The sequence below is a fragment of the Thalassospira sp. MCCC 1A02491 genome (assembly GCF_001613785.1).
GTDB lineage: Bacteria > Pseudomonadota > Alphaproteobacteria > Rhodospirillales > Thalassospiraceae > Thalassospira > Thalassospira povalilytica.
Genome location: NZ_LPVX01000002.1, coordinates 1 through 185,941, shown reverse-complemented (window position 1 = coordinate 185,941; position 185,941 = coordinate 1). Strand labels below are relative to the sequence as shown.

Genomic DNA, 185,941 nt, shown 5'->3' with positions numbered 1-185,941 from the left:
TGATCGCTGCGGTCAGCGTGGTTTTACCGTGGTCAACGTGGCCGACGGTGCCAACGTTAACGTGCGGTTTTGTACGCTCAAACTTTTCCTTGGCCATTGCCCTCAGATCCTATATCCGAACCAAAAAAACACGTAGAAACCCACCGCACGAGCCGACGGGTTGCATCATAAAATTGGAGCGGGTGAAGGGAATCGAACCCTCGTCGTAAGCTTGGAAGGCTTCTGCTCTACCATTGAGCTACACCCGCATATTTTTATCTGCGAGCTCTCGCGAGGGCGAGAGAGTGGTGGAGGGGGCAGGATTCGAACCTGCGTAGACTAAGTCGGCGGATTTACAGTCCGCTGCATTTGACCGCTCTGCCACCCCTCCATCAGGGTCTTAACGCCGTCCGGGTTTTGAGCCCGGCCTCGTTGCGGCGAGGGAGGGAATACGGTGGAGGGGCATGTGTTGTCAACAGCAAAAAAAGCACGAAATCGTATTTCCTTTCCTATATGTTCCCCAAGCTCTGCTTTCAGAGTCAAACAAAGTGCATTCAGTTCCTTACGGCCCGGAGGTTTCCGCCATTATGTCGCGTCGCAACAAATCACGTTCAGGAAATCGTCATCAAGGTGACAGCGGGCAGGACAACCTCCCGCACAACGATGAAAACCGCGAAGGCAATTCGCGCCGTGGACGAAAGCGCGGCCGCGATGGCGGGTCATCGGGTGGAAATTCACGCCTGATTCTCTTCGGGCGTCACCCTGTGATGATGGCAATCGCCAATCCGCAACGCACGATTCACAAAATCTGGGCGACCGAAAATGTCCGCGATGAAATTGTCGCCGCCCTCGCTGAGGCCGATCGCAATGATGTTGCCGTCGATGCCGCCGGCCGTACCGACCTTGATGAAATGCTGCCACCGGGGACCGTTCACCAGGGCATGGCCATGCATTGTGCCCCCCTGCCCCAGATTTCAGTCGAAGAACTGATTGCCGATCACAGGGATTCGGAACAATGCACCGTGCTGGTTCTTGATCAGGTCACCGATCCGCACAATGTCGGCGCGATTCTGCGTAGTGCCGCGGCCTTTGGCGCATCGGCCGTGATTGTCCCGGACCGCCATGCACCGCCTGAAACCGGTGTTCTGGCCAAATCGGCAAGTGGCGCGCTTGAAACGGTTCCCTATATCCATGCAGGCAACCTTAATCAGACACTCGAAAAGCTTAAAGGTGCCCATTTCTGGCTGGCCGGTATGGATGGCTATGCCGAACAGACCCTGGCCGAAGCCAAATTGCATGGCCGTGTGGGGATCGTCATGGGATCGGAGGGCGAAGGCCTGCGTCGCCTGACCCGCGAAAGCTGTGATTTTCTGGTCAAGCTTCCGATGTCTGATCGCATCGAAAGCCTTAATGTGTCCAACGCCGCCGCGGTTGCGCTTTACGAGCTCTATCGCACCAAAAGCTGACCGCCCATCCACTTGCCATCCCAACGTACGGGGAATGCTGTTGTGCTCAAGCTGGACCACCTTACTGTGATCGCGCCGACCCTGGCGGAAGGAGTCGATCACGTTAAAAGCTGCCTTGATCTGGATATTCCGTTTGGAACCCGTCACGATTACATGGGCACGCACAATCATCGTGTTCAGCTGGGCGACAATGTCTATCTGGAAATCATCGCATCCGATCCGGTCGCCCATCGCCCGGATCGACCGCGATGGTTTGGCCTCGATAACCCGAAACAGGTCCGGGCCGATTGGGAAGCGGGCAAGCGCCTGCGTGACTGGGTTGCCAGCACCACCAGCATTGACAGTGTTCTTGCGCAATATGACGGCATTTTCGGCGAACGTGTTGACCTTCCGTTCGACAATCCGACGTTCAGTTTTGCCATCCCGGCAGACGGGTCGCTGCCGCTGGCCGGGGCCGTGCCGTCGCTTATTGATCACCGCAATGATCCGACCTCGATGGCCGAGATTCCCGACCTTGGCGCCAGACTGCAATCACTAACACTGGCGCACCCTGATCCGGATGCGATCAGAACACTTTATAACCGTCTTTCGATTGATCGTCCGCCTGCGGTCATCAAGGGGCCCGATCTTTGCTATCGGGCGCTGATAACCACCCCTGCCGGTCAGAAGGAACTGCGATAAACACGGGGTTCGCAGGGGCACGGAAACCATTTGTCAGTTTCGGCCTACAAGCACTTGATTTCCCCGGCGGCCCGGATTATGTTTCGCGCCGCTCACGCCGGCATAGCTATAATTGGTAGAGCAGCTGATTTGTAATCAGAAGGTTGGGAGTTCGAGTCTCTCTGCCGGCACCATTAAAAGAAACCCCGCAAGCACATGCTTACGGGGTTTTCTTTTGTCTGGGCGGTCCGGTTATTCCGGCAAGCCGTCAAGCCGCCCTATTTCGTGCAGATCATCATCCCAGCCAGCCTTGCTGCCCAGCATGATATGCGCATCAGGGCGCTTTATCACGTCACTATCAAGGCACCCCGCCGGCACGACAACCAGACGACCGCCAAACTGTTCGCGCGGCACCGCCGCACCGCATGTCTGACAGAATGATTTTTCGTGCCGTGTATCGGGCACAGTATAGGTCACAACCTTGTCCCTGCCAGAACGCCAATCGAGCTTTGCCTGCCGGGAAAACAAGTTCGCGGCATATGCCGATCCCGTGTCTTTGCGGCAATATTGGCAATGACACAAAAAGAAACTGTCAAAGCGACCGGTAACCTCGAATGTCACCGCCCCGCACTGGCAACTGCCGTGATGTTTCTCTGTCATCTGCTGATCCCTGAATGTCTGTTGCCCGCAATTTGTCCGCAAACAGTTCGGGCGGTGCATGATATCAATATACGCACCGCCCGTCGAAAGACCATTCTGTTCAGGATGCCGCGCTGTCAGCTATCCCGTCTGGATGACGCATAACGTTCCGATTCTTTATAATAATCATCGAACCCGATACGGTTGCGCAGATCGGCCCAGTTCATCAATTTTTCATCACGCGGCTGACCGGCCTTCATGGTTTGCAGGCATTCCACCATCGCCTTCATGGCGGCTGCCATCAGCGACAGCGGATAGGCCGCGATTTGATAGCCGATATCCTTGAGCTCTTCGGGCGACAGATCCGGGGTTTCACCACCTTCGACGATATTGGCCATTTTCGGCCCCGGCAGTTCGGCGCACAGGGTGCGCATTTCATCAACACTTTTGGGTGCTTCGACAAACAGGATATCTGCCCCCAGTTCCTTGAACTTCGCCGCACGGTCAATCGCCTCGGACAGGCCATGCTGATGACGGGCATCGGTGCGCGCCAGAATAAGAATATCGGCCCCGGCATCCCTGGCATCCACCGCCGCACGGATACGGTCAAAGGCCTCGTCGCGGCCGACAACTTCCTTGCCCTTGGTATGGCCACAGCGTTTGGGCGCCAATTGGTCTTCGATCATCACAGCCGCACAGCCCGCCTTGGCAAAGCCGGTCACTGTGCGTCTAACATTCATGGCATTGCCATAACCGGTATCGCCATCGCCAATCAGCGGGATCGAAATGGCATCGGTAATGTTGCGCGCCTGATCGAGGACCTCGCCATAGGACATCAGACCAAGATCGGGTTCGCCAATCCGGGCGGCCGATGTTGCGAATCCGGACATGAAGGTCAGGGCGAAGCCTTCCTGTTCGATCAGCTTGGCAGAAAGCGCATCAAAACAGCACGGCATGGTGATCAGATCGCCGGTGGCAAGCAGCGCACGCAATTGATCGGCAGGTGTCTTTATATGTGTCATCGGTCTTTACAGCTTGAATGGGATATAGAGTGCAAGGTCGTGCCAGACGTACAGAATAGCTGCTGTCACGAACATCAGGATCAGGAACGGTGCGACGCCACTTGCCACCTCGCCCAGCCGGGCCTTGGCCACCGACTGGATGACATAAAGGTTCAGCCCGACCGGCGGCGTAATCAGGGCACATTCAACCATGATCACCATATAGACCCCGAACCAGATCGGATCGAATCCAAGCGCAAGTGCAGCTGGCAGCAGAACCGGCGTCATGATCAGCACCATCGAAAGTGCTTCGAACACCAGCCCCATCACCAGCAGAACCGCTGTCACCACCAGAATGAAACCAAGGTCGGTATCGATTCCCTGGGTGATCATCATCGAGATGTCCTGGGGGATTCGGTAAAGCGTGATCGCCTTGCCAAAGATTTTGGCCCCGGCAATGATCAGAATGATCGCAACCGTGGTTGCCATGGAATCGAATACCGCCTTTTTAAGCGCATCCCATGTCAGAACCCGCATGATCGGGCCGGTAATGATCAGCGACGCGGCAAAGCCGATCGCTGCGGCCTCGGTCGGGGTAAAGGCCCCCGAATAGATCCCCGAAATAATCAGAACAGCAAGGATCACGGCAGGCAGCGCCTTGAGCGTGGCCCGACGGCGTTCAGCCCATCCCTGTTTGGGTTCGCGTTCCTGTCCGCCCATGCGGGCATAGACCATCGAAAACAGGATGAAGAAAACCAGAAGCGCGATCCCCGGACCGATCCCGGCAAGAAACAGCGAAATCACCGATTCTTCGGTCACAAAGCCGTAAATGATCATCGGGATCGATGGCGGGATCAGAATGCCCAATGTGCCGCCCGCCGCCAGAAGGCCATAGACGAATTTCTTGTTATAGCCGCGATTGATCATTTCCGGGATGGCGACCGTGCCGATGGTGGCTGCTGTTGCAACCGACGATCCGGAAATGGCGGCAAACACCCCGCATGACAGGATGGTTGCCACCGCAAGACCGCCCGGCCAATGCCCGACCCAGGCGCTGACCGCTGCAAACAGGTCATTGCCCACCCCGGCACGCAACAGGATATTCGACATCAAAAGAAACAGCGGCACCGCCAGAAGGATAAAGCCATCAAGCGTTGACAGAATCGCCTGTGGCGCCATCAAGGGCGAAAAACCGCCCAGCAACAGCATGGCAAGCCCGAGCCCGCCAAGTGCAAAGGCCACCGGAACACGCGCCAGCAACAGCGCAAACATCGCCGCAAGGGTCAGAAGAATGGTCATTCGTGTGCCCCTTTCGGAATATCCTTGCCGCGCAGAAGGCCGACGATTTCAATCACCGCCTGAATGGCCAGAAGCGCAAAGCCGATGGCAACGGGAAGTTCCGCCACCCAGGCCGGAAGATCAAGCATGGTGCCGCTGGTGCGCCCGCGCTCGAAGCTTTCATAAAAGATTTCCCAGCCCTTGTAGGTCACCATCACCGAAAAGGCGAAAATGCACGCCATCGCGGCAATTTCGATTCCGCGCTGGGCTGTGGGTGAAAACAGACGGGTGACCGCATCAACCGCAATATGGCGGCGCGCTGCCAGCGCCCAGGGCATGCCAAGCAACGCCCCCCAGATCAGGCAAAGCTGTGAAAGCTCAGCCGCCCAGATCGTCGGACGGATAAAGAAATAACGGGCAATAACTTCATAAGTCAGCATGCAGCCTGCCAACACGAACAGGATGGCGGCAGCCCATGCCAGAAAAAGCATAAAACGATCAAACATCGTAAAACAAATGCCGTTACCCGGGTGGCTGATCATGCGCGACCGTGAAACGGACATCTCCTGATCTCGATAAAGGGGCGGGAAATCATCATCAATTGCCGACCGGGTGACGGAAGCGCGAAACATGGATCGTCATGATCGGCGGCATGGCAAGTGATGACATGATCACATTCAAAAAGATCATCCGGTCCCGCACCGGAAATTGGGCGGGACCGGCTTTATGATCAGAACTTCTGCGCAGCTTCAAAGACCTGCTTGCCGAGATCACCGGTATGGGCAAGGAATGCCTCGTAAACCGGTTTCGCAGCTTCGCGCCATGCAGCCATTTCTTCCTCGGTCGGATGATAAATGGTCATGCCGTTGGCCTTGGCTTCGTCAAAGGCAGCAGCTTCGATTGCCGACATGCGATCACGCACATCGTTTTCGGCATTTACCGCCGCGGTCGAAATGATTTCGCGCTGTTCATCGGTCAGACCGTTCCAGAATTCGGTATTCACAACCACGATGAATTCGATATCGGCATCGTTGGTGGTGGTCACCGTGTCCATGACTTCCCAAAGCTGACGGGATTTGACGCCCGACATGCCGGTCATGCCGACATCAACCGTGCCACGCTGATAGGCGATATACTGCTCGGACCCGGAAATCAGGGTCGGTGCACCACCAGCCGCAGAGATGAAATCACCCTGGGTTTTCGAGAATACGCGAACTTTCTGACCTTTGAGGCCATCCGGACCTTTGATCGGGCCGCCATTCGACAGCATGATCGATCCGCCATATGCCTGCCACCACAGAACCGTGGCACCGGTATCGGCGATCGCCGCATCAAGCGGTGCGCGAACCGGGGAATCCGGGGCAACGGCCTTGCGGACCTTTTCTTCGGTATCGAGAAGGAACGGCTGATAGAACACGTCAACGGCCGGAACGTCACCGACATAACGGGTCAGCGATGCCACACCCATTTCGATCGCGCCAGAACCGACGGCTGCGGGGACTTCTTTATCTTTGTAAAGCTGGGCCGAGTCATAAATCTGAACTTCGATATCGCCGTTCGATTTTTCCTCGACCTCGTTCTTGAACATCAAAAGGTTCTGGCCAAGGTGGCTTTTCATCGGCAGCTGCAGCGAAATGCGCAGGGTCAGATCAGCCGCATGCACAGCACCGGAAAATCCGACGGCCGTCATCAGGGCCGCGGCGAGGGCAAATTTCTTCATAATGGACTTCCTCCAGGAACTTTTATTCTAATTCTTAATGCCGGACCGCAAAGATGCGCCTATTTTTTGGCGCGGTTCAACATGTTTCGCACGGTATGGGCGATCTATCAGAAAACCCTTAGTGCGGCGCACAACCTGCTGAAACCATGGAATAAAGGGAGTCCGGGCTGTTCCGGGCAGAAATTTCCGCAATGCAACAACACAATTCGCTCCGCACGGTCAGGACCGGCAGTCGAATGTGGCATGCCAGAATGTTTGTTTTGAATACAATTCAGAGAATCGCGCCCAGTTTCAAACGGCTAGGCAAGCTTCTATTTGCCCTGCTCACCCGGCCCGGGACGTTGATATTGGCAGGCGTTTATACATCACGGTTGTCGCACTGAGCTTTTCGGAAAACGGATCGCGGGCAAATTGCGGAATGACCCCGGCAGTTTCAAAGCCAAGCGATGCATAAAGTGTCTCGGCACTGTCACCGGTACGGGTATCAAGGGTCAGCAAACTGCGTCCCAATTCCCCTGCCCGCCTTTCGGCGGCCTGCATCAAAAGACGGGCAATGCCGCGTCGGCGACAATCGGGATGGACCATCAGTTTGCTGATATCTCCGCGATGGGCCTGATTGGGCATGGTATCGATATCAAGCTGCACCGTGCCAACCACCCGATCATCATCAAGGGCGACGAAAAGCGTTCTTTTGCCCCCGGCCACTGCCGGGATGATCCGGTCGCGCCAAAATGCCACCGCCTCGGATATCGGGAAAGGCTCGATAAAACCGATGCTGGCCCCGTCATGCACACAGGCATGCAGCATCGCGCCCAATGCCTCAAGACGATCGGCAAGCGCATCCGCATCAAGGGTGATGATGCGTGGTGGGGTAGTCCGGTTGGTCTGGCCCATGATCGCGATGCTTTCAGATTGGTTATTCGACAATAAACAGGTGATAGTGCGCCCCGGAGGTAGCCGGGGTTTCAAACACATTGCCGCCACGCAGCTGATAGCGCAGGCAATCCCCCGCCCCCAGTTCATGGCGCTTGCCATCCACCGTCAGGCTCAGCATGCCGTCAAGCATCACAAGATGATGTTCCAGCCCGTCGCGTGGCGATCCGCCATATTCAATCCGCGTGTCCGGATCAATTTCGACCTCCAGGACTTCACCCGCCAGATTGCGCGATGTTGGCGATACCAGACGGCGGCGATATCCGGTTTCCGGGTCGGTCCAGATTTCCTGATCCTGGCGTCTGACCAGTGGCGTGAAATCATCTTCGACCATCTGCATCAAACGCGACAACGTGACGCCAAAGGCAACGCACAGCTTGCTCAGAACACTGGCGGTCGGACTGACATCACCATTTTCAATGCGCGACAGACTGGCCCGACTGACCCCGCTGCGCTTTGCCAGTTCATCAAGCGACCAGCCGCGTTCCGAACGCAGCATGGCAAGACGTTCAGCTATTTTCTGATCAATCATGTCACTACATCTCAATTCCCAATTTTGGAATAATATCCCATTTATGAGAAATCGTGAAGCCAAATCAATCCACCCCGACCACGATCAAATCCGGGCACGCAAATTTGGATGCACGGCCTGTTTCGGAATTAGGCCTCAGTTAGATATAGTCCCCTTTTGATTAGAGCCCCTGCTTTACCCCCAACGGGATCAGACCGACCTGATCATCACCGAAGGTAAAAGCTCAGAGACTATTTTGGGGGTCCCAACGGAACGGGCTATACCCCATCAAGATCAAAACCGGCCCGGGTCCAGCTTTGGATGCCGCCCTTAAGGTTGCTGACCGCGCAATCGACGTGGGGCAGAATGGCATTGGCCGCGCCAAAGGATCGCTGTCCCACCGCACAGACAAACACCAGATCGGTGTCATTTTCATCGGTCAGGTCAACCAGTGCCGAAATGTCAAAATTTGATGTCGGCATATTGATCGCGGTTTCGATATGGCCGGTGGCGAATTCATCGGGTTCACGCACGTCGATGACAGTCACCGCGTCCTGGCCGATCAGAAGATCAAGCTCGTGGGGTTCGACAAATTTTACAGCACCATCGGTCATTTCATTCTTCCTGCTGGGCGGCGCGACCATAACCGCCGCCGGTTTCGCGATTGGTGCAGTGATAACGTCCGACCCGCCGACTGTGCAAACGCAAAATAATTTTGACAGGTCGGATCACGGGCAACTGCCTTGCCCTCAGCCCGTTCCGGTCACTCAACCGTGATCACCCGAATGGAAATTCTTTCGCCAATACCTGTATCTTACCTTGCGGAACAGGTCGCTGCTTCCCAAGTCATTTAATAGGACATTTTCCAGCGGCAACGATCCGGGTCATGGCGACAGGTCGACGCCCATTCAGGTCTGAAGTCTTTATCAAAGGGCTGCCGAAACGGGGCCGAAAGACAGCAACCCAAAGTAGCAAATATTAACTTGCGAACCGGCAAAGACAACAACTTCAAACTCTTGGCAACTTCTGCCGATTTTAACCAGAAGCTAAATAGTCTTCGTTAAAATATTTACCGTCTGGCAAATGAACTTTTGTACCATTTGCTGACGTATACAGAATCAGGCGGCCATCAACAGGTCTGCTGCAACGCAAAACAGGCAGGACAGGAAACGATCGTTCGATACCAAAGGGATAACGTTTGAAAGGAGACCGCGCCATGGCTGAAGACAAGGACATCTTCGAGCTGTATGCGGAAGGGTATGACGGAAAGCAAGAAACCGAACTGACCATCCGTGACTACCTTAATCTATGTCGCGAAGATCCAACGGCCTATGCCTCGGCCGCGGAACGCATGATCACGGCGATTGGCGAACCGGAACTGATCGATACATCGACCGATCCCCGCCTTGGCCGTATTTTCCTGAACCGAACCATCAAACGTTACCCTGCCTTTGCCGATTTCTTTGGCATGGAAGAAACCGTCGAACGCATTGTCGGCTTCTTCAAATATGCAGCCCAGGGGCTCGAGGAACGCAAACAGGTTCTATATCTGCTCGGCCCGGTTGGCGGTGGCAAAAGTTCGCTTGCCGAACGGCTCAAGGAACTGATGGAACGCGAACCGATCTATGTTCTGAAGGCCGGGGATGTGATCAGCCCGGTGTTTGAAAGCCCGCTTGGCCTGTTCAACCCGGCCAAAATGGGTGACGCCATCCAGGACAAATACGGCATTCCCAAACGTCGCCTGACCGGGCTTATGTCACCCTGGGCGGTCAAGCGTCTTGACGAATTTGGCGGCGATCTTTCCAAATTCTCGGTGGTCAAGCTGATCCCGTCGCGCCTGCGTCAGATCGCAATCGCCAAAACCGAACCGGGTGATGAAAACAATCAGGATATCTCGTCACTGGTCGGCAAGGTCGATATCCGCAAACTTGAATATTTCAGTCAGAACGACCCGGATGCCTATAGCTATTCCGGTGGTCTGAACCGCGCCAATCAGGGCTTGCTTGAATTTGTCGAAATGTTCAAGGCCCCGATCAAGATGCTGCATCCGCTTCTGACCGCAACCCAGGAAAGCAACTATATCGGCACGGAAAACCTTGGCGCCATCCCGTTCCAGGGCTTGATACTTGCCCATTCGAACGAAGCCGAATGGCAGACCTTCAAATCCAACAAGAACAACGAAGCCTTCATTGATCGTATCTCGGTGATCAAGGTCCCCTATTGCCTGCGGGTTACCGAAGAAACCATGATCTATGAAAAGCTGCTTCAGGGATCCGAACTTGAACAGGGTGCCTGCGCGCCCGGAACGCTCAAGATGCTGGCACAGTTTTCGGTCCTGTCGCGGTTGCAGGAACATGAAAACTCCAACCTTTATTCCAAGATGCGGGTTTATGACGGCGAGACATTGAAGGATGTCGACCCCAAAGCCAAATCCATGCAGGAATACCGCGATACCGCCGGTGTCGACGAAGGCATGGACGGCATTTCCACCCGGTTTGCCTTCAAGGTTCTGTCTGAAACCTTCAACCATGACACCCACGAAGTCGCCGCCGATCCGGTGCATCTGATGTATGTGCTTGAACAGGCGATCCGGCGTGAACAATATCCCGAAGAACGCGAAAAGGATTATATGGACTTCATCAAGTCCGAACTGGCCCCGCGTTATGCCGAATTTATCGGGGCGGAAATCCAGAAGGCCTATCTCGAAAGCTATTCCGATTACGGTCAGAACCTGTTTGATCGCTATGTGTCCTATGCCGATGCCTGGATCGAGGATCAGGACTTCAAGGACCCCGATACCGGACAGCTTCTTGATCGCAAGATCATTGATCAGGAACTTTCGAAAATCGAAAAACCGGCCGGCATCGCCAATCCCAAGGACTTCCGTAACGAGGTCGTCAAATTTGCCCTGCGCGCACGTGCCAATAACAAGGGCAAAAACCCGTCCTGGACGTCTTATGAGAAACTGCGTGATGTGATCGAAAAACGCATGTTCAGCCAGGTCGAAGACCTTCTGCCGGTGATTTCGTTCGGTTCGAAAAAAGACAGCGAAACCGAAAAGAAACATAACGAGTTCGTCAAACGCATGATCGATCGAAGCTATACCGAACGTCAGACCCGCCGTCTGGTCGAATGGTATATGCGCGTTAATAAGGCCGGCTAAGCCACGCCCTCGGCTTACCGACCCTGCCGGGCGGTTTCTCCCTTGTCCGCCCGGCTTTTATCCCGTCGCAGGATGGGCACCCGTTTGCCCATCCTGTCAAAGACCAAAGGCCCAAGCGACCTGCACATGACATGACGGCCCCTTATCCCGGCATGTCGGTCCAAGGATGTGAATGCCCATGCTGTATATCGTTGACCGCCGCAAGAACCCGACAGGCAAAAGTCTTGGCAACCGACAGCGTTTCATGCGCCGGGCCAAGGCCCAGATCAAAAAAGCCGTCGAAGACACCATCCGGTCGCGCGGCATCACCGATATCACCAGCGGCGATCAGATCACCATTCCCGGCAAGACATTGAAAGAACCCGGTTTCCACCATGCCGGACGGGGCGGCAACCGCAACTATGTCCTGCCCGGCAACAAGAAGTTCGTTCAGGGCGACCGCATCGCCCGCCCGCAAGGTGGTGACGCCGGGGCTGGCGGATCACAGGCAAGCCCCGATGGCGACGGCGAGGATGATTTCCAGTTCACCCTGACCCGTGATGAATTCCTTGATATCTTTTTCGAAGATCTCGAACTGCCCGACCTTTTGAAAAAAAGCCTGAAACAGACCACCGCGTTTCGCAATGCGCGTGCGGGCTTTTCGGTTGAAGGCACGCCCGCCAACCTGAGCCTTGTGCGCACCATGCGCAATTCACTGGCCCGGCGCATCGGCCTGAAACGGCCCAAAACCGCCGAAGTCCGCGAACTCGAAGAAAAGATCGCAGCCCTTCAGGCCAAGGCCGAAAAACGCCCCAATGGCAAACTGACCAAGGCCGACGAAGACAGCCTGCACGGATTGCTGGCCGACCTTGAAGAAGCCAAACGCCGCATGAAGGCGATCCCGTTCATTGATCCGATCGATACCCGCTATAACCAGTTCCAGCAAATCCCCGATCCCAACACCCAGGCGGTGATGTTCTGTCTGATGGATGTATCGGGATCGATGTCCGAACAGATGAAGGAACTGGCCAAGCGGTTCTTCATGTTGCTGCATCTGTTTTTGCATCGTCGCTACGAACATGTCGAAGTGGTGTTCATCCGTCACACGTCACGCGCCGCCGAAGTTGATGAAGAAACCTTTTTCTATTCGCGCGAAACCGGCGGCACCATTGTTTCCACCGCCCTTGAGGAAATGAAAAAGGTGCTCAAGGACCGCTATCCCACCGATCAGTGGAACATCTATGCCGCACAGGCATCCGATGGCGACAACTATTCCAATGACGGCGCCAAATGCACCAGCCTGCTGGCCGAAGACCTTTTGCCGAAATGCCAGTATTACGCCTATATCGAAATCACCGATGAGCGCGAGGCCGAGATTTTCGCCGCTGCCGAAGGCGAAACCGCCCTGTGGAAGGCCTATGCCCCGCTGGCATCGCACAATCCGCGCTTTGCCCTTAAACGGGTAACAAAGGCCGCCGATATCTTCCCGGTATTCCGGGAACTCTTTGCCAAAAACCGCACGGAGGCACGGCTATGAGCACCAAAACCAGATCCTCCGAAACGGATAATCGCAAACTGCTTTTCACCAGTGCCGACTGGGATTTCGAAACGCTGAAGGCGACCTATGACGCGATTGAAGACATCGCGATCAATGAACTCAAACTTGATGTCTATCCCAACCAGGTCGAAGTCATCACCTCCGAACAGATGCTTGATGCCTATTCATCGATCGGCATGCCCTTGATGTATCACCACTGGTCGTTCGGCAAACGCTTCGTGCGCGACGATGTCATGTATCGCAAAGGCTATCAGGGGCTGGCCTATGAAATCGTGATCAATTCGAACCCCTGCATTTCCTATGTGATGGAAGAAAACACCATCGTCATGCAGGCGCTGGTCATGGCCCATGCCGCGTTCGGGCATAACCATTTTTTCAAAAACAACTATCTGTTCAAACAATGGACCGATGCCGAAGGCATTCTGGATTACCTGCAATTCGCCAAGGGCTATATCGCCAAATGCGAAGACCGGTACGGCTTTGATGCGGTTGAACGCGTACTTGATGCCGCCCATGCCCTGATGGAACAGGGGGTTAACCGTTATTCCCATCCGGAAAAGCCCAATCTTGCGGTCGAACTGGAACGTGAACGCGAACGGGCCAAATACGAAGACGAAACCTATAACGATCTATGGCGCACCCTGCCCCAGCCCGATCAGGGCGATCAGGATATGGACGAGCTCAAACGCAAAATGCGGATCGAGGAACGCCGCGCCCAATTCGGCCTTCCGGAAGAAAACCTGCTTTATTTCCTGGAAAAAAATGCACCGTCGCTTCAGGCATGGGAACGGGAAATCCTGCGGATTGTGCGCAATATCGGTCAGTATTTCTATCCCCAGAAACAGACCAAAATGATGAATGAAGGCTGTGCGTGCTATGTGCATTACGCCATCATGAACAGCCTGTATGACAGGGGCCTGATTTCAGAAGGTGCTATGATGGAATTCATCGATTACCATTCGCGCGTCGTGTTTCAGGCCGAATATGATGATCCGCGCTATTCCGGGTTCAATCCCTATGCGCTGGGCTTTGCCATGATGCAGGATATCCACCGCATCTGTATCGATCCGACCGACGAGGACCGCAAATGGTTCCCCGATATCGCCGGGAAGAATGAGCCGGTGGAAACGCTCAAGGAAGCCTGGGCACATTACCGCGATGAAAGCTTCATCCTGCAATTCCTGTCGCCCAAACTGATGCGCGACATGCGGATGTTCATGATCGATGATCAAAGCACATCCCCGCATCTCGAAGTCGCGGCCATTCATGATGATAACGGCTATCGCAAGGTCCGCCGGTCACTGGCCCGGATGCATGATATTTCGGTGCGTGAACCCGACATGCAGGTGGTCGATGTCGATATCCGCGGTAATCGCCAGCTTTATGTCCAGCATACCGAACATGAAGGCATCCGCCTTGAAAAAGCCGAAGCCCAGATGACGCTTGGCTATATCGGGCAATTGTGGGGATATGGCGTGACACTTCAGGCGGTTGATTATGAAACCGGCGAAATCCTTCATGAAATGAATTACACGCCCGAAGATCTGGCGACTTCCTGATCTTGTGACCGACGGTCTATGCCCCGCCGCCCAACTGGGCCGCCCAACTGGTTTCAAGCCCGCCTAATAGCCTTCCCAATAGCTGTTGGCCACCGCATGGGTTTGCGACGACATATAGGGATTTGGGATGCGAAATACCTTGCGCTTGCTGTCACGGATCAGGCGCAATGACCGGGCAATTCCCGGATCGGAATAGAAATTGCGCATGAAGGCCCCGTTCTCATAGGCCGCCTGCAACCCTTCTGTGATGATTGCATGGCGGGCCCGGTCATCGGCCCGCACATAGAAAAAGAAATCCAGCGGATAGATCAGAAGGATATTCTGATCAACAACCAGGTCCATCCCCGCATCAAGGGCCAGACCGATTTCGGCATGAACTTCATGGGCCCCGCGATTCAAAAGATCGAACCGCCCGTGATCAAGCATCCGCCACAGATTTTCATATGTCGCCTTTTCCACACAAAATCCGTTGGTTTCAAGGATTCTGGTATCCAGCCAGTCCGCGCCCGACCCGATACAATGACCTTTCAGATCATCCAGCGTCTCGACTTCATTAAGCGCCTGGGCCATATCGGGCCGGGTCACAAAAACCCGATGCCCCAGAATACCGCGGGTCAGTGGCACATAGACCTGGGAAAAATCCTGCTCGAATTCGGGGCGATAGCCCGCAAACATCACATCGATCTGGCCATCTTCCATTTGCTGCATGATGCGTTTGGCCGTCGCCCCGTCAAAGGCGATATATTCGACCTGATGGTCCCCGCCCGCATGATCAAGGGCAAGTTCAAGCAACTTGTACTGATAGGAAAAAGGCCCGCTTTTCGGGTCACCGACAAGTGCGATGCGGAATGTCTCGGCCTGCGACGGCTTTGAAATTGCAATGCCAATAACAAACAATCCCAGCGCCGGGACAATCAACCATTTGCAAAATTTAAGCACGCCGTTCCTCAAACCCGGAAACATGAACAACATCTACCTCTGGTAGATTGGGATCACACCCCATCAATTAAAGTCCCGACCGGTCGCACAGTCTTATGTTTTGGGCATATGTTTTGGCCCGACAACACCGCGGCCCAGGGCACGGATCGCCGCAACTCCATTCGCAGATTTTTTGTTTCGACTGTGCAATTTTTCTATTTGGATCAATTGGTAAATTCTAATTGGATCAAATTTCACCTAGTAACGTCGATTTTGGTCCTTTCGCGCGGAATGATTTTCCTATTTGCATATTTGTCTTCGACAGGCCCGGCCCCGTCCGTCACGCTTCTTTTGGCTGAAATCGGTAATTCAAAGCGGTCGCCTGTCGCCGGATCACAGTGGTCTGCTTCACAGTCGGTCGGTCATTTCCATCCTGAAATGAGTACCGGTATCGAGTTTTCGCTTGACCGATTGTTATGTTATATCATAACAACATCGGGTCATCGAAATCTTCCCCACTCCAGACCGGATCGGTTACATGCCTGACTTCTCCCCTGTTTTTCGCCGCGCGTTTTTTGCCGCGTCCCTTGCCACCTTGCCGCTGATTGCCATCCCGGCCGGGTCGGCATCGGCCCACGGTGATGATGCCCCCAAGGTTGTCACATCCATCAAGCCGATCCATTCGATCGCCAGTGCCATCATGAAGGATATCGGCGAACCGGCCTTGCTGGTTGACGGGGCATCTTCCCCGCATGCCTATTCCCTGCGCCCCAGCGAAGCACGTGCGCTTAGCGAGGCCGATCTGGTTGTTTATGTTTCCCATTCACTGGAAGGTTTCCTGCAAAAGCCGTTGCAGACACTTTCCAAATCCAGCCATCAACTTGAACTGGTCGCCGTCGAAGGCATGGCGCTTCGTAAAATGCGCGATGGTGGCGCATGGGAAGCCCACCAGCATGGCGATCACGATGAAGATCATGCCGAACATGATGACCATGACGAACATGATGATCACGCGCACGGCGACCATGATGACCACAATGAGCATGCTCATGATGACCATGCCCATGATGATCATGACAAAGACCATCATCATGACGACGCCAAAGAAGCAGATGATCACGACCACGATCACGCCGCGGACGCCCATGACAGTGACGAAGATCACCATCACGAACATGGCGGCATTGATCCGCATATCTGGATGGATCCGGCCAATGGCGCAAGCATTGCCATCGCAATCACCGATGAACTGGTCGAAATCGACCCGGAACACGCCGATGCCTATCGCGACAATCTGAAAACGTTACTTGCCAGCCTGACCAGTCTTGGCAATGATCTGCGCCAGAAGGTCGCCCCGATTCAGGGCAAACCCTATGTCGTTTTCCATGATGCCTATCAGTATCTGGAAGCCGGATTTGGTTTGACAGCGGTTGGGTCGATCACCGTGTCCCCCGACCAGAAGCCCGGAGCCAAGCGCCTCCATGAGATCGAAGACAAAATTCGCGATACCGGTGCCGTTTGCATCTTTGCCGAACCGCAATTCCGTCCGGCAGTTGTTCAGGCTGTTGTGTCAGATACCGGCATCCGTACCGGAACGCTTGACCCGCTGGGTGCCGATCTCAAAGCGGGGCCGGACACCTATCAGCAAATCCTTGCACAGAATGTTGACGCCCTTGTCGATTGCCTCGGACAGGGTTCGTAAAACCGTTATGACTGCCCTGGTTGCCGGCACCTCGTTGCTGGCAACCGGTCAGGCGGCGTTGGCGCATCCCCATGTATGGATTGATGCCAGCGCCGAATTTGTGTTTGAAAATGACCGGATTACCGGAATTCGTGTGCACTGGCTGTTTGACGATCTGTTCAGCATGACGCTGATTGATGAATTCGACCATAACCATGACACCCGGTTCTTTGGCGACGAAAACACCAATCTGCGCGACAATGCCTTTGCTGCCCTTGCCGAAGTTTCCTGGCTGACCCATCTGCGCCGCAACGAAGAACTTCTTGCCTTTGCCGGTGCGACCGATTTCAAGGCCGACATTACCGATGACCGGCGTGTGACATATGATTTCACGCTGACCCTTGACCAGCCGCTTGACCCCAAAAAGGACAAAATCAGCCTGTCTGTCTATGACGCCGAATATTACATCGATGTCGCTTTCACACAGGTTGATCCCGTACTGTTTGTCGGCACCAAGAACCTGTCCTGCCATTTCGAGATGAGCGAAGATGAAAAGAACCGCATCTATTTTGACCTTGTCGCACCGGTCCGCGCCGATCTTGTTTGCGCAGGCAAGGTGGCGGATGGCGGCAGTTCTGGCGGCCTTGCTCCTGGTGATTTCGTTCGCGTCGAGTAATCCGGCAGCCGCCCAATCATCAAACCTTCTGGGCCGCGGTGCGTCGGACAGTACCGACACCGCCCCGACCGCACCGTCCGCACCATCCCGGGCAGAAGACAGCATGATCACCCTGCCCGGCTGGTTGTCAGACATTGTCGGTCAAACCGTCATTATCCAGACCAAACTGAACCGCGAAATCACCGCCACCCTGCGCGAAGCCAAATCCGGTGACAGTTTCTGGCCCGGACTGATGATCATTGCCCTGTCTTTTGCCTATGGCGTTTTTCATGCGGCAGGCCCCGGTCATGGCAAAATGATCACCACCACCTATTTCCTGTCGCGCGATGCCGGCTGGAAACAGGGTGTCGCCATGGGCAGCCTGATCGCAGCCGTCCAGGCCGTCTCGGCGATCATTCTTGTCGGGTCGCTTACGCTTGTTCTCAATCTTGGCCCGGCAGCCATTACCCGCAACGGACTGGTGATGGAGGCCGTGTCATATGCCCTGATCGCCCTTTTGGGCGGGCTGATGTGCCTGCGCATTCTTCAGGGCCGGGATGATTGCTGTGACCATGGCGGGCACACGCATCAACATCACGACCATAATCACAACCACGATCATCATCACCACCATGATGACACCCACTCCCACCATGCCTGTGACCATACCCATCACGTGCATCACGCCCACACCGGCCATACCGATCACCACAGTCACGGGCATGACGGGTACGAGCATGACGAACACAGACATGACGACAGCCATCAACACACACATGACCATGCACATGCGCATCAAAACGCCCCTGCTCCGACGGCGCAAACACGCTGGCAGATGATTGCAAGTGGCGTGGTTGTCGGGCTGCGTCCCTGTACGGGTTCGATTCTGGTGCTGCTCTTTACCCTTGCCAACGGCATGTTTCTGATTGGCATCGGGGCTGCCTTTGCCATGGCTGCCGGGGTGGCATTGACCATCAGCCTGATCGGGCTTGCCGCAATCGGCATTCGCACCGGCACCCGGCATCTGTTTGATCTGTCCGACAGCACATCGGGGATCGTGCGGCGTGGTGTCGACTTTGCCGGTGCCGCGACCATTACCCTTTTCGGGGTCATGCTGTTGCTGGCATCAGCCCGCCAGATGGGATGGCTTTGACCCGCCTTGCCTTCTGCTGATCGGTCTTGCTGCGGTTCGACCTTTGCCTGCTGGGGTTTGAACGTTCAGGATTTGAATTGGGCCGGGATGCTTTCCGTTGCCTTGATCAGGGCATCCATCACCATGCGGACCCCGGGTGACCGGCGCATATCGGGATGGACCACCAGCCAGACCGGCTTGCTGACCTCGCCCAGTTTGTCATCGAAAACCAGTTCCAGACGATCATCAAGATCGGCCATATAGCGCGGCAACAATCCCAGCCCATGCCCGGCGGCAACAAAGGCCAGAACCGTCTGGCTGTCATCGGCCTTGACCCGCATCGGCAATTCCTGTTCCAGCGTTTCCCAGACCCAGCCTTGCTGGTAATCGCCAAATGTGTTGCGCCCGTCCGCACAAAATTCCCAATCCTTGCGCGGGACCCGGTCGGTATAACCCTTGGCGGCATAGACCGCAAACCGCAGATTGGTCAGCTTGCGCACGATCAGGCCGCTTTGATCCGGGGTTGCCATGCGCACCGCCACATCCGCCTCGCGGCGGGCAAGATTGGCGATGACGCTTGATCCCAAAATCTCGTATTCCAGATTTTTCTGGTCACGCAGCAGCTCGGCCAATCGCGGCGCAAACAGCAAACGTCCGGCGGCGGGCGGGACCGCAATGCGCACAACGCCGTGTGCGGTTTCATCGCCACGGGCCTGACGTTCAAACGCCAGAACATCTTCTTCAATCCGGCCGGCCACCGGCACCAGATTCTCGCCCGCTTCGGTCAATTTCCAGCCGGTCGCCAGACGATCAAACAGATGTGCGCCAAGATCGGCTTCCAGCGCCTCGATCCGCCGGGCAACGGTGGTGTGATCCTTTCCCAACCGGCGTGCTGCCCCGGAAAGGGTGCCGGCCTGTGCCACCGCGACAAAAAACCGCAAATCATTCCAGTTCATTGATCCCCCCTGTCTTGCCATTCTCTTGCCATTCTCTTGCCATTGTCTTGCCATTGCCTTTGCCAGTGCCAGTGCCATCGCCTTCGACCGCCATCACCAGCAGCCCAATAGTCAGGCAAGCCCATGCCGTCGCTCCCAAAACCGAGCTGCCCTGATAACCTGACCACGTGACGTGACACAAAGTGACACGACGTCACCTGAGCTGCTCTGACCGGCACCAATCAGGCCAGCCTCGATGACCCGATCAAACTTTCCAGCACCAAGTCGAACCGACCCTCACCTGTGCCAAACCGCCATATCCGAACGGAGCAGCCCCCTTCGCGATGATGATCACCGGCGCGCAGCTTATTCACTTTGCTCTATTGCCTGACGGCCGATGGCTCAACTGCGCAATATTGCACAACTATAGCGCATTTTATCGGAGTTCCTTGGCATTTCTGCGCATGGCAATGTTGGCCCATCACAACAGCCCCCACGATCAAGGAGCATCAAAATGGCTATCCATAACCAGATCGATTGCAATCCCGTCGTCGGTTGCGTTTCGGCAAAAAGCCTGCCGGTGATGGCTGCGTCACGCCAGACCACCCCGCCCTCACGCCCCAGCATTTCCAAGGGTGTTAGCGCTATCATCACGGCAATTATTGGAACTCTGGCGGCATCCTATAAGCGGTATCAAAGTCGCGTTGCCCTGACCCGTCTCAGCGACACCCAATTGCGCGACATCGGTCTTGAACGGTCCGACGATGGCCGGATCAACCGGCGGTCCGCATAACCAGATCAAAGCGGCCAAGGGTCCGACCTGCGGCAATCGACACGCTTTGATGCCGGCCACAGAACCGATAGGGGTATCGGCTTTGGGGCAAATGCCTCCCTCAGGGCATGGAAAAGGCCTCCGCCAGTCGGAGGCCTTTGTCTTTGACGTTGTAACTGTTGCAGGGCCCATACCAAAACGCGCGATCCCCAAACGCCCGCCGCAAGTTCCGAACTCGGAACTCAGACCTTTCAGCTCGGAACGCTGAACCACGAAGTCCCAACTCGCAACTCCGATGCCGAAGAAAGACGACGGGCTCGGTGGCGGTTTTAAATCTGGAATTCCTCGGCGATTTCATCTGCGGCCTTGATCAGCGCATCCATCACCAGCCGCACCCCGGGGGAACGGCGCATGTCGGGATGGACGACCAGCCAGCCGGTTTCACGACCATGCCCGTCGGTATCGGCATGGATCAGTTCCAGCCGGTCATCCTTGTCGCCCAGATAGCGGGGCAGAACGCCAACCCCGTGGCCGGCTGCGATGAACTGGCGAACCGTTTCGGTATCATCGGCACGGAAACGGCAGGGCAATTCCCGCCCCAGAACCGTGCGCACCCATTCCTTTTTCGAGGCCCCATAGGCCGTATCTTCATAGCCGCAGAATTCCCAATCGGGTTCCGGCACCTGGTCACGATATCCCGCCGCCCCATACAGCCCGACGCCAAGTTCCAAAAGCTTGCGCGTGATCAGGCCGGGTTCACGCGGGGTCACCATACGCACGGCAATATCGGCTTCGCGCCGTGCCAGATTGACCACATTCGCCGCCCCGATGATTTCAAATTCAAGCCCCTTATGCGCGGTCAACAGCCGCGCCAGCCGCGGCGCGAACAGCACACGCCCGGCAACCGGCGGCACGGAAATCCGCACCACCCCGTGGGCGGCTTCATCGCCCTTGGCCTGACGTTCGAAACTCAGCGCTTCCTGTTCGACCCGTTCGGCAACCGGCACAAGGTTCTGCCCCGCCGTGGTCAATTGCCAGCCGCGCGGCAGACGATCAAACAGCTTGGTCCCGACATCGCTTTCAAGGGATTCGATACGGCGCGCAACGGTTGTGTGTTCCTTGCGCAGCCGTCTGGCCGCCCCGGAGAGGCTGCCTTCCTCGGCCAGAACAAGAAAATAGCGTAAGTCGTTCCAGTTCATCCCTGCACCCTGTCGGTCGCGATCCATATCATTCTGGTTATTTTTGCACATTAAATCTGCGAAACAACCGAATTCCTGTTTTATTTTGCATATGGGACGATCAAACCATCAACAAGACAACTCAACCAGAGATATCAGGAGGCCGATATGGCGCACCAGATTTCGACCCAAAAACCATTTGATGTCGCGACCGATCCCTTTGCCAAACGCATGCCGTTTGGTGCCCTGATCGACAGGATCGTCAATTATTCGATCGAAGCCCGCAAACGCAAGAACCAGCGCGAAGTGCTCAGCACGCTTAGCGACGCGCAACTTGAAGATGTCGGTCTGCAACGGAAATTTGATGGCGAACGCTGGTATGTCGAACGGATCACCGATCGTCCGTTCCCGAACCGGAACCAACCGCAAAGCCGCTAATCCCCCGCGCGCCCACCACCGCACAATGTTTGCCCCACAAACGCAAAAAGGGACCCTGGCGGGTCCCTTTTTATTTGTATGATGATTTGATTGTCGTCAGCCGCGAAGGGCGTTGACCCGATCGGTTGCTTCCTGGGCCAGCTTGGTAATCCGGTCCCAGTCACCAGCCTTGACCGCATCCTTGGGAGCCACCCAGGACCCGCCGACCGTGATAATATTAGGCAGCGCCAAATAATCGGCGAGATTATTAAGCGAAACCCCACCCGTCGGGCAGAATTTGACCTGGGGCAGCGGACCCGAAATTGCCTTGAGCATCGAAACACCGCCCTGCTGTTCTGCCGGGAAGAATTTCAACGTGTCATAGCCATGATCAAGCAGGTTCATGATTTCGGACGGCGTACCAGCCCCCGGAAGCAACGGGCATCCGGTATCGGCCGCTGCCTTGAGCAAGCCTTCACTATGGCCTGGCGACACGGCAAAGGCACAGCCGATTTCAGCCATATGTTCCATCTGTTTGGCATTGATCACGGTGCCAGCACCGGTGATGGCGTCGGGGACTTCGGCGATGATGCGCTTGATGCTTTCTTCGGCGGCATCGGACCGCAGGGTAATTTCAAGCACCGGCAAACCACCGGCAACCAGTGCCTTGGCCAAAGGAACGGCGTCGTTGGCGTCTTCAATCACCAGAACCGGCACAACCGGGGCTTTGGACAGAATTTCACGCGATGAAAGGCTCATAAATATTCCTCCTGTTTCCTGATCAGGCCGTCAAAATCTTGGCACAGCCAACCAGGGCCGGGTATTTCGCCGTCATCAGACGTACCGGCACATCATTCATCAAATCACGGAAGCGGCCCTTGGCGATCATGCGCTCTTTCAGGCCGCTTTGTTTCATGTAATCGGCAATACGCGGACCAATGCCGCCACCAATAAAGACCCCGTCAAAGGCGCCGAGTGTCAGAACCAGATCACCGGCAACCCCGCCCATAAACAGGCAGAAGCGTTCAAGCACCTTGAGACACAAGGCATCCCCGTCCTTAAGTGCGCCATCGACAACTTCGGCTGCTGTTTTGGGGGTTACTGCAATACCGTCAATCGCTGCCAGCGCCCGATACAGGTTTTCAATCCCCATGCCTGACAGGATACGCTCGGCCGAAACACGGCCCAGTTCACCGGTCAGGAATTTGACGATCTCGTAGTCAAGATCATCCACCGCAGGCAGGGATACATGCCCGCCTTCGCCCTGGATCGGCAACCAGTGGCCTTCGTGGGGCAACAGACCCGAGACACCCAAACCGGTGCCCGCCCCGATCACCGCCAATGGCAGCCCCGGACGGCCCGGCCCGTCAAACAGCGTAATCAGGTCTTCCGGCCCAAGATAGGGCACCGACATGGCAAGACCGGTGAAATCATTGACCACGACAAGACGGTCAAGATTGAACTCGGCCTTAAGCGCCTCCTTGGAGAATACCCACGGATTATTGGTGAACTTGATGGTATCGGCCATGGCCGGACATGCCACGGCCACCGCGAACTCACGCAAGTCCGAACAGTCGGTCCTGACCATAAAGTCCCGCATGGCATCGCCGATGGTCGCATATTCGCGCACCGGCAATGTCATCGGCGTATGGGGATTGCCCGCATCGTCAAGCCAGGCAAAGCGGGCATTGGTCCCGCCAATATCACCAACCAGCTGCATTACGCGACTTCTGCCTCCCCCGGGAAGGCAGCACTGGCACCCAATTCTGCCAGACCAACATGTTCACGGAACACACCAAACATTTCACGGCCAAAGCCGTCCTGATGTTCGGCCTTGTTGTCAAAGGTCGCAAAGTCGCGTTTGGCCAGTTCGGCATCAGAGACATTCAGGATCAATTCGCCGGTTTCGGCATCCAGACGAACGATATCGCCGTCTTTGACCTTGGCAATCGGGCCGTTCATCATGCCTTCCGGCGTGACGTGGATCGCAGCCGGGACCTTGCCCGATGCACCCGACATGCGGCCATCGGTAACAAGGGCAACCTTGTAACCAAGATCCTGAAGCACGCCCAGCGGCGGGGTCAGTTTATGCAGTTCCGGCATGCCGTTGGCTTTCGGCCCCTGGAACCGCACAACACAGACAACGTCACGATGCAGTTTGCCTTCCTTGAAGGCATCCATCATGGCTTCTTGCGATGTAAACACCGCTGCCGGGGCTTCGATCACGCGGTTTTCCGGCTTGACCGCCGAAACCTTGATCACCGCACGGCCAAGATTGCCCGACAGCATGCGCAGACCGCCATCGGCACTGAATGCCTTTTCGGTCGGACGCAGGATTTCTTCATCATGGCTGTTGGCCGGCGCATCACGCCAGGCAAGCTTGCCATTATCAAGATACGGCTCGGTGCCATAGGCCGCCATGCCCCCGGTATGGATGGTTTCCAGATCCGGATGCAGGATGCCGTTTTTCAGAAGATCGGAAATGACAAAGCCCATGCCGCCAGCAGCATGGAAATGGTTCACATCGGCCTGGCCGTTCGGATAAACACGGCACAGCAGCGGCACGACACGCGACAGTTCGTCAAAGTCATCCCAGCGCAGTTCGATCCCGGCGGCACGTGCCATGGCCGGAAGATGCAGGGTATGGTTGGTCGAACCACCGGTCGCCAGAAGACCGACGATACCGTTCACAAAGGCCTTTTCATCAAGGATCTTGCCAATCGGGCGATAGTCATTGCCAAGCTTGGTGATGGCAAGTGCACGGCGCGCGGCTTCTTCGGTCAGGGCATCACGCAGTTCGGTATTCGGATTGACAAACGCCGCACCGGGAAGATGCAGCCCCATGACTTCCATCAGCATCTGGTTGGAGTTCGCCGTTCCATAGAAAGTACAGGTACCCGGGCTGTGATAGGACGCGGTTTCGGCTTCCAGCAGTTCCTTGCGGCCAACCTTGCCCTGGGCATAAAGCTGACGAATGCGGGCCTTTTCATTGTTGGGCAATCCCGATGGCATCGGACCAGCCGGAACGAATACCGCCGGAATATGACCATAGGAAAGTGCCCCCATGACAAGACCGGGAACGATCTTGTCACAGACACCAAGATAAAGCGCGCCGTCAAACACATCATGCGACAGCGAAACTGCCGTCGACATCGCGATGACATCGCGCGAGAACAGGCTGAGCTCCATGCCCGGGCGGCCCTGGGTCACGCCATCGCACATGGCGGGGACACCACCGGCAACCTGTGCGGTTGCCCCGGCTTCGAACACGGCCTTTTTGATCAGGTCGGGATAGACGCCAAGCGGCTGATGGGCCGAAAGCATATCGTTATAGGATGTAACGATGCCAAGGTTTGCGCCCTCGTCCCCGTTGATGCGGGCCTTTTCAGCCGCACCACAGCCCGCCGATGCGTGGGCAAGGTTGCCACAGGACAGGGAAGATCGATGCGGACGATCAGACGCAGCAGCCTCGATCTTGGCAAGATAGGCTTCGCGGGTTGGTTTTGAACGCTCGATAATGCGTTTTGTAATCTGTTCTATTTCACGTTTCATGGGGTTCAGCCTTTCGGGTTCTCGGCGCTCCACCACAGATCGACGGGGACGTCAGTCTGTTGCAAAATTGCGCGAACCGGCATTTCTTCAATATCGGTGCCGTTTTTCGCGGTTTCAAAGGTCGACCATTTGGATTGTCCGGTAATATGGATCCCAATATACCGGGCGTTGAGAATGGCAGGTAACGTCATGCTGATGCGCGGGACCGGGGATACGGTCGGGCGTGCAGCGGCGACGACCTCGCCATGTTCGGGATAAAGCCCTTTGCGCAGGGCTTCGGGGGTTGAGGACGGGAAAAGTGATGCGGTATGGCCGTCATCCCCCATCCCCAAAAAGACAATATCAAGCGGCCAGTGCAGTTCGGTTCGCAAACGCGCACTGACGGTGGCAACCGCGTCTTCGGGGCTGCTATCGGATGTTTTAAGCGACACAAAGCGGGCATTCTGTGCTTCGTTGATGAACAGATTGTCGCGCACCAGCTTTTCATTGGACTGATCATCATCAAGCCCGACCCAGCGATCATCGCCAAGGGTGACAGTTACCTTTGACCAGTCCAGACGGACGGTCGACAGGGTCTGGAAAAGCGGTTTGGGAAACCGGCCACCGGCAACAGCAATGCTGGCATGGCCGCGGGTCGCGATGGCAAATTCCAGTCGTTCGACGGTTTCCTTGACCAATGCCGCGAGCATGTCATCGCCGCTTTTGAAAATGCGTTCGTTAATCATGTTTTCTTCCCGAATTGGGGTCATGCTGAATATGTGGTGCCCCGGCCTTTTGGCCAGGGCCGCACCATCCTAGAACCCGGCTTCTTCGTTCCAGGTCCGTCCATCACGTTCGATCAGCGCAATGGCCGCAGACGGGCCCCACGTTCCAGAAGTGTAGCCTTTGGGCGTGATATGATTGTTTTTCCAGGCTTCCTGGATCGCATCGACCCATTGCCATGCAATATCCTGTTCATCGCGACGTACGAACAGCGTGTTATTGCCATCAATCGCATCAAGCAAAAGACGTTCATAGGCGTCGGGACTACGGCCCCCGAATGCCTCGGCAAAGGACAGGTTCAGGGCTGTCGGACGCAACCGGACAAGCCCCGGCCCCGGGTTCTTGTTGTTCAGAACCAGATGAATGCCGTCGTCAGGCTGCAACCGCAGAACCAGCTTGTTGGCCTGATAGTTGGTCATGGATTTGGCCAGCGGGAAAATCTGATGCGGGACGTCGCGGAACTGGATCACGATTTCCGAATGACGTTTGGGCAACCGTTTGCCCGTGCGCAGATAGAACGGAACACCCGCCCAGCGCCAGTTGTTCAACTCGGCCCGGATGGCAACAAAGGTTTCGGTCGTGCTGTCGACATTGGCACCTTCTTCTTCAAGGTAGCCCGGCACTTCCTTGCCGCCCACCGCGCCCTTGCGGTACTGGCCGCGTACGGTGGAACTGTCGATATTGCTGTCATTGATCGGTTGCAGCGCCTTAAGAACTTTTACCTTCTCGTCACGCACCGCGTCCTGATCAAGAACATAGGGCGGTTCCATGGCGACCAGGCACAGCAACTGCAACATATGGTTCTGAACCATGTCGCGCATCGCACCGGCATCATCATAATAGGACCAGCGCCCTTCGACCCCGACTTCCTCGCCGACAGTGATCTGTACGTGGTCAATATGCGCACTGTTCCAGAGCGGTTCGAACATCGCATTGGCAAAGCGCAGGATCATAAGGTTCTGCACCGTTTCCTTGCCAAGATAGTGGTCGATACGGAAAATCTGGTTTTCCTCGAACACTTCGCCGATCTGGCCGTTGATTTCACGGCAGCTTTCAAGATCGTGGCCCAGCGGCTTTTCAAGCACGACGCGGGAATTGGGCGTTACCAGCCCGACCTTTTTGAGGTTAAAGGCCATGTCGGCAAACAGGGACGGACTGGTCGAGAAATAATAGACGCGATCACGATCGGGCTGATCGGAAAGCTTTTCATACAGGACTTTGAACCCGGCCTCGTCGCCGGCGGAAACCTGCACATAAGCGATGCGGCTTGCGAATTTTTTCCAGATTTCGGCGTCGAATTCGCCCTTGGGGATGAATTTTTGCCCGGCTTCTTCCAGCTTGGAGCGGAATTCCTCGTCGCTATGTTCGCTGCGCGAAGCGCCAAAGATGCGGGTTTCATCGTCGAAACGCCCGGTACGTTCCATTTCATAAAGTGCGGGGAACAGTTTCCGTAACGCCAAATCTCCGGTCCCACCGAAAATCACGATATCAGCGATACGATGCTTAAGCCTTTGTTTCATTCTGCCCTTAGCCTTCCAACGTTTCCTTCCTGTCGCCAAGGTGGGACCCCGGATCAATCGATCCTGGCAGGCGACGGGAACACGGCATTTTTACCGTGATAACACCACCGGCATTCCCGATGGTGCTTGTGCATTTGCTGGCAAAACCATTCTGACGGGTGCCCAAATGGTTCAAAGCCGGCTTGTTTATCATGACCAGACAACACGCATTTCTGCGATTTTGAACACCTGCCAGCGGGATTTGGTCATGGCAGTATTCTGTTATCTGACCAATTGTACCGATTCAAACAGCAATGCTGTGTCCTGATCAACAGTGCTGCGCCAGACCGGTCGCAAAGCGCACTGTTACACGATCTCAGGGGGTAAGACCACTGCGATCAAGCGCGAAATGGACCGTTTTACCGGAATCCGGTTTAACCGTAACAATTTGTTGCGAAACATGCTACGGATCTCCCGTCATCAATGACGAGTGACACAACCTTACTGCACAGTAGCAAAAGAAGAAAAACAACTTTTAAAGTCAGAAAAACAAACCGGCTTTCTGAGCGGCCTACCAACTGATCAAACGACGGCAACGACAGCCCAAATCGCGAACCCCCATGACAGTAGCAAGCAACCGGCTGCAACAAATTTCAATCTGTTATTGAGCCAGTAATACCGCTCGACGCGCTCTTCGTATTTCAAGGCTGACGGCGCAGAGGTATTGACCAAATCGAAGTATTTTTTTGCAGCTTTCGGATCAGCATAAATTTGACGTTCCATGACGATTTGGCACATCCATCGGCACGCTAGAAAACAAGCCCCACCAATGCCCGCCAATACGATTGCAAAGCTGAACACGCACGAGATTTCAGGCGTCACCAACTTCTGTGCTGCGGCGTTAGCAAGTAAACCGAGCGTGGCACCCGATGCAATAATGCCAACCCCCAGGAACTTCATATATTGTTCCCATAAAAAACACAGCTTACTCGAATAAAACTCGACTTGAGCTTCTGTCAGCTCACCTTCATCGCCCATATCCCCTCTCCGATTGATGTCGCCGTTGAGTATTCCGTTAAGAGTATGCGCAAAGACGAAAAAAATGAACAGTGAAGGGGGCCGAGTCATCCCATGGGTGCTATTTACAAAAAATCGCCACCGCATTGTCAAGACTCGCGCAAAAGCACCATTTTCTGCGGCTTTCATTCCACCTGACGGCCTGAAATAATGCTGAATGTTCTCATTTTCCGATCAAAATGAGAACATCCGAGGACACCATATATTTATTTAAAAACAATGACTTAATTAAATGCCCCGGATTTTGTTCCAATTTTGTTCTTGCGAGAACAAAATCAGAACAGTATGGTTTCTTCAGACAGATCGAGGAGGACATACCATGCACAAACTGATCGAAAACCCGACCCGCCTGAACGAGCTTTGCAGCACTGTTGCGATTGTCGGCAGTACAGGTTTCTTCCTGTTTGTGATCGCCCTGGGCATGGCACAAAGCCTTCGTGGTCTTGTCTGAAACGTTCCGCAACGTTTCTTGTGAATTCGAATTGAAATCTGTGAGGCCCGGACTTTAAGCCACCATTGCTTTTGTCCATCACGGGCATCTGGCCGGCAGGCAACCCCGCACCCATACCCTGTCCCGCCTGTCGGCCAGAGCTTCCCCAATGCCCGACTTCCCTTTTGGGCCTTATGACGACTGAAAATATACTCCGCACGACTTGGCGCTGCTATTCCCCGATAGCAGCGCCTTTTCTTTATGCGTACAGCTGGATCAACCAACCGTCGCACATTGTGCCAAAGGATGGCGCACCAGATTTTGGGCGAGTCCGCTTTTCTGATCGTTTTTGCGGCCCGCCCAGCGGAGGGCAATCATTTCAGGCTTAAAACACTTATTGCATTGCAACAGTTTACGCTGCGTTGCAAAATTTCACTCGACAGGCTGGCAAAATTTCGTTTGAATCAACAAAGAAAACGATAATTTGGAATTTCATCATACTTTATGGCTATTGCAAGTAAGCTGAACTGTCGTAGGCTTTGACGCAATAACAGGATTTCTGATCACATCTTCACGACCCGATGGTTGTGGATCAAAACGGCATCAATCAATCCCGAGCCCGGATCAGAACCCGAATACCAAGTCGTATCGCACAGCCAGACGCCCATACGACCATAAACAGGATGAAATGCCGTAACCAGTTGGTGATACAGGCCCGAAGGCCGGTCACCCGGGAGTGAGAGTAAATGCTGTATCACCTTTATGAATTGCAGCACGCCACAATAAGCCCGCTTCGCATGGCTGCTGATGCCAGCAAAAAGTGGCTGCGCAATCCGGCCAATCCGCTGTCCTATACCCATCAGGGTCGGGCAGCAGCGGCCGCATGTGACGTGTTCACCCATTTTACCCACCGTTACGGCAAACCGGAATTCGGGCTTGAAACCACGACCATTGACGGCGAAACCGTGCCGATCACCGAAGAAATCGTTCATAGCGAGGCCTTTTGTGATCTGTTGCATTTCAAGCGCGAAACCGATCACTTGAAAACCCAGCCCGATGATCCGCGTGTGCTGCTTGTCGCACCGCTGTCGGGGCATTTTTCAACGCTTCTGCGCGGCACGGTCGAGGCATTGCTGCCCGATCACGATGTTTACATCACCGACTGGATTGATGCGCGCACCGTTCCGGTTCATCAGGGGCATTTCGACCTTGATAGCTATATCGATTACCTGATGCGGTTCCTGCGCAAGCTTGGCCCCAACACCCACATGATTGCTGTGTGTCAGCCATCCGTGCCGGTGGTCGCCGCCGCATCCCTGATGGCAGCCGGCAACGAGAAATGCCAGCCGGCCTCGATGACCCTGATGGGCGGACCGATCGATACGCGTGAAAACCCGACCGAGGTCAACAATTTCGCAAAACAGCACAGCCTTGACTGGTTTGAACGCCATGTCCTGTCGCATGTGCCCCTGCCCCATGCCGGTGTGATGCGCCGGGTTTATCCGGGCTTCATGCAGCTTGCCGGTTTCATGAGCATGAACTGGGACCGCCATGTATCGGCCCATCATGACATGTTCCTGCATCTGGTCGAAGGTGACGGCGAAAGCGCCGAAGCCAAGCGATCCTTCTATCAGGAATATCTGGCGGTCATGGATATGACGGCCGAGTTTTATCTTCAGACCCTTAAGGTCGTGTTCCATGAACACAGCCTGCCCGAAGGCACCATGCGCTGGCAGGGTGTGCCGGTTGATCCGTCTGCCATCACCAAGACCGCCCTTTTGACGGTCGAAGGCGAACGCGATGATATTACCGGCATGGGTCAGACCCGGGCTGCGCACAAGCTGTGCAGCAACCTGCCCGACAATATGCGCATGCATCATCTGCAACAGGGTGTTGGCCATTACGGCGTGTTTAACGGCCGTCGCTGGCGCGAACAGATCAGCCCGCGGATCAAGGATTTCATCCGCCGCCACGATCACGAAGGCAAAGGCGCCCGCAGCGCCCCGAATATCGCGCGCATCAACGCCGCCGAATAATCGGACCCGACCGAAACATTGCCAAAGCCGCCAGCCCCGTGCCGGCGGCTTTTTGGTTTTGCCCCCCCGACACTCATCAATCCTGAACTGCACGGCCTTCACCGCCGTAAAACATCACGCAACCACCCACGCAAAGCACAATCCAGGGGACGCAGATGTCAGGCATTGAAACACCGCACTTCAAAAGCATCCCGACCGGTCAGATCGCGATTGTCATCGGTGCAACCGGCGGCATTGGGGCCGCCTTTGCAACCCATCTGCACTCATCAGGGCATTTTGCCAAGGTGCTGACCTATGGACGCAAAACCCGTCCGTCACTTGATTTCGACATCCCCGAAAGCATCGATGCCTGTGCACGGGATGCCCGCATGCAGGCCGATGCACATGGATGTGACATTGCCCTGATCATTGATGCGACCGGTTATCTGCATGATGAAAGCTTTCAGCCGGAAAAGTCCCTCCGTCAGATTGACGCGGCCTATATGACCAAACAGTTCCGGATCAATGCGATTGGCCCGGCATTGCTGATGAAGCATTTTTGTCCGTTGCTGCCGCGCAAGGGCAAGGCCGTCTTTGCGACCCTGTCGGCCAAGGTCGGCAGTATCGGTGATAACCGGATGGGGGGATGGTACGGATATCGTGCCGCCAAGGCGGCATTGAACCAGTTGGTCAAAACCGCATCGATTGAACTTGCCCGCAACAAGCCCGATGCCATTTGCGTTTCCCTGCATCCGGGAACGGTCGATACCGGCCTTTCCGGCCCGTTTGCCAAATCGGGCCTTGATGTGCAAAGCCCCGAACAGGCCACAGCCAGGATGCTTGCGGTGATTGACGGCCTGACACCCCGACAATCCGGCGGGTTCTTTGCCTATGACAGCCAGGAATTGCCCTGGTAATTCCTGGTAATTGCCCTGGCAAAGGTGTCGTTCCGTCAAAAACAGGCCGGTCAGTCAAACAGGCCGGTCAGTAACCCGTGCTGAAGCAGGATGATTGTTTTGGCATCGCGAATGCGGCCATCGCTTATCATCGATGCGATATCGTCAAAGGCGATTTCAAGAACGTGGATATCCTCGCCTTCTTCGTGCAGGCCTCCGCCATCGCCTTCGCGGTGATCACGGCGGACTTCGGCGACAAAAAGATGCAGCCGTTCCGTGACCGAGCCCGGGCTCATGAAAAGATCAAAGACCTTTTGCGGTTTGCCGATGCGATAGCCTGTTTCTTCCTCGACCTCGGCAATCACGGCTGCTGCCGGATCACGATCATCAAGCAGACCGGCAGGAACTTCGATCAGCATGCCGTCGGGGTTGCCATTGACAAAGGATGGCAGGCGGAACTGCCGGGTCAGGATCACCGTCCGGTCGGCCCGGTTATAAAGCAGAATGCCCGCCCCGTTTCCGCGTTCATAGGCCTCGCGGGTTTGATGTTGCCAAGATCCGTCCGACCGTTTCAGATCAAAACTGACACGATAAAGGTGATACCAGTTGTCAGACAGGCATTCGATATCGTCTATGCGGATATTGGCAAGATCGGGAATGGACCAGCCTTTTGGAAGATCGACCATTGGACACCCGCCTTTGTTCAGCGTTTGAGAAATGCAGACAAGGTCAGCAATACGGCTTCGGGCTTTTCGGCATGTACCCAGTGCCCGGCACCCTTGATGCTGGTGAAGGCCGCCTTGGGAAACAGTGATTTGATGTGGTCGCGATCACGGGAATCGACATAATGCGAATTTGCCCCGGAAATAAACAGAACATCCCCGTCATAGGATCCGCTGACATCCGACTGTGGCCAGCCGGTAATGTCATCAAGATGGGCCGCCATGGCGTCAATATTGACCTGCCAGGACATTTTGCCGCTGTCCTTGTCTGTTGTGACATTCTGGGCCAGGAACTGACGCACGCCTTTTTCCGAAACCCCGGATGACAGTGCATCTTCAACTTCGGCGCGGCGGGTGACCTTATCGAAATCGACCCCCCGCATCGCCGTGATATAACCGGTATAGTCATGATCATAGGCCACCGGCGCGATATCAACGATCACCAGATCGGCAACCAGTCCGGCATTGGCCGACAATGCCAGCACCATTGATGCCTTGCCCCCCATCGAATGCCCGATAAGATGAACCGGCTTATCGGAAACGGACCCGATCAGTTCGGCAAGATCGGCCGCCATCGCGCCATAGGTCATATCCATATCCCAGCCCGACCGGCCGTGATTGCGCAAATCCGCCGTGACCACATGGTATTTTTCCGCCAGCCGACGGGCAATCGCGGTCCAGTTCCGGGCCTGACCAAACAGACCATGGACAATGACAATCGTACCGTTGTCGCGATTTTCTTCGCCAAAGGCGTAATGGGCGAGCTTCATAAAACCAACTTTCCGGGATCGGGAATGGGACAGCAATCCCCCCCTTAATAACCGTCTGTCGGGCCAAGGTGAAGCATACAAACAAAAACACCCCCGCATGGGAGGATTGCGGAGGTGTTTTTAAGGGTGCTGATCATGTCAGCACCGGAATTCTTGGTACTGGCGATATTATGCGCCAGCCGGTACGCCACCGTGCGGCTTGCGGTTGGCACCGAACAGTGCGCCAACTTTGCGAACCAGAGCAGCAAACATGTTGCGCATTGCAACAGCACGGAGACGTTCTGCTTCGCGCTGCAGGGCAACCAGGTCATAATCACGATACATTTTCATGTCCGTTTCCTTTCAAAAGCATCCCGCGCTTGTCGCGTCTGGGTTTTGCGTTGTGTTCTCTGAAAACGGGTTTACGCCTGTTTTTGCATTCCCACGAGAAGAGTTTTCTCACTCCACCCATGCACACAGCGCATACCGTGAAACATTTCCGCCATAATCTTATCATGCGCAGAACGCATGATCGTATCATGACAAATAACGTGCTCGTTTTGCTGGATTTTCTGCCCCGCCGACCGGCCCGATGCCCGCGCATTCCACTAATATAAAGGGGTTCGAGGCATCGCAGCCCGTCGATTTACGCCATTGCCGCAGAAAAAACAGCTATGATTGATGCTTTGCACTGCATGGATTTTTGCCAAACACGGCAAATTCAAACCGGTTTTTCCGCGGAATCCGACTCATCAATTTTGCATAGCTTTGTCAGGATCGCAGGACGGCAATAGCAACAGGCAGAATGATCGCTTTGCGATCCGCCCATTTCAACCGGCCGGAACCGCATTTGACCGCATCCCCTTTCCCGGTTCAGTCCCGTGACTGAACCGGCTCGAGCGGGGCCGTTACTGCCCGCCAATCGCGTAATTGAGGTATTTGGGTTCAAGATATTCCTCAAGCCCCCAATGACCACCTTCGCGCCCCTGCCCGCTTTCCTTCACGCCACCAAACGGTGCGCCTTCGTGGCTGGTGGTGCCGTCATTGATCCCGACCACACCGGTTTCCAGATTGTCGGCAATGCGCTGAATACGGCCGATATCGCGACTATACAGATAGGATGACAGACCGGTGCGCACCCGGTTGGCAAGTTCGATCACCTCATCCTCGGTCGCAAAACGATAAACCGGTGCTACCGGGGCAAACAGTTCCTCGTTAAAGCAGTCGGCATCATGGGGCACATCGGTCATGACCAGCGGGCGGACAAAATGTCCGCCCTTGGGCCGTTCGGCCCCATAGACCAGCGTGGCACCGGCCTTGCGCGCATTTTCAACAAGACGTTCGACCTTTGCCACCGCCTGCCGATTGATCAGCGGACCGATTTCGGTCCCCGGGACAAAGCCGTTGCCGATGGTCTGGGCATTGCTTGCGGCAATGAATTTTTCGACAAACGCATCATAGACCCCGCCCTGAACAAAAATGCGGTTGGCACAGACGCAGGTCTGACCGCTGTTGCGGAATTTGGAAATCATCGCCCCGGCAACAGCCGCATCAAGATCGGCATCATCCATCACGATGAAGGGCGCATTGCCACCCAGCTCAAGCGACAGCTTTTTCACAGTGGGTGCGCATTGCGCCATCAACCGTTTTCCGACCTCGGTCGAGCCAGTAAAGGACAGCATGCGAACGCGTTCATCCCCCGTCAGGGCCTCGCCGATCGGCTGGGGCTGACCGGTAACCACATTGAACACACCGGCCGGGAACCCGGCCTGTTCGGCAAGCTTGGCCGCGGCCAGCGCCGAAAGCGGCGTATCTTCGGCCGGTTTGACAACAACCGTACAGCCCGCCGCCAATGCCGGGGCGCATTTGCGCACCACCATGGTCAGCGGGAAGTTCCAGGGCGTGATTGCCGCAACGACCCCCACCGGGTATTTTTGCACGACAACGCGACGATCGCGCTGGGTGGCGGGCATGGTCTGACCATAGGCGCGCTTGGCTTCTTCGCCGTACCATTCGGCATAGGCAATCGCCCCGATGACTTCGCGCAAGGCCTGATCATAGGGCTTGCCCTGTTCAAGGGTGATCAGTGCCGCAAGGTCTTCCTGATGGGTTTCAAGCAGATCGCGCCAGCGCCGCAGGATGGCGGCACGGTCTTTTGCCAGTGTGCGGGACCAGCCGGGAAAGGCATCATGGGCGGCATCAATCGCGCGCCTTGCCTCGGATGTGCGCATGAACGGAACGGCACCGATCACATCCCCGCGGGCCGGATCAATCACATCAAGAGTCTCGCGGCTGTCGGCATCCTGCCAAAGACCGTTGATATAGGCATGCCTCAGATCCCATTCACGGATCATGTTGCGGGCACGCGCACGTCCTTCGCGAATGGCTTGGTCATCAGAATTCGAAACAGTTTGCGGGGTGGCAGACGACATAACGGGGCAGTTCCTTTGACGCGAGATACGAAAAAACTGATCTACTCACGCGCTTGTGATTCCGGTTTTCGGGGCGCAACTGGGACAATCGGTCCTGACCCTAATCCGAGCGACGGGCAGGAAGCAACAAGATGCTTCTTATACAGATAAGAATCAAACGCCCGCTTGGCGATCAGAGAGACCCCGCAAAATACAACAGAGAGAAGCCATGAAGCACCTTGTGACTGCAGGACTGTTCAGCGCCATGATTGCCGCAGGCAGCATGATGCCGATCAACGCCTTTGCCGACGAGACAATGGACAATGCCACGGTTCAGAACCGCCAGATGCTGATGGATGGTATCGGCGGGGCGATGGGGACCCTTGGCTGTTACCTTAAGGGAGACTGCAACCTTCCTGATCCGGTATTGCGCAATCTGGCAAATGGCATCGCCTTTGCCGCAGACGCCGCCCCGGCAGCTTTTGAACCCAAAACAATGGATGCAACCGTCAAAACCACGGCAACCGACAAAGTCTGGTCGGATTGGGATGACTTTGCCGGACGGTTTCCGGAACTGAAAGAAGCAGCATTGGCAATGGCCGCCGCAGCCGGTGACAAATCGGCCATGGGGGCCGCGATGGGCAATCTCGGCAAGTCGTGCAAAGGCTGTCACGAGACCTATCGGTCGAAATAACCTAACCAACGAAATTGCAAACACTGGCCCGTCCCTACCCCTGGATGGGCGCCCCCGGTCCGGTTTTCACCCCACATGCTGTCAGCGCAGCACACCGGAAAATTCAGGCCGGGGGCATTTTCCCCTTGGCACGGCGGATCAGATGATGATCCGCCGGCCGTTTATCCGCACGCGACTATCCGCGCGCAACCGTCACCATCGCCCAGACAATGACGGCACATACTGCGAGAATGGCAATCCCGGCAATTGGCGAGGCAAAGCGGATCTGCGCGAAGCGGGCCGCAAGTTCGGCCGGAACCGTCCGGGCCCCGGTAATCATTGCACCGATCAGATTTTCGCGTTTGACCACAAGATAAAACAGGGCTGCAAAAACATGCAGCCCGACCATCGCATAGATCAGATTGATGTTGGTGTGATGGATCCAGTTCATCGTGCTGGCAAGATCGGAACTGACATGGGCAACAAGCGGACCATCAAAGAACAGGAAGGTATCTTCGCTCGCAAACAGGCCACTTACCGCCTGCACCGCGACAAGAACCAGCAACACCATCACCATCCAGCCGCCGGCCGGATTATGCCCGGCATAGGTCAGATCCGCCATTGATCCCCGGGGGATCCGCAGCGCATAGCCAATGACCTTTTTCGGGCCTTTGATAAAGGATGCAAAGCGCGCGTTCGAACTGCCGACAAAGCCCCAGATGATGCGAAACAGCACAAGGGCCAATACGGTGTAACCGGCAATGGCGTGAATATCGATCATCAGTTCCCGGTTGGTCCACCATGCCGTGACAATGGCCGCAACCAGCGACCAGTGAAACAGGCGTACCGGGAAGTCCCAAAGTTTGACTTTCTTTTCATCCGGCTTTTCATCCGACATCTGATTGCTCATCAGGTCCTCTCCTGGCGGGACGGTTGGTCATGAACACTATAGTGATAATGACCTGTATTGCGCCGATGAACAGATCAAATTGCGGTTACCACATTCAAAAAACGTGAAAATTTGGCAACAAAACCATTCTCTAATTGAAAATCATTATCACAAGCAGTATCACTTAAACGGAAGCATAGGGATCAGGGTGACTATCGGGGAGCAAATTTCTTCATTTGCGCAAGATGTTTTGCCGCTCTGATCCGCGGGGCATTGCCCTTGGCTCACTTTCAGGGATAGATGGGAACTCCTATGAAAATCGCAAAAATTCTCGGGACGGCCGCATTGGTGTCGACCCTTGGTGTGCAGGCATATGCCGCACCGGGCGCCAAAGACGTTCTGACGACCTATGCCGACATCGCGCATGCCGGTTATGAAGATTCACTGATCACTGCCAAAGAACTTCAGGCTGCTATTGATGCACTGGTTGCACAGCCGTCGGCAGAGACCTTTGGTGCTGCGAAATCTGCCTGGTTGGCAGCACGCGCGCCTTATCAGCAGACCGAAGTATATCGCTTTGGCAATGCCATCGTTGATGACTGGGAAGGCAAAGTTAACGCATGGCCGCTTGACGAAGGCCTGATCGACTATGTCGAAACCGGTCTTTATGGCGAAGAAAGCGAAGAAAACCCGGCATACACCGCCAATGTGGTCGCCAACCCGACCCTGGTGATTTCCGGTGAAACCATTGACGCATCGACCATTGATGCTGCTTTGCTTGAGAGCCTGCATGAAATTGACGACGTTGAATCCAACGTTGCCACCGGCTACCACGCGATTGAATTCCTGCTTTGGGGGCAGGACCTGAATGGAACGGGTGCTGGTGCAGGTGCACGTGAATGGACCGACTATGCGGCTGGCGATGCATGCACCAACGGCAATTGCGACCGTCGTGGTGCGTATCTCAAGGCGGCTGGCGATCTTCTGGTATCCGACCTTGAATGGATCACGGCACAGTGGGCCGAAGGCGGCGAAGCACGCGAAACCGTTCTTGAAGGTGATGGCGTTCCGGGTCTGACCGCAATCGTCACCGGCATGGGTTCGCTGTCCTATGGCGAACTGGGCGGCGAACGCACCAAGCTTGGCCTGCTGCTTCATGATCCGGAAGAAGAACATGATTGCTTCTCCGACAACACCCATAACAGCCACTACTATGACGCGCTGGGCATCCAGAACGTTTATCTTGGCCGTTACACCCGTGTTGACGGTTCGGTCGTTGAAGGCCCGTCGCTTTCCGATCTGGTTGCGGCAAAAGACGCAGCCCTTGATACCGAACTGCGTGGCAAGCTTGCAACGTCGGTTCTGGCTGGCAAGGCAATGGTTACCCGCGCACAGGGCGGCGAACATTTCGACCAGCTGATTGCCATGGGCAATGACGAAGGCAACGCTGTTGTCCAGACCTTTGTCGATGCCCTGGTTGACCAGACCAAATCGATCGAGCAGATCATTGCCGCTGTCGGCATTGACGGCATCGAGTTCGAAGGCTCCGACAGCCTCGACAATCCGTCTGCAGTCAACTAAGCCTTTTTACGGCACCTGCCTTGAAGGCATTGAACGGCGGGGGATGTGTCTCCCGCCGTTTTGCTTTTTATAATAATGACAAGAACCGAACCCGCCATGAAACGTCCCGCTTATGCCCTGCGCTATATTCTGTCATCCGGTCTTGTAATGGCCAGTTTGATGGCACCGTTGATCCCTGCCCGTGCCGACGATCTGTCTGCATCGGCCCTGCCCGGCGGGGACGCTACATGGCCCAACGCAGATGGCCGGAATGTTTTCACCCATTATTCGGCCAATATGACCTTTGAAAAGCGGCTTGATTTCAAGCTTGGCGAGGCCCTTTTTCAAAGGCTTTGGGTGACCGCCCCGACCCGGACAAAAACCGCCGATGGGCTTGGCCCGCTGTTTAATTCGCGTGCGTGCAGCGGATGCCATATCCGCAATGGTCGCGGCCATCCGGTTGATGAAAATGCCCCGGGTGACGGCGCGACTTCGATGTTGCTGCGCCTGTCGATCCCGCCGCAAACCGCCGATCAGTTGCGCGACCATCTGGATGGCAAGATCGCAACCATTCCCGATCCGGTTTATGGCGGGCAGTTTCAGGACTTTTCAATCCCGGGCATCAAGGCCGAAGGCCGGGTGAAGGTTACCTACCAGACCAAAGATGTCAGCCTGGCCGGGGGTGAAGTCGTCACCCTGCAAAAACCCGATTACCAGATGACCGAACTGGCCTATGGCCCGCTTCATCCCGATGTGATGGTTTCTCCGCGCCTCGCACCGCCGATGATCGGTCTTGGCCTGCTTGAAGCCATCCCCGACGATGTGTTGCTGGCGGCGGCTGATCCCCAGGATCGTGACGGCGATGGCATTTCGGGCCGGGTCAATCATGTCTGGGATATTGCCCGCGGACAGTTGGCAATTGGTCGATTTGGCTGGAAGGCCGGGATGCCGACACTTGATCAGCAAAACCAGAATGCCTTTCAGTTTGATATCGGTCTGTCGACCCCGCTTTATCCCAACGGATCGGGCGATTGCACCGAAACACAGAAAAACTGCCTGACCGCGCCGGATGGCAATGACCCGGAATTCGAAAATCTCGAAGCCCATTCGCAGGTCACCGATCTTGTTTTGTATTATACGCGCAACATCGCCCCGCCTGCGCGCCCGGATGCCCATGATGCCGATGTCGTTGCCGGGCAGCAGATTTTTGCTTCAATCGGTTGCGCATCCTGCCATACGCCGCGCTATCAATTGCCCGAACGCCCCGACATGGCCGAGCAATCCGGACAGGTGATCTGGCCCTATAGCGATCTGTTGCTGCATGACATGGGCGAAGGACTTGCCGATCATCGCCCCGAAGCACAGGCATCGGGACGCGAATGGCGCACCCCGCCGCTTTGGGGAATTGGACGGGCAAAACAGATTGATCCGCGCGCGCAATTCTTGCATGACGGGCGGGCACGTACCATTCTTGAAGCCGTACTTTGGCATGGTGGCGAAGCCGAAGCTGCGCGCAATTCTGTCACATTGCTGCCACCATCTGAGCGCAGGAAACTGCTTGCATTTCTCAAGTCACTTTGAGTCTGGCATGGGTTGCCCCGGCGCCAAGCCCTTCAGATCAAGTGAATATTCGGAAAAGACATATGCTCCTGAAATCATGTTCGCGTCTTATGCTTCTTTCAACCACCGCCGCAATTGCGATTGGTTTTGCAGCCCCGAACGCACATGCCGATATCCCGGATGAAAATTACCGGCCGGTTCTGAACCATCTTCTTAATGAAGTCATGCCGCCGAAACTTGATGACTTTCACAAAGCCAATGCGCAACTCAGCACGTCGATCACGGATTTCTGCGCTGATCCGGATGCCGATGACCTGAAAGATGTTCAGGAAGATTTCCATCAGGCAATGGATATCTGGCAGGAAATCCAGCCATGGCGCATGGGACCGATGGTTGCCAATGGCCGCGATCAGCATATCGAATATTGGCCAGACAAGCACGGCACCGCCGCCCGCCAGTTCCGGAAATTGCTGTTTAGCAAACCAGCAGGCTATACCGATCCCGAACAGCTGTCAGAAGCCAGTGCCGCCCTTCAGGGGTTCCCGGCACTTGAAGAAGTTCTGTTTGATCCCAAAAACACCGCCCATCTGACAAGCGGCGACGAAGACGGCGTGTACCTTTGCCAGTACGGGGCTGCCATTGCCACCAATCTTGAAACGATTGCTGGGGAATTGCGTGACGAATGGCCGGAATTTGCCGATGCCATGGCGACAGCCGGCCCCGACAACATGGATTACCCCACCGCCAAATTTGCCGCGACCGACCTTTATCGCGCCCTGCATGAAGGTATCCTGATCATATCGGCCCAGAAACTTGGCAAACCGCTTGGCGATAACAAGCAGGACGCCAAGGCCAGCCGCGCAGAAAGTGAAGTATCAAAACGGTCACTTCGCAACATCGCCCATAACCTGACCGGTCTGTTTGCGATCTATGATGGCAAATGGGGCGATGTCGGCAGCGAAGGAACCGGTCTGGCTGCCCTGATTGACAGCAGCCTTCTGGATCGTTCGTTCCAACTGAACTGGCAAACCGTGGTCGACACGCTTGATGGTCTTCCTGCCTCGGTCGAGGAACTTCTGGCCCGGCCTGACGGGTATGACAAGCTGGCGGAATTCAAATCCCAGATCGATTTTCTGACCACGCTTGTTGAAAACGATATTGGTGGCAATACCCAGCTTGGCGGCGGGTTCAATGCGCTTGACGGCGATTGAGCCCCCCTGACCGGACCTGAATACGGAGGATAAAGTGAGACATCAACGTCGCGAGTTTCTGAAACTCATGGGGGTTGGCGGGGCAATTACCCTGTTGCCGATTGATATCGCCCGTGCGGCCGGCGCGCCGGCACCCGAAGATCGCGCGGTCTATATCTCGGCCAGTGCCGGGGATGCCGATGATTATTATGTCAGCGCGTTCAACGCATCGGGCAAGATCCTGTTTGAACAGGCCCTGCCGGGACGCGGACATGATATCGGTCTCCGACCCAATCATGTTGATGTCGCAGCCGTTGAACGCCGCCCCGGCCTTTACGGACTGATCCTTGACCGTCATAGCGGCGATGTCCGTGCCAAACTGCATTGCCCGGAAGACCGCCGGTTTTATGGACATGCCATTTATTCCAATGACGGGCGGTTCCTTTATATCACCGAGAATGACTTTGATCATGCGCGCGGTGTTGTGTCGGTCTGGGATGCCGAGGATGGTTATCGCCGGGTCGCGGAATTTGACAGCTTTGGCACCGGGCCGCATGAATTGCACCTGATGCCCGGCGGCGAACAGCTGGTGATTGCCAATGGCGGGTTGCATACCCACCCGGATTTCGACGGGCGCACTGCCCTTAATATCGATTCGATGGAACCCAATCTGTCGATCATTGATCGACGGACCGGTAAACTGATCCATCAGGCGTCGCTGAAACATGACTGGCACCAGCTTTCCATCCGTCATCTTGATGTCGCAGCCAATGGTACCATTGCCGCCGGTTTCCAGTATCAGGGCGAGATCAATGATCAGGTGCCGCTTGTCGGCATCTGGCAACCGGGCAAGAAAATCCGCCCGATCGAGGCCCCCGACAATGTCCAGTACCGCATGCGCCAATATTGCGGATCGGTGCGCTTTGACGCATCGGGCCAGGTATTTGGCATTTCGTGCCCGCGCGGCGGGCTTGTGACATTTTGGGATGCAAAGACCAATGGATTCCTGACCCATATCGCGGCCCCGGACGGATGCGGACTTGCCGCAACCGATCGCCCGGGTGAATTCGTCGGCACCAGTGGCCTTGGCAATGGTTGGCGTCTTGATGCGATTCGCCGAAAACGCGTAGAACTTCCCGACGATTCTCATAAATCGCTGCATTGGGATAACCATTTGCGGCGTATTACAGCCTAAAGGCATCCCGAATGAATGTTGATAAAACCCGCACAAATGCTGCGGGTTTTATCGTTTTAGCCCCATAGAAACCGCAGAAAACCGGCAGATTAACCGACTGTTTTGGTCGGGCTATTTAAATAAGACAATTATCAACTAAAAATTTTACGCAAATGAGAACGATTTTCACTTGCGCAATGTTTTTCCCTCACCTATAACAGGTCTCGACACAGCCCGCGAATGCAACCCATTCGCATTTGTCCCCAAAACGGCTTGTCTCTCACCTACGGGTCCTCTCTCCCCGTAGGCCTCTCAAGGTGGAATAGCGGTGGTTATCGATGCGGGAAACGATAACCGCCGCTTTCTCTTTTCGGGACCTTTTTCCTATCGCGCGGTGCGCAGGGCGATCAGAAGACGCAGGCTGTTGATGGTCACAAGGACAGTCGCCCCTGTATCGGCAAGAACAGCCAGCCACAAGCCGGTCAAGCCGGTGATCGACGTCACCAGAAAGACGGCCTTGAGGCCAAGTGCAATCGTGATGTTTTCACGGATCACCCGACGCGCCGCACGCGACAGTTTGACCAAATTGACGACATCCCCAAGGCGATCCTTGACCGCGACCGCATCGGCGGCCTCAAGCGCGATATCGGTGCCGCCACCAATGGCAATACCGACATCTGCGGCCTTAAGAGCGGGCGCGTCATTAATGCCATCGCCAACCATTGCGACCGGGCCGGAACGTTTCGGATCATCCCGAAGGGCCGTCAGGGCATCAAGCTTGTCTTCGGGCATCAGTTCGGCGCGATAATCCATGCCAAGATCGGCTGCCATGCGTTTGGCCACACGGGTGGCGTCGCCTGTCAGCATCACCGGGGTAATGTTAAGCCTGTTAAGTTCAGCAAGGGCGGCCTTCGCATCGGCGCGCGCCACATCACGCAGCGCCAATGCACCGATGATTTGGTCGTTTTTAAGGATAACAACCGCAGTACTGCCGTCTTCTTCCTGTGCGGTCAGCCAGCCCGCCATATCGCCATTCGGTGTGATACCAAGCCGGTTGGCCGCACCCACCTGATAGGTCGCACCATCAATTTTGCCTTCGACACCGGCACCGGCGATGGTTTTGGCATCTTCGATCACCGGCAATTCAAGGTTCCGGTTTTCCGCCGCCGCCACAACGGCACGGGCCAACGGATGGGACGTCACGGTTTCAAGCGCCGCGGCAATGGTCAGAAGGCCGTTTTCGCCATAGCCATCCGTGGTTTTGATCGCGGCAACTTTCGGCCTTCCTTCGGTCAGGGTGCCGGTCTTGTCAAACGCCATGGTGCGTACCGCCCCGATCAGCTCCAATCCCGCACCGCCCTTGACCAGAAGGCCGATCCTGGTGGCACGTGCCAAGGCCGACGTCACAGCAGCCGGTGTTGAAATCACCAGCGCACAGGGGCAGCCGATCAGAAGCAATGCCAAGCCGCGATAGATCCATTCTTCCCAGCCCTGCCCGAACAGAACCGGCGGGATGATAACGGTCGCGGCGGCAAGCGCCATGATGATCGGTGTATAGATACGGGCAAATTTTGCCACAAACCGTTCGACCGGTGCCTTGTGCTTTTCGCTTTGTTCGACCAGCTCGATCACGCGATCAAGCATGGTCTGTCCGGCAGCACGGGTAACCGTGATCCGCACCGGGCTGTCCGTTACAATCGCACCGGCAAAGACGTCATCGCCCGTCTTGCAATAGACCGGAACAGATTCCCCTGTCAGATGGCTGTTATCAATATCAGCCGCCCCCGATTCAACCACACCATCGGCCGGGACCCGTTCCCCGGGGCGGACTTCAACAAGATCATTCAATGCAAGTTCCGTCGGTGAAACGGTCTGAACGCCATCGCCGGCTATGCGCCGCGCCTGTTCGGGGGCCAGCTTCATCAGGGCCTTGACCCCGCTTCGTGCGCGACCGGCGGCAACACCTTCAAGCCGTTCGCCAATCGCAAACAGCAGAACGACCGTACCGGCCTCAAGACTTTCGCCAATCGCCACCGCCCCGATGACGGCAACCGACATCAGAAGCTCGATCGAGAAAATCGCGCCGCTTTGCGCCAGTCGCATCGCTTTTTTCATCACCGGCACGGCCGCCAGAACCGATGCAACCGACATGGCATAAGCCCCGAATGACGGGATCATCACCCCCAGCAGACCGCCCAGTGCCAGACAAATGGCCGCAAAGGCAATTTCATCATTTTCAGACGACCAGGGTACAAACCGCCGTTTGATACCGGTACCGGTACCGGCATCAGTATCAACATCCGCAACTTTTGCGGTTGCGTGGTGACTGTGACTGGCCGAATTGGGGGCGCCATCCTGGCCACATGCATCGCCGGCGCAACAGGATGTATTGCGCGGGGCGCCCGCCATACCGGGTGCCGTTTTCTCGCGGGCCGGATAGCCCAGCTTGTTCAGTAACGAAGTAACCGCAGCGCGATCAGATTGGCGATCATCATCTAGGCCAAGAGTAACGGTTTCGCGCATCATCGAGACATCGACACAGGACACGCCATCCATTTTGCCAAGGGCGGTTTCGATCTTGGCAACACAGGATCCGCAATCCATGCCCGACACCTGCCAATGGTAATGGCGTTTCGCATCGGCCTGACGGGCAAGAATATCCCGCAAGGTGGCGTCTTCATCGGCACTGATCGGTGATGATGTTGATATCCCCTGCCCGTCCCCGGAAATACCACGCCCCGGAATGGCCCGCGAAAGAACATCAATCAATGATGCGCGGCACTGCGCACAGTCACCAATTGCCGGAAGGTCTTCCCATTTTGCGACGAAGGACATTCATCACCTCATAAAATCAAATTTTCATTCATATATTATATTCAAACTATGCTTCATATATTTATCTGTCAAGAACATTCAAATACGGATTTGAATGTTTGGAAATGCCATGCGTGACCGGCTAGTCACCTGCCCGGCAATCATCCCTCAAGCAGCTGAATCAAAACAAAATCAGATCAGTCGTGCGTCACATGTGCAAAGACATCACGCACCACGCGCGAAATATGTTCGTCATCGATCTGATAGAAAATATGCCGGCCGCGGCGCTCGGATGCCAGAATCCGCTGATCGCGCAAATGGCGCAAATGATGGCTGCAAAGCGATTGCGACATGTTGGTTGCATTGGCCAGCTCACTGACGGTCTGCGGGCGCTCCATACACCGCAAAACCAGCTGCAACCGCCCGGCATCCCCCAAAAGCGAAAAGATCTTTGCCGCGGCCTCGATATGGGGCAGTGACAGGTTCGCACCCACAGCACGTGACGCATCGCGCGTGACGGCTTCACCCTGTTCGGTGCTCAGACCAAGACGGGCTGCCGTATCGCATTCCTGGCAATCTGTTTCGGTTGGCGACGTCATGACCTTACTGACCGGGGCTTTGCCAACTGGGGATTTGGCGATCGGGGATTTGGTTTTGCTTTCTGACATGCCCCTATTTTCCATGACAGCCGATCCAAGGCAAGGGGAACTGAATCCAAACACCGTGATACGATCCACGACACTGCCGATTTCCAATTGTCCCGGCCCCTGCCCGATTGAAAAAATCACAAGGGAACGCTCGACACCGCAAGTCCGATACCCGCGACCTCCGCCGATACCGCACCGCGATCGGTCAATTTCGCATTGACTCTTTTCGATAATTTATTCATGTTTTACATTAATTATATAAATCGATTCGTGAACATCCTCTGACAGGAGCCCCACCATGGCCACCCCATCCACGTCACATGCCATGAAGCCCGATACCCTTAAAAATGTTCGCAGGCTCAGCACCCTGCTTTATTGGGGATGTGCGGTTGCGATCGTTCTTCAGTTTCTTGCCATTCCAATGGTCTGGTATCTGCCGGGATGGGTCGAAGCCAGCACCAGCCAGATGACGGTCAGCCTTGCAGAATTGCACGCGCTTTCGGGGTGGCAGAAATATGCCACCATGCTGGTGATGATGATCCCGTCATTGATCATGGCCTATGGGCTGCTTCACCTGCGCAAGATGTTCGGGGCCTTTGCCCATAACGCGATTTTTCAGCCTGAAACGATCCGTCATCTTAAACTGTTTGGCGTCGCGCTTCTGGTGCAAACACTGGCCAAGCCGCTGGCCGGGGCTGTGACATCAGTATTGGCGACCTTCCACCGCCCGGCCGGTGAACGGATGCTGTCCATTGGTCTTGGCAATGCCGAAGCCAGCACGCTTTTCCTTGGTGCGCTGATTATCGTGATTGCCTGGGTGCTTGGCGAAGCGGCCCGGATTGATGATGAAAACCGGAGCTTCGTCTGATGGGGATTGTTGTCCGACTTGACGTGATGCTCGCCACCCGCAAAATGAAATCCAAGGATCTCGCCGCCCGGATCGGAATCAGCGAACAGAACCTGTCGCTTTTGAAATCGGGCAAGGTGCGCGGCGTACGCTTTGAAACCCTGGCTGCGATCTGCAAGGAACTAGACTGCCAGCCCGGTGATCTGCTGGAATTTGTTGCAGATGACTGACTTCCGGCGCCAGACCATTTGATCCGGAATGCATGCAATCAACGTAAAGCCAACATTCTCATAACTTTACGGGTGCCCTGTGACATACGAGCTTTTCATTCTGCTGTTAAATGCCCTGCTGTGCCTGGCCTTTCCGTGGGCCTACAATTACGCCTATGCCAAACAACCCGGTGTTGGCGGCAAACGGCTGATGGGCAATCGTGACGGCCTTCCGGAACGTGTGGGCATGGCCGCACGCGGATTGCGCGCACATCAGAACCATCTGGAAAACCTCGTACCGTTTGCAATCATCACCCTTGTCGCACAGGCAACCGGCGTTTCGAATACGATCACCATCGCCTGTGCGACTGTATTTCTTCTTGCCCGCCTTGCGCATGGCGGGTTGTATCTTTCCGGGATCGAACATATCGGCCCGGTAAAAGGTGTGCGGTCCATTGCCTATTTCGTCAGCCTGTTTGCCATGCTGGTCTATGCCGCACAGCTATTTCTCCATGCCTGACACAATACCGGGTTCCACCCGAAACGATGCGGCACTTGCCGCAACGTGATTGTTTTGCCTAAATGAAGCCAATAAAGCGATGACACCATCGTAAAAAACACAAATGCTTCAGGAGAGGACGGAACAGATGACACAAAAGATCGCCTTGGTCACAGGGGCTGCGCGCGGGATCGGACTTGCCACCAGCAAACTGTTCATCGAACAGGGCTGGAAAGTGGCAATGATTGATCGTGACGGGGATGAACTGACGCGAGCTGCAAGCGCGATGACGGATGGCAAGGCATTCATCTTTGATGTTTCCGTCCCCCAACAGGTCGATCAGATGATTGACGGTGTTCTTTCGGAATTCGGCCGGATCGATGCAGTGGTCAACAATGCCGGGGTCGCCGATTTCCTTCCGGTCGAAGAAACCAGCTTTGCCGCCTGGCGCCGGATCATGGAAACCAACCTTGATGGTGTATTCCTGGTGTCGCAGGCGGCCATTCCGGCGCTAAAGGAAACCAAGGGTGCTATTGTCAATATCGGCTCGATCTCGGGCCTGCGCGCATCGACCCTTAGGGTGGCCTATGGCACGTCAAAGGCCGCCGTCATTCACATGACCAAACAACAGGCCGCCGAACTTGGCGAATACGGCATTCGCGCCAATTGCGTCTGCCCCGGCCCGGTAAAAACCAAACTTGCAATGGCAGTCCATTCAACCGACATCATATCAGCCTACCTTGATGCGATGCCGCTTGGCCGATATGGCACGGAAAATGAAATCGCCGAAGTCATCCATTTCCTGTGCTCGGACAAGGCAAGTTTCGTCACCGGTCAAATCGTCGCCGCAGACGGCGGGTTTGAAACAACCGGCGTTGGCCTGCCAGCGCTGCGCCGAAAGTAAAGGCAATGACCCCATGCGCCCGCTTCGCCTGATCATCGCATTGACCGCCACATTGGCCCTGTCGTCTTGCCTAACCTTCAACTGGCAACGCAGCGTCCAGCAGGTCTTGTCAAATGCGTGCAATTCCACAGGCGATTGCGGATCGGATGGGCCAGAAAATCAATAGCCGGTTACGTATCCGCGCAATAAGCACGGGCAAATAGCTGCATGATTTCCTGGATATAGGGTTTCTTGGGGTGCCGGTTATCGTCGTCAAACGGGTCCGGATATACTTCCTTGACCAGTTCATATGACGGAAAATAATAAACCCGGTCGTGTTTTTCCCCCATCAGGTCGTCAAGCGCGATGCGCAAAATCGACTTTGATACCGTGTTTGCCGAAATGCAGTTTATATCTCGAAACGTCGCCATCAGTGGAATGGGCGAAAGCGTGAAGATGATGTTGCAATCCGGAATATAGCGATCTCGCAATTCGACAATCTTTTCCAGATTTTCGCGGTTTTCCTCGACCGTTGTTAATCTGAATCCGTGTCTTTCATTGTCGAAGTTTTCTGCGGGCACTGTGCGCCAGAATGCCCGTCCGGAAACCTTGTCAAACCAGACTTCGGAAAGGCCAACTGTAATGATCAATGTTTCCGTTTTCATCAGAAGCGTTTTTGTCGCGTCCCGGACATCATCATCAGGCAGAACAATTTCCTTGTTCTCGCCAAACCATAACCCTTCTTCCAGGCTTCGATTTTCAAACGCCCATTCAAGCTGTTCGCGAATGGCAAAGGTATTTACCAGCCCTTCTCCGAAACGGATGATATGCGAGTTGAGATTGAGCTTTTTTCCAAGGACATTGTAGCCATTATCAAGCAGCCACTTTGAAATGTTTTGTGCAAAGCAACTGCCAAAGGCTGTCACAACAGTCGATTTATCAATGAACGGGGCCGGTGGCTCATACCCCTTGATGATGAATCTTCTGAACGCGCTACTTGACTGCAACATCTTTTTGGACGGAATGAAATTGGTCGACTCCCCCCGATACCAGCTCCCATTGAATGTCTGGATATCTTCATCAGACTTGATTCTGACAGGCTTTTCACGCGTCGCATGAAATGAGAAATCGTCATCCGTCATATGTCGTCTCGCATTCTGACATAACTTGAAAGCAACCAGTCCTTGCAAGGATCGGCGCAGGGCCTGAGGTCAGGGTGCAAGTTTTTAACAACAAGGTACAGTATATTTTTCTCCCACACGTCCTGGTGAGTGGAACGACATTCAAAAACAAAACGGCGCGCCCAATGGACGCGCCGTTTGTTGTTTCCGATCTCGGAAAACTTATTCCCACTCGATGGTTCCCGGTGGTTTGGATGTGAAGTCATAGGTGACACGGTTGATGCCGTTGACTTCATTGATGATGCGGTTGGCGATGCGGCCAAGCAGTTCAGGCGGGAACGCATAGAAGTCCGCGGTCATGCCATCGGTCGAGGTAACAGCACGAAGGGCACAGGCATAGTCATAAGTACGACCATCGCCCATCACGCCAACGGTACGGACCGGCAGCAGAACGGCGAATGCCTGCCAGATCGCGTCATAAAGGCCGGCATTGCGGATTTCTTCGAGATAGATCGCATCGGCCTTGCGCAGGATATCAAGCTTTTCGCGCGTGATCGGCTGGCCCGGAATACGGATCGCAAGACCCGGTCCAGGGAACGGATGACGCCCGACAAAGCTGTCCGGCAGGCCCAATTCACGCCCAAGGTCACGAACTTCGTCCTTGAACAGTTCACGAAGCGGCTCAACCAGCTTCATGTTCATGCGTTCAGGAAGACCGCCAACGTTATGGTGCGACTTGATGGTGACGGACGGGCCGCCGGTGAAGGACACGCTTTCGATCACGTCCGGATACAGCGTCCCCTGTGCGAGGAAATCCGCACCGCCGATTTTCTTGGCTTCTTCTTCGAAGGTTTCGATGAAGAGACGACCGATGGTTTTGCGTTTTACTTCCGGATCGGTTTCGCCTTCGATCGCACCGATAAAGGTTTCGGACGCATCAACATGGACCAGCGGGATGTTGTAATGGTCACGGAACAGGGAAACGACCTGATCGGCCTCGCCCGCGCGCATGAAACCGTGATCGACAAACACGCAGGTCAGCTGATCGCCGATCGCTTCGTGGATCAGAACCGCAGTGACCGAGCTGTCAACACCGCCCGACAGACCACAGATAACCTTGCCATCGCCGACCTGTTTGCGGATCTTGTCGATCGCATCGTCCTTATAGGCATTCATCGTCCAGTCGCCAGAGCAACCGGCAACACCATGCGTAAAGTTCTTAAGGAGCTGTGCGCCATGCGGGGTATGGACCACTTCCGGGTGGAACTGAACCGCATAGAATTTCTTTTCGTCATTGGCGATGGCGGCGAACGGTGCGCCTTCGGATTTGCCAACAACGCGGAAACCGTCGGGAAGTGCATCAACGCGGTCGCCGTGGCTCATCCAGACCTGTTCGCGTGCCCCTGCGGCCCAAACGCCGGTAAACAGCGCGCAATCTTCGATCACGTCAACAAAGGCGCGACCGAATTCACGATGATCGGATGTCGCGACCTTGCCGCCAAGCTGGTTGACCATGGTCTGCTGACCATAGCAGATGCCCAGAACCGGAACGCCGAGTTCAAACACCTTTGCCGGTGCCGACGGGGCCTTGTCCCAATGGACAGACGCCGGGCCACCCGAAAGGATCACGGCCTTCGGGGCATATTCATCAAGGAACGCATCCGAGATGTTATTAAAAGGGTGGATCTCGCTATAGACACCGCTTTCACGCACGCGACGTGCAATCAGCTGGGTAACCTGGGATCCGAAATCAATAATCAGCACGCGATCAGTCATCGGGCCGTATCTCCGTCGAAGATGGGGTTGCGCCGTACATACGCCAAACCATCGTGATGGGCAACCCGGCGCAGGCGGTCCCCCAACGATGCATTCAAAAAACTTGTGCCCTGTTGCCGGGCCGGCACGGAGAATTGCGGCGTTTTTGCGCACATCATCCCCCGAAAATTACACAATTGGTCCCTTTTTCCTTCGCAATGGTCGCGCAGTATTCCAATCAACGGAACGCGGGAAACAACGCGTCCGAGCATGAGCAACGCATTTTTGATCGAAGCAAGGGACACGTAATCATGAGCACTTCCAAAGGTAGCAAAATCGCACTCGCCGTCGCTGGTCTTATTCTGGTTGCCGGTACTGCAACCGCAATCGCGATGACCCAGAAAGATGGCGGTTCCGCCCTGCCGATCTTCGGTACGGAAGAAACCGCCCCGGCTGAAAAATCCGAAACCATTGCACCGGCTGCGCCGAGTGCCGAAATCGGCGAAAGCCTGAAGACCGGCCCGGATGCAGAGGATGATGTTATTCCCGGTATGAACAATCTCGAAAATTCGGAAGGTTCGGACAGCAATGGTCCGGTCTATGACATTCCGGCCGAGAAAACCGAATAACCTGCTCTGAGCAACAAACGGGCTGACGCCCGCGACACCGTGGGACCGGCAATCTGCAGAAGAGCCACTTAACGCAATATTGCGTTCACGGTAAAACAAAACTGGCCCTGCGAGTATTCCTCGCAGGGCCTTTTTTTGTGCAGACGGACTAAGGCTGATGACGGGCCGGGTGCCATATGTCATCACCGGTCGGTCCATTATTTTACCTTGCCTTTGGCGGTCCGTTCGAACACCGCAACAAAGAACCCGTCGGTGCCATGGACATTCGGCGACAGACGCAACCAGGGCTTATCCTTGCCGCCCGGAACCGGAACGGATTTCGGCGCATCGGGCCAGATTTCATTGATCGGCACCGGTTTGAAATCCTTGCGATCGCGCATGAAGGTTTCAATCAGGCGTTCGTTTTCTTCGGGCATGATCGAACAGGTCGCATAAATCAGGCGCCCGCCCTTGGTGACCTTTGCCGCACCAGCTTTAAGGATCTTGCTTTGCTGCGCCATCAGGGTACGTAGGTCACGCTGACCAATACGCCAGCGCAAAGCCGGATTGCGGCGCAAGGTCCCAAGCCCCGAACAGGGCACATCAAGCAACACACGGTCAAAGAAGCCCGATTTGTTGCGCAGCCAGCTGTCGCGTTCATCGGCAATGATGCGCTGCTGGATGCAATCACCTGCACCGGCGCGACGTGCACGTTTGCGCGAATTGTCCAGACGACCACCATGGGTATCACAGGCAAGGATACGTCCCTTGCCGCGCATGTCAGCCGCAATACCAAGGGTCTTGCCGCCACCGCCAGCACACATATCAAGGATGGTCATGCCCGGCTTGGCATCGACCAGCTTGACGCAAATCTGCGATGCTTCGTCCTGGATTTCGATCAGGCCATCCTTATAGGCCGCAGTAACTAGCATATTGAGACCCAGCGGCAAACGCAGGCCGTTGGGTGCAAACGGGGTGCGTTCAATATCCTTGATGCCATCGGCTTTCAGCGACTTGATCGCGTCTTCGACAGTTCCGCGCAGGCGGTTGACACGCAGATCAAGCTTGGCCGGCTGATTATAGGCCGCCATTTCGGCAGACAGGTTTTCATGGTGAAGCTTCATCAGCTCCGCATACAGCCATTTCGGCAACTCGGTTTTGACCGCGCCGGGCTGGGCATCATGATCAAGGGTCTTGTCGGCCAGCTTGTTGATCAGGTGCTTTTCATTGGGATGAAGCGTTTCCGGGCAGAATTGTTCGCCGCTGAAACGGTCTTCGATATCGGCCTTTGACAGACCATCATGCAGAACCAGTTCGGCGATCATGCGTGCACGACCGTCCTGAAACTCATAGCCCATTTCCGCCAGCCACCAGCCCAGACGGGCCTGATGACGGATCAGGTTATAGAAACGTTCGCTGATTTCACGGCGATCGCCACCGCCGATGTAACGGCGTGATCCGAAATAGCCAGATACAACGCGGTCCGCGTCGTCTCGGGTATGGGTCCAGCCATCATAAAGTTCAATGACGGCTGCGATACGTGCACCGGGTTTCAAAGCGAATTTCCAACCTGTTTTGCGGGTGTTACTGCTGCTTCGGATATGGGAAGCGCAAACACCGCTTGCGATAAATACGATAAAAAAGACGATGACGGCAGGAAGACCTGCCGTCATCTGAAATACGGGGCTGCTGATAGCATGTCGTGCGCGGTTCGCCAACCGCTTCGAATGCAGGGCTGCTCAGCGAAATCGCGACAGCCAGATCAGCAACCTGATTGCTTAGCCGCCCGGACGATAGTTCGGAGCTTCGCGGGTGATGGTCACGTCATGGGCGTGGCTTTCGCGCAGGCCCGCATTGGTGATGCGAACGAACTCGGCACGTTCACGGAAATCGGCAAGGGTCGCCGAACCGGTATAGCCCATCGATGCCTTAAGACCGCCAACCAGCTGATGGATGATCTGGCCTGCCGGACCTTTGTAAGGAACGCGGCCTTCGATGCCTTCGGGAACCAGTTTCAGGTTGTCCTGGACGTCCTGCTGGAAATAACGGTCAGCCGAACCGCGTGCCATGGCACCGACCGAGCCCATCCCGCGATAGGATTTATAGGAACGGCCCTGATAAAGGATGACTTCGCCCGGTGCTTCGTCCGTACCGGCAAGCAGGGAACCAACCATGCAGGTGCTGGCGCCCGCGGCCATTGCCTTGGCAATGTCGCCCGAGAATTTGATACCACCATCGGCAATGATCGGCATATCAAGCTTGTGCGCCATTTCGGCACAATCAAGAACCGCGGTCAACTGCGGCACACCGACACCGGCAACAATACGGGTCGTACAGATCGACCCCGGTCCGATACCGACCTTGACCGCATCGGCACCGGCTTCTGCCAAGGCCTTGACGGCGGCTGCAGTTGCGACGTTACCGGCAATGATCTGGGTATCGCCGACTTTTGCCTTGATCTGTTCGACCGCCTTGATCACGCCAGCCGAATGGCCATGCGCGGTATCAATGACCAGAACGTCAACACCGGCTTCGATCAGTGCAGCAGCACGTTCAAAGCCCGCCTCGCCGACACCGGTTGCCGCAGCAACACGCAGACGACCGCTTTCATCCTTACAGGCATTCGGGTGCAACTTGGCTTTTTCGATGTCCTTGACCGTGATCAGGCCAGTGCAACGATACGCTTCGTCAACAACCAGAAGCTTTTCAATACGGTGCTGGTGCAGAAGCTTTTTGGCTTCGGTGGTATCGACATTTTCGGTCACCGTAACCAGACCTTCGTGGGTCATCAGTTCGGAAACCGGCTGTGCGCGGTTGGATGCAAAGCGGACATCGCGGTTGGTCAGAATACCGACCAGCTTGTTCGAGCCGCGTTCGACAACCGGAATACCCGAAATGTGGTTTACATCCATCAGATCAAGCGCATCGGCCAGCGTCTGGTCAGGATGAATGGTGATCGGGTTGACAACCATACCCGATTCGAACTTTTTCACGCGGCGAACTTCTTCGGCCTGCTGTGCGATATCGAGGTTCTTGTGAATGACCCCCATGCCGCCATGCTGTGCCATGACAATCGCCATTGCACTTTCGGTCACCGTATCCATAGCCGAGGAAAGCAGCGGGATTTTCAGGTCAATTTTCTTGGTAATGCGGGTGTTGGTCTGCACCTGAGCCGGCAGCACTTCGGATGCTGCGGGTTTGATCAATACGTCGTCAAACGTCAGGGCTTCTACAATGCGGGTCATCTGGCCACCTCGTTAATCTGAGTTGGCGCGGAATTTATACACGTTACGCCCCAAATGCCAAGTTTTCTGCGCCCATAACAGCCCTGTGATTTTATTGATGCTTTATTTTGCGCATTCCGTTAGAAACTGGTCGATGGGGCTTATGGCAGGCAACGCCGCGTAGACGTTGTCATCCCGCCAACCGTCAAAGCCGCCAAATCCCTGACATCAATGTTATGTGATCTGCGTGCGATGCCGTGCGCCAGATGGCGATTTTACGATCAGGCAACGTCTTGGGTACGGGTATCAAGAACCGTCCCGACAAAATGGCGAACATCACCATCAAGTGTTTCCGCACGTCCCAAAAGACTGGTTGCCTCGTCATGCAGGGCAAGCAGGACATCGCGCGACGCATGGGTGCCCGATGCGACTTCGGTTACGCTATCGACAATGTCGCGCATCAGTTTGACGGCCTGTTCGATACGGTTGCCGATTTCTGTCACCGCGGCGGTTTGTTCGCGGGTTGCCCCCGCCACAAGACGCGCACCATTGTCAATTTCGGCAATGGTTTCACTGATATCGCGCACTGAAATCACGGCTTCGCGGGTCATTTCCTGCATCTGACCGATTTCACGAATGACCTGTTCGGCGGCATGGGCGGTCTGGCTGGCAAGATTTTTGACCTCGGATGCGACAACGGAAAATCCCTTGCCGGCATCGCCTGCCCGCGCGGCTTCGATCGATGCATTCAGGGCCAGAAGATTTGTCTGATCCGCAACATCCGTGATCAGTTCAACCACCCCGGTGACCCTTACTGCCAGCGCATCAAGACGCCCCATATGTTCACCAGCCGACCGCGCACGTTCAACAGCGGTTTCTGACAGCGACGCTGATCCGTCAATCTGGCACCCGATCTGCTGGATGGATCCGCTGAATTGTTCGGTGGCGGTCGCAATTCCGTCAAGTGCGGCACTGCTTTCATCTGCGGCCCGGCGCATTTCCGCCGCCTGGATTGCAATTTTACCGACATTCTGCGACAGGAAGTCGGAATTGGTGGTCAGCTTGCGCGCACTATCAGACAAATCGCCGACAACAAGCTTGAGATCATCACCAATCTGCCCGGCACTGTTGCGAAATGTTCTGGTCTGCGCATCCATGACATCAAGTGCCTGATTGACCTTCTGGGCATATCCGACCAGATCACCGCGCAGCCCGCGTGGGATGATCTTGCGGAAATAATCCCCGCGCGATGCGCAATTCATCGCAGCAGCGGCTTCTTTGGTGAAGGCTTCTGTCAGGTCAAGCAACTGATTGACGGCATTTTGCATATTGGCAAGCTTGCCCCGGTGCAACCGGTTGGACACGCGCGCATCCATATTGCCATTGGCCGCCGCACGAACAATGTCGCACAGCTCATCAAGATATCGCTGCTGCCGGTAGATGGTCAGAAGCCCGGCAGCACAACAAACGCTGAGCACCCCGACAAGGCCTGCCACAACAAGGCCGATATGCGATGACCAGACAAATCCTGCAACAACAGCCAACAGGCCCAGACACCAGCCCCCGGCCAGTACCAGACGCAGGTTAGAGAGTGAAAACAAATTGATCATAATCGACGCCCGCATCCCCCAGAAGCTTCGTGACCATTGCCGTTCCGCGTGCCATGCCTTCTTTGCGATTGCGTTCTTTGGCTTCTTCTTCGCAAAGGGCGGCATAAAGCGGAATGACTTTTTCAATGGCATCACGACGCGGTACGCGACGATTTGAATGATATCCGATGATCTTGCCATCCGGGCCGAAAGTCGGCGTTACATTGGCCAGAACCCAGTAATGGTCACCGTTCGAGCAGCGATTGATGACATAGGCAAAAATTTCGCGACCGGCTTCGATGGTTTGCCATAACAGGGAAAACACACATCTTGGCATGCCGGGATGACGAATGATGCTGTGGGGTTGGCCAAGGATGTCGCGTTCACGGTATCCGGCCACCCGAAGGAACACATCATTTGCATATGTGATCCGACCTTTAAGATCGGTCTTTGAAACGATAATTTCGTGTTCGTCGAAATAGCGTTCGACGCCGGTCAAGAACAGATTGTCCTGCTTCATCAGTTACACCCCACAACAAAGGACCCACCCCAATCGGTCCATCTGCGCACACACATTTCGTCGCAGATTGAAGGGTAACTATATCCCGCAATGCCAATTACGGGGTTTGATGTAGCGCAAGGGAAAAGACGATTATTTGGCAGTGCCGGCCGTAACCTTTGCCACGACCGGCCCGATCATTATTCAACCGGCGACCAGCCGTCATCTTCACGCATTTCGGCGTTTTTGATGTCGTCTTCGGCATTATTCTGGCCACGGAACCCGGTGGCAATCAGATAGGCTTCCGGGCTTTCGGGGCGCGATGCCGGCGGCTTGGCGTGTTTGGTCACGCGGAAATTCTTCTTAACCCGGTCAAGCAAATCGTTTTCGGTACCGCCCTTGAACACCTTGGCAATGAAAATACCACCCGGCGCCAGGACCTCCTCGGCGAACAGCAAGGCATGTTCGACCAGGTCAATAATGCGGATATGGTCGGTTTGACGATGCCCGGTGGTTTCCGGCGACATGTCGGAAATTACCGCATCAACCGGGCCATCAAGGGCCTGCTTGATCATGTCGGGTGCCTTGGGATCAAGGAAGTCGGCCTGCAAACAGGTTGCGCCAGACAGACCTTCCCATTCCAGAATATCCAGACCGACGACCTGGCCCTTGCCATGTTTGGAGCCGACCATGTCAATCGCGACCTGCGTCCAGCCCCCCGGTGCAGCACCAAGGTCAACAATGCGCATACCCGGGCGCAGCAGATCGAACTGGTTGTTGATTTCAATCAGCTTGAAGGCCGCACGCGACCGGTAGCCCAGACGCTTTGCTTCCTGCACATAGGGATCATTGAGCTGACGATCGAGCCAACGCGTCGAAGACAGTTTGCGCCCCTTTGCACTTTTGACACGCGTGCGCAGGCCACGGCGTGCGCCGGTATCAATGGCTGCAATGGCTGAACCCTTGCGGCGGCGCTGCCCGCCTTTTCCGCTGCGATTTTCGCTCATGATCTTTCCTGAACTGAATTCTGTTTTGGCCAATGGCCCGTCGGGACGATGCGTCTACCGATCAGGATGAAGCCGGAATATGCGACACTGTATGACGGCGCGCGTCGCACGGGTCAATAGCATGACCGTCCGCACGCATCAAATCGACCAAAATACCTTCGCGCAGGCCCCGATCCGCGACCTTGAGCGTCGCCAAAGGCCAGATATCACGAATCGCTGCGAAAATCGCCGCCCCCGCATCCATCAGTTCGGCCCGCTGATTCCCGATACAGGGATGCCCCTTGCGCTTGTCTGATTCCATGCGCAACAGCAATTCGGTCACCCGTTCGGCATCGTCAAAACGCAGATCCGATCCGTCAACCTTGTGACGTTCATAGCGTTCAAGACCAAGCGCGATGCCACAGAAAGTCGTCACCGTACCGGATGTGCCGACCATCTGGACCTTGTCATCATCCAGCATATCGGTACAGCAATTGCGTTTGGCGAATTCTTCAAGACGTTCACGGATTTCGGTCCGCATTGCTTCGAACCGTTCGCGCCGTTCCTCGACCGAGGCATAGCGTTCGGTCAGGCACAAAACCCCGCATGGCATCGAAAGTGTTTCAATGCACTGGGTTTTGCCGGTTTTGTCGACCTTGATCCAGCAGATTTCCGTGCTGCCACCGCCAATATCAAACACCACCGCATAGGGGCGTTCATCCAGCAGCGCCGAGCAGGCCTGAAGCGCAAGGCGGCTTTCCTCGTCTGGATTGATGATATCAAGGGTGATGCCGGTTTCATCAAAGACACGGCGCACGAATTCTTCGCGGTTATTGGCCGTCCGGCAGGCTTCGGTCGCAACTGCGCGCAAACGTGCACCGGGATGGCGGCGCAATTTTTTGGCACAGACACGAAGGGCATCAATCGCGCGTTCCATTGCCGCTTCGCAAAGATATCCCTTTTCGCGGACACCTTCGCCCAAGCGCACGACGCGCGAAAAGGCATCAATAACCTTGAACCCGTCATTACATGGACGCGCCACCAGAAGCCGGCAGTTCGAACTGCCAAGGTCAATTGCGGCATAAAGCGGCACGGTGATGCAATCGACCATGCGCGCAGGTTTTTCACGGTCACCGGGCACATGCACAGCCTGCCCCGGCTGCGGCATTGCCGGTTTGTCAGGCACCTCAAGCACCGCATGGTCGCCCATTGCAGCGCCGCCTGCGGGGCTTTCTGCCCGGTGCGAGTTGCTATGGGGATTGACCTGCTTCACCTTTCGAAAACCTGCTTTCTGTTAATCGCACTGTCTGTATCGCGGATCATCAAGACATTTATATGACGATCCCGCGAATCAGCTATATGAGTGTAACGACAATCCCCGACAAGGCAAATCCCGTATGCAGTAATCGCATGGTTGAATAAATCGAAACAAAAAAGGGGTTGCCAAACCCGGGCGGGTTTTATACATAGCGCCCCACGCCACGATGCATCGCGTGTCGCGGCGGACCAAGTTTTGTTGGGGAATAGGTTAACGGTAGACCTACGGACTCTGACTCCGTCAGTCCTGGTTCGAATCCAGGTTCCCCAGCCAACTTTGCCGGACGTTGCAATGGCCCAACATTGCGCAAAACATGCGGTCCGGGGTATAAATAACGCACACCAAAGTACTGCTGGGGAATAGGTTAACGGTAGACCTACGGACTCTGACTCCGTCAGTCCTGGTTCGAATCCAGGTTCCCCAGCCACTTTGCCCGACCTTCCCGATTTCGACCTTTGTTCTTTGCTGTTCTGATCGGCGTCGATCAATCATCAATCCTGCGCGCACGCAAATTGCGCGTGATGGCAGCTTTGATATACATCTGTAATCTCGATCACGTTTTCAGGAGACAGGCGATGGATCAGGTCACGGGCGGCTGCCTTTGCGGCAAGGTCACGATCACGGCAACCGGTGCGCCGTACCGGGTCGGTTTGTGCCATTGCCTTGATTGCCGGAAACATCATGGCGCACTGTTTCATGCATCCGCGATCTTTCCCGAAAAGGCCGTGACCATTACCGGTGAAACCACATCATTCAATGGACGGCATTTTTGCCCGACCTGCGGATCATCGGTTTATGGCCGCACGGATGACGAGATCGAAGTCAATCTCGGCATTCTCGATGCCCCGGATCAATTCACCCCGAGTTACGAGCTCTGGACGATCCGGCGCGAAAGCTGGCTACCGGATTTTGCGCTTCGTCATTCTTATGAAAAAGATCGCCCGGAAACCGATCGCAACGAAGATTGATCCTGCCTGCCCGACTGGCACCAAACGGATCATCATGCAGATCGTCATGAACACAAATGACAGGGGGGCGATGACTGATCGGGTTTATTTTCGGCCACCTCGCCCGCATCGGACAAAACACTTGTCCCGGCATCGGTAATCAAAACATCGACGGGCACGTCATATTGGTGGGGTTTGATGTCATCAAGTCGGGTTGCCTCAAACCCGATCCCGACCACCAGTGGCTTGCGCGTCATTGCGGCCAGTGTGCGGTCAAAAAAACCGCCCCCATAGCCCAGCCTGTACCCTGCCCGATCAAAGCCGACCAGCGGGGCAAGCAACACATGCACCGGAATTTCGGGGGTATCTTGCGGTTCGGGTATGCGGGCAAAGCCCGGGGTCATTACGGTATCAGGCGTCCAGTCATGAAAAACCATCGGCATATCCCGGCCCGGAACAACAGGAAGGGCGGCGCGACCGCCTTCGGAAATATGGTCAGTTATCACCGCGCGCAGATCAACTTCATTCTGGATCGGCCAGTAAAATCCCACCGTGGCACCACGCCGCGCCGACAGGAAACTGTCAAAATGTGCGCGGATCTGATCGGACAGATTTTGATGGGTTACGCTGTCGAGTTCTGATCGCCAGCCCAACAGGATACGCCGGACGGTTTGCCGCCATTCAGACTGGCTTTGTTCATCGTCCGATCGTGGCGGGGTTGGCAAATTCAGGCTCATGGGCGCGATCACAGTTTGCGAATGGAACAGCAGATAGGATGTGCAGAGGACAGCAGTCACAAGCCTACAGCAAAACCCCATAAACGCATAACGCGCCGGGAACCCGGCGCGTTAACGGTTGTCAGCAAAAAAGCTGCAAGCCAGATAGAAATTTAGAGAATGGCGAGTTCTTCTGCCGACATGCGGCCATTGCGACCTTCAATCAGCTCAAACTGAATTTTCTGCCCTTCATCAAGTCCCTGCAGACCAGCACGCTGAACTGCGGTGATGTGCACGAATGCATCTTTTCCGCCTTCGTCAGGGGTGATGAAGCCATAACCCTTGGTCGCATTGAACCACTTAACCGTTCCGGTAGCCATATCCGTAGTCGTCCTTAGTTTAGTAGGCGCATCCCCGAAGTAAGGAGATGCAAGAAAACAGTCCCTGCAACACACCCATTAAGAGCATGATCACCATCAACCAGGAAGCAACCACGCGCATGAAAGATGCACTGCATCGTTTCAACAATTACGCGAAATTTGGGCTTAGTGCAATGGATTCATGTATGAAGTTCTTTTTTCGCCGTCTGATGTCATCGGTAAAATGCATGATTTCGTGCGGTTGAAAATCCCGCAAGGACACATCACCCCTAGATAAAACAATCTTCACGGCGAATTCTCGCAACGGTTCCAGATGCAAGAATGCAATTATATCATGAGGATATTTTTTTTCATCGAACCGCATATTCAATACAGGCAAATCAGATAGGCGACTGATCCTTGTGACTTTTCCCTGCGTACCGAATGCCGATCCGCCTTGGAACCCGCATGAATTCAAATTTCAGATCGGCACATCCTGTTGCGCCAAATGGCGGTTATCCGGACGCAATGAAATAAGCTGTTATGTCGCAGTAACTTATGGACCAGATGAAAAGAAATGTCTGATTTTGTCATTTTTTCGGGGACGGTTTCACGTGACATTGCCCCTGAATTGGTTTGATTATGGAACAATGAATCCAAAACGCATCAAATGGATGCGAATTCACAAGATCAATGCATCAGACCATAAGATGCAGCAAACGCGACCGGGACACCGAAAATACTTGAATGGGAACGACTTTCGGATCGGAATACAGTAAGTGACAGCGACAACCAAGATCGCAAACCCGCGTGACATTGCGCAAAACGCCATGGCGCTGATAAACGAGCTTAACCTGCAGCCGACACCTCAGGTTTATCACGTTTTTTACAGCTATTTGTCAGACGAGATTCCCGAACTCAGCCAGTTGGTAAAGGTCCTGATCCGCAACACGCAGGAACTGGACGAAGAAACCGTTTACCGGATTTACCACAAATATCTGGGCACCCACGCGGTCGAACAGCATATCAACCAGGGGGTCGAAGGCCTTCAGGCAGCGGTCGAACGCGTCGAGGAAGCCGTGCATTCGGTCATGCGCGACACCGAACAGTTCTGTGGCGAATTCGATACCGCATCCCAACGGCTTCTGGCCGATGACATCACCCTTGAAGATGCCCGTTCGGTCAGCCGCCAGTTGTCGGGCACATCGAACAAGGCCCGCGACTGTTACGGCACCTTCAATGGCAGCCTTGAAGAATATCACAAGGAAGTCCGCCGGGTCAGAACCGAACTGGAACTGGTGCGCCGTGACGCCCTGACCGATACGCTGACCGGCATTGCCAACCGCAAGAATTTTGACAGCTCGCTTCGCGAAGCCGTGACATCGACCATGGAAACCGGTGCGCCATTGACCTTGCTGATGATCGATATCGACCATTTCAAGGAATTCAACGACAATTTCGGGCACCGGGCCGGTGACGGGGTTCTCAAGGCGGTGTCGCGGGTACTGGTACGTTCGACCAAAGGCGCAGATACGGTGGCGCGATATGGCGGCGAAGAATTCGCGGTCATCTTGCCCGATACAACACGTGAAAACGCTGAAAAACTGGCAAACAAGCTGCGTGAAAACGTGTCAAACCAGCGGATTATAAACAAAAAAACAGGCAAAGATTTCGGTAAGTTAACCGTTTCTATTGGCTTGACGTCCTACCAACTAGGGGAGAATATACTTGAGTTTGTTGATCGCGCGGACAAGGCTCTTTATCTCGCAAAACAGGATGGTAGAAACACCTGTGTCCTGCAGTAGGTCATACGCATAAACAGGCACTAAACAAACGTTCCGGGTCATTAAATCTCTGACACAAGAGAAAACCGGGGCACATAATCAACAGGTAAAGATACCGAGCCAACACACGTGTCCTGACAGGCCAAAATCAGCAGGTTCGAGCCCTTATAATCGTCCCTGTTATGCACAACATACATGTGCAAAGGCTTTGCGGGGCGGAGCAACCATATGAAGACACCAAAGACCGAACGTAAGATCGAACTTGAACACAAGATTTTCAAAACGTTCGAAGAATGCCACTTTCAGAAGTCTGATATTTCAGACGAAGCTCTTTTTGTCCTTAAAATGGCAGAAGGATCTGTTGTGTCATTGCCGCTTAAGGCCATTTGCCGTGAATTCGATATCGATCCGGAATCCAAAGATGGCGATCTGATCAGCCTGATCGACAAGGCCCTGAATTTTATCAACGTGCTGCGCCCCGGCGACAATTTGCCGCTTGAGGTTCTGACCGGCGAAGCATCCTGGGAAGTCGACGAAGAACATCAGGCGATTGCCTATAACCGTATTACCATGCAGCTCGTCACCTGGATGTCCGGCAGTGAGGAACTCATTACCGATCCGGACGAATTGATGCAGATCGCCGAGGACCCCAACACCAAGAAAAAGATCAACCAGGCCTTTGACGAAGTTGCCGAAAAGCTTGGCCTTGGCAAGAACAACCGCGAGGAAGTCGTCAATCTGGTACATCAGGTCGCAGACGAGCTGTCCTATATCGAAACGCTGCGCGTGAAATACCGCAAGATCCTGATGGTTGATCGCAAGTTGCAGGAACTGCGCCGCATCTATGCCCATGAAAAAGGCGTTCTTGAAACCGTCACCCAGGCCATCCGCCTGCTTGATGATGCCAAGAAAAAGTTCGAAACGACATTTGACGAACTTGATGCCAATACCGGGGAAATCATGTCGGTGCTGCGCAACTTCACATCCCAGCGCCAATATATCCGCAGCAAACGTGATGACCTGCACAAACGCCTGCGCGCCTGGCAACCCCTGATCGAGCTGTGGGAAGACCTTCAGCTTGAACGTGGTCCGGCGGCAGTAAGGCTTGTCAAGGAAACCTATCAGTTCCTTGCCCCGCGCTTCATGAAGGTCAAGGAATGGCTTCTGATGACCAAGGTGCAGGATGGCGTAGCCGAACAGCACAGCTTCAAGAACGAAGATGAACGCATGGGTGCGCTCAAGGGCAAGATGATGCAGTGGTAACCCACCCCATCGGTTCGGATACACAAAAGGCGCGAAATCAAATTCGCGCCTTTTTTCCTGACTGCTGCCCGATGCGGCCAGATGAAGACCGACCTTTGGCGAAACGGTCAGTCCCCTGCCATGGTGATTTTCAGGGCAACGTGATCATCAATCACGGTAATCGATTTGGCCGCATGTGCGGGTACCGGCACCTTGCGATCAATGCAATAGGCGATCATCGCCGCGGCAAGCTGGGCACCGGATGTCGGGATGACGGTTTTCTGCCCCTCGTCCGAGGTGATGGTCATGCGGGCGACGACTTCTTTTGATCGTTCGATTTCAAAACTGCTGATCTGGCCCGGCGGCAGCGACTTTCCCGTGCGCCGACCATGCGCCACCAGCGCCTTGATCAGTTCGCCATCTTCAAAAACGATACAGCGTATCTCGCGCATGCCGCACATCCTGTAACAGTTGTTTGATTACATATGGTTACTGCAGAACCACAAAACAAACATTAACAGATACGATGCTGCGCCACGCACAGGGGCAAGCGCATTTGGCCCGCCCGTGATCGAAATCCGGCTTAGCTGCTGGCAAGCCAGATGCCGACACCGATCATCAGGGTTCCGGCCACCCGGTTCAGTACCCGTACATTGCCGCTTTTTTCAAGGAACCGGCGCAGCGACCGGCCACCGGTGGCATACAGCGTCATGCAAATCAGTTCGGTCACCAGAATGATCGCCACCAGAACCGAAAGTTGCGGCGCGATGGCATGTTCAAGACTGATAAATGGCGGCAGCAATGAAATCATGAAAGCCCAGCCTTTGGGATTGGCAATGGCGGTCACAAAGCCCTGCGCCATAAGGGCGGTTGCCTTTGCTGTCTTGACCCCGTCGACCTCGGCCGATAGTGCCATGCGCCCGCGTGAACGCCACATCTGAATGCCCAGCCAGGCCAGATACGCACCGCCGACATATTTGAAAACCGCAAAGACGGCCGGGTACTGCAACATCACGGTCGCAACACCAAGCGCGGATGCCACCACCACAATCCCGACGCCAACAAGTTCGCCCGCCATCATCCAAAGAGTACGGCGCAGACCGATGGTCATGCCAAGCGTCAGGGCAAGGGTCATGCACATGCCAGGCGTAATCGACACAAAAAAGGCCGTCGGGATAAAGGCCCCGATCAAGGATAGACTGACCATCAAAGGTTCCTGTGGCTTGGTGTGGTGCGCATTTCTGATCGCCATTTTTGGGGCATGGCAGGATCAGACAAAACCACTACCCGATAAGGCGATTTCCGACCAGCGTCTTTTTGGCATGGCTTCATTCCCGTCACAAAGCGCAATCAGGTTCCCTGAAATCTGTGCCGGAAAGCCTTTGGAACCGGGAAAATACAGCCTGCTTTGGCCCCCTGGCTTTTGCCGCCCCGCTAAATTCCACCCCAAAAAGAAGCCAAAAGGTACAAAAATTACTTGACCCCGGCGGGTCGTCCGACGAAATTGGGGACATCGCCAGCCAAGACTGGCACCCAAGCCAATTGATGAAGACCGATGACCGCAGACATTTGCAACATTGATGCATATGCCGATCGCGCCGAACCCGATGCTTCGGGCACCTTTGTGCTGTCTGCCCTAAACCTTCTACTCGGTCTTATTGGTCTTGCAGCCCTAGGCTCGCTACGACTTACGCGCCCCTGAGCGTAATATGACGGCCCGGATCACAGGACACATTGTCGATCCATTTGCCGCAGCTCAGGGGAATAAAGTCGCGCCAGACGGCCCGCACTCCTTCCAGACAGAATTTACATACCGGGCAAGGCCCGCTTGATCAGGAAACAATATAATGGCTAGTGCAAACGACAATCGCGTCATCATTTTCGACACCACCCTGCGTGACGGTGAACAGTCCCCGGGTGCGTCGATGACGCTTGATGAAAAGCTGCGCGTGGCGAATGCCTTGGCTGAGTTGAAGGTCGATGTGATCGAGGCCGGATTTGCCATCGCATCGAATGGTGACTTCCAGTCCGTCAACGAGATCGCCAAACAGATCAAAGGCCCGACCATCTGTTCGCTGGCCCGTGCGGCCAAGGGCGACATCGAACGCGCTGCCGAGGCGCTGGAACCCGCAGAAAACAAACGTATCCACACGTTCATTTCCACCAGCCCGCTGCATATGAAATACAAATTGCAGATGGAACCGGAACGCGTTCTGGAAAAGGTCATCGAAAGCGTGACCCTGGCGCGCAAATTCACCGATGACGTCGAATGGTCGGCAGAAGACGGTTCGCGTACCGAACATGACTTCCTGTGCCGTTGCGTCGAAGCTGCGATCAGTGCCGGTGCAACCACCATCAACATCCCGGACACGGTCGGTTACACCACCCCGACCGAATATGCCGATCTGATGACCATGCTGTTTAACCGGGTTCCGAATATCGACAAGGCGATCCTGTCGGTTCACTGCCATAACGATCTGGGCATGGCGGTTGCCAACTCGATCTCGGCGGTCAATGCCGGGGCCCGTCAGATCGAATGCACGATCAACGGTCTGGGTGAACGCGCAGGCAACGCCGCACTCGAAGAAATCGTTATGGCGATCAATACCCGTAACGACGCCTTCCCCTTCACCACCGGGATCGACAGCACCAAGATCATGAATGCATCGCGTCTGGTATCAGCGGTTTCCGGTTTCGTGGTTCAACCGAACAAGGCGATTGTTGGTGCCAACGCCTTCGCCCATGAAAGCGGCATCCATCAGGACGGCTTCCTGAAGAATTCCGAAACCTATGAAATCATGAAGCCGGAATCGATCGGCCTGAACAAATCAAGCCTGGTCATGGGCAAGCATTCCGGTCGCCATGCCTTCCGTGAAAAGCTCAAGGAGCTGGGCTTTGCCGATTTGGGCGACAACGCCATCGAAGATGCCTTTGCCCGCTTCAAGGATCTGGCGGACAAGAAAAAAGAAGTCTATGACGATGACATCGTCGCACTGGTCGATGACGGCATGCGCGACAACGAACATATCAAATTCGTTGGCCTGACCGTGACCTGTGGTTCCAAAGGTCCGCAGACTGCGGAACTGGAACTGAATGTCGATGGTGAAATCCGCACGGCCAAAACCACTGGTGACGGCCCGATTGACGCGACCTTCAACGCGATCAAGGAAATCTATCCGCATGACTGGCGCCTGAAACTCTATCAGGTTCACGCCGTAACCGAGGGCACCGACGCCCAGGGCACCGTCACCGTCAAGCTTGACGGCGAAGACCGCACGGTTGTCGGCAATGCATCCGATACCGATACGGTTGTTGCTTCCTGCATGGCCTATGTGACCGCCGTGAATAAACTGATCGAAAAAAGCAAGAAAACCGCCCCGGACGCCATGGCATCCTGATCGGCTTTATTGCCTGACAAGACACTGGGGGTGGCGTTTTCGCCGCCCCTTTTCTTTGCTGGTCACGAACGCCGGGTTGTCCCGGTTCATCGCGGTTTGCCATGTCTTGCGACATTGCATCCTGATCCGTTGGACCGGCATTGCCCCGGCCTGCTATTTTGCCCGCTGCCGCCATGTGGTATCCTTGATCCTGACCAGAAAGCCGGATCAGGTGATGGCATGTCGGGCACATTCAAACGATACGGGAACATCCTGTTACGGATCGCTGCTGTGATGGCGACCATGTCGATCTGTGTCACCACCATCAGCCAGGCTTCAAGTGACACAACAAACCATCAGCCACACACCGTTTTGGTTCCCGCCCTGCCCTATCCGCAAAGCGGACTGCGCAAGCGGTTATCGGATGCCGGGAAAACACTTCCCGCCATTGATAACAGCCTGCAGGCCGATATTCCGGGTATCTATTATGCCCCGCGTCAGATCGGCACGGACATTCCCGACGCAAACCGCCACCCAGCAATCGTAGCCCTTCCTGATTGCGATGATCACTTTCCGGAAGACTGGATCAATATCCTGCGCGATCTTGGCATCGGTGTTCTGGTGATATCACCAAACCGCGCCCATCCATCGCAGGCCTATTGCAGCGAAGGGTCGCTTGGAAACCCCAAACACGGTCTGACCTATTGGGCGTTTGATGGACTAAGCGCGCTTGATTATCTTGCAAAGCAGCCTGACATCGACCCGGATCGGATTGCCATTTTCGGGTATGGCTATGGTGGCGGTGCGGCCCAACTGGCGATTTATCGTGATGGTCATGCCAAACATTTTGCAGCACGGTTTCGCGCCCTGATCGGCTTGCGCCCGCAATGCATGTCGGAAATGAACAATTTTGCGCCAAGCCTTCTTATCGCGCTGCGCGGTGATCCGTTCAACCCGCCTGCCTGGTGCCAATGGCGGATGGATCGCGACCTGACACCTGCGCGTGCATTGGTCCGTTTCGAGCTGATCGGAAATGGTGAAACAGTTGAAAAACAAGCGACTCGTAAAGTGGTCACACCAGAAAAAAGCCCGGAGGTTGTCAGTATTGTGACAGAATTCCTGTCCCAATCCGGGGTAATCACCAAAAACAGAAAAAATTGAATTTATCCGCCAAGACCATATTCCTGATCATGTTTTTCCACCCTTATTTCAGGAAATTTACGCGCCTTAATTATTCCTCAATCCCCTGCGCAGATTATTCGTGCATCGGCTTGTTCCTTGCGCTATCAAAGCCGGTACATTCGCATTCAAGATTTTACTATTAACCGGGGCATAGGGCAGGAATGTTTTCCAAGCTTCTTGGGGTTTTATCCTCCGACATGGCGGTGGATTTGGGCACCGCGAACACACTGGTTTACGTTAAGGGGCGTGGCATCGTCCTCAACGAACCGTCCGTGGTGGCCATTACCGACGAAAAAGGCAAGAAACAGGTCCTTGCGGTTGGTGAAGAAGCCAAACAGATGCTCGGTCGTACCCCGGGGTACATTCAGGCGATCCGCCCGCTGCGTGACGGCGTTATTGCGGAATTCCATATCGCCGAAGAAATGATCAAGCACTTCATCCGCAAGGTTCACAACCGTCGCAACTTTGCCAGCCCGGAAGTCATCATTTGCGTACCGTCCGGGTCGACCGCAGTTGAACGCCGCGCCATTCAGGAAAGTGCTGAAAGTGCCGGCGCACGCAAGGTCTGGCTGATTGACGAACCGATGGCTGCGGCAATCGGTGCCGGTCTTCCGGTGACCGAGCCGACCGGCTCGATGGTTGTTGATATCGGCGGTGGCACCACCGAGGTTGCCGTTCTGTCGCTGGGCGGTATCGTCTATGCACGTTCGGTACGCGTTGGTGGCGACAAGATGGACGAAGCAATCATTGCTTACATCCGTCGCACCCATAACCTTCTGGTTGGCGAAAGCACTGCTGAGCGCATCAAGAAGGAAATCGGTTCGGCCTGTGCACCCGATGATGGTGATGGCGCAACGGTTGAAATCCGTGGCCGCGACCTGATGAACGGTGTTCCGAAGGAACTTCTGATTTCCGAACGCCAGATCGCAGAAAGCCTTGCAGAACCGGTTTCAGCCATTATCGAGGCTGTGAAGGTCGCACTTGAACAGACCCCGCCAGAACTGGCAGCAGATATCGTCGACAAGGGCATCGTCCTGACCGGCGGTGGCGCGATGCTTGGCAATCTTGATTATGTCCTGCGTCATGCAACCGGCCTTCCGGTTTCGATCGCTGACGATCCTCTTTCCTGTGTTGCGCTGGGTACCGGTCGCGCACTCGAAGAGAAAAAGATGCTGCGCAACGTTCTGCACACAGCATACTAAAATTTTGGCCTGAAATATCATCACCGGGTCGTATCCGTACTGGACGCGACTCGGTGATTTCGTTATGGTTGAATATCCCGTTGGGGATACAAGACGAACTTTTGGGAAATCGCGGGGAATACATTGGCACAGCATGGCGGTCCGCAGCAGCGAATCTTTTCGCCGTTACGCACGGCGCTTCACCGCTTCGCTTTCATATTGCTGATATTCACAGCTTTCGGGCTGATGCTTCTGGGGAAGGCCGATACGGTTCTGATTGAACGTATCCGTGCGGCATCTGCCGATCTTGTATCCCCGGTCATGAATGTTGTTTCCCGTCCGGCGGCCAGCATCAACGAGCTGACCGACAAGATTTACAACCTGGCCCATCTTTACGAAGAAAACGAACGCCTGCGCCGTGAAAACCAGCAATTGCTGGCCTGGCAGCAAGCCGCCCGTAATCTTTCGCATGAAAATGTGCGCCTGCGTGAACTTGCACATTACACCAATCCGCCTGCCCTGCATCTTGTGACATCGCGTGTCATCGCCGACATGGGCGGGGCCTATGCCCATAGTGTGATGATTTCGGCCGGTTCGCGTGACGGTGTCGCTAAGGGACAGGCCGTTATTTCCGACGAAGGTCTGGTTGGACGTGTCGCAGAAGCCGGTTATCAGGCATCGCGCGTTCTTCTGATCACCGACATCAATTCGCGCGTGCCGGTCATTGTCGAAAACTCCCGTGACCGCGCGTTCCTGTCTGGTGACAACACCAACCGTCCGCTTCTGACCTTCCTGACCGCCGATGCGGCCGTTGCACCGGGTGATCGCATTCTGACATCGGGCCATGGCGGCGCATTCCCGCCGGGCATTCCGATCGGTGTCGTGTCATCGGTATCGGAAAATGCCGTTCGTGTCGCCCCGCTGTTCCGTCGCCATCAGCTTGAATATCTGCGTGTTGCCGATTACGGCCTGCAAGGTATCCTGAGCGAAAAGCGCATCCGCGACAGCCAGGCACCGGTAAATACCAATGCCACCCAACTGTCGCCCGAAATTCCGGCCGGGGTTGGCGTGGTTCCCGCAGCACCGGCTGAACCCGCCCCGTCAGCACAGAAACCGCCGGCAGGGGAACTTCCGTGAAGCCCGGCGTCTGGCAACGACTGGACGTCATCGCACGTGGTCTTTTTCCGGCATTCAGCGTTTTCGTCCTTCTGCTGATCAACCTTTTGCCAATCAGTGTACCGTTGCTGTCCACGGCATCACCGGCGCTTGCCCTTATGGCGGTGTTTTACTGGTCGGTGAACCGGCCCGATCTTTTGACAGCGGTGGCCGCATTCCTGCTGGGCCTGCTTCAGGATCTTCTGATGGGGTTGCCGCTTGGCGTAAGCCCGCTGGTTTTGCTTCTGGTACAGACCGGCTCGGCAAGTCAGGGACGCTTTTTCCATAACAAGCCCTTCAGCGTCATGTGGTGGGGCTTTGCCCTGGTGGCGATCCCGGCCCTGCTGATCCAGTGGTTGCTGAGTTCCGCGCTGATTGGCGCATTGTTGCCGATCAAGGCAACCATGATCAGCTATGTGCTGACCGCTGTGCTGTTTCCGATTGTTGCCTGGGTTCTGGCGCGCGCGCAAAACAGCCTGCTGCGCTATGTTTAGGGCATCGGGTGTCCTTCGAAATTCCGTGCAAAATTGATGTTTTGGCAACGGCTATCGGATATGCTTGAACAAGATGATTTCCAAGCCCTTCCAACCGGGATAAAACGGGCAAAAATCAGCAGTTTTGCACTGCAACGGTTCGCCTAGAAAAGACAGGTATTCTTCGCCCATGTGGCATCGCGATTCAGACAGGTTCAGAATGTTCACCCGACGTGCCCTTATGCTGGGTGCTGGCAAGGGTGTTTTGCTGACGGGGCTGGCCGCAAGAATGTACTATCTTCAGGTCCTTGAAAGCGACCGCTACCGGACATTGGCTGATGAAAACCGCATTTCCCACCGGCTGTTGCCGCCGCCACGCGGGCTTGTGACCGACCGGTTCGGCGCACCGCTTGCCGTGAACCGGCAGAACTATCACATCATGATCGTCCGAGAACAGACGCCCGATGTGCGCCGCACGCTTGAAATCCTTGATCAGATTATTGAACTTGGCCCCGATACCATCGAACGGGTCGAACGCGATGTTTCGCGCCGCCGGTCCTTTGTGCCGGTGACTGTGCGCGACAATCTGACTTGGGATGAAGTTGCCCGTGTTGGCGTCAATGCGCCCGATCTTCCCGGACTGATCATTGATGCCGGGCGGTCACGCGACTATCCCGAAGGCCCGCATCTGGCCCACACGCTGGGCTATGTTGCTGCGGTTTCGGAAAAGGAACTTACCGGTGATCCGCTGCTTGAACTGCCGGGCTTTACCATTGGCAAAAGCGGCGTTGAAAAGGTCTATGACCTTGCCCTGCGTGGAACGGCGGGCACCAGTCAGGTCGAAGTCAACGCCCTTGGCCGTGTGATCCGCGAACTTGAACGCGAAGAAGGCGAAAGCGGCAATACGGTTGTCATGACGCTTGATCTTGAATTGCAGCGCTATGCCAATCAGCGCCTTTCGGATCAGGAAAGCGCATCGGCCGTTGTCATGGACATCCATAATGGCGAAGTCCTGGCCCTGGCATCTCATCCAAGCTACGACCCGAATGCCTTTACCAACGGCATTTCCCACAAGCTTTGGAACAGTCTGGTCAACAACACCTATGCGCCGCTGTCGAACAAGGCCGTGAACGGGACCTATGCGCCCGGGTCGACCTTCAAGATGTGTGTTGCCCTTGCCGGGCTTGAGGCCGGGATCATCACGCCCAATCAGAAATTCTTCTGCAGCGGCCATCTTGATCTTGGCAATGCCCGGTTCCATTGCTGGAAACGTGGTGGTCATGGCTGGATGAACATGCATGACTCGCTCAAGCATTCCTGCGACGTCTATTATTATGAAATCTCGCAAAAGATCGGCATCGACCGGATCGCCGCCATGGCTCACAAGCTTGGCCTGGGCGAAGAAACCGGTATTGACCTTCCCAATGAACGCAGCGGCCTGATCCCGACCAAGGACTGGAAGGAAATCCAGCTTGGCAAACGTTGGCAGGGTGGTGAAACCCTGATTGCCTCGATCGGTCAGGGATATGTTTTGGCCACCCCGCTTCAGCTTTGCACCATGACTGCACGTCTGGCATCGGGCAAGGCCGTGCGACCGCACCTGACACGCGATCATGTAACACCCGAAGGTGTCACCAGCCGCGAAGCAGAAGAATTCCCCGACCTTCAGGTCAGCCGTGTCAATCTGGCGCGTATTCGCGACGGCATGAACGGTGTGACCAACGAATTGCGCGGCACCGGCCATGGCGCCCGGATCAAGATCAAGGGCATGGAAATGGCGGGCAAAAGTGGCACCAGCCAGGTGCGCCGTATCACCATGCGCGAACGTCAGACCACGGGCGTTCTGGGCAATGATGAATTGCCATGGAAATATCGCGACCACGCATTGTTTGTGGCCTTCGCCCCGGTCGACAATCCGCGCTATGCCTGCACGGTGGTGGTTGAACATGGCGGTGGCGGATCCAGTGTCGCCGGCCCGATTGTCCGCGACCTTCTTTTGAAGGCACAGGAACTGCAATCCGCCCGTCAGGGAATATCGGCTGCCAACTTGCCCAACAGCGCCCAGCTGCGCCCAAGACCAGCCCAGAACAACCGTAATGAGGGCTGATCCATGGCCATGAGCAAATATCGCATTGGTGAAGATCCGGACTATGTGCCGATCGGACGGCGACTGTTGCTGTTGAACTGGACACTGGTTCTGTTGATCGCGGCATTGTCGGGGATCGGCTTTGCCATGCTTTATTCCGCAGCCAATGGATCGTTCCAGCCATGGGCCGAGCGCCAGATGATGCGTTTTGCGGTCGGGTCCGCCCTGATGATCGTGATTGCAGTAACCGATATTCGTGTCTGGCTGAAACTGGCCTATTTTTCCTATTTCGTTGCACTGGTTTTGCTGGTTGGCGTCGAAATCAAGGGTGATATCGGCATGGGTGCGCAACGCTGGATCAATCTTGGTTTCTTCCAGTTGCAACCATCGGAATTGATGAAGATCTCGCTGGTGCTGGCTTTGGCCCGGTATTTCCACGGTCTGACGGTCGAAGATTCCGGTCGGATTACCCTTTTGATCCCGCCACTTTTGATGGTGCTGGCCCCGGCGGCACTGGTGTTGCGCCAGCCTGACCTTGGAACGGCACTTTTGCTGATTGCCGGGGGTGGTGTGATTTTCTGGCTGGCCGGTGTCCGGATGTGGAAATTTGCCCTTATTCTTGGCAGTGCGCTTGCCGCGATTCCGATTGGCTGGCAGTTCCTGCGCGATTATCAGAAGAACCGCGTTCTGACGTTTCTTAATCCGGAAAATGATCCACTGGGTGCGGGCTATCACATTACCCAGTCAAAGATTGCACTGGGATCCGGCGGCCTGTTTGGCAAAGGCTTCATGCTGGGGTCGCAAAGCCACCTGAACTTCCTGCCTGAAAAGCAGACCGACTTTATCTTTACCATGCTGGGTGAGGAGTTCGGTCTTGTCGGTGGTCTGGCGCTGCTGGCTCTTTATGCGCTGGTCATTACCTATGGCTATGTGATTGCGCTGCGTTGTCGCAACCAGTTCGGGCGTCTGGTTGCGATCGGGGTGACATCGACCTTCTTCCTGTATGTCTTCATCAATATCGCGATGGTGATGGGGCTGATCCCGGTGGTCGGCGTGCCATTGCCACTGGTGTCGTATGGCGGCACCGTGATGATGACCATTCTGGTCAGTTTCGGACTGTTGATGAGTGTTTCAATCCACCGCGACATTCGCATATCCCGACAGGGGAATGACGACGGCCGGAACTAGACCGCCGCCCGTCAATGCCATCGACGTTCTGCGATCAGGTTTCGGAAACCGACAGGTTTGAATGTTCGGGGATTTGCTTGAAATCGCAGGGTTCACAACGATTTCGGCCATTTTCCTTGGCATCATACAGTGCACTGTCCGCCAGCGAGTACATCACAGCCGATATATCGCCGCTGTCCCAGCTTTTAAGCCCGTCGATATGCATGGTTGTTTCGTGATCAAGGTTGGCCATGCCGGCAGATGACGGAAGCCCCGCAATCCCGAAACTTGCCGTGAAGTGCAGATCATGGCCGCCAAACGCAACAACAGCCTTTTCAAAGGCCCCGCGCAGACGTTCTGCCAGCTTCATCGCCCCTTCGATTTCTTCACCGGGTAATAGAACAGCGAATTCTTCACCGCCCATTCGGGCCGGCAGATCAATGTCACGCAGGTTTGACTGCATTACTTTGGCCAGCTCGACCAGAACCGCATCACCGGCCTGATGCCCGTGTGTGTCGTTAAACGCCTTGAAGCGGTCAATATCGAGCAGAATGATCGAAACCGGCGTGTCGCGGCGACGCCAGACAGAAATCGCTTCTTCAAACCGCGCCAGATAGGACCGACGGTTTGGCAAACCGGTCAGCGGATCGGTCGAGGCCAGCACTTCGAGCTTTTTCATTGCCGCATTCAATTCTTCGGTTCGCGCAGCGACGCGGGCCTCAAGATTGACATTGGCATCAAGCAGTTCGTCGCGTGCCTTGCGCAGCTGCCCCAGTTGCCCGCGGATCATGCCAAACAGACCGACCGTGACAGACCCCAGCAACTGGATTTCATCATCATGCCGGTGATATGGCGGCATCTCCATCGGCTTGGACTCATCAGTCGGGTCGGATTTGACCAGATAGTTGCCAAGACGCACCAGCGGGCGCGAAAAGATATAATAGCTCAGGCCCGCAAAGACGATGGCCATCAATACTGCCAGTATCATGGTCGCAAGGAATGACCAGGACAGACGCGAAAACAGGGCGGTGACAAAAACCTGCGGGCTGAATTCAATGATCATTTCGCCCATGACGGTGGCGGGTTCGACATCAGGGTCGCGCACAGGCACGCTGATGGTTTGCAAACCGCCAAACAGTTTTTCGGCCCAATGACTGCTCGGAATTTCCCCCGCCGCGCGGCGTCTTTCATAGAAGACATCACCGTCGGATGTCATCAGTGTGACGCGCTGAATGGACCGCTGGCTCATCATGCCGCCAACCATCACATCGGCAAGGTCAAGGTCACGTTTCTGAAGTGCCTGCACAGCGACCGGCACGTTGGATGCGGTCACGCGCTGATTGCCCTGCTGATAGATCTCGGCAAGCCAGCGATAATCCTGATATCCGCGAAATGCAACGATCAGCAAACCAAGACCAACAGCAAGCAACAGGGAATATTTCAATTGCCGGGCGGCAATTGTACTTCCCAGTTTCAGGCTGGCCAGCGCATCGTTATCATCTTCGTCCGATTGCCTAGCCAAGCCTGCATTCCCTCACTTTTAAGTGGTCCTGATTTTTGGGCTTTCAGTTAATTATGTTCTTTGTCGTGCGACAAAAGCCCAAACCGATATTCTGCCCCCACGGGCGCGTTGACAAGACTAAACCGGGAAAAATCAACTTTATCCCAGTCGCGCGTGAACAATATGTCATTAAAGTCAGCCATATTTTCGCGCGTAACAGCTTCCATTCTAAACGTTATTTCGGGATGGTCTTTCAGAAATTCAACGCCATTGACGTAATCATGCAACAAAACCATCACCCAGGCACCGGCAAAAAAATGCCCGCCATGGGTCAACGTCATCTCGCCATCGGTTACGGCATCAAGGCCCTCTGTTGACCAGTTAAGGCCACCGACAAAAACATCCTTGCCCGGAACCCGACCAGCTTCTTTCAATGCGGCGATCGCGCCAAGGGCGATATTATCGTTTGCCGCCCATACCGCATCAATGCAGCCACCGCGCTTTATCCACGCCTCGGTCTGGCGGAATGCTTCGTCATATGACCAGTTCGCAACGATACGGCGCTGTTCGCGCAACACCGGATAACGGCTAAGTGCGTGATCAAGCCCCTTAAGGCGTTGCAAGGATGCCGGGGTGTTGCGGTCCCCGGCAATTGACAACAGACACAGTGTCTGGGGCATCGCGTCCCCTTGTGCCAGGCGCGCGCCATCAATCAGCGACTGGGCAATATCATAGCCCGCGCGTTCGTTATCGGGTGTCAGCGTCAGGATCCAGTTTTTGATATCCTTGCGCGGGGTGCCATAGGTGTATTTCTGTTCCTGGGTAAGATCATTCAGCAGCATGATCACCGGAATGCCGCGCTTTTCGGCTTCGAGAACGATGCGCGTTCCTTGCTGATGTTCATTGACCGCGATGATGTAATCGGGGGGTGGTTGCATGGCAAAGGCCTGCTCGGCACTTTCGACCATCATTTTCCAGTCACGATCACTGTCAAAAACCGTCAGCTCATAGCCGAACTGATCGGCTGCGGCCTGCATGGTGTCGCGAACATCTTTCCAGAACCCGCGATCACCATAGCCCGGATTGATAAAGGCCACACGAATGTGGTCGGACTGATCCCCATTTTGTTGTGCGTTTGTTTTTAATGGCGCTGCCACAACACACAATAAACCGACCCCAAGCAGAGCCCAAAACAACCTATGCACTTCTCATTCCCCGAAGAAACGCTGCCACAGCCAAAACCGTATTTCAGCAATCCATACGACCGGATAGTGAATTTCGCTTCAAAGGTCAAATGATCTGCGCGAATTTAATTTAGAATACCTATAATATTATGATGACTGCCACATCTTCCTGATCTGGCAGTCCATCCAAGTTGTTGTTTGCACATGACAAACCGTCAAAACGGTACTGTCGGCGGATAGATGAATAATCATCTTGTCCACCGCACGAAACAGGCTGAAACAGCCCGACAGTACGCGATTTAGACGTTAAAGGGCGGGACTCTTACGGGGAACCCGATTGTGCACGGCTAAGTGCACGGGCAAGTTCCTCGTTGGACATGTTGGCGCGATCTTCGATCCCTTGCTGCTGAGCAAGATGATAAAGATCATCCCGGCGCCATTTGTTGAAGTCCGGCTTTCGATAGGGACGAAACGTGGATGTTTCCCGTTCTGACTTCGAGAGTCTGTTAAAGCTCGCCACTCTTGCCTCCTTTATGGGACGGTCCAAGCGATCTCGGCACAGTGCTTTCCCCCCGAAACTGTAAAAGTGCCGTAACATTTCATGTAGGAGAGTTTGGAAGAATTTCTATTCCCCCTGCCCGGTTTTTCCCGGAAATGTGCGGCATACCCCTGATATGGAACGAAAAATAAGTATCGGGAACATCTCCACAATCACAATTTATCGCCACTTTGCTGTTGAAATGTCATTTCTGTTGGGAGGCCCTGAAATCTCTGATAGCATCGAACAAAACACTGATCAGGGATGTGTCATATGGCATTGCATTTTGAACGCCAGGAACTGGCAAACCGCCGCGCACGAACAATTGAAAAACTCGAAAAGGCCGGTCTCGACGGGCTGTTGATGTTCCGTCAGGAAAGCATGTTTTACCTGACCGGGTATGACACATTCGGCTATGTGTTTTTCCAGTGCCTGTATCTTGGTGTTGACGGTCGGGTTGCGCTAATTACGCGGGCACCTGATCTGCGACAGGCACAGCATACATCCGATATCGACGATATCCGCATCTGGGTCGATGGCCCTGACGTCAATCCGGCCTTCCAGTTGCGCGACATGCTGGCTGAATTCGGCTGTGGCGGCAAAACCCTTGGTGTCGAGTATGAGGCCTATGGCCTGACCGCGGCCAATGGCAAAAAGCTTGAAACCGCGCTGGACGGCTTTTGTACACTTCAAGATGCATCGGGACTGGTTTCCGAATTGCGCGTCGTCAAAAGCCCGGCCGAACTTGATTATATCCGCAAGGCAGCCGAACTGGCTGATGACGCATGGGATGCTGCGCTTGATACGGTTCATCCCGGCGCATTCGAAGGCGATATTCTGGCGGCGATGCAGGGCGCTATTTTCGCAGGCGGCGGGGATTATCCGGGCAATGAATTCATTATCGGTGCCGGGCGCGATGCCTTGTTGTGCCGGTATTTCACCGGACGCAAACATATCGCCCAGACCGACCAGATCACTTTGGAATGGGCGGGTGCCTATCGGCACTATCATGCGGCGATGATGCGCACCATCCCGGTTGGCAAAGCCCTGCCCCGTCATATTGAAATGCACAAGGTAGCAACCGATGCGCTGGTTGCCTGCCGCGAGGCGCTTCGCCCCGGTGAGCCGATCGGCAAGGTGTTTGATGCCTATGCCAAGGTCTGTGATCAGGCCGGAATGCGCGCCCACCGGCTCAATGCCTGTGGCTATTCGATGGGCACGACCTTTGCCCCGAACTGGATGGACTGGCCGATGTTCTATCACGGCAACCCGGTGATTGCCGAACCGGGCATGGTATACTTCCTGCACATGATCCTGATGGACAGCGAAAGCGGAATTGCCATGTGCCCGGGCCATTCGGTCATTGTCACCGAAACCGGCAATGACAGCGTATCGCGCCATGGCCTTGATCTGATCACGCGTTGATCATGAAAACAAAGGGCAACCTGTATCGGGTTGCCCTTTGCATTTTCTGTCCAGTCGCTATGCCGATCTGATATCGCTCTGACATTAGCGCCCACGCGCCATCTTTATCAGGCTGGGATCAGGCCTAGATCAGGCCAAGTTCGGCCTTCATGGCCACAACCGTGTCATCGGCCGTCTTGTCGAGTTCGGCAATCCTTGCATTGATCTCGTCGCCAAAGGCGCCGTCATATCCTTCAAGGCGGCGGGCTTCTTCGGCAAGTTTGGCTGCCGCCATATTTGCCGCCATCCCCTTGATGGTGTGGGCCGCTTCGTGCAGGGCTTTGCTGTCATGATTGCTTGCCGCACTCACCAGTCGCGCGCGTTCTTCCTGATAGGATGAGCTCAGCAACCCGACCAGCATCCCAAAATGTTCTGTGCCCAATGCTGAACTGACTTCTGCGAACCGGCTTTTATCGATCAGATCCATTCATGTATCTTTCGTCACAAGTCGTGGTTTCAGACCGTACACATCCCCGATATCCGGGACGCTACATTATTGATACTGCATCCGACCATGAACCGGATCACCGCCCATATCGATACCGCATCCCCGCGGCATCATGATGCATGTTCCAGCACCGCTTTCGCCCAGTTTACCGTGGCGTCGTCTATGGCCTGCATATGCCGGTATTTTTCGAACTGGCTCGCAATCAGCACAAGCCGTTTGTCAAAGGCCGGCGGACATTCAAGACTAAGAAGCTCCTCGGCAAGCGGGTCAAAGGCCGCATTCTGGAATTCCAGCGAAAGACTGATCCGTGGTTCGGTGGCATGTTTGCTGGCCCGACCACCCCAATGATACAAATCCTGCCGCCATCCCATCACCGCCCCGGGTTCGGCTGGTAACGCCCTGACATCCTGCAACAAAACGTCTTGCGGTTTCATTATCGGTGCACCATAACACCTTTCGAAACAACGCGGCAATACGTACATACAGCCGTTTTCCGGGCTTGCCTTGCTCAGTGGCACCCACAGTGAAAGACTGATCAGCATGTCATCGCCAATGACGCTTTCGCCCTGATAATCGCGATGGGGCGGCCAGCCGCGCCCGCCTTCGCCCGGATCAACATGCCAGGCCCAGAAATGCGGCAACAACGCAATCCGGTCGCCCAGAAAATGACTAAGCAACGGGCGCAGGCGCAAAAACACCTCCCATGCCTCGTCATACAGATAGATCAGCGCGGGCGACATGCCGTTGGCAACAAGGGTTTCGATCCCGTCACGCAATTTGGCAAGTTCGGCAACCGGCAGAACATTCTCGATCAGGAAATATCCCTCGTCCCAGAAACGGTCTGAAAGCACACCACCATCAAACCCGCCATCACGCACCCCGATTTCCTCGACCGCGTGACCGATTGGTGCGCCATCAGAAATCGACAATTGCGGATTAAGCTTTTGCCACTGTTCGGGCAGCATGGCGTTTTTCGGTGTGATCATCGACAAATGTCCGGTATTGAAGGTGGCCGGACGATACGCAGCACCCGCCCTATTGGCAAGTCCCCTTCGGCCATGGCAAAACGGTCTGTGGCACTGGTTTGCCGGTTCAAAAACGAGTTTGGCTCTTTCAATGGCACCCAACATGACATCATCCCGGACGCCCACGCCCATCAATCATGGTGGCGCCATTGATGCTGCTGCACGCAAATACGGCATTCCGGCCAAAGAATGGCTTGATCTGTCCACCGGGATCAATCCATGCCCCTATCAGGTTGATGACATCCCCGCCATTCAGTGGCAACGCCTGCCACTGGCATCCGAACTGGCAGCCCTTGGTGATGCCGCCTGTGCATATTACGGCATCCCCGATCCGGCTTACCTTGCCTGCGCACCGGGGACCCAGGCGCTGATCCAGACAATCCCGTTCTGGATCAGGGATCATGTCGAAGTGTCTGCCGTGCATATCATGGGGCCGACCTATGGCGAACATGCGCGTTGCTGGGACCGGGCCGGTCACATCTGCCATATCCATGAAACCGCGGCCGATGCGCGTCTTGATCATGCAAAACATCTGCTTTCATCGGCAGGTCCGGGCACCGTCATCATCATTGTCAATCCGAACAATCCCGATGGCGGTCTTATCCCGGTACAGGATATCTGCGAACTATCCCGGCTTGCGCAGCTGGCCGATAGCTGGCTGATCATTGATGAAGCCTTTATGGATTGTCAGCCCGAACAGTCGGTCTGCCCGATGATCTCTGATTTACCCCATACATTGGTGCTGCGTTCCTTTGGCAAGTTTTTCGGACTGGCCGGTATCCGGTTGGGGTGTGTTGTTATGGCCCCCGATCTGGTCACATCGCTAAGCGAACGCATTGGCCCATGGGCCATTCCCGGCCCGACAATGACAATTGCCACCCGGGCATTTGCCGATACAGACTGGCAGCAAGGAACCAGACAACGCCTGCATGCCGATGGTCTGCGACTGGATCGGGAAGTTACGACCAAAACGTCGTTTGCCCTTTGCGGGGCGTCCGATCTGTTTCGCTATTATGATGGCGGCGACTGTGCCGAACTGGCGGATCATCTGGCGCGGCGCGCCATTCTCGTCCGGCTGTTTGATCACGACCGCGCCAAGATCCGGTTTGGCTTTCCCGGTACGTCAGATGACTGGCAACGCCTGATCAGCGCACTTGACGACTGGCAGGATCGTTCATGACGGCAAAGCTTTGCGCCGCTTCTGACCTGTCGCGGTCGCAAATGTCTTACAGACCGTTTTCTTCCCAGGATTGTTTTTTACGGTAAATCGTTGATGGGCTGACGCCAAGCGCATCGGCGGCGCGCGGAATGGACCCGCCACAACGTTCGATGGCTTCTTCAATCGCCTGTTTTTCCACCTGCCAAAGCGGCCGGATTTCACCAAACCCCAGCCCCGGCGCGCCGAGACCTTGCGACGGCATGCTCATGCGGTCATTCGATGCACCGTTGGTGCCGACAAGCTGGCTGCTTTTGTCTGACTGGTGGTTTTCAACAACCTTGCGCATCTGGCGCGCCCCGGCCAGAAAGGCCAGCGCCTCGGGATCGCCTTCCCACAGCCGACCACTTCCCCCGGAATCACGCGAGACCACCGGATGGGGCGGCGGGGCTTCGATTGTCGCAGACCCGAAACGGTCATCCTCGGTCCCGCTATTGACCGGGCGCGGCACCATGGCAAGGGTGACTTCGGTACCGTTATTCAAAACAACGATATTTCGGATGATGTTTTGCAGCTGCCGGATATTTCCGGGCCAGGTATAGCGCGCAAACAGGGCGGATACTTCCGGACTGAACTGTTCGAAGTCACGGCCTTCTTCGCGGGTGTAGCGCTGAAGATAGAAATTGGCGATCTGAAGAATGTCGTTATCGCGATCACGCAAGGGTGGCATATGAAGCGGAATCACATGAAGACGGTAATAAAGATCTTCACGGAACCGCCCGGCACGCACTTCTTCAAGTGGATCACGGTTGGTCGCACAGACAAACCGCACATCGACCGTTTCAATCGAACTGCCACCGACTTTCTGGAATGTGCCGGTCTGGATGAAACGCAGAAGCTTGGTCTGAAGATCCAGATCCATCTCACAGATTTCATCCAGAAACAGTGTACCGCCTTCGGCCCGGTGTGCCGCACCTTCTCGGTCGGAAACCGCACCGGTAAAGGCCCCTTTGACGTGACCGAAAATCTCGCTTTCCATCAGGTCCTTGGGAATGGCACCACAGTTCAGCGGTATGAACGGTTCCTTGGAACGTTCTGATCGCCTGTGAATGGCTTCGGCAGCAAGTTCCTTGCCCGTACCCGATTCACCGGTAATGAACACGGTCGCGCGGCTTGGTGCGGCATTTTCAATGATGCGATAAATGTCGCGCATATTGTCCGACCCGCCGATGATGTCAAAATACATCTCGTCGGTGTCCGCCCCGGCAAGGTCCACATCAGGCCCATCTGGAATGGACGGCGCACCGGCCAATGCCTTGGTCACGGTTTCACGCAATTTGTCGGCAGTAAACGGCTTTAACAAAAAGTCCCATGCCCCTTCGCGCATGGCTTCGACCGCAACATTGACCGACCCGTGCGCGGTGATGACGACTATTTTGCAATCCGGGCAAATCTGGGCAGCACTGCGCAACACGTCACGCCCGTCCATGTCAGGCAGAACAAGATCAAGAACCAGAACATCGGGCGGGTTTTGACGCAATCGTTCAATCGCATCCGTGCCATTGACCACATGATCAACCAGATGACCATCCGCACGCAGGTAGTCTTGATACACACGCGCAAGCGACAATGTATCTTCCACAATTACAATGCGTGCCTGATCTGGCATTTTCGTGTTCATGTCCCGATATAGCCACTATGGCCCAACATACCGATAGAGCTGTGTTCGTCACAACTGCTAACATTCTTGCAGTGGCTTCCTAAAGCATACACAATCAGACTAAGGTTAAAAAAGGCATAGTTTTTACGCCGTTACCTGCCACCAGGAGTACCAATTTTGAACTACAAGACAGAAACCGCTAACGGGACCACAAAAGTTGAACTTAGTGGTCGTTTTACATTTGGTGACCATTCCAGTTTTCGCAAACTGATCGAAGAGATCCGCCCGCACGGCTCGGACACCTATGTCCTCGACGTTGCCGGTGTGGAATTCATCGATTCCGCAGGCCTTGGCATGCTGCTGCTTGCCCGTGACGAAGGCGAAAAGACCAACACATCCGTGGTCATTCGCGGCGCACAGGGACAGGTCAAGCGCATGCTTGAAGTCGCCCGCTTCGATACTTTGTTCAAATTGGAAGACTAAGATATGACTGCTGGCACAGAAAGCCGCACCGCCCATTCGGTCGCCATTGCGCAGTCGCTTGCCCAAAGCGACATTGATGCCCTCCTTGCCAGCAGTTCTCTCTGGGATGCCCCGGATCGTGTTTCAGTCAAAAGCGTTACGGGGCAAACACCCGAAGACTTTTCGCACAACAGGCGGTTTTCGGTGTGTTTCCTGCCATCCGGTGTCGGACGGGAATGGCTTGGCGGCCTGACCCGTCTGGACTGCGACACGTTTGTTGAATGTTCATCTGAAATCGATTTCGCCGATCTGGCACCGCTGATCCCGACAAATGGCGGGCGCAGCCATGCACTTTCGGTCTGTATGTCAACGCGCAGTGCCTATCACCTACCTGTCGCGCGCAAATTCGTGACCGCCCTGCGCCATCGTGGCCTGATCGCTGAAAAAATCGCGGCAACCGTTGAAATGGCGGTTCAGGAAGCCTTCGCCAATTCACTTATTCACGGCAATCTCGAACTCGATACCAGTGGCCATCTGTCGATGGACAGCTTCACCGAACTGGGTGAAGAAACCAAACGCCGGCTGGCGTCAAGCAAGCATGGCGCACGCGTCATTCTGTTGACCGCACGCCGCAAAAAGAACGGCCATATCGTGATTACCGTCAATGATCAGGGCAATGGCTTTACCCCGCCATCGGATTCCTGTTCAACCGCGGTGGCCGGGCGCAAAACAACATTTGGCCGCGGATTGCCGCTGATCAAAAGCCTGTGCCATTCCGTCAGCTTTTCGCGCAGCGGGCGCAGCATCGAGCTGCAATTCGATCAGGACAAGGCCGACCTTCTGACGACATCGGATATCTTTGTATCCGAACTGGACGGTAATAAAGACCAGGCCCCCGATACCGATATCCGCAACCCGCAAAATGCAACCATTCTGATTGCCGATGACACGATGTTGTCGCGCGAAATCATCGCGTCCTATCTGCGATCTGACGGGTTTACCAATCTGGTCTTTGCCAAGGACGGCGAAGATGCGCTTGATCAGGTCAAAATTCATAATCCCGACCTGATCATCCTTGATATCATCATGCCGAAACTTGATGGTTACGGGGTGTGCAAGGCCATCCGCGCCAATCCGGATTACGCCGAAACCCCGATCATCGCCCAGACCGCCCTTGAAGAAAACGAAGGCCGGACTAGGATATTCGATGATGGCGCGACCGACCTTATCCTCAAACCGCTTAACAAGGCGGAACTGATCGCGCGCACACGCATTCATCTTGAAAACCGGCTTCTGGTCAAACAGTTGCAAGCCTATCAGGAACGCACGCGTTCTGAACTGACCATGGCGCGTGACATGCAGGAAAACCTCAACCCCACCCCGGAAAACTACCGCGGTACCGGTATTGATTACGGGCTTCGGATCAGTGCGACTTTCCAGATGTCATCGGAACTTGGCGGCGATATGTGGGGATTGATGCCGATCGACGAACACCGGCTTGGTGTCTATATCGTCGATTTCGCCGGACATGGTCTTGGGGCCGCACTGAACACATTCCGGCTGCATTCCCTGATCTGGTCTGATCAGCTCCATGACCGGGAGCCGGGCGAATATCTTGAAAACCTGAACCGCCATCTCAAGGGGCTTTTGCCGATCGGGCAATATGCCACCATGCTCTATGGGATCATCGACCGGGTCGAAAGCAAGTTCACCTATGCCAGTGCGGCCTGCACATCCCCGGTTCTGGGCAACAGCCTGACCGGTCAGGCACGGTATCTGGACGGATCGGGTGTCCCGCTTGGCGTGGTGCGCAATGCACGTTACGAAACCCGCGAGGTGCCGTTTACCGGTGCCAATTTCCTGCTGCTTTACAGTGATGCGCTGATTGAAACCACACTTGATGACGGCCAGTTCCTGAGCGAGGAAAAGCTGCTGTCGATGCTGCGTGAAACCATCATTGAAAGTAAGTCGGAAATTGATCTGGCCGCCCAGATTGCCGATCAGTTCATGGACCGCGCCCCGGCTCAGCTTGCCGATGACTTTACCATCGTTTCGTTGCAATCAACGCCAATCCCCTGCGCCATTTGATGCAGGGGACATTCAGGCATCAGGAATGGTAACGCGCCCGACCAAGAGATGAATGGACCAGATCACCAAACGGTTCGGCGTCATTCCAGACAAACTGGCTGTGATCGACCATCGGTTGGGCCCGGTCCCGCATGACGATATCGCGTTTTTTGGCTTCGATGCGTCCGGCAATAACCGTGCGCACCAGATTGGCAAGCCCCTTGCGCGCTCCGGCATGATCGGGCTCAGCCGCAAGAACATTACCCAACTGATCCAAGGCCCGCATTTTATCCCGGCATCCCAGAAGATCGGCGGCCAATACCCGCAATTCACGGGCATCGGGACGCAAACTGATGGCGATTTCCAGATGTTCAAGCCCGGTATCGCGGCGGCCCGTCTGGATATAAACCCGGGTCAGTCCCAGATGCGTCGCGGCATCAAGATCATCAATCAGCAATGCCCGCCCGAACGCATTAAGTGCAAGCTCACCCAAACCAAGATCAAGCAGAACATGCCCCAAAACGCGCAGCCGCGCCGGTTGGCTTGGCAGACTGTCAATCAGTTGACGCAGACGCGTGCGGATCTCGGGGGCAAGGTCAATCTCCCCCGCGATTGCGATGTCAGATGTCTGCGAAATCTGTGTCTGAGACGACATTGCCAGATGCCCCGTTCTCGCCAAAAACCGGGAACCATCGTCACTTTGGCCTGATGGCAATGATCCCGTTCAGAACAGATTAACGTCATCTGGTTGCGGGAAGATTAACCGAGTCGCACCGATTGCACCGTTTGTTGTTTTTTTCTGACACAGGCAGGATATTCACGCCCGAAGCGCATCCGAAAGTGCGACCAACCGTGGTTCACGGTCCGGGCGGGCAAAGAAATAGCCCTGCATCAACCGCCCGCCAAGCGCCATGACCGCATCGCGCTGACTTTCGGTTTCAATACCTTCAAGCACGCAATCGATATCAAGATTGGCACACATATCGACAACGGTTTTAACGATACGGCGGCTGCGTTCGTTATTGGCAAGCGGCGTGATGAAGCTGCGATCGACCTTCAACGCGTCAAATTCCAGTTCATGCACATAGCGCAAACTGGAATAGCCGATCCCGAAATCATCCAGGGCGACACGTGCCCCATGCTGGCGCAAATAGCGGATGCTGGTGCGTGCCGCGGCGAAATCGCGCAGGAATGCGGTTTCGGTAACTTCAAAGGTCAGCCGTGCGGGATCGATATTCTTGTGCGTAATCTGTTCGATCAGCCATTCAACCGTATCGGACAAAACAATATCGCGGGCTGACAGATTGAATGACACCTGCACACTCCCCGGCCAACCCGCCATATCTTCAAGCAGCTTTTCAAACAACACACGGGTCAGGAAACTGACCTGGCCGGTCTTTTCGGCGACCGGGAAAAATGTTGCGGGCGAAACCCGGCCCATTGTTTCGCTGTCCCAGCGTGCCAGGGCCTCAATCGAATTGACCCGGCCGGTCTTGATGTTGAAGACCGGCTGATAATGAAGCGACAATTCCCGCGAAAGATCAGCCTTGCGCAGGGCCTGCTCGATCTGGGAATCATGACGGATCAATGTTTCATGGTGGGCTGCAAACAGCACCGGTTCGCCCGGGCAGTTTTTCTTGGCGTGATAAAGTGCAAAATCCGCACGTTCGAACAATCCGTTCGAATTGCGCGCCACACTTGGATATGTCGCAAAACCAAGGGATGCGGATACCTGAACCGTGATGTTGCTTGGAACAAATGGACGGTTCAGCGCCTTGCACAGCTCGCATCCGAGTTCGATCAGTTCGATGGCATCGCGGCCTTTGGTCAGAATGACGCCAAATTCATCACCGCCAAGGCGCGCCAGCAATGTTTCATCCCCAAGAATACGGCGCAACCGCATCCCGGCCTGAATAAGCAACTCATCACCGATCGGATGACCATGCACGTCATTGACCGGCTTGAAACCGTCCAGATCAATCATCGCAACGGCGAACTGGTCATTGGGACCGGCCTGCGCGACCGTTTGTTCGAGCATGGCAAAGAAGGCGCGGCGATTGGACAGGCCGGTCAATGCGTCAATCAGCGCAAGCGCCTCATTCTGGCGTGACAGCTCGATCGTTGTCTGGTGCTGATCTTCAAGATCAAGCTGGGTATCGATCAAACCGGCAAAGTTGGAATAAAAACTTCGGATGATCTGAATGATCATCACCGACACCAGCGCCATATTCACCGCAATCGCGACATAGACTTCATTGCCGCTCAGCCCGAAAAACATGACAAAGGTGCCAAGAACGATCACCACCACCAGCATCGCGGCAGGCGGGAAATTGACCAGACAAAAGATGCAGCCAACAACGGTGATCGAAATGAAATAGGCAACATGCCCCTTCTGATACGGGTCGCCATAGCCAAACATCGTGATCGCCCATGCCGTGAAAAGCACGGCGATCGCCGCCGCCAGAACCCGTATTTTGCGCAGATGCCCGATACAGACCGCAATGTCACTGACATCAAGCCCCGCCCGGCTCCATGAAATGGCGCGCAAAATGCACACCACCGCAAGAATGCCGATGGCATAAATCGTCAGCCAGTCGGGTGCGACCCCGTAATGGGTGTAGGCCAGCGCAACCGCATTGGCCAGCAGCAACATGTAAAGCACCGGTATCTGCCGCGACAGGGCCCTTACCTGTGCACGGATCAGTTCCGGTTTCTCTGTATGTATTCTGAAGATATCGGCAACACGTTGCCCAAACTCGCCGACTGCCACGGATCAGGAACCTAATACTTTCATTGTCGTAGCAAAATACTACACAGAATTTATATTAGATAACATACCTTGATCGCCAAACTCGCCAAAAGCGCGTATTTATTCCTCAAGTCACCACTTTAAGCGGTTTTGGCTGTACCACAAAAACTGCGCACCGACAGGCTCGCTAGGCGCCTTTTCCGGACGGCTTGACCGTTGCCTTGTTTGACGGATTGCGCTTTGCAGTCTTGCGCACTCTTTTGCCCCTGGCATCCTTGATCGCCCGGGCACGATGGGCCGCGCCAAGTGCCATATGGGCAAACGCCATCAGTTGATCGCCATCCTCGATCCATTCACCGGGCACTTCGAAATAGGACAGTGTCTGCGCACGTCCTGATGGCACAACAAACGGCGTCATGCCCATGTCATCATATGCCTTGCGGGTTTGTTCATCCCCCTTGAGATAGGCAACATCATCGGCAACGATGGCAAAAAACACCCCGTCGCAATAAAGGCCAAACCCGCGAAACATCCGTTTGATCCGGATCGCGCCCAAAGGCGCAAGGATTTCTGCAAATGTCAGAACAAATTCGTTATCGACCGATGCCATTAAGGATTTCGCCTTCAACACCTTCGGAAATCAGGTAATCGCGCAAAGAACGCCCCGGAACCGGGCGGTATTTGGCGGTTGAAATTTCCATGCCCCGGATACGGTCGGCCCGAAAGACGCGGAATGCTTCGCGCAATTCGCACCAGCACGCCAAAAGCCAGGTACTGCCAAAGAACAGCATTCCCAACGGCCAGACACGACGTTTGGTCTCGTCGCCCTTGGCATCGGTGTAATCAATATCAATCAGGTTGCGTTCCCGAATGGCCCGCCTCAGATCCGGCATCGAAATCGAAATCGGTTCCTGTGCAATTTCGGCAACGGCAATCGGCACCCCGCCAATCAGACCGCGCATTTTTTCCGGCAGGACAGCTTCGATCTTGGTCAGGGCATCCCCCGCCGCGCGGGCCATCTGCGGATCGGTCCAGCTTTGCACCATGCGGGCTGCAACCACCAGGGCCTCGATCTCGTCGGCATCAAACATCAATGGCGGCAAATCATACCCGTCACGCAGGATATAGCCGACACCGGCCTCGCCTTCGACCGGGACACCGGACGCGGCAAGGTCGCGAATATCGCGGTAAATCGTACGTTCGGAAACTTCGAGTTCCTCGGCCAAATCACATGCCCGGCACAATTTCCGGCGGCGCAAGATTTGAACAAGGCGAAATAATCGGTCGGCCCTTCTCATGATCGCTCCTTCGTCATCCTGCCCTGAAAATTATCATACCGCTCCTGACAGGCTCCTGTCAGGAGGGATGTGCAACCATTGAGAAATCGGGACAGGATCAAACGCCAATGTCAGGAGCATGACAATGAAAGTCACCAACTCATACCCCATCATCATCACCGACAAATTCACCCAAAGCCGTGCCTTTTACAAAAAGCTTGGCTTTACCCCCGTGTTTGATGGCGACTGGTATTGCCAGCTTGTCTGGTCGGATTTTCCGTCCGTTCAGCTTGGCCTGATGAAACCGGGCCACGAAACCCAGCCGGCCATATTCCATGCAGCCACCCTTGGCGAAGGCAGTGTGATGTGTCTTGAAGTCGAAGATGCGGGAACTGCCGCCAGCGAGTTGCGCGATGCCGGTTTCGAATTCGCCATGGATGTCCGTGACGAACCGTGGGGGCAACGTCATTTTGCCTTGCTTGATCCCAATGGCGTGCGCCTTGATATCGCAAGCCAGACCGGGCAAATCGCACCGGAATATGCCCATCACTTCCTTGATGATACCCAGGCCATTCTGGCCTGATCCCCCTTGCGCCAAACCGCACGACTTGAACGCCCCAATCAAACCGAACCGGCCCGCCAATCAATGGCGGGCCGGTATCATCAGATCAGTTTTCGGGCAAAATCCGATATCGCACCGGCCGCCTCGATAATGTTCTGGCTTTGCGTCCGGCCGGAACTTTTGCGCGGCTTGAAATCATGTTCGCCGTCTTCAACCCAATGCAGCGCGATCGTCTTTGACAAATCATATCCGGCGATCTCGTCGGGTTTGCCAAACGGATCGCGCGTTCCGTGACAAATCAATGCAGGCGTTCCAAGGCTGGCCAAATGCTCGGTCCGAAGGTTTTCGGGTTTGCCCGGCGGATGGAACGGATATCCAAGACATACAAGCCCCGCCACCCCAAGATCATCTGCCACCATGCTGGCCATGCGACCACCCATTGATTTACCACCAAGTATCAGATTTTCCGGCCCGCCAAGCTGTCGCACAACCTCGCCTAAAAACGGCAAAAGAACTGCGGCGCGATCGGGCCCGCGCTTTTTGCCATCCAACCGGCGCTTGGCCATATAGGGAAACTCGAACCGTGCCACCCGCAAACCGCCAGCAGCCAGTGCCCCCGCCATTTCATTCATGAACGGACTGTCCATCGGCGCCCCGGCACCATGTGCAAGCGTGATGGTCAAACCGGCCTTCTCATCCCCGTCAAACAGAAACGGGATCTCATACGTCGTCATCAGACAATCTCCAGACAGTCAATTGCAGACCAGATCAAGAACCACAGGGCTGCGATGTGTAACGCTACGTGCAGCTAATTACAGTTGCAGAGATTACCTCTTTTGCAAAAGCTCGATTCCCGAATGATTATAAGGTTATAATTGCCTGCCCCACCCGGTCGGCAAGCCCCTTGTGCCGATATCTGTCAGATCGCGCCACCCGCGATATGCCGATCCTTTTGTTTGCAAAGGCAATCATCGTGTCATCAGAACCGCAACAAACACCCGAAATACCATCAAAAGAACGTCTTGGCCGATTGCCCAAGCCGGTCCAGTGGATGGTGATGGTTTCGGTATCGCTGGTGTTTTCGGTGCTGCTTCATCGCTGGCATGTGCCTGCGGCGCTTTTGGTCGGGCCGATGATTATCGGTATTGTCATGGGAACCAATGGTGCCACCATCACACCGCCGAAATCCCTTTATCTCGGGGCGCAATCCGTGCTCGGCGTGATGATTGGCGGATCAATGACAATCGGCATCCTGACATCCTTTGTCCAGGACTGGCCGCTGATCATCGGGGTCACAACCATAACGCTTCTGGCCAGCAGCTTTCTGGGCTGGATCCTGTGCGTCAAACAGGTTCTGCCGGGAACGGCGGGAATCTGGGGATCGTCACCGGGGGCGGCATCCGCAATGGTCATCATGGCCGAGGCCTTTGGCGCGGATGCCCGTCTTGTTGCCTTCATGCAATATGTCCGGGTGGTGATCGTGGTTGCCGTGGCATCCAGTGTTGCCAATTTCTGGGTTGATCCCGAAGTCGCCGCCGCCGCGGCATTGGCCCATCAATGGTTCCCGCCGCTTGATGTGCCGGGCTTTGCCATCACGCTTGGGCTGGCAGCTATCTGTTGCCTTGTCGGGGAAAAATCGCGCCTGCCGTCGGGCACGCTTTTGATACCGATCATTGTCACCATGATCCTGCATGTCAGTGGCTATATTGATGTCGTGTTGCCCGAATGGTTTCTGGGCCTGACCTATGCGATGATCGGCTGGGTGATCGGGCTTAAATTCACCCCGCCGGTCTTGCGCCACGCCGCCCATGCCTTTCCCAAGGTCTTGTTGTCGATCATCATGCTGATCGGCTTTTGTGCGGGGATTTCCGGTCTTTTGGTGATCTTCATGGATGTTGATCCGCTGACCGCCTATCTGGCGACAAGTCCGGGCGGACTTGACTCGGTCGCCATCATTGCTGCCAGCACCAATGTCGATCTGTCATTCATTCTGGTGTTGCAGGCCACCCGGTTTTTCATGGTCCTTGCCTTTGGTGCGCCGATTGCCCGGTTGGTTGCACGGCGCACCGCCCATCTGACCGGCCCCGAAAACGAAAAGGCCTGATGGATCACATCTGTGCGCGCAGAGATCAGGTCACATCGTAAGTATCTTGCCGATAAAGCCTTCGACCCGGGTGCGAAGTTCGCTTCCCTGGGTTTCAAGATTTGCAGCCGCATCGCTGAGTTCACCGGCAACCGCATCGGCATGGGCGATGGCATTGGTGATTTCTTCGACACTGTCCCCGACTGACCGTGCTTCGGAAACCGCACTGGTTGCCCCCGATGCCACGGAAATACAGATTTCGGCCTGTTCTTCTGTTTGTGCGGCGGTGGTTTCGGAGCGCGCCTGCAAGGTATCCATCGCCAGGGCGATCTGATCGATGTCATTACCGGCTTTGGCAATGGTTTCAAGCATCAGCTCCATCCAGCGCGAAATCTCGTCTGTTGCACTGGCAGATTGCCCGGCAAGGGCCTTGACCTCCTTGGCGACAATCGCAAATCCCTTGCCTGCTTCCCCGACGCGCGCAGCTTCGATCGATGCATTAAGCCCCAGCATCTTGGTCTGTGCGGCAATCGCAGAAATCGATGACAGCATCTTTTCCGCATCGGCGGCGCGGGCCTGAAGGGTTGCAAATGTTTCGCGCATGTCACGGGCCTGACACCCGATTTCGTGGGTGGTGCGCACGGTTTCGGCCGCCTCGCCGCCAACATGTACCAGTTGACTTTTCAGAGTTTCCATCTGCTGGGCAACATTTTCGATCCGCTGAAGCGCACTTTGTGCCGCCTGCGCAATCCCCTGATTGCAATTGCGCGTCTGATCATGGCTGTCTCCCAGAACGTCAAGCGCGCTGCGCACCTGACTGACCGCCGCACCAAGCATCCCGACCGTACCCTGAACCTGGTTTTCAAAATCCGATGCCAGCTGTTCGCGCGATTTCAAAACCTGTTCACGTTCCAGAATGCGGGCAACCTGCCCACCTACAAATCCCAGAAGTTCCAGTAATTCATCGTCAAGCCGGGCAATGTCGGGGCTGAAAAATTCGATCACGCCTTCTGTACGGCCTGCCAGCTTGACCGGCAGGGCAAAGCATCCCCGAAGCCCGTTTCGCGCCGCAGACGGCGCACGCAGGAAACCGTCCTTTTGCGTGACGTCCTCGATACAAACCGCCGTGCCATTGGCCGCGACACTGCCGATCAATCCCTGCCCCAGGGCAAAAACAGTCTGTTCGGACTGGGCCCGGAAATCGGCAATCTTTGCACCGGAAATTGATGAACTGATTGACCAGATGCCCGCTGATGACAATTCATCACCCGATCGCAAATACGCATGCCCGATCGGCCATGCACAATAATCACAAACCGCGGTCAGGATATCGCCAATCGCCTCATTGCGTGCGCTGGCCTCGTCTGCGACCGTGCTGACCTTGCGCAGCAAACGCAAAATATCAACCAGTGCAGAACCATCAGGCGCGCGACGGAATTGCGGATCGTTTTCGGGGGAAACAGAACGGATGAAACCGGCAAGCATCTTGAAACTCCGAGGCTGAAACAGTTCGGTCCCCACACGGAAACCAAACAGGTCATGCAAGCCTCGTTGCCTGCCAATCATCGAAATGTCCGGGCGCCATTGCCCGGTCACAAGGGAATATTAGCGTACTATTGCACACGCGAAAAGAACATTTCGCGTGTGCAATACAATCAATCATTTAGGCCGGGCTAAAGGTGCTTTGCCACGCCATCTGGTGTATGAAACAACCGATCAGGGCTTGGCGGACCTAAACCCTGACCTTGCGAAAGACACCCGATGCGATCATCACACCAAGGATCACCAGCACCACGGCAAGTGCCAGTGCAAGGTTGCCCTGCTCACCCAGCAGGATCACACCGCCAAGTGCTGTCAGGGCCGGCGTCATCGCCCCGAATGCCGACGCACCGGTCGATCCGATATGACGCACGGCAAGGCCATAGGTAATCACCGCAACACAACCGGCCAAAAGCCCCTGGGCAGTCAACAGCATCATGACATCGCCAACCGGCGCATTGGCAAGCGTGGTGCCGGTAAAGACCGCAATGATGGCCATGATCACAAAGGACCAGAAACCGACAAAGGCCGCGGCCTCTAGCGCGCCAAGGCCACTTTGGCGCATGGCATGGGTATAGCACGCCCACATGAACGCCCCGGCAGAAACAAGGCCATAGCCCAGCAACATGTCACTGCTGACCTCACCGGCCGGTTTAAGCGCCACAAGCGACAAGACCCCGACAATCACCGCACCATACCCGGTCAAACGTAGCTTGCCCGGTCGTTCGCCAAACATCACAACAGCAATCAGAACCGCCCACACCGCCATCACACCAGGCAACAAAATGCCCACATGGCTGGCCGGAACGAATTGCAGCGCACTGGCAACCATCAGCGTGTAAAATGCCCCGGACCCGACCAGCATCAAAAGACCATTGGCAATCGAAAGCCCCTTGGGCCAGATGCCTTTTTTCAGCCAGATCGGCGCAAGCAGAACAAACGGCACCACAAAGCGCAAAAGACCAATATCCACAGCTGTAAAGCTTGATGTCATGGCATAACGGGTCGCAATAAGCCAACCGGCCCAGATACAGACCGTCGCCAAGGCAGATGTCACACCGACAAGTCGGCTTTCCGTCGCACTGGTGGCACGAAGCGCGGAAGTTTCAGACATAACAGGTTATCCGATAAAGTGTTGATTTTGCCCGAATCAGACCATGCCGCGCCCAATACGGCAACCCCTTTGACCGGAGGTCAGCTATGCGCGGCAAAATCCATGAAAAAACGGCGCAAGGTTGCCCCTGCGCCGTTTTTGATTTTCCCGATGACCGGATCGAAATCAGATGCCGAATTCGGCAAAGAAATCATTGCCCTTGTCATCAATAACGATGAAGGCCGGGAAGTCTTCGACTTCGATCTTCCAGACGGCTTCCATGCCAAGTTCCGGATATTCGTGAACTTCGACCTTCTTGATGCAATCCTGTGCCAGACGCGCAGCCGGGCCACCGATCGAACCAAGATAGAAACCGCCATATTTTGCACAGGCATCCTTGACGGCCTTCGAACGGTTGCCCTTTGCCAGCATCACGAACGAACCGCCAGCGGCCTGGAACTGTTCGACATAGGCATCCATACGACCCGCCGTGGTCGGGCCGAACGAACCCGAAGGCATGCCTTCCGGGGTTTTTGCCGGACCTGCATAATAAACCGGATGGTTTTTGAGGTATTCGGGCATCTCTTCACCGGCATCAAGGCGTTCCTTGATTTTGGCGTGCGCGATGTCACGGGCCACAATCACGGTCCCGGTCAGCGACAGGCGCGTTTTGACCGAATATTGCGAAAGCTGCTTGCGGATTTCATCCATCGGACGGTTCAGGTCAACCTTGACCACTTCGTCATCAAGATGCTCGTCCGTCACCTGCGGAAGGTACTTCGCCGGATCATGTTCGAGATCCTCGATAAAGATACCGTCTTTGGTGATCTTGCCGAGAATCTGACGGTCGGCAGAGCACGAAACACCCAGACCAACCGGGCAGCTTGCACCGTGGCGCGGCAGACGGATCACACGCACATCGTGGCAGAAATACTTGCCGCCAAACTGTGCGCCGATGCCCATTTCGCGGGTCATCTCAAGAACCTTCTGTTCCCATTCAAGGTCACGATAGGCCTGACCATGCTCGCCACCTTCGGTCGGAAGGTTGTCGTAATAACGCGCTGACGCCATTTTCACGGTCTTGAGGCAGGCTTCTGCCGACGTACCGCCAATGACGATGGCAAGATGATAAGGCGGGCACGCAGACGTCCCAAGGGTGCGGATTTTCTCGTCAAGGAATTTGCGCAGGCTTTCCGGGTTCAAAAGCGCCTTGGTCTGCTGGAACAGGAAGGTCTTGTTGGCAGACCCGCCGCCCTTTGCCATGAACATGAATTTATATTCATCGCCCTTGGTCGCATAAAGATCGATCTGTGCCGGAAGGTTCGACCCGGTGTTCTTTTCTTCGAACATGTTGATCGGGGAAACCTGTGAAAAGCGCAGGTTATGTTTCTGATAGGCCTGCCAGATACCCTTGGACAGCGCTTCTTCATCCGAGCCATCGGTGATGACCTTGCCACCCCGTTTGCCCATGACGATTGCCGTTCCGGTATCCTGACACATCGGCAAAACCCCGCCCGAGGCAATGGATGCGTTTTTCAGAAGATCCATCGCAACGAACTTGTCATTCGGCGTGGCTTCTTCGTCATCAAGGATTTTGCGAAGCTGTTCAAGATGGCCCGGACGCAACAGGTGCGAACAATCAAAAAACGCCTGAAGGGTCAGTTTTTCAATCGCTTCGGGTTCGACCTTCAAATAGGTCTCGCCATTGACGTCAACGGTGGAAACACCCTCATCGCCGATCTTGCGGTACGGGGTCGTGTCCTTCCCCTGATCGAACATGGGTTTATAGACAAAATCACTCATGGAAGGCTCTCGTCTCTCTCAAAACAAGGTGGGATTGTTTTTTTCGATAATTGACGCGGAACATAGCGCCTCGACAAAGAAATTTCCACGTTCTTTGCCCTTATATGCGTTTTTTGCCCGCAAATACGCAGTTCTGCGGATAAGCAAAGCCTGTTATTGGGCGTCTATTGCCTGTAAACGATCATTCTGATAGCGCGCTGATTGATCCTGCCCTAGACATTACCCGTTCTAAAAGTGCATCAAGGTTGCGCACCCACAATCGGGTGCGTTTTTTGTTTCAGGTTTGCCCATGCTTTCCCAGATTTTGATTATCCTGCCGATTTTTGCACTGATCCTGACAGGATGGATCGCGCGCAAAGGCGGTGCCCTTGGTCCGACCGCCACGCGCGAAATCAACCGGCTTGTGGTCTATTTTGCCCTGCCCGCCCTGTTGTTTGACATCATGGCAAAGGCCGAACCCCATGAAATCTGGCAACCTGACTTCATTCTGGCTTTTGGTTTCGGCTGTGGCGTGGTTTTCATACTGACCATCATCATGCGGATTGCCAGCGGCCATCATCTGGTCGATGCGGTGATTGACGGCCTTACCACCAGTTACGCCAATGCCGGTTTCCTTGGCTTCCCGCTTGTTCTGGCCCTGATTGGTGAAAGCGGTCTGGCCGCAACCCTGATTGCCACCATCCTGACCGCCTGTGTGCTGTTTGCCATTGCCATCATCCTGATCGAATTTGGCCTGCAACAGGAAACCAGCCGTTTTGACATCATTCTCAAGACCCTCAAGGCACTGGTCAAAAACCCGCTTCTGATTGCGCCGACCCTTGGCACTCTGGTGATGCTGTCCCCGTGGGAAATTCCCGGGCCGATCGATGTTTATCTGAAACTTGTTGGCGGGGCGGCCGCCCCGTGCGCATTGATTGCACTTGGACTGTTTCTGGCTGATCGCACCGCCGATCAGAAGCACGAAAAATGGAGCACCACGGGGATTTTCGTGATCCTCAAGCTGGTTGCCCAACCGGCCCTGACCTGGGTAATGGCGGTGCCGGTTCTTGGCCTGCCGGGCCACATGGCCCATCTTGCGGTCCTGCTTGCAGCCCTTCCGACCGGGACCGGGCCCTTCATGCTGGCCGAATTTTATAACCGCGAAAATGTTCTGACCGGGCGCATGATCCTGATCACCACCATCCTGTCGGTTGGCACCCTGTCGGCCTATCTGGCGATTGCCTGACCGCAAATGAAACGGGTCCGACACATTGGTGTCAGACCCGCGATCGATGTTCCGGCCATGCGCCCGAAGGCAGGCTGGTTTTATTTCTTGCGGAACGCGTCCAGTGCGATGACCTCGCCGGTTTCGCCCGCATCGGGTTTGGATTTTTTGCGCGATGATTTTGACGGTTCGGCCACCAGCGTCGGTGCCGCTTCTTCGTCATCCATCAGATCGGCATCCAGATCATCATCTTCTTCAAAGTCGAAATCATCGTCATCCATTTCTTCTTCGACGCTAAAGGTCAGCATGAAGTTGGCAGACGGATCGACAAAGGCCAGCATCGCATCAAAAGGCACGACCACAGTGGTCGGCATGCCATCGAAGCTCATTCCAACCGAGAAATGGTCATCTTCGGACTTCAAATCCCAGAACCGGTGCTGCAACACCACCGTGATGTTGTCGGGATGCGCTTTGCGCTGACTTTCAGGCAGTGCAACACCGGGATGGTTGGTCTGAAAAGTGATATAGTAGTGATGCTCGCCGAAAAGGCCTTCTTCAGCCACGCGCGCAAGAATATCTTTCACCACGCCGCGCAGCGCCTGGTCGACCATAAGATCGTAACGGAATTCTTCCGGTTTCTGCATCAGTAATCCTGTATCTGGCGGGATACCGGTGCTTTCCGGCAAATCCCGTCATTGTCATATAGCATCTCTGCACGCCAATTGCATCTTGGAGTGCCTTATAATGACTCTATTCATAACGAAGCGGGGAATAAATACAAGAGTGGGGCGTTCTGTTGCTAGGTGCCCCGTCCCCCACCAGATTACCGCTCCCGGCAACCGGAATTTCGCTTTGGTGCTAGTACCGCTTAGGCGGCAACAGCAACCGGAGCATTGTTGTCGTTTGCATTTACAAACATTGGCCCGATGCGGTGGTACCATGCCGAGCGCCCACATTGACTTTTACTGCTCACGTCGATCCTATTTCGGCCCCACGAAGATTGTCTGAGTCGGACAACCGATAAATTTGGTGGAGCCGCCGGGTACCGCCCCCGGGTCCGTAAAGCCTATTCTGTCACGCAGTTTAGCGCCGTAGTCGGGTTGCCCCGACAGCCCCTATATAGGTCAAACCGGGTCCTTTTCACAAGGGGATTTGGGAAAACTTTTTTTTCATTCGAACGGAACATTCCGATATCCGGGCTATGCCGGATTGCCGATTTTGCCCACCATCAAACACGGCGGAACGTATCGGGATAATCGATCACCAGCCCGGCCTCATCGATTTCAAGCTCTGCCGAGAAATTGCGAAACAACCCCTCATAGCGATAGCGACGCCCCGGAATCATACAGCTGTAACGTTGCGCTGCACGCGACGGCAAAAAATCACCCTCGATCTGACTTGGAAGCGGCACATAGGCCGCCGAAATATCGAGCACCTCCCCCGCAGGCAGTTGCAATCGCCGGATCGGAAGCATGTTTGTTGCTGGCGTGATGCCGATATCCACATCAAAACAGCCCGTCAGAGCCGGCAAATCCCGATCAGCCAGACAGTCAAACCAGTTTCCCTTGCCGTCAGATGTGACATGCATATGCGCCCCGCCGACATAGCTTACCCGGACTTCGCGCGTTGCATATGACGCGTCGGTCACAACAAGGTACGATCCGCCATACTGGCCTTCACGCGTGCCAATCACCACACCCTCAAGCTTGATCCCGTCCGCGTCGGTTTGGCAGACACAATGTTCAAGCCCCTTTCCGTCCCAATCAACCCACTGAACTTCCGTTCGCATATGACCGACACTCCCTGCGTTAAACGCGCCAAAATTTCATGCGATCAAGTATAGCCACACGGGGTGAATTTGCGCGATCTCTCCTGACAGGAACCGTCAGCAGGGGCGTGTTTAAAACGCGATATCAAAGGGGACACTGCGTTGCTTGCCGATGACCGCCGACCTGACTATGCTGCCCCAAAGACGATTCCGAAAAACGCAGGACTGAGCATGCAGCAATATCTTGATCTGATGCGTCTGGTGCGCGACACCGGCACGCGCAAGGAAGACCGCACGGGTACAGGCACCGTATCGATTTTCGGCCATCAGATGCGGTTCGATCTGTCCGAAGGTTTCCCGCTGGTCACCACCAAGAAACTGCATCTGAAATCAATCATTCATGAATTGCTGTGGTTCCTTGATGGCGACACCAATGTCAAATATCTGCAAGACAACGGTGTGCGCATCTGGAACGAATGGGCCGATGAGAACGGCGATCTTGGCCCGGTCTATGGCGGCCAGTGGCGGTCATGGCGCGGGGCCAATGGGGAAACCATTGACCAGATCACCGGCCTGATCGATCAGATCAAAAACAATCCTGATTCCCGGCGCCTGATCGTTTCGGCCTGGAACGTGGCCGACGTGCCCAACATGGCGCTTCCGCCCTGCCATTGCCTGTTCCAGTTCTATGTCGCGGACGGCAAGCTTTCCTGTCAGCTGTATCAGCGCAGTGCCGATATCTTCCTTGGTGTGCCGTTCAACATCGCATCCTATGCGCTTTTGACCATGATGATTGCCCAGGTTTGTGATCTTGGTGTTGGCGATTTTGTCCATACCCTTGGCGATGCGCATCTTTATACCAACCACCTTGAACAGGTTGAATTGCAGCTGTCGCGCGATCCCCGCCCGCTGCCGACCATGAAAATCAATCCCGATGTCAAATCGATCTTTGATTTCAAGTTCGAGGATTTCGAACTGGTCGGTTATGACCCGCACCCGCATATTGCCGGCAAGGTTGCTGTCTGATGCCAGCAAACAACAATGAACGGATTGAACGGGTTGCGGTTGTTGCTGCGGCCGAAAATGGCGCCATCGGCAAGGATGGCTGGATGCCGTGGGAACTGCCCGAAGACCTTAAACGGTTCAAGGCCCTGACCCTTGGCAAACCCATGATCCTCGGCCGCGTCACGTTTGAAGCCATTGGGCGCCCGTTGCCCAAACGGACCAATATCGTCGTTACCCGTGATAAGGACTGGTCATTTGATCATGAAAATGTCCGCGTCTGCCATGACATCGAAACGGCGATCAGGCTTGCCGACGAAATTGCGCTGCGCGACGGGATCAATGAAGTCATCATTGCCGGTGGCGCCCAGATTTATCACCTCGCCCTACCTTTTACGACGCGCTTTGAGTTGACCGAAGTTCACGCAAAGATCGACGGCGACACATTCCTTGATCCGCTGGCAGAAGATGAATGGCGCGAAACCGCCCGTCAAAGGATCGACAATCCCGATGGTCCGGACTACAGTTTCGTGACCCTTGATCGGATATAGGCGCGATATGCGTGTGGCTGCACCCTGCCGTGATGCCACAGCGGTTGATTTTCCAGCCCAGCCGATCCATCTTTAAAACAGTTATAGAACACTCGTTCCAGTGTTCTCGTCACTACCCAAGGAAATGTCATGGCGCGCCCCCGCGGATTTGATGAAGAAAGCGTTCTTGATAACGCAATGAACATCTTCTGGAGCAAAGGCTTTGAATCGACCTCTGTTCAGGATCTGGTGGAAGAAACCGGCCTGAACCGGGCAAGCATGTATGCAAGCTTTGGCGACAAAAAGGCTCTTTTCCTGCGCGTGCTTGACCATTACAGCCAGAAAATCAGTTCCGAGCGTTTTGCCAATCTTCGCGAAATCGAAGACGGCCGCGAAGCGATTGAAAAGACTTTCCGCGACACCGCCAAAACCGGCTGCGCAGAAGGCAAACATAAAGGCTGTCTGATTGTGAATTCGGGGATGGAACTGGCCCCGCATGATCCCGAAACCGCTGCCATCGCCCATCAGGCCTTTCGCCGGGTCGAAGACATGTTTGCTGCCGCGCTTAGCCGTGGCATCAAACATGGCACGATTTCAAAGGACAAGAACATCCGCGCACTGGCGCGCTTTCTTGCCGGGTCGATCCAGGGCGTTCAGTTGATGTCGCGCCGCGGTGCGGATCGTGAAACGCTTGAAGATTACACCAACACCATTCTCGAAGCCCTGAACTGATCGGTTTGTGAACCCCGCAAACCGCTGTTTCCGATCACGGTTCAGTGATCGGTCTCGAAACATGTTGCATTATAGAATGATCGTTCCATAATAAGGTCAAACAACACATACACCAAGTCTTGAGGAACGAAATGTCTGCAATTACCCCGCTTCTGCCCCGTCAGCCTGTCCCATCTCTCAGCGTTCCGCTGGTCGGGGGCGGCATCTGGTCGCTGGCCGATCAGAAACCGGAAAACTTCACCATGGTCGTGTTTTATCGCGGCCTGCATTGCCCGATCTGCGGCAAATATCTCAAAGACCTTGATAACAAGCTCGCCGATTTTGCCAAGCGCGGTGTGAATGTTGTCGTCCTGTCCTCGGACGGCGAAGACCGTGCGACCGAGGCCAAGGCAAAATGGGGCCTTGAAAACCTTGATCTCGGCTATGGGCTTGATCTTGATAAGGCCCGCGAATGGGGTCTTTATATCTCGACCTCGAACGGCGTGACCTCAAGTGGCTATGAAGAACCGGCGATCTTTTCCGAACCCGGCCTGTTTCTGGTCCGCCCGGACGGCACCCTTTATTTCGGCACCGTCCAGACCATGCCGTTTGCCCGCCCGGCCTTTGACCAGATCCTTGGCGCGCTTGATTTCGTGATTGCCAAGGGCTACCCGGCACGCGGCGAAGTGGTTGATCACACCAATCCCTGATCCTGCCCAACATGCGAACAGGTCCCTTCCCCAACCTGTCGCGACGTAATCTGCAAAACAAAGCCCGGCAACTGAAATGCCGGGCTTTTTGTTCTTCGGTATCAGATCGGGGAATAATCAATCCTCGTCCGGGTCGTCACCCTCTTCACGGCGCCGACGCGGGCGCAACACGATCCAGGCTGCAACAATCGTCAATGCCGCCATGCCAAACCAGGTCAGCGCATAGGACATGTGATTGTTGGGGAAACTGATCCGGGTCAGTCCGCCGACCGGAAGCTTTGCCGGGTTTTCCGCCCCGTCGCCATCAATGAAATACGGGGCGACATCATTGGCATCAAGCCCGCGCTTTTCGGCCATGGCGCGCACATCGCGCGAATACCACCGATCATCCCCGGGCACATTGTCACGCATGAATGTCCCGACCGGCTCGTCAAGACGCAGAAGCCCCGTCACCGTGACCTCCCCGTCCACCATGCCATCGCTGCGGGTGGCGGGGTTGCGGCGGTCGGTCGGTACAAAGCCGCGATTGACCATGACAATCGTGCCATCGTCGCGTTCAAGCGGCGTCATCACCCAATAGCCCGCCCCGTAATCGGTCGCGGCATAGACATGGCTTTCCAGATCATTGCGATAGGTGCCGGTGACCGTCACCTTGCGATATTCATCGCGTTGGCGGCTGACATTGGCCCAGTCATCGCGGCGTGGGGCCGGCTGGGCATCGCCATGCACGCGTGCATCAACCCGCGCAATCAGATCAAGTTTCCAGGCCCGGCGTTCGATCTGCCAGTATCCAAGGGCGCAAAACCCGGAAAACAGAATGACCGCCAGTGCCAGAACCACAATCCGGGTGGTCATGGATGGTCCGCGCCGGGACGGTTGCGTTGCTGTGGTCGTTTTGGCGGTTCGGGAAATGCGGTTGTCCGTCATCTCGCTTTCTTTCCAAGGGCATCTGTGTCTGCGAACGAAAAAGGGCGCGATACCTGTAAAGTATCGCGCCCCCTTCAGATATCAAGCAACGGCCTAGCCAAAGCTCTTGATCATTTCATGATCCATCTGCGGCATCATGTTGGTATTGAGGTGATACATCACCCACAGCGAACCGGCGATGGCAATCGCCACGATCACGATGGTGAAGATCAGCGCCAGCATGTTCCAGCCACCTTCGGATTTGGTGTTCATATGCAGGAAGTAGATCATGTGAACCACGATCTGAACCACACCAAGACCCATGATCCAAAGTGCGGTCGCGACCTTGCTGTCAAGAACGCCATCCATCACCAGCCAGAACGGGATCGCTGTCAGGATAACCGACAGGATGAAACCGATCAGATAGCTTTTGAAAGTACCGTGAGAGGCACCATCGCCGTGATGGTCATCATGTGCGTGTGAATGTGCACTCATCCCAGAACTCCCAGCAGATAAACGACAGAGAAGACACCGATCCAGACCACGTCAAGGAAGTGCCAGAACATCGACAGGCACATCAGGCGACGCTTGTTTTCCGGGATCAGTCCGCGCTGGGACACCTGAACCATCAGGGTCACAAGCCAGATGATGCCGAACGTCACGTGCAGACCGTGGGTCGCAACCAGCGTATAGAACGCCGACAGGAAGCCACTGCGCATCGGGGTTGCCCCAATGCTCCACAGGTGATGGAACTCATAAAGTTCCAGCCCGACGAACGCGATCCCGAACAGACCGGTAATCGCCAGCCACAGCTGGGTCCCGGCAATCTTGCCTTTTTCCATCTGAAGCATGGCAAAGCCATAGGTGATCGACGAGAACAGCAGCATCGAGGTGTTGATCGCCACCAGTTCAAGATCGAACAGATCCGCCGGCGAAGGCCCGGCCGCATAGTTGCGGCCAAGCACGCCATGGGTTGCAAACAGGATCGCAAAGATGAGGCAATCGCTCATCAGATAGATCCAGAAGCCAAGCATCGTGCCGGTTTCCGGGTGATGCTCTTCTTTCAGGTAAAAGACCGGCGTTTCGGTCTGAGAGGCAGTATTATTCGCCATTGTCATTCCCTTACGCCTGCTGTTTTGCCAGAAGGGCGGTACGTTCGTCTTCGGTCTTCACAACTTCATCTGCCGGGATGTGATAATCACGGTCATAGTTGAAGGTATGCGCAATCGCACCAACCACCAGCACGATGAAGCTGACAGCAGCAAGCCACCAGATGTGCCAGACAAGAGCGAAACCAAGGACAAGCGAAATCGCAGCCAGGATAAAGCCAGCGCCGGTATTTTTCGGCATGTGGATATCGATGAAGCCCGATGTCGGACGTACAAAGCCACGCTTTTTCATATCCGCCCAGGCGTCCAGTTCATGAACAACCGGGGTAAAGGCGAAGTTGTAAGCCGGGGGCGGCGACGAAGTCGACCATTCCAGCGTACGACCACCCCACGGGTCACCGGTTTCGTCACGCAGCTTCTCGCGGTTGATAACGGCAACCACGATCGACATCAGGAACGAACCGATACCACCGGCGATCAGAACCGCACCAAAGGCCGCAATAACGAACCAGATCTGAAGCGACGGGTCGTCAAAGTGGCTCATGCGGCGGGTAACGCCCATCAGGCCAAGAACATAAAGCGGCATGAAGGCAAAGTAGAAGCCGATGGTCCACAGCCAGAACGACATCTTGCCCCAGAATTCATCGAGCTTGAAGCCGAATGCTTTCGGGAACCAGTAAACGATACCGGCAAACATCCCGAAGACCACACCACCGATAATCACGTTGTGGAAGTGGGCAATCAGGAACAGGCTGTTATGGAGCACGAAGTCAGCCGGCGGAACCGCCAGCATAACACCGGTCATGCCACCAATGACAAAGGTCAGCATGAAACCGATCGTCCACAGCATCGGCACATCAAAGCTGATGCGGCCCTTATACATGGTGAACAGCCAGTTAAAGACCTTTGCACCGGTCGGGATCGAGATGATCATGGTGGTGATGCCAAAGAAGGCGTTCACACTTGCACCCGAACCCATGGTGAAGAAGTGGTGCAGCCAGACGATATAGGACAGGATGGTAATAACCACCGTGGCATAAACCATCGAGCTGTAACCAAACAGGCGCTTGCGGCAGAAGGTCGAAACAACTTCGGAAAACACACCAAACGCCGGCAGGATCAGGATGTACACTTCCGGGTGACCCCAGATCCAGATCAGGTTGATGTACATCATGGCGTTACCGCCAAGATCGTTGGTGAAGAAGTTGGTGTCTGCATAACGGTCAAGACCAAGCAGAACCAGAACCGCGGTCAGAACCGGGAATGCTGCAACAATCAGGATGTTGGTGCAAAGCGAGGTCCAGGTAAAGACCGGCATCTTCATCATCGACATGCCTGGTGCACGCATTTTGACGATGGTCACAATCAGGTTCACACCCGAAAGCAACGTACCGACACCGGCAATCTGCAAGGCCCAGATATAGTAATCAACCCCCACACCCGGACTATAGACAATGTCCGAAAGCGGCGGATAGGCCAGCCAACCGGTTTTTGCGAACTCACCGACAAACAGCGACGCCATGATCAGCACGGCACCACAGGTGGTCATCCAGAAGCTGAAATTGTTCAGGAACGGGAATGCAACGTCGCGCGCGCCGATCTGCAGCGGCACAACGAAGTTCATCAGACCGGTCACCAGCGGCATCGCCACGAAGAAGATCATGATCACGCCATGCGCGGTAAAGATCTGGTCATAGTGGTCGGGCGGCAAATAACCGGCAACATCCCCAAACGCGATCGCCTGCTGGGCGCGCATCATCAGTGCATCGGCAAAGCCACGCAAAAGCATGACGATCGCCAGAATGATATACATGATGCCGATCTTTTTATGATCGATCGAGGTGATCCACTCGTTCCAGAGATATCCCCACAAACGGAAATAGGTAAGCGCGCCAACAACGACGAGCCCGCCCAGCACCACGGCAGCAAATGTCACGGCGACAATCGGCTCGTGGAACATCGGGATGGAGTCGATTGACAGCCGGCCAAATATAAAATGTAAAAGGTCCGGATTAGAGAACATCGGATTACTCTTCTTTCAAATGCAGCAAGGCACCAGATACCCGGTGCGAAAACTGCGAAGGGCCGGTTGGCTTTCACCAACCGGCACTGCTTCAGAACCCTGTCGAAACGCCTGCGGGCGCAATGCTCATGGCGCGTGCACTCTGTCCATTGTCAAACAAGGGCAGATTGGCAAGCTCGCCAGAAAAACCACTTTCAGGGGTGGTGCAAAGCGACGCCACATAGGACTTGCTTTCGGGCAACGGCTGACTTCCGCGCATATGCGGAACGTCATAGGTCAGCGACATCACGTTATAGATGCCAGCCAGTCCACCGCCGCCTTTCGCGTCGATCGCCATCATCTCGTTCATGCACATTTTCGACTGGTCGACGCACATGTTGAGGATCGCGGTATAGAGTTCCGGGTCCACTGCGCTGTAGTAGTGAACCGGCTCGGCGACGCTCGGCTTTTCGAGTTCAAGATACTGGGAACGGCCAAGGAAGTTCTCGTCGGACTTCACATCAGCAACCCATTTGTCAAAGCCTTCTGCGCTCAGGCCGTGGAACTTGAAGCGCATATGAGAGAAGCCCTCACCGCTATAGTTCCCCGAGAAGCCTTCATAAACGCCCTCTTCGTTGATCACGGCATGGAGTTTGGTTTCCATACCCGCCATCGAGTAAATCTGGCCCGCAAGAGCCGGAATGAAGAAGGAGTTCATGATACCCGAAGAAGTGATTTTGAACTGAATGGGGGTATCAATCGGAGCTGCAAGTTCATTGACGGTCGCAATGCCCTGTTCCGGATACAGGAACAGCCATTTCCAATCGAGGGAAACGACTTCGATCACCATCGGTTCGTGATCTTTGGCCAACGGACGTTCAGCATCAATACGGTCCAGCGGACGATACGGGTCAAGCGTATGCGTCGTAACCCAGGTGATCGCGCCAAGCGCAATAATGATCACCAGTGGTGCGGACCAGATGACGACTTCCAGCTTCGTGGAATGGTGCCATTCGGGATCATATTCCGCGTCCTTGTTGCCCTGACGGTATTTCCAGGCAAAGAAGACAGTCAGTGCCATCACCGGAACGATGATCAGCAGCATCAGGATCGTGGAAACGATAATCAGATCGGACTGCTGGGACGCGATATCACCCGACGGGTCGATAACAACCAGGTTGCAACCGGCCAGAAGCGAAAACATCGAGGCTACAGCGACGCCGCGTACAAGTTTTGAAAGCATGCGCTTCATACTTTGTCAGTTTCTGGAAGATGTTCTCACAGGCAACAATATGCCTGCGAGCCGCATGAACGACCCATCGGAGATCGCCACACGTCGTACCCCGTCGCAACGGCATATAGGAATAATCATTCCAAACATCCACGGAAAGGGCACAATTTTGGCAAATTTTTTTCAAAAACCCGCCAGGTCGGAATTTCGCGGGAATTGCTATAGCTGCATCGCAACAATGTCAAGATACCCGCCGTGCATAGCTGGGTCTTAATGACAATTATCATTCCAATGTAAACCTAACGTTGTGCGGTGCAGAAAGATAATTGACACTGACGTTTGCAATTCACATGTCTATACTTAGACTCGATCCAAAGTCGTATCGTCCTTTGATCCGAATTTGTGATCCAATCAAAAGTAGTTAGGACCAAAAGGTCCGACCAGTGATTTAGGGAGAACGGCGTGAACCAAACAACAGAAAACTACGCGACCGCCACCTCATCAGGTTTGGAACGCGACGCACGGCATCTTAATGCCGACGCAACCAACGATCCCGGTCAGATCGCGCTTGGCGTGATCATCGGCCGGACTTCGGAATTTTTCGACTTTTTCGTTTACTGCATCGCATCGGTACTTGTGTTCCCGCAATTGCTGTTTCCCGGCGAAACGGCATTGGTCGGCACCATGTATTCCTTTGCCATCTTCTCTCTGGCCTTTATCGCCCGCCCGGTGGGCTCGCTGGTCTTCATGACGGTTGACCGGCATTATGGCCGTGGCGTCAAACTGACGATTGCCATGTTCATGCTCGGCGGTTCGACCGCGGCGATGGCCTTCCTGCCAAGCTATGCCTCGGCCGGTGTTCTTGCGATCTATCTGCTGTGCAGCTTCCGCTTCCTGCAAGGTCTTGCATGGGGTGGTGCCTGGGATGGTCTTGCATCGCTTCTGGCACTCAATGCGCCGGACAACCGCAAGGGCTGGTATGCGATGATCCCGCAATTGGGCGCACCGCTTGGCTTCATGCTGGCATCTTCACTGTTTGCCTATCTGCTTCTGACCCTGCATCCCGATGACTTCCTGGCCTTTGGCTGGCGCTATGCGTTCTTCGTGGCCTTTGCCATCAACGTGGTCGCATTGTTTGCCCGCCTGCGTCTGGTTGCCACCTCGGAATTCGGCCATCTTCTTGAAAAGAACGAACTCGAAGCCGCCCGCGTGATGGACACACTCAAACATAACGGTCGTACCGTTGTGCTTGGGGCACTGGTCCCGATGGTCAGCTACGCGCTGTTCCATCTGGTCACGGTCTTTGCGCTCAGCTGGGTCTATCTTTATGCCAACGGCAATCCGGGGCAGTTCCTTCTGACCCAGGGTGTCGGTGCCGTGCTTTGCGCCTTTGGCATTGTCGCATCGGGCTTCATCGCCGATCAGCTCGGTCGTCGTCGCCTGCTGGGATACAGTGCCGGGATCATCTTCCTGGGTGCTGTTCTGACCCCGCTGCTTTATTCCTTCAACATCATCAATGAAGGCATGATCGTTCTGGGCGGATTTGCGGTGCTTGGCCTGTGCTTTGGTCAGGCGGCCGGAACGCTGGCCTCAAACTTCAAACGCGAATACCGCTATACCGGGTCTGCCCTGACATCCGATCTGGCCTGGCTGCTCGGTGCCGGTTTTGCCCCGCTGATCGCATTGTATCTGTGTGACAAGTTCGGCCTGCCCGGTGTTGGTGCCTACCTGCTTTCAGGGGCAATCGTCACCCTGCTGGTATTGCACTTCAACAAACATTTCGGGTCCAAGACCACCGATTGATCACCGGATCCCGTATCCAATCCAACCGCAAACACCCCGGCCAAAACCGGGGTGTTTTCATATCTGGCTTTATCGCCTGTGCGCCGGGGCTTCGACTTCGGCCAGACCCGGCATGAAATCGCGCAGGATTTCAAAAAACTTCCGCATGCGTGCCGGATAATAGCTGGCATAGGGATAAACCAGATAAACAGGCAAGGATGACGCTTGCCAGTCCGGGCATAAATGCACCAGCTTTCCGGTTCGCAGGTCATCGGTCACGATCCAGCGCGACACAATCCCCGCCCCCAGCCCGCCAAGCACCGCCTGACGGGTTGCAAACAGACTGTCTGTACTCAGACGCGGCTTGATCGGAAAACGGATCAGTTCCCGGCTGCCGATATTTTGCAGCGAAATCTCCGACCCGTAAAATGTCTTGAGCGATACCCACGGCAGATCCGCCAGCATCCCGACATCACAAACGGGTTTGTTTGCCAGAATGTCTGGTGCGGCGACAACAATACGCGGGATTTCCGCAAGCAGCACGGCAACATGTGACGGATCGGACACCGCGCCAACATGAATGGCACAATCGATCCGTTCGGAAATAAAGTCCGGCGGCCGGTCGCTCAGAACCCAGTCGACACTGACCTGGTCATAGCGTTTCAGGAATTTGATCAGCGGCTGAAGCAACTGATCCTGCCCAAAGGCATGGGGCACCTTGACCGCAAGCCGCCCGACCGGCTCACCATCTGTACCCGAAAGTTCTTCGGTCAGGGCGTCCCACCCCTCGATCAGGGTGCGGGCATGGGCATAACACCGTTCCCCATCATCGGTCAGCTTGATCGCATGCGTATTGCGCAGGATCAGCTCAACACCAAGCATATCCTCAAGCGTCCGCAACCGGCGACTGATGGTCGGCTGGGTCGTGCCAAGCAATCCCGCCGCCGCCGACAGACTTCCGCCATCAACGATACGCACAAATGTTTGCATCAACTCCATACGATCAACGGAAGACATTCATCACCTATCATACGCTTTACGTATAACCATCTTACCGCACAACCCTCTACCAAACCAGCGCGTCATCCATATTCTGGGCCAAAATCAATTCCGCTTTACGGAGCTTTCAATGACCACCGCGCAAACAACTGCTGATCCGCAGCAGATCACGGCCGCCCCATCGCGCAACATCATCTTTGCGCTTGCCCTTGGTGCGGGATCGGCCGTGGCCTCGATCTATTATACCCAGCCGGTTCTCAACATGATCGGGACCGAACTTGGGCTTGGCGTCGGAACAACCGGACTGATCCCGACAGTGACCCAGGTCGGATATGCTTTGGGCATTCTGTTCCTGTTGCCGCTTGGCGACCGTTATGATCGAAGAACCCTGATCGTCCTTAAAAGTGTCCTGCTTGCCGCCATGCTTCTGACCGGCAGCATTTCACCGGGCCTGAACACCATCCTGTTCACAAGCCTTCTGATCGGCATCACCGCAACCATGGCCCAGGACATTGTCCCGGCCGCCGCCATCCTGTCGCCCAAACATCTGCATGGCAAAACCATTGGTACCGTCATGACCGGTCTCTTGATCGGGATCCTGCTGTCACGCACGGTCAGTGGCGTGATCGCCGAATATTTCGGATGGCGCATTGTGCTGCAACTCGCTGCGGTTCAAATCCTGATCATCGGCTTTGCGCTGTGGAAGATCCTGCCGCCGTTCCAAACCCACGCAACGATGAGCTATCCCAAACTTCTGCAATCCCTTGCGCACCTTTGGACAGAACATCCATCGCTGCGCCATGCGGCCATTGCACAGGCATTCCTTGCGGTTGCCTTCAGCGCGTTCTGGTCGTCGCTTTCGCTGATCCTGCATCAACGCTATGGGCTTGGCAGTGACGTTGCCGGTGCCTTTGGCTTGCTAGGTGCTGTCGGGGCCATGATGGCACGCTATGTCGGAAGCCTTGCCGATCGCCATGGCCCGGCACGGGTTACCAAACTGGGCTCCGTCATCCTGATCCTGTCCTTTGCCATCATGTGCATGGTGCCCGCACTCTCATCGGTCAGTGCACAGCTTGCCATCCTTGCTATCGGCACCATCGGCTTTGATCTGGGGGTTCAGGCGTCTCTGGTTTCGCACCAGACCATTGTCTATCAAATCGCCCCCGAAGCCCGCAGCAGACTGAACTCGGTCTTCTTTACCGTGATGTTTGTCGGCATGGCATCCGGATCGGTTCTTGGCACCCAGCTATTTGCCAGCGGCGGTTATCTGTCGGTGATGGCGGTCGGTATCCTGGCTGGCATCATCAGCCTGACCATCAGAATGATCGCCGATCGCAAGGCGGCGCAGTCCTGATCACCAACCATGATCCTGTTTGATCGGATAACGAAAAACACCCCGGCCAAAACCGGGGTGTTTTTACATCTGGCGACCTGAAGCGCGCGAGCCGACAGCGCGATTTTCATGCGGGGGTCACGGTGTGACTGGCTTCTGCCGTTTCAGGCACGTCATCGGCGACAATCGCCAGACGAAAACCTTTGTAATGTTTTCGAAGCATCATCCGTACAACGATGAACTGCCAGAAAAACATCCATAGAGCATTGAAAAGCCAAACGATAAATCCGCCGTCAAGCGTTGCGCCAGATACCTTGTTAAAGAAGCCGATACCAAAATGGATAACGAAACTGATCACAAAGCCGCCGACAAACGCCCCCGCAAACGATCGCCAAGTCAACAGCCACCATACGCGCACAATTCGCCCGTCTGTAAGTTCGAGTTCCTGCATGCAAGCAACCTCTTTCGAAAAGTTTGGGCATGGCCTTTTGATTGCACAATCAAACAACTATTGCACTTTAAAGATGCATTCATTGCAAGACCAAACTTCCCGACGTGGTCGCCCTCACAAAGGAATGCCCAATCAAACGTAGTTTGACGGGAACATCGCGCGTTTGGCGTCTTCGTCCATTTCGGTCTTGAAGCTGTGACCTTTGCCGACATCGCGTGCTGCAATTGCCGCCGGGTGACTGTTCATCGCCGCGAACCAGCGTTTCAGGTTGGGGTAGTTATCCATCACATCCGGGTTCTTGTGCACATAGGGCGCCTTGTCGATCCAGCCCCAGGCCGAAATATCAACGATGGTCATTTCATCGCCGACAATAAATTCACGACCCTTCATATGATCTTCAAGAACCTGATAATGCCGGGCGATTTCATTGCGGTAACGGTTCACACCATAATCGCTGCCTTCCGGGGCGACATACTGGAAATGCACGGCCTGACCGGAAAACGGACCAAGACCGGTGGCAATGAACATCAACCATGAAAGAAGCTCGCCACGATCTTCCGGCTTGCCCAGAAACTTGCCGGACTTTTCGGCCAGATACATCAGGATGGCATTGGAATCAAACACCCGGACTTCCGTGCCGCCGGCCCCGTCGGTATCGACAATGGCTGGCACCTTGCCATTGGGATTGACCGCGCGAAAGGCCGGGTCATGTTGCTGACCCTTGCGGGTGTCGACCGGCAGGACTTCATATTCAAGCCCGGATGCCTCAAGCATCATCGAGATTTTCTGCGGGTTCGGGGTCGGATGAAAATAGAAGCGGATCATCAATGGTCTCCTTGCGGGCCCGCCTGATAACACAAAGCTGTGACCCGGTATTGCATTTTGGAACGTTCGTTTTAAATTGACCGATAATGTCTCAGTTGGCAAGGTTCCTTTATTGACCCTGCCACTCAAAAATCATCACAGGAGCCCCAAGCCCATGATTGACCTCTATTACTGGCCTACCCCGAACGGCCACAAGATCACGCTGTTCCTTGAAGAAGCCGGGCTGGATTACAAGATTTTCCCGGTCAATATCAGTGCCGGTGATCAGTTCAAGCCGGAATTCCTGGCCTTTTCGCCAAACAATCGCATGCCGGCCATCATCGACCATGATCCGGCAGATGGCGGCGATGCCATCACGGTGTTTGAATCCGGGGCGATCTTGCAATATCTCGCCGAAAAGACCGGCAAGTTCCTGCCGACTGATATACGCGGCCGCAAAACGGTGATGGAATGGCTGTTCTGGCAGATGGGCGGACTTGGTCCGATGGCCGGTCAGAACCATCATTTCGGCACCTATGCCCCTGAAAAAATCCCCTATGCCATCACGCGTTACGTCAACGAGACCAACCGTCTTTACGGTGTGCTGAACAAACGTCTCGAAGGCCGCAACTTCATTGCCGGTGATGCATATACCATTGCTGACATGGCATCCTATCCGTGGATCGTCAGCCATGAAAAACAGCAACAGGATCTCAATGACTTCCCGAACCTGAAACGCTGGTTTGAGACCATCAAGGCGCGCCCGGCCACCATTGCCGCCTACAAGGCCGCCGAACCATTCACCGCACAGCCTGCTGTGACGGAAGAAGGCAAGAAAATCCTGTTTGGACAGACATCCAAACCGGCCTGATACCGAAACAGACCCGGCGGTCCCTGCCGGGTCTTTTTTTTGACCGGATCGTCTGTACCGGCAGCTTGTGCCCCCACCTATTACCTTCCCCCTTTACCCGCCCATTTTTCCAGGCCTTTTGCCAGGCCTTTCTGGCAAGCCTTTCGGGACGTCTTACTTTTTTGATTGCATTACGGCTCCCTTCCTCATAAATGTTACGTTATAACATCACATTTATGGTCGATCTGATGAAACGCCTTCCCGTTACTGTTCTGTCCGGCTTTCTTGGTGCGGGCAAAACCACTCTTCTCAATCATGTTCTGAACAACCGCCGTGGCTTGCGGGTTGCGGTCATTGTCAATGACATGTCCGAGGTCAATATTGATGCCGACCTTGTCCGCAATGGCGGCTCGGAGCTTTCCCTGACCGATGAAAAGCTGGTCGAAATGACCAATGGCTGCATTTGCTGCACCTTGCGCGATGATCTTCTGGCCGAGGTCCGCCGCCTCGCCGAACAAGGACGCTTTGACTATCTGCTGATTGAATCAACCGGCATTTCCGAACCGTTACCGGTCGCGGCCACCTTTGATTTCCGCGATGAAAACGGCCAGTCGCTTGGTGATATTGCCCGGCTTGATACCATGGTGACGGTTGTCGATGCCGCGCGCATGATTGCCGATTACAGTTCCACCGACTTTCTGTCCGACCGCGGCGAAAGCCTGGGCGACGGGGATGACAGATCGATTGTTGATCTTCTGGTTGATCAGATCGAATTTGCTGATGTGATCGTTGTTAACAAGCTTGATCTTGTCGATACCGAACAACGCCAATCGGTACTGGCCATTCTAAGGGCCCTGAATGCCGATGCCGAAATCATCGAAACCACCAACAGCATCGTTGACCCGCAACGCATCCTCAATACCGGGCGGTTTGATTTCGAACGGGCACAAAATCATCCGCTGTGGGCCAAGGAACTCTATGGCTTTGCCGATCACGTGCCCGAGACCGAAGAATACGGGATCAAAAGCTTTACCTTCCGTACATCCCTGCCCTTTCACCCGCAACGGTTTCATGCCTTCATCAATAGCGAATGGCCCGGCGTCCTGCGTGCAAAGGGGCATTTCTGGCTGGCGACCCGCCCGGACTGGGTCGGTGAAATCAGTCAGGCCGGGGCAGCTGTCAAGACAGAGGCCCTTGGAACATGGTGGTGCGCGGTTCCGCGCGATCAATGGCCCGACAATCCGGCATGGCGCGATATGGTCTTTTCAAAATGGGATCCGGTCTTTGCCGATCGTCGTCAGGAAATCGTCTTTATCGGTCAGAACATGAACGAGGCCGCCCTGCGCCAGCGTCTTTCGGACTGCCTTGTCGATGAGGCTGACGATATTCTGGTCACATCCTTTGATCCGGCCCGTTATGCCAATCTGCCTGATCCGTTTCCGCGATGGGGCAAAAGGGCTGCATAAACCGGGTACCAGCCAAGCCGATTTCGAAACGCATGCCATGTGGTTATGATGTCAGAAACATGCGACTATCACCACATGGCTGCCCCAAATGATCGGAACGGAAATGCGTGACCCACATGCCGAAACCCGCACCCCCAATCACCGCACCCCCAATCACCGCACCAGGGTCTTTGCGCTGATTGCCTTTATGGTATTGTGCCTGATCATATCGGCCGCAGGCGGTGCCGTAACCGCAACCAGTGTCAATGACTGGTACGCAGGCTTGCAAAAACCGGCCTTCAATCCGCCAAACTGGCTGTTTGGTCCGATGTGGACCATCATTTATTTCCTGATCGCCTTTAGCGGCTGGCGGGTCTGGCTGAAAGCCGGCATCGCCAATGCCAAGGGCCCGTTTATTGTTTACGGGCTTCAGCTGACGCTTAATCTGGCATGGTCATTTTTGTTCTTTGGCGCCCAGTCACCTTTTTGGGGGCTGGTCGATATTGTGATCCTGCTTGCCCTGATCATTGCCAATTGCGCGATGTTTTTCAAAATCGACCGGCTGGCGGGCATCCTTCTGATCCCCTATGTGCTGTGGGTCGGGTTTGCCACCCTGCTGAACGGGGCGATCTGGCATCTTAACGGCTAGGGTCCGGGCCAATTTCACGGCCTGTTTTGCGCTCTCGCCTATCTCGCGCCCGGCGTGTGTCCCCGCATAACCACCACCCCGAACAGGATCAGGGCCATCACACAGGCCACGGCCCCGGCAACAAAGGTCATATAGGTGCCAAACTGTTCCCAGATCAGCCCGGCCATCACATTGCCCAGCATCAGCGCAACACCGCAGACCAGGTTAAACACCCCAAAGGCCGTGCCGCGCAGACGTTCCTGACTGTGATCGGCAACCAGTGTCGCGATCAGCCCCTGTGACATGCCCATATGCAGCCCCCAAAGCCCGATGCCAATCACATAGCCGGCAATTCCCGGCGCAAAGGCAATGACCAGATCGGCCACCGCCAGCACCGCAATACTACCCACCAGAAGCCCGCGCCGCCCTATCCGGTCCGACATCACCCCGACCGGATAGGCACACAGGCCATAAACCAGATGCATCAATACCAGAACCAGCGGCACATAACTTGCCGCAATCCCGACCGCGCCTGCTTGCAGCAGTAAAAATGCCTCGCTAAACCGGGCCAGCATCAAAATTGCCGCTGCCGCCATGACAAGCCAGAAACCGCGCCCCAGATCGCCCGAACGTCTCAAAAGACCAATTATGGTCTGACGCCCGTCGCGGCCCTGTGCGGTTTCAGGTTCGCGGATGCCTGCCACCAGCATCGCCACCGCCAGCACAGCCGGTATAACCGCAAGCCAGAATACCAGCCTGAAATCCCCGCCCGACGCCATCATGACCAGAACGGCAATCAATGGCCCGACAAAGCCGCCGACCGTATCAAGGGATTTGCGTAACCCGAAACAGGCACCGCGTTTATCGGCCGGGGCGGCATCGGCAATCAGCGCATCACGCGGCGCACTGCGAATGCCCTTGCCAACCCGGTCAACAAACCGTCCGGCAACAATCGCGCCCAAGCCCTCGGCCAGGGGAAAGAACGGCTTGGCCAGCGCGCCAAACCCGTACCCGACCACAACAAGCCATTTGCGCGATCCGATCAGATCGGAAAAAACACCGGCGCATAATTTTGTCGCGGTTGCAGTTGCGATGGCGATGGCCTCGATCAGTCCGATGGTCACCGCCGACAATCCGAGCCCCGAAACCATGTAAAGCGGCAACAGGGTTTGCACCATCTCCGAGGACACATCCATCAGAAGACTGACAAACCCAAGGATCCAGATGGTCGCGGGGATTTGGCCCGGACGGGCCAACAGACTGATTTGGGAAAACACGGCCAAGCCTTGCGAATGATTCTTATGAACCCAAGACTTCGCCGCATTTCATCGAAATGGCAAGCATTTAAACCAAACGCCGCCCAATGGGATCGGCTATCGGGATCAGGGACTAGCTGCTTGGTCCGGCAAGAACTTCTGCCTGTTCGTCGCGATGCTGCGCTTCTTCGCTTGTCGCGACATCGCCGTCATTATCCTCGGATGCGACATTATCCATGCCAAGCCGTCCGACCGACGGCAACCGCAAGGCCGGGCGATTGAAATCGATCCCGAAATTCAGGCCCAGCACATTGAACTCGATGCCTTCTTCAAGCCCGACCGACAATCCAAGAATGCCAAGCAGATTGGCCTGCACACCCTGCCCGCTTGATGACATGCCCACCGGATTGGTGATCGGGCGGTAATCCTTGCCAATCGCATTGGCCGGCATATCAAGATCAAGGTCGGGGACCTCGCGTCCGATATGGGCGATAAAGGTGTTGCTGTTCGGCCCCGGATAGCTGCGATATTCATTGGGGAACGGATAGCTCGCCACCGCGGCCTCGATCTCGTCAATCAGGGCTTCTGCCGCCTCGCCGCGATGATCGGCCAGAACTTTCGGCTTGGCCCCGAACCAAAGACCATCGGGGATCGCATAGTTCTTGCGCACCACATTGCCGCCACCCCAGCCAACCACGTCATAACGGGTATAGCTGGTTTCACCGGCACGCTTGAAAATGATCCATGGATGAACCGCAAAATATCCGCGCCAGCCAAATGTATCGGCTGCCATCACCATGACAATGGCCTGATTGGCATGATCCTGCGCACTTGGCGCAACCCCCGATGAATGGCGCGGCGCATTGCGCCAGGTATAGCTTTCTTTCTTGTCCTGACCGGGCGGATCTTCGGCAAGACTGATCCCGAATGGCAGGACCAGAACCGCGACAAGCCCAAGAAGAAGTGTTTTGCCTTTACCCAAGGTTTTTCATCCAATCTGATTTCGCGTTGCAATAACATTACGATCAAAGCGAAGAAGTAAGATCAAAAAAAGGCAACGCAACTTTGATCGGCATTCAACAAGCCGTGAGCCGTTGATACATTTTCGCGACATTTACCAACCGGTTACCCGGCCAAAACCCTATGGCCAGGCGGCAAAAGTATCATCGCGTACCCGTTCTGCCGCACGCCGCAGACGCCGGTATGCGCCGGGCGCCTCCCCCATATAGCGTTTGAAAAACCGGCTGAAATAGGCCGGGTCGCGAAAACCAAGCCCATAGGCAATCTGTGCCACACCCAGCGGACTTTGTTCCAGCCGCATGCAGGCTTCGCGCAACACGCGGTCATGAATAACCGTAAGCGGTGGCTTGCCGGTCGCGCGCAAAACAGCCGATCCCAACCGCCTTTCACTGACGCCAAGGGCGGTGGCATAATCGGCCACATTCCAGTGTTCACGGAAATGAAGCTCAAGCACCTGCAAGAACCGCTGAAAGGTAATCGAACCCGGTCGATGCTTGTCGCGCTGTTCCATTACATTTTCGGCCAGACGCAACACCATGGTCAGAATGATCTGCAAATGCGCCCCGACCACAAGACTGGCCCCCAACGCATTTTGCATCAGCTCGGCCCGGATTGCCTCGAAACTGCGGCGCAAATGTGCAATGTTTTCGCCGTTTTCCGCCGGGGTCACATTATGCACTGTATCGGCCGCAAGCCGAAGCGGAAGCCCCCCACCAGCCATACTACCCCCGGCAACACCCGCCCCATCCCCGCAATGACGTGCGACAAGATCATCGGCCACCGACAGCAAATAACCCTCGCTGCCCGCCGTTACCGTAAACCGTTGCGTCTCGCCAAGCGGCAACCACACAAGTGCCGGGGCCCTGCAATCAATCACCCCCTGGCGCAGGGCGATCTGCGCCCGCCCGGACAATAACAGCACCGCATAACACCGGTCGCGCCGCCCCGGATCATTCATCACCCAGCTTTGCGGCGATAACGGATGATCAAACCGGTCCATCATTGCCTGTGCCGTGACCGGTAACAGATCTTCAAACGGATTTTCCGCCAGACGTGCCGGGCTGGATACCGGGATATCGCGGGATGACTGCGCACACATGCCTTTTTATCGCCCATCCATTCCAAATGGTTATACGTATAAAAGTACAATTTTTCGTCTTAAAATGTCAATTTCGCTATCTTTACATTGGAACCGTTCCATCGCTTACTAGAGTGACGGTCAAAGGAACCGCAAAAACAACAATACATATTAAAAATGCGTTCCCATTATTTTGCATCTGCGAACTAATGGGCGGGAGGATACGCCGGAGATTTACTTTGAATCCCAAAGTAAATAACAGAATCTCTTTGCCTAAACTCCTGAAAATACGCGCAAACGGGAAAACCGTCTCTGCAAAGAGATCAGGAGGAAAAGCATGCAAATTTCAGCAAAACTGCGCATCGCGACCATTGCTGCGGCGACCACCGCATTGATGAGCACCGCGACGCTGTTTGGTGCCAATGCCCAGGAAACCTATCGCATTGGTTATGCCATTTCGAAAACCGGGCCGGGCGCGCCGGGGGCTGCGACCAGCACCACGCCCAACTATGAAATGTGGGTCAAGGAAATCAACGATGCCGGCGGCCTTAAGGTCGGCGACAAACAGATCCCGATCGAAGTCGTCGAATATGATGACCGATCAAGCTCCGAAGAAGCCGTACGTGCGGTTGAACGCCTGATCAACCAGGACAAGGTTGATTTCATCCTGTCGCCCTGGGGCACGGGCATGAACCTTGCCGTTGCGCCGATCCTTGATCGCGCGGGCTATGCCCATCTGGCCGGTACGGCTGTGACCGACAAGGCACCGCAACTGGCTCAGCGCTGGAAAAACTCCTATTGGCTGCTGGGTACCGGTGAACAATATGCTGTCGAAATGGCCGAATTCCTCAAAGGCCTGAAAGACGCCGGCAAAATCAATGACAAGGTCGCCATGATCGCTGTTGCCGACGGCTTTGGCATCGAACTGTCCAAGGCCGGTCGTGCCGCCCTTGAAGATCGCGACTTTGATCTGGTCTATGACAAAACCTATCCGCTGGGCTCCCAGGATCTTGCAACCATCGTCAATGACATCAAATCGCTTGGTGCAGACACCTTTGTTGCCTTCTCCTATCCGCCGGGCACCCTTGGCCTGACCGAACAGTCCCGCGTTCTGGGCTTCAACCCCAAAGTCTTCTATGCCGGTGTCGGTACGGCCTTCCCGCTGTATAAGGACCGCTTTGGCGCAGATGCCGAAGGCGTCGTAAGCCTTGGCGGTGCCAGCGAAAACGACCCGAAGATCGCCGACTACATCAAACGTCACATCGCCTTTGCCGGTCGCGAACCGGATCGCTGGGCATCGATCGTCAACTGGGCATCGCTTCAGTCCCTGCAACAGGCAATCGAACGTGCCGGTTCCACCGACCGCGAAGCTGTGAATGCCGAACTGGCCAAAGGCGGCTTTGACACCATCCTTGGCACCTACAAGCCGGGCGACCAGACCTTCTGGCAGGTCGGTCAGTGGCAGGACGGCAAATTTGTCGGCGTTGCCCCGACCAGCATGGAAGGCGCCCATGAACTTGTCTTCCCGAAACCGGCCTGGAAAGGCGCGAACTGATCGCAGCCTTAAAGGATTGTCGGGGTTTCCGTGTGCGCACAACCGCACGGGAACCCCGATACCTCCCCGTCCGGGACCCGATCCCCCCTTTGGGAAGAAGTGAATGTTAAGCTACGCATTATTATCGGGGATTACGCTTGGCGGCATGTATGCCCTTGTCGCCATGGGTCTGACCCTGCAATACGGTGTTTCGCGCATCATGAATCTCGCCTATGGCGAACTGATGATCGTCGCGTCCTTTATTGCCTTTGTTTTCATGACCGCACTCGGGATCAATCCGATCCTTGGTCTTTTGATCATCATTCCACTCAGCTTCGCGCTGAACTGGGGCATTTATCGCTTTTTGCTGACCCCGCTGGTCGCGCGTGCCAAAAACCGTGGCATGCTTGAAGTTGACAGCATTCTGGCCACCTTCGGCCTGCTGTTCATCGTTCAGGGTGTGCTGCTGGTCTGGTTTGGCGGCAATTATTACAGCTATGATTTCCTTAATGACGCGGTTGACGTGTTTGGCGCGGCCATCGCGGCCAACCGTCTGGTTGCCCTTGGCTTTGCCATTGTCATTGGCCTTGGTTTCTATCTGATCCTGACGCGTACCCGTATTGGCACCGCCCTCCGTGCGGTTGCGGTTGATCCGACATCGGCCCGCCTTGTTGCCATTGATGTCAATTTCGCAGCCTGCTTTGCCTTTGCGCTTGGCGGTGCGGTCGCGGCTGTCGGCGGCGTTCTGGTCAGCATGTTCCTGACCTTTTCGACCTCGATGGGTGTTGTCTTTACCATGAAGGCCCTGATCGTTGTGATCATGGGCGGGGTGGGCAACCTTCTCGGTGCGCTGATTGCCGGTCTGATCCTTGGCATCGCCGAAAGTCTGGTGGCGACCTATATCGATCCGGGCCTGACCATTGCTGTCACCTATGTGATCTTCCTTCTGGTCTTGCTGATCAAACCATCCGGCCTGTTCGGGAGGACCGCATAATGACACCCTTCCTGAAACCCGATTTCATCAGGCCGGTGGCCATCGGTGCCGCAATCTTTGCCGCCCTTGCCTTCCTGCCGTCGCTTGTTGACAGCTATTACATGTCGCTTGCCATCAGTGTCGTCAGCTTCGCCGTGCTTGCCACAGCCTGGTCGATGTTTTCCGGCCCGACGCGCTATATCTCGCTTGCGACTGTCGTGTTCTTTGGCATTGGCGCCTATACGGTGGCAGTCCTCGGTGAAGTCATGGCCTTCCCGCTTGTTCTTCTGTGTGCGGGTCTTGCCGGAACGGTTGTTGCCCTTCTGGTCGGTTTTTCGACCCTGCGACTGGCGGGTGTTTATTTCGTGATCTTCACCTTTGGCCTGACCGAACTGGTCCGTCAGGTTGTCAGCTGGTACGAAGTCAATGTCACCCGTGAAATGGGCCGCTATGTCTTCCTTGATATCACCCAGAATGACATTTACTGGCAGTTGCTGGCCCTGTTTGCCGTATTGCTTCTGACCGGTTTTGTCCTTGGGCGTTCGCGCCTTGGCTTTGCGCTTCGCATCATTGGCGAAGACGAAACCGTCGCCAAGCATTGCGGTATTGATGTTACCCGCGTCAAAGTCGCGCTGTTTGTTCTGTCTGCCCTATTCATGACATTGACCGGCGCCATCATCGCACCGCGCTGGACCTATATCGATCCGGTGATTGCCTTTAACCCGATGCTGTCATTCCAGGTTGTCATCATGGCACTTCTGGGCGGTCCGCGCCGCTTGCTGGGTCCGCTTCTGGGCGTCATTCCGCTGACCCTTCTGTTTGAAGTTCTGACCGCAAGCTTCCCGAACCATTTCAGCATCCTGCTTGGCTGTGTGTTCATGGTGATTGTCTATCTTCTGCCCGGTGGTGTGGTGGGTCTGTATGAAAAATACCGTGCACCGAAAAAGCGCACCCTTTCAACCGACACCGAAACCACCCGCAAATCAGGGGAGAAAACAGCATGAACACCGAAATTCTTCTCTCGATCTCGGGCCTGCATAAGGCATTTGGTGGTCTGATTGCGGTCAATCAGATGCAGTTTGATGTCCATGCCGGTGAAATTGTCGGCCTGCTGGGTCCGAACGGGTCGGGCAAAACCACGGTGATGAACCTGATTTCCGGTGCCCTTCAGGCCAACGAAGGAAAGGTCATCATCAGCGGCAAGGACATCACAAACCTTCCGGCCCACAAGATCAGCCATTCCGGCATTGCGCGCACGTTCCAGCTTGTCCGCGTTCTGCCTGATCTTGATTGCGTGGAAAATATCGAAGCCGGTCTTGCCTATCGCACCAATCCGTTATGGGGGGATGCCGCCCATTCGGCGGCCCTTGAACTTCTGGACCGGATCGGTCTTGCCAAACAGGCCCACACGCCTGCCGGTGATCTGACCTATATCGATCAGAAACGCCTTGAACTGGGCCGTGCCCTTGCCCTTCAGCCCAGGCTTCTTTTGCTTGATGAATGGCTGGCCGGTCTGAACCCGTCCGAACTTCAGGACGGCATTGCCCTGGTCCGTCAGCTCAAGGAAGAAGGCCTGACCATCATCATGGTTGAACATGTGATGGATGCGATCAGAAGCCTGTGCGATCGTTGCGTTGTCATGAATGCCGGGGCCAAGATCGCCGATGGCACGCCTGACGAAGTCCTTTCCGATCCCGAAGTTGTCCGCGCCTATCTGGGAGACAGCCATGCTTGATATCAAAAACCTGTCTGTATCCTATGGCAAACACGCAGCCCTGCGCGATGTATCGCTGACCGTGGATCGCGGTGAAATCGTTGTGATGCTTGGTGCCAACGGTGCGGGCAAAAGCAGCCTGCTCAAAGCCTGTGCCGGCCTTGTCACCGCACAGGATGGGACGCGCATCAATCTTTCCGGGGCGGAGCTTACCGATCTTTCCGCCCACAAAATCGTCGAAGCCGGTCTGGCGCTTGTCCCCGAAGGCCGCGGCATTTTCGGCGAACTGACAGTGCGTGAAAATCTTGAACTCGGGGCCTTTGCCAAACGGGCACGCGCATCGGAAAAACAAAACCTTGATCGGGTGATCGGGCTGTTTCCCAAACTGGCCGAACGTTTGAACCAGGCCGCCCGCACCATGAGCGGCGGCGAACAGCAAATGGTCGCCATTGGCCGTGCGCTGATGTCAAATCCCGATATCTTGCTGCTTGATGAACCCTCCCTTGGTCTGTCACCCATCATGACCGGGGATCTGTTCAAGGCGCTTGCCGCCATTCGTACAACCGGGGTTGGTGTTCTTCTGGTCGAACAGAACGCGCACCAGTCCCTTGCCATATCAGATCGGGGATATCTGATTGAAAACGGGGCCATCACCGGACAAGACAGCGCCCGGGCCCTGCAATCCGACCCTGCTGTGCAAAAGGCCTTCCTTGGCCTTGGGGCGGCATGATGCCGCTTTTCGCCACCTCGCAGCAGTAATTGATAAAGTCAGGAGAAACGTCATGAATGATGTAAAATTGTTGATCGGCAACCAGGATGTGAATGCATCAAACAACCGCACGTTTGAACGCAAAAACCCGGTCACCGGCGAAACCGCAACGGTTGCCGCGGCGGCCAACGCCGCCGATGCCCGCAAGGCCGCCGATGCCGCTGCCGCGGCCTTCCCGGAATGGTCGAAAATGGGTCCGGGTGCCCGTCGCAAGATCCTGCTCAAGGCCGCCGACATCATGGAATCCAAGGGCGACCAGTTCGGCCAGCTTGTCCTTGATGAAACCGGAAGTACCCGCATGTGGGGCGGCTTTAACGCCCATCTTGCGGCCAACATGCTCCGCGAAGCCGGTGCCATGACCACCCAGATCACCGGCGATATCATTCCGTCCGATCATCCGGGCCTGATGGCCATGGGTGTGCGTCAGCCGGTCGGTGTTGTTCTGGGCATTGCACCGTGGAACGCACCGGTCATTCTGGGCACGCGCGCCATTGCCATGCCGCTTGCCTGTGGCAATACCGTGGTGCTCAAGGCGTCCGAACTTTGCCCGGCCCTGCATCGCCTGATCGGTGAATGCCTGGTCGAAGCCGGCGCACCCGAAGGTGTCGTTAACGTTGTCACCAACGCCCCGGAAGATGCCCCGGAAATCGTCGAAACCCTGATTGCCCATCCGGCGGTACGTCGCATCAACTTTACCGGCTCGACCCGTGTTGGCCGCATCATCGCCAAGCTGGGTGCCGAACATCTCAAACCGGTTCTGCTTGAACTGGGCGGCAAGGCCCCGTTCCTCGTTCTTGACGATGCCGACCTTGACGAAGCCGTCAATGGCGCGGCATTCGGCGCCTATATGAACCAGGGCCAGATTTGCATGTCGACCGAACGTCTGATCGTTGACAATGCGGTTGCCGACGAATTCGTTGCCAAACTGGCTGCCAAGGCAAAAACCCTTACCGCTGGCGACCCGGCCAAGGCCGAACACATCCTTGGCGGTGTGGTCAATGTCGAAGCTGTCAATCGCATCGAAGAACTGGTCGAAGACGCGGTTTCCAAGGGTGCCAAACTGGTGGCCGGTTCGGGCAAGGCCAAGGATGGCGTTCTGATGGACGCGACCCTTCTTGATCATGTCACCCCGGCAATGAAAATCTATTCCGAGGAAAGCTTTGGTCCGATCTGTGTCGTCATTCGTGCCGGCAACGAAGACGAAGCCGTTCGCATCGCCAATGACAGCGAATATGGCCTGTCATCTGCGGTCTTCTCGACCAATATTCCGCGTGCCATGGACGTTGCAAAACGCATTGAAAGCGGGATCTGCCACATCAACAGCCCGACCGTTCAGGACGAAGCACAGATGCCGTTTGGCGGCGTGAAATCGTCCGGTTATGGCCGGTTTGGCTCCCAGGCATCGATCGACGAATTCACCGAAATGCGCTGGATCACCATCCAAAGCGGCAAACGCCACTACCCGTTCTAAGCTCACTGGAACTGGAACCGGATGGAACTTCTGTCCGGCTCTCCCGTTCAATCAGCTAACGCAGGGGGGAAGCCTGACTTGCACTGAGTTCCCTTGCAAGTCAGGACCTGTGTGCAGGCCGTCGGACTTTATGTCCGGCGGCCTGTTTTGTTTTGCAGCCGATTGATTTCAATCACTATTTCCTCGCCTTCATCTTCAACTCTCTTTAAGGTGGTATCGAATTGTTTATTTTCTCTTCATATTAGATTTTGAGGACATAATGGAAGCAACCACCAATTCCGCTCCACAAGCGCCAAGCGGCGAAGGCCGCAATCTGGCGAACATTGTTTACATTCTTTATCTGGTCGGCTTTGTGACCGGTCTGACGGCGCTGGCCGGGGTCGTCATGGCCTATATGAACCGCACGACTAGCGACGCGGTTGCCGCCAATCATTTCGAACACCAGATTGCCATTTTCTGGCGCGGCGTGATCATCATGGTCATCAATATCGTGCTTTACATGCTGATTGGCGCATTGAGTTTCATGACGCTTGGCATCGGTGCAATTCTGTATATCGTGCCGCTGGCGCTGGGCATTTACTGGTTCGTCTGGACCCTGATCCGCGTCATCAAGGGGATGAACGCCCTTGGCCGTGGCGAAACATTCACGCCCGGCAGCACCCCGGCCCTCACCACCGCATCAAACCCGCAGCCTGAACGTCAGGAACCCAGCCTTTAAGGCGATGCCAAAATCACCATCAGCATCCTGACCTGAAAAAAGAGGCCGCCCTTAAACAGGACGGCCTCTTTTGCATTTCTCTTTGTCTCTCAGTCTGATCAGCCGCGCAGAACCGCCTGTACCAGCACCTCAAGCGCGCTTGAAAATTTCGACCGGTCTTTCTGGGTAAAGGCCGCATTGCGCCCCTGCTCTCCCGTGACTTCACGCATATGGGCCGCGATCTCGCGCCCGGCCAATGCATTGCCGATATTGGCTTCCGTAAACTCCTGGCCATTGGGCTTTAACACCCGCGCCCCGATCTCAAGCCCGCGTGACGCCAATGGAATGTCATTGGTGACAATCACATCGCGCGCCCGGGCATTCTCGGCGATCCAGTCATCGGCGGCATCGGGTTCGGGCGGCACGATCACGATTTTGATCAACGGATTGCGCGACGGACGAATACCACCATTGGACACCAGGATCATCTCGATCCTGTGCCGCTCAGCCACACGTTCGCATTCCGCCTTTACCGGACAGGCATCGGCATCCACAAACAAACGCGGGCGTGTATTTTGGGTTTGTTCAGACATGGCGCGATCATCGCCGCACGCCCGACAAAGTCAAGTCATCTTGATGACGCCGCTGTTTTGGCATCCGGGTTAACATCGCGGCTGATCAGCAAAATGACCGCCCCGATCGCGGCAAACAGGCATGCCATCAGAACCGTGGTTCGAAAATCATATGCGCTGGCGACAACACCGGTCAGAAGGTTCCCCAACAAGCCGCCAACAAAAAGCGTACTGACATAATATCCGGTGGCGATGCCGGGCTGGTCCTTGGCGAAGTTTTGCACGAATGTCATGCTGATCCCGGCAAATATCCCGTAATAAGCCCCGTCAAGCACCGCCAGCACCAGCACATCAACCAGCGTTCCGGCTTCATGGATCAGGCCAAAGAATATCGCGCCTAGCACGGCCGAGATCAGCATTCCCTTGCGCTCGCCAACCTTTCGGATCAGCTTCGCACAGAAATAAATCACCACCACTTCGACAAGGCATTTCACACTTAGCGCAAACCCCGCCGATGACGCCACCAGCCCAAGCTCGGCCGAAAAATAAAGCGGCATCGCCGATACAAACACCACATTGGCCGCCGCAATGAAAAATACCGGCACACAGGCCTGCAATAGGCCGAAATTGAACGGGACTTTCGCGCCGGATTTCAGGCTGTTCGGGTGATGGGTTTTGAACGCAGATGGCACAATCAGCAAACAAACCACAAACCACACCGCCGCCAGCCCCGAAATCGTGAAATAGGTCGCGGCAAACCCGAACGCCCCGTAAAGCGACAGCGATGCCGCCGGCCCGACCATCCAGCCAAGCGATGTCTGAATGCGCAAAAATCCGTTGAATTTGACCACATCGCGCCCGGTCTGCTCGGCAAACAGACGGCCAAATGAATACATCACCGAAAGCGCCCCGGCCCCGACCCCAAGCAGGATCGACACCAGACACAGATAAACCCAGTAATTACGGATCGCGCCCAGAATGAACATGCCAAGCGCAAAGCAAAGGATGCTGGTGATCAAAAGGATCTTGACCGGAAATCCGCGATCAATGGCACGCCCGAACCCGCGATTGACCAAAAGCGTCACACAGACCTGAACAACCGCCACCATGCTGATTTTCCAGGGCGGCTGACCAAGGCCTTCAACAACATAAAGCCCGGCAAGCGGTGCGGCACTGGACGCACAAAACGCCCCGACCAGAAGCAATCCCAACACCAGTGCCGGGAAACGGTCCAGAACCCCGATCACCGCCCCTGTCCGGGCTGCTGTACTTGTCACTCCGTTCCCGGAATGCCCGTCCTCGCGCATGAAAACACCCCTGTTCGCCCATGGCATCGGGTTTCGTTCTAGCGCGCCGGAACAAAAATCGCGACGGACTTCCGGGACTTGGCAGCAAGATGTCATAAAACCATCACAGGACGGTCCGCCAAATCCCTATGCCAGCCCCCCGACAAAACTTGAAAGCTCGGGCGTTTTCGGGTTGGCGAAAACCTCTTCCGGGTCGCCCGTTTCGTGAATGCGGCCCTGATGCATGAAAACAAGCTTGTCGCACACCTCGCGCGCAAAGCGCATTTCATGGGTCACCATGACAAGGGTCATGCCTTCTTCGGCCAGTTGGCGGACAACCGCCAGCACCTCGTTGACCAGTTCCGGATCAAGTGCTGATGTCACCTCGTCACACAAAAGCACCTTGGGCTTCATGGCAAGGGCGCGCGCAATCGCCACGCGCTGTTGCTGCCCGCCTGAAAGCTGATCGGGGTAATGCATCATCTTGTCGGCAAGCCCGACCTTGGTCAGCATTTCCTCGGCAATTTCGCGGGCTTCGGCCTTGGATTGCTTTTTGACGACCTGCGGGGACAGCATCACATTTTCAAGCGCAGTGTAATGGGGAAACAGATTGAACTGCTGAAACACCATGCCGACCTGAAGCCGAAGGGCCAGCAAATCCGTATCGCGTTCGCTGATTTTCTTGCCCCCCACCATGATGACGCCGTCATCAATCGCCTCAAGCCCGTTGATCGTTCGCAAAAGCGTGCTTTTGCCCGACCCGCTTTTGCCGATCAGGGCAATCACCTGCCCCTCGTCAATCGAAAGATCGATGCCCTTAAGGACTTCCAGCGCGCCAAAGCTTTTATGAATGGCATGCAATTCAACGAGCGACATTGCGGAACTTTCCTTCCAGATGACGGGCAAACAGCGACAGCGGATAACAAATCAGGAAATACATCACCGCGACACAGCCATAGACCGTAAACGGCGCGTAGGTCGCGTTGGTGATCATGGTGCCGGCCTTGGTCAGTTCGACAAAACCGATAATCGATGCCACAGCCGTTCCCTTGACGACCTGGACCGAAAAACCGACCGTTGGCGGAATGGCAATGCGAAGCGCCTGGGGCAAGACGATATAGCGCATCTGCTGGGTGAAATTCATGCCAAGGCTGGCCGATGCTTCCCACTGGCCACGGCCAACCGATTCAACACACCCGCGCCAGATCTCGGTCAGGAACGCACTGGTAAACAGTGTTAACCCGAATGTCGCCGCCACCCAGGGCGATACATCAAGCCCGATCAGCGGCAAGCCAAAGAACACGATGAAAAGCTGCATCAAAAGCGGCGTGCCCTGAAACAGTTCGACATAGCCGCGCACAAACCGCACGACCCACGGGTTGCCCGCCGTGCGCACCATCAAAAGCAACAACCCGACAATCCCGCCAAGAACGAACGCGGTCAGCGACAGCAACACCGTCCAGCGCGCCGCAAGCAGCAGGTTATAAACAATATCCCACAGGGAAAATTCAGACATGACGCCGCCGTTCAAACAGGAAATTGCCCAAAACTTTCAACCCCATCCGAAGCAGGATCGACATCGCAAGATAAAGACCCGTCACCACGAAATAGACTTCAAAGGCGCGGAAATTGATCGCCTGAATATAGTTCGCCCCGAATGTCAGCTCCTCGGCTGCAATTTGCGAACAGACCGACGATCCCAGCATCACAATCACGATCTGGCTTGAAAGGGCCGGCCAGATTTTCTTGAGTGCCGGAAGCAAAACCACATAACGAAAAATCTGCACCCGGTTCATGGCAAGGCTTTGGGCCGCCTCGATCTGGCCTTGCGGAATGGCAAGGATACCCGCCCGGATGATTTCGGTGGAATAGGCCCCGAGATTGACGATCATCGCCAATACGGCGGCCTGAAATTCGGAAAGCTTCACGCCAAGGGCCGGAAGCCCGAAAAAGATGAAAAACAGCTGCACCAGAAACGGGGTGTTGCGGATCAGTTCGACATAGACACCGACAATCTGGCTGATCACCGGGGCGCGCGACGCCCGCGCCCACGCCCCCATGATCCCCAATCCGACGCCGACAACAGCACCGATCACTGTCAATTCTGTCGTCAGGATCATCCCGTCGACCAGAAGTTCCCAATGCGGCACGATCGCGCCAAAGTCGAATTTATATGCCATTGATCTGCAACGATCCCGTCAGGTGTGGCTTGAAATTGCTCAGAGCTTTTCCGGAAGCGGAATGCCAAGCCACTTTTCGGCAATCGCATTCAAACGGCCATCGGCCATGGATGCGGCAATGATCTCGTTGACCTTGGCCATGAATTCCGGCTCGTCCTTGTTCAGACCGACATAGCAGGGCGAGTTTTTGATCAGGAATTTCGGTTCCGGCTTGCGCGGCGGGTTGCGCTCAATGATCGCAGCGGCGGTAACGTTGCCGGTTGCAATCAGATCAACCTGCCCCGAAAGGAATGCCGAAATCGTGCCGTTATTGTCTTCATAGCGTTTGATATCGACATCAGCCGGCGCAATCTTGGTCAGTTCAAGATCCTCGATCGCCCCGCGGGTCACACCGACCGACATGCCCGAAAGGTCATCGGCCTTCTCGACCGAAAAATCAGCAGGCCCGAAAACGCCGTTATAGAACGGGGCATAAGGTGCGCTGAAATCGATCACCTTTTCACGGTCCGGGTTTTTGCCAAGGCTGGAAATCACCAGATCGACCTTGCCGGTGGTCAGGTACGGAATGCGGTTGGCCGACGTCACCGGCACCAGTTCAAGTTTGACGCCAAGATCTTCGGCGATCAGGGCGGCCATATCAATGTCATAGCCCTTGGGCTGCATGTCAGTACCAACCGATCCGAATGGCGGGAAATCCTGTGGGACCGCAACCTTGAGAACCCCGGCCTCGGCAATGCTGTCAAGCGCGCCTGCTGACGCTGCACCAAGCGGCGCGGTCAGGATCGCAACGGCCGCAATCGCGGTTTTGAAAAACTGTTTCATAAGCCTCTACCCGTCTGTCTGTGATTTTCTGGATTTGCTTATGCACTATTTTTAACCTGATACTGACGCTGCACATTTTTTGATCTTTTGTCTATGAATAATTTTTTCTTCAGCGTAAATTCAATATCAGATCAATCCTAAACCCCGAAAAACCGGCCACTTTCGAATATCAAAAACTATTAAACTGGTCTGACCAGCAACAGGAACAACAGATGGCACGCAGCGAAACCGCCCCGGAACGCGCCGCGCGGGACATACGAAATCTGATTAAAAACAATGATCTGAAAGCAGGTGACTCGTTACCGGCCCAACGTGTTCTGGCAACCGAACTGGGCATCAGCCGCACCAGCCTGCGCGAAGCCCTGGCCACCCTCGAAGCTTTGGGGATGGTCCATATTCATGCTGGCAAGGGTGTATACATTGCCGATCGTCACCATCAGACACCCCTTGATCAGGACCGCAACCGCCAGGCCGGTCAGGTCTATCAGTTCCGACTGGCAATCGAACCTTATGTGGCGGGTCTGGCCGCACAAATGCGCAGCAAGGATCATCTTGACGCCCTTGAAACCAGCATCACCGACATGCGCACCGCGCTTGAACAGGACGACCTGATTGCCGCGGCCATGGCTGATACAGACTTTCATGAGATATTGCTGCTGGCATCGGGCAACCCGATGTTTGCCAAGGCCATGCACCCTGCGGCCCAAACCATCCATGAAAACCAGATGCTGCCCTTTGCCAATGCCAAGGCGATTGCCGCCCCGCTGGCCGAACATGAACAGGTTTTGCGCTATGTCCGCGAACACAACCCGTCTGGCGCCCGCGACGCCATGCATTTCCATGTTCTCAGTGCCGCGACCCGGGCCAAGATCGCCTTTTTGCGCCCCTGATCCGAATTCCGGGCAAAACAAAACCCCCACCCGCTTGCGCAGATGGGGGTTTCATTAACGCGGTGCCCTTCACAAGGAAGGACAAACCGAATTAGGCAGCCGACAGGTCGTCAGCCGAAACGCGACCCGAACGGGAATCGGTGCGCAGTTCGTAGTTGATTTTGTCGCCTTCCTGCGGGTGGCCCATGCCAGCGCGCTCAACAGCGCTGATGTGCAGGAATACGTCATTTCCGCCTTCGTCCGGCTGAATGAAACCAAAACCTTTAGTTGCGTTGAACCATTTAACGGTACCAGTTGCCATCTTTAGATCTCCTATCGAGTATTGAGTGGCGTTACGACACGCCCCGACTGGGCGCGCCTATTTTGGATCGACAATCAGATCAGGCGCGGTCGCGTCTTCTCTGATTGTTCGAAGATGTGTTGCGGCCACCACCCCCTGGCTGCCCGCCAGATTGTGGGCCACGTGGATTGCGATTGCGGTTCGCACCGCCGCGCTTGCCTTGCGGTTTGGCATTGCGGGCACCATTGCCCCCGTTGCCTTTCGCGCGGCGTTCCTCGGTACTGCCCATAAAGGAAAGACCGGAAGAAATTGAATTGTCGCCCTGTGCACGGTCGCGGCGGTTTCCATCGGAATCAACGCGCTTGACCGGGCGCTTGCGCCCATCGGACGAACCGGCATTGCCTGCCGGGCCGTTCCCGCGACCGTTGGCCGGGCCGGATTTGATCCCGCCCTTGTAACGGCTTCTGGATTTTTCGAGTGCCGGGCTCACCTCAGCCTGTGCGGCATTGGCATTGCCTTCCCCGTCACGACGTTGCGACGACTGGCGCGCCGGGCGATCATTGGAACGCTCCGGACGGTTACCGGCGGCTGCACGGTTTGCCTCGCCATCACGGCGGCCATTGCCACCCTGACCACGACCGCCATTACCGTTGCCGTTGCCACGACCATTACCACGGGCCTGACCATTCGGTCCACGCCCCTGTCCCCGGCCCTGAGAACGCCCCTGACCACCACCATTTGCACGGCGGCCACGGTTGGCTTCACGCGCTTCTGCCGATTGCGCTTCCTGTTCGGCAGCAGCTTCGGCATCGCGGCGATCAATCACCGGGATCGACTGGCGGGTGGTTTTTTCGATATCGCGCAAAAGACCGCGTTCTTCTTCGTCACAGAACGCAATCGCCGTACCGCTGGCACCGCCACGGGCCGTACGGCCAATACGGTGCACATAACTTTCCGGAACGTTGGGAAGCTCGAAATTCACGACATGGGTCACGCCATCAACGTCAATACCGCGTGCTGCGATATCGGTTGCGACAAGCACACCGATCTGACCATCCTTGAATGCGTTCAGGGCGCGCTCGCGCTGGTTCTGGCTTTTATTGCCATGAATGGCAGCTGCACTGATTTTATTGGCTTCAAGATGACGGGCCACACGGTCTGCACCGCGCTTGGTGCGCGTAAAGACCAGGGTCCGCTTGAAGACCGGATTATCAAGAAGCTCTGCCAGAAGCTGACGCTTGCGGGTGCGCTCGATCAGATAAACCGACTGATCAACACGTTCCTGGGTGGTTGCAACCGGGGTCACGGAAACCTTGACCGGATCGGAAAGCATATCCCCGGCAAGCTGACCGATCTGGGTCGGCATGGTCGCCGAGAAGAACAGGTTCTGACGGTCACGCGGCAACATCTTGATGATGCGCTTGATCGGCGGCAAGAAGCCAAGATCAAGCATATGGTCGGCTTCATCAAGCACAACCACATCAACATGCTTAAGCGTCAGCTTGCCACTATCAACATGGTCAAGAAGACGGCCCGGTGTCGCCACCAGAACTTCGATGCCCGGCGTAATCGCCTTGATCTGCGGTCCATGGGCAACACCGCCCACAACCACAGCCACACGGACATTCAGGAAACGGCCATAGGCACGGAAACTGTCACCGATCTGTGCGGCAAGCTCGCGCGTCGGCGCAAGCACCAGCACACGGCAGGCACCTTTGGGTGTACGGCCTTCGGTTTTGGAAAGTCGATCAAGAATCGGCAACGCGAATGCTGCCGTCTTGCCGGTACCGGTCTGGGCGATACCAAGCAGGTCCTTACCTTCAAGCAGGGACGGGATGGACTGCGCCTGAATGGGTGTCGGCGCGTCATAGCCTTCTTGCGCCAATGCGCGAAGGACCGGCTCGGCCAGGCCGAGTTCGGAAAACTGGGTCAAATAAGGGTAACTCGTAAATTAGAGGCTGCAGACAGCTGGGACAACGCCCGGTGAAATGTAGTAATCAGGTCTGCGCCTTGCAGTTCAGGAAGTACCCGCGTAGCTGGACACTTCAATGCGTTCTTAGGTCAACCACTCAACAGTGGGGGATTTCAGTCCCCTCTACGCTTCTGGAGCGATCAAATTTCTGCGACACCATGCGCAGAGTTTGCCCGGCTTGTCAAACGCCATATTTGTGACAGCCCCGCGTTTTACGCAAACAGGCCCGGCAGAATTGCGCGCCAGACCTTCGAAACTCCCCCGTGACGTAGGGACAAACTTGCCACTCTTTCTGATTAGCCCTTCCCCAACACCGGCTCATTCTTTGCAAACGTATTTTCCCTATGCCAATCAATTGCTTCCTTCAAAGGGAGATAGCGAAATGGTTGGCGAATCTGCTTGCCCTCATGCGCAATCAATAAATCACTGATCGCTTCATCATGCCGGGCCAATTTGCGCAATCGTGGATCAAGCTCGATCTCGAAGTCACCGCCAAGCGTCCAATAACCTTCATCAAACGCCTTATGATGATTGCGGCACAAAGACAGTCCGTTGTCGGGCCTTAGTCTGAAAGTTTCGTCTTGGTGATGCGGCTTAATATGCGCCGCCTCTAACAACCGCACGAACTTCAAGCCGCATACACAGCATTGAAAATGATAGCCCGATAAAACCGCTCGCCTAAAGAATCCTTGATTGAGCCGCTCTTCCCGAACCCGCATAACGCTTGTAGGACGCCCCGATATGTCGAATCCGATTTGCTGGTCTTGCATCCCGTCTTGAACATTATCTTCAGGATTTGCAGAAGGCAGGGAAAGAGACCGATATTCAATTCTATCGACGGCCCGTTCAATATCATCAATGACTCGCGCAGGCTGATTGTGAAAGCGCGCCATCAACGCTCTGTCAGCAGCGCTCACATTCTTTAACCCACCACGATCAAGTGTCGGGTCCAAGCTTGCAAAATTGCCAAGCTTCATGGCGATTGAACCTGGCGTGCGGTCTAAAACCTGCGCCAACTCAATCACATTCTTGTTTCGCGCGTGGAATTGACCAAAGTCGAGCTCAAAATACAGCTTTAAAGCAGCGTATCGCTCTTCATCGGTCCACTTTTTATTCGCCAACAGTATTTCTCCTAACCCTCTGGAAACGATAGATCTTCCCAGAGGGTTAGAAAACAGAAAATATCAATAGGCCGAACACGGGTTCGCGGCACCGCACGGATTGTATGCGGCACAAGGGTTGGCCGCAGCACAAGGATTGCTTGCCGGTGCACACGGCGCGGCAGCACATGGGTTATAGGCAGCACACGGGTTGGCTGCACATGGACTGCACGGGCTTGCCGCACAGGGGTTTGCCGCCCCGCAGGGATTATAGGCTGCGCACGGGTTATAGCCCGCCCCACAGGGATTGGCACCACACGGGCTTGCGGCACATGGATTAGCCGCCGCACACGGATTGTACCCTGCCCCGCACGGGTTCGCGCCGCAGGGGTTTGCCGCACACGGGTTCGCTGCACAGGGGTTGTAGCCCGCCCCACACGGATTGGCACCACAGGGATTCGCGCCACACGGATTGGCGGCACACGGATTTCCCGCGCACGGGTTTGCCCCGGCGGCCGGGCGCTTGGCCGGGGCCGGATTGGCGATTGCCGGGACATTGGCCGTATGGGTGTAATGATCAAGGGCAACCGCACCGGTCGCCGCCAAGAAGACCGCACCGAAAAGAAGTGTGTTTTTCTCGCTCATTTCCGGAATCCATCCAATCCAAATGCCGGACGCAGCGCAATGCCGACCCAACTGCCCGCAAAGGCCAGAACAAACCACAGCCAGCCATGCACGCTGCCCGATGCGATCCCGCTAAAGAACGCACCGATATTGCAACCAAATGCCAGACGCGCGCCATAGCCCATCAAAAGCCCGCCAATTGCCGCCGCCAGAAGCGACGCCATCGGCACCGATACCTTGGGCGCGAATTTTCCGGCAAGGGCCGCGGCAAAGGCCGCACCGATCACGATGCCGAAATTCATCACCGAGGTATTATCTTCCAGAACCGAATTGCCTAGCGCCTTGGCAGGCCCCGCCCAGTTCCAGAATTCCCAGGTTTCAACCGGAATACCAATGCCCTGGGCGATCTTTGCCCCCCAAAGGCCAAAGCCGAACGTAATCGACCACGGGTGACCGGCAATCAGAAGGGTCGCGATATTAAGCCCTGCCAACAGCAACCCGGTCCAGACCAGCGGCCAGGGACCATGGAACAGGCGCGCCAGACCGACACGCGGCGCCTTGGGCGTTGCTTCAAGCGAACCATGGGCACGCTTTTCGACAATCACCGTCATCAGCGCGACAAGCGCCAGACCGCCAAAGGTCACGGCAAGGCCGCCCGCAACACCAAATTCACGACCGACACTCATCGGCGGCAAGGATGGCAGTTCCAGCCACATCGGCAAGTGCGCCGTTCCGATCACCGCCCCGATGATAAAGAAGGTCAGCGTCAGCAACATGCGCGCACTGCCGCCACCAACCGTAAACAGGGTGCCCGAACCGCATCCACCACCAAGCTGCATGCCAAGACCAAACATGAAGGCCCCGACCAGCACCGATGTACCCACCGGTGCCACCGCCCCGACAATCGGATTGCCAAGCGGGCTTCCCAGCGCCAGCATCGGAATAAAGGCCGCGGCCGCAACCCCGATCATCAAAAGCTGGGCCCTCATCGCCCGTCCGCGTTTCTCGACCGAAAAACGCCGCCAGCCGCCGGTAAAACCGAATGATGCATGATAAAGTGAAATGCCCAGCAATCCGCCAAGACCGTAAAGCACGGCCTGATGCAGATCCACCGCCTGGGCAATGGCAATGCCGACCACAACAAACAGAACCGCGGTAATCGCCGCCGGTCCCTTGTCAAAGTCAAAGCCCGGGACGTCCGGGCGGGCCTTAAGTGTCGTTTCTGACATGGTGACGCTCAGTAACGTTAAAGGAAATCTGTCGGGTCAAAGCCCACGAACACGAACGGAACCGGGGCAAACCCGATTCCGTCCAAAATGTCTGTGCCATCAGGGCTGATATGAATTCCGGAATTATTCCGAAACAACCATTTCACGGTTCGGATCAGCAGCCCATTCGGTCATGGAACCATCATACATCGCGGTGTTCTTGTTGCCCATCACTTCGGACAGGCCGAACCATGCGACCGACGCCCAGTGACCGGTATTGCAATAGGTGATTTCCTTGGCATCCTTGGCGACACCGGCATCCGAAACCAGCGATTCAATCACGTCCGATGCAACAAATGCACCGTCCTGATCGCTATAGAATTCCGACTGCGAAATGTTCTTTGCACCCGGAACCGCACCGGCACGGGCGACTACGCCGCTTTTGGTTTCGCCCTTGAACTGTGATTCCGGACGGGCATCAATCAGCGCAACACCGTTTTCACGTGCCTTGGCAACGTCTTCTGCCGTGGCAAGAAGTTCCGGACGGAAATTGACATTGAACGCAACCGCATCAGGTGCGACCGCATCGGTCGAAACCGCCTTGCCTGCGGCAAGCCATGCGCGCTGGCCACCATCAAGAATGGTTACCGCATCATGGCCCAGAACCTTGAAGGTCCAATAAACACGGGTTGCAGCCCCGAAGTCCGAGCTGTTCTGACCGGCCGGGACAACCACGACCTGTTTGTCATTATCGATGCCAAGCGACCCGATGCGCTTTGAAATCACGTCCAAAGGCGGCAACATGCCGACAACATCATTGACCTTGGCACGCCAGCCGAACTTGCCATAAGGCGCATAAACCGATCCCGGAATGTGACCGGCGTCATAGGGGCTGCCTTCCTTGGTCATCGAACGGATATCAACAACCACCAGCGACGGATTATCGAGGTTTGCTTCAACCCAGTTGGCATCAACCAGCGGCTTTTCCGTCAGGCGCTCGGCCTGGGCAGCATTTCCAGCAAAGGCAAATGCCACCACTGCAACAGCAGAAAGAATGAGAGAGCGCATGGGGCCTGTCTCCATATGTCGAAAAATTCATGAAACTGTGAAAGAGATGTAATCACCCACAGAAAAATGTCAATATTTCAATTAATACACTATTTTTTTGTTTAAAATTATCAAGCCGGGTAATGGACGGGAACCGCGCAAGGTTTCCCCACTACAGTTTCAATTTGGATCGGATCGTTTTGGTCGTGTTTGGTGCATTGTTTGGCAAGCCACCGCGCGCAAGGGTGATGCGGGGCACCGTTCAAGCGACGGAACGCCGTAAAACATCGCCAAACCGAACCCTGCGGGCCGGACATTCCAAACAGATTGTTCTAGGCTACCGGACGCAGGTTATTCAGATACCGGGCAAACTCGCGGGCAAAAGCATCCTGGGTTTCCCGGGTGCGCAAGGCTGGCGGGCGGGTCAAAAACCCGTGCAGGGAGGCGATGACAAATTCCGCCACCGCCGATGGTTCGATATCTGTTCGCACGGTTTTGTTGAATTGCGCCTTGCCGATCTGCGATGCCAGGCCACGCCGCCAATAGCGGTAAACACCGTCAATCCGTTTGCGCAATCCTTCGTCAAGTTCGCCTGCCCCCGATGCCAACCGTGCCAGCGGGCAGCCGCCTTCAAGCAGTTCGGGCGCATCATGACGGCCAAGCCGGTCGACCTGCCCCATCATCACCGGCAGGATATCATCCACATCTTCAAGCTCGGCAAGCCACACCTGATCGACATAGCCCGGCAGGCATTCCTCGATCACCGCATTGACCAGTTTGGCCTTGCCGGAAAAATGATGATACAGCGCCCCTTTGGTACAGCCGCTGACATCCAGGATATTGGCAATCGATGCCCCGCCAAAACCGGCCCGGCGGATTTCGCCAAACGCCGCATCAAGAAGTTTCTGACGGGTCAGATCGGGATCGCGCACCCGCTTGGGCACAAGTGCGCCTTCTGACAGCGCGTCGACCTCCATGCTTTCATCCACCTCAAGCGTCCCGTCATCATATTGATCATCCGCACGGGTGATCCGCGAAAGTGCCGCTGTGATGCTGAATGGTTCTTTGGTCATTGCGCCAATCTGAAAATGACTGCTGAAACGAAATTATTGATAAGTTTCAGGTTCCTCTCTTTTCGCGCACTGGTCAACCTGACTACCTGTATATTGCATGCGCTGTGTGACATGATCGATGACGCAGCCCCTTGCAATTCAATGCAAAGCATACTCTATTGTTGGAAATGCTCGTTTATGGGCGCGCCCCAATTACCCGTCGGACATGCAGATGCAGCTTGATTCCATCGCCTTTGTCGCGGCCGAGACCAAAATCGCACAGGATGCGATGTATCGGCTGAAACATCGTTATGGCCACATTGCGCCCGATAAGGCCGATGTGATTGTCGCCCTTGGCGGGGACGGCTTCATGCTTGAAACCCTGCACCGCTATATGGGCCGGAAAGTTCCGATCTATGGCATGAACCGCGGCACGGTCGGTTTTCTGATGAATGAATTCCGCGAGATGGATCTGATTGATCGCATCACCGAAGCCCAGACCGTCGAACTTCACCCCCTTCAGATGGAAGCCCACACGGTTTCCGGCGAAAGCATGTGCGCGCTTGCGATCAACGAAGTTTCCCTTTTGCGTGAAACCCGTCAGGCCGCCAAACTGCGCATCAAGGTTGACGGGGTTGAACGTCTGGCCGAACTGGTTTGTGATGGCGCACTTGTTTGCACCCCTGCGGGCAGCACGGCCTATAACCTGTCGGCCCATGGTCCGATCCTGCCGATGGGCAGTGGTTTGCTGGCCTTAACACCCATAAGCCCGTTTCGCCCGCGTCGCTGGCGCGGGGCGTTGCTGCCGCACGGGGCCGAAGTTGTCTTTACCATCGAAAACCCGGAAAAACGCCCGGTTTCTGCCGTGGCCGACTATACCGAGGTCCGCGATGTGTCCCATGTGAAGATCCGCGAAGATCGCAACATGAAGATCAAATTGCTGTTTGATCCCGAACATAATCTCGAAGAGCGTATCCTTAAGGAACAATTCGTCGAATGACCACCGCCGCACTTGCACCGTCACAAGACACCATCGACTGGTGCCGCAAACTGATTGCCCACCCGTCGGTCAGCATGACCCCGAACATGGCCCTGATCGAAGAAGTCAAAGCCTTCCTTGACGGGCTGGGCTATGAAACCCTTGTTGTTCGCGATGACAGCAACACCAAGGCCAATCTCTATGCAACCATCGGTCCGGCCGTGAATGGCGGCGTGATCCTGTCAGGTCACAGCGACGTGGTCCCGACCGAAGGCCAGAACTGGGCATCCGATCCCTATGACATCGATATCCGCGACGGCAAACTTTATGGCCGCGGATCATGCGACATGAAGGGGTTCCTCGCCTGTTTGCTGGCCAAGGCCGAGACTTTCAAAAACGCAGATCTGCGCGTGCCGATCCATCTGGCCTTTACCTATGACGAGGAAGTCGGATGCCTTGGCGTGCCTAGCCTGGTCGAGGCGATCAACAACCTGCCCCACAAACCCGCCATGTGCATTGTTGGTGAACCGACCGAGATGAAGGTCATCACCCAGCATAAGGGCAAATATTCCGCCCGTGCCCATTTCACTGGCCGGTCGGGGCATTCATCGCTTCCGGGCGAAGGTGTTAACGCTGTTGAGTTCGCCTCGGAATTTGTGGTCTTCCTGCGCAAGTTGGGTCGTCAATGCCGCGATGAAGGCCCGCATGACGATGAATTCACCCCCAATCACACCACCTTCCATACCGGCGTGATCAAGGGCGGCACCCAGCTGAACATCATTCCGCAAAACTGCTTTGTCGATTTCGAATTCCGCAATCTGCCCAATGATGATCGCGACGCGCTTAAGGCGAGGATTTTCGATTATCTCGACAATACGTTGATCCCGGAAATGCGCGAAACCTATGACGATGTCGGGGTCGAGATCGAAGTCATTTCCGACATGCCCGGTCTTGCCACCGGCGATGACGAGGAAGTCACCAAACTGGTCATGGCGCTGACCGGTGCCAACACGACGGGCAAGGTCAGCTTTGGCACCGAAGCCGGCGTCTTTTCCGCCATGGGTGATATTCCGACCGTGGTTTGTGGTCCGGGCAATATCGAACAGGCCCACAAACCTGACGAGTTCATCGAACTTGATCAGTTGGGCCGCTGCGAAGTGTTTCTCGATAAATTGTTGGCCGTTCTGGTCAAATAACCGCCCAGATCACCGCACGAAAACCAAAAGGGCTGCGAATTTCGCAGCCCTTTGTCGTTTGGCACATTATTGCTGAATCAAACCAGATTGGCTTCAAAGAATTCCGCCGTGCGCGCATTTGCCGTATTGGCATCGGCCTCGTCATAATGGGCCCCGCCCTTGCGCGCAAAGGCGTGATCGCGCCCCGGATAGATATGAAGCTCGGTCAGCGGATGATCGCCAAGTGCTTCCTTGATCACGTCCTGGGCCTCGGCCGGGATATATTCATCATTGCCCGCCAGATGCACGATCAGCGGCTTTTTGATGTTATCGGCTTCATTCATGTAATTATTCATGCCACCACCGTAATAGGCGGCAAAGGCATCGCCATCGGTCCGCGTGGCCGACAGGAAGGTCAGCAATCCGCCAAGGCAGAAACCAACAACCCCGACCTTGCCATTGGCCCCTTCGATCCCGCGCGCGGCCTTCATGGTTGCGGCAATGTCTTCAACGCCCTTATCGACATCAAATGCCTGATAATAGCCAAATGCCTGCTTCCATTCTTCTTCGGTCTGATCGGTGATATCAATCCCCGGCTCGATCCGCCAGAACAGGTCCGGACATACCGCGATATAGCCCTGCTTGGCATAATCATCGGCAATGCCGCGCATCACCGCATTGACGCCAAAAATTTCCTGGATCACCACAACAACCGGTGCCGGAAGTTTCGTCGGCATCGCCACATAGGCCTCGAAATTCCCGTCCGGGGTGCTCACAGCAAGCCTTGTCATCGCAATCAACCTCCTTGTTTTGATCTTTGTGCCCAATCAGTTATGCCCTGATTGTGACATCACAAGGTCGCAGGATCAAAAAACCGGCTTCATGGATACAAACGCCACCGCGTTTCAGGAATGCGACCCGTTGAATTCGGCGGCCATGTGATGAAGCTCGTGCCACAGGCTGTCGGCAAAGCTGCGCAGGACCGTGATTTCAAAACTGTCGCGATCAAGGCGCGTGACCATCGCCCCGATATGCCCGATCTGGGTCATCGCCGATTGCCCGATGCCAAAGATACCTTCATCAAGGTCAATCATCACCCCCTTGGCCAGAACATCACATACCCGCGCCCCCGTAAGGCGCAACCGCACCCGGCCATGGGTCTGATCCGAAAGGGCAAATTCGGCCGGAAGCTGCCCGGCGATTTCGCCAAACCGGCCTTGCGACACATCATTTTCCCCGACCCAGAACCACTGACCGGGCGACAATACCCGAAGCTCCCCGCCCAGATCCGGCGCAATCGCATCCAGCACCTTTTGAAGCTGCTGCTGACGGGTCTGATCGATTGTTCCTGTCGCCTGCCCCAGAACATGAAAGACAAAGCCCGTTCTGACCGGCGCAATATGGATGGCGGCATGCGCCTGCCCGTCCGGCATGGTGGCAAAGGGCGATACGTTATTTAACGGAAAATCACGCATGGAGCTTCTCATTCTCTGGATCGACAAAGGCCGGGTTGCACAGGATGCCGGTAATGCTGGTCCCGGCCAGACCGTTCCAGATGACGACTTCCTCGCCATACCGTTCCGGCCCGCCTTTCACCAGCGCCAGGCCAATCGCATGACCAAGGTTTGGCGAATAACACATCGACGTCACATAGCCCTGATCATTGGCAAGGCTGACCTCATCCCCGATTTTCAGGATATGCGACCCGGTGGCGAATTTATCCGCCGGTGATTTCGGCTTGATCCCGACAAGTGCCGGGCGCATCGGGTCCTTAAGCCCTTCGCGCATATTCATCACCCGGCCAATGAAATCATCCTTTTTGGCCGACACCATCCGCCCCATGCCAAGATCGGCCGGCGTCACCGTGCCATTAATCTCGGCATGGGTGACATGACCCTTTTCAATCCGCATGACGCCAAGCGCCTCGGTGCCATAGGGCGCAATACCAAATTCCTTGCCCGCCACCATGATGGCATCGGCAACGCTTTCGCCATATCCGGCCGGAACCGCGATTTCATAGGCAAGCTCGCCCGAGAACGAAATTCGGAACAACCGCCCGGACAACCGCCCGCCAAACATCGAAACGTCACGCGCTGCCAGGAACGGGAAGGCATCATTTGAAATATCGTCATCAATGATTTTGGCCAGAACATCACGCGCCCGTGGCCCGGCAATGGCCATCTGCGCCCATTGATCGGTCGCCGACGCCAGCCGCACATCAAGATCGGGCCACAACACCTGCGCACAGAACTCAAGATGGGTCAGAACACCGGCGGCAAGGGCGGTTGTGGTGGTCATGAAGTAATGATTTTCGGCCAAACAACTGGTCGTGCCGTCATCATACACAAAGCCATCCTCGCGCAGCATGATGCCATAGCGCGCCTTGCCGACCGGCAATTTAAGGAAGGCATTGCAATAAACCCGGTTCAGGAATTCTGCCGCATCCGCACCAAAAATCTCGATCTTGCCAAGGGTCGAAACATCGCAAATCCCGACATTTTCGCGCACATTCATGACTTCGCGATCGACACTGTCGCGCCAGAATGTCTCGCCGTCTTTCGGGAACCAGCTTGATCTGTACCAAAGCCCGGTTTCAACAAATTTCGCCCCGTTGCGTTCGGCCCAGCCATGCAGCGGCGATTTGCGCACCGGCTGGAATTCAAACCCCTTTGATGCGCCAACAAGTGCGCCAAACGACACCGGCGTATAGAACGGACGGAATGTCGTGGTGCCGATCGCACCGGGCGACACACCCTTGTTTTGGGCAAGAATGCCAATCGCATTCACATTTGATGTCTTGCCCTGATCGGTCGCCATGCCGTTGGTGGTATAGCGCTTGGCAAGTTCAACGTGGTCATATCCTTCGCGCATCGCAAGATTGATATCACCCGCTGTCACATCGTTCTGATAATCAACAAATGCCTTGCCCTTGCAAGATGGCACCGACCAGATCGCAACCGTACCCTGCGTAATATCATCGGCTGTTTGCGTATCGGGCAAACCTGCTGGCGCGGCATTTAATCCAAGCGCATTCAACACCGAAACTGCGGCCGTCGCCCCGGCGACAAAGCACGACGCGATCCCGGCCTTTCCGGCAACCGCCCCGGCGGGCACCATGCCATCGCAATTTTCGGGTGGCATGAAACCGACATGTTCATCCGACCAGACCGGCCTTGCCCCGCGATGACAGGCCAGATGCACAATCGGGCTATAACCGCCCGAAACCGCCAGCGCATCGACCGAAATCACTTCATCACGGCCATCATCATGACGCACGGCAATTGATTTGATCGCCTTGCGCCCCGCCGTATCACGAACCATCGCCCCTGCAATCAGGCGTGCCTTGCCGCCATAATCGATATCGGGGCATTTGCGCGGATCAATGATCGCTGCGACCTCGATCCCCCGGGCTTCAAGATCCCGCGCCGTCTGATAGGCCTGATTGTTATTGGCAAAAAGCGCAACCCGCTTGCCCGGTGCGACACCAAACGCATTAAGGTAGGTCCGCATCGCCCCCGCCGTCATCACGCCGGGCCGGTCATTGCCGCCAAACACAATCGGGCGTTCTTCGGCCCCGGTGGCCAGAATGACCTGCTTGGCAACAATCCGCCAAAGCCGTTCCATCGCCCGGTCGGGATTGATCGCCGCGTCAGACAGATGCTTTTGCACCCGTTCAACCGCGGCAAAGACCTGATCGTCATAGGCCCCGAAAACGGTGGTGCGTTTTTTCACCTCGACATTGGGCAGGGCATGCAATTCCCCCACCATATCGGCCAGAACCGCATCGGCGGGTTTATTGCCGATCATCCCGCCTTCGGCCAGCATGCCGCCGCCAAGCTGCGCGCCCTCATCGGCAATGATCACCCGTGCGCCTGCCCGACCCGCCGTCAGCGCCGCGGCAAGCCCGGCCGGACCGGCCCCGATCACCAGAACATCGCAATGCGCCCAGCATTTTTCATAAGACCCCGGATCGGGATCATAGCTTGCCCGGCCAAGACCGGCGGCCTTGCGGATCAGCGGTTCATAAACTTTTTCCCAGAATGCCGCGGGCCACATAAATGTCTTGTAATAGAACCCTGCCCCCAAAAGCGGCCCCAAAAGACCATTCATCGCCCCGATATCAAAATCGACATTCGGCCAACAATTCTGTGATCGGGCCTCCAGCCCGTCAAACAGTTCCGCCATGGTCGCCCGCGTGTTGGGATCACGCCGCCCGTCGCGCCCGATGGTCAAAAGTGCATTGGGTTCTGCCGCCCCGGCGGTCAGGATGCCGCGCGGGCGGTGATATTTGAAACTGCGCCCGACCAATTGTTTGCCATTGGCAAGCAAGGCCGATGCAACCGTATCCCCGCCAAAACCGCGCAGTTTCTCGCCGTTAAAGGTGAATTCACGCACATCATCACGGTCAATCAGCGTACCGCCATCAATCCGGAAACTGGTCATGCCCGGCCCTCCGATTTCAGGGTACTGGCATCGACCACATCACCGGTTTCATGGGTCACCGTATTGCGATCCAGCACCAGCCAGCGACGACATCCCCCCGAATGGTGCCAATATTCCCGATGCTGCCCGCGCGGGTTATCGCGCAGATAGACATGATCAAACCACACGCTTTCATCCGCACCGGCGGCTGGACGCGGGGTTGGCACTTCGCCACGGATGGTAAATTCCTCACGGGGGCGAAGACCGCAATGGGGACATTTGACAAGACTGCTCATTTCCAAATTCCTTTGCGGCTTAGTGCAGGTTGGCCTGGGCACCAACGCCCTTTTCATCAAGCAGATAACCGCGTGCAAACCGGTCCATGCGAAATGCGGTCGCGGTTTCATGCGGGGTCCCGGTCGCCAGCAAATGAGCAAAGCAATATCCCGATGCCGGGGTCGCCTTGAACCCGCCATAACACCACCCCCCATTGAAATAGAGGTTGGAAATATGGGTCCGATCCATGATCGGGGAACCATCCATGCTCATATCCATGATCCCGCCCCAACTGCGCAGGATACGCACCCGCGACAATGCCGGGATCATCGCCATTCCGGCCTCGGCCACATGTTCGACACAGGCAAGGTTGCCGCGCTGGGCATAGGAATTATACCCTTCGATATCCCCGCCAAACACAAGCCCGCCCTTATCGGATTGCGACACATAAAAATGCCCGGCCCCGAATGTGACGACCGTATCGATAAACGGCTTCAACCCCTCGGACACAAACGCCTGAAGCGCGTGGCTTTCAATCGGAAGACGCATATCGACCATCCTTGCGACATGGCTTGAACTGCCCGCCACCGCCATCGCAAGCTTGCCGCACTTGATCACCCCGCGTGTGGTTTGAACACCGGTGATCTGATCGCCATCGCGGTCAATTGCCGTGACTTCGCAATTCTGGATGATATCCACACCGTTCTGATCAGCCCCGCGGGCAAATCCCCAGGCCACCGCATCATGGCGCACCGTGCCGCCACGCGCCTGCATCAAACCGCCCATGATCGGGAAACGCGCATTGTCGTAATCCAGAAATGGCAGCTTTTCACGCACCTGATCACGATCAAGAAGGTCTGCATCAACCCCGTGCAGACGCATGGCATTGCCACGCCGGGTATAGGCATCGCGCTGTGCATCGGAATGATACAGATTGATCACCCCGCGCTGGGATACCATGGCGTTGAAATTGAAATCCTGTTCCAACCCTTCCCACAGCTTCATCGAGAATTCATAGAACGGGTTATTGCCTTCCAGCAGGTAATTCGACCGGATGATCGTCGTGTTACGCCCGATATTGCCTGATCCCAGATAGCCCTTTTCAAGAACCGCAACATTGCGGGCACCAAACACCTTGGACAGGTAATAGGCCGTCGCCAATCCATGCCCGCCACCGCCAATGATGATCACATCATAACGGGGTTTCGGGTCCGGATTGCGCCAGGCCGGTTTCCAGTTCTTGTTCTTGGAAAAAGCATTGCCAAGCAGTGACAGGGCTGAATAACGCATCTTTGATCTTTCGCTGTTGCGCGCAACGGGTACCAGCCGATCTTGACAGAGACACAATTTCCAGCTTGTCTAAAAAGGACATCTAATAACATATTTGGGACATCACATCCGATGCCGCCAAATGCGCGATCAGGGGCATGCGATGACATCTGGCACGGACAGGGAAAAGCTCAGGGATACGCACAGGGATACGCACAGAGACAGGGACGAGGACACGCAAACCCAAACCAGCGCCAATCCCAACCCGGCCTTCCCGCTCGCCCGGACTGCCTACCAGTCGGCCAAGTCCGCCCAGTCTGCCAAGCCCCCCTCATCCAGGCCTGATGCCCATTCCAACGCCCCTGCCGGTCCGACTGCGTTCCCGGCCCCGCAACATATCGGCTTTTTCCTGCTGCCGGATTTTGCGCTGATGTCCTATGCCTCGGCGATTGAACCGTTACGTGCGGCCAATCTTCTGGCCGGGCGCCCGGTCTATAAGATCCTCAATTATTCGGCGACCGGCGGCAATGTGCTGTCATCGACCGGGACCATGGTGCCGACCACTCCACTGGCACAGGCCCCGACAAGCCTGCACAGCCTGTTTGTCTGTGCCGGCGGCCACCCCTCACAATGGCAGGCACCGGGCATGTTGCCCGGTCTTCGCAAACTCGCACGCTGGGGGGTGCGGATGGGCGGCATTTCAAGCGGGGCCTATGTTCTGGCCGCTGCCGGGCTTCTGGGGCAACGGCAATTCACCATCCATTGGGAACATGCCCCGGCTTTGATCGAAGCCTTTCCCGATCTGGAACCAAAACGCGCCCGCTTTGTCATTGATGGTGATCGCATCACATGCGGCGGCGGGGTCGCACCGCTTGATATGATGCATGCCATGATCGCCGAACATCTGGGGTCGGATTTCGCAACCCGGGTGTCGGACTGGTTTCTCCATACCCAGGTCGGCACATCAACCGGCTCACAGCGCGCATCGCTTGCCGAACGCTATAACGTGCATCATCCGGGACTGTTGCGGGTTCTCGAAAAGATGGAAACCACCATCGAAGACCCGAAATCCCGCGAAGAAATGGCGCGGTTTGCCCGCCTGTCGACCCGTCAGCTTGACCGCCTGTTTGATCAGCATCTTGGAAAATCGTTTCTTGAAACCTATCGCCAGGTGCGTCTGGACCATGCCAACCGGCTTCTGACCCAAAGTGCGCTGACCATTTCCGAAATCGCCTTTGCCACCGGTTTTTCCAATAGCAGCCATTTCTCGCGCAGCTACAAGGCAACCTATGGTGTCACGCCCAGCACGGCACGCGGCGACTGACCATTCCGCCCCATCCCCCGTTCGGCAAGGCCCCCTATCCAACCGAGGGGTGCATTCCCCTGCACGCGATTTCGATAGAATCGGCACGATTCCACGAGTCTGCATATTTGATATGCATCATTTTTCAGCGACTATTTTTTAAACATTTATCCTGTGACGGATATCGTATTTTTATTATCTAATTGTTTTTATTGTATTTTTTGCAACGCACAACAAAAAACACATTTGAACTTGTTCACTATAGGGAATTGATTTTTAATAAAAGGAATGTCCATCGGGGGGCATTATGTGATGGAGAGACTAAAATGGAACAATCCGTACCGGAGTTGATGGCGAGGCTCGATAGCCTTGAGTCATCGCTCAGCATGGCAACGACCATCAATTCCGAAGTTTTCTATTGGTGGTGTACAGCACTGATGCTTGCCATCCACGCAGGCTTCCTTGCCTATGAAATGGGTGCATCGCGCGCAAAGAACGCGCTGGCATCGGGTATGAAAAACCTGATCGCGTTCGCTTTCCTTATTCCGGCATTCTATTATGTCGGCTGGTGGATCTATCTGGCATTTCCGACAGGCTTCAGCATCGCTGACGGCTCCGAAGCCGGCCTGCCCTGGAGTGCAAATATGGGTCCGAACCTGACCGATAACGCGTCAGGCATCTTCTATGCGGCCTTCACCCTGTTCGCGGCGACCACCGCCTCGATCATGTCGGGTTCCGTCATTGAACGTATCCGTATTTCCGGCTTTACCATTCTTGCCCTGTTCCTGGGCGCGGTTGTCTGGGTCTTCGGCGCTTCCTGGGGTTGGCATCCGGACGGTTGGCTGACCACCGAATGGGGCCTGCATGACGTTGGTGCGGCGGGTGCCGTTCACACCATTGCCGGCTTCTTCACCCTGGGTGTGCTGATCAATCTTGGTCCGCGTATCGGCCGCTTCAATGCGGATGGCTCGGTCAACAATATTGACGGCCACAACATGCCGATGTCGCTGATCGGTCTGATGCTGATCGTCATGGGCTTCTTCGGCTTCCTCGGCGGTTGCATCATCTATACCGGCGACACTTGGATGACCATCTACAACACCCCGGCAACCCTGTCGGCATTCGCATTCAACACTCTGATGGGCGTTGCTGGCGGCATGATCGGTGCGTATCTCGTGACCCGCGATCCGTTCTGGATGATGTCGGGCGCGCTGATCGGTGTGATCTCGTCTGCACCGGCACTTGATCTCTACTATCCGGGGCTCGCTTTCCTTGTCAGCTTCGGCGGCGGTTGCATCATGCCGAAACTCAACGACATCCTCGTTGGCAAGTTCAAGATCGACGACGCGGTTGGCGCGGTCGCCGTTCACGGCTTTGGTGGTGTCTGGGGTCTTGTTATGGCTGGTATCTTTGCGTCGGGTTACCCGAACGTTGCCGGTCCGGAAATCTCGTTCGTTGGTCAGCTGTCCAGTGCCGTTGTCTTCATGATCCTTGGTTTCGTACCGGGCTATGCCCTGTCCTTCGTTCTGAAGATGGTTGGCCTGCTGCGCGTTACCGACAAGGCTGAACTTGCCGGTCTCGACAAGGCCGAAGTTCCGGTCAGCGCCTATCCGGAAAGCTCTGTTCCGGCGGCATTCACCAACGACCCGACCTCGCCGACCCCGGCCGAGTAAGTTCGTTTCTGATCAATCCAGATAAGGAAACTGTAAAATGAACACAGCTCCGATTACCAGCTGGGAAGGCGCAGAGGCCTATTTCACCTTTGCCGACAAACCGGCCCTTCTCGTACTGTTCACGCTGGTCGGTATTGGCGTGTGCATCTGGACCATCGCCTCGATGGCCAGCCACGAGAACAAAGCTTACAAAGACATGTAATCTTTGACATTGACGGGGTGCATCACCAGCCTGCCCTGAACCCAACTGCACCCGGTGATGCATCCCATCATGACCACTCTGAAAGGCCAGCCTCAAAACTGGCCTTTCAAGGGTTCTGGTTGTAGCTCCGGCTCCAGCCTCGGTTCTGGTTCTGGCCCCGGTTCTGTCCCTGGCTCAGGTCCCGGTTCAGGTCCTAGTCCCGGTTCCTGTCACGCCCCTCAACCCGGCCTGTGCTCTGGCCTTGACCTTGGCTCTGCTCCGGCCTTTGCTCTCGACCTGACCTGAATGCTGCCCCGGCATCTGCCGGACGATAAATGCCAACCGACCCGACTGGCACATGTGCCTGCCATCCGGTCCCGCGCAAGTCACCCATGTTATCGCTGCCTTGCATCTGCACAGATCATTCACCGCAGAGGCCACAATGATCGCGCTTTCACATCCCCAGTCATCTGCGCATGCCGTGCGCGCCGCACGTCCCAGCCGCATTCTCAATGCCGGGCGCACTGCAATGGCGCGCAATATTGAACGTTACGAGGTTCCCGGACGCGGTGCCGCACTGATTGCGGTGCGCGAAGGCGATCAGCTGTCGCTGACCAACAGCGAAGGCATGCAGACGGTCGAGCTGATCGGCCTTGATCCGTCGGGAAAGTCGCTGCCTTCGATTTTTGAATATCTGCCGCACGGCAAACCGCGCGGCCTGATTGACCTTTTAAGCCATCCCTTTGATGACAGTCTGGCGCGCTTTGCCCGCACCCTGAAACGGCGCGACGTCAATCTTGATGAATGTCTGGCCTTGCGGATGTTTGGCAATGCCAGTCCGGCCGGTGATACGGTGGTGCTATGCGCCCAGTTTGACGGCTTTGTCATTGTCGCCACCCCGGCCCCGATCATGCAGATTGATGCCCACAACACGGCAAGCCCGGTGATTGTGACCATTGACCGCGCCCATCATCACGATACATACAGCTTTGCCCTGCCCGATCCGCTGGCCGATCCGACGCTTGATCTGCGCATTCATGCGGCCACCGCGCGCGCCTATGAAATCAGGGCCGGTGACTATATCCAGATCCTTGATGTTGACGGGCGGCAATGCACCGATTTTCAGTGCTTTGATGCCCGCAAACTTGATCGCGGTCTTCAGAACCCGCTCGATGTCACCACCACGCGCACCCTGATGGGTCACGCCTATCCGATGCCCGGCCTGCATGGCAAATACTATGATCAGGACATGGACCCGCTGGTCGAGGTTATTCAGGATACCTGCGGGCGTCATGATGCCTTTGCCATGGCCTGCGCATCCAAATATTACGACGATATCGGCTATCCGGGGCATGTGAACTGCACCGATAATTTCAACGGGGCGCTTGCCGCGCACGGGGTTGATCCGCGCCCCGGCTGGATGGCGATCAATTTCTTTTTCAATACCGGCATTGATGATCACGGCGTGATGTATGCCGATCAGCCATGGTCGCGTCCGGGGGATTATGTGCTTTTGCGGGCCATGACCGATCTGGTCTGCGTATCGTCGGCCTGTCCTGATGACACCACGGCGGCCAATGGCTGGAAGCCGACCGACATTCATATCCGTGCCTATGACAGCACCGAAAAATTCACCCATGCCGTTGCCTGGCGCCCGACAGCAGAGGCCGAAGCAAAAATGACCAAACAAACCGCCTTTCACCCGCGTTTTGGCGAACTGACCCGCAACTTTGTTGACTATAAGGGCTTCTGGCTGGCGCACGAATATACCGGCTTTGGCATGATCGAAGAATATTATGCCTGCCGCGAAAAGGCGGTCGTGATCGACCTTTCGGCCCTGCGCAAATTCGAAATTACCGGCCCCGACAGTGAAACCCTGATGCAGCATTGTCTGACCCGCAATGTCAAAAAGCTCGGCATTGGTCAGGTCGTCTATTCCGCCATGTGCTATCCCCATGGCGGCATGATTGATGACGGCACTTTGCTGCGCCTTGGGCAGGACAATTTCCGCTGGATTTGCGGCGATGATTACAGCGGCGTCTGGCTGCGCGAACAGGCCGCCAAGCTTGGCCTGCATGTTCTGATCCGATCCTCGACCGATCAGATGCACAATATCGCCGTTCAGGGCCCCAAAAGCCGCGATATCCTGCGCGATGTCATCTGGACGCCCCCTCATCAGCCCAAGCTTGATGAAGTCGGCTGGTTCAAATTCACCATTGGCCGCATCGGCAATGCCAAGGGCGCACCGGTTGTCGTTTCGCGCACCGGCTATTCCGGGGAACTCGGCTATGAAATCTGGTGCCATCCCAAGGATGCGCTGACCGTTTTTGATGCGATCTGGGAGGCCGGCGAACCGCACGGCCTGACCCCGATGGGGCTTGCCGCCCTTGATATGGTGCGCATCGAAGCGGGTCTGATTTTTGCCGATTACGAATTTTCCGATCAGACCGATCCGTTCGAAGCCGGGATCGGCTTTACCGTGCCGCTGAAATCCAAGGAAGACGACTTTATCGGCCACGATGCCCTGATCCGGCGCAAAGACCATCCATCGCACAAACTGGTCGGGATCGAGATTGATGGCAATGTCGCGGCCAGCCACGGCGATTGCGTCCATATCGGCCGCGCCCAGATCGGGGTGATCACCAGTGCGATGCGATCCCCCATTTTGGGCAAGAACATCGCCCTTGCCCGCATCGACATCGCCCATGCCGATATCGGCACCGATGTCGAAATCGGCAAGCTCGACGGACACATGATGCGCCTGCCCGCCAAAATCACCGCCTTCCCGCATTACGACCCGGAAAAAACCAAGCCAAGATCGTAACACGAGGAATCCTCACATTCCCACATCCCACCCAAGGCACGCCCGAATTCCCGGTCCGGCGCGCCTTTCCTGCCCCCGACCAATTGATCCCCAAGTCGGGATGCCTCCGGCGTCATAACCCGCGCCCGACCCCGCCCCGCTTTCCCAGATCTTTCACCGCCCCACCCAACCTGATCTGGCCTGCCCCAGCCCTGAGCTGGCCCGCCCCACCTCTGATCCGGCCCCCAACTCTGAGCCGACATGCCCCACCTCTGAGCCGACCTGCCCCAGCCCTGACCTGGCCCGCCCCAACCTTGATCCGACCCGCACCAGCCCTGAGCTGGCCCGCCCCAACCCTGATCCGACCCGCACCAGCCCTGAGCTGGCCACCCCCAAACCTGATCCGACCCGCACCAGCCCTGAGCTGGCCACCCCCAAACCTGATCCGACCCGCACCAGCCCTGAGCTGGCCCGCCCCGCGCCCCGTTGCCCCTCGCTATCCCTTGTTCCATAAAGACCACGGCCTGCGCTGGTGCTGCCTTGAGCCCCGTCCTGTGGCGCCGACGTTCTGGCTCCATCCCGCTACCTACGCCAATCGTGCCTTGGCCTTTTCACGCTACCTACGCCAATCGCGCCCCACCCGTTTCACGCCTCCACATAGCGTCAACACCGGGATGCCCCGGGCATCATGCCCCGCCGCAAAATTCAATCCTCATACAAAAAGAACCCCGCGACTGGCGCGGGGGTGACTGCGAGTTTGCTCTGCTAAGGGAAGGTCAGTGCGATTATTAGTTTCTTTTTAATAATGCGGCTTATTCTGCAGCACTGCTTTTTAATCCGGTCTGCAAATAGGCTTCCAGACTGTCATCAAGTTCATCAAGCCACGGCGTATGATGGGCAGGCGACATATTGCCGGTCATAAGCGATCGGTATGACTTGTTGCGATAGCCCATAATGTCATGGGCCTTGTCATGTTCCCATTCCTCGAAGGTCTTGTTGACCCCTTCGATGTCAAACATCGGATAGTCTGTCATTTCAATAAGATGGGCGGTGTAATCGCCCTGGAACCAGATCATGTCATGATCGTCTTTCAGGCTTTCTTCCCGGTCGCGCCAAGCCTGGCTATCGGCCTTCATCGCGTCCTTTGACGGCAACGGAATGCGGCCCATGATGACATCACGGGCATACCATGCCTGGGCATCAAACATGTTGAAGGTATAGAATTGGTCCTGCATGCCCAGATACATCAGCTTTGGGTTTTCTTCCCACACCACCCCGTTATAAAGACCCAATGGCCACAATCGGTTAGCGGTTTTCAAACGCAGATCATCGGTCAGGAACGGGAAGTGATGCTGATAGCCGGTACACAGAATGATCGCATCGACATCACGCGATGATCCGTCCTTGAAATAAGCTGTATTGCCCTCAACCCGGGTCAAAAGCGGTACTTCGGCCCAGTTATCGGGCCAGTCAAAGCCGATCGGATTGGTGCGGTGACTGACGGTGACGGATTTGCAGCCATATTTATAGCATTGCGATCCGATATCCTCGGCCGAATAGGAGGTGCCGATGATCAGGATATCCTTGTCCTTGAATTCAAGCGCATCACGGAAATCATGGGCATGCAAAACACGCCCGCCAAAGGTTTCGAACCCCGGGAATTCCGGGACATTCGGCGTCGAGAAATGACCATTGGCAACCACCACATAATCAAATTCCTCGGATGCGATGATATCGTTTTTGAGATCATGCGAAGTCACCGTAAAGGTCTGTGACGCATCATCAAATTCGACCCGGCGCACCGGCGTTCTGAACCGCACCCACGGGCGCACATTGGCCTTTTCGACCCGGCCCTTGATATAGTCCCAGATCACCGCGCGCGGCGGATAGGATGCGATCGGTTTGCCGAAATGTTCCTCGAACGTGTAGTCGGCAAATTCAAGGCATTCTTTGGGTCCGTTCGACCACAGATAACGATACATCGACCCGTGGATCGGTTCGCCATATTCATCAAGTCCGGTGCGCCAGGTATAGTTCCACAAACCGCCCCAGTCTTCCTGACGTTCGAAACATACCACTTCGGGGATTTCGGCCCCTTTGGCTGCTGCTGACTGAAATGCACGCATCTGCGCCATGCCCGACGGGCCGGCGCCAATAATCGCCACGCGAAGTGTCATTGCCTTAGATCCCCAATAGATGGCTGGTTATTTCCTCCGTCCGGCTTGTTTTTTTGATGCCGGTTTTGGTTAGTCGGGGAAAATCCCCGGTGACGTCGGCGCGCCGTCGTCAAACTGTGCAAGCCAGTCCACCAGCATCGGGTGGTAGCGTGACAGCCCCTTATATTCGACCAGTTCCGGGCGCAGATCGCGCATCACCCGATGCAGGCGACGGCCCCATTTCGGCTGGGTCACAACTTCGTTCATCGCCATCAAATAGGTGCGGATCGGAAACAGGATCGCGTTCGACCGCGGCAGACGCCAGAAGGTCTGAAGTTCGACCCGAAGATGGACCTTTCCCCCGATATTGCCGGGGTTCACCGTCAGCTTGTCCGGTCCCCATTTGGGATAGTTTTCCGGACTGGTATCAAGCCTTGGATTAACCGTCAGCGTCCAGTTCAAACGCCGGGACGGCTGGCCTTGCGGCAGGGACAGCAGGAATTTCAACGCGCGTTGAAACACGCCGAGCTCATGGGCCAGCGGCACGGGCGCATGCCATTCAAAGAAGTTCATGCCAATGTCGAAATCAAGCGACCAGTCGGCCTGCGCGGTAATGATCCCCGCATCCATCCAAAGATTGCCATCGCGCTGATCAAGGATGGCGTGGTCGCCCTGCACCTGACGGCCGATATATTCCATCGGATGACATGGCAGGGTCGAACTGTCGCCAAAGACAAAGGTGTCATCGATCTGAAGCGGCTTGTTGATCCAGTGCCAGCGATCACCATCAATGGTCAGTTCAAACAGATCGGGATAGTCGCGCGCCTTGGAAACCATCACCAGTTCGACAAAATCCCAGGCCGCCGTTTCCATATGCGGCAGGGCCTGACAACGCCCGGGGTCATCGGCCAGGACAAGGGCGCGGTCCTTCATTTCCGAGACATAATGTTCGTCAACATCAAAGGCATGTTCAAACGGGCTTCCGGCCCGCGTGGCATGATGCGGTTCCACATTGGTCGAATACATATATTCGTCTTCGGGAAACGGGAACGGAAAGCGCGGAATGTTGCCCGGACTGTTGGCATAGGTGAAATCGTTGCGGAATGTCTCGTTTCTGAAGTGAATGGTCATATCGCAGATCCCCCTTGCTTACAGATCAAGCTCAAGACGCTTGCCGCTGAACCGCGACACGCAGGGCATGATGAACTGTTTCGATGCACGCTGATCGTCATCAAGCCAGTGATCGTTATGGGCAATGTCACCATCACAGGTGACGACCTTTGTCTCGCACTGCCCACAAGCCCCGCCACGACACAGGCATTTGACCGGGGTTCCCGATGCCTCGATCGCTTCAAGCAGGCTTTGTTCCGGCCCGACCGTGATATCAATCCCGGCCTTTGCCAGATGGACCGAAAATGCCTTGCCCACCGGCGGGGACAGGAAATGTTCGAAATGGATATGGGCCGCAGGCCAGCCAAGATCGGTTGCGGTTTGAACGACTGCCTCGATCATGCCTTTGGGCCCGCAGACATAGACATGGGTGCCAAGTGGCTGATCCGATAAAAGTGCGGTCAGATCAGGACCACCGCCCGCATCATCGCAATAGCACCTGACATGGTCACCAAACCGGTCTTGCAGGCTGTCCATATAGGCCGCCTGTGATGCGCTGCGCGCGGCGTAATGAAGTTCAAACGGCACGCCAAGTGATGATGCCTGGGTCATCTGGGCGATGAACGGCGTGATGCCGATGCCGCCCGCAATCATCAGATGTTTTCTGGCACGCAGATCAAGCGCAAACAGGTTCACCGGGGCCGAGATATTCATTCTCATGCCCGGTTCGACCTTTTCATGCATGAATTTCGATCCACCGCGCCCGTTATCATCGCGCCGCACCGAAATGGCATATTGGTCGCGATCAAAGGGCGAACTCATCAGGGAATAGGCATTCTTGCGCTTGGTCGGACCATCAAGCATTTCCACCACGATATGTGCCCCGCCGGAAAAGGCCGGAAGTTCGTTGCCGTGGATATGCTTGAATTCAAACCGCTTGATGATCGAATTGACTTCGACAACCCGGGAAACCACCACCGGGATCAGATGATCGGACGCGCTCATTTGAAGACCTCCCTGATTTCGACTTCCTCGGTCGGGTCTTCGGCATTGATGCACACCCCCTGAAAGGCGGCCAGTCGTCGGGAATAGTGATCGCGCACCAAAAGCAGCAAATCACAGGACGGGCATTTGACCGGCTGTGTCGTGACTTTTTCGATCATGGTTTTGCAGTGAACGCATTGAACCCGACGCGCCAGACTGCCGCGATGTTCACACTGAACAGCGGTGTGATCGAGCCCGCATTCCTCGCCCTTGGCGACAGCCCGGCCAATCAGGCCTTCGGTCCCGGCAAGGTAAAGCTGGCTTCCCATTTTGGACTCCGAAAGCCAGTCGCCCAGCTTGGCTATCGCCGCATCAATGGTCGGGACATGTTCGAACCGTTTGGCTCCCAACGCATAAAGGGCGGTGATCAGGGCATTTTCACCCGGTGTCGGCACATAAAGGATATGCACCTTTTCCATGAAGCCTTTCGGGGCGGTCTGGGCCACGCGGATGACGCATTCCGCGCCCGAGGCATCGGCAACGAAATAATGCGCAAGCCCCGGGGCAATCGCCAACTGCCCGTATTTGGGACGGGAAAGGATGCTTTCTTCTATCAAACTCTCAGACATGGTCGCGGGATCCCATTCTGTCAGAAACCAACGGATCAAATGACAGCCCCGGGGAACCGGTCCGACCGATCCGGTCGATCCGGTCGATCCAGCCGATCCAGCCGATCCCCGGGGGATATGTCCTAGCCCTTGGCGGTTCTTTTGGATTTGCTCGGATCATCAAAGGGCATGGTGTGGGCCATACCGCCCAGCATCCCGTCCGCCCCGGCAATTTCAAGACGTACCCCCTGCTCGGCGCACTCAACCGCCAGACGGGTAATCGCCATGGTCTGATCTTTGAGCGGGGAATACATCGCACAGGTCACAACGCCAACCTTTGCCCCGTCCTTGAACACAGCCGCCCCTTCGGCCGGGACTTCCTTGCCGTCAAACAGGATGCCGAAAATCTTGAAGCGTTCCTTGCCCTTCAGACGATAATGTTCCTCGGCGCCGCGGAAACCGGTTTTGCCGGGACTGACCGTGAAATCAAGGCCAAGCTCCCACAGGGTATCGCCCGGTCCTTCGTTTTCGAACGGATACATCTGCGAGTTATCATAGGGATAAAACAGCAGGTAACTTTCGACCCGCAACATATCAAGCGTGGTAAAGCGGGTCGGAATGATGCCCATATCGGCCCCTTCGGCAACGATCCGGTCCCAGATCATCCCGGCATCCTGCCCGCGACAGAAAATCTCGTAACCGCGTTCACCGGTATAGCCGGTCCGCGAAATCATCACCGGTGCGCCAAACAGCTGGGTTTGCATGTGATGAAAATAGGGAAGATCGCGAATGCCGGGCACATATTCCGCCAGATAATCGACCGCCAACGGCCCCTGAAGCGACAGGTCATGAAGATTGTCATCAAAACGGACCGATACATCGCGCCCCACGGCGGCCCGGGTCAATTCTTCGTGCCCGGTGCCTGATCCGTGAACCACCATCCATGAATTCGGCCCCATGCGATAGATCACGCAATCGTCGGTAAATTTGCCCTGATCATTGAGCATGCAGGCATAAACCGATTTGCCCGGATAGATTTTTTCGACATTGCGCGTGGTGGCATAATCAATGACGTGCGAAGCATGGGGACCGGTGATGTGGACCTTTTTCAGGCCCGATACATCCATGATCCCGGCCTTGGTGCGGATGGCGATGTATTCTTCGTCCCAATCCTTGTCATAGGTCCATGCCGTGCCCATCCCACTCCAATCTTCAAGATTGGAACCAAGCGCGCGGTGACGGTCGGCAAGGGCGGAGAATCTCCAGCTTGCAGTCATTGTGATGGCCTCCTGATTTGGTCGCCCTGATTTGGCAGCCTTGTCGCGCAATCAGCGCGCAATTATTGGCTTTTTATGTTCTCCATTCTGGCGGCAACTCGTTCGCGAACGCAATAATTATTTTTCATTTAATTCAATAATTATTCCTCAAGTGCTATTTTCTGCGGCATTGCAACAATTTGATTGCGCCACCACCGCCCGCCTGTCCCACAAAATGATTTTCCCTTCAGTTGATAAATCTTTCCTGACAGTTTACATGAAACACAAGGCCGCACTGCACCACGGATCGCAATGATCAGCGGGTAGACCGGCACAAAACAAAAGACGGCCGCCAAAGCAAAGCGGTCCGCGCATGAGCCAGGAAACGATCAGGAAACGCGCCGCCCCGGTTTGGGACGGTCGCGAAGGAAGCCGCCACAATGGCAGATAACAAATCGCAGAAACCAACCAAAACCAACGCCAACAGCGAGCAAGGAATACCCATGGACTCCATGAACAAACCGGCCGCCCTGAACCAGGACCCGCACGCCCTTCGCGAGCCGAAGGAAAACAATCTGGAAATCGCGATCGGACATGAAGTCCGCGCCCTGCGCAAGAAACTTGGCATCACCATTGCTGATCTGGCATCGGCAACCGGCATTTCGATGGGGATGTTATCCAAGATTGAAAACGGTGTGACGTCACCGTCCCTGACATCGCTTCAGGCATTGGCAAGTGCACTTGGTGTGCCACTGACCGACTTTTTCCGCCGTTATGAAGAACCGCGCAATGCGGTGTTCGTCAAATCGGGCGAAGGCATTGCGATTGAACGGCGCGGCACGCGCGCAGGCCATGAATATAACCTGCTTGGGCATATTGATAACAATACCAGCGGTGTGGTGGTCGAGCCCTATTTGCTGACCCTGACCGAGGAGTCGAGCAGTTTCCCCGCCTTCCAGCATGAAGGCATGGAATTCATCTATATGCTTGAGGGTGAAGTACGCTATCGCCACGGTGATCAGCTTTATTACATGCAAGCCGGTGACAGCCTGTTTTTTGATGCCGATGCCCGGCACGGACCGGAAGAACTTCTTTCATTTCCAATCCGTTATCTGTCGATCATCTGTTATCCGGCACGCTCGTAAACTTTCTTTACGGTGAAGAATATAATTCACCCTGATGAAATTTTTATTCTTATGAGTTGATTCCGCAATCGCGAACAGTTAGTCTCCATTCAAGCAACAGAATGGAGACTGTCCTGCCATGTGCGGCATCGTTGGTTTATTCCTTAAAGATAAAAGTCTGGAACCGCAGCTCGGCGCTTTGCTGTCGGAAATGCTGGTGACCATGACCGATCGCGGCCCTGATAGTGCGGGGATCGCCATTTATGGCGCAGATCAGAACAATCTGGCCAAACTCACCATTCAGTCCCCGGAACCGGAAACCGATTTTGCCGGCCTGACCGATGAATTGCGTGCTGCGGGCATTGCCAATGCATCGATCCTGCCCAAAAGCACACATGCCGTGATCACGGTTGGCGCCGATCAGATCGATGCCACCCGTACCGCCCTTGCCGAACTTCGCCCCAATATCCGGGTGATGGGCACGGGCAATGTCATGGAAATCTACAAGGAAGTCGGCCTGCCCAAGGATGTGGTCGAACGGTTCAAGATTACCGACATGTCGGGCACACACGGCATTGGTCATACCCGTATGGCGACCGAAAGTGCGGTCACGACCCTTGGCGCCCATCCGTTTTCGACCGGATCGGACCAGTGCCTTGTCCATAACGGGTCACTTTCCAATCACAACAATCTGCGCCGTGAGCTGTCCCATCAGGGCATTCGCATGGAAACCGAAAACGATTCCGAAGTCGCCGCCGCCTACCTGACCGGGGAAATGGCCAAGGGCAAGAACCTTGGCGAGGCATTGACCAGTGCGCTTGATGACCTTGACGGGTTTTTCACATTCGTCGTTGGCACCAAGTCGGGCTTTGGCGTGGTACGCGATCCGATTGCGTGTAAACCCGCCGTCATGGCCGAAACCGATGCCTATGTCGCATTCGGGTCGGAATATCGCGCGCTCGTGAACCTGCCGGGCATTGAAGATGCGCGGGTTTGGGAACCGGAACCGGCCACGGTTTATTTCTGGGAACACTGATTTTCAAGAACCCTGTCGGGTGCAGCGATATCGCGCCCCGACCCGGCCGCCTCACACAGGCAGCCATTTAAGGAAGGAACACATATGCCAGTGTTTGATCTTGCAACCACCGAATTGCGCGATTTGAATGCGTCGCTTCATGCACTTGATAAAGACGGTGGGAACGAGGAATTCGAAGTCACCAATCCGCGCGGTGCCCATGCGGTTGCCGTCGGGATTGATGCCCCGGTCAATGTCCAGATCAAGGGCAGTGTCGGCTATTACTGTGCCGGTATGAATGAGACCGCCAATATCACGGTGCATGGCAATGCCGGTCCGGGTGTGGCGGAAAACATGATGTCGGGCAAGGTCGTGATCAAGGGCGATGCCAGCCAGTATGCCGGGGCCACCGCCCATGGCGGATTGCTGGTGATCGAAGGCAATGCATCGTCACGGTGCGGTATTTCGATGAAGGGCATCGACATCGTGGTCAAAGGCAATATCGGCCATATGTCGGCCTTTATGGCGCAATCGGGCAATCTTGTTGTTCTGGGTGATGCCGGGGATGCGCTTGGTGATTCCCTGTATGAGGCACGGCTTTTCGTACGCGGCACGGTCAAATCGCTTGGTGCGGATTGCATCAAAAAGGATATGCGCCCCGAACATATCGAAATTCTGGCCAAGCTTCTGTCGGATGCGGGGATCACGGATGTGAAGCCCGAAGAATTCACGCGATATGGCTCTGCCCGCCAGCTTTACAATTTCAACATCGACAATGCCGACGCTTATTGACGCGCAGCGCTGAAACCATGCTTTCAGCCCAGAAACAGGATCAGACCATGAGCTACAAACATCCCGTTACCACGCCGCGCAAATCGGCAACCTTTGATGATTATACCTTATCGGAAATCCGCCGTGCAGCGGCCACCGGCATCTATGACATTCGCGGCAGTGGCGCCAAACGCAAGGTCCCGCATTTTGATGATTTGCTGTTCCTTGGTGCATCCATGTCACGCTACCCGCTTGAGGGATATCGCGAGAAATGCGAAACCGCAGTCACGCTGGGCACCCGTTTTGCCAAGAAACCGATTGAACTTAAAATCCCGATCACCATCGCAGGCATGAGTTTCGGTTCACTTTCCGGTCCGGCCAAAGAGGCGCTTGGGCGTGGGGCGACCCTTGCGGGCACATCGACCACCACCGGCGATGGCGGCATGACCGAGGAAGAACGCGGCCATTCCGAAACCCTAGTGTATCAATATCTTCCGTCACGGTACGGCATGAACCCGCGCGATCTCAAACGCGCCGATGCGATTGAAATCGTCATTGGTCAGGGCGCGAAACCGGGCGGCGGCGGCATGTTGCTGGGTCAGAAAATCTCGGACCGTGTGGCCCATATGCGCAACCTGCCCAAGGGGATCGATCAGCGTTCGGCATGTCGTCATCCCGACTGGACCGGTCCGGATGATCTTGAGATCAAAATTCAGGAATTGCGCGAAATCACCGACTGGGAAAAGCCGATCTTTATCAAGGTTGGCGGTGCCCGCCCCTATTATGACGTGGCACTTGCCGTCAAGGCCGGTGCCGATGTCATCGTGCTTGACGGCATGCAGGGCGGTACGGCGGCAACCCAGGAAGTGTTCATTGAACATGTCGGTCAGCCGACGCTTGCCTGTATCCGCCCAGCGGTAAAAGCGTTGCAAGACATGGGAATGCATCGCAAAGTACAATTGATCGTATCCGGCGGCATTCGCAATGGCGCGGACGTGGCAAAGGCATTGGCCCTTGGCGCGGACGCGGTTTCCATCGGGACGGCTGCCCTGGTCGCGATTGGCGATAACGATCCCAAATGGGAAGAAGACTATAACGCGCTTGGCACGACGGCCGGGGCGTATGACGATTGGCATGAAGGCCGTGATCCCGCAGGCATCACGACCCAGGATGCCGACCTGATGAAACGGGTTGACCCGATTGCCGCTGGTCGGCGTCTGGCCAACTACCTGAAGGTCATGACACTTGAAGCGCAAACAATTGCGCGCGCCTGCGGCAAAAATCATGTGCACAACCTCGAACCCGAGGATCTGTGCGCACTGAATATCGAAGCGGCGGCCATGGCCGGTGTACCGCTTGCCGGGACCAGTTGGATTCCCGGTCAGGGAGGATTCTAGAACATTAACGCACCACCGGAACCGGTGTGCCTTTTGGCACGCCGGGATAACCGTTGGCACTGCATAAAATTCGTCAGGGGACTTCAATGACCAAGGATCTATCAGCCTTTGCCCGGGAACGCGGCATAAAGTATTTCATGATCAGCTTTACCGACCTGTTTGGCGGACAGCGCGCCAAACTTGTTCCCACCCAGGCGATTGCTGACATGCAGGAAGAAGGTGCGGGATTTGCCGGGTTTGCGACCTGGCTTGATCTGAGCCCCGCCCATCCCGACATGTTTGCGGTTCCTGATCCGGACTCTGTGATCCAGTTGCCGTGGAAACCCGATGTTGCCTGGGTCGCGGCCGATTGCATCATGGAAAACCAGCCGGTCGAGCAGGCCCCGCGCAATGTCCTTAAGGCCCAGATCGCCAAGGCTGCCAAGCTTGGCCTGAATGTCAAAACCGGGGTCGAGGCGGAATTTTTCCTGATTACCGAGGATGGTACGGCAATCTCGGATGCCGCCGATACCGCCGAAAAGCCGTGTTACGACCAGCAGGCGGTCATGCGCCGCTATGACGTGATTGCGGAGATTTGTGATTACATGCTGGAACTGGGTTGGGGTGCCTATCAGAACGACCATGAAGACGCCAATGGCCAGTTTGAAATGAACTGGGAATTTGATGATGCGCTTAAAACCGCGGACAAGCATTCCTTTTTCAAATTCATGGTCAAATCGATTGCCGAGAAACACGGCCTTCGCGCGACATTCATGCCCAAACCGTTTGCCGGCCTGACGGGCAACGGATGCCATTGCCATGTATCGGTGTGGAATGAGGCCGGTCAGAATGCCTTTGCCGATGACGCGGCCCCGTTTGGCCTTTCATCAAAGGGCAAGCATTTCCTGGGCGGGATCATGAACCATGCATCGGCCATGGCCGCGATCACCAACCCGACGGTCAATTCATATAAACGCATCAATGCGCCGCGCACCACATCGGGCGCGACCTGGGCCCCCAATTCGGTGACCTGGACCGGCAATAACCGCACCCATATGGTGCGTGTCCCGGGCCCGGGCCGGTTTGAATTGCGCCTGCCCGACGGGGCGACCAACCCCTATCTGCTTCAGGCGGTGATCATTGCGGCCGGACTTGACGGCATGGCAAATGCCGCCGACCCCGGCCCGCATTATGACATCGACATGTATGAAGAAGGCCATCTGGTCAAGGATGCGCCGCGCCTGCCGCTGAACCTTCTTGATGCATTACGCGAACTGGGCCGCAACGAAGCGCTTCAGGCCGAACTTGGCATGGCGTTTTCCAAGGCGTTCCTCAAGCTCAAGCAAAAAGAATGGAATTCATATGTTTCGCATTTCTCAAGCTGGGAACGCGAAAACACGCTTGATATCTGATGCTTCTGCCCGGCCCCAAAACATTCCCCGATGGACGGGGCCGGGTCATTTTCATTCACTGTTATTTTGAAAGCCAGACGAGATGAAAAGCTACGTTCTGACAGTCACCTGTGACTCCCAGCGCGGGGTTGTTGCCGCCATTTCAGCCTATCTGGCCGAACATGGTTGCAACATTACCGACAGTTCCCAGTTTGATGACATGGAAACCGGCCTGTTCTTTATGCGGGTGGCCTTTGTCAGCGAAGAAGGTGTCGATCAGGAAACCCTGTCGCGTGGCTTTGATGGTCCGGCAACGCAATTTGGCATGACCTATCAGTTCCATGACAGCGCGGAGAAGATGAAGGTTCTTCTGATGGTGTCGCGGTTTGGCCATTGTTTGAACGATCTTTTGTATCGCTGGAAAATCGGGGCCTTGCCGATTGATATCGTCGGTGTGGTTTCAAACCATTTCGACTATCAGAAGGTCGTGGTCAATCACGATATCCCGTTCCACCACATCCCGGTGACCAAGGACAACAAGCCCGAAGCCGAGAAAAAGCTTCTTGATATCGTTGCCAGCAGCGAGGTCGAACTCATTGTTCTGGCGCGCTATATGCAGGTTCTGTCTGACAGCCTGTGCAAGAAAATGAGCGGCAAGATCATCAATATCCACCATTCATTCCTGCCAAGTTTCAAGGGGGCCAACCCGTATCGGCAGGCCTATGAACGCGGTGTGAAACTGATCGGGGCGACGGCCCATTATGTGACGGCCGATCTTGATGAAGGTCCGATCATTGAACAGGATATCGCACGCATCACCCATGCCCAGAACTCGGCCGATTATGTGTCGATCGGGCGTGACGTTGAAAGTCAGGTTCTGGCGCGTGCCGTTCACGCCCACATTCACCACCGGTCCTTTATCAACGGCAATCGTACCATTGTCTTCCCGCCAAGCCCGGGAAGCTATGCGTCCGAACGCATGGGATAAGCATCCCGGTCCGAAAACCGAAACGCCCCGGCTTTGCACAGGCCGGGGCGTTTGTTTTTATGGGCGTCTTTCTTGCCCGTCCCGATGATCAGACTTCGGCCTGACGCAATTCATAGGGCAGAAGAATTGTGACAAGAAGCCCGCCCTGATCACGGTTGCGGATTTTGATATCCCCGCCATGGGCGCGAATGGCGCGCTGGGCAATCGACAGGCCAAGGCCGAACCCACCGCCCCAGGCATTTGACTGCCCGCGCACGAAGGGTTCAAACAGGTCATCGAGTTTGTCGCCGTCAATGCCCGGGCCTTCGTCACTGATGTCGATGCGGAACTGCTGGTGATCGGCATCATCCGTGGCCGTGATTTTGACGATCTGTCCTTCGCCCGAATGGCGCAGGGCATTGCGCACGACATTTTCAAAAGCCCGGCGCAACAGTTCGGGACTGCCCATCAATACCGGTACATTGTGATCACCGGACGGTCGCGCCCCAAAATCGGCATCGACAATCACACCGGTGGCATCGGCTTCGAACCGGGCATCGCTGACCACACGGCCCAGCAGATGATCAAGATCGATCCATGATTGATGGCGTGCCGCACCGCTTTCGGCCCGCGACAGGGTCAGAAGTTCCCCCACCAGCTCATCAAGCCGGAAGGCTTCCTTTTCGATGCGGTCAAGCGAAGTGGCACTTTTGTCCGGTGACTGGCGCGCCAGCCCGACGGCAAGCTGCATCCGGGCAAGCGGAGAGCGCAATTCGTGCGAGACGTCATTGAGCAACCGGTCACGCGCCGCGACAAGCCGTTGCAACCGATCAGCCATGACATCGAAATCACGGGCCAGATCGGCAATTTCATCGCGCCGCCGCCCGATGGTTTTGCCCAGACGGTAATCCAGATTGCCGCGCGACAATTCTTCGAACCCGTCACTGATTTTCAGGATCGGGCGCGTCAGATACCAGGCGAGAACACCACTAAAGACAAGGCCGCCAATCGATCCGAGAATGATCAGGGGATTGGGGACTTTCCAGCGTGACCGTTGCGGGATTTCGGCAATCACATCGCTGACATCATAGATCAGGCGGATCTTTTCACCGCCAGGACCGGTCACGACCTGTTCAAAGGCGGGGTATTCTTTGAGCGCATCCAGCCATTCGGGGGAACCGTTATCCGGCAAGATGCGCGCAACCATATCGGTACTATTGGCAGCGCTGGCATTATTGGCGCTATTGGCGCCATCGACTGTACCGACCGAACCGGGGGTGCCCAGATCAATGATCAGGCGGCTGCGTTCGGATTTTGGCCAATGGGCAATGGTGGCTTCGAGTTCGTCAACACCGCCATGGCGGGCGACTTCGGCGGCAGTTTGCAGATATCCCGGGGCGGTGCGTTTGAGATAGCCGATATGGAACGGTTCGGGCGGCCCGCCATATAACATCAGCAGCGACCAGACCCCGACCGAGATACCGGTAAAGGTTATGATAAACCCGATCAGGATTTTCCAGAACAGACGTCTTTTCATGTGTCCTGCCTTAAACGATAGCCAAAGCCGCGCACGGTTTCGATCATGCCGGCATCGCCGCTGACGGTTTGCAGTTTCTGGCGCAGGTTGCTCATATGCACATCAATCGAACGGTCATAAACCTCGCGCGGGCGACCCAGCACCTTGCGCGACAATTCGTCCTTGGAAAGGGCACGTTCGCCCGCACGCATCAGAACTTCGAGCAGATTGAATTCCGACACGGTCAAATCAAACGCCACGCCATCAAAACTTGCCACGCGGCTGGCCGGTTTGAGTTTGAGTTTGCCATGAACAAGTTCATCGAACGAATTGTTCCCCGCCCCGTCCGGATCACTGGGAACAACCGGTTCGGCCCGGCGCAAAACCGCCCGGATACGGGCCACCAGTTCCCGCGGATAATAAGGTTTGGGGATATAATCATCCGCCCCCAATTCAAGCCCGATGACCCGATCAACGTCATCACCCTTGGCGGTCAGCATGATGACGGGCACGCGGCTTTTGACACGCAATTCGCGCAGAACGTCAATGCCGCCCATGCCGGGCATCATGATATCAAGCAGGATGACGGCATATTCCCCCTGAAGCGCGCGCGCCAGCCCTTCCTTGCCGTTATAGGCCTGGGAAACGTCAAAGCCCTCGCCATCAAGATATTCGGCAAGCATCGCCCCCAGTTCGGCGTCGTCATCTACAAGCAATATGCGGGTCAATTGTTTGCGTCTTTCCTTGGCGTCGGCACGGTATGACGGGCCGGTTTGTTTTTGCGGTCTGGATGATGCCATTCTACCCATCGTTGCGCCCGTTAAAAGAGCCCGAAGGCCATCTTTACACATTCCTTACAGATCATTTTCACCCCCCTCACCCTCAAGCCCGGGCTGGCTTGTTATCTGTTGCTCATCAGGAATGCGCATGTCGCGCCACTGAGCAATGTCAGGAATGAATGCCCGATGAGTAGATCCGGAAAACGCGTCCGCAACGCCGTCATTTTGATTGTCGCCCTGGCCGGGGCTGCGTGGGGGTTGCAGGCCTATCTGTTCCCCAGCAGTGCCGATACCGCCTTTATCACGGCCAAGCCGCGTATGGGCACAATCGAAGATACCGTGCTTGCCACCGGGGCGGTCAGTGCTTCGAAGCTGGTCAGTGTCGGCGCGCAGGTTTCCGGTCAGATCATGGCCCTGCATGTGGAACTTGGCGACCGGATCCGCGAAGGCGACCTGATTGCCGAGATCGATCCGTCAACCCAGGAAAACGATCTGCAGGAGGCCGAGGCATCCCTTGCCAATATCAAGGCCCAGCTTGCCGCCCAGAAGGCGACACTCAAACAGGCGGAACTTGATTTTGCCCGCCAGAAGAAGATGCGCGCACTTGATGCATCCCCGCAGGAAGACTATGACGCGGCCGAAGCCACCCTTGCGATTGCCAAGGCCGATGTCGATGCATTGAATGCCCAGATCACCCAGGCCGAAATTGCGGTGGATACCGCGCGGATCGACCTTGGCTATACCAAGATCACAGCGCCGATGGATGGCACGGTCGTCGCCCTTCCGGTCAAGGAAGGCCAGACCGTCAACGCATCACAATCCACCCCGACCATCATCAAGCTGGCCAAACTTGATACCGTAACCGTCAAGGCCGAGGTCTCCGAAGCCGATATCATCCGCATCAAGGAAGGTCTGCCTGTGAAATTCACGGTTCTGGGGGATTCCAGCACCGTTTACAAAAGCACCCTTCGCGCCATTGAACCGGCCCCGACCGGGATCGAGGACGATGATGAAAACACCGATGACGAAGCGGTCTATTACAACGCGCTGTTTGATGTTGAAAATCCCGACCATCTGTTGCGTCTGTGGATGACAGCCGAAGTCACCATCATTCTTGATCAGTCGGAAAATGCCCTGATTGTTCCGTCCTCGGCCCTGAAAGGCCCGACCGAAGATGGCGGTTATTTTCTTGATGTCATGACCGACGATGGCCACCCGGAACCACGTGCCGTCACCGTCGGACTGAATACCAATATCAATGCCGAAATCACCAGCGGCCTGAGTGCCGATGACGAGATCGTCATTGGCATGGCCAGCGGGGCCGAATTGCCGACAAGCACACAATCGGGACGCCGGGGTCCTCCGGGCGGGATGTTTTGATCATGCGCGATGAAACCATGTCAAACAGCACCACCGCCCCGCTGATCGAAATTCGCAATCTGTGGCGTCATTACCCGGCCGGTGAAGAACAGATCGCCGTGCTTAAGGGCGTTGATCTGACGATCGAGCGTGGCGAAATGGTCGCCATCATCGGGGCGTCGGGATCGGGCAAATCGACATTGATGAATATCCTTGGCTGTCTGGATCGCCCGACCGAAGGGGAATATCGCGTCAATGGTCGCCTGACCGGTGATCTTGAACCTGACGAGCTTGCCGCCCTGCGCCGTGAATATTTCGGGTTCATCTTTCAGCGATATCACCTGTTGTCGGATCTTAGTGCGCTTGGCAATGTTGAAGTTCCGGCGATCTATGCCGGAACCGATGCCGGCGAACGAACCAGACGCGCAACCGAAATCCTGACCCGTGTCGGATTGGGTGACCGCATCCATCACAGACCGAGCCAGCTTTCGGGCGGACAGCAGCAACGTGTCAGTATTGCCCGTGCGCTTATGAATGGCGGGGATGTCATTCTGGCCGATGAGCCGACCGGCGCACTTGATACGCAAAGCGGCAAGCAGACGCTTGATCTGTTGCGCGATCTGCATCGGGACGGACATACCGTCATTCTGGTGACCCATGATCATGATGTGGCGGCCCATGCCGAACGCATCATCGAAATCCGCGACGGCGAAATCATCCGCGATGAACGCATCTCGCCAAAATCCGATGACGACGCATCGACCGTTGCGATCAACACCATCAGCAGCGGTCAAAGCAGTTATCTGTCGCAACTTGGCCGGTTTGGCGAAGCGTTCAAAATGGCGCTGATTGCGATGAATGCGCATCGCCTGCGCACTTTCCTGACCATGCTGGGCATTATTATCGGCATTGCATCGGTGGTTTCGGTCGTGGCCCTTGGCACCGGATCACAGGAACGCATCCTTTCCGATATCAGCAGCATCGGCACCAGCACGATCGACATCAATCGTGGCAAGGATTTCGGGGACCGGGATGCCGATCAGATCCGCACATTGACTGCCGGTGATGCCGACGTTCTGGCCAGCCAGTATTATGTCGACAGCGTCACGCCCCGGGTTTCAAGCACCGTCGCACTGCGATATCGCAATATCGAGGTCAATGCCAATGTCACCGGTGTTGGCACCGATTATTACCGTGTCCGCGGCTATGAAATTGCCGACGGCATCTGGTTTGACCAGGCAGCAATCGGGAAACGTGCCCAGGTTGCCATCATTGATGACAATACCGTGCAGAAACTTTTCCCGGACGGGGAACGTGCGGTTGGCGAAGTGATCCTTCTTGGATCGGTGCCGGTACAGATCATCGGGGTAACTGCGCCGAAAACCAGCACGTTTGGCAATCAAGACAGCCTGAATATCTGGGTGCCGCACAGCACGGCTTTGACCCGTATTCTTGGTCAGACCTATCTGAGCAGCATCACGGTACGGGTGGCCGACAATGTCGCCCCCGCCCTTGCCGAAAGTCAGATCACCGATCTTTTGACCCAGCGCCATGGCACCAAGGATTTCTTTACCGTCAATAGTGACAGCATCCGCCAGACGGTCGAGAAAACCACCAGCACCATGACGCTTCTGATTTCATCGATTGCGGTGATTTCATTGGTCGTCGGCGGGATCGGGGTGATGAATATCATGCTGGTTTCGGTCACCGAACGCACCGGTGAAATCGGGGTCCGCATGGCCGTTGGCGCCCGTCAAAGCGACATTTTGCGCCAGTTCCTGATCGAAGCGGTTCTGGTGTGCATTCTGGGCGGGGGGCTTGGCGTTCTTGGCGCCCTTGCCATCGGCGAGCTGTTTGATCTGATCGGCAGCAGTTTTTCGATGGTCTATTCACCGACATCAATCATCGGTGCCTTTGCCTGCGCGACCATGATCGGCATCACGTTCGGCTTTTTGCCCGCCCGCAATGCGGCACGACTGGATCCGGTCGATGCCCTGTCACGCGACTAGGAAAGAAAAAAGATCATGAAAAACATTCTGAAAACCGGAACGATCCTGTCGATGCTGATGCTTGCCGGATGTTCGAGCCTGTCGGAAGTCAGCTATGACCGACCCGACATGACCATGCCGACATCGTGGGGCCAATCAACCGTTGCCGTCACAGATACCGCCACCAGAAACGACATTGGCACGGATGACACCGCAACCCGGGCAGAAATTCTTGCACAGACCGGATGGTGGAAGAATTTTGACGACCCGCAGCTTAACCGGTTGATTGCCCGCGCGCTTGAAACCAACAACGATCTGGCCGCAGCCACCATCAAGGTCCGCCAGGCACAGCTGACAGCCGGACTTGCCGAAGATGCGCTTTATCCCGATCTTTCGGCGGGCAGCGATATTTCGACATCGCGCCAGTTCGACAGTGAAGATGGTCGCAGCAATGGCGACATTACGCGCAGCTATGGTGTTGATGCCGGGATCAGTTACGAGCTCGATCTGTGGGGCAAGCTTGGCCACGATTATGATGCCGCCAAGTGGGAAGCCCTTGCCACCCTTGAAGATCGCGAAAGCACTGCGCTTTCGCTGATCGGGACGACGGCGACCCTTTACTGGCAGGCGGTCTATTATCAGCAGCGTCTTGATATCGCTCAGGCCAGCATTGATTACGCACAGCAAACCCTTGATCTGGTGGATGTGCAATATGCATCGGGTTCGACATCATCGCTTGAAGTCAATGAAGCGCGCAGCAACCTTGAAAACCAGCGCGCGGCCTATACCCAGATTGAACAGAGCCTGACCGAAACCAAGAATGCGTTGTCCATTCTGTTCAACCAACCGCCATCAGATATTGAAATCACGCGCAAGACACTGCCCGCCGGTATGTTGCCGGCCATCCCCGAAGGGTTGCCATCGGGTCTTCTGGAACGGCGTCCCGATGTCCGGGCCGCCGAATTGCGCCTGCGCGAAAGTGTCGAGGAACTCAATTCCGTAAAGACCAGTCTGTTGCCAACCATCAGCCTGACCGGGACGCTTGGATCAAGCAGCGATCAGTTGCGCAATCTTTTGTCCAATCCGGTTGGAACACTTGGCGCCAGCCTGGCGTTACCATTCCTGAACTGGAATGAAGGGCAGTTGAATATCAGGGTATCCGAAGCCGAATATGAACAGGCCATCACCGAGTTCCGCCAGACCACGTACCAAGCAATGGCGGATGTCGAAAATGCCCTGTCTGCGCGGACCAATTATGATCGCCGGGCTGAAAGACTTGAAGCAGCACTTGCGGCGTCACTCAACGCAGAGGCGATCTATGAAACCCGGTTCCGGTCGGGGGCGGTCGCGATGCAGGATTGGCTTGATGCGCAGGAAGACCGGCGCACCACCGAGGAAACCGTCCTTGAAAACCAGCTTGATCGCATCACCAACCTGATCACGCTTTATCAGGCGCTGGGCGGGGATGCGACACCAGACGCGTCGCAGTCCGGTGCGGCAACCGATCAGGTCAGCCCGACCTGATCACAGTGCGCGCGGATATTGGCAATATTTGAAAGGTCAGGACATGCCCCGATTTCATCGTGAAAAAGCACCAATGCTTGGACGGCTTATGATGCTTGTCGGCGGCGGGCTGTGCTTTGCGGCACTTGTTTTGACGGTTCGGGAATCCAACAGCGTGACGCGCGGTGAAATCATATTTGAACGCGACAGCGCGCAACGCCTATCGCGAGGACTTGATTGCACGGCGGTCAACTGCCCGTGGGACGATGCCGCACGCCGCATTTCCAATCGCATCGAGGACATTGCTCGCAGCGATATCACACTGCCGGGCTTCCATCCGCCCAAGCCGCCCTTCGAAGAGTTCGACCCGTTCTTTGATCCCCCGTGGATCGGCGGGTAATTCCATCCCGTCCAGAAACGCCACCGGATCAAGCCAGTCAAGTTTCAGCGTCGTCAGGTTCAGACGCAGCACATCCCCGTCACGCAGATAACCGATCCCGCCGCCCGTGAATGCTTCTGGCACCATGTGACCAATGCACGCGCCCTTGGTCACCCCCGAATAGCGCCCGTCGGTAATCAGCATCGAGGATGCTTCAAGAATGCGGTGATGACGCAGATTCTGGGACGGTGAAAACATTTCCGGCATGCCATAGGCTTCGGGCCCCTGCCCGCCAATGACAAAGGCAAAGGACAAATGCCCCTGTGCCAGCATGTCCTTGGGCGCGTTCATATCAACACTGTTCCCGCCATTGCGCCGAACCACTGCGGCAATCAGTTCCTCGTCCACGCCATCGGTTTCAATCAGGCGCGTCACCAGATCGGGTGATGCAAAATCCCCGTTACAGACATGTTCGTTTTCGTAATAGCGGACGATGAAAACATGATCGTCGAAATGCGACAGCAAATGGTCGCTCATCCCCGATGTTTTGACCGCGCAATTTTCAAAGAAACTGCCGGTAAGAACATCCACGCCCGATCGTTTGCGCACCGGGGTTGCGCGAATAACCGACGCATCACCAAGCGACAGATCAACCGGATTTTCAAGACCGGCAATACGTTCGGCCCAGGTTTTGCCAAGGACCGTCGGCGCATCAAGATCCATCGCCACCCCCAGATCGGAAAGAATGCGATAAATGCTTTCCATGCCGCGATTTTTACCTTCGGCCATTTGTTGGGCCAGTACAAAGGTATCGCGATTTTCGGTCAGGCTGTGGGCAAAGATTTCAGGCACCGGGGTTTTGGTGCGCACATCCTGATAATCATCAATCGACACATCAAACCCGGCATAGCGCATCATGAAAGGCAGATGCAAAAGCATGTTGCTGCTTGATCCGGTCGCATTATGAATGCGCACGAAATTGGCGAAATTGGCTTTTAGCAGATTGCCGATCGCATATTGCGGTTTGTTAAAAACATCAAACAAGGCATCCACCCCGGCCGCCACCGCACTAAAGGGTGGAACGTCGGTCAGAAGTTCCAGTTCCGGCGGTGTCAGGCCAAAGGCCGCCAACATGGTACGCGATGAATTTCCCGTGCCGTTAAAGGCACAAATGCCGCCCTTGGAATCACAGGTCGCAGTGGCGAGCTGATCAAGCACGCGGCGTTCAAGTGCGCCATCAATCAGGCCCAGCAACCGGGCACGTTCCAGCAACCCGGCAAAGGCCTCGTCCGAGGTGCATTGCAGGATATAGCGCATATTTTCACGAATATCCGATCCCAGATCATCATGGCCTGCACGATCGGCATCCAGTGCAATCTGATCAAGCAAGCGCCGTGTGCCTTCGGGAATTTCACCGCCCTTGAGAACATGGGACGGGGCAAAAACCGCCCAGACCGGGGCCTGATCGCCGCGATAGGCACGGGCATGATCAGCAGCCGCCAGACCGGCAACCACGGCAGCCGGTGATTTGTCACAGCCGGCAATGACATAGGCCGCGTGATAGCTGTGCCCTTCGAACGTGATATTGACCGCAGCAGCCGTATGATTGCGCGACGCCAGGGAATAGCTTTGCCCGATATTGTTTTGCGCGGTGCCATCACAGATTACGGGCACATGAAACAGGAACGGCACCCCGCCCATTTCCCAGATGCGGATTGCCGCCATCAGGGCCTGTGGCCGATCAAGAAGATGGGCCGGATGATCGGGCGCGCCGCCAATGATCGCAATGCGTGGCCGGTTTTCGACCAGACGCCCGACCACATCCCTGATTTCCGGGACGCTGAAATCACGGCCCCGGGCAACGACCGGGTTTTCATTCACCGCGTCGCGCAACAGTTTGACGACCGTGATCGGCTGATTGGCCAACCCCTGAATGCAATCGCGGTAAGGGTTTGCTTTTTCATCAATGATGATCGGGGATGCGGGAAGATTGGTGGGCGACATGATGTGTGTTCTCGATTGGGGCGACTGCGGGACAAGGCATTTGCGAACCGGCAAACCCGATGATCGGATTTAGGCCGGTGCGTGACGGATCAGACGATGCCGCCATCAACAATGAAGTTCTGTGACGAGCAGGCCGAAGACACATCGGATGCCAGAAACAGCACCATCTGCGCGACATCATCACCAACCAGCCGGCGTTTGACGCATTGCTGTTGCTGAATGCGTTCCTCGTCAGCGGGGGAAATCCACAGATCAAGCTGTCGCTGGGTCATGATGCAGCCCGGCGTTAGCGCATTTACGCGAATGCCATCAGCCCCCCAGTCACGCGCCAGCGCACGCGTCAGGCCAATCACCCCGGCCTTGGCCGTTTCATAAGCCACCAGATCGGGAAGCCCCATCATATAACTTACGGAACTGAAATTAATGATGCTGCCTGCGCCTTTTTTCTTCATGTCCGGGGCCACGGCCTGAGCACAAAAGAAATGATGCGCAAGGTTGACATCCAGACCATCGCGCCATTGTTCCGGTCCGATTTCTTCGGGGCGATGCCGGTCATCACGGGCGGCATTATTGACCAGAACATCCATCGGCCCGATTGCCGCCGACATTTCACGCACCGCACCCGCAATCAGCGATTGCTGGCGAAGATCAAAGGATTTGTAGACCGGTGCCCGACCGGTTTCATCGCGGATCTCGTCAATCAGCTTTTGTGCGGCACCATCATCAATATCAAAGAAACCGACATGCGCCCCCTGGGCACAGAAGGCACGCACAATTGATGCCCCGATCCCCGACGCACCGCCGGTCACAAGCACGGATTTCCCGTCAATGTCGTGATAACTCGCTGTCATAACGTTCCCTGTCATATCTTTGTTTTATTTTAGACAACCGAATTAAATGATGCAGTGCATCATTGAAAATCACCCCATGAATCAACCAAAAATGCGGATTTACGGGACGAATTGATCGCCCAAAGAGCTGTTTTTAATTTAATCACTAAAAAAAATTTGACAGGACGGCTTCTTCACGTCAACATTTTTTCGACAACAAAAATAAATGTCGCAACAAGACACATTCATTCAGGGAAGAAACCAATGAAAAAACTCCTCTCCACGGCCATGCTGGCCGGTAGCGTATTGCTGTCTGCAAATGCCTTTGCGGCTGATCTTACGGTTGGCGTCAGCTGGTCGAATTTCCAGGAAGAACGCTGGAAAACCGATGAAGCCGCGATCAAGGCCGCCCTTGAAGCAGCCGGCGCGGAATACATCAGCGCGGACGCCCAAAGCAATCCGTCCAAGCAGCTTTCCGATATTGAAAGCCTGATTGCGCGCGGCGCGGATGCGTTGATCGTTCTGGCGCAAGACTCCGCCTCGATCGGTCCGGCGGTGGAAATGGCAACCAATGAAGGCATCCCGGTGGTCGGTTATGACCGCCTGATCGAAGATCCGAACGCCTATTACATTACATTCAACAACAAGGAAGTCGGCCGCCTTCAGGCCGAGGCCGTGTTTGGCGCCCAGCCCAAAGGCAATTACGTCTTCATCAAGGGTGCTCCGACCGATCCGAATGCCAATATCCTGCATGAAGGCCAGCTTGAAATTCTTCAGGCGGCCATCGATTCCGGTGACATCAAGGTTGTCGGCGAAGCCTATACCGACAGCTGGCAGCCGGCGATCGCCCAGCGCAATATGGAGCAGTTCCTGACGGCTGCGGATAACAAGGTTGATGCTGTTGTTGCCTCCAACGACGGTACGGCTGGCGGTGTGGTTGCCGCCCTTTCCGCACAGGGCATGCAGGGTATCCCGGTTTCGGGTCAGGATGGCGATCATGCGGCCCTGAACCGTGTTGCACTTGGCACCCAGACGGTTTCGGTCTGGAAGGATGCGCGTCTTCTTGGCAAACGGGCCGCTGAAATCGCAGTCGATCTGGCCAAGGGCACCAAACTCGCCGACGTTTCGGGCACCGAAGACTGGCAAAGCCCGAATGGCGTGACCATGAAATCCTTCTTCCTTGATCCGGTTGCCATCACCCAGAACAAGCTTGATCTGGTGATTGATGCCGGTTGGGTGTCCAAAGACGTCGTATGCAAAGGCGTTCCGAGCGGCAAGGTATCTGCCTGTAACTAGGGCAGTCTTTATTTCCTCCTGCCTTGCTTAACCCGGGGTCGGCTGCTGTTCGCGTGCGCAGAACACAGCATGCCGGCCCCGCTGCCTTACGAGCGTTTTCATGTCACGACTGCTTACGAAAATGGAAGTCGACCGCCGGTTGGTTGGCCTTGCCGTTGTTTTGCTGATCATCTGGGTCGGCTTTGATATCGCATCGGGCGGGCGATTTATCACCCCGCGCAATATCTTTAACCTGTCGGTCCAGACCGCATCGGTTGCCGTGATGGCCTGCGGCATGGTTCTTATTATCGTTACCCGTCATATCGATCTTTCGGTCGGCGCCATACTGGGCGTTCTGGCCATGATCATGGGGGTGGTTCAGACCGATGTCCTGCCACAGTTTCTTGATTACAATCATCCGCTGACCTGGATCCTGACCCTTCTGGTCGGCATTGCCCTTGGCGCGGCTATTGGCGGGATTCAGGGGCTTGCCGTCGGGTATCTCGGTGTTCCGGCCTTTATCGTGACCCTTGGCGGTCTTCTGGTGTGGCGCGGTTCGGCCTGGTGGGTGACACAGGGCCGCACGGTTGCCCCGCTTGATCACAATTTCATTTTGCTGGGCGGCGGGATCGAAGGCACGATTGGCGCGACATGGAGCTGGATCGTCGCCCTGATCGCCATTCTTGCGATCATCTATGCCGCGATCATGGAACGCCGCCGCCGTCTTTCATTCGAATTCCCGGTCAAGCCGGTCTGGGCGGAATATACCAATACCATCATCAAGGGCGGGCTGGTTCTGGCCGCGATTGCGACCCTGAATGCCTATCACCTGCCGACGCGTGCTGCCGAACGCCTGCTTGAGAACAAGGGCATTCCGGTCACCCCGGAAAATCTTGAAATCTCGCACGGTATTCCGATCCCGCTTCTGATTGTCGCCCTTGTGGCGATCATCCTGACCATTGTGGTCAAGCGGACCCGGTTCGGGCGCTATGTCTTTGCGATTGGTGGCAATCCGCAGGCCGCCGAGCTTGCAGGCATCAATGTCAAACGCATGACGGTTGCGGTCTTTGCCCTGATGGGGGTTTTGTGCGCGATCAGTGCGGCGATTTCATCAGCACGCCTGCAATCGGCGGGCAATGATCTTGGCACACTTGATGAATTGCGCGTCATTGCCGCGGTGGTGATTGGCGGAACGTCGCTTGCCGGGGGCGTTGGCACGATTTATGGCGCGCTGATCGGGGCGCTTGTGATGCAAAGCCTTCAAAGCGGCATGGCGCTTTTGGGGGTCGATACATCGCTTCAAAGCATTGTCATCGGGCTGGTTCTTGTTCTGGCTGTCTTTAGCGACAAGTATTTCCACCGTCGTTACAGCGACCCGACCGCGTAAGGAGACCGGATATGACCGACATGACCACAAATACCGATCCGCTTGTCGAGATGCGCGACATTCATATCAGCTTTGGCGGGGTCAAGGCCGTCGACGGGGTTTCGATTGATCTTTATCCCGGCGAAGTGGTCGGGGTGCTGGGCCACAATGGCGCTGGCAAATCGACCCTGATCAAGATCCTGTCGGGTGCCTATCAGGCCGATAGCGGCCAGATCATTGTCGATGGCAAGGAAGCCAAAATCGAAAATGCGCGGGATGCACGCGACAACAATATCGAGACGATCTATCAGAACCTTGCCCTTGCCGATAACCTTGATGCGGCCCAGAACCTGTTTTTGGGACGCGAAATCATCGACAAGCTTGGTTTTCTTGATGATGCGGCGATGGAACACAAGGCACGCGAGGTCCTTCATCGCCTCAACCCGAATTTCAAGAAATTCACATCACCCGTTTCGGCCCTGTCGGGCGGGCAGCGGCAATCGGTTGCGATTGCACGCGCCCTTTTATTCGAAGCACGCGTTTTGATCATGGATGAACCATGCGCCGCGCTTGGCGTGCATGAAACCAAAATGGTCGGCGAACTGATTGATCAGTTGAAACGTGACGGGCTCGGTATATTGTTGATCAGTCACGATCTTCATGATGTGTTTGATCTTTCCGACCGGCTGCATGTGATGAAAAACGGCAAGCTGGTCGGCAGCGTCAGGACCAAGGATGTCACACATGATGATGTTCTTGGCATGATCATCCTGGGCAAGATGCCCGAACATCTTTTGCATCTGGCTGGTCCGGGTGCAACCAACCGTCCGGCCGCAACCAAAGCATCGGACATCACAACACCGGATAAAACTGGCACCGACCAACCACACCCCGCCCCTTTGACCCCGAACGAAACAAGCGAGACGCCCCGATGACCCAAGGCTTTCCGGCAAACCATACCGATATCCTGCCCGATGACGCCAATCGTGCCATTCTGATCGGACGCATCTGGGACCCGCGGGTTTCCGGCCCGACCCCGGTTCTGGTCGATGGTGAAAATCTGCGCGATATCAGCAGCCTTGCGCCGACCATCAGCCAGTTGCTTGAACGCGACGATGTTCTGGCGCGGCTGTCGAACCCGGCAAGTTTCCCGACCGCCGCATCGCTTGGCGACATCATCGAACAGTCAAAACCGGGTGCCGATGGCAAGACCGCCCATCTTCTGAGCCCCAACGATCTTCAGGCGATCAAGGCAAGTGGCGTGACCTTTGTTGCCAGCCTGCTTGAACGGGTGATCGAGGAACAGGCACGCGGAGATGCCAGCAAGGCCGATCAGATCCGCACTGAAATCACCGGCATCATCGGTGATGACTTGTCACAGATCGAACCGGGATCAGACAAGGCCGCCGAGATCAAGCGGGTCCTGATCGAAAAAGGTGCCTGGTCGCAATATCTTGAAGTCGGGATCGGCCCGGATGCGGAAATCTTTACCAAATCCCCGGTGTTGTCGGCTGTGGGCCATGGGGCCCATGTTGGCCTGCATCCGATTTCAAACTGGAACAACCCGGAACCCGAAGTGGTTCTGACTGTGACCTCCAAGGGCAGGATTGTCGGCGCAACACTTGGCAATGACGTCAATCTGCGTGATGTCGAAGGCCGGTCCGCGTTGCTTCTGGGCAAGGCAAAGGACAATAACGGATCATGCGCCATCGGGCCGTTCATCCGCCTGTTTGATGACCACTTTACCCTTGAAACCGTCAAGGATGCCGATCTTGCCATGGCGGTTGATGGCACGGATGGCTATCACCTTGATGCCGTCAGTTCGATGAGCCAGATCAGCCGCACGCCCGAAAGCCTGGTCGGTCAGGCGATTGGCAAACATCACCAGTACCCGGATGGCTTTATGCTGTTTTTGGGCACCATGTTTGCCCCCACCGATGATCGCGGCGGTGCTGGCAAGGGCTTCACCCACGAGATGGGTGATCTGGTGACAATTTCGACACCAAGCCTTGGCAAACTGATCAATCAGGTGGACCGTTCGGACGTTATCAATCCGTGGGAATTTGGCATCACCGCATTGATGACCAACCTTGCGGCACGCGGGCTTCTGTAACGCAGCCTTTTCTATCCCCTTGCCAAAACGGGATAAAAAATGCCCATATTTACAAGGCGGGCACAAAGCCCGCCTTGCCATCCCACAGGATACTGACACGCTTCATGAGCCGCCGTAAAGAAGCCGACACCCCACGTCAACCTTCCCAGATTGCCATTCTGCGCTATTTGCGCATTCACGGCCCTGCCGCGCGTATCGATATCGGCACGGCAACCGGGTTAAGCCCGGCGACCGTCACCTCGCTTACGGCCGATCTGATGACACAGGGGCTGGTGCAGGAAAGCCAGGGAACGACGAACGGAAACGCGACCGGCAATGGCGGCGGAAATGGCGGATCAACACGCGGCCGCCCCAAGGTGCTGCTTGATCTTGTTCCCAATGCGGCCTGTGTGATTGGCGTCAAGATCACCATCAATCTGATCGAAATTGCCTTGGGCAACTTCAAGGGTGAAATTGAATGCAGTTCGGAACACAGCATCAATACCCGCGATCTTGATGAAAATGGTCTGGTCACGACCCTGATCGGGCTGATCGAGGAATTCATCACCCGGCATAAGGATTTTTCAGCCCGGCCACCGGTTGGCATCAGCCTTGCGGTTCAGGGGGTGTGCGACAGCAATAGCGGCGAAATCATCTGGTCCCCGGCCCTGCGCCATCGCAACATCGCACTTGCCAAGGCATTGGGCGAACGGTTTGGCGGGATTGTGCAGATGTCAAACGATGCCAACTGCATTGCCACCGCCATTTCCCAAAACACCAATCTGCATCGCGGCGGCGATTTTGCCGTGATCATGCTGGGTTATGGCATCGGCATGGGGCTGGTTCTGAACGGGTCGGTCTACAATGGCGATTTCGGTACAGCAGCCGAATTCGGCCACACCAAATATCAACCCGACGGGCCGCTGTGCAACTGTGGCAGGCGCGGCTGCCTTGAAGCCTATATCGGGGATTACGCCATATTGCGCGATGCCCGCGGCCTGATTGACCTGCCCGATACCAACAGCCTGCATCCAAGTGAAGAACAGATGATGGATCTGGTGGCGCGCGCCCGCGCCGGGGATCAGGACCTGGCTGATCTGTTCCGCCATGCGGGCAAGGTTCTGGGATATGGCATTGCCAATCTGATCGCGCTTTTGGGCCCCAAACAGATTTTCATCACCGGATCGGGCGCACGCGCCTATGACATGATGGAACCGGAATTGATGCGCGGCCTTGAACAGGCACAGGTTCCCGAACTACGCCGCGGCCCCGAGATCACCCATCTGGCCTGGGACAAGGACCTTGCCCTTCAGGGGGCGATTGGCCAAAGCCTGTTGCGCCATGATGAAAACATGTTTCAGGCAACCACCGCCAACTAGCAGCACCCGCTTGCAAAACCGGCCACCAATGAAAAAGCCGCCCCATCGGAGCGGCTTTTGTCGTTTGCGACGCATTGTCTGTGACGCAACGGGCGGAAATCAACGCCCGTTCTTCTTGCGCCATTCTTCGTAATTGGCCTTGGTTTCATCCTTGGTTGCCGGATAAAGACCAATGATCGGCTTGCCAGAAAGGACTTCTTCAAGAACGAAATCCTCGAAGCTTTCCATACCTGCGCATTCTTCGGCCAGTTCATCTGCCAGATGGGCCGGAATGACAACAACGCCATCCTTGTCCCCGACCAGAACATCCCCCGGGAAGACCGGCGCATCACCGCATCCGATCGGCACATTAAGGTCATAGGCCTCGTGCAGGGTCAGGTTGGTCGGCGCAGACGGGCGCGAGTGATAGGAATGAATGGAGAGCTTGCCAATCCCTTCGGCATCACGGAAACCGCCATCGGTCACGATGCCTTCGACACCGCGCTTCATCAGGCGGGTCACAAGGATCGAGCCGGCAGAGGCCGCACGGGCATCCTTGCGGCTATCCATCACCAGAACATGACCGGGCGGGCATTCTTCGACAGCCACGCGCTGCGGATGTTTGGGATCACGGAATACTTCGATCGGGTTGCGATCTTCGCGGGCCGGGATATAGCGCAGCGTATAGGCCTGCCCGACCATGTTTTCGTCCTTGGGGGCAACCTGATGGACGTTCTGGATGAACTGGTTGCGCAGGTTGCGTTTGAAAAGTGCCGTGCACAGCGAAGCGGTGCTGATTTTCTTGAGCTTGTCGCGTGTCGCACTGCTCAGGACATAGTCACTCATTATTTGTCTCCGTGGGTTTGCCCGGCGGCTTTGCGCCGGGCCGTATCTTGGAAAAAGCAGTTGGTTACGCGATATCAGCCGGCAGCACGTCGGTCGGGATGTTCTGATAGCAAACCGGTCGCAGGAAGCGGCGGATCGCCATGGTCCCGACCGAAGTCGCGCCAAAGTTGGTCGATGCCGGATATGGCCCGCCATGGACCATGGTATCGGATACCTCCACACCGG

170 protein-coding genes, 5 tRNA genes, 1 other RNA gene and 1 pseudogene are annotated in these 185,941 nt (G+C 55.7%); 81 read left to right on the top strand and 96 right to left on the bottom strand.

Translation table 11 applies throughout. The features are described from left to right. The 3 genes from AUQ42_RS15585 to AUQ42_RS01455 form a co-directional block, all read right to left on the bottom strand. A partial coding sequence (locus tag AUQ42_RS15585) for a GTP-binding protein (protein ID WP_197460755.1) occupies positions 1-97 on the bottom strand: 97 nt, incomplete at its 3' end. A 77-nt stretch (positions 98-174) separates the two neighbouring features. Beyond that, positions 175-248, bottom strand: a tRNA-Gly gene (locus tag AUQ42_RS01460). A 37-nt stretch (positions 249-285) separates the two neighbouring features. After that, positions 286-370 (bottom strand) — tRNA-Tyr (locus tag AUQ42_RS01455). Positions 371-566: 196 nt separating this feature from the next. Between AUQ42_RS01455 and rlmB the strand changes: the two genes are divergently transcribed. From rlmB to AUQ42_RS01440, 3 genes are all read left to right on the top strand, one after another. Then, positions 567-1,445 (top strand): 23S rRNA (guanosine(2251)-2'-O)-methyltransferase RlmB, encoded by an 879-nt coding sequence (gene rlmB / locus AUQ42_RS01450; protein ID WP_068517156.1) that lies wholly within the window; start codon positions 567-569, stop codon positions 1,443-1,445. Between the two features lie 42 nt (positions 1,446-1,487). Then, on the top strand, positions 1,488-2,126 hold the full coding sequence (locus AUQ42_RS01445) for a VOC family protein (protein ID WP_068517155.1): 639 nt from the start codon (positions 1,488-1,490) through the stop codon (positions 2,124-2,126). 96 nt (positions 2,127-2,222) lie between these two features. After that, a tRNA-Thr gene (locus tag AUQ42_RS01440) sits at positions 2,223-2,299 on the top strand. Positions 2,300-2,357: 58 nt separating this feature from the next. Here AUQ42_RS01440 and AUQ42_RS01435 read toward each other — a convergent pair. From AUQ42_RS01435 to AUQ42_RS01400, 8 genes are all read right to left on the bottom strand, one after another. Further along, entirely contained in the window at positions 2,358-2,765 is a 408-nt protein-coding gene (locus AUQ42_RS01435) for a GFA family protein (protein WP_068517154.1), read from the bottom strand. Between the two features lie 116 nt (positions 2,766-2,881). Further along, on the bottom strand, positions 2,882-3,766 hold the full coding sequence (locus AUQ42_RS01430; RefSeq protein WP_197460754.1) for an oxaloacetate decarboxylase: 885 nt from the start codon (positions 3,764-3,766) through the stop codon (positions 2,882-2,884). 6 nt (positions 3,767-3,772) lie between these two features. Then, complete coding sequence (locus AUQ42_RS01425) at positions 3,773-5,044, bottom strand: TRAP transporter large permease (protein ID WP_068517153.1); 1,272 nt, start codon at positions 5,042-5,044, stop codon at positions 3,773-3,775. Continuing rightward, a complete protein-coding gene (locus AUQ42_RS01420) occupies positions 5,041-5,655 on the bottom strand; it encodes a TRAP transporter small permease (RefSeq protein ID WP_228195796.1) in 615 nt (204 codons plus the stop codon). Before AUQ42_RS01420 ends, AUQ42_RS01425 begins: the two co-directional genes overlap by 4 nt. 98 nt (positions 5,656-5,753) lie before the next feature. Then, a complete protein-coding gene (gene dctP / locus AUQ42_RS01415) occupies positions 5,754-6,743 on the bottom strand; it encodes a TRAP transporter substrate-binding protein DctP (protein WP_068517152.1) in 990 nt (329 codons plus the stop codon). Between the two features lie 324 nt (positions 6,744-7,067). Continuing rightward, positions 7,068-7,637, bottom strand: a complete 570-nt coding sequence (locus AUQ42_RS01410) for a GNAT family N-acetyltransferase (RefSeq protein ID WP_068517151.1) — start codon at positions 7,635-7,637, stop codon at positions 7,068-7,070. A 22-nt stretch (positions 7,638-7,659) separates the two neighbouring features. After that, positions 7,660-8,208, bottom strand: coding sequence for a helix-turn-helix domain-containing protein (locus AUQ42_RS01405; protein WP_068517150.1), 549 nt, complete (start codon positions 8,206-8,208; stop codon positions 7,660-7,662). Between the two features lie 257 nt (positions 8,209-8,465). Beyond that, positions 8,466-8,801, bottom strand: coding sequence for a rhodanese-like domain-containing protein (locus AUQ42_RS01400; protein ID WP_068517149.1), 336 nt, complete (start codon positions 8,799-8,801; stop codon positions 8,466-8,468). A 602-nt stretch (positions 8,802-9,403) separates the two neighbouring features. On the opposite strand from AUQ42_RS01400, the gene AUQ42_RS01395 reads away from it, so the two are divergent. From AUQ42_RS01395 to AUQ42_RS01385, 3 genes are all read left to right on the top strand, one after another. Continuing rightward, entirely contained in the window at positions 9,404-11,350 is a 1,947-nt protein-coding gene (locus tag AUQ42_RS01395) for a PrkA family serine protein kinase (protein ID WP_068517148.1), read from the top strand. A gap of 178 nt (positions 11,351-11,528) precedes the next feature. Beyond that, the gene (locus AUQ42_RS01390) at positions 11,529-12,866 is read left to right on the top strand and encodes a YeaH/YhbH family protein (protein ID WP_068517147.1); all 1,338 of its coding nucleotides are present in this window, start codon (positions 11,529-11,531) and stop codon (positions 12,864-12,866) included. Further along, positions 12,863-14,446, top strand: a complete 1,584-nt coding sequence (locus tag AUQ42_RS01385) for a SpoVR family protein (protein ID WP_068517146.1) — start codon at positions 12,863-12,865, stop codon at positions 14,444-14,446. Before AUQ42_RS01390 ends, AUQ42_RS01385 begins: the two co-directional genes overlap by 4 nt. Before the next feature lie 63 nt (positions 14,447-14,509). On the opposite strand, the gene AUQ42_RS01380 is transcribed toward AUQ42_RS01385, so the two are convergent. Then, a complete protein-coding gene (locus AUQ42_RS01380) occupies positions 14,510-15,385 on the bottom strand; it encodes an amino acid ABC transporter substrate-binding protein (RefSeq protein ID WP_147250661.1) in 876 nt (291 codons plus the stop codon). 517 nt (positions 15,386-15,902) lie between these two features. Between AUQ42_RS01380 and AUQ42_RS01375 the strand changes: the two genes are divergently transcribed. From AUQ42_RS01375 to AUQ42_RS01365, 3 genes are read left to right on the top strand one after another with little or no spacing between them, the layout of a single operon-like run. Next, positions 15,903-17,066, top strand: a complete 1,164-nt coding sequence (locus AUQ42_RS01375; RefSeq protein WP_068517144.1) for a zinc ABC transporter substrate-binding protein — start codon at positions 15,903-15,905, stop codon at positions 17,064-17,066. Between the two features lie 7 nt (positions 17,067-17,073). Continuing rightward, positions 17,074-17,721, top strand: a complete 648-nt coding sequence (locus AUQ42_RS01370) for a DUF1007 family protein (protein ID WP_231856645.1) — start codon at positions 17,074-17,076, stop codon at positions 17,719-17,721. Continuing rightward, positions 17,669-18,853: a nickel/cobalt transporter gene (locus AUQ42_RS01365; protein WP_082817660.1), complete on the top strand. Its 1,185-nt coding sequence runs from the start codon at positions 17,669-17,671 to the stop codon at positions 18,851-18,853. Before AUQ42_RS01370 ends, AUQ42_RS01365 begins: the two co-directional genes overlap by 53 nt. Before the next feature lie 65 nt (positions 18,854-18,918). On the opposite strand, the gene AUQ42_RS01360 is transcribed toward AUQ42_RS01365, so the two are convergent. Next, positions 18,919-19,788: a LysR family transcriptional regulator gene (locus tag AUQ42_RS01360; RefSeq protein WP_068517142.1), complete on the bottom strand. Its 870-nt coding sequence runs from the start codon at positions 19,786-19,788 to the stop codon at positions 18,919-18,921. A 493-nt stretch (positions 19,789-20,281) separates the two neighbouring features. On the opposite strand from AUQ42_RS01360, the gene AUQ42_RS15845 reads away from it, so the two are divergent. Then, the gene (locus AUQ42_RS15845) at positions 20,282-20,560 is read left to right on the top strand and encodes a DUF1127 domain-containing protein (protein WP_068517141.1); all 279 of its coding nucleotides are present in this window, start codon (positions 20,282-20,284) and stop codon (positions 20,558-20,560) included. A gap of 308 nt (positions 20,561-20,868) precedes the next feature. Here the strand turns inward: AUQ42_RS15845 and AUQ42_RS01350 are convergent, their stop codons facing one another. Further along, positions 20,869-21,738: a LysR family transcriptional regulator gene (locus tag AUQ42_RS01350; protein ID WP_068517182.1), complete on the bottom strand. Its 870-nt coding sequence runs from the start codon at positions 21,736-21,738 to the stop codon at positions 20,869-20,871. 147 nt (positions 21,739-21,885) lie between these two features. Between AUQ42_RS01350 and AUQ42_RS01345 the strand changes: the two genes are divergently transcribed. After that, positions 21,886-22,155 carry a DUF1127 domain-containing protein gene (locus tag AUQ42_RS01345; protein ID WP_068517140.1) on the top strand — a complete coding sequence of 90 codons (270 nt, stop codon included), beginning with the start codon at positions 21,886-21,888 and terminating at the stop codon, positions 22,153-22,155. Positions 22,156-22,251: 96 nt separating this feature from the next. Here AUQ42_RS01345 and AUQ42_RS01340 read toward each other — a convergent pair whose 3' ends face one another. The 6 genes from AUQ42_RS01340 to AUQ42_RS01310 form a co-directional block, all read right to left on the bottom strand. Then, on the bottom strand, positions 22,252-22,893 hold the full coding sequence (locus tag AUQ42_RS01340; RefSeq protein ID WP_068517139.1) for a bifunctional 4-hydroxy-2-oxoglutarate aldolase/2-dehydro-3-deoxy-phosphogluconate aldolase: 642 nt from the start codon (positions 22,891-22,893) through the stop codon (positions 22,252-22,254). 22 nt (positions 22,894-22,915) lie between these two features. Continuing rightward, positions 22,916-23,854 (bottom strand): glucokinase, encoded by a 939-nt coding sequence (glk, locus tag AUQ42_RS01335; protein WP_068517138.1) that lies wholly within the window; start codon positions 23,852-23,854, stop codon positions 22,916-22,918. Continuing rightward, positions 23,854-25,686: a phosphogluconate dehydratase gene (gene edd, locus AUQ42_RS01330; protein ID WP_068517137.1), complete on the bottom strand. Its 1,833-nt coding sequence runs from the start codon at positions 25,684-25,686 to the stop codon at positions 23,854-23,856. The genes glk and edd overlap by 1 nt, the downstream gene beginning before the upstream one ends. 5 nt (positions 25,687-25,691) lie before the next feature. Continuing rightward, positions 25,692-26,411, bottom strand: coding sequence for a 6-phosphogluconolactonase (gene pgl / locus AUQ42_RS01325; RefSeq protein ID WP_068517181.1), 720 nt, complete (start codon positions 26,409-26,411; stop codon positions 25,692-25,694). Positions 26,412-26,480: 69 nt separating this feature from the next. Beyond that, on the bottom strand, positions 26,481-27,968 hold the full coding sequence (gene zwf / locus AUQ42_RS01320) for a glucose-6-phosphate dehydrogenase (protein WP_068517136.1): 1,488 nt from the start codon (positions 27,966-27,968) through the stop codon (positions 26,481-26,483). A 561-nt stretch (positions 27,969-28,529) separates the two neighbouring features. Further along, entirely contained in the window at positions 28,530-28,985 is a 456-nt protein-coding gene (locus AUQ42_RS01310; RefSeq protein WP_156480798.1) for a hypothetical protein, read from the bottom strand. 358 nt (positions 28,986-29,343) lie between these two features. Here AUQ42_RS01310 and AUQ42_RS16055 point away from each other — a divergent pair, with 358 nt between their 5' ends. The 3 genes from AUQ42_RS16055 to AUQ42_RS01300 all read left to right on the top strand — a co-directional run bounded on the left by AUQ42_RS16055 (position 29,344) and on the right by AUQ42_RS01300 (position 32,386). Further along, positions 29,344-29,475, top strand: coding sequence for a hypothetical protein (locus tag AUQ42_RS16055; protein WP_255355705.1), 132 nt, complete (start codon positions 29,344-29,346; stop codon positions 29,473-29,475). A 725-nt stretch (positions 29,476-30,200) separates the two neighbouring features. Next, positions 30,201-31,490 (top strand): polyhydroxyalkanoate depolymerase, encoded by a 1,290-nt coding sequence (locus AUQ42_RS01305; protein WP_068517133.1) that lies wholly within the window; start codon positions 30,201-30,203, stop codon positions 31,488-31,490. A gap of 155 nt (positions 31,491-31,645) precedes the next feature. After that, positions 31,646-32,386: an SDR family NAD(P)-dependent oxidoreductase gene (locus tag AUQ42_RS01300; RefSeq protein WP_068517132.1), complete on the top strand. Its 741-nt coding sequence runs from the start codon at positions 31,646-31,648 to the stop codon at positions 32,384-32,386. Positions 32,387-32,436: 50 nt separating this feature from the next. On the opposite strand, the gene AUQ42_RS01295 is transcribed toward AUQ42_RS01300, so the two are convergent. From AUQ42_RS01295 to AUQ42_RS01285, 4 genes are all read right to left on the bottom strand, one after another. Next, positions 32,437-33,051 (bottom strand): NUDIX domain-containing protein, encoded by a 615-nt coding sequence (locus AUQ42_RS01295; RefSeq protein ID WP_082817659.1) that lies wholly within the window; start codon positions 33,049-33,051, stop codon positions 32,437-32,439. Positions 33,052-33,068: 17 nt separating this feature from the next. Further along, positions 33,069-33,857 carry an alpha/beta fold hydrolase gene (locus AUQ42_RS01290; RefSeq protein WP_068517131.1) on the bottom strand — a complete coding sequence of 263 codons (789 nt, stop codon included), beginning with the start codon at positions 33,855-33,857 and terminating at the stop codon, positions 33,069-33,071. Positions 33,858-34,025: 168 nt separating this feature from the next. Next, positions 34,026-34,187, bottom strand: coding sequence for an RSP_7527 family protein (locus AUQ42_RS15715; RefSeq protein WP_156480797.1), 162 nt, complete (start codon positions 34,185-34,187; stop codon positions 34,026-34,028). A 557-nt stretch (positions 34,188-34,744) separates the two neighbouring features. Continuing rightward, entirely contained in the window at positions 34,745-36,190 is a 1,446-nt protein-coding gene (locus AUQ42_RS01285) for an NAD-dependent succinate-semialdehyde dehydrogenase (protein WP_068517179.1), read from the bottom strand. 298 nt (positions 36,191-36,488) lie between these two features. On the opposite strand from AUQ42_RS01285, the gene AUQ42_RS01280 reads away from it, so the two are divergent. Continuing rightward, entirely contained in the window at positions 36,489-36,941 is a 453-nt protein-coding gene (locus AUQ42_RS01280; protein ID WP_231856644.1) for a cytochrome c, read from the top strand. A gap of 175 nt (positions 36,942-37,116) precedes the next feature. Here the strand turns inward: AUQ42_RS01280 and AUQ42_RS01275 are convergent, their stop codons facing one another. After that, the gene (locus tag AUQ42_RS01275) at positions 37,117-37,830 is read right to left on the bottom strand and encodes a cytochrome b/b6 domain-containing protein (RefSeq protein ID WP_228195781.1); all 714 of its coding nucleotides are present in this window, start codon (positions 37,828-37,830) and stop codon (positions 37,117-37,119) included. A gap of 291 nt (positions 37,831-38,121) precedes the next feature. Between AUQ42_RS01275 and AUQ42_RS01270 the strand changes: the two genes are divergently transcribed. The 4 genes from AUQ42_RS01270 to AUQ42_RS01255 all read left to right on the top strand — a co-directional run bounded on the left by AUQ42_RS01270 (position 38,122) and on the right by AUQ42_RS01255 (position 43,314). Further along, positions 38,122-39,390, top strand: coding sequence for an imelysin family protein (locus tag AUQ42_RS01270; RefSeq protein ID WP_068517129.1), 1,269 nt, complete (start codon positions 38,122-38,124; stop codon positions 39,388-39,390). A gap of 96 nt (positions 39,391-39,486) precedes the next feature. Beyond that, positions 39,487-40,950 carry a di-heme oxidoredictase family protein gene (locus AUQ42_RS01265; RefSeq protein ID WP_068517128.1) on the top strand — a complete coding sequence of 488 codons (1,464 nt, stop codon included), beginning with the start codon at positions 39,487-39,489 and terminating at the stop codon, positions 40,948-40,950. Positions 40,951-41,012: 62 nt separating this feature from the next. Further along, positions 41,013-42,140, top strand: a complete 1,128-nt coding sequence (locus AUQ42_RS01260) for an imelysin family protein (protein ID WP_068517127.1) — start codon at positions 41,013-41,015, stop codon at positions 42,138-42,140. Between the two features lie 34 nt (positions 42,141-42,174). Further along, positions 42,175-43,314 (top strand): DUF1513 domain-containing protein, encoded by a 1,140-nt coding sequence (locus AUQ42_RS01255; RefSeq protein ID WP_068517126.1) that lies wholly within the window; start codon positions 42,175-42,177, stop codon positions 43,312-43,314. Between the two features lie 363 nt (positions 43,315-43,677). Here AUQ42_RS01255 and AUQ42_RS01250 read toward each other — a convergent pair whose 3' ends face one another. Together AUQ42_RS01250 and AUQ42_RS01245 are read right to left on the bottom strand one after the other, a co-directional pair. Next, positions 43,678-46,128: a heavy metal translocating P-type ATPase gene (locus tag AUQ42_RS01250; protein WP_068517125.1), complete on the bottom strand. Its 2,451-nt coding sequence runs from the start codon at positions 46,126-46,128 to the stop codon at positions 43,678-43,680. Positions 46,129-46,304: 176 nt separating this feature from the next. Next, positions 46,305-46,775 (bottom strand): helix-turn-helix transcriptional regulator, encoded by a 471-nt coding sequence (locus tag AUQ42_RS01245; RefSeq protein WP_068517124.1) that lies wholly within the window; start codon positions 46,773-46,775, stop codon positions 46,305-46,307. A gap of 277 nt (positions 46,776-47,052) precedes the next feature. On the opposite strand from AUQ42_RS01245, the gene AUQ42_RS01240 reads away from it, so the two are divergent. The 4 genes from AUQ42_RS01240 (at position 47,053) to AUQ42_RS01225 (ending at position 49,213) form a co-directional block, all read left to right on the top strand. Continuing rightward, entirely contained in the window at positions 47,053-47,622 is a 570-nt protein-coding gene (locus tag AUQ42_RS01240) for a DUF2975 domain-containing protein (protein ID WP_231856643.1), read from the top strand. After that, positions 47,622-47,831, top strand: coding sequence for a helix-turn-helix transcriptional regulator (locus AUQ42_RS01235; protein ID WP_068517123.1), 210 nt, complete (start codon positions 47,622-47,624; stop codon positions 47,829-47,831). The genes AUQ42_RS01240 and AUQ42_RS01235 overlap by 1 nt, the downstream gene beginning before the upstream one ends. Positions 47,832-47,910: 79 nt before the next feature. Continuing rightward, positions 47,911-48,330, top strand: a complete 420-nt coding sequence (locus AUQ42_RS01230; protein ID WP_068517122.1) for an MAPEG family protein — start codon at positions 47,911-47,913, stop codon at positions 48,328-48,330. A gap of 127 nt (positions 48,331-48,457) precedes the next feature. Continuing rightward, positions 48,458-49,213 carry an SDR family NAD(P)-dependent oxidoreductase gene (locus tag AUQ42_RS01225; protein ID WP_068517121.1) on the top strand — a complete coding sequence of 252 codons (756 nt, stop codon included), beginning with the start codon at positions 48,458-48,460 and terminating at the stop codon, positions 49,211-49,213. Between the two features lie 170 nt (positions 49,214-49,383). Here the strand turns inward: AUQ42_RS01225 and AUQ42_RS01220 are convergent, their stop codons facing one another. Beyond that, on the bottom strand, positions 49,384-50,334 hold the full coding sequence (locus AUQ42_RS01220; protein ID WP_068517120.1) for a GSCFA domain-containing protein: 951 nt from the start codon (positions 50,332-50,334) through the stop codon (positions 49,384-49,386). 201 nt (positions 50,335-50,535) lie between these two features. Continuing rightward, the gene (gene guaA, locus AUQ42_RS01215) at positions 50,536-52,089 is read right to left on the bottom strand and encodes a glutamine-hydrolyzing GMP synthase (protein WP_068517119.1); all 1,554 of its coding nucleotides are present in this window, start codon (positions 52,087-52,089) and stop codon (positions 50,536-50,538) included. A 290-nt stretch (positions 52,090-52,379) separates the two neighbouring features. Between guaA and AUQ42_RS01210 the strand changes: the two genes are divergently transcribed. Further along, on the top strand, positions 52,380-52,697 hold the full coding sequence (locus AUQ42_RS01210) for a hypothetical protein (RefSeq protein ID WP_068517118.1): 318 nt from the start codon (positions 52,380-52,382) through the stop codon (positions 52,695-52,697). Between the two features lie 197 nt (positions 52,698-52,894). On the opposite strand, the gene AUQ42_RS01205 is transcribed toward AUQ42_RS01210, so the two are convergent. The 6 genes from AUQ42_RS01205 to AUQ42_RS01180 form a co-directional block, all read right to left on the bottom strand. After that, a complete protein-coding gene (locus tag AUQ42_RS01205) occupies positions 52,895-54,232 on the bottom strand; it encodes an RsmB/NOP family class I SAM-dependent RNA methyltransferase (protein WP_068517176.1) in 1,338 nt (445 codons plus the stop codon). A gap of 222 nt (positions 54,233-54,454) precedes the next feature. Beyond that, positions 54,455-55,921 carry an IMP dehydrogenase gene (guaB, locus tag AUQ42_RS01200; protein WP_068517117.1) on the bottom strand — a complete coding sequence of 489 codons (1,467 nt, stop codon included), beginning with the start codon at positions 55,919-55,921 and terminating at the stop codon, positions 54,455-54,457. Between the two features lie 260 nt (positions 55,922-56,181). Then, the gene (locus tag AUQ42_RS01195) at positions 56,182-57,510 is read right to left on the bottom strand and encodes a methyl-accepting chemotaxis protein (RefSeq protein ID WP_068517116.1); all 1,329 of its coding nucleotides are present in this window, start codon (positions 57,508-57,510) and stop codon (positions 56,182-56,184) included. Next, a complete protein-coding gene (locus tag AUQ42_RS01190) occupies positions 57,485-58,009 on the bottom strand; it encodes a PAS domain-containing protein (protein WP_068517115.1) in 525 nt (174 codons plus the stop codon). The genes AUQ42_RS01195 and AUQ42_RS01190 overlap by 26 nt, the downstream gene beginning before the upstream one ends. Positions 58,010-58,188: 179 nt before the next feature. Beyond that, positions 58,189-58,995 carry an RlmE family RNA methyltransferase gene (locus AUQ42_RS01185; protein ID WP_068517114.1) on the bottom strand — a complete coding sequence of 269 codons (807 nt, stop codon included), beginning with the start codon at positions 58,993-58,995 and terminating at the stop codon, positions 58,189-58,191. A gap of 61 nt (positions 58,996-59,056) precedes the next feature. Continuing rightward, positions 59,057-60,247 (bottom strand): Ppx/GppA phosphatase family protein, encoded by a 1,191-nt coding sequence (locus AUQ42_RS01180; RefSeq protein ID WP_228195768.1) that lies wholly within the window; start codon positions 60,245-60,247, stop codon positions 59,057-59,059. A gap of 244 nt (positions 60,248-60,491) precedes the next feature. Here AUQ42_RS01180 and AUQ42_RS01175 point away from each other — a divergent pair. From AUQ42_RS01175 to AUQ42_RS01165, 3 genes are all read left to right on the top strand, one after another. Next, positions 60,492-60,565, top strand: a tRNA-Gln gene (locus tag AUQ42_RS01175). An 80-nt stretch (positions 60,566-60,645) separates the two neighbouring features. Further along, positions 60,646-60,719, top strand: a tRNA-Gln gene (locus AUQ42_RS01170). Between the two features lie 148 nt (positions 60,720-60,867). Further along, positions 60,868-61,260: a GFA family protein gene (locus AUQ42_RS01165; protein ID WP_068517112.1), complete on the top strand. Its 393-nt coding sequence runs from the start codon at positions 60,868-60,870 to the stop codon at positions 61,258-61,260. A 44-nt stretch (positions 61,261-61,304) separates the two neighbouring features. Here AUQ42_RS01165 and AUQ42_RS01160 read toward each other — a convergent pair whose 3' ends face one another. Together AUQ42_RS01160 and AUQ42_RS01155 are read right to left on the bottom strand one after the other, a co-directional pair. Continuing rightward, positions 61,305-61,976, bottom strand: a complete 672-nt coding sequence (locus AUQ42_RS01160; protein WP_068517111.1) for a 5-formyltetrahydrofolate cyclo-ligase — start codon at positions 61,974-61,976, stop codon at positions 61,305-61,307. 152 nt (positions 61,977-62,128) lie between these two features. After that, positions 62,129-62,335: a cold-shock protein gene (locus AUQ42_RS01155; protein WP_008892097.1), complete on the bottom strand. Its 207-nt coding sequence runs from the start codon at positions 62,333-62,335 to the stop codon at positions 62,129-62,131. Between the two features lie 758 nt (positions 62,336-63,093). Here AUQ42_RS01155 and AUQ42_RS01150 point away from each other — a divergent pair. Both AUQ42_RS01150 and AUQ42_RS01145 read left to right on the top strand, forming a co-directional pair. After that, positions 63,094-64,119, top strand: a complete 1,026-nt coding sequence (locus AUQ42_RS01150; protein ID WP_068517110.1) for a GGDEF domain-containing protein — start codon at positions 63,094-63,096, stop codon at positions 64,117-64,119. A gap of 207 nt (positions 64,120-64,326) precedes the next feature. Then, positions 64,327-65,361 (top strand): hypothetical protein, encoded by a 1,035-nt coding sequence (locus AUQ42_RS01145; protein WP_068517109.1) that lies wholly within the window; start codon positions 64,327-64,329, stop codon positions 65,359-65,361. Positions 65,362-65,468: 107 nt separating this feature from the next. Here AUQ42_RS01145 and AUQ42_RS01140 read toward each other — a convergent pair whose 3' ends face one another. Both AUQ42_RS01140 and AUQ42_RS01135 read right to left on the bottom strand, forming a co-directional pair. Continuing rightward, on the bottom strand, positions 65,469-65,792 hold the full coding sequence (locus AUQ42_RS01140) for a hypothetical protein (protein ID WP_068517175.1): 324 nt from the start codon (positions 65,790-65,792) through the stop codon (positions 65,469-65,471). 131 nt (positions 65,793-65,923) lie between these two features. Continuing rightward, positions 65,924-66,547, bottom strand: a complete 624-nt coding sequence (locus AUQ42_RS01135) for a LysE family translocator (RefSeq protein ID WP_068517108.1) — start codon at positions 66,545-66,547, stop codon at positions 65,924-65,926. 640 nt (positions 66,548-67,187) lie between these two features. On the opposite strand from AUQ42_RS01135, the gene AUQ42_RS01130 reads away from it, so the two are divergent. From AUQ42_RS01130 to rodA, 7 genes are all read left to right on the top strand, one after another. Continuing rightward, positions 67,188-68,738, top strand: coding sequence for a 2-isopropylmalate synthase (locus AUQ42_RS01130; RefSeq protein WP_068517107.1), 1,551 nt, complete (start codon positions 67,188-67,190; stop codon positions 68,736-68,738). Positions 68,739-68,747: 9 nt separating this feature from the next. Beyond that, positions 68,748-69,878 (top strand): S9 family peptidase, encoded by a 1,131-nt coding sequence (locus AUQ42_RS01125; protein WP_231856642.1) that lies wholly within the window; start codon positions 68,748-68,750, stop codon positions 69,876-69,878. A 182-nt stretch (positions 69,879-70,060) separates the two neighbouring features. Further along, positions 70,061-71,101 (top strand): rod shape-determining protein, encoded by a 1,041-nt coding sequence (locus AUQ42_RS01120; protein WP_008892088.1) that lies wholly within the window; start codon positions 70,061-70,063, stop codon positions 71,099-71,101. 123 nt (positions 71,102-71,224) lie between these two features. Then, a complete protein-coding gene (gene mreC / locus AUQ42_RS01115) occupies positions 71,225-72,217 on the top strand; it encodes a rod shape-determining protein MreC (RefSeq protein WP_068517106.1) in 993 nt (330 codons plus the stop codon). Beyond that, positions 72,214-72,729, top strand: coding sequence for a rod shape-determining protein MreD (gene mreD, locus AUQ42_RS01110; protein WP_068517105.1), 516 nt, complete (start codon positions 72,214-72,216; stop codon positions 72,727-72,729). The genes mreC and mreD overlap by 4 nt, the downstream gene beginning before the upstream one ends. Before the next feature lie 199 nt (positions 72,730-72,928). Continuing rightward, entirely contained in the window at positions 72,929-74,815 is a 1,887-nt protein-coding gene (mrdA, locus tag AUQ42_RS01105; RefSeq protein ID WP_228195764.1) for a penicillin-binding protein 2, read from the top strand. Positions 74,816-74,818: 3 nt separating this feature from the next. Then, entirely contained in the window at positions 74,819-75,982 is a 1,164-nt protein-coding gene (rodA, locus tag AUQ42_RS01100) for a rod shape-determining protein RodA (RefSeq protein WP_068517103.1), read from the top strand. 34 nt (positions 75,983-76,016) lie between these two features. On the opposite strand, the gene AUQ42_RS01095 is transcribed toward rodA, so the two are convergent. The 3 genes from AUQ42_RS01095 to AUQ42_RS15580 all read right to left on the bottom strand — a co-directional run bounded on the left by AUQ42_RS01095 (position 76,017) and on the right by AUQ42_RS15580 (position 79,166). Then, positions 76,017-77,483 carry a GGDEF domain-containing protein gene (locus AUQ42_RS01095; protein WP_068517102.1) on the bottom strand — a complete coding sequence of 489 codons (1,467 nt, stop codon included), beginning with the start codon at positions 77,481-77,483 and terminating at the stop codon, positions 76,017-76,019. A 47-nt stretch (positions 77,484-77,530) separates the two neighbouring features. After that, positions 77,531-78,619, bottom strand: a complete 1,089-nt coding sequence (locus AUQ42_RS01090) for an ABC transporter substrate-binding protein (RefSeq protein WP_231856641.1) — start codon at positions 78,617-78,619, stop codon at positions 77,531-77,533. A gap of 349 nt (positions 78,620-78,968) precedes the next feature. Continuing rightward, entirely contained in the window at positions 78,969-79,166 is a 198-nt protein-coding gene (locus AUQ42_RS15580; protein WP_082817667.1) for a hypothetical protein, read from the bottom strand. Between the two features lie 291 nt (positions 79,167-79,457). Between AUQ42_RS15580 and AUQ42_RS01085 the strand changes: the two genes are divergently transcribed. Further along, on the top strand, positions 79,458-80,609 hold the full coding sequence (locus AUQ42_RS01085; protein ID WP_068517172.1) for a Xaa-Pro peptidase family protein: 1,152 nt from the start codon (positions 79,458-79,460) through the stop codon (positions 80,607-80,609). Between the two features lie 124 nt (positions 80,610-80,733). On the opposite strand, the gene AUQ42_RS01080 is transcribed toward AUQ42_RS01085, so the two are convergent. After that, complete coding sequence (locus AUQ42_RS01080; RefSeq protein ID WP_068517101.1) at positions 80,734-81,075, bottom strand: Hpt domain-containing protein; 342 nt, start codon at positions 81,073-81,075, stop codon at positions 80,734-80,736. A 131-nt stretch (positions 81,076-81,206) separates the two neighbouring features. After that, on the bottom strand, positions 81,207-82,082 hold the full coding sequence (locus AUQ42_RS01075) for a phytanoyl-CoA dioxygenase family protein (protein ID WP_068517100.1): 876 nt from the start codon (positions 82,080-82,082) through the stop codon (positions 81,207-81,209). 142 nt (positions 82,083-82,224) lie between these two features. On the opposite strand from AUQ42_RS01075, the gene cobD reads away from it, so the two are divergent. Then, on the top strand, positions 82,225-83,301 hold the full coding sequence (gene cobD / locus AUQ42_RS01070; RefSeq protein ID WP_231856640.1) for a threonine-phosphate decarboxylase CobD: 1,077 nt from the start codon (positions 82,225-82,227) through the stop codon (positions 83,299-83,301). A 46-nt stretch (positions 83,302-83,347) separates the two neighbouring features. On the opposite strand, the gene AUQ42_RS01065 is transcribed toward cobD, so the two are convergent. Then, complete coding sequence (locus AUQ42_RS01065; protein ID WP_068517098.1) at positions 83,348-84,946, bottom strand: sigma-54 dependent transcriptional regulator; 1,599 nt, start codon at positions 84,944-84,946, stop codon at positions 83,348-83,350. Between the two features lie 168 nt (positions 84,947-85,114). On the opposite strand from AUQ42_RS01065, the gene AUQ42_RS01060 reads away from it, so the two are divergent. Further along, positions 85,115-85,420 carry an STAS domain-containing protein gene (locus tag AUQ42_RS01060; protein ID WP_068517097.1) on the top strand — a complete coding sequence of 102 codons (306 nt, stop codon included), beginning with the start codon at positions 85,115-85,117 and terminating at the stop codon, positions 85,418-85,420. 3 nt (positions 85,421-85,423) lie between these two features. Then, entirely contained in the window at positions 85,424-87,487 is a 2,064-nt protein-coding gene (locus tag AUQ42_RS01055) for a SpoIIE family protein phosphatase (protein ID WP_068517096.1), read from the top strand. Positions 87,488-87,506: 19 nt separating this feature from the next. Here AUQ42_RS01055 and AUQ42_RS01050 read toward each other — a convergent pair whose 3' ends face one another. The 4 genes from AUQ42_RS01050 to AUQ42_RS01035 form a co-directional block, all read right to left on the bottom strand. Then, positions 87,507-88,121 (bottom strand): hypothetical protein, encoded by a 615-nt coding sequence (locus AUQ42_RS01050; RefSeq protein WP_068517095.1) that lies wholly within the window; start codon positions 88,119-88,121, stop codon positions 87,507-87,509. A gap of 162 nt (positions 88,122-88,283) precedes the next feature. Continuing rightward, a complete protein-coding gene (locus tag AUQ42_RS01045) occupies positions 88,284-90,236 on the bottom strand; it encodes a bifunctional diguanylate cyclase/phosphodiesterase (RefSeq protein WP_068517094.1) in 1,953 nt (650 codons plus the stop codon). Between the two features lie 166 nt (positions 90,237-90,402). Continuing rightward, positions 90,403-90,825 (bottom strand): TfoX/Sxy family protein, encoded by a 423-nt coding sequence (locus AUQ42_RS01040; protein WP_082817655.1) that lies wholly within the window; start codon positions 90,823-90,825, stop codon positions 90,403-90,405. Further along, positions 90,809-91,513, bottom strand: a complete 705-nt coding sequence (locus AUQ42_RS01035) for a YafY family protein (protein WP_068517093.1) — start codon at positions 91,511-91,513, stop codon at positions 90,809-90,811. The genes AUQ42_RS01040 and AUQ42_RS01035 overlap by 17 nt, the downstream gene beginning before the upstream one ends. Positions 91,514-91,637: 124 nt before the next feature. Between AUQ42_RS01035 and AUQ42_RS01030 the strand changes: the two genes are divergently transcribed. Beyond that, on the top strand, positions 91,638-92,075 hold the full coding sequence (locus AUQ42_RS01030) for a VOC family protein (RefSeq protein ID WP_068517092.1): 438 nt from the start codon (positions 91,638-91,640) through the stop codon (positions 92,073-92,075). Positions 92,076-92,155: 80 nt separating this feature from the next. On the opposite strand, the gene AUQ42_RS01025 is transcribed toward AUQ42_RS01030, so the two are convergent. After that, positions 92,156-92,788 carry an alpha/beta family hydrolase gene (locus AUQ42_RS01025; protein ID WP_068517091.1) on the bottom strand — a complete coding sequence of 211 codons (633 nt, stop codon included), beginning with the start codon at positions 92,786-92,788 and terminating at the stop codon, positions 92,156-92,158. A 239-nt stretch (positions 92,789-93,027) separates the two neighbouring features. On the opposite strand from AUQ42_RS01025, the gene AUQ42_RS01020 reads away from it, so the two are divergent. Further along, a complete protein-coding gene (locus AUQ42_RS01020; protein WP_231856638.1) occupies positions 93,028-94,158 on the top strand; it encodes an AbrB family transcriptional regulator in 1,131 nt (376 codons plus the stop codon). 30 nt (positions 94,159-94,188) lie between these two features. Here AUQ42_RS01020 and AUQ42_RS01015 read toward each other — a convergent pair whose 3' ends face one another. From AUQ42_RS01015 to AUQ42_RS01005, 3 genes are all read right to left on the bottom strand, one after another. Then, a complete protein-coding gene (locus AUQ42_RS01015) occupies positions 94,189-95,622 on the bottom strand; it encodes a methyl-accepting chemotaxis protein (RefSeq protein WP_197460753.1) in 1,434 nt (477 codons plus the stop codon). A 247-nt stretch (positions 95,623-95,869) separates the two neighbouring features. Continuing rightward, complete coding sequence (locus tag AUQ42_RS01010) at positions 95,870-96,790, bottom strand: DMT family transporter (RefSeq protein WP_068517089.1); 921 nt, start codon at positions 96,788-96,790, stop codon at positions 95,870-95,872. A 165-nt stretch (positions 96,791-96,955) separates the two neighbouring features. Continuing rightward, on the bottom strand, positions 96,956-98,572 hold the full coding sequence (locus AUQ42_RS01005) for a fumarate hydratase (protein ID WP_068517088.1): 1,617 nt from the start codon (positions 98,570-98,572) through the stop codon (positions 96,956-96,958). Between the two features lie 289 nt (positions 98,573-98,861). Between AUQ42_RS01005 and AUQ42_RS01000 the strand changes: the two genes are divergently transcribed. After that, entirely contained in the window at positions 98,862-99,797 is a 936-nt protein-coding gene (locus AUQ42_RS01000; RefSeq protein ID WP_068517087.1) for an AEC family transporter, read from the top strand. 80 nt (positions 99,798-99,877) lie between these two features. On the opposite strand, the gene AUQ42_RS00995 is transcribed toward AUQ42_RS01000, so the two are convergent. From AUQ42_RS00995 to AUQ42_RS00985, 3 genes are all read right to left on the bottom strand, one after another. After that, complete coding sequence (locus AUQ42_RS00995; protein WP_068517086.1) at positions 99,878-100,420, bottom strand: SspB family protein; 543 nt, start codon at positions 100,418-100,420, stop codon at positions 99,878-99,880. 138 nt (positions 100,421-100,558) lie between these two features. Continuing rightward, positions 100,559-100,925, bottom strand: a transfer-messenger RNA (tmRNA) gene (gene ssrA / locus AUQ42_RS00990). Between the two features lie 79 nt (positions 100,926-101,004). Beyond that, positions 101,005-101,565 carry a putative glycolipid-binding domain-containing protein gene (locus AUQ42_RS00985; RefSeq protein ID WP_068517085.1) on the bottom strand — a complete coding sequence of 187 codons (561 nt, stop codon included), beginning with the start codon at positions 101,563-101,565 and terminating at the stop codon, positions 101,005-101,007. A 210-nt stretch (positions 101,566-101,775) separates the two neighbouring features. On the opposite strand from AUQ42_RS00985, the gene AUQ42_RS00980 reads away from it, so the two are divergent. From AUQ42_RS00980 to AUQ42_RS00965, 4 genes are all read left to right on the top strand, one after another. After that, a complete protein-coding gene (locus AUQ42_RS00980) occupies positions 101,776-102,570 on the top strand; it encodes a thymidylate synthase (RefSeq protein ID WP_068517170.1) in 795 nt (264 codons plus the stop codon). Beyond that, positions 102,570-103,097 (top strand): dihydrofolate reductase, encoded by a 528-nt coding sequence (locus AUQ42_RS00975; protein WP_068517084.1) that lies wholly within the window; start codon positions 102,570-102,572, stop codon positions 103,095-103,097. The genes AUQ42_RS00980 and AUQ42_RS00975 overlap by 1 nt, the downstream gene beginning before the upstream one ends. A 129-nt stretch (positions 103,098-103,226) precedes the next feature. Beyond that, on the top strand, positions 103,227-103,808 hold the full coding sequence (locus AUQ42_RS00970; protein ID WP_068517083.1) for a TetR/AcrR family transcriptional regulator: 582 nt from the start codon (positions 103,227-103,229) through the stop codon (positions 103,806-103,808). 131 nt (positions 103,809-103,939) lie between these two features. Further along, complete coding sequence (locus AUQ42_RS00965; protein ID WP_068517082.1) at positions 103,940-104,497, top strand: peroxiredoxin-like family protein; 558 nt, start codon at positions 103,940-103,942, stop codon at positions 104,495-104,497. A gap of 117 nt (positions 104,498-104,614) precedes the next feature. Here AUQ42_RS00965 and AUQ42_RS00960 read toward each other — a convergent pair whose 3' ends face one another. The 5 genes from AUQ42_RS00960 to cyoA all read right to left on the bottom strand — a co-directional run bounded on the left by AUQ42_RS00960 (position 104,615) and on the right by cyoA (position 109,757). Beyond that, positions 104,615-105,424 carry an SURF1 family protein gene (locus tag AUQ42_RS00960; protein ID WP_231856637.1) on the bottom strand — a complete coding sequence of 270 codons (810 nt, stop codon included), beginning with the start codon at positions 105,422-105,424 and terminating at the stop codon, positions 104,615-104,617. Between the two features lie 93 nt (positions 105,425-105,517). Next, positions 105,518-105,898: a cytochrome o ubiquinol oxidase subunit IV gene (locus tag AUQ42_RS00955; RefSeq protein WP_068517081.1), complete on the bottom strand. Its 381-nt coding sequence runs from the start codon at positions 105,896-105,898 to the stop codon at positions 105,518-105,520. Next, on the bottom strand, positions 105,895-106,515 hold the full coding sequence (gene cyoC, locus AUQ42_RS00950; protein ID WP_068517080.1) for a cytochrome o ubiquinol oxidase subunit III: 621 nt from the start codon (positions 106,513-106,515) through the stop codon (positions 105,895-105,897). The genes AUQ42_RS00955 and cyoC overlap by 4 nt, the downstream gene beginning before the upstream one ends. A 10-nt stretch (positions 106,516-106,525) precedes the next feature. Then, a complete protein-coding gene (gene cyoB / locus AUQ42_RS00945; protein WP_068517079.1) occupies positions 106,526-108,535 on the bottom strand; it encodes a cytochrome o ubiquinol oxidase subunit I in 2,010 nt (669 codons plus the stop codon). Positions 108,536-108,626: 91 nt separating this feature from the next. After that, a complete protein-coding gene (gene cyoA, locus AUQ42_RS00940) occupies positions 108,627-109,757 on the bottom strand; it encodes a ubiquinol oxidase subunit II (protein ID WP_068517168.1) in 1,131 nt (376 codons plus the stop codon). A gap of 450 nt (positions 109,758-110,207) precedes the next feature. Here cyoA and AUQ42_RS00935 point away from each other — a divergent pair, with 450 nt between their 5' ends. Then, positions 110,208-111,548 (top strand): MFS transporter, encoded by a 1,341-nt coding sequence (locus tag AUQ42_RS00935; protein WP_068517078.1) that lies wholly within the window; start codon positions 110,208-110,210, stop codon positions 111,546-111,548. A gap of 69 nt (positions 111,549-111,617) precedes the next feature. Here the strand turns inward: AUQ42_RS00935 and AUQ42_RS00930 are convergent, their stop codons facing one another. Beyond that, positions 111,618-112,544 (bottom strand): LysR family transcriptional regulator, encoded by a 927-nt coding sequence (locus AUQ42_RS00930; protein WP_068517077.1) that lies wholly within the window; start codon positions 112,542-112,544, stop codon positions 111,618-111,620. 112 nt (positions 112,545-112,656) lie between these two features. Here AUQ42_RS00930 and AUQ42_RS00925 point away from each other — a divergent pair, with 112 nt between their 5' ends. Further along, complete coding sequence (locus AUQ42_RS00925) at positions 112,657-113,880, top strand: MFS transporter (RefSeq protein WP_068517076.1); 1,224 nt, start codon at positions 112,657-112,659, stop codon at positions 113,878-113,880. 106 nt (positions 113,881-113,986) lie between these two features. Here AUQ42_RS00925 and AUQ42_RS00920 read toward each other — a convergent pair whose 3' ends face one another. Together AUQ42_RS00920 and AUQ42_RS00915 are read right to left on the bottom strand one after the other, a co-directional pair. Further along, positions 113,987-114,310 carry a hypothetical protein gene (locus tag AUQ42_RS00920; RefSeq protein WP_068517075.1) on the bottom strand — a complete coding sequence of 108 codons (324 nt, stop codon included), beginning with the start codon at positions 114,308-114,310 and terminating at the stop codon, positions 113,987-113,989. Positions 114,311-114,442: 132 nt separating this feature from the next. Next, complete coding sequence (locus AUQ42_RS00915) at positions 114,443-115,135, bottom strand: glutathione S-transferase family protein (RefSeq protein ID WP_068517074.1); 693 nt, start codon at positions 115,133-115,135, stop codon at positions 114,443-114,445. Between the two features lie 154 nt (positions 115,136-115,289). Between AUQ42_RS00915 and AUQ42_RS00910 the strand changes: the two genes are divergently transcribed. The 3 genes from AUQ42_RS00910 (at position 115,290) to AUQ42_RS00900 (ending at position 118,058) form a co-directional block, all read left to right on the top strand. Then, the gene (locus AUQ42_RS00910) at positions 115,290-115,985 is read left to right on the top strand and encodes a glutathione binding-like protein (protein ID WP_068517073.1); all 696 of its coding nucleotides are present in this window, start codon (positions 115,290-115,292) and stop codon (positions 115,983-115,985) included. Positions 115,986-116,200: 215 nt separating this feature from the next. Continuing rightward, positions 116,201-117,430 (top strand): zinc metallochaperone GTPase ZigA, encoded by a 1,230-nt coding sequence (zigA, locus tag AUQ42_RS00905; protein ID WP_068517072.1) that lies wholly within the window; start codon positions 116,201-116,203, stop codon positions 117,428-117,430. Positions 117,431-117,533: 103 nt separating this feature from the next. Then, entirely contained in the window at positions 117,534-118,058 is a 525-nt protein-coding gene (locus tag AUQ42_RS00900) for a TspO/MBR family protein (RefSeq protein ID WP_068517167.1), read from the top strand. Between the two features lie 38 nt (positions 118,059-118,096). On the opposite strand, the gene AUQ42_RS00895 is transcribed toward AUQ42_RS00900, so the two are convergent. The 3 genes from AUQ42_RS00895 to AUQ42_RS00885 all read right to left on the bottom strand — a co-directional run bounded on the left by AUQ42_RS00895 (position 118,097) and on the right by AUQ42_RS00885 (position 121,412). Next, positions 118,097-119,314, bottom strand: a complete 1,218-nt coding sequence (locus tag AUQ42_RS00895) for an MFS transporter (protein ID WP_231856636.1) — start codon at positions 119,312-119,314, stop codon at positions 118,097-118,099. Between the two features lie 112 nt (positions 119,315-119,426). Beyond that, positions 119,427-120,275 carry a DUF3750 domain-containing protein gene (locus AUQ42_RS00890; RefSeq protein ID WP_068517071.1) on the bottom strand — a complete coding sequence of 283 codons (849 nt, stop codon included), beginning with the start codon at positions 120,273-120,275 and terminating at the stop codon, positions 119,427-119,429. Positions 120,276-120,434: 159 nt separating this feature from the next. Further along, positions 120,435-121,412 carry a helix-turn-helix domain-containing protein gene (locus AUQ42_RS00885; RefSeq protein ID WP_068517070.1) on the bottom strand — a complete coding sequence of 326 codons (978 nt, stop codon included), beginning with the start codon at positions 121,410-121,412 and terminating at the stop codon, positions 120,435-120,437. A 316-nt stretch (positions 121,413-121,728) separates the two neighbouring features. Here AUQ42_RS00885 and AUQ42_RS00880 point away from each other — a divergent pair, with 316 nt between their 5' ends. The 7 genes from AUQ42_RS00880 (at position 121,729) to AUQ42_RS00850 (ending at position 128,570) form a co-directional block, all read left to right on the top strand. Next, positions 121,729-122,946 (top strand): amino acid ABC transporter substrate-binding protein, encoded by a 1,218-nt coding sequence (locus tag AUQ42_RS00880; RefSeq protein WP_082817652.1) that lies wholly within the window; start codon positions 121,729-121,731, stop codon positions 122,944-122,946. Between the two features lie 103 nt (positions 122,947-123,049). Beyond that, positions 123,050-123,919 carry a branched-chain amino acid ABC transporter permease gene (locus tag AUQ42_RS00875; RefSeq protein ID WP_068517069.1) on the top strand — a complete coding sequence of 290 codons (870 nt, stop codon included), beginning with the start codon at positions 123,050-123,052 and terminating at the stop codon, positions 123,917-123,919. Next, positions 123,919-124,902 (top strand): branched-chain amino acid ABC transporter permease, encoded by a 984-nt coding sequence (locus AUQ42_RS15840; RefSeq protein WP_082817651.1) that lies wholly within the window; start codon positions 123,919-123,921, stop codon positions 124,900-124,902. The genes AUQ42_RS00875 and AUQ42_RS15840 overlap by 1 nt, the downstream gene beginning before the upstream one ends. Continuing rightward, positions 124,899-125,633 (top strand): ABC transporter ATP-binding protein, encoded by a 735-nt coding sequence (locus tag AUQ42_RS15835; protein ID WP_068517068.1) that lies wholly within the window; start codon positions 124,899-124,901, stop codon positions 125,631-125,633. The genes AUQ42_RS15840 and AUQ42_RS15835 overlap by 4 nt, the downstream gene beginning before the upstream one ends. Next, positions 125,626-126,342 carry an ABC transporter ATP-binding protein gene (locus tag AUQ42_RS00860; protein WP_068517067.1) on the top strand — a complete coding sequence of 239 codons (717 nt, stop codon included), beginning with the start codon at positions 125,626-125,628 and terminating at the stop codon, positions 126,340-126,342. The genes AUQ42_RS15835 and AUQ42_RS00860 overlap by 8 nt, the downstream gene beginning before the upstream one ends. 52 nt (positions 126,343-126,394) lie before the next feature. Further along, positions 126,395-127,852 (top strand): aldehyde dehydrogenase, encoded by a 1,458-nt coding sequence (locus AUQ42_RS00855; protein ID WP_068517066.1) that lies wholly within the window; start codon positions 126,395-126,397, stop codon positions 127,850-127,852. Between the two features lie 259 nt (positions 127,853-128,111). Next, positions 128,112-128,570: a hypothetical protein gene (locus AUQ42_RS00850; protein WP_068517065.1), complete on the top strand. Its 459-nt coding sequence runs from the start codon at positions 128,112-128,114 to the stop codon at positions 128,568-128,570. 98 nt (positions 128,571-128,668) lie between these two features. On the opposite strand, the gene AUQ42_RS00845 is transcribed toward AUQ42_RS00850, so the two are convergent. The 6 genes from AUQ42_RS00845 to AUQ42_RS00820 all read right to left on the bottom strand — a co-directional run bounded on the left by AUQ42_RS00845 (position 128,669) and on the right by AUQ42_RS00820 (position 133,409). Beyond that, positions 128,669-129,142, bottom strand: a complete 474-nt coding sequence (locus tag AUQ42_RS00845; protein ID WP_068517064.1) for a YaiI/YqxD family protein — start codon at positions 129,140-129,142, stop codon at positions 128,669-128,671. Between the two features lie 35 nt (positions 129,143-129,177). Beyond that, on the bottom strand, positions 129,178-130,428 hold the full coding sequence (locus tag AUQ42_RS00840; RefSeq protein WP_068517063.1) for an MFS transporter: 1,251 nt from the start codon (positions 130,426-130,428) through the stop codon (positions 129,178-129,180). Positions 130,429-130,554: 126 nt separating this feature from the next. Continuing rightward, positions 130,555-131,283: an amino acid ABC transporter ATP-binding protein gene (locus AUQ42_RS00835; protein ID WP_068517062.1), complete on the bottom strand. Its 729-nt coding sequence runs from the start codon at positions 131,281-131,283 to the stop codon at positions 130,555-130,557. Next, entirely contained in the window at positions 131,270-131,923 is a 654-nt protein-coding gene (locus AUQ42_RS00830; RefSeq protein ID WP_068517061.1) for an amino acid ABC transporter permease, read from the bottom strand. The genes AUQ42_RS00835 and AUQ42_RS00830 overlap by 14 nt, the downstream gene beginning before the upstream one ends. Next, positions 131,916-132,587, bottom strand: a complete 672-nt coding sequence (locus AUQ42_RS00825) for an amino acid ABC transporter permease (protein WP_068517060.1) — start codon at positions 132,585-132,587, stop codon at positions 131,916-131,918. The genes AUQ42_RS00830 and AUQ42_RS00825 overlap by 8 nt, the downstream gene beginning before the upstream one ends. Positions 132,588-132,626: 39 nt before the next feature. Beyond that, the gene (locus tag AUQ42_RS00820) at positions 132,627-133,409 is read right to left on the bottom strand and encodes a transporter substrate-binding domain-containing protein (RefSeq protein WP_068517059.1); all 783 of its coding nucleotides are present in this window, start codon (positions 133,407-133,409) and stop codon (positions 132,627-132,629) included. 212 nt (positions 133,410-133,621) lie between these two features. On the opposite strand from AUQ42_RS00820, the gene AUQ42_RS00815 reads away from it, so the two are divergent. After that, positions 133,622-134,299: a FadR/GntR family transcriptional regulator gene (locus AUQ42_RS00815; protein WP_068517058.1), complete on the top strand. Its 678-nt coding sequence runs from the start codon at positions 133,622-133,624 to the stop codon at positions 134,297-134,299. 91 nt (positions 134,300-134,390) lie between these two features. Here AUQ42_RS00815 and AUQ42_RS00810 read toward each other — a convergent pair whose 3' ends face one another. From AUQ42_RS00810 to AUQ42_RS00780, 7 genes are all read right to left on the bottom strand, one after another. Beyond that, the gene (locus AUQ42_RS00810) at positions 134,391-134,600 is read right to left on the bottom strand and encodes a cold-shock protein (protein ID WP_068517057.1); all 210 of its coding nucleotides are present in this window, start codon (positions 134,598-134,600) and stop codon (positions 134,391-134,393) included. A gap of 79 nt (positions 134,601-134,679) precedes the next feature. Continuing rightward, complete coding sequence (locus tag AUQ42_RS00805) at positions 134,680-136,512, bottom strand: DEAD/DEAH box helicase (protein ID WP_068517056.1); 1,833 nt, start codon at positions 136,510-136,512, stop codon at positions 134,680-134,682. A 335-nt stretch (positions 136,513-136,847) separates the two neighbouring features. Further along, positions 136,848-137,672 carry an HNH endonuclease gene (locus AUQ42_RS00800; RefSeq protein ID WP_068517055.1) on the bottom strand — a complete coding sequence of 275 codons (825 nt, stop codon included), beginning with the start codon at positions 137,670-137,672 and terminating at the stop codon, positions 136,848-136,850. A 63-nt stretch (positions 137,673-137,735) separates the two neighbouring features. Beyond that, positions 137,736-138,296: a hypothetical protein gene (locus tag AUQ42_RS15830; RefSeq protein ID WP_197460752.1), complete on the bottom strand. Its 561-nt coding sequence runs from the start codon at positions 138,294-138,296 to the stop codon at positions 137,736-137,738. Continuing rightward, positions 138,293-139,504: a YeeE/YedE family protein gene (locus tag AUQ42_RS00790; protein WP_068517054.1), complete on the bottom strand. Its 1,212-nt coding sequence runs from the start codon at positions 139,502-139,504 to the stop codon at positions 138,293-138,295. The genes AUQ42_RS15830 and AUQ42_RS00790 overlap by 4 nt, the downstream gene beginning before the upstream one ends. Before the next feature lie 123 nt (positions 139,505-139,627). Next, positions 139,628-140,551 carry a sulfurtransferase gene (locus AUQ42_RS00785; RefSeq protein ID WP_068517053.1) on the bottom strand — a complete coding sequence of 308 codons (924 nt, stop codon included), beginning with the start codon at positions 140,549-140,551 and terminating at the stop codon, positions 139,628-139,630. A gap of 311 nt (positions 140,552-140,862) precedes the next feature. Next, positions 140,863-141,603, bottom strand: a complete 741-nt coding sequence (locus tag AUQ42_RS00780) for a TetR/AcrR family transcriptional regulator (RefSeq protein ID WP_068517052.1) — start codon at positions 141,601-141,603, stop codon at positions 140,863-140,865. A 211-nt stretch (positions 141,604-141,814) separates the two neighbouring features. On the opposite strand from AUQ42_RS00780, the gene AUQ42_RS00775 reads away from it, so the two are divergent. Both AUQ42_RS00775 and argE read left to right on the top strand, forming a co-directional pair. Beyond that, a complete protein-coding gene (locus AUQ42_RS00775) occupies positions 141,815-142,582 on the top strand; it encodes an NAD kinase (RefSeq protein ID WP_068517051.1) in 768 nt (255 codons plus the stop codon). Beyond that, positions 142,579-143,757 (top strand): acetylornithine deacetylase, encoded by a 1,179-nt coding sequence (gene argE / locus AUQ42_RS00770; RefSeq protein WP_068517050.1) that lies wholly within the window; start codon positions 142,579-142,581, stop codon positions 143,755-143,757. The genes AUQ42_RS00775 and argE overlap by 4 nt, the downstream gene beginning before the upstream one ends. Positions 143,758-143,834: 77 nt before the next feature. Here argE and AUQ42_RS00765 read toward each other — a convergent pair whose 3' ends face one another. The 5 genes from AUQ42_RS00765 to AUQ42_RS00745 all read right to left on the bottom strand — a co-directional run bounded on the left by AUQ42_RS00765 (position 143,835) and on the right by AUQ42_RS00745 (position 149,724). Beyond that, positions 143,835-144,527, bottom strand: a complete 693-nt coding sequence (locus AUQ42_RS00765; protein ID WP_068517163.1) for a dienelactone hydrolase family protein — start codon at positions 144,525-144,527, stop codon at positions 143,835-143,837. Positions 144,528-144,641: 114 nt separating this feature from the next. Beyond that, positions 144,642-145,211: a sarcosine oxidase subunit gamma gene (locus AUQ42_RS00760; RefSeq protein WP_068517049.1), complete on the bottom strand. Its 570-nt coding sequence runs from the start codon at positions 145,209-145,211 to the stop codon at positions 144,642-144,644. After that, entirely contained in the window at positions 145,204-148,179 is a 2,976-nt protein-coding gene (locus AUQ42_RS00755; RefSeq protein ID WP_068517048.1) for a sarcosine oxidase subunit alpha family protein, read from the bottom strand. The genes AUQ42_RS00760 and AUQ42_RS00755 overlap by 8 nt, the downstream gene beginning before the upstream one ends. Further along, positions 148,176-148,454, bottom strand: coding sequence for a sarcosine oxidase subunit delta (locus AUQ42_RS00750; RefSeq protein WP_068517047.1), 279 nt, complete (start codon positions 148,452-148,454; stop codon positions 148,176-148,178). Before AUQ42_RS00750 ends, AUQ42_RS00755 begins: the two co-directional genes overlap by 4 nt. 19 nt (positions 148,455-148,473) lie before the next feature. After that, positions 148,474-149,724 (bottom strand): sarcosine oxidase subunit beta family protein, encoded by a 1,251-nt coding sequence (locus tag AUQ42_RS00745; protein WP_068517046.1) that lies wholly within the window; start codon positions 149,722-149,724, stop codon positions 148,474-148,476. A gap of 142 nt (positions 149,725-149,866) precedes the next feature. Between AUQ42_RS00745 and AUQ42_RS00740 the strand changes: the two genes are divergently transcribed. The 4 genes from AUQ42_RS00740 (at position 149,867) to AUQ42_RS00730 (ending at position 155,684) form a co-directional block, all read left to right on the top strand. Further along, complete coding sequence (locus AUQ42_RS00740) at positions 149,867-151,027, top strand: GlxA family transcriptional regulator (protein WP_231856635.1); 1,161 nt, start codon at positions 149,867-149,869, stop codon at positions 151,025-151,027. Between the two features lie 305 nt (positions 151,028-151,332). Further along, entirely contained in the window at positions 151,333-152,679 is a 1,347-nt protein-coding gene (locus AUQ42_RS00735) for an ammonium transporter (RefSeq protein ID WP_068517045.1), read from the top strand. 37 nt (positions 152,680-152,716) lie between these two features. Then, positions 152,717-152,881, top strand: a complete 165-nt coding sequence (locus tag AUQ42_RS15825) for a hypothetical protein (protein ID WP_170310292.1) — start codon at positions 152,717-152,719, stop codon at positions 152,879-152,881. Between the two features lie 421 nt (positions 152,882-153,302). Continuing rightward, positions 153,303-155,684 (top strand): DUF1989 domain-containing protein, encoded by a 2,382-nt coding sequence (locus tag AUQ42_RS00730; RefSeq protein WP_068517044.1) that lies wholly within the window; start codon positions 153,303-153,305, stop codon positions 155,682-155,684. 791 nt (positions 155,685-156,475) lie between these two features. Here the strand turns inward: AUQ42_RS00730 and AUQ42_RS00720 are convergent. The 5 genes from AUQ42_RS00720 to AUQ42_RS00700 form a co-directional block, all read right to left on the bottom strand. Beyond that, a complete protein-coding gene (locus AUQ42_RS00720; RefSeq protein ID WP_068517042.1) occupies positions 156,476-157,840 on the bottom strand; it encodes an NAD(P)-binding domain-containing protein in 1,365 nt (454 codons plus the stop codon). Between the two features lie 69 nt (positions 157,841-157,909). Further along, a complete protein-coding gene (locus tag AUQ42_RS00715) occupies positions 157,910-158,950 on the bottom strand; it encodes a DUF3445 domain-containing protein (protein ID WP_068517041.1) in 1,041 nt (346 codons plus the stop codon). A gap of 18 nt (positions 158,951-158,968) precedes the next feature. Continuing rightward, positions 158,969-159,934 carry a PDR/VanB family oxidoreductase gene (locus tag AUQ42_RS00710; RefSeq protein ID WP_068517040.1) on the bottom strand — a complete coding sequence of 322 codons (966 nt, stop codon included), beginning with the start codon at positions 159,932-159,934 and terminating at the stop codon, positions 158,969-158,971. Beyond that, positions 159,931-160,542, bottom strand: coding sequence for a dimethylamine monooxygenase subunit DmmA family protein (locus tag AUQ42_RS00705; RefSeq protein ID WP_068517039.1), 612 nt, complete (start codon positions 160,540-160,542; stop codon positions 159,931-159,933). Before AUQ42_RS00705 ends, AUQ42_RS00710 begins: the two co-directional genes overlap by 4 nt. 122 nt (positions 160,543-160,664) lie before the next feature. Beyond that, positions 160,665-161,798 carry an aminomethyltransferase family protein gene (locus AUQ42_RS00700; RefSeq protein ID WP_068517161.1) on the bottom strand — a complete coding sequence of 378 codons (1,134 nt, stop codon included), beginning with the start codon at positions 161,796-161,798 and terminating at the stop codon, positions 160,665-160,667. Positions 161,799-161,829: 31 nt separating this feature from the next. Here AUQ42_RS00700 and AUQ42_RS15700 point away from each other — a divergent pair, with 31 nt between their 5' ends. The 7 genes from AUQ42_RS15700 (at position 161,830) to purU (ending at position 168,442) form a co-directional block, all read left to right on the top strand. After that, positions 161,830-162,093 (top strand): hypothetical protein, encoded by a 264-nt coding sequence (locus AUQ42_RS15700; RefSeq protein WP_156480794.1) that lies wholly within the window; start codon positions 161,830-161,832, stop codon positions 162,091-162,093. A gap of 124 nt (positions 162,094-162,217) precedes the next feature. After that, complete coding sequence (locus AUQ42_RS00695; RefSeq protein WP_197460751.1) at positions 162,218-162,922, top strand: XRE family transcriptional regulator; 705 nt, start codon at positions 162,218-162,220, stop codon at positions 162,920-162,922. Between the two features lie 118 nt (positions 162,923-163,040). Beyond that, a complete protein-coding gene (locus AUQ42_RS00690) occupies positions 163,041-163,937 on the top strand; it encodes a glutamine amidotransferase family protein (protein ID WP_068517038.1) in 897 nt (298 codons plus the stop codon). Between the two features lie 84 nt (positions 163,938-164,021). Beyond that, positions 164,022-164,708, top strand: a complete 687-nt coding sequence (locus tag AUQ42_RS00685) for a GXGXG domain-containing protein (protein WP_068517037.1) — start codon at positions 164,022-164,024, stop codon at positions 164,706-164,708. 47 nt (positions 164,709-164,755) lie between these two features. Further along, positions 164,756-166,084, top strand: a complete 1,329-nt coding sequence (locus AUQ42_RS00680) for an FMN-binding glutamate synthase family protein (protein ID WP_068517159.1) — start codon at positions 164,756-164,758, stop codon at positions 166,082-166,084. 86 nt (positions 166,085-166,170) lie between these two features. Next, entirely contained in the window at positions 166,171-167,475 is a 1,305-nt protein-coding gene (glnT, locus tag AUQ42_RS00675) for a type III glutamate--ammonia ligase (RefSeq protein WP_068517036.1), read from the top strand. 82 nt (positions 167,476-167,557) lie between these two features. Next, entirely contained in the window at positions 167,558-168,442 is an 885-nt protein-coding gene (purU, locus tag AUQ42_RS00670) for a formyltetrahydrofolate deformylase (RefSeq protein ID WP_068517035.1), read from the top strand. Between the two features lie 88 nt (positions 168,443-168,530). Here purU and AUQ42_RS00665 read toward each other — a convergent pair whose 3' ends face one another. Together AUQ42_RS00665 and AUQ42_RS00660 are read right to left on the bottom strand one after the other, a co-directional pair. Then, positions 168,531-169,958, bottom strand: coding sequence for an ATP-binding protein (locus AUQ42_RS00665; RefSeq protein ID WP_068517034.1), 1,428 nt, complete (start codon positions 169,956-169,958; stop codon positions 168,531-168,533). After that, positions 169,955-170,737 (bottom strand): response regulator transcription factor, encoded by a 783-nt coding sequence (locus tag AUQ42_RS00660; protein ID WP_082817650.1) that lies wholly within the window; start codon positions 170,735-170,737, stop codon positions 169,955-169,957. The genes AUQ42_RS00665 and AUQ42_RS00660 overlap by 4 nt, the downstream gene beginning before the upstream one ends. Positions 170,738-170,902: 165 nt before the next feature. On the opposite strand from AUQ42_RS00660, the gene AUQ42_RS00655 reads away from it, so the two are divergent. From AUQ42_RS00655 to AUQ42_RS00645, 3 genes are read left to right on the top strand one after another with little or no spacing between them, the layout of a single operon-like run. Then, on the top strand, positions 170,903-172,096 hold the full coding sequence (locus tag AUQ42_RS00655) for an efflux RND transporter periplasmic adaptor subunit (protein ID WP_068517033.1): 1,194 nt from the start codon (positions 170,903-170,905) through the stop codon (positions 172,094-172,096). A gap of 2 nt (positions 172,097-172,098) precedes the next feature. After that, positions 172,099-174,084 (top strand): MacB family efflux pump subunit, encoded by a 1,986-nt coding sequence (locus tag AUQ42_RS00650; protein WP_082817649.1) that lies wholly within the window; start codon positions 172,099-172,101, stop codon positions 174,082-174,084. A 15-nt stretch (positions 174,085-174,099) separates the two neighbouring features. Further along, positions 174,100-175,587 carry an efflux transporter outer membrane subunit gene (locus AUQ42_RS00645; RefSeq protein WP_068517032.1) on the top strand — a complete coding sequence of 496 codons (1,488 nt, stop codon included), beginning with the start codon at positions 174,100-174,102 and terminating at the stop codon, positions 175,585-175,587. Between the two features lie 199 nt (positions 175,588-175,786). Here the strand turns inward: AUQ42_RS00645 and AUQ42_RS00640 are convergent, their stop codons facing one another. Continuing rightward, positions 175,787-177,949 (bottom strand): dihydroxy-acid dehydratase, encoded by a 2,163-nt coding sequence (locus AUQ42_RS00640; protein WP_068517031.1) that lies wholly within the window; start codon positions 177,947-177,949, stop codon positions 175,787-175,789. Positions 177,950-178,038: 89 nt separating this feature from the next. Further along, positions 178,039-178,800 carry an SDR family NAD(P)-dependent oxidoreductase gene (locus tag AUQ42_RS00635; RefSeq protein ID WP_068517030.1) on the bottom strand — a complete coding sequence of 254 codons (762 nt, stop codon included), beginning with the start codon at positions 178,798-178,800 and terminating at the stop codon, positions 178,039-178,041. A gap of 243 nt (positions 178,801-179,043) precedes the next feature. On the opposite strand from AUQ42_RS00635, the gene xylF reads away from it, so the two are divergent. The 5 genes from xylF to AUQ42_RS00610 all read left to right on the top strand — a co-directional run bounded on the left by xylF (position 179,044) and on the right by AUQ42_RS00610 (position 184,891). Then, positions 179,044-180,075 (top strand): D-xylose ABC transporter substrate-binding protein, encoded by a 1,032-nt coding sequence (gene xylF, locus AUQ42_RS00630; protein ID WP_068517029.1) that lies wholly within the window; start codon positions 179,044-179,046, stop codon positions 180,073-180,075. 100 nt (positions 180,076-180,175) lie between these two features. Further along, on the top strand, positions 180,176-181,441 hold the full coding sequence (locus AUQ42_RS00625) for a sugar ABC transporter permease (protein ID WP_082817648.1): 1,266 nt from the start codon (positions 180,176-180,178) through the stop codon (positions 181,439-181,441). A gap of 11 nt (positions 181,442-181,452) precedes the next feature. Further along, positions 181,453-182,355, top strand: a complete 903-nt coding sequence (locus AUQ42_RS00620) for an ATP-binding cassette domain-containing protein (RefSeq protein WP_231856634.1) — start codon at positions 181,453-181,455, stop codon at positions 182,353-182,355. After that, positions 182,352-183,533 (top strand): fumarylacetoacetate hydrolase family protein, encoded by a 1,182-nt coding sequence (locus AUQ42_RS00615; protein ID WP_068517027.1) that lies wholly within the window; start codon positions 182,352-182,354, stop codon positions 183,531-183,533. The genes AUQ42_RS00620 and AUQ42_RS00615 overlap by 4 nt, the downstream gene beginning before the upstream one ends. A gap of 104 nt (positions 183,534-183,637) precedes the next feature. Next, positions 183,638-184,891, top strand: coding sequence for an ROK family transcriptional regulator (locus AUQ42_RS00610; protein ID WP_068517026.1), 1,254 nt, complete (start codon positions 183,638-183,640; stop codon positions 184,889-184,891). A gap of 99 nt (positions 184,892-184,990) precedes the next feature. Here AUQ42_RS00610 and AUQ42_RS00605 read toward each other — a convergent pair whose 3' ends face one another. Together AUQ42_RS00605 and AUQ42_RS15820 are read right to left on the bottom strand one after the other, a co-directional pair. Beyond that, positions 184,991-185,716 (bottom strand): ribonuclease activity regulator RraA, encoded by a 726-nt coding sequence (locus tag AUQ42_RS00605; protein ID WP_068517025.1) that lies wholly within the window; start codon positions 185,714-185,716, stop codon positions 184,991-184,993. 64 nt (positions 185,717-185,780) lie between these two features. Continuing rightward, a pseudogene (locus AUQ42_RS15820) lies at positions 185,781-185,941 on the bottom strand (aldehyde dehydrogenase (NADP(+))); the annotation flags it as partial.

Bases quoted from the DNA above. Each gene is read 5' to 3' on its own strand.
- rlmB (WP_068517156.1), top strand. From the start codon at position 567: ATGTCGCGTCGCAACAAATCACGTTCAGGAAATCGTCATCAAGGTGAC.
- AUQ42_RS01435 (WP_068517154.1), bottom strand. From the start codon at position 2,765: ATGACAGAGAAACATCACGGCAGTTGCCAGTGCGGGGCGGTGACATTC.
- AUQ42_RS01430 (WP_197460754.1), bottom strand. From the start codon at position 3,766: ATGACACATATAAAGACACCTGCCGATCAATTGCGTGCGCTGCTTGCC.
- AUQ42_RS01425 (WP_068517153.1), bottom strand. From the start codon at position 5,044: ATGACCATTCTTCTGACCCTTGCGGCGATGTTTGCGCTGTTGCTGGCG.
- AUQ42_RS01420 (WP_228195796.1), bottom strand. From the start codon at position 5,655: ATGTTTCGCGCTTCCGTCACCCGGTCGGCAATTGATGATGATTTCCCG.
- dctP (WP_068517152.1), bottom strand. From the start codon at position 6,743: ATGAAGAAATTTGCCCTCGCCGCGGCCCTGATGACGGCCGTCGGATTT.
- AUQ42_RS01410 (WP_068517151.1), bottom strand. From the start codon at position 7,637: ATGGGCCAGACCAACCGGACTACCCCACCACGCATCATCACCCTTGAT.
- AUQ42_RS01405 (WP_068517150.1), bottom strand. From the start codon at position 8,208: ATGATTGATCAGAAAATAGCTGAACGTCTTGCCATGCTGCGTTCGGAA.
- AUQ42_RS01400 (WP_068517149.1), bottom strand. From the start codon at position 8,801: ATGACCGATGGTGCTGTAAAATTTGTCGAACCCCACGAGCTTGATCTT.
- AUQ42_RS01395 (WP_068517148.1), top strand. From the start codon at position 9,404: ATGGCTGAAGACAAGGACATCTTCGAGCTGTATGCGGAAGGGTATGAC.
- AUQ42_RS01390 (WP_068517147.1), top strand. From the start codon at position 11,529: ATGCTGTATATCGTTGACCGCCGCAAGAACCCGACAGGCAAAAGTCTT.
- AUQ42_RS01385 (WP_068517146.1), top strand. From the start codon at position 12,863: ATGAGCACCAAAACCAGATCCTCCGAAACGGATAATCGCAAACTGCTT.
- AUQ42_RS01375 (WP_068517144.1), top strand. From the start codon at position 15,903: ATGCCTGACTTCTCCCCTGTTTTTCGCCGCGCGTTTTTTGCCGCGTCC.
- AUQ42_RS01370 (WP_231856645.1), top strand. From the start codon at position 17,074: ATGACTGCCCTGGTTGCCGGCACCTCGTTGCTGGCAACCGGTCAGGCG.
- AUQ42_RS01365 (WP_082817660.1), top strand. From the start codon at position 17,669: ATGGCGGCAGTTCTGGCGGCCTTGCTCCTGGTGATTTCGTTCGCGTCG.
- AUQ42_RS01360 (WP_068517142.1), bottom strand. From the start codon at position 19,788: ATGAACTGGAATGATTTGCGGTTTTTTGTCGCGGTGGCACAGGCCGGC.
- AUQ42_RS15845 (WP_068517141.1), top strand. From the start codon at position 20,282: ATGGCTATCCATAACCAGATCGATTGCAATCCCGTCGTCGGTTGCGTT.
- AUQ42_RS01350 (WP_068517182.1), bottom strand. From the start codon at position 21,738: ATGAACTGGAACGACTTACGCTATTTTCTTGTTCTGGCCGAGGAAGGC.
- AUQ42_RS01345 (WP_068517140.1), top strand. From the start codon at position 21,886: ATGGCGCACCAGATTTCGACCCAAAAACCATTTGATGTCGCGACCGAT.
- AUQ42_RS01340 (WP_068517139.1), bottom strand. From the start codon at position 22,893: ATGAGCCTTTCATCGCGTGAAATTCTGTCCAAAGCCCCGGTTGTGCCG.
- glk (WP_068517138.1), bottom strand. From the start codon at position 23,854: ATGCAGCTGGTTGGTGATATTGGCGGGACCAATGCCCGCTTTGCCTGG.
- edd (WP_068517137.1), bottom strand. From the start codon at position 25,686: ATGAAACGTGAAATAGAACAGATTACAAAACGCATTATCGAGCGTTCA.
- pgl (WP_068517181.1), bottom strand. From the start codon at position 26,411: ATGATTAACGAACGCATTTTCAAAAGCGGCGATGACATGCTCGCGGCA.
- zwf (WP_068517136.1), bottom strand. From the start codon at position 27,968: ATGAAACAAAGGCTTAAGCATCGTATCGCTGATATCGTGATTTTCGGT.
- AUQ42_RS01310 (WP_156480798.1), bottom strand. From the start codon at position 28,985: ATGGGCGATGAAGGTGAGCTGACAGAAGCTCAAGTCGAGTTTTATTCG.
- AUQ42_RS16055 (WP_255355705.1), top strand. From the start codon at position 29,344: ATGCACAAACTGATCGAAAACCCGACCCGCCTGAACGAGCTTTGCAGC.
- AUQ42_RS01305 (WP_068517133.1), top strand. From the start codon at position 30,201: ATGCTGTATCACCTTTATGAATTGCAGCACGCCACAATAAGCCCGCTT.
- AUQ42_RS01300 (WP_068517132.1), top strand. From the start codon at position 31,646: ATGTCAGGCATTGAAACACCGCACTTCAAAAGCATCCCGACCGGTCAG.
- AUQ42_RS01295 (WP_082817659.1), bottom strand. From the start codon at position 33,051: ATGGTCGATCTTCCAAAAGGCTGGTCCATTCCCGATCTTGCCAATATC.
- AUQ42_RS01290 (WP_068517131.1), bottom strand. From the start codon at position 33,857: ATGAAGCTCGCCCATTACGCCTTTGGCGAAGAAAATCGCGACAACGGT.
- AUQ42_RS15715 (WP_156480797.1), bottom strand. From the start codon at position 34,187: ATGAAAATGTATCGTGATTATGACCTGGTTGCCCTGCAGCGCGAAGCA.
- AUQ42_RS01285 (WP_068517179.1), bottom strand. From the start codon at position 36,190: ATGATCCGTGAATGGGATCTGAGGCATGCCTATATCAACGGTCTTTGG.
- AUQ42_RS01275 (WP_228195781.1), bottom strand. From the start codon at position 37,830: ATGAGCAATCAGATGTCGGATGAAAAGCCGGATGAAAAGAAAGTCAAA.
- AUQ42_RS01270 (WP_068517129.1), top strand. From the start codon at position 38,122: ATGAAAATCGCAAAAATTCTCGGGACGGCCGCATTGGTGTCGACCCTT.
- AUQ42_RS01265 (WP_068517128.1), top strand. From the start codon at position 39,487: ATGAAACGTCCCGCTTATGCCCTGCGCTATATTCTGTCATCCGGTCTT.
- AUQ42_RS01260 (WP_068517127.1), top strand. From the start codon at position 41,013: ATGCTCCTGAAATCATGTTCGCGTCTTATGCTTCTTTCAACCACCGCC.
- AUQ42_RS01250 (WP_068517125.1), bottom strand. From the start codon at position 46,128: ATGTCCTTCGTCGCAAAATGGGAAGACCTTCCGGCAATTGGTGACTGT.
- AUQ42_RS01245 (WP_068517124.1), bottom strand. From the start codon at position 46,775: ATGTCAGAAAGCAAAACCAAATCCCCGATCGCCAAATCCCCAGTTGGC.
- AUQ42_RS01240 (WP_231856643.1), top strand. From the start codon at position 47,053: ATGGCCACCCCATCCACGTCACATGCCATGAAGCCCGATACCCTTAAA.
- AUQ42_RS01235 (WP_068517123.1), top strand. From the start codon at position 47,622: ATGGGGATTGTTGTCCGACTTGACGTGATGCTCGCCACCCGCAAAATG.
- AUQ42_RS01225 (WP_068517121.1), top strand. From the start codon at position 48,458: ATGACACAAAAGATCGCCTTGGTCACAGGGGCTGCGCGCGGGATCGGA.
- AUQ42_RS01220 (WP_068517120.1), bottom strand. From the start codon at position 50,334: ATGACGGATGACGATTTCTCATTTCATGCGACGCGTGAAAAGCCTGTC.
- guaA (WP_068517119.1), bottom strand. From the start codon at position 52,089: ATGACTGATCGCGTGCTGATTATTGATTTCGGATCCCAGGTTACCCAG.
- AUQ42_RS01210 (WP_068517118.1), top strand. From the start codon at position 52,380: ATGAGCACTTCCAAAGGTAGCAAAATCGCACTCGCCGTCGCTGGTCTT.
- guaB (WP_068517117.1), bottom strand. From the start codon at position 55,921: ATGACCCGCATTGTAGAAGCCCTGACGTTTGACGACGTATTGATCAAA.
- AUQ42_RS01195 (WP_068517116.1), bottom strand. From the start codon at position 57,510: ATGATCAATTTGTTTTCACTCTCTAACCTGCGTCTGGTACTGGCCGGG.
- AUQ42_RS01190 (WP_068517115.1), bottom strand. From the start codon at position 58,009: ATGAAGCAGGACAATCTGTTCTTGACCGGCGTCGAACGCTATTTCGAC.
- AUQ42_RS01185 (WP_068517114.1), bottom strand. From the start codon at position 58,995: ATGAGCGAAAATCGCAGCGGAAAAGGCGGGCAGCGCCGCCGCAAGGGT.
- AUQ42_RS01165 (WP_068517112.1), top strand. From the start codon at position 60,868: ATGGATCAGGTCACGGGCGGCTGCCTTTGCGGCAAGGTCACGATCACG.
- AUQ42_RS01160 (WP_068517111.1), bottom strand. From the start codon at position 61,976: ATGAGCCTGAATTTGCCAACCCCGCCACGATCGGACGATGAACAAAGC.
- AUQ42_RS01155 (WP_008892097.1), bottom strand. From the start codon at position 62,335: ATGGCTACCGGAACGGTTAAGTGGTTCAATGCGACCAAGGGTTATGGC.
- AUQ42_RS01145 (WP_068517109.1), top strand. From the start codon at position 64,327: ATGAAGACACCAAAGACCGAACGTAAGATCGAACTTGAACACAAGATT.
- AUQ42_RS01140 (WP_068517175.1), bottom strand. From the start codon at position 65,792: ATGCGCGAGATACGCTGTATCGTTTTTGAAGATGGCGAACTGATCAAG.
- AUQ42_RS01135 (WP_068517108.1), bottom strand. From the start codon at position 66,547: ATGGTCAGTCTATCCTTGATCGGGGCCTTTATCCCGACGGCCTTTTTT.
- AUQ42_RS01130 (WP_068517107.1), top strand. From the start codon at position 67,188: ATGGCTAGTGCAAACGACAATCGCGTCATCATTTTCGACACCACCCTG.
- AUQ42_RS01120 (WP_008892088.1), top strand. From the start codon at position 70,061: ATGTTTTCCAAGCTTCTTGGGGTTTTATCCTCCGACATGGCGGTGGAT.
- mrdA (WP_228195764.1), top strand. From the start codon at position 72,929: ATGTTCACCCGACGTGCCCTTATGCTGGGTGCTGGCAAGGGTGTTTTG.
- rodA (WP_068517103.1), top strand. From the start codon at position 74,819: ATGGCCATGAGCAAATATCGCATTGGTGAAGATCCGGACTATGTGCCG.
- AUQ42_RS01085 (WP_068517172.1), top strand. From the start codon at position 79,458: ATGGCATTGCATTTTGAACGCCAGGAACTGGCAAACCGCCGCGCACGA.
- AUQ42_RS01080 (WP_068517101.1), bottom strand. From the start codon at position 81,075: ATGGATCTGATCGATAAAAGCCGGTTCGCAGAAGTCAGTTCAGCATTG.
- AUQ42_RS01075 (WP_068517100.1), bottom strand. From the start codon at position 82,082: ATGATCACACCGAAAAACGCCATGCTGCCCGAACAGTGGCAAAAGCTT.
- cobD (WP_231856640.1), top strand. From the start codon at position 82,225: ATGACATCATCCCGGACGCCCACGCCCATCAATCATGGTGGCGCCATT.
- AUQ42_RS01065 (WP_068517098.1), bottom strand. From the start codon at position 84,946: ATGCCAGATCAGGCACGCATTGTAATTGTGGAAGATACATTGTCGCTT.
- AUQ42_RS01055 (WP_068517096.1), top strand. From the start codon at position 85,424: ATGACTGCTGGCACAGAAAGCCGCACCGCCCATTCGGTCGCCATTGCG.
- AUQ42_RS01050 (WP_068517095.1), bottom strand. From the start codon at position 88,121: ATGTCGTCTCAGACACAGATTTCGCAGACATCTGACATCGCAATCGCG.
- AUQ42_RS01040 (WP_082817655.1), bottom strand. From the start codon at position 90,825: ATGGCATCGGTCGATAACGAATTTGTTCTGACATTTGCAGAAATCCTT.
- AUQ42_RS01035 (WP_068517093.1), bottom strand. From the start codon at position 91,513: ATGAGAAGGGCCGACCGATTATTTCGCCTTGTTCAAATCTTGCGCCGC.
- AUQ42_RS01030 (WP_068517092.1), top strand. From the start codon at position 91,638: ATGAAAGTCACCAACTCATACCCCATCATCATCACCGACAAATTCACC.
- AUQ42_RS01025 (WP_068517091.1), bottom strand. From the start codon at position 92,788: ATGACGACGTATGAGATCCCGTTTCTGTTTGACGGGGATGAGAAGGCC.
- AUQ42_RS01015 (WP_197460753.1), bottom strand. From the start codon at position 95,622: ATGCTTGCCGGTTTCATCCGTTCTGTTTCCCCCGAAAACGATCCGCAA.
- AUQ42_RS01010 (WP_068517089.1), bottom strand. From the start codon at position 96,790: ATGTCTGAAACTTCCGCGCTTCGTGCCACCAGTGCGACGGAAAGCCGA.
- AUQ42_RS01005 (WP_068517088.1), bottom strand. From the start codon at position 98,572: ATGAGTGATTTTGTCTATAAACCCATGTTCGATCAGGGGAAGGACACG.
- AUQ42_RS01000 (WP_068517087.1), top strand. From the start codon at position 98,862: ATGCTTTCCCAGATTTTGATTATCCTGCCGATTTTTGCACTGATCCTG.
- AUQ42_RS00995 (WP_068517086.1), bottom strand. From the start codon at position 100,420: ATGCAGAAACCGGAAGAATTCCGTTACGATCTTATGGTCGACCAGGCG.
- AUQ42_RS00985 (WP_068517085.1), bottom strand. From the start codon at position 101,565: ATGCGAACGGAAGTTCAGTGGGTTGATTGGGACGGAAAGGGGCTTGAA.
- AUQ42_RS00980 (WP_068517170.1), top strand. From the start codon at position 101,776: ATGCAGCAATATCTTGATCTGATGCGTCTGGTGCGCGACACCGGCACG.
- AUQ42_RS00975 (WP_068517084.1), top strand. From the start codon at position 102,570: ATGCCAGCAAACAACAATGAACGGATTGAACGGGTTGCGGTTGTTGCT.
- AUQ42_RS00970 (WP_068517083.1), top strand. From the start codon at position 103,227: ATGGCGCGCCCCCGCGGATTTGATGAAGAAAGCGTTCTTGATAACGCA.
- AUQ42_RS00965 (WP_068517082.1), top strand. From the start codon at position 103,940: ATGTCTGCAATTACCCCGCTTCTGCCCCGTCAGCCTGTCCCATCTCTC.
- AUQ42_RS00960 (WP_231856637.1), bottom strand. From the start codon at position 105,424: ATGACGGACAACCGCATTTCCCGAACCGCCAAAACGACCACAGCAACG.
- AUQ42_RS00955 (WP_068517081.1), bottom strand. From the start codon at position 105,898: ATGAGTGCACATTCACACGCACATGATGACCATCACGGCGATGGTGCC.
- cyoC (WP_068517080.1), bottom strand. From the start codon at position 106,515: ATGGCGAATAATACTGCCTCTCAGACCGAAACGCCGGTCTTTTACCTG.
- cyoB (WP_068517079.1), bottom strand. From the start codon at position 108,535: ATGTTCTCTAATCCGGACCTTTTACATTTTATATTTGGCCGGCTGTCA.
- cyoA (WP_068517168.1), bottom strand. From the start codon at position 109,757: ATGCTTTCAAAACTTGTACGCGGCGTCGCTGTAGCCTCGATGTTTTCG.
- AUQ42_RS00930 (WP_068517077.1), bottom strand. From the start codon at position 112,544: ATGTCTTCCGTTGATCGTATGGAGTTGATGCAAACATTTGTGCGTATC.
- AUQ42_RS00925 (WP_068517076.1), top strand. From the start codon at position 112,657: ATGACCACCGCGCAAACAACTGCTGATCCGCAGCAGATCACGGCCGCC.
- AUQ42_RS00920 (WP_068517075.1), bottom strand. From the start codon at position 114,310: ATGCAGGAACTCGAACTTACAGACGGGCGAATTGTGCGCGTATGGTGG.
- AUQ42_RS00915 (WP_068517074.1), bottom strand. From the start codon at position 115,135: ATGATCCGCTTCTATTTTCATCCGACCCCGAACCCGCAGAAAATCTCG.
- AUQ42_RS00910 (WP_068517073.1), top strand. From the start codon at position 115,290: ATGATTGACCTCTATTACTGGCCTACCCCGAACGGCCACAAGATCACG.
- zigA (WP_068517072.1), top strand. From the start codon at position 116,201: ATGGTCGATCTGATGAAACGCCTTCCCGTTACTGTTCTGTCCGGCTTT.
- AUQ42_RS00900 (WP_068517167.1), top strand. From the start codon at position 117,534: ATGCGTGACCCACATGCCGAAACCCGCACCCCCAATCACCGCACCCCC.
- AUQ42_RS00885 (WP_068517070.1), bottom strand. From the start codon at position 121,412: ATGTGTGCGCAGTCATCCCGCGATATCCCGGTATCCAGCCCGGCACGT.
- AUQ42_RS00880 (WP_082817652.1), top strand. From the start codon at position 121,729: ATGCAAATTTCAGCAAAACTGCGCATCGCGACCATTGCTGCGGCGACC.
- AUQ42_RS00875 (WP_068517069.1), top strand. From the start codon at position 123,050: ATGTTAAGCTACGCATTATTATCGGGGATTACGCTTGGCGGCATGTAT.
- AUQ42_RS15840 (WP_082817651.1), top strand. From the start codon at position 123,919: ATGACACCCTTCCTGAAACCCGATTTCATCAGGCCGGTGGCCATCGGT.
- AUQ42_RS15835 (WP_068517068.1), top strand. From the start codon at position 124,899: ATGAACACCGAAATTCTTCTCTCGATCTCGGGCCTGCATAAGGCATTT.
- AUQ42_RS00860 (WP_068517067.1), top strand. From the start codon at position 125,626: ATGCTTGATATCAAAAACCTGTCTGTATCCTATGGCAAACACGCAGCC.
- AUQ42_RS00855 (WP_068517066.1), top strand. From the start codon at position 126,395: ATGAATGATGTAAAATTGTTGATCGGCAACCAGGATGTGAATGCATCA.
- AUQ42_RS00850 (WP_068517065.1), top strand. From the start codon at position 128,112: ATGGAAGCAACCACCAATTCCGCTCCACAAGCGCCAAGCGGCGAAGGC.
- AUQ42_RS00845 (WP_068517064.1), bottom strand. From the start codon at position 129,142: ATGTCTGAACAAACCCAAAATACACGCCCGCGTTTGTTTGTGGATGCC.
- AUQ42_RS00840 (WP_068517063.1), bottom strand. From the start codon at position 130,428: ATGCGCGAGGACGGGCATTCCGGGAACGGAGTGACAAGTACAGCAGCC.
- AUQ42_RS00835 (WP_068517062.1), bottom strand. From the start codon at position 131,283: ATGTCGCTCGTTGAATTGCATGCCATTCATAAAAGCTTTGGCGCGCTG.
- AUQ42_RS00830 (WP_068517061.1), bottom strand. From the start codon at position 131,923: ATGTCTGAATTTTCCCTGTGGGATATTGTTTATAACCTGCTGCTTGCG.
- AUQ42_RS00825 (WP_068517060.1), bottom strand. From the start codon at position 132,587: ATGGCATATAAATTCGACTTTGGCGCGATCGTGCCGCATTGGGAACTT.
- AUQ42_RS00820 (WP_068517059.1), bottom strand. From the start codon at position 133,409: ATGAAACAGTTTTTCAAAACCGCGATTGCGGCCGTTGCGATCCTGACC.
- AUQ42_RS00815 (WP_068517058.1), top strand. From the start codon at position 133,622: ATGGCACGCAGCGAAACCGCCCCGGAACGCGCCGCGCGGGACATACGA.
- AUQ42_RS00810 (WP_068517057.1), bottom strand. From the start codon at position 134,600: ATGGCAACTGGTACCGTTAAATGGTTCAACGCAACTAAAGGTTTTGGT.
- AUQ42_RS15830 (WP_197460752.1), bottom strand. From the start codon at position 138,296: ATGAGCGAGAAAAACACACTTCTTTTCGGTGCGGTCTTCTTGGCGGCG.
- AUQ42_RS00790 (WP_068517054.1), bottom strand. From the start codon at position 139,504: ATGTCAGAAACGACACTTAAGGCCCGCCCGGACGTCCCGGGCTTTGAC.
- AUQ42_RS00785 (WP_068517053.1), bottom strand. From the start codon at position 140,551: ATGCGCTCTCTCATTCTTTCTGCTGTTGCAGTGGTGGCATTTGCCTTT.
- AUQ42_RS00780 (WP_068517052.1), bottom strand. From the start codon at position 141,603: ATGACCAAAGAACCATTCAGCATCACAGCGGCACTTTCGCGGATCACC.
- AUQ42_RS00775 (WP_068517051.1), top strand. From the start codon at position 141,815: ATGCAGCTTGATTCCATCGCCTTTGTCGCGGCCGAGACCAAAATCGCA.
- argE (WP_068517050.1), top strand. From the start codon at position 142,579: ATGACCACCGCCGCACTTGCACCGTCACAAGACACCATCGACTGGTGC.
- AUQ42_RS00765 (WP_068517163.1), bottom strand. From the start codon at position 144,527: ATGACAAGGCTTGCTGTGAGCACCCCGGACGGGAATTTCGAGGCCTAT.
- AUQ42_RS00760 (WP_068517049.1), bottom strand. From the start codon at position 145,211: ATGCGTGATTTTCCGTTAAATAACGTATCGCCCTTTGCCACCATGCCG.
- AUQ42_RS00755 (WP_068517048.1), bottom strand. From the start codon at position 148,179: ATGACCAGTTTCCGGATTGATGGCGGTACGCTGATTGACCGTGATGAT.
- AUQ42_RS00750 (WP_068517047.1), bottom strand. From the start codon at position 148,454: ATGAGCAGTCTTGTCAAATGTCCCCATTGCGGTCTTCGCCCCCGTGAG.
- AUQ42_RS00745 (WP_068517046.1), bottom strand. From the start codon at position 149,724: ATGCGTTATTCAGCCCTGTCACTGCTTGGCAATGCTTTTTCCAAGAAC.
- AUQ42_RS00740 (WP_231856635.1), top strand. From the start codon at position 149,867: ATGACATCTGGCACGGACAGGGAAAAGCTCAGGGATACGCACAGGGAT.
- AUQ42_RS00735 (WP_068517045.1), top strand. From the start codon at position 151,333: ATGGAACAATCCGTACCGGAGTTGATGGCGAGGCTCGATAGCCTTGAG.
- AUQ42_RS15825 (WP_170310292.1), top strand. From the start codon at position 152,717: ATGAACACAGCTCCGATTACCAGCTGGGAAGGCGCAGAGGCCTATTTC.
- AUQ42_RS00730 (WP_068517044.1), top strand. From the start codon at position 153,303: ATGATCGCGCTTTCACATCCCCAGTCATCTGCGCATGCCGTGCGCGCC.
- AUQ42_RS00720 (WP_068517042.1), bottom strand. From the start codon at position 157,840: ATGACACTTCGCGTGGCGATTATTGGCGCCGGCCCGTCGGGCATGGCG.
- AUQ42_RS00715 (WP_068517041.1), bottom strand. From the start codon at position 158,950: ATGACCATTCACTTCAGAAACGAGACATTCCGCAACGATTTCACCTAT.
- AUQ42_RS00710 (WP_068517040.1), bottom strand. From the start codon at position 159,934: ATGAGCGCGTCCGATCATCTGATCCCGGTGGTGGTTTCCCGGGTTGTC.
- AUQ42_RS00705 (WP_068517039.1), bottom strand. From the start codon at position 160,542: ATGTCTGAGAGTTTGATAGAAGAAAGCATCCTTTCCCGTCCCAAATAC.
- AUQ42_RS00700 (WP_068517161.1), bottom strand. From the start codon at position 161,798: ATGACTGCAAGCTGGAGATTCTCCGCCCTTGCCGACCGTCACCGCGCG.
- AUQ42_RS00695 (WP_197460751.1), top strand. From the start codon at position 162,218: ATGGCAGATAACAAATCGCAGAAACCAACCAAAACCAACGCCAACAGC.
- AUQ42_RS00690 (WP_068517038.1), top strand. From the start codon at position 163,041: ATGTGCGGCATCGTTGGTTTATTCCTTAAAGATAAAAGTCTGGAACCG.
- AUQ42_RS00685 (WP_068517037.1), top strand. From the start codon at position 164,022: ATGCCAGTGTTTGATCTTGCAACCACCGAATTGCGCGATTTGAATGCG.
- AUQ42_RS00680 (WP_068517159.1), top strand. From the start codon at position 164,756: ATGAGCTACAAACATCCCGTTACCACGCCGCGCAAATCGGCAACCTTT.
- glnT (WP_068517036.1), top strand. From the start codon at position 166,171: ATGACCAAGGATCTATCAGCCTTTGCCCGGGAACGCGGCATAAAGTAT.
- purU (WP_068517035.1), top strand. From the start codon at position 167,558: ATGAAAAGCTACGTTCTGACAGTCACCTGTGACTCCCAGCGCGGGGTT.
- AUQ42_RS00665 (WP_068517034.1), bottom strand. From the start codon at position 169,958: ATGAAAAGACGTCTGTTCTGGAAAATCCTGATCGGGTTTATCATAACC.
- AUQ42_RS00660 (WP_082817650.1), bottom strand. From the start codon at position 170,737: ATGGCATCATCCAGACCGCAAAAACAAACCGGCCCGTCATACCGTGCC.
- AUQ42_RS00655 (WP_068517033.1), top strand. From the start codon at position 170,903: ATGAGTAGATCCGGAAAACGCGTCCGCAACGCCGTCATTTTGATTGTC.
- AUQ42_RS00650 (WP_082817649.1), top strand. From the start codon at position 172,099: ATGCGCGATGAAACCATGTCAAACAGCACCACCGCCCCGCTGATCGAA.
- AUQ42_RS00645 (WP_068517032.1), top strand. From the start codon at position 174,100: ATGAAAAACATTCTGAAAACCGGAACGATCCTGTCGATGCTGATGCTT.
- AUQ42_RS00640 (WP_068517031.1), bottom strand. From the start codon at position 177,949: ATGTCGCCCACCAATCTTCCCGCATCCCCGATCATCATTGATGAAAAA.
- AUQ42_RS00635 (WP_068517030.1), bottom strand. From the start codon at position 178,800: ATGACAGCGAGTTATCACGACATTGACGGGAAATCCGTGCTTGTGACC.
- xylF (WP_068517029.1), top strand. From the start codon at position 179,044: ATGAAAAAACTCCTCTCCACGGCCATGCTGGCCGGTAGCGTATTGCTG.
- AUQ42_RS00625 (WP_082817648.1), top strand. From the start codon at position 180,176: ATGTCACGACTGCTTACGAAAATGGAAGTCGACCGCCGGTTGGTTGGC.
- AUQ42_RS00620 (WP_231856634.1), top strand. From the start codon at position 181,453: ATGACCGACATGACCACAAATACCGATCCGCTTGTCGAGATGCGCGAC.
- AUQ42_RS00615 (WP_068517027.1), top strand. From the start codon at position 182,352: ATGACCCAAGGCTTTCCGGCAAACCATACCGATATCCTGCCCGATGAC.
- AUQ42_RS00610 (WP_068517026.1), top strand. From the start codon at position 183,638: ATGAGCCGCCGTAAAGAAGCCGACACCCCACGTCAACCTTCCCAGATT.
- AUQ42_RS00605 (WP_068517025.1), bottom strand. From the start codon at position 185,716: ATGAGTGACTATGTCCTGAGCAGTGCGACACGCGACAAGCTCAAGAAA.